We start from the raw sequence: 230,686 nt of genomic DNA, 5'->3' as shown, positions 1-230,686 counted from the left end.
GGTGTCCGCGAGCTCCTGGCAGGCAGCCAGCCGGGCGTGCCCGGTCGCCACGTCCCCGCGCAGGAAGGCGAGCCAGCCGTCGACCCACAGCGCCCTGGCGCGGGCGGGGCTGGGGCCGGTGTCCAGCGCCAGGGCCCGGCCGAGCCAGCGGCGCTGCTCCTCCACTCCGCTCACCCCGAGCCGGTGGCTCCACAACGAGGTGACCAGCTGCAACCCGGCGCGGTGCTCCCCCGGCGTTCCGAGACAGAACTCCAGCGCCGCCCGGAGGTTGGCGTTCTCCAGGCGCAGGCGGGCGAACCATGCCAGCTGCCGGGGGCCGAACCACTCGGCCTCCGCACGGGTGGCCAGTTCCTGGTAGTGGTCGCGGTGGCGGCGGCGTACGGTCTCCCGCTGCAGGTCGGTGACGCCGTCCTCCAGGAGGGCACGACCGTACTGCCGGATGGTCTCCAGCATCCGGTACCGCACCTGCCCCTGCTGGTCCTCGCGGCTCAGGATCGACTTGTCCACCAGCTCGGTCACCACATCGAGCACCGTCTCGCGGGGCATCCCCTCCCCGGCGCAGACCTCTTCGACCGCCTCCAGGTCGAACCCTCCGGAGAAGACGGACAGCCACGCCCACAGCCGCTGCTCGGGCGGCGTGCACAGCTCGTAACTCCAGTCGATCGCCGCCCGCAGGGTCTGCCAACGGGGCAGGGTCGCGCGGCTGCCGCGGGTCAGCAGCTCGAAGCGGTTGTCGAGCCGGTCGAGTATCTGGCGGGGCGAGAGGACCCGCAGCCGGGCCGCCGCCAGCTCGATGGCCAGCGGAATGCCCTCCAGCCGCTGGCAGATCCTGGCGACCGTCAGCAGGTTGTCCGGACCGAGGGTGAAGGCGCCGTACACCGCCACGGCCCGGTCGGCGAACAGCCGCACGGCCTCGTATTCGGCCAGTTCCCCGGGCGGCAGCGGGTCGTCCGGATCAGGTGTCGACAGCGGCGGGACGACCATCAGGTACTCACCGTCGACCCGCAGCGCCTGCCGGCTGGTGGCCAGCACCCGCATACCGGGCACCGCCGCCAGCAGCGTCCTGATCAGCTCCGCGCAGGCGTCCAGGAGGTGTTCGCAGTTGTTCAGCACCAGCAGCAGCCGCCGGTCCTGGAGATGGTCGGCCAGCGTCCGCATCGGCGGCCGGGCCGAATCGTGGTCCAGCCCCAGCGCGGCCAGCACCGTCTGCGCGAGCAGCGCGTCGTCCTCCAGCGGCGCCAGGTCCACCACCCACACCCCGCCGGGGAAGGAACGCCGCACCTCCGAGGCCACCCGCAGCGCCAGCCGGGTCTTGCCGATGCCACCCGCCCCGGTCAGCGTCACCATCCGGGTACGGGTGAGCAGTTGGCGCGCTCCGGCCACCTCCCGCCGGCGCCCGACGAAGCTCGTCAGCTCCGCCTGCACCTCCCCGTCCGCCGGGCCCGGACCCGACCCCGTGGACGTGCGGTTCGTCCGCCCGGTGAGATGACAGTCGCTGACCCGATAGTCGTTGTCCATGCTGCGTCGCGCCTCTCGCTCATGTGCCGCGATCCGGATGGCCGGGACAGGCTCCATTTTCGGCCATCCGGAACGCTCGCCCTCGCGTCGAGGGGTAGCGGACCGAGCGGGAGGCGGTGCAGAGAACGGACGTCGGCGGGGTGAACGTCCGGGGGCGGGGCCCGGCGTCCTTAGGCCGGACCGGCCGTGTCAGCCCTTCTTCGTACGGTCCTGAGTGACCCGGTCACCCGGGCCGCGTCAGGTCGTAGAAGGTGGCGCCGCCGACCGTGACCTTCGTGAAGTTCTTCTTCACCCAGGACTCGATCTGCGACGCGCCGCCCCAGCTGCTCCCGGGGCCGCCACCGGGGCCGCCCTGCCCGCCCGCGAGGAAGTAGTGGATCTTCCCGGCCGCGACGTACTCCTTGAACCGGGCGAGGGTCGGCGACGGGTCGCTCCCGTTGAAGCCGCCGATCGCCATCACCGGCTTCTCGGTGGCCAGTTGGTAGCTCGCGGCGTTCTGGGAGCCGATGGCCGCGGCGGCCCAGGTGTACTCGTCCGCGTCCTTCTCCAGCAGCGCCTTGGCCCGGTCGCTCACCTTGCTGCCGTTGAGCAGACCGCCCATCCGGCCGGCGCCGCGCTCACCGAAGCCGCCCCTGCCGCCGGGGAACCCCGTCCGTCCGGTCTGCCGCCCGCGGGCGCCCGGCGCCGGGAGCTGCCCCTGCTTGCCGGCCTGCTGCGGGGGCGGGTTGGCGCCCTGTGTGCCGCCCGGCATCCGGCCCCGGCCACCTTGGCCCGGGCCCGGGGGAAGGGCCTGGCCGGCTACCCCGCCCTGGCCGGCGCCCGGCATCCCGCCGTTGCGGCCCCGCATCCGGCCGCCCGGGAAGCCGCCACCGGGACCGCCCCTACCGCCCTGCACCGTGGGGCCGGCCGTGATGATCGAACCGCCCTTGGGCGTGTTGACCGTATCGAGGGTGTACGCGACCGGCCCGGCCAGCGCCGTCACCACCCCGAGCCCCGCCGCGAGCACCGCCGGCCGCCGGCTCGCCCGTAGCGATGCCCGTACCGGCGCTCGGCCTCCTGGCGTCGCTCCCTCCTTCCGGGCCGCCGCCCCCGCCCATACCGCCAGCAGCAGCCCCAGCGACGCCAGGAGGCCGAGCGCCGCCACCGTCCAGCGCAGCCAGGGCAGCCAGTCCGGCGAGCGGTTCAGCAGCACGAACGACCATCCGGCGGTCACCGCCACCGTCCCGGCCAGGACGAGCGCGGCGGACCGGCCGCCGCGCCGCCACCACAGCGCCGCGCCCATCCCGACCAGCGCCGCGATATACGGGGCCAGTGCGATGTTGTAGTACTGATGGAAGATCCCGGACATGAAGCTGAAGGTCGTGAAGGTCATCAGCAGCGCGCCGCCCCAGACCAGGAACTCCGCCCGCTGACCGGCCCGTTCGGCGGCGACCGCACGTCGCGCCCGCCACAGCACCGTCACGGCCGCGACCAGCAGGATCAGCGCCGCGGGCAGCAGCCAGGAGATCTGCCCGCCCATGTCGGACGAGAACAGCCGGGTGAGGCCGGTCTCCCCCCAGCCGCCGCCACCGGGACGGCCACCGCCCCCGCCGACGCTGCCGGTCTCGTTGCCGGTGATCCGCCCGAAGCCGTTGTAGCCGAAGGTCAGCTCCAGGAAGCTGTTGTGCTGCGAGCCGCCGAAGTACGGGCGGGAGGCCGCCGGCCACAGTTCGACGAGCGCCACCCACCAGCCGGCGGACACCACGATCGCCAGCCCGGCGAGCAGCAGTTGACCGAACCGGCGGCGCAGCGCGACCGGCGCACAGCAGGCGTGGACGACGGCGAGCGGCGGCAGGATCAGCCACGCCTGGAGCGTCTTGGTGAGAAACCCGAGCCCGAAGCAGACCCCGGCCAGCACCAGCCACTTCGTCCGGCCGTCCGCCAGGGCGCGCAGGACACAGGCGATCGCGCAGACCATCAGCAGGCACAGCAGCGCATCGGGGTTGTTGAACCGGAACATCAGCGCGGCGACCGGCGTCACCGCGAGCACGCCGCCCGCGAGCAGCCCCGCGCCCGCACCGAACCGCCGCCGTACGGCCCCGTGGAGCACCCCGACCACCGCCACGCCCATCAGCGCCTCGGGCACCAGGATCGCCCAGGAGCTGAGCCCGAAGAGCCGTACGGACAGCGCCATCGGCCACAGCGCGGCGGGCGGCTTGTCGACGGTGATGGAGTTCGCCGCGTCGGACGAACCGAAGAAGAATGCCTTCCAGCTCTCGCCGCCGGCCTGTACGGCGGCCGAGTAGAACTGGTTGGCGTAGCCGGAAGCGGACAGGCTCCAGAGGTAGAGAGCGGCCGTGACCAGCAACAACGCCAGCAGTGCGGGCCGCTCCCAGCGGGCCGCCGGCTCCGGTGCCACGGGCGTCCGGGGGGCGGTGGGCGACGCCGGGGCGCCCTCCTGTGCGGCGGACGGCGGCGGGGCCGGGGTGCCGGGCCGTTGGTGCGGGGTCATCGAGCGCTCCTGGTGAGATCGTTCCGGTCGTGCGAAGGGTGCGGCGGCGCGGTGAGGTCGTCCCGGTGCTCGCGGTCGGGGAAGACCCAGGCGCGGAAGAGCAGAAACCGCAGCACCGTGGCCGCGAGGTTGGCGGCCACCAGCACCGCGAGTTCGGTGCCGTGCGAGGCGGTGCCCCCGGCGGCGTCGAGAGCCGCGAGCGAGCCGCTGGTCAGCACCAGTCCGACGGCGAAGACCACCAGCCCCTGCGCCTGATGGCGGACCGCCCGGTCCCGGCCCCGTACCCCGAAGGTCAGCCGCCGGTTGGCGGCCGTATTGGCGAGCGCCGACACCAACAGGGCGGCGGCATTGGCCAGTTGGGCGCCCGTCCCGAGGCGGAAGAGGGAGAAGAGCGCGAGGTAGAGCAGTGTGCTCAGCCCGCCGACGACACAGAAGCCGACCAGCTGACGGGCCAGCCCGCCGGGCACACCGGTCAGCTCACGGTCCCGCGGATCGTCCCCGAAGGGCCGGGCCAGCCGGTCCAGCGGCAGCCCGCCGGTCGCCAGCGCCCGCCCCACCCGCCAGACGCCCTTGAGGTCATCGGCGGCCGTCCGCACGATATGCACGGTGCTGTGGGGATCGTCGATCCAGTCCACCGGCACCTCGTGGATCCGCAGCCCGGCCCGCTCCGCGAGCACCAGCAGCTCGGTGTCGAAGAACCACCCGGTGTCCTCGACCATCGGCAGCAGCCGCTCCGCGACATCGCCGCGAATGGCCTTGAACCCGCACTGCGCGTCGGAGAACCGTGCCGCGAGCGAGCCCCGCAGGATGAGGTTGTACACCCGCGAGAGGAACTCCCGCTTCGGCCCCCGCACCACCCGTGCGCTCCGGCTGAGCCGGGAGCCGATCGCCAGATCCGAGTGCCCGGAGATCAGCGGCGCCACCAGCGGCAGCAGCGCGTTGAGGTCGGTGGACAGATCGACGTCCATATAGGCCAGCACCGGCGCCTCGGACAGCGACCACACGGTGCGCAGCGCCCGCCCGCGCCCCTTCTGCTCCAGCCGTACCGCCGTGACCTCGTCGATCGCATCGTCGAGCCGGGCGGCGACATCCGGCGTACGGTCCGTGCTCGCGTTGTCGGCGATGGTGATCCGGAACCCGTACGGGAAGGTGCGGGCGAGATGCTCACGCAGCCGCCGCACACACGGTTCGAGGTCGCGCTCCTCGTTGTGGACGGGAATCACCACATCGAGGACGGTCGCGCTCTGACCGAGCCGCAGATGCTCGCGTGGAGGCAGGTAGCCCAGCGGGGTGCGGGGCGGCGGTGTCGTCGTCATGCCATGACGTTCGCCAAACCTGCTGTCATGGGGGTGTGTTGCGGCTGTGGTGGGGCTGTGAGTGCGCAGCGGGTGGAGTGACCTGGGTTTTGGGGAGTGCGGGCAGCGTCACCGTGAAGACCGTCCGCCCCGGCACACTGCCGACCCCGACCGTGCCGCCGTGCGCGGCCACCACCGCCTGCACGATGGCGAGGCCGAGCCCGGTGCTCCCGGCGCCGCGCGAGCGCGAGGCATCACCCCGGGCGAAGCGCTCGAAGACATGCGGGAGCAGCTCCGCCGGTATGCCCGGCCCGTCGTCCCGCACCTCCAGCTGGACGCCCCCGTCGCCACCGGCGGCAGCATCCGTCGCGGCCCGCACCCTGGCGGTCACCGTGGTCCCCTCCGGCGTATGCGTACGGGCATTGGCCAGCAGGTTCACCAATATCTGGTGCAGCCGCCCGGCATCCCCGTACACCACCGCCGGCTCATCGGGCAGCTCCAGCCGCCACCGGTGACCGGCCCCCGCCACCCGGGCGTCGCTCACCGCATCGACCACCAGCGGCGACAGATCTATTCGCTCGTACGCGAGCGGACGCCCGGAATCCAGCCGGGCGAGCAGGAGCAGGTCCTCCACCAGCCCCGTCATCCGCTCGGCCTCCGACTCGATCCGGCCCAGGGCATGCCGGGTCTCCGGCCCCGGCTGCTCCCGCCCGCGCCGGGTCAGCTCGGCGTATCCACGGATCGACGCGAGCGGGGTACGCAGCTCATGGCTGGCATCGGCGACGAACCGCCGTACCCGCGTCTCGCTCTCCTGACGGGCCGAGAGCGCCGAACCGACATGCCCCAGCATCCGGTTCAGCGCCGCACCGACCTGCCCGACCTCCGTACGCCCGTCCGACTCGGACGCCGGCACCCGGACATGCAGCGCCACATCGCCCTGGTGGAGCGGGAGTTCGGAGACCCGGGTGGCGGTGGCGGCGACCCGGCGCAGCGGCCGCAGCGCGATCCCGACCATGGCGGAGCCCGCGAGCCCGACCGCCGCCAGCCCGGCGGCCGTCACACACGCCTCGATGAGGACGAGCCTGCCGACGGTCTTCTGCACATAGGCGAGCGGCAGGCCGAGCACCAGGGAGCCGTCCTTGGCGGACTCCACCCGGTAGTCGCCGAGTCCGGGCAGCTCCGCGGTGTGTGACCGGCCGTCCCTCGGCACCCTGTTCAGCGCCGCGACCTGCGCCGTGGTCAGGTCCGTCAGCCGTTCCTCGGGCAGCCGGCCGGTCGGGTTGGTCAGCTTCGCCCCGGCCTCGGCCGTCCCGTCGGGCCCGACCCGCGCCCCCACCGCGCGGAGGGGCTGACCCGCCATCGCCACAAAGTCCAGGCTGCCCTGGGGACGGCTCGGTTCATGAGGGCGCGGCATCTGGGCACGCACCACGAAATCCTGCACCTGCCGGTCCAACTCCCCCTGCATATAGGCGTGCAGCGCAATGGTCGTGACCGTCCCGATAACGGCCCCGACGACGGCGATCAGCGCCACCGCGGACACCACGAGCCGGGTCCGGAGGGACCATCGGCGACGGGAGGCGGGGGGCCGGGGGGCTTCCGGCGGGGTCGGCGGACCGGGGTGGGTCGGGCGCTCGGGCGGGGCGGGCGGCTGCTGGGGACGGGCCTGATCGGGCCCGGCCGGCCACTCGGATTGCTCGGGCCGGTCGAATTGCTCGGGCCGGTCGGGCTGCTCGGGCGCCGTCGCGGGCTTCCCGCTCACGGCCCGCTACCCGCCCGGCTTGATCAGATAGCCCGCGCCCCGCCGGGTGTGAATCATCGGCGCCCGCCCCACGTCGATCTTCCGCCGCAGATACGAGATATACAGCTCCACGACATTGGCCTGGCCGCCGAAGTCATAGCTCCAGACCCGGTCGAGGATCTGGGTCTTGCTCAGCACCCGCCGCGGATTGCGCATCAGATAGCGCAGCAGCTCGAACTCGGTGGCCGTCAGATGGATCTCCTGGCCCTCCCGCCACACCTCATGGCTGTCCTCGTCGAGCACCAGATCGCCCACCGTCAGCCGCGATTCGCTCCGCGCGGCGGCCGCCCCGGCCCGGCGCAGCAGCCCCCGCAGCCTGGCCACCACCTCTTCCAGGCTGAACGGCTTGGTGACGTAGTCGTCGCCGCCCGCCGTCAGCCCGGCGATCCGGTCCTCGACCGCGTCCTTGGCGGTCAGGAACAGCACCGGCACATCCGGCAGTTCCCGCCGCAGCCGCCCGAGCACCGTCAGCCCGTCCATGTCCGGCAGCATGACGTCGAGCAGCACCGCATCCGGCCGCCAGCTACGGGCACAGCGCAGCGCACCGGCGCCGTCCCCCTCCGCGCGGATGTCCCAGCCCTCGTAGCGCAGCGCGAGCGACAGCAGATCGGCGAGCGAGGACTCATCGTCCACGACCAGCACCCGCACGGGGCTCCCGTCGGCCCGCAACAGCTCCGGCTGCTTCCCCGGCGCACCCCTGGAGGACGACGCCGGAGCCGGCAGACGAAACGACGCTGAGGACGAGGAAGTCACGGTCATGCCACGGAGCTTGGTCCGCCCCCGTGAGAGCTCCCTTGCGCCATTCTGTGAATCTCCTGAGAATCCCCCATGCCGCTCCCCTCCCCCCCCGGGGCCCCACTCCTGCCCGCCTCCGCCGCCCGCGCGCCACTAGCGACCCGAGTCGGTTGCGCGGTCCCGCTGCCCGTGCAGCCGCGCGTACACCCCGCCCAGGGCCAGCAGTTCCCGGTGCGTCCCGGTCTCCACCACCCGCCCGTGGTCGAGGACGAGGATGCGGTCGGCGTCCGGCGCCAGGTTCAGATCGTGCGTGATCGTGAGCGTCGTACGGCCGGTCATCAGCCGCCTCAGCGGTCCGATCACCTGCCGCGCGGACAGCGCGTCAAGACCGGTGGTGGGCTCGTCCAGGACCAGGACGGGCGCGTTCCGCAGCATGGCCCGGGCGATCGCCACACGCTGCAACTGGCCGCCGGACAGCCGCGCGGTGTGCGGGTCGATCCGGGTGTCGTAGCCCTCGGGGAGGGCGGTGATGAAGTCGTGGGCCGCCGCGTCCCGGGCAGCCCGGACGATCTCGTGGTCGGTGGCCCCCGGCCGCCCGCAGGCGATGTTCTCGCGGAGGGTGCCGTGCAGGATGGGCGTCTCCTGCGGCAGGAGCGTGACGTTCTCGCGGAGGAAGGAGAGCGGCATGGAGTGCAGCGGCACCCCGTCCAGGCATACGGAGCCTTCGGCGGGGTCGTAGAAGCGCAGCAGCAGCTTCGCGACGGTCGACTTGCCCGCCCCGCTCGCGCCGGTGATCAGCACGAACTCCCCGGGGCCGGCGGTGAGCGCGACTCCGGCCAGGGTGCGCTTCCCGGCGCCCGGGTAGCGGAAGCCCACCTGGTCGAACTCCACCGTGCCGTGCACCCGCCAGGGCGCGACGGCCGTCCCCGGCGGCGGGTCGGCCACGGCGGGCTCGGCGTCGAGGATGTCCAGCAGCCGCTCGGCGCCCGCGGTCGCGGCGGTGAGGGTGAGGCCGAGCTGTCCGAGGTTGCGGATCGGCGGGTAGAGGTAGCCGAGGAAGGCGGCGAAGGCCAGGAGCTGGCCGATGGTCATCCGGTCCTGGGAGATCTCCCAGGCGCCGAGCCCGATGACGGCGAGGACGCACAGCGTCTCGATGACCTGGACCAGTTGCTCGTACAGCTCGCTCATCCGCGCCCCGGCCACCGACGCGCGCATCCAGGCGCCCGCTTCCCGCCGCAGCCGCTTCTCCTCGGCGGCCTTCCGGTTGTAGGCCTGGGTGAGCACGATGTTGCCCAGCGACTCCTCGACCACCGAGGTGATCGCGCCGTCGGCGATGCGCTCCTCCCGCGCGACGGCCTTGATCCGGCCGGAGAAGCTCCGCGCGGCCAGCCAGAACAGCGGCGCCAGCACAAACGTGGCCAGCGCCAGGTCCCAGCGCAGCCAGAAGGCGGCGGTGGCGAAGAAGACCGTGCTGAACAGGGCGGACACGGTTCCCACGACCCCGGAGACCACCATCTGCTCGATGGCCTCGACGTCCCCGGTGAGGCGCTCGACCAGGTCTCCTTGGCGGTGGCGCTGGAAGAAGTGCGGCGGCAGGTCCTGGACATGGCCGAAGACGCGGGCGCGCAGGCGCAGGACGAAGCGCTCGGCGGTCCACACCGCGAGCGAGTTGCCGGTGTACCCGACTGCCGCACCTAGGACCGCCACGGCGAACCACTGTCCGGCGGGGGACCAGAAGGCGCTGAGCGAGCCCTGCTGCAGGGCATGGTCCGTCAGGTTCGAGAACAGCAGGATCGCGGCCGTCTCGGCGAGCGCGGCGGAGACCACACAGAGGCAGATCAGCACCAGCCAGCGGCGGTCGCCCCGAGCCAGCGGCCAGAAGCGGCGGAAGGCCATCCGCGCCGGCAGGTGCGGGGCGGCCGGCTCGCCCTCGCAGCCCCTGCCGCCTATACGGCCGGGGGCGGGCTCGGCTCCGACCGCCCGCAGCCGCACCGTCGGCGGGTCGCCGTGGCTGGGCGCTGTGGGCGCTGTGGGCGCTGTGGGCGCTGTGCGTGCGGGGGGCACCGAGGGCACTGTCGAGGTCACGGTCGCTGTCTCTTCCGCTCTGGCATCGTCCGGCTGCCGGGGGCGTGCCGGGCTCGGACATGGCCGAAGCGGGCCCGCGGCACAGTGCCACGGGCCCGCCTCCGGTCTGTGGCTCAGAAACCGATCGGGCGACGGCGCTGGTGCTTCTTGTGCGCCGGCTTCGGGTGGTGGTGCCGGTTCCTCTTCCCCTCGGGCTTGCAGGCGGGCTTGACCGGAAGGACCTTGCGGATGCTCATGGCGATTCTCTTTCAGTTGTTTCTTTTCCGATGTCGCGCCTTTCGACTTCGACGTGGAAAACATTAGGAGGGGTTTCTGTGAGTGGGATCAGCGGAGCCTGTGCATACCCCAAGGGCCGCATGCTCGATCGGGCGCCGTCCAGGGCCTCTTGGGGTCCTTCTTCGGCCTCGGCAGCGGCTTCCGGAGCGGCTGCGTGAGCGCGTGGGGTGGCTGGGTGAACTTCTTGAAGCTCACTTCAATTCAGCCTTCGCCTGTTTTCACTGCGCCTGTCCGGTGCGGCGAGAATGACGCCACCGAGGAATTCGGTGGAGAGATGAATTCCTCGGTGAGGCTCGGTCAAGGAAATGAGGGTGACGCCGACGGAACTCGCTCGGCCGGGGTCGGCATAGCCGTCGGCCATCTGCTGCCAACGGCAGCCCTCCAGCGCCCGGACCCCCCGAACCGGCCGCCCCCGTCCCCTACTTCACCGCCGTCGGAGCCGGACCGCCGCCGCGCCCGACGGCCGTAACCGACCTGGGCCGCCCCCCGCGCGGTCCAGGTCGATCACCACTTCTTAAGCATCGCACCTGCCACTGACAATCACCCTGACCAGCACTTTCCCTGCCCCAGACCGCGCGGCCGACTCCCGCACCGACCCGGCGGACGGCTCCCCGCGAGCCCCTCCCCGGCCTCTCCCCACCCGCTCCGGACCGCCGTCTCACCCATCTCTCCCGCCCCCTCCACCCCGGGCGCGTACCGTCACCGGCATGAGACTCCTCGCCCTCTCCGGCAGTCTGCGTGCGCGCTCCTCCAATGGGGCGGTGCTGCGCTCCGCGCTCACCTTCTGGGACGGTCCGGCCGCCACCGCGGACATCGGCGCGCTCCCGCACTTCAACCCCGACCTGGACGGCGAGGGCGCCATCCCCCCGGCCCCGGTCGCCGCCCTGCGCACCGCCGCAGCGGCCGCCGACGCCCTGCTCGTCGTCAGCCCCGAATACGCGCACGGAGTCCCGGGCGTCCTCAAGAACGCCCTCGACTGGCTGGTCAGCAGCGGTGAATGCGTCGGCAAACCGGTCGCGGTGATCACCGCCTCGCCGTTCCCCACCGGCGGCGACCACGCCAACGCCCAACTACGCGAGGTCCTGCGCATGATGTCCGGCGAGGTCGTGACGGCGGCCTGCCGCGAAATCCCCGCCATCGGACCGAAGGTCGACCCCACTACGGAGCGGGTGAAGGACGAGGCCACCCTCACCGATCTGGGCATGACCATGGCTCAGCTGGCCGAAGCTGCGGCGGCCGCCGCAGCCGCCGCCCCGCTCACCACACCCTGAAGGCGGCGGCCCGCACCGCCCTCGGGCGCGCTCAGACGCCGAACAACCGCGCCGCGTTCCCGTAACAGACCCCGCGCAGCCAGTCCTCCCCGAGCTCCAGCCCGGTGAGCACCTCCAGCGCATGTGCGTACCCGTAGGGGATGTTGGGGAAGTCGCTGCCGAACAGCACCCGTTCGCCGAGATCCCTGAGCCGGCCGCGTTCCGCCCGTGGGAACGGCGCGATCCGCTCCGCGAAGTCCGTGAACGCCATGGTCGTATCGAGATGCACGCCCGGATAGCGCTGCGCGAGGTCAAGGAAGTCGTTGTACTCCGGCATCCCCATGTGCGCGATGATCAGCCGCAGCCGGGGGTGGCGGGCCAGCAGCCGTGCGATCGGTTCCGGCCCGGTGTGCTTGCCCGGCGCCGGGCCCGAGCCGCAGTGGATGACGACCGGCACCCCGGCCTCCGCGAGGGCTCCCCACACCGGGTCGAGCAGCACATCGGCCGGGTCGTACCCGCCCACCTGCACATGCGCCTTGAAAACCCGTGCCCCGTCGGCCAGTTCGGCGCGCACATACTTCGCGGCCCCGTCCTCCGGGAAGAATGTCGCGGTCCGCAGACAGTCCGGCGTACGGGACGCGAAGTCGGCCGCCCAGCCGTTCAGCCACCGCGCCATCCCCGGCTTGTGCGGATAGATCATCGACGTGAAGGCGCGTACGCCGAAGCCGCGCAGCACCGCCAGCCGCTCGTCCTCCTCGAACCGGTACGTGATCGGCCACGCCCGCCCCACCAGCGGCCCGGCCGCGTCGAAGTACGCCCAGACCTTCGCCATCACCCGCTCGGGCATGAAGTGCGTATGCACATCGATCAGCCCCGGCAGCCCCAACTCCCGCCAGAACGCGCCAACCCGCTCATCCCCGTCCGCCACACCGGGCCCCTCCCTTACGGGCGACCCACTACGGACTCGCCCCTACGGCCTCGCCTACGGCCCCGACCGGCACGGCACGGCCCCGTGGCCCGCCGAACCACCAGCCTGCACCCACCGCGCACATCTGCCTGCACACATCTGCCTGCACGCATCCCTCTGCGCATCTACCTGCACGCAGCATCTAAACGCCCCCACCCCCTCAGAACAACCCCTCCTGCCCCCTCGCCCCCTCCCGCTCCCGTTCTCCCGCCCCGCGTCCCGAGGCCCGCACCGGCACCGTCGTCACCCGCCCCGCAGCAGCCCCCAGGACCCACCCGGACAACAGCCGCGCATCCATCACCGCAACCACACCCGCCTCAACACCTGCACCTGCACCTGCACCCGGACCCGCACCCCCACCGAACCCACCGGCCCCCGTCTGCTCCCCGCCCCCGTGGGCGTCCCCGCCCTCACCCCCGACTCCGCCCCTCTCCCCGACCCCGACCCCGACCACGCCCCCCTCCCCCGCCAACCGCAGATACACATCAGCCCCCACCCCCGTCAGCACCTCCCCCACGATCTCCGCCCCGGCCGTCATCCCGCCCAGCTCCGCCACCTCACCCGGAATCCGGTCGAGGCCGAACAGGTCCGAATGGTCAGCAAAGGCGAATTCCACCGGCTCCAGCGTCTCCGGCCAGCCCGCCAACTCCCGTGCCGCGTGGTGCAGTTGAGCCAGCTCGGCGGCCCGCTCCGATACCGGGGGCAGCGCCCCGCGCGCGGCCCGCTTGGCCGCCTTCGTGAACCGGTCGGGCACCGCCAGCGCACTCCCCAGCAGCGCCTCCGCCCGCCGCGCCGCCATCAACGGCCCCCGCCCCAGCCATGCGTACGCCACCGCCCCCTGCTCCACCAGCCGGGCGGGTCCGCGCTCGGCGGCCGTGATCCCCACCTTGAGCAGCCCGGGACCGAAGTACGCGAGATAGACGCCGTACGGCCGCGGATCGTCGGCCATGGTGTCCGCGGCCACCGAACGCGACCGGTCCAACTGGGCGCACCGCGCACACTGATCCCTGGCACTCGCCCCGTCGAGCACCGCCCCATACGGGCACACGATCCAGCGGCCGGCCCGCCACACCCCCAGACACAGCCGCTCGCCCCGCGCGGCGAAGGCCAGCCGCTTGCCCGCGGGGAGCAGGCTCACCCGCGCCTCGCCCCGCTCGGCGCAATACCAGCCGAGCCGCTGCCCGAACCGCCCCACCGGCCCCGGCCCGCCGCCCGACCAGCGCGGTCCCGTACATCGCCACACACCGCCAGCGTACGACCACCCACTGACAACGCCACCCGCCCGCCGCCGCCCCCGGCCCCCGCACGCCCGCCCCGCAACCTGCACCCTCACGCACGCCCCCGCACCCACCTGGCCCGGCCCCGGCCCGCACCCTCACACGCGGCCGGCTCCCACCCGGCCCCGCGCCCCTCACCTGCCCCTCAGCCACCGACTCCCCTCAGGCCGCCCACTCCCTCACCCCGCTCCCTCACCCCACCGCCTCCCCCTCAAGCCACCAGCCCGCCCCCACTCCCCGGCCCCCGAAACGTGCTCCGATACGCCCGCGGCGACACCCCCAGCGCCGACTGGAGATGCTGCCGCAGCGAGGACGCCGTCCCGAAGCCCGCCTCGGCCGCGATCCGGTCCACCGTCAGCTCGGTCTCCTCCAGCAACTGCCGTGCCCGCTCGATCCGTTGCTGCGTCAGCCACTGGAGCGGCGAGATGCCGACCTCCTCCCGGAACCGCCGGGTGAAGGTCCGTACGCTCATCGACTCCCGCGCCGCCAGCTCCCGCAGGCTCAGCGGCCGGTCCAGGTGCTCCAGCGCCCAGGTCCGCGCCACCCCGGTGGACGAGATCTGCGGCTCCGGCATCGGCCGCCGGATGTACTGCGCCTGCCCGCCCTCCCGGTGTGGCGGCACGACCGTCCGACGCGCCACATCGTTGGCCACCGCCGCCCCGTGATCACACCGGACCATGTGCAGACACAGATCGATCCCGGAGGCGACCCCGGCCGCCGTCAGCACCTCGCCCTCGTCCGTGTACAGCACCTCCGCGTCCAGCTCGACGGCCGGGAACAACCGGCGGAAGTGCTCCACCGACCGCCAGTGGGTGGTCGCCCGCCGCCCGTCCAGCAGCCCGGCCGCGGCCAGCACGAACGCGCCCGTGCAGATCGACGCGATCCGGGCCCCGGGCCGGATCCGGCCCAGCGCGTCGGCCATCGCCGGACTCAGCCGCCCGGCGCTCCGCTCCGCCCCCAGGTCGTAGTCCATCCCGGACGCCGGTACGACCACGGTGTCGGCCTCCGCCAGCGCCTCCGGCCCGTGCGCGACATTCACCGTGAAATCCGTGTCCGTCCGCACCTCACCGGGCTCCAACGCGCAGGTCACCAGCTCGTACAGCCGCTCCCCGGCCGCCGACCGGGCCTCCCCGAAGATCCGGTGCACGATGCCCACCTCGATCGGCAGCATCCCGTCCCGCACCAGCACCGCCACCCGATGCCGCCGCCCGCTCCCCGGAACGGCCCGCACCGCCCCGGCCCCACCACTGCCCCCGCTACCACTTCCGCTCTCCACTACACCCATGGCCCGATCCTTGCACACTATGGCCATCGGGCCACTCGTCCGGCGCCCCGCTCCCGCGGAGGGTGGAGGACATGAAGGTCCTCTGGCTGTTCGCCCACCCCGACCAGCGCTCCCTGAGCGGCGCCCTGAGGGACGAGGGCCTCCGCGCCCTCGACGCCCAGGGCCACCAGCACCACGTCTCCGACCTCTACGCCATGAAGTGGAACCCGGTGGTCGACGCCGCCGACTACGGCCACGACCCGGCCGACCGCCTACTCATCGGCGCGGCCTCGGAACGCGCCTACACGGACGGCCACTTGGCCCCCGACATCCGCGCCGAACAGGACAAGCTCGACTGGGCCGACACCTTGATCGTCCAGTTCCCCCTCTGGTGGTACGGAATGCCGGCCATCCTCAAGGGCTGGTTCGACCGCGTCTTCGTCAAGGGCTTCGCCTTCGGCCTCACCGACCCGGCCACCGGCCGCCCCCAGCGTTACGGCGACGGCAAACTCACCGGCAAACGGGCCATGGTCATCACCACCGCCGGCGCCCGCGCCGCCACCCTCGGCCCGCGCGGCGTCAACGGAGACCTCAACGATCTCCTCTTCCCCCTCCAGCACGGCACCCTCTGGTACACGGGGATGTCCGTCGTCCCGCCCCTTCTGATCCCCGGCGCGGACCGCACCACCCCGACCGCCTACGCGACCGCCGCCACCCGCCTGCGGGAGCGCCTGCGCACACTTCCCACCACCGAGCCGCTCCCGTTCCGCCACCAGAACAGCGGCGACTACGACGACGAGCTCCTGCTCCACCCCGGCCTGGCCCGGCTGCCCCCGCCCCGCACCGGCCCGGCCGTCCACTACACGGCCCCGCCGCCACCGGTCCACGGATGAACCACACGCACAAAAAGCCGCAGGCCCGGTGGAATGAATCCACCAGGCCTGCGGCGTCAGTAGCGGGGACAGGATTTGAACCTGCGACCTCTGGGTTATGAGCCCAGCGAGCTACCGAGCTGCTCCACCCCGCGTCGGTGAAATGAACACTACGCGACTCCCCCGCCAATACCTAATCGCTTTCCGACCACCACCCCGCCCACACCCAACTACCGCCAAGCGCACCCCCGTTGAATCTCCCTTTGAAAAACTCCCCCCATGACACCCACCCACCACCCCACAGCCCCCGACCGCCCCGCACGCCCCACCCACCTGATCGCCGTCGCCGGCAACAGCCCCGGGGTCGGCAAATCCACCCTCTGCCGCACCCTGGCCGACTGGATAAGGACCACCGGCGCCACCGTCGACCACTTCGAAGAGGCCGACATCCTCACCCGTCCCGCCTTCCGCCCCGTGGCCGAGGAATTCGCCGACGGCGCCCACAGCGTCCACCCCGAGACCCTGGTGGCCGCCACCCGCGCCTACGTCACCGAGTCCCGCACCGCCGGCACCGACGTCCTGGTCACCGACGCCCTGCTCCCGTTCATCCCGTCCCTGGTGGCCTGGGGCCATGACGAGCCCACCATCGCCGACGTCCTACGGGAATTGGCCACCGCCGTCGAACCGGCCCGGGTGACGGTCATCTACCTCCACGACGACCCCGCAACCGCACTCCGCCGCGCCGTAGACCGCGAGGGCCCCGCCTGGGCGACCTGGTACATCACCAAGCTCGCCACCTCCCCCGGCACCCGCTCCGCCGTCCACGACCTCCCCTCAGCCGCCACCCACCTCCACCACGAGGCCACCCTGACCAGCCGCCTACTGGCCACCACCCCCTGGAACGTCCTCACCGTGGAGGTCACCAACCGCGACGCCCACCAAACGGCCCAGCACGTCCGCCGTCACCTGGCCGCGGTCTTGGACGTCACCGCCTGAGGACGTACACACGCACGGCGCATGACCGACACAGCCCTGCCGCCGCCCGCCCGCCCCGCAACCGGCCGCCACACCCCAGCGAGCAAGGCCCGGCCAGCCCCGCCCCTCACCCCCGCTCAATCCCATCCGTATCGAGCAACAACCCCCGGCGGCCGTCCGAGCACTGCGCGAGCAGCGCCGGCCCCCGCTGCTCGACGGCGAGGTACCACGTACCCGGCGCCAACTCCCCCACCGGCTCCAGCGAACCGTCCTCGCTCAGCACCTCGCGGGCAGCCGGGACGGCGAACCAGAACGGCTGGAAGCCCGGCTCCGGGTCGGCCACCACGGCACCGGCCATACGCTCGGCCTTGCGCAGCGTCTGCCGGGCATGGCTCTCCGCCACGTCACTGCCCCCGCGCTGGATGCCGTCCGTATCGCGCAGCAGCCCCCGGCGACCGTACTCAGTCCGCGCGACGAGCGCCCCGTCCCTCTGCCCGACGGCGAGGTACCAGGTGCCCGGCACCAACTCCCCCACCGGCTCCGGCGAACCGTCCTCGCTCAACATCGCGCGGGCAGCCGGAACCGCAAACCAAAACGGCTCGAAGCCCGGATCCTCAGCCACCCCGTGGTCCACGTAGTACCCACGCTCGATGCCATCCGCGTCGAGGAGCAACCCCCGCCGACCGTCCTCGGTCTGCACGACGAGCGCCTTGCCCCGCTGCTCGACGGCGAGGTACCAGGTACCCGGCACCAACTCCCCCACCGGCTCCAGCGAACCGTCCTGCCCCATGAGCGGACGGGTGGCCGGCACGGCGAACCAGAACGGCTGGACACCCCGGTCCGGGGAGGCGGCCAACGCATTCGCCAGCCGCTGCGCACTCTCCACCGTCTGAAGAGCCCGCCGCTCCGCCTCCTGCCGCAGCACCTCGCTCTCCAGACGCAACAGCTCCGCACGCCGCTCCATCTCCGCGAGCCGCCGCTCGGCTTCGCTCTGCCGGTCGGCGAGGCTCGCCGGATCGGACACGCCCCCGTACGGCGCAGCCCCGTCCGATCCGACCCCCTCCGATACGGCCCGGTTGCGCGCGATCGCGATCCGCCCACCGGTATTGCGATTGCGCTGCTGCGGCACCGGCCGGGACCTGCTCGCCAGCCTCACGCGAAGATGCCGGTAGAGGGTGTCCATGTCGATCGGATCGGGCCGCTCCGGAATGCCCTCGGTCAGCGTCGCGATCAGCTCACCGGTGAACGCCGTATAGGTCTCCCCGGGCGGCGACAGCGCGGGCCGGGTCTCCGCGGAGGCCGTCAGCAGGCAAGTCCCCTCGACAACGGCCTGGTCCGCGATGTGCGCACTGGCACTCATCCGCCCGAGCAGCGCACGTCCGCTGTAACAACAGTCGAGGATCACCACGGTCCGCTGGGCACTTGCCTGCGGATCCAGCACCGCCCGCCGCAGATACTCGTACCGCAGCGACGTGTACTCGCGTTCGCGGTCCGAGTCTGGCAGGGCGAGAAAGAGCTCGTCGGTGTGCGGATCCGTGAGCCCGTGCCCGGCGTAGTAGATGACCAGCGTGTCTTGTGCCTTACGGGCCCGGTCCCGCACCGTGTCCAGCACCTGCCCGGCACTGCCGGGCTGCGAGAGCACCGTGCAGGCCTCGGCGGGCAGCCCCCACACCGCGGGATCGGTCAGCGCCTCCCGCAGCCCCGCCAGATTCCGGGCGACCGCGGGCAGCTTCTCCAGGTTGACGTAGTCATGGATGCCCACCAATACGGCCTCCGAGCGGCCCGGGTCCGACAAGACGGCCACGGCTACTCGCCGTCTCCGTCCGCCGCCACCGGAGCGGACGCACCGCCCTCATTCCAGACCCGCAGAATCCGCTCGACCGCCTCGGGAGAGCTGTCACGCAGCGTCACCACCACACCATCCCGCTCCAGCCGGACCTGCGGCGGCCGCGGCCGCGAGCCCCGCCAGGTGGCCACAGCGGTGATCAGACTGCCCAGAGCAATGCTGTTGGCAACCACGACATTGACGAGATCCAACCCCCCGCCCATATGCCCCGGTTCCGACTCCCCCACCCCAAGCGAAGCCCTCACCTGCCCCCGCAACTCAGGCTCAGCCACCAACCACCGATACAACGACACCGCCCCCTCGGCATCCCCCACCCCACCCCCGACCGACAGCCTGACCTCCACCCACCCAGCCCCTTCCACCGCCACCACTCCCAGGCCCCCACCTTAGAAGCGCACCGTCTACCCCGACGGGGTTTTCCCCGCTCTTCCCCGCCAAGGCGGGCGGCGGGATGGTGGCGTGCACAGGCGTACCGGCACCTTCACGAGCCGCTCAGGCCCTCTGCGGTTCACCGCCGTTGATGTCAGCCGGAAACGATCGACAACACCTCAGAAACGCCGAAGACACCGAGCAAGCCAACGAGCGCGACACCGACCAGGGCCAGAACGCACATCACCGCAATGGCCACCATGACCCACGAACGCCCAACCGCCGCGTGATACTCAGCGTCGTCGTCCCAGTCCTGCACGAGCCCCTCCACATCAGCCGCTCCCGTGAGCGGCCTCAGACAGCCCGGAGGCGGCCGCCTACTGGACCGGCTCCCCTGCTTGCGCCTCTTCCTCCCATTCAACGTCCACATCCGGGTAATGGGCGGAGGTTTCGGCCCAGCGGTAGTCCCAAGTCATGCGGCTCTCGACTCATCGGAGGGTGCGCTCAGCACTACTCAGCCCGCTGTCCGAAGTGATGGGGGGCGCCGGCTGACCCGGTTGCTGTACTTCGCGGCTGTACGGCACGACAAAGCCCCCGTCCGGATTACCCGGCGGGGGCTTTGACTGCTGTGCGCTCGGCAGGATTCGAACCTGCAACCTTCTGATCCGTAGTCAGATGCTCTATCCGTTAAGCTACGAGCGCTTGGCTTTCCGGCGGTTTTTCTTGCCGGTCGGCGTTGCGGGAACAACATTACATGACCTGCGGCGTGAGGCGAAATCCATTGCCCGCAACCCCTCTGACCTGCGGAAACGCCCTTGTGGTGGGGGTTGGGGAGTTACTCGGGCCAGGGGGAGTCCTCGATGATCCGGACGAAGTTCGGGCGGGTGTAGTGGTCTTCGCAGTGATCCGGGGGCATCGGCCTTCGTATTGCCGGAAGTGGCCTGGGGGCGGCGGGCCGGGTCGGCGTGGAAGACGCGGAGGGGGCGGCGCCTGAAGTCTGGGCGCGGGACGGCGGAGACGGTGGCCTCGCGGATTTCCGCGGGGAGGGTCTTGAGTGTGACGGGGGCCACTTCCGGGGTCGGATGTCTGAGGGTTCCGGGGTGGTGGGTAGGGCGGTGGCCTCCCGGACGAGGTGGGGGCCGGTAGCCCGCCCGCGCCGCCGGTCACCGAGGACCTCGGCCGCTCCCCGGCGGGGCTCCCGCCGCCGGGCCGCCTTCAGGCCCCGCACTCCCCCCAGACCTGCACTACTAGGCCACCCAGCCGCCCGACCCCGCCGTCGCCCCAGCGACCGACGAGGCAGCCAGGAAGCGAGGTAGCGAGGAAGCCGGGGACTCCCGTAGGGGAGATCCGGTCCCGGGCCCGCCCCACCTCACCCGTAGCCACCACGCAGCCATGCCCGGCCGACCAGGTCGACCCGGCCGGCCGAGCTCGGCCCGCGCCCTGAAACGTCCCAAAACGCGTTCAGGCCCCGATCTTGGGAGATCGGGGCCTGGACGAAGAGGAGCGGAGGCGGAGGGATTTGAACCCTCGATGGGGGGTAAGCCCCAAACCGCATTAGCAGTGCGGCGCCATAGACCGGACTAGGCGACGCCTCCACACACCCCACGCGCGCATGCACGCTGTGGTGTGTCCAGATGATGGCACAGCTCCAAGGGCTGTCACCAATCGCCCCCTACGGTACTAGGCGCGTGGGCCACCCGGCAAAGACGTTTTTGCAGCGCAACGTCGGGGGCGGCAGCGCGTTAGAGGTGTCGGGGCCGCGACGACGCGCGTTGTCGTGCGCCCCCGGCGTGTACGTACCGCGTACCGCCCCGCACTCGCCTCTCTGGAGCCTGTGATGCCGTACCGCCGGACGTCGTCCCTCTTCGCCGCGGCCACCAGTGCCGCCACCGCCACAGCCGTGCTCTCCGCCGCCGTGTCCGTCGTCTCCGCCGCCACCGCGCTGGCCCTGGCGGCGCCCGCCGCGTCGGCCGCCCCGATCCCGCTGCCCCACTACCGGACCGTGGACGGCATCACCGGCGCCGGCCACCACGCCCCGTCCGGCAGACAGGGCGGCCTGCCAGACGGTGCCGATCACCACACCGTCGACGGGGATCAGCGCCGCCCGGCCAGCCACGCCGCCTCGGCCGACCACCGCGGCCCGGCCAGCCACCACACCTCGGCCGGAGACCAGCACAGCCCGGCCGACCGCCACAGCCCAGCAGGCCACCCCGCCTCGACCGCGAAGCAGCACCGCCCGTCCAACCACGACCTCCCGGCCGACCGCCTCACCTCAGCCGACCGCCTCACCCCCACCGGCCACCGCACCCCCGCCGACAAGGACACCCCCGCCCTCAACCTCTCCACCCCCTCCGTCCCCGCCCCCGCCTCCGTGGACCACCTCACCGTCACCGTCCGGGGGTCCGGGTCGGGGCGGACGGATGGGACGTTCGAGCTGTATTGCCATCCCGCGCGGGGCAACCATCCGCACGCCAAGGCGGCGTGCAAGAAGTTGGATGGGATGACGCGGTGGGGGCGGGATCCGTTTGCGCCGGTGCCGCAGGGGGCGAACTGCACGATGATTTACGGCGGGCCGGCGACCGCGCATATCACCGGGACCTGGGCGGGGCGGCCCGTCAACGCGGATTTCCGGCGCACCAATGGGTGTGAGATCAGCCGCTGGAGCAGCTTCGAACCCCTGCTCCCGTCGACCAGTTCATGACCCGGTTCATGCCCTAGTAGCGGGCCAGGTCAGGACGATGGGGCACATGTCGGGCGTGCGGTGAGTCGCACACGGCCGTGGCATTACCTCCTCGTCATCCGCCTCCGCGTCCCGGGCAAGTGCCCGTAGACTCCATCCCAGCGACCCGCCACGGTGGGTCGGCAAGGTGCGGTAACAGGGAGGAAGCGTCGTCGTGAGCAGCAGGCCATCCCGAGGCGCTGCTCGCCTCGCAGCCATACTCGACGCCCTCCCCGACGCGCTGTTGCTCGTCAACTGCAACGGCACCGTCGTCAACGCCAACACCATCGCGCTGGAGACCTTCGAGGCGCCGGGCACGGCCCTGGTGGGGCGCGGGCTGCTCGATCTGCTGCCGTCCTTCGACTCCAAGCGCATCCCGGGGTCCATGCGGCGCCTGGACGAGGAGGAGGAGCGGACCCGGACGAAGCCGACGCGGATGGTCGCGCGGCGGACGGACGGGACCGAGCTGCTGGTCGAGGTGACCAGCGCCAATCTGGAGGACGGCCGGACGCCGTACGAGTCGGCCTTCGAGGCCGCGTACGCCGATCACCGGAACGGCTATACGGGCAATGAGCTGCTGATGCTCGTCGTCCGTGACCTGACCGGGACGCTGGACACCGAGACCGAGCTGGCCCGTCAGCAGCGGCAGACCGAGATGATTCTGCGGGCCGCGGCCGAGGGTGTGGTCGGGGTCGACGCCGACGGCAAGGTCGTGCTCGTCAATCCGTCCGCGGCGCAGATCCTCGGCTACCGGGCGAGTGAGCTGGGCGGCAAGGAGCTGCATCCGCTCATTCATCACTCGCGGGCGGACGGTTCGGCGCTGCCGTGGGAGGACACCCCGCTGGCCGACACGCTCAAGTCGGGGCGCAAGCACCGGGTGCGTGGGCAGGCGCTGTGGGCGAAGGACGGCCGGGCGGTATCCGTCGATCTGACGACGGCGCCGGTGCGGGACGGCGATCAGCTCGTCGGCGCGGTGATGACCTTCACCGACCGCCGGGCGTTCGACTCGCTGGCGGCCCGGCACACCCAGCTGCTGGCGGTGCTCGACCAGGCGCTGCGCGGGCCGCTGGAGGAGCTGAAGGGCGAGCTGGGCACGCTCGCGTCGGACCCGGCGGGCCAGCTCTGGCCCGAGGCGAACCAGATCCTGCACCATCTCGCGGCGGGCCATGCCCGGATGACGACGCTGGTGGACAACGTTCTGAGCTATCAGCGGCTGGACTCCGGCAAGGAGAAGCTCAACCGCACGAAGGTTTCGCTGGACGGTGTGGTCGCGGCCGGTGTGGAGGGCGCGATCGAGCTGATCGGTCCGGGCCGGGCGCAGTTCGCGGTGCATGCGCCGCCGATAGAGGCGACGGTCGACGCGGAGCGGATCGCGCAGGCGCTGTCGCATCTGATCGCGGATGTCGCGGGGGTCGACTCGACGGGCCGGATGCCGGCCGGTGAGGCCGCCCTGGGCGGGCGCTCGGGGCCGGTCCCGGGCGATTCGACGATCGTGGTGGCGGCGGCCAAGCGCGGTGATGTCGTACGGATCGAGGTGCGCGGCCCGTTCAATGGCGGCGATCCGGTCCATGAGCCGATCGTCCGCGGCATCGTGCGGCAGCACGGCGGGCTGATGCAGACGCACGAGGTGCCCGGTGGCGGGCCCGGTGCGGGCGGCAGCGCGTATGTGCTGGAGCTCCCGGTGGCGGGGGACGGCGTGTCCCCGGACAGCACGTCCGAGGACGGTGCGACGGCCGGGGCGGACGCGCCGACCGGCAACGAGACGACGGTGATGCCGGTACCGGCGGCCCGTGCGCGCGGCACCCAGGGCAACGCGGCGGACACGGGCGCGGCCGGCGGCGGCCAGGGGCCGGACGACGAAGGACACGAGGGCGGCGAGGGGCCGTCCGGGGGTGACGGCGGGCCGGGCGGTTCCGGCGGGTCCGGTGCGCCGCTCGGTGGCGGTGGTGCCGGGACCGGCCTGGCGGTGCCGGAGCAGACGGGCGGGGCGCAGCCGACCGGTCGTCGGCGGGCGCGGCACTCGGGTACGGAGCAGGGCGCGCTTCCCGGCGGCCAGGAAGCCGGGGTGCAGCAGGCCGGTGTGCCGCGTGGTGTCGTGTCCGATGGTGCACAGGGTGCCACCGGGCCGGGAGCGGTGGACGGCGGTCCGGGGGCTCGTCCCGGGCAGGGTGACGCCGCGCAGGGGGCCCAGGGTGGCCCCGTCACGGACGGCCGGGGGCTGCCGCCCGGTATGGCGGGGGCCGAGGCCGTACCGCCGACAGGACGGCGCCGGGCCCGGCAGGGCGCTACGGAGGGCGGCGGACTGCCCGCGCTTCCCCCTGGGGCGAGCCCGGCTCCGGAGCGGCCGCACGGGCCCGCGACGGGACCGCAGGGCCAAGCGCCGCAGGGCCGGACACCGCAGGGCCAGGGACCGGCCGCCGGTCCGCAAGGGCCCGCGGCGCCGTCGGCCAACGGGGCGTCGCCGGTGCCGGCCTCCGCCTCGGCGCCCCGGCGGACGAGCCCGCAGATTCCAGGTCAGAGCCCGGCTCCGGGGCAGACTCCGGCGCCGGGCCGGCCGCATGTTCCGGGGCAGGCCACGGGCCCCGGCCAGACACCGCCCCCGGGTCCCCAGGGGCTCGCGCCCGTCCAGGCGGGTGGCCGACGGGCGCGCCGGGCGCTGGCCGAGGCACCCGAGCGGACCGCCCCGGGTGAGCGGAACGGGGCAGCCGCGGCCTCCGGGGCGCAGCAGCAGACGGGTGCGCGTACCGCCTTCGCGCTGCCGCCCGCAGCCGCGGACCGGACCCCAGAGTCGTCGGTGCCGGCGCTGCCCGCGCCCGCCGACCAGGTGCCCGCGCAGTCGGCCGGTCCGCAGGAGGCCGCCGGTACGGGACGCCGCAGGGCGCGTCGGCCGGTGGCCGGGGGCCCGGAGACGGCGGTTCCCGGCGGTCCGGAGGCGTCGGTGCCGGGCGGTCCGAACGCCGCGCTGCCCGGCGGCCCGAACGCGTCCATGCCCGGCGCACCGCACGGCCACGAGCTCGAAGGGGCCGTCAGCTCCGGTGCGCCGCAAGGCGAGTGGGACGGCGAGCCGACCGGCAGACGGCGGGCCCGGCGGGCCGCGGCCGAGGAGCGTGCGGCGGCCGCGATGGCCGACGCCGAGTCGTCCGGCACCTTTGTCGCGGGCCCGGAGGGGCTCGTGGCGCAGCCCACGGAGCCCAGCGAGCCCGCCGAGGCGACGGGTACGGCCGGTGGCACGGCGCCCGGTATCGCCCCCGCGCCGGAGGCCGGTCCGGCCCAGGCGCCCGCCGCACCGCAGCCGTCCCCCGCTCCCGTGGCGCCTCAGGAACCTCAGAGCCCGCAGGCCCCGCAGGCCCCTACCGGCCGTCGGCGGGGCCGTCCCAGCCCTGCCGAGGAGGCTGCGGGCCCGCCGCCCGTGCCGCCGCAGGGCGCGCCCGCCGCGGCGGCGCACCGGCAGCCGCTGCCGCCGGCCGCCGAGGACGACGGGCATGCCGCGGGGCACTCCCAGGGGCGGGCGTTCAGCGTGCGGACGCTCGGTCAGGGGGTGCCGTTCGCCCAGCAGATCGCCGATCAGCAGCGCCCGCCGGTGCCGCCCGGCAGCACCCCGCCGGGCGGTACGTCCGCCGGTTCGGGCCGCCGCCGTAAGCTCGCCGCGCCGCCGGAGGACCGGCGTGCGGCGGGCGCCGAGCCCACGCCGGCCGAGGCGCCCGCGCACCCCGGTGCCCCGCAGCCCAAGCCGCAGGCCCCGGACCGGCCGCAGTCCCCGGCGCAGCCGCAGCCGCAGCCGCATCTGATGGATGCCAGTGAGGGCCGGGCCTTTGCGATCTCCGCGCCCGATGAGGGCAGCGAGGGCCCCGAGCCGCTGGACGGCCCGAACGGCGCCATAGAGGTGATGGACCGGCAGCCGATGCCGATGGACGACGAGTTGCCGCCGGAGCCACTGGACAATCCGCGCCGGCTGCTGGTCTGGCCGGCGCCGGATGTCGCCACCCAGCAGGCGCTGAGCGACCGCGGCTACCGCCCGGTGATCGTCAACTCCCGCGAGGAGGTGGACGCCCAGATCGCCGCGTATCCGGCGGCGCTCTTCGTCGACCCGCTGACCGGGCCGATCACCCGTACCGCGCTTCAGTCGCTGCGTCAGGCGGCGGGCGCGGCCGAGGTCCCCGTTCTGGTGACCGCCGGTCTGGGGCAGGCCACCCGGGAGGCGGCGTACGGTGCCGACCCGGCCGTGCTGCTCAAGGCGCTGGCCCCGCGCGACAGTGACGTGCACCCGCCGCGGGTGCTGCTGATCGAGCAGAACGACGACATCGCGGGCGCCCTGACCGCGTCGCTGGAGCGGCGCGGGATGCAGGTCGCCCGGGCCGGCGGGGATGCCGACGCGGTCACCCTCGCGTCGCAGATGCGGCCGAATCTGGTCGTGATGGATCTGATGCAGGTGCGGCGCCGCCGGGCCGGCATCGTCGACTGGCTGCGCGCCAACGGGCTGCTCGACCACACGCCGCTGGTCGTCTACACCTCCGCCGACATGGACCCGGCGCAGCTGCCCCGACTGGCGGCCGGGGAGACGGTGCTCTTCCTGGCGGAGCGCTCCACGAGCGCCGAGGTGCAGGGCCGGATCGTCGACCTGCTCGCCAAGATCGGCACGAACTGACCCGTGGTGGGGCCCGGACCACCGGGCCCCACCGCATGGGCGTCTACGCCAGCAGCGTCACGTCCAGCTCGCCCTCCGCGTACTGCCTGCGCAGCACCTTCTTGTCGAACTTGCCCACGCTCGTCTTGGGCACCGCCGGGATCACCGCCCACCGCTCCGGCAGCTGCCAGCGCGCGATCCGCTCGCCGAGGAACGCCTTCAGCTCCTCGTAGCCGATGGTCGCGCCGTCGTTGAGCACCACCGTCGCCAGCGGCCGCTCGCCCCACTTGTCGTCCGGGACGGCGACCACCGCGGCCTCGACGACATGCGGGTGCGCCATCAGATGGTTCTCCAGCTCGACCGAGGAGATCCATTCGCCGCCGGACTTGATGACGTCCTTGGCGCGGTCGGTCAGCGTGAGGTAGCCGTTCGGGGTGATGGTGCCGACGTCGCCGGTGCGCAGCCAGCCGTCGGGGCTGAACTTGTCCTCGGGGCGCAGCGGGTCGCCCTGTGCGCCGCCGTAGTAGGCGCCCGCGATCCACGGCCCGCGGATCTCCAGTTCGCCCGCGGCCCGGCCGTCCCAGGGCAGCTGCTCGCCGTCGGGGCCGATCAGCCGGGCCTCGACGGAGGCGGGGAAGCGGCCCTGGGTGGCGCGGTAGGTCCACTCCTCGTCGCCGCTGACGCCGGCCGGCGGGTGGGCGACGCTGCCGAGCGGGGAGGTCTCGGTCATGCCCCAGGCGTGCACGACGCGGATGCCGTGCCGCTCCTCGAAGCCGCGCATCAGGGCGGGCGGGCAGGCGGAGCCGCCGATGACGACCGTCCGCAGACAGGCCACTCCCCCAGCCTCCGGCCGGGAGGTACCCCCACCGCGCTGTCGTGAGTCCAGTTCGGCGAGCAGGCCCTGCCAGATGGTGGGGACGGCGGCGCCGATGGTGGGCCGGACGGTCTCGATCATCTCGGCGAGCGGCGCGGGCTGGAGGAAGCGGTCCGGCATCAGCAGCGAGGCACCGGCCATGAACGCGGCGTGCGGCAGGCCCCAGGCGTTGACGTGGAACATCGGCACGACCGGCAGGGTGATGTCGCGGGAGCTGAGCGCGAACGCCTCGGCGGTGTTGACCTGCATCGAGTGCAGGTAGAGCGAACGGTGGCTGTAGAGGACGCCCTTGGGGTCGCCGGTGGTGCCGGAGGTGTAGCAGAGCGCCGCGGCCTCCCGCTCGTCGGTCTCCGGCCAGGCGTAGCTCTCCGGGCGGTCGGCGATCAGCTCTTCGTAGTCGTGCACCCGGGCCTGCGCGCCGTCGAGGACCGAGCGGTCGCCGGGGCCCGCGACGACGATGTGACGGAGCTTCGGCAGCTGCGGGAGCAGCGGGGCGAGCAGCGGGAGCAGGGTGCCGTTGACGAGTACGACGCGGTCCTCGGCGTGGTTGATGATCCACACCAGCTGTTCGTCGGGCAGCCGCAGATTGAGGGTGTGCAGCACCGCCCCCATGGAGGGGATCGCGAGATAGGCCTCCATGTGTTCCGCGTTGTTCCACATGAGCGTGCCGACCCGTTCCTCGCCGGCCACCGACAGCTCGTCGCGCAGCGCATGGGCGAGCTGGGCGGCCCGGCGGCCGATCTCGGCGAAGCTGCGCCGGTGCGGGTCCCCCTCGGTCCAGGTGATGACCTGCGATTCACCGTGAACCGTCGACCCGTGGGTCAGGATTCGCGAGACGGTGAGCGGTACGTCCTGCATCGTGCTGAGCACCGGGTGCCTCCGCTGTGTACGGGCGGGTAATGGTGCTGAGATTGTCGACGCATACCGCTTGGTATGTCACGCCCCCAGCGGTGTGTTCTTGCCCGCTCATGGCGGCATATGGCCGGGAGCGGGGCGGGGCACGGGGCGGGCCGCCGCGGGCCGCGCCACCCCGCCCGGCAGTTTTCCGGCGCCGCCGCCCCGCCCGGCCGCCCCCACCCCCGTTCCCCCAGGTCAAAGGGCGGGCAGCCGCCGTTCACCCGGAGGGATGGCCCTTACGGCACGTTGCTTGTGCGGTGTCCGGACGGAGCAGCACGCTGACGAGCGTCCGGATTTCCCGGTTCCTCTTCTGACAGGAGCGTCTTATGCGCCCCCACCTCGGTCGTTGCCTCGTCGTTGCCGCCCTGGGCGGTGTCGGTGTCCTGGCCTGCGGCACCGCTCAGGCGGCACCCTCGGCCGCCCCGGCCCCGCGGGCCTCCGTCGACGGCCCCTCCCTCGGCCGCCCGCTGTTCGGCGGGCAGTTGGGCACCGTCGCCGGGCTGGGCGGCGGCGTGATCTCCGGTGGCGGACGGCCGGTGGCCACCCAGGCGGGCGGCGGGCGGTGAGGCCGCGGCGCTGACCGCCGGCCACCGGCGGGCCGGCCGGCCGCTCACGGGCGCCGATCGGCCACCGGGGTCACCGCCTGGAGGACCAGCACCGACAGATCGTCCTCGACCGGGCCGGTGCCGAAGTCGTGGGCGGCGCGCCGGACATGCTCGGCGAGGGCCTTGGCGCCCAGCCCCGTCCCGTCCCGCAGTACCTCGATCAGGCCGTCGTTGTCGTCCAGCTGCCAGTTGCCGCAGCGGCGTTCGGTGACCCCGTCGGTCACACACAGCAGCGTCTCGCCCGGGGCGAGGGCGAAGGAGCTGGCCCGGAATTCGGTGCCCTCGTCGATGCCGAGCAGCATCTGGGGGTCGGAGGCCGCCTCGACCCTGCCGTCGACGAACATGTGCAGCGGCGGCGGATGGCCGGCGGTGGCGACCGTACAGCGGGCCCCGGGGGTGCCCGGATCGACCTCCAGCTCGCCGTACAGCAGGCTCAGAAAGCGGGAGCTGGCCTGTTCGCCGCCGAGCTCCACCGCCTCCGCGCTCTCCTCGGCCATGGCCAGATTCAGCCTGTCGAGCACCGACTCGACGCCGTGCCCCTCGCGGGCCAGCAGCCGCACCAGATGGCGGGCCAGGCCGGTGACGGACATCGCCTCCGGGTCCTTGCCCTGGACGTCGCCGAGCAGGAAGCACCAGCGCCGGTCGCCCATCGGGAAGACGTCGTAGAAGTCGCCGCCGACGGTCTGGCCCTCGCCGTGCGGCTCGTAGACGATCGCCGTGTCGACGCCGGGGATGCTGGCGAGCGTCGCGGGCAGCTGCCGCCGCTGGAGCGCCAGGCTGATCGTGGTCTGCCGGGTGTACTTCCGGGCGGTGAACACGGCCTGCGCGACCCGGCGCGCCACATCCTCGACCATCCGCACCACGGTGTCGGTCATCTGGAGGTGTCCCGCCCGGCCGAGCAGCAGCATGCCCTGGTCGGTGTCCCGGGCGACCAGCGGGAAGGCCAGCGCGGACCCGCCCGAGGAGGTCGCGCCGGCGCATTCCGGCCAGGGCCAGGGGGTCCCGGCGGTGCGGATGAGGTCGGCCGGCGGGTCCAGCTCCAGGTCGGCGCGGAGCGGCGCGATCCGCCGCTCATCGACGTGCCAGACCCGGGAGAGCTGCATCGTGCCGCTGTCGGTGGTCAGCCAGATCGCGCACCAGTCGGCGAGCCGGGGCACCAGCAGCTGGGCGGCGAGCGCGGTGACCATGTCCTGGTCGAGTTGCCCGGCCAGCAGTTCGCTGGTCTCGGCGAGGAAGGACGGGCCGCCGCGGTCGGCCCACTCGGCGGCGTAGCCGTGCGGACGGCGGCGCTGGGCGGCGGGCTGGGCGACGGGCTGGTCCGGCGGCGCGACGGCCCGCGTCTCGGGCCGCGGCACGGAGCCGATCGTGCCGGGTTGGCCCTCGGTGGCCTCCAGCCGGAACCACACGGTCTTCACCGACTTGCGGTAGGTCACGCCCCACGATTCCGCCAGTGCGCTCACCAGCTGGAGGCCGTATCCCGGCTCGCCGGTGCGGGCGTCCACCCCGCCCCGTACGCGCCGGGCCGGATGGCGGTCGGAGACCTCCATGACCAGGCCCAGCCTGGCCCGGCGGCGTTCCCCGTCGCCCTCGGCGGGGTCCTGGTCGTGCTCCAGCCGGCAGGTCACGTCGATCTCGGTACCGGCGTACATCACGGCATTGGTGACCAGCTCGCTGGTGAGCAGGACGGCGTCGTGGATGAGTTCCGCGTTGATCGCTGCCGAGCCGGGCCCTGCGGTGGCGGGTGGTGCGGCGGCCCGTTCGGTGAGCAGCGCGCGCACGAATTTGCGTGCGCCGGCGGCCGCGAGCTGGTTCGCGGGCAGGCCTTTCCGGGACACGGATTCCGTCGTGTGCGGGGAGGACAGCGGTACCACTGCGCCCCCTGGATATGCCGGGAAAAAGTGATTACGAGCGCTTTATACTATGTCATACCTGCCTAAATGGATCACTCTGCCCGATGGGATTTCCCCGCTTCGATCACTGGGGGATGGTGTGCCATGGCGCTCGACCCCGCCCGGCCCGAGCCTCCCGAGCCCGCTCCGCCCGCCAAACCCTCCGAACCGTCCGAGCCGCCGCCCGAGCAGCCCGGGACCGCCGCGCATGTCCGGCCCGTGCCGCCCGCCGCGCCCCCGCCCGACGGCCAGTGGGTACGCACGAGTGAGCTGCGGCCGCTGCTCGCGGCGATGAACGCGGTGCGCGACGGGGACTTCACCACGCGTGTGGAGAGCCCGCCGGCCGGCGGCTCCACCGATGGGGTGCTGGCCGACATGGCCGGCGTCTTCAACCAGATCATCGCCCGCAACGCCCATCTCGCCTCCGAGCTCCAGCGCGTCCGCGGCGAGATCATCCGGCAGGGCCGGCTGGACGAGCGGATCTCCGCGAGCCCCGGCCAGGGGACCTGGACGACGAACATCGTGGCGGCCAACACCGTGCTGGAGGCGCTGGTGGTCCCGCTCGCCAAGGCCACCCGGGTGCTGGACGCGGTGGCCGACGGCGATCTGACCCAGCGGGTCGATCTGCACGACGGCAACCGCCAGCTCCGCGGCGATCTGCGCCGCCTGGGCAACGGCGTCAACCGGATGGTCGACCAGCTGTCGCTGTTCACCGGCGAGGTCACCCGGGTCGCCCGCGAGGTCGGCACCGAGGGCCGGCTGGGCGGCCGGGCCAAGGTCCAGGGGCTGTCCGGCGACTGGCTGCATGTGACCGAGGCGGTCAACACCATGGCGTCCCGGCTGACGGCGCAGGTCCGGGACATCGCCGTGGTGACCACCGCGGTGGCCACCGGCGACCTGACCCAGCAGGTGACGGTCGAGGCGACCGGCGAGCTGCTGGAGCTGAAGCTCACCGTCAACAAGATGGTGGACCAGCTGCGGGCCTTCGCCGACGAGGTCACCCGCGTCGCCCGCGAGGTCGGCACCGAAGGCCAGCTGGGCGGCCGGGCGCAGGTCAGGGGCGTCTCCGGGGTCTGGAAAGACCTCACCGACAACGTGAACTTCATGGCGTCCAACCTGACCTGGCAGGTCCGCAACATCGCCCAGGTGACCACGGCGGTGGCCAACGGCGACCTGAGCCAGAAGATCACCGTGGACGCCCGGGGCGAGATCCTGCAGCTGAAGTCGACGATCAACACCATGGTCGACCAGCTCTCCGCCTTCGCCGACGAGGTCACCCGCGTCGCCCGCGAGGTCGGCACCGAGGGGCGGCTGGGCGGCCGGGCGCAAGTGCGGGGCGTCTCCGGCGTCTGGAAGGACCTGACCGAGAGCGTCAACTTCATGGCGGACAACCTGACGTCCCAGGTCCGCAACATCGCCCTGGTCGCCACCGCCGTCGCGGAGGGCGACCTCGGCAAGACGATCACTGTCGAGGCCAAGGGCGAGATCCTGGAGCTGAAGTCGACGATCAACACCATGGTCGACCAGCTCTCCGCCTTCGCCGACGAGGTCACCCGCGTCGCCCGCGAAGTCGGCACCGAAGGCAACCTGGGCGGTCAGGCGCAGGTCAGGGGCGTCTCCGGGGTCTGGAAAGACCTCACCGAGAGCGTCAACTCCATGGCGCTCAACCTGACGTCCCAGGTCCGCAACATCGCCCAGGTGACCACGTCCGTGGCCAACGGCGACCTGTCCAAGAAGATCGATGTGGACGCCCGCGGCGAGGTCCTGGAGCTGAAGGACACCGTCAACACGATGGTCCAGCAGCTGCGGGCCTTCGCCGACGAGGTCACCCGCGTCGCCCGCGAGGTCGGCACCGAGGGCCGGCTCGGCGGCCGGGCCCAGGTCCACGGCGTATCCGGCGTCTGGAAGAACCTCACCGACAACGTCAACTCCATGGCGGACAACCTGACCTCCCAGGTCCGCAACATCGCCCAGGTCGCCACCGCCGTCGCGAAGGGCGATCTGTCCAAGAAGATCGACGTCGACGCCCGCGGCGAGATCCTCGAACTGAAGACGACGATCAACACGATGGTCGACACCCTGTCCTCGTTCTCGTCCGAGGTCACCCGTGTCGCCCGCGAGGTCGGCAGTGAGGGCCAGCTCGGCGGCCAGGCCCGGGTCGAGGGCGTCTACGGCACCTGGAAGCGGCTCACCACCAGCGTCAATGAGCTGGCGCTGAACCTGACCACGCAGGTGCGGGCGATCGCCGAGGTGGCCAGCGCGGTCACCCAGGGCGATATGTCCGGCTCGATCACCGTGGACGCCCAGGGCGAGGTCGCCGCCCTGAAGAACAACATCAACCTGATGGTCGCCAACCTCCGCGAGACCACCCGCGCCAAGGACTGGCTGGAGTCCAACCTGGCCCGTATCGCCAGCCTGATGCAGGGCCACCGCGACCTGGTCGAGGTCGCGGACCTGATCCTGCGCGAGCTGACCCCGCTGGTGAACGCGCAGTTCGGCGCGTTCTTCCTGGCCGAGGCGGGCGCCGAGCCGGGCGAGGGCCTGGAGCTGATCGCCGGTTATGGCACCGGCCAGCCCGAGGGCCGCCGTTCCCTGCCGCGGCTGCGGCTGGGCACGCCCGGCTGGGGCCTGATCACCCAGGCCGCCATGGAGAAGAAGCGCATCGTCGTCGACGCCGCCCCGCCGGACTACATCACCATCAGCTCCGGACTCGGCGCCTCGGCCCCGGCCAGCATCGTCATCCTGCCCGTCCTCTTCGAGGACCAGGTGCTCGGTGTCATCGAGCTGGCCTCGTTCAGCCGGTTCAGCGAGGTCCACCTCGCCTTCATCGACCAGTTCGTGAACACCATCGGCGTCTCCATCAACACCATCATCGCCAACTCCCGTACGGAATCCCTCCTTTCGGAATCCCAGCGGCTGACCGCCGAACTCCGCCAGCGCTCCGACGAACTCCAGCTGACGAACGCCGAGTTGGAGGAAAAGGCGGCCCTGCTCGCGACCTCATCGCAATACAAGTCGGAATTCCTGGCGAATATGTCGCACGAACTGCGCACCCCGCTGAATTCCCTGCTGGTGCTCTCCCGGCTGCTCGCCGACAACCCCGACGGCCGCCTCTCCCCGCAGGAGGTGGAGTTCGCCGTCACCATCCACCGCGCGGGCTCCGACCTGCTCCAGCTCATCAACGACATCCTCGATCTGTCGAAGATCGAGGCCGGCCGGATGGACGTCCACCCCAAGACCCTGCCGCTGATCAAACTCCTCGACTACGTCCGCGCCACCTTCCGGCCGCTCACCGTCGACCGCGGTCTCACCTTCGACGTCACGGTTGGCGAGAACGTCCCCAAGGAACTCTTCTCCGACGAACAGCGCCTCCAGCAGATCCTGCGCAATCTGCTGTCCAACGCGGTGAAGTTCACCTCCTCCGGCAGTGTGGAACTCATCGTCCAGCGGGTACCGGGCTCGGATTTCGAGGAGGAGTCCCTGCGGACCGCCGACGATGTCATCGCCCTCTCCGTCAAGGACACCGGCATCGGCATCTCGCCGGAGAAACTCGACGGCATCTTCGAGGCGTTCCAGCAGTCCGACGGCACCACCAACCGCAAATACGGCGGTACCGGCCTCGGCCTGTCCATCAGCCGCGATATGGCCGCACTGCTCGGCGGCCGGATCATCGCCGAGAGCGAGCCGGGCGTCGGCTCCACCTTCACCCTGTACGTGCCCGCGCGCTATACGGGCCCGTTCCCCGCCCCGAGCCCCACCGCCGCCACCCGCCCCGCGGACAGTACCGCCCAGTCCAACCCCGTCCTGGCCGAACAGCTCACGGCCGAGCGCGAACCTCAGCGGAGCGCACCGACCGGTGACCTCTTCCCCACCCCGGCGGCGGACCAGGAGCTCTTGTCCCCCACAGGAGAGCGCTCCCCCGACGGCGCCGCCGTCACCTGGCCCGAAACCACCCGCCTCAAGGACTGGCTCAGCGGACGCGCCGGCGAGGTGCTGGCCGCGCGCCGGATCCTCATCGTCGACGACGACATCCGCAATGTCTTCGCGCTCACGCATGTACTGGGCCGGGTCGGTATCAGCGTGAAGTACGCGGAAAACGGCCGGGAGGGCCTGGAAGTCCTCGACCGGACACCGGATGTCTCGCTGGTGCTGATGGACATCATGATGCCCGAAATGGATGGTTACGAGATGATCAAGGCGATCCGGCAAGCGCCTCGATTCGCCGACCTGCCGGTGATCGCCCTCACCGCGAAGGCCATGCCCGGCGACCGGGAAAAGGCGATCGAGAGCGGGGCCAATGACTACATCCCCAAACCGGTCGATGTGGACCGGCTGCTGTCCGTGATCTGCCGCCTTCTCGACCCGGAGCACGGTGAGCCGTCGCCGCACCCCGAGACCGGTGACCCCGAGCCCGGTGACCCCGGTCCCGCTGACCCCGATATCCCCCATGCCTCCGAAGACAGCGTCGGCATCGGCCAGGACGACCAGGGAACGACGGGGCAGGAATCATGACGACCACACCCGATACCTCACCCAGCATCCTCATCGTCGACGACATGGAGGAGAACCTCGTCGCGCTGGAGGCCGTTCTGAGCTCCCTCACCCAGAAGGTGGTCCGTGCACGTTCCGGCGAAGAGGCCCTCAAGGCCATGCTCCGCGAGGAATTCGCGGTGGTGCTCATCGACGTGATGATGCCGGGCATGAACGGTTTCGAGACCGCCGCCAATATCAAGGGCCTCGACCAGACCAAGGACGTCCCGATCATTCTCCTCACCGGTGCCTCGGTCGACCCCAATTACGCCTATCGCGGCTACACGGTCGGCGCCGCAGACTTCCTCATCAAGCCCTTCGACCCCTGGCTGCTGCGCACCAAGGTGAACGTCTTCCTGGAACTGCACCGCAAGAACCGCCAACTGGCCGCCCAGGCCGAGCAGTTGAAACGCCTGCTGACCTCGGACGAACAGCCCCGCGGCGAGGGCACACCGGCCGCCCCGCCGCCGGGTGCCGCGCACCCACCACTGCCCGCGACGACGGTGTCGGCCTCGGCCGCCCCGCACCCGCCGGTGGAAACCGAAGGCGCCCGGGAGGCCCAGGAAGCCGGGGGATCAGGAGCGGCCGGGGGAGCCGGGGAGGCCGTAGCGCCTGGGGAGGCCGGAGCCCCCGGGCAGTCCGCCGCACCCCCCGAAAGCCAGGAATTCCGGGCGCATTCCGAGCCCCCGCCGCCGCCCGTTTCCCCCGAGGCCGGCGACGCCTCCCGGCTGGCCGAGATCGCCGGTCAGCTCGCCGAGGTCGAACTCCTCCTGCGTGACGCCCAGGGCACCGACAAGGCCCGCCTGGCCGACCGCATCGCGGAATTGGAACAGGCGGTGGGCAGGCTCCTGGTGAGCCGGGGCACCTGAATCCCCGCGCCGCACAGCAGTGCCGGCGGCGCCCGGTGGACACCGCCGGCACAACCAGCTCTTCCCGTTCGGCTCGCTGCCGCGTGACGCCGAGAGCGCTACGCTTCCGGGCCTTCTTGGGCCCTCTTGCCCCGGACCCCCCGAACCTTGTTGACGGTAAAGGCGTACACGCCCCCGAGGGCGAATATCGCCAGATACTGAGCCCAGGTGACGTCATCGAGCGCTCTGTTCACCACAGCGACCACACCGGCCCAGAGAACAGTGAATGCAACAAGGCTCTTCATTGACTTTCCCCGATTCAACGTTCATATGCGGCGCGGGTATGGGTCAGATACCGCGCCCTCTTTGCCGCCCACGAACGTAGCTGCCGATACGCGCCCAGGGAAACCCCGTCGAACCGATCTTGAGCTTGATTGGGCTTGACGATTTTGTGAAACTCGCACGCGGCAATAGATGTTCACGTTTCGGTCGACTGATACGCAATATCCAAGTATCTGCGGACGCGGGAACGTTGCGAAGCAGGGGCCGGGAACCCCGGTCCCTTACGACCGTCCGCCGAACTGCCAGTTGTGCACCTCGATATCGGTGTACCGGTACCGGTACCGGTCCTGGGCCAGGACGGCGCGTGCCGTCTCCGGGTCCGCCGCCCGCACCAGCGCCGCCGTCCCCAGCCGGCTGGCGCCGTCGTCGGACAGCAGCGGCCCGTACGCGATCAACTCGTCCTGCTCGGGCGGCACGTCGAGGTCAGCGGCCTTCCCTGCGCCGAGGCCGAGCACCAGATACCGGTTGCCGTCGGTCTCGCCACCAGGGAAGTCCCACATGGTGCGCCCGAGAATGTTGCGCCACCGGCGCAACATCACGTCGCGGTACACGCCCGCCTGGTAGCCGGGCTCGTCGAAGGCGAACGCGCGGGCGGCGGCCGGATCCGGCAGGTCGACGATGTGCACACTGCCGGTGGGCGTCTCGCCGTCGACGGCCATGGTCGGCCCACGGGCGATCATCTCCGCCCCGTACCCGTCCATATAGGACCAGTGCTCTTCCAGCAGCTCGTCACGCAGCGCCAGGGAATCGGTCCGGTCCCGGTGATAGCAGAAGAATTCCATGCCCACAGTCTTCATCACCTTGCGCACTCCTCGCTCAACAAGCAGGAATAGGCGCCTAGTTCGGAGATCTGGTGCGGCCCGGCGCTCCCTATCCTGGCCGCATGACTGAGACGCACACGTATGACGTAGCGATCGAATGGACCGGCAACCTCGGCTCGGGTACGGATACTTACCGTTCCTTCAGCCGTGCCCATGAAGTCCTGGCGACGGGAAAGCCGCCCATCGCGGCCTCCGCCGACCCCGCCTTTCGCGGCGACCCGTCCCGCTGGAATCCTGAGGAGCTGCTCGTGGCCTCGGTGGCCCAGTGCCACATGCTCTGGTACCTCCACCTCTGCACGGTCGGCGGAGTGACCGTCGTCGACTACGAGGACCGCGCTCACGGGGTCATGACCATGGACGCGACCGGCGGCGGAGGCCGGCTCACCGAGGTCGTGCTCCGCCCCGAGGTGACCGTTGCCGAGGCATCGATGGTGGACACGGCCCGCTCGCTGCACGGTGACGTGCATGCGGTGTGCTTCATCGCGCGCTCGGTGAACTTCCCCATCCGGCACGAGCCGGTCATCCGGGTCCAGTAGGGAGGCGCTCGGCTGCCGCCGGGTGGCGGCAGCCGCGGCAGTCGCGGGGCGGCCCACTACGGGTAACGCGGCAGATCCTGCGTCGGGATGGTCCACTCCGCGATGGTCACGTCCTCGCCGTAGACGAACTCCTTACGGGTCGCATAACGGGGGCCGCTCGGCGTCGGATGGATGTCGGAGAGCACTGCGCCCGAGCCGCTACGCGGGTCAAAGATCACGTACACAGGAACGCCCAGCAGCGGATAGTCGCGCATCTTGCTCACCCAGTCGTTGTCCGGGTTGGAGCGGGAGACCACTTCGATGGCCTGGAAGGGTGTCGTCCATGGACTGAACGAACTCCCGCATGGCCTGGTACAGAAGGGCGTCCCGTCGCGCGTCGTCGGGGGCCATGGTCATGGCGCTCGCTCCTTGTCTCTGTCGATCTCTGTCGGCATTTCTGCCGACGTGCCGGCCGGAGTCCTCGGCGTCTTGCTAAGCGGCACCCCGCTCCCTCGCCGGGTGGCGGCAGTCGCGGCAGCAGCCCGGGGTGGGGGCGCGGAAGGCGCGCTCGCAGCCGTCGCAGGTTTGCAGCGGGGCCGGGCGGGCGCGGGCGGGGGCGGGGGCGGCCGGTGATGCGGCCGGGAGGGGCGGCGGGAGCAGTTCCGTGAGGCGGTGGGTGAGCAGGGCCGCCGGGTGGCGGAGGGTGGGTGGCAGGCCGGTGGTCAGGGCGTTGCGTACGGCTTCCGGGGAGGCCCCGCGTTCCAGCCAGGCGGCGACGGCCGGGGTGAGCCGGTGGATATCCCGTACGGAGAGCAGCAGGCGGGGGTCCTCGTACCGGAGGTTCGCGAGGAGGGCGGCGGCCGGGGTGTGGTGTGCGCGGGTGCGGGGCTCGGGCGGTGGGGGCGGGGGCTCGGGTCGTGCGTGGGGAGGGTCGACACGTGCGCAGGGAGGCTCGGTACGTGCGCGGGGAGGCTCGGGGGCCGGTGCGGGTGCGGGTGCGGGTGTGCGGGAGGCGTTCGTCGGGGCGGCCGGCGGCGGGGCGACGGCGGCACGGCGTTTGGCCTGCTCGGCGGACTCGCGGGCGCGGCGGGCGCGGGTGGCTGCCGGGTTGTTGTACGAGAGCGTGAGCGTCACCATCCGCCCGTCGTCCGTACGCCGCCGGACCCGCTCCAGGTAGCCATGCGCCTCCAATTCCCGTAAGGCGGCGGCGATCCGGCCCCGCCCCTCGGGGAAGCGCTTGGCCAGCGTCCGGATGTCGACCGGCGCGCCCTCGGGCAGCGACTGGATGTACGCGGCGAGCCCGATCGCCAGGCCCGACAGCGAACGGTGCTGGGTGAGGTGGTTGCCGACGATCGTGTAGCCGGGGTCCTGGAACTCGGTGACCTGGTGGACGCCGGCCGGGTGGGGCGACGGTGATCGGCGATTCACGTACTGGGCGCGCGCAGGCGCATTAGGCTTCTCTTCAGCCATCGGGAAGGTCCGTCTTCCTCGTTGGTCAGGCCCTCGATCGGGATGCCAGTCCCGGCCGGGGGCCGTCGCATGTGTGCGGGTTTTTGGGGTTGTTGTTGCCGAGAGTGCATGCACGGCGGCTGCGGAAGCCAGTCCTCCGGTCATGGATCACCCAAGTGAGTGACGGCGGGTGCATCGGGGCGGGGCTGGGCTGGGTGGGATCGGTTTCTCTGCCTGCGGTTATGGGTCTTTTACGGGCCGAAACCCCGGCGTTCGGCGCACCGGCGCCCGGTTTTCCGGCCTCCGGTTGACGAGCGGCCGACCTCCCTCCCCTCATCGGCCCCACATCGGCAGGTCGAACTCCGCCCACACCGTTTTGCAGGGGAACGGCCCCCGACAGGTGCCCCAGCGGTCGGCGAACGCGTCGACAAGGATCAGGCCGTGCCCGGATTCCCGTAGCCCCATGGCTTGTTGCACCGGATGCCGGTCACCGCGCGCATCGGTCACCTCGACACGGAGCGTGTCCACGTCAGACGACATCACGAGCCGGAAGTCCCGCCCCGGCACCCTCCCGTGCGAGGCCGCGTTCGCGGCGAGCTCGGCAAGAACCTGAGCCGGAACCTCGAACGGCATTCCCCAGGACCGGAGTTGCTCGGTCCCGAGCAGCCGCGCGAGACGTGCGCCCCGGCGGGTGGCGGACAGCTGAACGTGGAAGTGGAGCTTGTGCTCGGCGATTTCCTGATTCATGTCACTCAGCGTGGTCGCGCGTGCTTACGCTGGATAGTGATGACGCCAGTACTCATGGTGATGTCCATGGGTTGTCCAGAGGTGTCCCCGCTGTCCAGGAGGTGGAAGTGGATGCATGTTGACGGTGCGGAAGACGGGGGTTGGGAACTCGACCCGGAAGACGACGCCCAGGCGACCGTTGAGGCGGTCGGGCGCCAGCTCAAAATGTGGCGGGAGGCGGCGGGGCTACGTCCGGCAGAGTTCGGGGCGGCCGTGGGGTACGGGGAGAACCTGATCTACAAGATCGAGCGTGGTGTGCGTATCCCGCGTCCCGAGTTCCTCGACAAGGCCGATGAGGTCTTGGACGCAGGCGGGAAGATCGCCGCGATGAAGAAGGACGTGGAGCGGGCTCGGTACCCGAAGCGGATTCGAGACCTGACGAGGTGGGAGTCCGAGGTCGTCGAGCTGGGTGCGTACGGCAATCACAACCTGCATGGGCTGTTGCAGACGAAGGAGTACGCGCACGCACTGTTCGAGATGCGACGCCCTGCCTACTCGCCAGACAAAGTAGAACGCGAGGTGGGCGCGCGCATGGCTCGTCAGTCAATCTTCGCCCGGACTCCCGCCCCGGCGCTCATGTTTGTCCAGGAAGAAGTGACACTGCGCCGCCCCATCGGGGGCACAATGGTTCTGCGACAGCAACTCGAACACCTGTTGGAGGTTGGTAAGTTGCGGAACGTCGAGATCCAAGTGATGCCGACGAACCTCGACGACCATGCTGGGATGGGCGGCGAGATCGAGATTCTGAAGTTCGGGGACGGTTCAGTAGTGGGGCGCCCCGATGACCCGTTCAGCAGCCGTCTGATCTCCGGCCCGAAAGAGACCCGGATCCTCGAACTGCGGTATGGCATCATCCGGGCCCAGGCTCTCACGCCCCGGGAGTCGCTGGCCTTCATCGAGAAAGTGCTGGGAGAGACATGACCCTCAAGCCCTCTGCCGGAGGCGATTCCGAGCTGGAGTGGACCAAGAGCAGCTACAGCGGCCAGGGCAACGGCAACGAATGCCTCGAAGTCGCCTGGCAGAAGAGCAGCTACAGCGGCGACAGCGACAGCAACGAGTGCCTCGAAGTCGCGGCCTGCCAGGACACCATCCACATCCGCGACTCCAAGAACCCCCACGGGCCGCAACTGCACCTCAGGCCGACCGCCTGGGCCGACTTCGTCGCGTACGCCGCCGACCAGGGCTGAGTCAGGCGAGGGGCTCGGGCGCCTTGCTCCTGGGCCCTCCCGCATCGCCCGTGTTGAGCGTGCCGACCGGTTCGAGGAGAAGGATGGCGGTCTCCTCCTCCGCCACCGGACAGTGCTCGACACCTTGCGGCACCACGTACAGCTCGCCGGGCCCGAGCGTCACCTCACCGTCCCTGAGCTGGATGGTGAGCCGGCCGCTGACGACCATGATCAGTTCGTCGGTGTCTTCGTGCGTGTGCCAGACGAACTCCCCCTTCAGTTTGGCGAGTTTGACCTCGTAGTCATTGACGTCGGCGATCTTCTTCTGCGACCACAGGTCACTGAACTGCGAGAGTTTGTCGGCGAGATTCACGGCCACGGGAGAGTTGGTCATGCCTTGAGACTGCCGTGACCGGAATCCGGCGGTCTTGTACGTTCCTGGCATGACAGACGGCCCGCCCCGTACGACGATCAGCGCCTGGCGCCCGTCCGTGCCAGGAATCGCCGAGGTCTTCCACGCCCACTTCACCGAGCACGCGTATCCGTCCCACACCCATGACACCTGGGCGCTGATGATCCTCAACGACGGAGCGGTCGACTTCGCCCTGGACCGCCACCGTCATGACGCGACCGGCAGCGGCACCGTCGTCCTGCTGCCGCCAGGTGTCTCCCACGACGGCAGAACGGTCACCGCGAACGGCTTCCGCAAGCGCGTGCTCTACCTGGACGCGTCCGTACTGCCCGAGGAGCTGACCGGCCGGGCGGTGGACGGCCCGGTGTTCGGCGACGAGCTGCTGCGCCACCGCATCCACCAGCTGCACACGGCCCTGGGGCACGCGGGCGACGGGTTCGAGGCGGAGTCCCGGCTGGCCTTCATCCGGGAACGGCTGCACGGGCACCTGGACGCGCTGCGGCCGCCGCGTACACCGGGCAGGGAGGCGAACCGGCTGGCCACCGCGTTGCGCGAGCTGCTGGACGCCCGGCTGCCGGCCGGCCTCTCCCTCCAGGAGGCGGCCGCCGCCCTGCACGCCCACCCCACCCACCTGATCCGCTGCTTCAAGCAAACCTACGGCCTGCCGCCACACGCCTACCTCACCGGCAAACGCATCGACCGGGCCCGGAGACTCCTGCTCGACGGCCACCGCCCGGCCGAGGTCGCGGCAGACGTCGGCTTCCACGACCAGGCCCATCTGCACCGGCACTTCACCCGCCACGTGGGCACGACCCCGGCGCGCTACGCGGGCCGGCCGATCAGGCCGGGACGCTCACCTCAAGGCGCGTGCTCCGGCCGTCCGGGATGAGGCGCAGCCGGTGCCGGTGCACGCCGGGACGGCCGGCGGCCACGTACTCCTCGTACGCCCTCGTCACCTCGTCCCACAGCTTCCTGGCGCCATACTGGGCCACGGCGAAGGCCGACGTCTGCCGTCCGTCGTAGTCCACGCAGGCCCAGCTGGACGTCCGGCCGTCGGCCAGCCGGAGCCGCGTATGGGCCTCGTCCACTTCGGTGTCCCACACGTGCCAGGCTCCCGGCACGCGGAGGCCGATGTACATCTGTGCGTCGAGGTCGTTCCCGGCAACGGCCCAGGGGGACACCGCCGTCACGGACCGCTCGGGCTCCTGACCCGTAGGGGGCATACCGGCTCGTAGCTCGGCGTCGACCTGCTGGGCGCGCAGGAGCATGAACGACCCGTAGGGGGCGAGCGTGCCCTCGGCGGTTCCGTCCGCCTGCTTGGTGGCGTGGAGCATCCCGAAGTTGCACCAGGGGGTGTCCCACGGGATGACGAGGAGACCGCCGGTCACGGTCTGCTCCAGCCACGGGAGCGGCACGGTCCGGACGGAGCAGGTGGCGATGATCCGGTCGTAGGGGGCGTTCGGCTGCCAGCCGCCCGCGCCATCCGCGCAGACCACCTCGGGCTGCCGGCCGCAGGCCTTCAGCGCCCGCTGTGCGCGGCGCGTCAGCTCGGGGTCGACGTCGAGCGAGGTCACGTTCTCCGGGCCGCAGAGGAAGGCGAGCAAAGCCGCGTTGAACCCGGTGCCGGTGCCGATCTCCAGCACCGAGTGCCCCGCCTCCGCGCTCAGCGCCCGCAGCATCCGTACGACCACGCTGGGCATCGACGCGGAGGAGGACGGGAAGCGGTCGCCGTCGGAGCTCTCCGTGAAATGGGTGACCAGGGGGGCGTCGCTGTATGCCGCGCGCCACCAGCGGTCGGGTTCGTCCTCCCGGTCAGCCGGCTCGTGGCCGCCGTTCCCGTCACGCAGCCACAGGGTGGGCGGCAGAAAGAGGTGGCGGGGTACGGCGCGCAGGGCGGCTTGCAGGTGAGCGGGGACGGGGGAACCGAGCTGCTCGGCGATCTGGTCCAGCAGATCGCCGAGGGCTTCATCAGGGGCCAGAGGGTTCTCGGGTTCCGGAGAATGCGAAGTCAACGGGCCTGCTCGGGCTTCGGCGGCGGAGTCGGCTCCGGGGCCGGTGGGCGCGGAGGGTGCATGCGCCGAGTGTGCCCGATCGGGCCGTTACGGGTGTCCCGATCAGACCGAGATCATCGCCAGCTCCGGGTCTTCCCGGAGTTTGGCCAGGGCGCGGGAGACGGCGCTCTTGACCGTGCCGATCGAGACCTCCATGATCTCGGCGGTCTGGGCCTCGCTCAGGTCCTCGTAATACCTGAGGACGACCATGGCCCGCTGACGGGCGGGCAGTCGCATCACGGCGCGCCACATCGCGTCGCGCAGGCTCTGGAGTTCGGCCGGGTCGGGGGCCGGCAGCGGGTCCGGCTCCGGCATCTCGTCGACGGCGAATTCCTCGACCTTGCGCTTGCGCCACTGGGAGGTACGGGTGTTGATCAGCGCGCGGCGGACGTAGCCGTCCAGGGCGCGGTGGTCCTCGATCCGGTCCCAGGCCACATAGGTCTTGGTCAGCGCCGTCTGGAGGAGGTCCTCGGCGTCGTTCGGGTTGGGAGACATCGACCGCGCGGCGCGCAGCAGGACCGGCCCCCGGGCCCGTACATAGGACGAGAACGTCGGGAACACAGCGACGGTCGAAGCGCTGGTGCACACTGGCGTGGTCATGGGCACCACGCTAAGAGCGAGGGTGGGGTGGACGGATCGCCCCCAGGTGCCGAAGCCCTATCAGCCTGAAGTTGTACGGGTGGGGTCTGCCTCACCTCCTCAGGGGGGACAGGGGGCAGAGAAGAACGTGACCTGCGGCGGACGGCCGTCCTCCGGACCGCCCCGCCTCAGCCCTCGGCCCAGGCGGCCTCTTCGTCCCGCGCGGTGTCATACGCCTGGCGTGCGGCGATGACCTGCGGGAGGTGCGACTCCGACCAGCCGTGGAGGGTCTGGAAGACCGGTACCAGAGTGCGGCCCAGCTCGCTGATCTCGTATTCCACCCTGGGCGGGATCTCCGCGTGGTAGGTGCGGACCACCAGGCCGTCGCGCTCCAGCTGACGCAGTCGCTGGGTGAGGACCTTGGGGGTGATGGACGGCACCAGTCGCTGCAACTCGTTGAAGCGCAGCCGTCCGTGGTGTTCGAGCACCCACACGATCGGTGTGGTCCAGCGGCTGAACAGCAGGTCCACCACCGGATTGATCGGACATGGCTGCTCGTTCGGCCCGGTCATGGTCCCTCCCGATCCGCCCGGCCCGCCATGGGCGCAGGGCACTTTCCTGGAGGTAACCACTATACCGAGGAAAGTAGCGTGGAGGGAGCGGGCCGGTACCGGACGGACCGCCGGCACGACCGCCACCTGAGGCGCAGGCGCGCGCCCCCTACGAAGGAGCATCACCATGACTTTCCCGGCACTCCCCGAGCGGGCGGGCGAACGGCCCGAGACCGGGCCCGAGGTCCCGCACCTCCAGCTCACCCAGACCAGCCCGCCCCCGATCAGGGAAGAACTGCGCCAGTGGATGGCCACCACGCTGCCGTACACCACCACGGGCCGCAGCAAGATCTCCGCCCCGAGCAGCTGGGCGGTGTTCCTCGACGCTGTCGCACCGGCCGAAGGGGCCCGACTCCTGCCGCCGCGAGGCGACTCGGAGTTCGCGCATCTGCACGCCGACGGCAGCCTGCACCTGGCCCTGGACCCGGCCGACCACGCCACCTTCCTCGCCTCCGGGTGGGGCGAGCGGCACCCGCTCTCCCACCTCGGCATCAACGTCCTCATGCTCTACGCCCCGCGCGACTTGGCGGAGCTGGAGGTGGCCAAGAAGGTCGTTGCCGCCTCCTACCGCTATGCGACCGGTCAGGCACCGGCCGCCACCGCCGCGGCCTGACACCGGCAGCGGCACCGCCCCCCACCCCCAGGCACCCAACTCCCTTGAAAGGAAAGGCTTTACCGATGTCCAGCAACTCCGCCGACCGCGCCTCCGACAGCGAGCGGGGCACCAAGACCCGGGCATTGTCCGGAAAGGCGATGCTCACTGTGGTCGCGGTCTTCACCGGGATCTCGCCGTACGTCGCCGACTGGAACGAAACCCACGTACTGAATCCGCTCTGGCCCCCGCATGCCAAGTTCCACAACGGCCAGACCATGGCGATGGGCACATTGCTCGCCCTGGCCACCCTGTACTTCGTCTGGCGCCGCCGCGGTGACACCCGCACCAATCTCTACGCCGCCACCGGATTCGCCGGCCTCTACTGGGTCAGCCAGGCAGCGGCCATCCTCTACCCCGGGGCGGCGTACTTCGACCGCCCCTTCGACACACCGGACATGCACGTCATGGGGCTGCCCGTGCAGGCCGTCATCGAGATCGTCATGCTCGGCCTCATCGCGGCCGCGGTGGCGCTGAGCCGCCCGGCGCCGCCTCCCGGCCGTCCGGTGCTGCCGCAGGGCCGTCCGGTGCTGCCGCAGGGCCGCCCGGACGCCGGATGACGACGGTCACGCAGCGTCCGCGCCGAGGACCAGCCCCGAGGTCGGCACGCCGGTACCCGCGGTGACCAGCACATGCGCGGGGGTGCCCGCCTGGTTGACGGAGGTGCCGCGGAGCTGGCGGACGGCCTCGGCGATGCCGTTCATCCCGTGCAGGTAGGCCTCGCCGAGCTGGCCGCCGTGGGTGTTCAGGGGGAGCATGTCCGCGGCGACGAAGTCCGAGGCCTCGCCGGGCGCGCAGAAGCCGAACTCCTCCAGCTGCATCAGCACGAACGGGGTGAAGTGGTCGTAGAGGATCGCGACGTCGATATCGGCGGGGGTGAGGCCGGCGGTGCGCCAGAGCTGGCGGGCGACCACGGTCATCTCGGGGAGGCCGGTCAGACCGTCGCGGTAGAAGCTGGTCATCTGCTCCTGGGCGCGGCCCGCGCCCTGTGCCGCGGCCGTGATCAGCGCCGGTGGGTGCGGCAGCGTACGGGCCCGCTCGGGCGAGGTGACCACGATCGCCTGGGCGCCGTCCGTCTCCTGGCAGCAGTCCAGCAGCCGTAGGGGTTCGACGATCCAGCGGGCGGCGGCGTGGTCGGCGAGGGTGATGGGCTTGCCGTAGAAGTACGCGGCCGGATTGCGGGCGGCGTGGCGGCGGTCGGTGACCGCGACCGGGCCGAAGGCGTCCGGGGTCAGCCCGTAGGTGTGGAGGTAGCGCTGGGCGGCCATGGCGACCCAGGAGGCCGGGGTGAGCAGGCCGAAGGGGAGGTTCCAGCCGAGCGCCGCGCCCTCGGCGGACGGCTCCCGCTGCTGCACGCCGGAGCCGAAGCGGCGGCCGGAGCGCTCGTTGAACGCCCGGTAGCAGACGACGACTTCGGCGATTCCGGTGGCGACCGCGAGAGCCGCCTGCTGGACGGTGGCACAGGCCGCGCCGCCCCCGTAGTGGACCCGGGAGAAGAACGAGAGCTCGCCGATACCGGCCGCCTGGGCGACGGTGATCTCCGGGTTGGTGTCCATGGTGAAGGTGACCAGCCCGTCGACGTCCGCGGGGGTCAGCCCGGCGTCGTCGAGCGCGGCGCGTACCGCCTCGACGGCCAGTTGCAGCTCACTGCGGCCGGAGTCCTTGGAGAACTCGGTCGCGCCGATGCCGGCGATGGCGGCCCGGCCACCTAGGGAGTCGGGGCGGCGGACGCTCATGCCTTGTCCTCCGGGGAGTCTTCGGGGAGGGCGTCCGGGGCGCGTTCGGGGGCGCCTTCGGGGATCCCTTCCAGGATGCCCTCCGGGGCGCCTTCGGGGATGCTCTCCGGGACGCCATCCGGGAGGGCTACGGTGACCGTGCCGGTGACGTGGTGGCCGATGCCGTTCGTGCCGACGACCCGCACCACCGCCGTGCCGTCCGTCACTTCGGTGACGGTGCCGCGCAACACCATGGTGTCGCCCGGGTAGTTCGGGGCGCCCAGACGGATGGCGACCTTGCGCAGGGTGCAGCGCGGGCCGAAGTGGTCGGTGATGTAGCGGCCGACGAGCCCGTTGGTGGTGAGGATGTTCATGAAGATCTCCGGAGAGCCTTTTGCGCGGGCCGCCTCGGGGTCGTGGTGGACGTCCTGGTAATCGCGGGAGGCGAGCGCTCCGGCGACGATCAGGGTGCGGGTCAGGGGGATGGTCAGGGCGGGGAGCTCGTCGCCGGGGTGTGGGGCGGCGGGTCTGGTGTCGCCGGGTTTCGTGGCACCGGTCGTCATGGGGCCTCCGTCCGGGGTGAGGGGGTCGGGCGGTCGGCAGGCGCCGGGCACGCCGTGGTGAGCAACTCGCCCAGTTCCTCCAGGACTTCGGCGCCAGAGCCGAGGTATCCGGCGAGCTGTCTGCCCCAGAGGAAGTGCCGGTGGACGGGGTGGTCGAGGTCGGCGCCGATGCCGCCGTGCAGATGCTGGCCGGTGTGCACCACGCGGGTGCCCGCCTCGGATGCCCACCAGGCGGCGGTCAGCGCATGCGGTCCGGCGTCCAGGCCCGCGTCCCGGCGCCAGGCCGCCTCATAGGCCGTGACCCGGATGGCCTCGATGTCCATGTGGGCGTCGGCGGCGCGCAGCAGCACACCCTGGTTCGTGGAGAGCGGGCGGCCGAACTGCTCGCGGATGGTGGTGTGGGCCACCGCACGGGCCAGGGAGCCGGCCGCGACTCCGGCCTGGAGCCCGGCGAAGGCCGTCCGGGCGAGGGCCAGGATGTCGGCGTAGCCGTCGCGGACGGCGGGCCCGGTGGGGTGGGGGAGGGCGCTGGGGGCCGGGACCAGGCGTTCGGCAGCGGCTTCCGCGCCCAGCCGTTCAGCCGGAGCGCCGTCCAGGGTGAGGCGGCCCGCCGACCACGGTGCGGTGGTCTCGACGGGGTCCCGCCGCACCCCGGCGGCATCGGTGCGTACGAGCCACAGCGTCCGCGTGGCACCGTCCGGCACCAGCACATGGCTGGCCGCGCACAACCACGGCACCACGGGCACGACGCCGGTCAGCCGCCCCGTCCCGTTCGGCGTCCCGTCCGACGTCGGGTCAGCCGTCGGGTCCGCCGTCCCGCCCGCCGTGCCCTCGGCCCGTACGCCGCCGCGTCGCGCCGGGAAGGCGCCGGTGGCGACCGCCTCGCCGGTCCGCAGCGGCGGCAGCAGCCGCGCCCGCTGCTCCGCGCTGCCGTGAGCGCCGATCGCCAGCAGGCCGTACACGCAGGTCGCGGCGAACGGCACCTGCGCCGTCGTACGGCCCTGCTCCTCCAGCATCAGGACGAGTCCGAGCAGGCCGGTCTCCTCCGCGGCGCCTGGTAGGCCGGCCGCACACAGCGCCTTCCACAGGGCGGCGTCGGTACCGCTGCCGCCGGCGGCGAGGCGCTCCGGTGTGGACAGGTCGCCGAAGATCTCCGCGGCCAGCTCACGGGCCGCCGACTGTTCCGGGGTGGGCGTGAAGTCCACTTCACCCCTCACCCCCCTCGGCCACCCGGAAGACCGGAAGCTCCAACTCCTCATCCGCGCACAGAAATTCGAGCCGTACCGCCATCCCGATCCGGACCTTGTCGTAGGGGACGCCGACGATGTTGCTGACCATCCGCACGCCCTCCGCGAGCTCGATCAACCCGACCGCGTAGGGACTCGCCGTGCCGGAGCCTGCTGCGTCGGGGGCCGTCGCGCCCGGGCCGGGCGCCTCCGAGCCCGTCCCGTACGGGCCCGTCCCGTCGGCCGGTGCGTCGGGCACCGTGAAGGCGGGAAAGGGCGGATGGTGCATCACGACGTAGGAGAAGACCGTCCCCGCGCCGCTCGCCTCGACGGTGTCCCACTCCGGTGACCCACAGGTGTTGCACCCCGGCAACCAGGGGAAGCGCAGCGTCCGGCAGCCCGTACAGCGCTGAATCAGCAGCCGGTGCCCACGAACGCCCTCCCAGAAGCCGGCGTTGTCGCGATTGATGACGGGGCGGGGGCGACGGGGGCGGGGGTGCTGGGGGGCTTGGGGCTGCTGGGGTGCCGCGAGCCGCTCGCCCGTCTTGGAGGGCAGGTCCGCCGTCTCGGGGCGCCGCTCGTCCGTCTTGGACGACCGATCGGCCGCCTCTTGAGACCGCTCCTCCGTCTTGGGCAACCCCGCCGCCGGGGCGTACTTGAGGACCCGGAAGCGATGCGTCCCGGCCGGTTCGCCGTCCGCCCGGATATCCATCCGCGTCGTGATGAAGTGCCCGACCCCCAGCTTCGTGGTCTTGCACTCCGACACCGACTCGATCACCGAGTCGAAGGTGATCCGGTCACCGGGCCGCAGCGGCCGCAGATACTCCTGCTCGCAGTCGGTGGCCACGATCGAGGTGTACCCGGCGCCGTCCAGCAGCCCGGACAGCTCGTCGTACGCCCCCGAGCGGTCCGCGTGGCCGGAGAGACCGCCCATCGTCCAGGCCTGAAGCATGGTCGGCGGAGCGACGGCATCCGGCCCCCGGTAGGCGGGGTTGGCGTCGCCCACGGCCTCGCACCAGTGCCGGATCATCGGCTCATTGACCAGGTCCTTGCCCACGCCGGGGGCCGAGGTCGGCCGGCCCTCATAGGCATTGAGCTGCTCGTATGCGAGCTGCACCGGGCTCATCGCCGCCCCCTCCGCATCCCCAGCCGCATCGTCGCGACGATCTCCCGCTGGACCTCGCTCACGCCGCCCCCGAAGGTGTTGATCTGCGCCGCACGGTTCATCCGCTCCAGCTCCCCGTCCCCGAAGACGCCCGGCGAACCGGCCCGTACCAGGGCGGCGTCACCGGCCACCTCCTGGCACATCCGGTAGACCTCGACGGTGCTCTCCGTCCCCGCGAACTTGACGCCGCTGGCGTCCCCGGGGCTGAGCGTCCCGGCACCGACCTCGTCGACCAGCCGCCAGTTCAGCAGCCGGGTGGCGGCCAGCCGGGCGTGCGCCTCGGCGAGCCGGGACCGCGCCCAGGGGCGGTCGGCGGGCCGCTCGCCGGTCTCCGGGTCCGGCGTACGGGCGTAGGCCAGCGCCGCGTCCAGGGCGTCCTCGGCCTGCATACCGAGGGCGGCCAACGCGACGCGCTCATGGTTGAGCTGATTGGTGATCAGCTGCCAGCCGGCGTTCTCCTCCCCTACGAGGTTCCCGGCCGGGACGCGTATGCCGTCGTAGTACGTGGCGGTGGTCGTCAGCCCGCCGAGGGTTTCAATCGGCGTCCACGAGAAACCGGGGGCGTCGGTCGGCACCAGGATGATCGAAATCCCCCGGTGCTTGGGCGCGTCGGGGTCGGTGCGACAGGCGAGCCAGATCCAGTCGGCCCGGTGGGCGTTACTGGTGAAGCTCTTGGTGCCGTTGATCAGCCAGTGGGCGGCCTCAGCGGTGCCACTAGCGGCCTCGGCGTCGTCGGTGGTGCCGTCGATGCCCTCGGCGTCCTTGGTGGCGGCGCCGATGGCCGCGGCGCTTCCGATGACCTCGGCGCCCCCGGTGTCACCCGCGGCGCCCGGCTGCTTCACCGCGCGGGTGCGGAGGGCGGCGAGGTCGGTACCGGCCTCGGGCTCCGTATAGCCGATCGCGAAGACGAGCTCGCCGCTGAGGATGCGCGGCAGGAAGTAGTCCTTCTGCTGCTGGGTGCCGTACTTCATCAGGGTCGGGCCGACGGTGTTGAGCGTGACCATCGAGACCGGCGCGCCCGCGCGGTACGCCTCGTCGAAGAAGACGAACTGCTCGTCGGGGCCGCGGCCCTGCCCGCCGTACGCGGTCGGCCAGCCCAGGCCCAGCATGCCGTCGGCGCCGATCCGGCGCAGTACCGCACGCTGCGCCGCGGCGTCCTCGACCGGCCCGTCCGGCAGCAGCTCCCGGAAGTACGAACGAAGTGCGGCGCGCAGCCGCTCCTGGCGCGCGGTGGGGGCGAGGTGCACGTCGGCGGCCTCCCCTTCTGGTGGCCGTACGCCCGGTGCGCTGGGTCCGGACACACGAACGAGCGAGCGGGTTTCTGACTGTCCGTCAGAAACCCGCTCGCTGTCAAGGTCGGCGCAGTGAACCCCGGAGAAGCCCATTCTCTCCGTGCCGACCCTGACGTCTCCCCTACCGGCCTGCCGCCGCGCCCCCTGCGCAGCGGGCCGGATCACTCGAAGTTGTTGAAGGTGACGGTGGAGTTGGTCTGGTCGATGTCCGTGGGACCGGAGGAGCCGTTCACGCTCGCGGTGTTGTTCTGGTTGGAGGCGCCGGCACCGTTGGCGACCTGCTGGCCGGTGGTCGAATTGCCGAGGTTGTCGCCACCGACACCGGTCCCCGTCTGGCTCGTCGCCGCCGAACTCGACCCACTGGTCGCGTAGCCGCCGTTGTCGGCCTGCGCGACGCCGGTGAAAAGGGTGGCCGCAAAGGGCAGTGCGGCGGCAACGGCGAGGACGCGGGCGGTACGGGTGCTTGCCATGTCTCTTCTCCTCCTACGGAACACGACTACTGAACTCCGCTTTCTCATCAGGTGGTTGGCCGACCACCGCGATGCTTGTCTCGACGTCGCGAACTCAGCTTTGCCCACGAACCCCCGGCGAACCCGTCGCGAGGCGGCGATTCCCCCGCAAGCATGAGGAACCCCGCGTAAACCCCTGTCACACACGTACCCCCGGTCACACCCTTGCGGCGACACCAGGTCTCGCGGGCAGGCCGTTCGCGGCGCGGCCGACGAGCCCACCCCGGCGCATCGACGCACCCGGCGCGCGGGTCAATGCGAACACGCCCCCTTCCTTTCCTCGAACGTTCGTACGAAAATAGAGCCATGGCCATGCACCGCCGCCATGCCGGAAGACCGACCGACCATCCGCCCGACCCATGCGCCGACCTGCGCCCCGCCCGGCCCATGCAGGCGCCCACCACCGCACCCATGGATCGGCCCGCCATCACGCCCATGGACCCGACCACCGCCATGGACGCACCCACCGCCGCCATGGACACACACGCCTCCGCGCTCACGGACCCGCCCGCCGCCGCGCTCACCCAGGCACTCCTCGCCGCCGAGGCCGGCTACCCCGTCATGCCGCTGACCCGCAGCAAACTCCCCGCCATCCGGTCCCCGCACCGCGGGCACCCCGAGAAGCCGCCCTGCCGCGGCGCCTGCGGCCGGCTCGGGCACGGCGTACACGACGCGAGCACCGACCCGCTCACCGTCCGCCGTATGTTCGCCGCCGCCCCTTGGGCCACCGGCTACGGCATCGCCTGCGGACGCCCTCCGCACCACCTCATCGGCATCGACCTCGACACCAAGAACGGCGCCGACGGCCTGACCGCCCTCCGGTTCCTCGCCGAACAGCACGGCTTCCCGCTCCCGCCGACCGTCACGGTCCTGACCCCCAGCGGCGGCCGCCACCTCTGGTTCACCGGCCCGCCGTCCCTGCCCGTACCGAATTCGGTCGGCCGGCTCGCCCCGGGCATCGACGTCCGCGGCGCGGGCGGCTATCTCGTCGGCCCCGGCTCGCTCACCACCCACGGCCGGTATGTCCTCGCAGCGGACACACCACGCCACCCCGCCCCCGTGCCGAACACCCTGCTCACCCTGCTCACGACCCCGCCGCCACCCGCCCACCGCGAGCCGCCGTACGGCGTCCCGCCCCAGCCCGCCGCGGCGCTCATACGCTTCGTCCGGTCCTCCCCGCGCGGCCAGCGCAATGCCCGCCTCTTCTGGGCGGCCTGCCGCGCCCAGGAATCCGGCCTCGGCCAGGAACTCGCCGCCAGGCTGACCGACGCCGCCTGCCACACCGGCCTGTCCGCAGAGGAAGCCCGCGCGACGATCGCCTCTGCGGCCCGCCGGGGCTAGGGGGCACCCGTCAGCCGACAGCCCATCCAGAAGGGGCACCCTGAGGAGGCGGCCCGGGGCGAGTTCGAAGAGCCCTACCCCTTCCGCGCCTCGATCAGAAACCGGGTCGTCTGTGCCACGAACGGCCCCTCCTTGCGGATCAGCTCATCCAACTCCCGCAGCCGATCCCGGTATTGGTCGACCGTGAAGCCGGGCACCATCCACACCACCTTCCGCAGGAAGTAGATGACCGCCCCGATGTCGAAGAACTCGGTCCGCAGCGACTCCGCGCGCAGAGCGACCACCTCAAGGCCCGCCGCCTCCGCCGCCCGGCGCGCGTCCTCGGGATGGCGGCCCCGCCGTACGTGCTCCGGCTGCGGCCCCAGGAAGTACTCCACCAGCTCGAACACACTGGCCGGACCGACCTGTTGGGAGAAGTACGTGCCCCCGGGCCGCAGCACCCGGGCGATCTCCTCCCACCACACCGTCACCGGATGCCGGCTCGTCACCAGGTCGAATGCCTCATCGGCGAACGGCAGCGGCGGCTCATCCGCATCGGCCACCACCGCCGCACCGAGCGGATGCAGCAGCGCGGTGGCCTTGGCGACATTGGGCGGCCAGGACTCCGTGGCCACCATCACCGGCGGTAGCTTCGCCGCCCCGGCGAGCACCTCGCCGCCGCCCGTCTGGAGGTCCAACGCGGCCGACGCACCCGCCAACCGCTCACTCATCGCCCGCTGGTATCCCCACGAGGGCCGCTCCTCCGTGGCCCGCCCCGCCAGCCACGAGAAGTCCCACCCCTCGACCGATACGGCCTCGGCCTCGGCCACCAGGTCCTCAAATGATCGCGTCATACCCCCACAGTCACTGCAAAAGCGCCTACTCGGCCAGCGATTTCCCCCGCCCTGCCCGCAGCCTGCCATCCCGCCCCGCGCGCCCTGCACACAGGTCCGCGCCCCCGCCCCCCGCACTCCACACAGGTCCGCGCCCCTGCCCCGAACACGCTGCCCCGAACACGCTGCCCCAGGCCCGCACCCTGCCCCGCGACCACAGGGTCAGCACTCCTCGCCGGGCTCCACCAGGAAGGCCAGCTCCGGCCGGTCCCACATCACCGCGGGCGGATTGGCCCGCACCGTACCGACCGGCCGGGCGCCCATGCTGCGGTAGAAACCCTCGGCGGGCGGATGCGACACCACGCGCACGCGGTCGAGCCCGGCCCGCCGCGCCTCGTCCCGCATGTGCGCGATCAGCCGGCGCCCGATGCCGTACCCCTGCGCCTGGTCCGCCACAAACATCAGATCCAGTTCGGCCGGCTCCACCATGAGCGCATAGAAGCCCCACACCCGCTCCTGCTCACTGGGGCCACCACCGGCGGCCTCCTCCACGGCAACGAACACCCGATGCGCCGCGATGTAGTCCGGCCCCACCCGATACCCCTCGACCATCGAGGAATACCGCCCCTCGTACGCGCGAGAACTCCGCACCAGCCGAGTGAGCCGCCCGGCATCCCGCCCCTCGGCCCGCCGGATCACCACAGCCCCCCGCCGTGACCCGCCCACTCCCCCCGCCCTCCGAGCACCCACCGTGACCCCTGCCCACTTTCCGCATCATGCCGGGAAGATAATTCCGAATTCCACCACCACTTTACCGTGCCCCTCTCACGACAATCCCCGCCCCACAGCCGCCACTCTTCTCCCCGGCAGCCACACGACAGGGATTCCACGTGATGCACGCTATTGCACCAACGCCCCTCATTGGGCGCCATAGTCCTCCTCCGGGAACGGAACACGCAGCTGGTCCCAGGACTTACGCCCCGGCCAGCCGTCCGCATCCGATCCCGAGTATCCCAGCGCACTCTGGAAGGAGGAATATGCCTGACGGTGCTTTTCATTCCACTTCGGCCCGGGACCGCTGAACCCGTAAGCAGCGCCGCACCCTTCCTCCACAAGGCGCAGCCCCATCATCTGGATGATCGGGCTGGTCGGCAGGGTCTTGAACCATTCGCCGCCGGGGAACGGAACGAAGCTGGGGTCGCCCGGCTGCGGCTCTCCCGTGGTGGCCTTGGCGACAAGAAGCCGCTGACCTACCTTGATGACGTTCGGATCCGGAATGTTGTTCCAGATCTGAAGCTGCTTCACAGTGGTACGGAAACGGGAAGCGATACCGGAAAGCGTGTCATCGGCAACCACGACGTAGTACTTGTCCTGTGTTGTCTGTTGAGTACCCATGACACTCACGCTAGAAGCGTTTCCAGACACCCGCATGTTTTCCCACGGAAGCCACCGACCGCACAACTCCCTCCCTCAACCCCCACTTCACCGGGGTCATTTTACCGCCACCGCACACCACTTGCAGGACAGAACCGAAAGAAGGAACGCCTCAATAAAAAGTGACACATTAAAAAGTGGCGCCATAAACCAATACCACCGGATGGCGCCCCGGACCGGTGATCACCGAGATCACCGGTCCGGGTCAATCGCCGTGAACGCCCCGTCAAAGGCTCGACAACTCAAAGGCGTTGGCAATGGCCTGGTATCCGGCGTCGTTGGGGTGCAGCCCGTCCTCGTAGACATAGCCCGGCCGCGGCCGCTCCGGATGGGCCGGATCCGCCAGGGCCTTGTCGAAGTCCACGATCGCGTCATACGCCCCGCTGGTCCGTATCCAGTGGTTGACCTGCGTACGCAACCGCTCGACCTTGGCGGCATGGCCCGGGTAGCCGGGATAGCCGCTCAGCGGCACCAGAGTGGCCCCGATGGCCTTGATCCCCCGCGCGTGCGCGGCGCGGATCAACGCCCGGTATCCCTCGGTGATCTGGCGCGCCGAGACCGGCTTGTGCGACGACGGAAAGCAGGGGCCCGTGGACCAGTTGGCCCCGACGTCATTGGCCCCCAGCTCGACAATCACCGTACGCACCCCCGGCCGGTCCAGAACGTCCCGCCGGAACCGCGCGATGCCCTTCTCCCCGAAACACGGACTGCTGGTCAACAGCATGCTCCCGGCAATACCGGCATTGACCACACCAAGGTTCCGGCGGCCGGCGACCAGCCGCTCACCGAGGACATCCGTATACCGGCCATTGGCCTCAACTGTGGCCCCCACCCCATCGGTAGCCGAATCCCCCAACGCCACCACCGTGTTCCGCTGCGCCCGGAACGACCCGGAGACATCGACCCCACTGAGGAAGTAAGACGACTGCGAGGACTGGCGATACGCCCGGGCCAACACATCGTCGAGGTGATTCCCGTCAGCCCGGTAGGACGTCGCCAGCCCAACTCGGTGGAAGGTCGCCGGTCCGGTCTCGCCGGCGAAGTACAGCGTGACCACCAGATTCTCCAACGGGGACGTGGACAGCGGGACCGCATCCCCGACCGCCTCCCCGCCCGCCGGGATCACCGTCGAACGGGCGCCCCGGAAGGTCACCTTCTTCGCGGTCCCGGGCCATGCCTGCGCCCCTCCCCCGGACCGCGCGATCACCGCCCCGTCCACCCGCAGCGGCGTCCTGCCGTACCGATTGGACAGCCTGATCCGCACCCGGTCCCCGCCGACACCGACCCGCACGACCTGACGCACCGACTGATGACGAAACCCCCGCCTCGACCAGTTAGGAACGTCATCCACATCCCCCTCAAGTGGCTGCTGCACCGCGGCTCCCCACGCCTGCGCCCATCGCGCCCCCCGCTCCCCCGCGGCGTACGCCTCGCCCCCGGCCCCACCCCCCACCGGCACCACCACGCCCACCAGCGCCATGACCATCACCATCGCCCTCGCCACCCCAGGAACCCCACACCTGGCAGTCGGCACGCACCGAAGGAGCCTCATAAACCGCTCCCCTTCCCCTCGTCAGCAAATGCGCCCCGTTCGACCACGACAGCAAGCCGACTTCGGCCGCTCCCCCGGGGCACCTCCGCAGTCTCGGCCCGGCCCAAGGACCTCCACATCTGCCATTCGGCAGAGAAGCCACCCGTTCCGCTTCTCCGGAAAACGGAACGGTTCGTCGCGACGCCGAGCCCTCGGACTGGACTATTTCTGTGAACGAGGTTCCAACTCCCCACCCATGCACGGCCGTTACCACTCCCCCCCACAACCGACCGAGATACGGTCTCAGCCATGGACATCAGCGAAGACGAGTACGCGGAATTGCTCCGGCTCGACCGGCTCAGGTCCGACAACTCGGTCCTGAATGCCTGGCTGACCATCCAGCACGCCGAGTTCCCCGGTTGGGCCGAACAGGTCCCCGGTGCATGGGACTTCAGTCTCGACTCGCTCGTCCGCCTCGAAGACCTGATCCGCGGCCGCTACGCCAGCACCGGGCAGGCCCACCAGGACGAAGGAGGCGACTTCCTCCAGACCGCCTCCTGTCACGTCGGCGAAGTCCACAACCGGCACTTCGGCACGGCGTGGCAGTACCACCCCGATTCGACGGAGATCCCCGGCGCCTGGCCGTTCGCCACCGTGCCCTTCGACCGGCTCTTCGAGTTTCCCGACGAGGACGGCATCGAACCCGACGCCCGGCCCCTCTACACGCCCGTGAAACGGCTCTGCGGAATCCTCACCCCCGACAATGGCCACCTCGCCACCGACCCGGACATCTACACCCCCACCTGCGCAGACGCCTAAGGGCTGTCCCGTACCCAACAGCCAGCGCTCGCCCCGTCGCGACGCGCAAACACGGCCGCTCGCCACCCCGGACGCCACTCCTTGACGTGACGACAGGCCTCGCCGCACCAGGCAGGGACTTGCCTGCCGTCATCCCGGCTGTCATCATTGATGACAACGCTGATGACGGGAGCGCTATGACGGACAGGAAGCGGACGGTACGGCTGTCGCCTGAGGTGATCATTGATGCGGCCGTGCGGGTCGCCGCACGCGCAGAGCCGGATGGACTGACCGGAAAGGCGCTCGGGAATGAGCTCGGCGTGGACCGCTCGGCGGTGTGGCGGCATTTCGCGGACCGGGACGCGTTGCTGCTCGCCGTGGGTGATCGGCTGCTGCAAATGGCGGTGGACGGCGTTCCGCAGGGGCTGCCGCCGCGCGAGCGGCTCGTACACCTGGCCGGCAGTGTCGTGGAGCTCTACGTCGCCCACCCGTACGTGGGCGCTGCCGTCGCCTGCCGAACCTTGCGGGGCCCGGGGGAGCTCGCCGCTATCGAGATGACGCTCGCCGGTTTGCAGGAGCTGGGCCTGCCCAAGGAGACGACCGCTCGCTTCCAGCGGATGTTCGCCGACACGGTCCTGTCCTACGCCGGCATGCAGGCCGGCTACGCAGTCCTACCCCAGCAGATCAGGGACGCCGACGAACAGCTCTGGGCCGGCGCCTACGCCACGGTCTCTCCCGAGCGCTACCCCGCCCTCGCCGCTCACCTGCCCTACCTGGCCCAGCAGGACGACGACAGCGTTCTCGCGTCCCTGCTGGACGCCTTCTGGCTCGCTGTCGCGCACGACGCTTCCTCGCAAGGCCCCGCCCAGTGAGAGAACAGCGCTGCGCCAGGCACCCCTGAACCGCGTGTCTGCCCTCGCTGCGGCCCGATGGGCCGCGGTGCACAAGCTCCCGGGACGGACGGCTTCGGCGTCCAAACCAGTCCGGCCGTCCCGGGCCCCATCCCGTACGAAACGAGCAGGGAGACCCCAGTATGAATCACCCACAGCACACCGACCGAGCACACCCCTCGCGGGCGGCCGGCGCTGCCGAACCGGCCGCGGCATCCCGGCGGCGCGGCGGCCTGCTGCCCAGGAGCCGCCCCGCCCGGCGGACCCTGATCGCCGCGGGAACGGCATTGGCCGTGCTCTTGGGCGGGTCGTACGCCGCGACCTCGATCATGAACATCCCCTCGCCCCTCGACCTGGTCCGGCTCCAGACCACGCCGCCCTCCGGGTGGGGCGAACTGTTCCCCGCGCGCAGCATCGCCAAGGCCGGGCACACCACCGCGCTGCCGACTTCCCTACAGGCAGCACCGGAGCACGTGCCGTGGAAGGGCAAGCGGATCACGTTCAAGGATTTCCTGTCCAAGACCCGCACGAACGCCTTCCTGGTGCTGCGGGACGGCAAGGTGACCTACGAGTGGTACGGCGACGGCTTCACGGCCGACACCCGCATGCCGTCCTGGTCCGTGGCCAAGTCGGTCGTGTCGCTGCTGGTCGGCCAGGCCATAGAGCGCGGCAAGCTCCGCGAGAGCGACCGCCTGGTCGACCTGCTGCCGGAACTGCGCTCCAAGGGCACCTACGACACCATCACGGTCCGGAACCTGCTGGACATGACCTCCGGCATCGACGTGGACGAGAACTACAGCCCCTGGCGGCCCTTCACCGGTACCGCCCGCATGATGCTCACCCGCGACCTGCGCACGTTCGTCAAGGATCACCGTGACCTGACCTACACCCCCGGCAGCCAGGCCAGTTACCGCAGCGTCGACACCATGATGCTGGGCCTGATCCTGATGCGCGTCGAGAAGAAGCCACTGGCCGAACTGCTCAGTGAGGGCATCTGGAAGCCCGTGGGCGCCACGCACACGGCGACCTGGAACCTCGACCGCGAAGACGGCGTGGAAAAGGCATTCTGCGGACTCAACGCCACTGCCCGCGACTTCGCCAAAATCGGCCAGCTCGTCCTCGACAAGGGCAGTGCCAACGGTCAGCAGATCATTCCCGAGAAGTGGGTCATCCGCCTGGCCACGCCCGCACCCCATCGGATCGACAACTGGGGCTACTCCGCCCAGTGGTGGCGCCCCTCCGGCGGCAACGGCAAGGACTTCTCGGCCATCGGCATCTACGGCCAGTACGTCTACGTAGCCCCCGACGCCCGGACCGTCATCGTCAAGATGAGCGACCACGGCACCCAACAGGACGAACAGGAGACCGTCGACGCCCTGCGCTCCATCGCCCAGCACAACGACTGAAGAGACCGGCATCGAGTTGGCTTGACGCCAACCCCGCAGCGGTCGACCCCGCGAAACACACGGCCCCGGTTCGCGATGCGATGGCCGGGGCCGTGTCTCACTTCTGCGGGTGCTGAGTGACTCCTAGCCGGAGGTCACGGGCCAATGACCGCGATGGACTTGATGGTCGCCCCCGGCTTGGTCTGCCCCCAGTGGCCACTCTTGATGTCGACGCGCTTGCCGTAGCACGAGGTGTCGCTGTACACCCGGATCGTCCTCTTGGTCTGGTTGGAGACCGTCTTGCCGTTCCACGGGTAACAGCCCGGCGAGGGGTTCAAGCCGCTGGTGCGCTTCGTGCCGCCGAAGTCATTCTTCGACCACGTGCAGACCGAGCCCTTCCGGCAGACGGACGAGGCGGATGCGGTTCCGGCGGTGGCGATCGGCAGCGTCGCGATGAGCGCGGCGCCACCGAGCGCGATGAGCTTCGTCTTCAAGATGGATGCTCCCCGTTCTTTTATGGATCTTGGTCAGTAACGAGCATCCCAACGCTTGATGGGCACAGCCAATCGATTTTCAGCCAAGCTGGCGGCACCGCGCCTGGCGCTACTGCTTCGCCCAGCACATGGCCGGCCACATAGTGCCAGGCAGGCGGCCCCGGGCAGGCCGCAGCTGTCGGTCATGGCGAATGGCCTGCGGGTCGGAGCACCGAGCAAAACCAGCTCATTTGACGACGCGCAGGAGGCAAGCAACCGCGGAAGCCGACGCCGCCGAGGGCTGACGGACTCCTACGGGGCGAACCCTGGCCGCAGGCCGGCCACACTCACTGGCCAGGAGGGGATCCAGGGGAACGAAGCCAGACGGCAAACGCGGCCGGAGCGGGCCCGGACGATTCCGGAACCCGCTCCGACCCACATGTTCTTCTACCCCTGCGGAGGCTGTGGGATTTGAACCCACGGTGACGTTGCCGCCACGACAGTTTTCAAGAGCGTTCCGGCGACGGGGGCCATAGGCACACTGACCTGCAACTATCGATCTGGAAAGGGCCAAGCTGCCGCCGCTGGCCCGCACATGGCCCACCGTGCTGCTGTCGGACACTCACAGATCCGCATCACCGAGGCTCTGGTGCCAGCCGAGGGCTACGGCTGTGTGGCGACCATCGCTTTAGGAGTTGGGTCCAGCTTCCAAAGCCTCGCCCACATGGTCCAACCCCGGCCGCGAGTGCCCTCAGCGATCGCCGACAGCCACCGTTGTTGATGTCAGCGGCTGATGTCAGGAGCTTCTGATCCGTAGCTCTACAGATCGGTCGGGGACGGTCATACCGGTTGCTCAGGAGTGTCTGAGGGAGGTTGATAGTCGAGTGTGGTTGACGGGGTTGCTGTATCTGGTTGCTGTAGGGCTGCCGCAGCCTCGCGGGTGCGGGCGAGGTTGTTGCGGGCGTTGAGGGTGTCGGGGTGGTCGGAGCCCAGGACCCGCTCCCGGTCGGCCAGGACCCGCTCGCAGAGGTCGAAGGCCTCCTGGACCCGCCCGGTATCACGGTAGGAGACGGCAAGGTTGTTGCGGGCGTTGAGGGTGGCGGGGTGTTCGGGGCCCAGGACCCGCTCGTAATCGGCGAGGGCCCGCTCGCCGAGGTCGAGGGCGTCTTGGACCCGCCCGGCATCGCTGTAGGAGTTGGCGAGGTTGTGGCGGGCGCTGAGGGTGGCGGGGTGGTCGGGGCCCAGGACCCGCTCCCGGTCAGCGAGGACCCGCTCACCGAGGTCAAGGGCGTCTTGGACCCGCCCAGCATCGCCGTAGGAGTTGGCGAGGTTGTTGCGGGCGGTGAGGGTGGCGGGGTGGTCGGGGCCCAGGACCCGCTCGTAATCGGCGAGGGCCCGCTCGCGCAGGTCGAGGGCGTCTTGGACCCGCCCGGCATCGCTGTAGGAGTTGGCGAGGTTGTGGCGGGCGCTGAAGGTGTCGGGGTGGTCGGGGCCCAGGACCCGCTCGTAATCGGCGAGGACCCGCTCACCGAGGTCAAGGGCCTCCTGAACCCGCCCGGCATCGCCGTAGGAGACGGCGAGGTTGTGGCGGGCGGTGAGGGTGTCGGGGTGGTCGGGGCCCAGGACCCGCTCGCAATCGGCGAGGGCCCGCTCGCCGAGGTCGAGGGCGTCTTGGACCCGCCCGGCATCGCTGTAGGAGTTGGCGAGGTTGTGGCGGGCGCTGAAGGTGTCGGGGTGGTCGGGGCCCAGGACCCGCTCCCGGTCAGCGAGGACCCGCTCGCGCAGGTCGAGGGCGTCTTGGACCCGCCCAGCATCGCCGTAGGAGTTGGCGAGGTTGTGGCGGGCCCTGAGAGTGGCGGGGTGGTCGGGCCCTAGGACCCGCTCGTAATCGGCGAGGACCCGCTCACCGAGGTCAAGGGCCTCCTGAACCCGCCCGGCATCGCAGTAGGAGACGGCGAGGTTGTTGCGGGCGTCAAGGGTGTCGGGGTGGTCGGGGCCGTGGATGCTGCTGCTCAGGCGGACGGCCGTTTCGTCGTACTCGATCGCCTGATGGTAGAGGCCCGCTTCGGAGAGGCTGCGGCTGGCCGTGTAGATGCATGGGTGGGCTGTGGGCTGCCACAGGGCCGGGCGGGTGAGCTGGTCGAGGTGGACCACGTTGGCGCGCAGCAGGGCGGCCAGTTCTCGTTCCTCGTGGTCGTGGCGAGGCCACAGGCTGGTGATGGCGTCGGCGGCGGTGCGGGCTGTGGCGGGCAGCGTGCCGGGCGGGATGATCTCCCGCACGGCGCGGGCGGTCAGGGCGTGCATGCGCAGGGGGGCGGTGGCGGTGTCCTGGGTGATCAGGGCGTAGGTGCGCAGGTATTCGAGCGCGTTGTGCACCTCTGTTTCGGCGACGGGCGGGTGGTGTTTGCGCAGCCGGCGGCGTTGCGGCGGGCGTGCGGTGCGCAGGTGGTCGAGCGCTTCCGGTGTGGTCCATGCGGTGGCGGGGTGGCCGAGGGGGTCCATGAGGGAGGCGAGGTGCAGCAGGGGCCGGGCCAGTTGGCTGGTGTCGGCTTCCTCGACTGCGTCAAGGGAGAGCAGCAGTGAGGCGGTGACGGGCTGGCCGTAGCCTTCGGTGTCCGCGCTCGCCGGCAGCAGGTCGCCCAGCCGACTGCTGGTGTCGCGCAGCCGGGTGAGGTAGTCGGCCATCGTGGGCCGCTTGTTGATGAGATACGCGGCAGCATGGCCGAGTGCAAGGGGGAGATGACCGAGTTCGGCGGCTATCTCGCCTGCCTGGGCGGGGTCGTGCAGGTGGGCGTGACCGGCCTTGGTGAGCCGTTGCTGGAGGTACGCGCGGGCCTCGGAGACCGTGTAGAGGCCGATCCTGATCAGGGCGCGGCCCTCTCCGCTGAGCTGGGCGTCCTCACGCCGGCTGGTGGCCAGGACCCAACCGCGGCTGGTCCCGCTGTCGGGCCACCACTCCCGGATGGCAGCCGGGTCGGTGACATCGTCCAGCACCACAAGCCACCGCCGCCCGCTTGCTGCCATCCACCGCAGAAACAGCCGCGCTGCCCCGTCCTCGTCATCCGGGGACGCTCCGGGAATGTGCAACCGGCCGGCCGCTTCCGCGTACGCGCTGATGACTTGGTCGGTGCCGGTGGCACGCACCCACACCAGCACATCCAGCCCCGCCTCATCGGACCGCTCCTGATCTCGCAGCTCCCGCGCCAACGACGCCGCAAGCTGGCTTTTGCCCACCCCTCCAAGACCGGACAGCACCACATCACTGCCGCCGGCACGCGCGGCCTCCACCTCCTTGCGTACCTGTGTGCGCGGCTGGAATGCCGCGGCTGGACGGGGGACATCGCCCACCCACACCGGCCACTCAACTGACGGACCCTGCACCGGCGCAGGATGCACATGCATGTCACCTGCCACCTGCGTCACATCCCTGTGCGCCTGCGCCGCCTGACGCGCACGCCGCTGCCCCGAACTCCCCACCACTGTCCCTGGCCCCCTTGCTTCAGACCCGGTTCCCGCCGACCTGATCGATGTCCCCCGTTCCGTCGGAACGGGCCTTCTGTCGCACGTCCTCACGCGCCGCAGCACCCGGTGCCCCGGCCCCTACAGCCTGGCTACCCCCCGTCTGCCGGATGCGGCCCCCGCCGCGTGCCGACTGCCGCACTCGACGCGCCCCAGCCCCACCAGCCTGCGACGCCCACCAGCCCAGAGCAGTCAACACTCCCGCCGCCACCACACCCGCCACCGGACCGATCACATCCCACGGGTCATCACCCCCCTTCGAAAGCACCGCCCACGGCACCGCCACCACAGCGAACGACAGAACCGAACCCGCCACCGCCACCAACCACCGCAGAGCAGCCTGCACAACCCACCCCCAAGATTCAGGTCTCAGCTTCCGGACCGACCATGCTGGCACGCGGATACCCCCACCCACCGCACAAACCAGCAATCCCCCACCAGCTGATCGCACCGGTCCACACTGCTCTGGGAGGCGAGCTGGTGATCATGTCTCCAGCCATTCCATGATTACTCGCAAGACCTGGCAGGCCTCTCCTCTTCGATACGAGTGCGGTTGAACTGCCGCAACCCATATCGGCCGAGGACCGCCCACTCCAGAAGCGGCAGTAGTAAAATGCTGGTGCATGGAACCTGCATTTAGGGGAAAATCACAGTCGATGACAGAGCCAGTGAGCGCCACCACCGACGCATTAATTGAGCACCGCCGTAAGGTAGCCGACCTCCAGCAGCGCATCAAGAACCGACGCCTGCAGGCCCTCGGACTCTACGGGACCTCAATTGCCGCACTTCTCACGGCCCTTGTGTGGCCGGCCCTTAAGATCTTCTTTTGGCTGAATGCAGACATGCCGAGCGCGATTAACATCACCCTTGGTGGGCTCCTGCTTTTCTTAGTACTCGCCACTGCCGCGCAGATAGCAGCCGAATTCTACATCGACCCCTCTCCCTGGAGAGATAACGAGACTCCAGTCAAAGATCTCAAGCTCGACCTCGAACTGGCTGAGGAGCAACGTGTCCTTGAGGCCAGGCGGCTCACCCCTCCCACGCCGGAAAGGCAGGCTTCCTATAAGGAGCGCGTCCCTGGGGAAATAGCCCGGTTGCGCCTGGAGTCCCAACACTACCGGCGTCTGCATCTTTTCATGCAGTGGATGCTGTTCCTCAGCTCAGCCGCTATTTCCGCAGTCACAGCTTGGTACGATCCGCCTCAACCCGCAAAAGGTGTTCTTATTGCCTTGGGCTTCACCGTTACTGTAATCACAGCGGCGGCTGGCTACTTTAAGCCACGAGAACGCGCATTCAATCTGCAGCAGACCGCCGACAGCATGGAGCAGCACGCCACCGCCCTTGAGCTAGGTATCGCGCCGTACACCGAGGTCGACGACAGGCTTAATCTCGCTTCATTCGCTACCACCGTAGAAGCGCTACGTGCGGAGCAGAGAATGCGTGAACAGCAACTCGACCAACCCCAACAGGCCAGCAAGACGTAATTTAACTATCCACCGCCGTGATGCATGTCGAGATGGTCCGCGAAATATGCGCTTCACTGGCCATCCGGCAGCTACGGACGCCACGCTCGGCAGCACGCTCGTGAGATCCGGGCGGCCCCCTTCTGCGCACACCGATCACGCCCCGCCGGCTTCGCCGTCAGGAGCCGCCTGCCCCGAGCGCGCGGCGGCGTGCAGGCGAGGCATGGCCATGGGGCAACACGGACGAGTGGGGGCCAGGTGCAAGGCAGGGGCGAGTTCGTCAATAGCCGAGCAAGCATCACCCACGGTGCGATACAAGTTGGTTCTGGTACTCGCGCTTGGGCTTCGGCGAAGCATGTGACTGGAACTTGGGTGGCCTCATAGCGGCCGAGGGAAGAGGGGGAAAAATGATCAGCTTGGAACAGTCTCGAAAGTCATTTCATGAAGTCCGCGGGCTCCCTGTGCAGAACTTCTGGAAGACGGTATTCCAGGCGCAGGGGCGCAACGATATTCTTAGGACGCCCAGGTTTCAAGAGTGGTTGAACTGGGCTCCTAACCGCTCAAACTGTCCGGAGCTTGAAGTGTTGATGGAGAACCTCACCGACTCCATTCCAGAGGAATGGCGAGCACGGGGGCGACGCATTTTCGCTGGCAGGAACTTGCAGGGACAGGCGAATGCTGAGGCGTGGCAGTCGGGGGAGGTGGGGGTGATTGAATTGAACTACGGATTCACGTCCGCCTCGATGATTTACATGGTCCTATATTCTAAATATTTCGAAATGATCCACACTCTAGGGACTGAAGTAGACTTCAGCGACGACGACGAAGAGATAATTCTTATGGTGCTTGAGGAGATCGGCAAAGATGGGTTCGAGCCGATCTTGATAGCAGAAGAAGAGCGGAGGGCATGGACTGCTAACGGTATGGTTTTCCCGGCGCATCGCCTTCTTCGAGAAATTCCGAGCTCGCGCAGCGAGGATTCTTATCATGAAGGTGTCCGCGCCATTGAGGAATTCGCGATAGCGCACGAATATGCGCATCACCTCTTGGGGCACACGGATGACGAGTACCCCAGGTCTCGCTACGTCAACGGAAGAGTGGATGCAGAACTCACCAGGATGGGGGTCAATGTCTCTTCTTACGATCTAAACGAAGCTCAAGTTGACGAGCTTCGCGCCGATTCGCTTGCGCTACTCATGATGACCGGTAGGCTAACAGGTCAAGTTAGTGCATCGAGTATTTATCGAAGCATGGCTGGGGCCATCATGGGGCTAACGGTTCTGGCGCACATCAACGAATCCTGGGTGGTTTCCAATGAGGCAGGGGAAACTCACCCTGATTTCCTTACCCGGTATGACGTGGCCACGACAGTCATCAGGGAAATGTCGAAGCCAATGCCGATTGGCCCGGAAGGTGGCCATCCATTCGGGTTCTTGGCGCAGCTATCAGGATTCGTGTCGCTTATTTTGGATCGATGGTTGTCCAGTCGCGTCGAGGGGCATTCTCCTGCAAACGTTCTCAGCCTGACTTCCTGGCTGTTTGAGCGGTCGGCAGAGATTCAAGAAGAATTGGACAAGCTCAAGGCCGGAGCCGCATCCAAGCCCGTTCAGCGGGGCTCATAGGGCAGGCAGCCATGCAGCCCCCTGGCGCTCTTCTACCTGGACAACGCCCTCAGAGACCCGTGAACGTTGCGCCCCCGATGGTGATGAGCAACGTCCTGCGGTCCGGCCAGTCATGCCGCGTGCTGAGCCTCACGCCCATGCTCCAGGTAGGCCACCCTTCCAGCGCTCCTGGCCTGCACGGCTGCCTCGATTCGGCGCGCGAGCCGAGGGATCGTGAGGTCCGCCAGGGCGGAAGTAGGGTGGAAGTCGTACGAGCCGATTTCCGAGGATTGCAGTCGGATCTGTCCCTGCAACTCTGGGGTCAGAACGCCGCCGTCGAAGATGTAGAGAACCTTGTCGCCCTCCGATGGGTTGGGAGCCCAGTCCACCGCGAGGAGTCGCCCAATCCCCGGCTCAATGCCCAGCTCCTCGCGCACCTCCCGGACGCAAGCCTGGCGCGGCGACTCGCCGACCTCTACATAGCCCCCGGGAATCTCCCGGTAGTCCTTGTACGTCGGCTCCAGCATCATGACCTGACCCTGATCATCAAAGAACAACGCGCCCGAGGCCATCCTCGGGCGCGCCATCTTCGCCTCGTGCTCGTTGTCGCTCATGCGACCGAGCCTAACCAGCTCACACCACTCGTAGCCGCTCGGCCAGGTCGGCGATCGGTCGGCTCGGGCGTCCGCGGGTTCCCCGGACCCAGCCGAGGACAAGATCTCGGCTCATGTAGTGGTGCCTGACCTGCTCAGGGGCAAGCCGCTCGGCCTCCAGCACGGCGGCGAGCGCGTCGTCGGTGCGGTTCCAGGCGCTAAGCGCCCGCGCGACCTCCAGGTCATGCCGGACCTGCCGCTCCACCGGGAGGCCGCTGGTGTTCACCTGTGGGCCGAGATCTAGTGCGACCTGTACGTCGCCCAGCTCGCCGGCAGCGGCTACGCGGTGGATCGCCACGTTCGTCGGGCCGAAGGCCGTCCACATGTGGTTGGCGTCGGTGCCGAGCCGGGAAGCGGCGTTGTCCGCCTCCTGGAGGAAGTCCTGAGCCGTCGCTCGGTCTTCCGCTCGGGCCGCGGCCATGGCGCCGGTGAGGAACAGCGTCCCGTAGACGGACAAGTACGCCGGTGTCGGTTCGCCGAGGCCCGGTTCGAGGAAGCCGACCGCATCCTTCACGAGCTGCGCTGCCGTCTCGAAGCGTCCTGCGGAAAGCAGGCAGTGGGTAACCGACCGGAACAGCGACCCAATGATCACCTTGTTCCCACTCAGCTGCGCCGCGGCGAGTCCCCGGTCTGCGGCGATCCAGGCCAGCTCGTTCTCGCCGAGCTTGCCGAGCACCAGAGCGGCACCCTGGTAGGTCATGGCGAGCAGGCCGTTCGCTTCCTCGCGCTCGTCACCGGAGCAGGACCGGGCCACGAGCAGCGCGTCGGACAGGAGCGATGGGAGTTGCCGGGCGGCGAATCCGTACCGGGAGTCCTGGTAGGCGTCCCAGACTTCGCCCACATCAGAGCGGAGCGCCGCGAGCGTCGGAGGTTCGCCGGCGTCCGGCGTCCCGATGAGCGGGGCGAGCTGCCGGTAGTCCATGAGCGCTTCGCGGAGAGCGGGCAGGGTGCGCCGGCCGCTGTCCTTCGACCACTCCAGCAGGGTGGGTTCGCCGATCAGATCGCCGATGGACACGTCGAGCGCGTGGGCGAGCGTCCGGATCACCGAGAGCCGATCCAGCTCGATGCGGTTGTTCTCCGCCTTGCCGAGCCAGTCGGCCGTGCGGCCAACCAGCCCAGCCAGTACGTCCTGGGACAGACCACGGCGATGGCGGTACCAGGCAACGCGCTCGCCGGTTGTTAGGTGCTGCGTCATTCCTCGCATGGTTACAGCCTCAGCTCGCTTCGGCACGGGTCCCCGGAAGGATTTTCCGGGGTCTTCCCGGACACGCGCCATAGCGTCAAGGGCGTACAGGGTGAGATGCGCTGAGACAGCAACTAGGGGGTTCAGCAGTGGGGTTGACGGTACGTGAGCGACAGCAGGTGATTGCCGAGATCAGGCAGCTCACCGCGCAGGTAGACGCACTGTCCCGCAGGGCTCAACGCCTCCCTGAGGGGATCACTCCGGATGCTTCGTCTCTTCCAGTTGATGGAGACGGTCGTCCAGGCGCGCCAGATGAGCCTGGATCGCCTCAATCTCCTTCATGATCGCCACGAATTCCGGGCTGGGCTCCGTTCCCTCCGGCTTCTCCGCCTGGCTGTTCACGAAGTAGCCACGTGTCGAGTCGGGGCGTACGACACCCCGCTGAGCGAGCAGCTGCAGCGCCTTGGTCGCGGTGCCTGCAGCCACCCCGAAGTCGCTCGCGATCGACCGGACCGCCGGCAGCTTCTCACCTGCTTTGAGCTTGCCTGACTCGATGTCCCTCTGCAGGGCGTCCGCGATCTGCTCGTTCACTCTGCGCGAGGCATCAGCGGTGGGCGTCATACCGCGATGCTATCCGCCCCTTGAACCAGTCCAACCGGCACACACAGCACAACACATTGTGCTGGTTGTATCAGTCGTGCTAGAACAGTCTCACTACTGGTCATCCCGTCCGGGGTGACCACGGCCAGCAGGACATTGCTTTGACCTGCAAAGAAGCTCCATCAGCACCGCCCGGACGCCCCGGTGACAGGGGGTGAAAGAAAGCGGTCGTTGCTTGAGAACTGAACAGCGTGCCGCCCCAGCCACCTGTACACGGTGGTCGATGGGGCCGCCTCCGGCCCAGCGAAAACGGGCCCGGGAGGCCGCCTCCAGCCCTCGCAAGGTTCGGGAGGCGCCCGGAGCGATCCGGGCAACAGGACGCCGCCCCCTGCATAGGGCGGTCCGGGGCCACTCACCTCCCCGGGGTGAAAAAGGAGCGCCGTCCACTGACCTTCGGGAGTGGGCGGGGCCCGTCGCCACCCCGGCCTTCCGGCCGGCGGAGTCCGACGGCTACGGGGCACCCGAGACCCGAATCACTGAGAGGAGACCCGTCATGGGTCGCCGACATACGGGGGCGCTGCCGGGCTGGACCGGCGCGGCAGCTCGCCCACCGCGTCACTTGCGATGCCGGCCCCGCCGATCTCGTCGGCGGGGCCGGCATCGCCGCCTGAGCACCAGTGCTCACGGTCCCCGCCACCACTGGCTTCGAGCTGGTGGTGCCGAGGGCCGTGGTCACTCGTGACGAGCGACCGAAACAGGTGCGGGCCCCGGGGTTGCAGCCCCGAGACCCGCGCACAGGCCACCTAGTTGGAGGCAGTCCTGTGGTTCCCAGTTTCGCATTCCTGATCGCTGCTGAGTCCAGCGATTCGGATCAGATGGATGAGTTCCTGCGTCGCGCCCGGCAGGCCGACGCGACGCGCTCCGGGGGTGGTTCCCGGTGAGCGAGATCGCCGAGCAGCAGGCCGCCGACGCGCTCGCCCGGCAGCGCATCGAGGAAGCCCAACGAGCGGCTGCAGCGGCGGCCGCGGCCGCCGCTCAGGCGGCAGCCCTCAAGGGAGGTGGCTCGTGAGCGAGCCCGAGCCCCAGCACGACCGCGCACCGGACACCACCGACCAGTTGCCGCCGCTGCCCAAGCGTGAGCCGGGCGGCTCGCTGTAGCACCACCCACCGGGCGCCCGCCGGCCACGAGCCGCTGCGGGCGCCCCGGCCTTCGTCCACACACCGACTTCGGAGTACCCCTGATGAAGACGTACATCGGCCGCCTGGCGGCCCTGCACCGCACCGGCCGCGGTCCCTTCCGCCGTGGCCACGAGGGCGCCCTCGCCGCGGTCCTCCCGCTGCGCACCCGCCGCTCCACCGGCAGCACCTGCGGGATGGGGGAGGCGGCATGAGCCAGTCCCTGAGCCCCGCCGAGCACCTGCAAGCCGCATCCGAGGCGGTGCGCCAGCACAACCACGCCGCCATGGCCGGCGGGTACGACAGCACGCCCGAGGCCAGCCGTGCCGTGATCGCCCTGGTGGAGATGTGCGCACGGCTGCAGCAGGCGATCGACCACATGGACGGGCGTGTGCTGCGCGACCTGGCCGCCGGAAGGCTCGCCCCGGACGACGGGACGGCGCCCGGGATTCACACCTACAGCGCCCAGGCAGCGTTCGCGGATGCGCGCGTCGCCCTCGACGAGCTGCGCGGCCATCTCCAGGAGGCCAGCGGCCACCTGTGGCACCTGGGCATGGTCTACGAGCCCGAGGAGACCGAGGCATGAGTTACGAAGTCTCCGCCGCCGATGCTGGTGCGTCGACGGGCGTCGAGGGCCGGTCGACGGGCGTCAACGCGCCCTCGACGCCCGTCGACATCGGCTATGTCATCGCCGTGCTGGCGGGCGTCTTGACCGTGCTCCTGACCGCTGCGGCGTTCTGGCTGTCCTACGAGCACCTGCAGGAGGTCGCCGCCCGTCACGGCATGGCCGACGCGACCGCCCGTTCCTGGGCCTGGCCCGCCACTGTCGACCTGTTCATCGTCATCGGCGAGCTCCTCATCCTGCGCGCCTCCCTGGCCCACCGGGTCGACGGATGGGCAATCCTCCTGGCCGCAGCCGGATCCGGCGGCTCCATCGCCCTGAACGTGGCAGGCGTCGGCGACCACGCCCAAGGCCTCGACTACGTCGTAGCCGCCGTTCCACCGGTCGCGGCCCTCCTGGCCTTCGGCGCCCTGATGCGGCAGGTCCACGCCTATCTCGCCGCCCGCATCACGATGCCCGGCGACGCAGATGCCGACGCCGTCGACCGCCCGTCGACGCCCGTCGAAAAGGCGCCCGATCAGACCGCCGAGCCGGTCACCGAGTCCGCCCCGGCGGCGGACCTCCCGCTACCGGAACCGCTCCTAGAGGCAGCAGACACCAAGGCACCGTCGACGCCCGTCGACGCACCGGCCGACCCCGTCGAGGAGACCTCGACGCCCGTCGACCTGTGCACGCCAGTGATCTACCCCAACCGTGTCGACCAACTGATCCGCGCCCTGTACGGCACGGACTTCACCCAGCCGAACACCGCCCGAATGACCGAGGCCATGGCCGTCGCCGGCCTTGGCACCTCCGAGTCCACCGCCCGCACCGCACGCGCCCGAGTCCGCACCCGCGAACCCCAGCTGGCCGCCTTTCCCACCGCCATCGCGAGCTGACATCGCCAGCCTCAAGGAGGACGAACAATGCGCACTAACACCTGGCCCTCCCCGCGGCAGCGCCCCGGGCGTCCCTCCAGCCAGCCGTTCGTCGTCGACATCCCCGAACGCCCCTCCCACGCCGGCCAGATGGCCACGCCGCTGAGGGAGGTGGCATGAGCGAGCCCATCGTGCTGACGCGCACGATCCTGCCGGTACAGGGCTGGTGGCGGGACGTCGAGCCCGCCCCGACCAGCCTCCCGCCCGGGTACGTGGCCGCCCGGCGGCCGGTCATCGCCGGTCCCGACGGTGACGAACTGCGGGTGCGGGCCTGGCTGCTGCGCCGGATCGGGGGCCTCGGATGACTGCCGTCCCCCCGCTGCCGGAGGCTGCGCCGACTGTCCACCTGCCTGTCCAGGCCCCGCAGCCGGTCACCCCGAGCCGGGTGATCCCGGCGGAGGCGTGGCCGTTCCGTCCGGGCCTGCCGTCCGCCGCTGAGGAGCCGGTGTCCTCCCCGGCCGCGTCGGCTGTCCCCCAGGTGGCCACCGACGCTGGAGGGTCCGGCGATTGGCTGTGGCGCCTGCCGCCGTCCCCACCCGTCCCGCCCGGTGGTGGAGGGATGGCGCCGTGGCTGCCGCCGCAGCCGCCGGCCCCGGCCCAGCCGCAGCAGATCGACATCCACGTCACCGTCCACCAGCCAGTCCCGGTCGAGCCGGACCTGAGGTGGTGGCAGCGCCTCGCGCGGGCGGTGCGCTACCGGGTGTCCCTGCCGGTGGCGGTGACCGCGACGGCGGCCGCGATCATCCCGCTGCCGCACCTCGGATACGGCGTCGGCCGGGTCTGGGGGTCGCTGCTGGACCACATCGGCACCGACATCCACCCCGGGGCGTCGCACGTCGCGGCGGTCGTCGCGGTGGTCGTGGTGGCCGCGCGCATCCACCGGCCCTGCCGCCTGCGCCCCACCCTCGCCGGCGGCTGGGTCCGGCAACTCAACTGGCTCGACGCATTCGGCGTCGTCACCACCTTCATCGGCGGCAGCTGGGGCGTCCTCGTCCCGGACATCGTCGCCGCCACGACAGGAGTTCGCGCATGAACACCTCACTGACCCTTGCCGGAGCCACCGTCTCCGTCGCCATCCTGATCATCAACATTCGATCCTGGTGGAAGGGCACCCGCGAGCTCAAAGCGCTGTTGCCGTTCGGCGGCGCGCTGATCACCGGCGCGGGCTGGACCATGTGCCTCGGCGGTCTCTTCGGCTGGTTCGCCGTCCAGGCCGTCACGGCGAGCAACAAGGTCGGCGACAAGGGCGTCAGCGCCACGACCGGCGCGGAGGGCGGCGGAACTCTGGCCCACGGCTCCCTCGGCCAGCTCACCTACCCCGGCGCCTGCGCGGTCCTCGTCACCGCGATCATCGGCGGGATCATCCTCAAGGCGGCGGGCAAGCAGGACAAAAAGCGCATGATCGGCGGGCTGTTCGCGGGCCTGACGCTGTGTGCCACGGCGGGATTCGCCGAGCTGATGCAGTGGGTGCCCCAGATGTACGACGCGATGGGTGACGCTGGCCGGAGCGTTCTGAACGGGGAGGTGTCCCTGTGAGCGCCGACACCGCGCCGGAGGCCGGCGCACTCGCCGACCGCGCCGACGAGCTGAAGGTCAAGGCGGCACAGGCGGAGGAGAAGGTGAAGGCGGCCCGCGCCTGGGCGGTGCAGGTGATGAACACGCTGGGGGAGGGGACCAGCCTCCTGGGCAAGCGGCTCGCCGACCGGCTCAAGGGCTGGTGCCTGGAGGCCCACCGGTCAGACCTCAAGGGCCTGTCGGCGGACCTCGGCATCTACGTGCGCGGTGCCCTGCTCCTGGGTGCCGGGGCCGGTCTGTGCTGGCTGGTCTACCGGCACAACGCCCTGATGTGGCCGCTGGCCGCCGGGTGGTCCGCCGCGGCTCTGCGCACCAAGGTCAGCGCGGACAAAGCGACGGCCGCCAAGGAAGCCCCGGCCGACGGCGGTTCGGAGGGCGGCGGCAAGCGCGCTCCGGGCCCCTCCCCGGAGACGTTCCTCCACCTCCTCCACGACCTCGTCCAAGAGCACTCGGAGGGGAGCAAGGACACCCCCGGTTTGCACTGGCCTCAGGTGGTCGCGGGGCTCTCCTCCCGCTACCCCGATGGGGGGTCGTCCGGGGGGTGGTCCGCGGCCGACTGCCGGGCCCTGTGTGAGGCCGCTGCGGTGCCCATCTCCCGGGGCACCCGGGCGCGCGGTGTGGGGGCTGGCAAGGGGGTCTCCACCGGGGTCCGTGTTGAGGACCTCCCGGACCGCCCGCCGCTCCCCTCCCCCAGCCCCTCTCAAGAGGGGACCCAGGCCCCCGCTGTTGCTGTTGTTGTCGCAGGTCAGAACGAACAACAAGCCAGCAACAACAACAGCAACAGTGGCGGCAACAACACCGGGGAAGGGGCCGCGCAGATCGTCCAAGACGCGGAGAACCCCGCCCGCTGGCACGTGCTGAAGAAGGCCGGCTGACGGCTGCCTGTCCGCCCTGGGCCATCCCGGCCGGGGCGGGCGGGGAGCAGTCAGCCGACGCTCCACACAAGCGCGGGCCCGGTCGTCATCCCGCGAAGAAGTCCGACCGAGCCCGCTCCATCTCCGAAGAGACGGAGCCATCGTGGCACTCCGCAAGAGCATGCCGACCCGCGACCCCGAGAAGGCCCGCCCGCAGGACGTACGCGAGTACAGCGCGAGCGCCGGCGGGTGGACCCGCGCCCCCTCCACCCGCCCCGTCCCCGGCGCCCCGAAGGGAGCCCGGTGATGGACCAGGAACAGCGCGAGCGGATGGAGCGCGACCTGCTCGACCGGAACAACAAGTCCGGAAAGAACCCGAGGTTGCACGCCCAACAGGGCGCCAGCCCCGAACCTTCCCACCCCTAGTCATGGCTAGGGCGGGCCGCGGTCTTTGGCGAGAAGCGGCCCGCCCTGGTCTCCCAGCCCTCACAACAGAACTGGAGACATCCAGCATGACTCAACCGACCCCCGAATCGCACCGCTCCGGCGGTGGGTTCGCCAGCGTCCACCCACTGAGGGAGGGACCGCACGATCACGCCATTGAGGCTGAACAAGCAGCGCTCGGAGCAATGCTGCTCTCCCCCGCCGTGATCCCAGAGATCACAGCCGTTCTCGACGCGGTTGACTACTACCGCCCCGCGCACGAAACGATCCATCGCGCCATCACCGCCATGCACGAGCGCGACGAGCCCGTGGACCCCATCACCGTGACCGCCTATCTCGGCACGACCGGTGATTTGAACCGGGTCGGCGGTGCCTCCTACCTCCACTCCCTCGTCCAGCAGGTGCCCACCGCCAGCAACGGCGAGTACTACGCCGCCATCGCCCGCGACGCGGCCGACAACCGGCGCCTGGACGCCACGGGCCTCCGCCTGAGCCAACGCGCCCGCACCGGCGAACTGACCGCCGACGCCACCCGCGCCGAAGCTCTGGCCGCCCTGGAAGCCGCGGAGCAACGCACCTGGAGCGAGCCGACCCCCCTGGGAGAGAACGGTCCGCTGCCCCGCTTCCCCGTCGATGCACTGCCCGGCTGGATGCGCGAACAAGTAGTCGCGCTGGCGGAGTTCACCCAGACCCCTCCGGACATGGCCGCCACCATGGGGCTGGCAGCCCTGTCCACCGCAGCCGGCGGCCGGGTCCACGTCCAGATCCGTCCCGGCTGGACCGAGCAGTCCAACCTCTATCTCGTCTGCGCGATGCCGCCCGCCTCCCGCAAGTCGGACGTCTTCTCCGCGATGACCGCCCCGATCTACCGGATCGAAGACGAACTGGCCCAACAGGCCAAGCCCGCCATCATCGAGGCCCAGACCGCCAAGGAGGCCGCCGAAGCCGAGGTCGACGCCCTGCTGTCCAAGGCCCGCAAGTGCGACACCATGGACCGCCAGCAGCTCGTCGCCGAAGCCTCCGCGGCCCGCATGCTCGCCGACGAGATCCACGTACCACCCGCCCCGCGGCTGACGGTCTCCGGAGACATCACCCCCGAACCGCTCACGCACCTGCTGGCCACTCACCGGTGTCTGGCCGCTCTCTCCCCCGAAGGCGACCTCTTCGACATCATCGCTGGCCGCTACAGCGCCCGCCCCAACCTGGGTGTCTTCCTCCAGGCGCACAAGGGCGAACGCCTCCAGACCGACCGCATCACCCGCGACCAGCCCACCGTCGACCGCCCTGCCCTGACCATTGGCGTCACCCCCCAGCCCGCCGTCCTCCAGGACCTGGCCGCCACACCCGGCGCCCGCGACCGCGGGCTCCTGGCCCGCTTCCTGTTCGCCCTGCCGCCCTCCAACCTCGGCTACCGCAAGATCCGCACCCATCCCATCCCCGACGCCGTCAGCAGCACATACGACGCCCGGCTCGAAGCGATGGTGCGCACCTTCACCGACCTGCCCGACCCCGTCACCGTGCCCCTGTCCGCGCAGGCCGACGCGGTCGTCGAGCGCCTCCAGGAAGAAGTCGAGCAGAAGCTGCGCCCCGACCAGCCGCTGTCCCACGTCACCGACTGGGCCGGAAAGCTCGTCGGCGCCACCGTCCGCATCGCCTGCCTGCTCCACCTCGCCGACCGCATCACCACCGGCTGGGGCGACCCCGTCAGCGCCGCCTGCGTCGAACGCGCCGCCGTCATCGCCGCCTACTACACCGCCCACGCGCTGGCCGTCTTCGACCTCATCGCCGCCGACCCCGCCACCGAGGACGCCCGCCACATCCTCACCTGGCTCCAGCGCCCCAAGCAGAACGGCACCCACCGAACCACCGTCAAACGCCGAGACGTCGTAGCCGCCCACCGCCGCTTCCGCGGACGTACCGACGCCATCGACCCCGCCCTGCGCCTCCTGGAGGAACACGGCTACGTCCGCCCCGACGCACCCCCGGCCCAGGGCGGAAAAGGCCGCAGCGCCAGCATCACATTCCGTGTCCACCCCGCCGTGAAGGCGTCGCTGGACGCTCCGTAGCCCCCACAGAACGTCAGCAATGTCAGCAAAAATCGTTGACCTGCTTCTTTACCCCGCTGACACGCGTCAGCAGGCGTCAGCAACGTCAGCAGAAAGCTGGTTTTTGCTGACACTGCTGACACCCGCTGACAGGGCTGCCAACACCGTTCTCGCAGGTCAGCGATTTTCGCTGACGCTGCTGACACTTTCCGCGCCGTGACGGCGTCCGGACCACATCACACTCACGCTGCGTGTACACGCAGCCAGGCGCAATCCGCCTCGAAGGAGATGCAACTGTGCCCCGCACCCAGATGCTCAAGCTCCCCGAAGTCCTCGACGAGATCGGCATGAGCCGCGCCGCCTTCTACCGCATGCGCGCCCGCGGCAAGGCCCCCAGGCTCATCAAGCTCCCCAACGGCCAGCTGCGCGTCCGGAGGACGGACCTCGACGCCTGGTGGGCGGAGTGCGAGCAATCCGCCGCCTGATCCCGTGACCACTCTGAAGGGGCCCGCCACTCGGCGAGCCCCTTCTTCACGCCCCTGTGGAGAGCTGTGCTGACCTACGAAGTCGAAATCTGGTCCATCCGCTCGCGCAAGAACCGTCCCAAGCCGTTCGAGCTACGGTGGCGCGTCGGCACTCGGCCGCACTCGAAGAGCTACAAGACCAAGGCACAGGCCGACGGTCGCAGATCCGAATTGCTGTCTGCCCTCCGAGACCGGCAGCAGTTCGACGAGGAAAGCGGCCTGCCGGCCAATGAGCTGGACGCGCTCAACAGCCCGACCTGGTACGACCACAGCGTCGCGTACGCACTCATGAAGTGGCCGCAGGCTGCGGCGAAGCAGCGAGCGAACATCGCAGAGTCTCTCGCAACGGTCACCCCCGTCTTTGTCTCCGCCTCACGCGGCGCCCCTGCCCCGGCCATGATGCGCATGGCGTTGCATCAGTGGGCCTATCGAGCCATGCGTACATCCGAAGGCGAGTTGGCCCTCAGGACTCAGGTCGAAACGCCACCCGACGAAGTCCAGGCAGCGCTTGTGTGGTTGGCGAAGAACTCGCTGAAGTTGAACGAGGCGGCGAAGCCCGACCAGCTCCGGAAGGCCCTCGATGCGCTCTCCCTCAAGCTCGACGGCGACACTGCAGCTCAGACCACGATTCGGCGCAAGCGCACGGTCCTGAATAACGCTCTGCGCTTCGCCGTTGAGAGGGGCAAGCTCCCCGCCAACCCTTTGCAGAGAGTCGACTGGGCTGCCCCTCCGAACGACGACGAAGTCGACTTCCGCTTCGTACCTGACGCCCGGCTCGCCCGTGCACTGCTTGAGGCGGTTCGCGGTCAAGGCGACCGTGGGGAACACCTCTCCGGCTTCTTCGGGTGCGTGTACTACGCCGGCATGCGACCGTCCGAAGTCGCTGCACTGGACGAGAAAGCCTGCACGCTCCCGGCGGACGGGTGGGGCGAGCTGGTCCTGGCGAACAGCCGACCAGAGGTCGGCTCCGGGTGGACGAACGACGGAAAGTCCTACGAGGCACGTGGGTTGAAACGGCGGGCCCGCAACACCACTCGCTCCATCCCCATCCCACCCGAGCTGGTGAGAGCGCTCAGGCAGCACCTGAAGCAGTTCGGAACGGCTGAGGACGGCCGTCTCTTCCGCGCAGCGCAGGGCGGCCGTATCCGATCCACGGAGTACACGGCCGTCTGGCAACGAGCGCGTGAGAAGGCGCTCACGCCGGCGGAGCTGGCCTCTCCGCTCGCGGCCGTTCCGTACTCCCTCAGGCACGCGATCGTCTCGCTGTGGATCAAGGCGGGCGTGGACCCGGTGGAGGTTGCCCGGCGGGCCGGCCACAGCGTGGCTGTGCTCTACCGCTTCTACGCCAAGGTGCTGCACGGAACGCAGACGCGAGCGAACGCCTTGATCGAGCAGGAGCTGGACGGGTGAGGGTGCCTGCCACCCTCGGAATCCTGGCCCGCCACTGGCCCGTACGTCCTGGTCAGCGCCGGGATACAGGCGAACCGGGGTGAGACAGGACGAACGAAGAAGGGGTGCCCCGCCGAAGCGAAGCACCCCTTCTGACCAGCTACATCGCTGACCCCTGCGGAGGCTGTGGGATTTGAACCCACGGTGACGTTGCCGCCACGACAGTTTTCAAGACTGTTCCCTTAGGCCGCTCGGGCAAGCCTCCCCGCGGCACCTGTGCGCGGGGCGCGTGGGTGTCGCGGGATCAGACTAGCGCGTCACTTGTCGCCCGTGCGCTGGCCCAGGGTGACGTGGGCGGTGCGCTCCTTGCCGTCGCGCTTGTAGGTGAGGGTGACGTCGTCGCCGGGCTTGTGCTGCCAGATCTCGCTGATGAGGGTGGGGCCGCTGTCGACCACCGTGTCGTCGAGCTTGGTGATGGTGTCGCCGGGGCGGAGGCCGGCCTTGTCGGCGGGGCCGTTCGGGGTGACGGCCTTGGAGCCGTTGTTGCCGGTCTGGGCGATGGTCGCGCCGTCGCCGCTTTCCCGCATGCCGACCTGGACGCCGATCTGGGGGTAGACCGGCTTGCCGGTCCGGATCAGGTCCTGGGCGACCCGCTTGGCCTGGTCGATGGGGATCGCGAAGCCCAGGCCGATGCTGCCGGACTGCTGGGACTCGCCGCCCAGGCCGCCGCCGTTGCCCGCCGACTGGATCGCGGAGTTGATGCCGATGACATTGCCGGCGGCGTCCATCAGCGGGCCGCCGGAGTTGCCGGGGTTTATCGAGGCGTCGGTCTGGAGGGCGCTCATGTACGAGGCGCTGCTGCCGCCGCCGTCGCTGGAGGCCACCGGGCGGTCCTTGGCGCTGATGATGCCGGTGGTGACCGTGCCGGACAGGCCGAAGGGGGCGCCGATGGCGATGGTGGCGTCGCCGACCTGGACGTTGGAGGACTTGCCGAGCGGGAGCGGGTTGAGCGGGGCGCCGGAGGCGTTCTTGAGCTTGATCACGGCGACGTCGTAGCCCTTGGCGTTGCCGACGACCTCGGCGTCGTACTTCTTGCCGTTGGAGAACGTCGCGGTGAGCTTGCCGCCGCCGGCCGCGCTGGCGACGACGTGGTTGTTGGTGAGGATGTGGCCCTGCTTGTCGTAGACGAAGCCGGTGCCGGTGCCGCCCTCGCCGGTGGCACCCTGCGCCTCGATCGTCACGACGCTCGGCAGCGCCTTCTGCGCTATCCCGGAGACGGAGGTGGGCTTGCGGTTCAGCGCCCCGGGGTCGCCGGACGCGGAGACCGTCGTCGAGGCGCTGTCGTTCTGGCCCGCGGCCCAGAAGCCGATGCCGCCGCCGACACCGCCGGCCACCAGCGCAGCCACCAGGACGGCCGCGATCAGGCCGCCGTTACGCCGCTTGGGCGGGGGACTGCCGACGCCCCAGGGGTCGCCGCCGTACGGAGGCTGCTGGCCCCAGCCGCCGCCCGCGCCGGGAGTGCCCTGGCCGGCGCCCGGGTACGGCGGGAGCTGGGTGGTCTGCTCCGTCGTGGGGGCGTCGCCGGGGTGGCCGTAGCCGGGCTGCGGAGGGTGGCCGTAGCCGGGGGCCGAGCCGGCGGTCGGGGCGAAGCCCGGCGGGGGCGGCGCGTACGGGGCGTCGGGAGCCTGGGCGCCGGAGGCGGACGCGGGGGCGCTGTCCGGCTGCGGCCCGGTCGGCGGCTTGGCCTCCGACGGGACGGCGGCTCCCTCGTTCTCGGTGCTCACAGCTCTCTCCTCAGCTTCATGACTGTTCGGCTCCCACGGCCTTGGCAGGCTGCTTCCCTGTCGCCTCGGATCTCATCCATGTCCGAGGTCCGGGGCGGGCCGTTTCTTCCGGGGCTTGCAGGTCGGCCGGACCCTGGGGGTGCGTCCGGGTGGTGCGGTACTCCTGGGCCGGCGGGCCTCGCGGTCCGCCGGGTGATGCGGTTGTTCCGGTCCGGCGGGCCTGAGGGCCCTCCGGGTCGTACAGCTCCTCGTGCCGGTGGACGGGGAACCCGGTACTCCAGGATCAAGGATCCCGGCGATACGGGCGAGTCCCGGTCCGCCGGTCCGGGGCCGCCGGCCGTGTCCGCGGGTCCCGTCCCGCACACCCGGCCGTGCGCGACCCCGACCGCGGGCCCGTCCGGTGATCCGGGCGGGGCGACACGGGCGGAGCCTCCCTACCACCCTTTCCCACTGCGCGTCAGAGCACCGTAAGTCGAGGCTGTGACTGTCCCCTCATCCTTTATGCCGGACAAAACCGGCGCATCCCCTGTTCCGGCACCTTGGGTAAGCGCCCGGCGGCCCCTCGGTGGCGGATGGCACGATAACGCGGTGACCTATGCACGCCCTGCCCAGGACGCCCGTCCGGGCCGTCCCGCCATTTCCGTCATCGCCCATCGCGGCGCCTCGGAGGACGCCCCGGAACACACCCTCGCGGCTTACCGCAAGGCGATCGAGGACGGGGCGGACGCCCTGGAGTGCGATGTCCGGCTGACCGCGGACGGGCATCTGGTCTGCGTGCACGACCGGCGGGTGAACCGCACGTCCAACGGGCGCGGCTCGGTCTCCGCCCTGGAGCTCGCCGACCTGGCCATGCTCGACTTCGGCTCCTGGAAGGGCGACGGCTCCGCGAACTACGGATTCGCGAACGAGGCGCCGGACCGGCAGCACGAGGACCCCGAGCGGACCTCCGTCCTCACACTGGAGCGGCTGCTGGAGCTGGTCGCCGACGCGGACCGCCGGGTCGAGCTGGCCATCGAGACCAAACACCCGACGCGCTGGGCCGGACAGGTGGAGGAGCGGCTGGTCGAGCTGCTGACCCGGTTCGGGCACACGAATCCGGCCATGCGCCCCGACTGGACGCCCTCGGTCCGGGTCATGAGCTTCTCGGCGCGCTCACTGCACCGCGTACGGGCCGCGGCGCCCTGCATCCCCGGCGTCTACCTGATGCAATTCCTCACGCCGCGGCACCGCGACGGCCGGCTCCCGCCCGGCGTCGGCATCGCGGGCCCCGGGATACGCATCCTCCGCTCGCACCCCGACTACGTCGCCAAGGCGCATCGCGCGGGCCACCGCGTCCACGTCTGGACCGTCAATGACACCGCCGATGTCGAGCTGTGCCAGGAGTTGGGGGTGGATGCGGTCATTACGAATCGCCCCAAGCAGGTACGAATCCAACTCGGCCTTGGGTAGAGCCCCTCACAGGGTGTGCACCGGCGCATTCGGCCCGTATTCGATCGTGTCCAATGCGTCACCATGTGCGGCTTGGCCGGTTTCCGGTCCAGTCCATTGGGGCATTCATCCCGTGGCGTGGGGCAAAGGAGGTCTCGGGGGTGGCGTTGGTGGTGGCACAAGAGGTGCCGACGTCGTCGATCATGGCCGTACCCCATGGTCCTGTGGGTGTCGGCATGGCCAGGCGGCGCATGCGTGAAGAGCTGTTGGCAAGTGGAGTTCAGGACACAGTCGTCGATGACGCGGTCCTCATTCTTTCGGAGCTGCTGAGCAATTCGTGTCGCCATGCGCGTCCGATATACGAAAACGGATCACCGGGCTCCGCAACGACCGAGACACACGAGGCTCCGGTGGCCTCCGTCCGCGCGTCCTGGCGCATTGACGCGCAGGGCCGACTGACCGTCGCGGTCACGGACGGCGGCGGCCCGACCCGGCCACTTCCGGCCACTCCCTCGGTCACGGCGCGCGGCGGCCGCGGGCTGGCGATCATCCGCTCGCTCGCCAAGGACTGGGGCGTCCACGACACCGTCGTCGGCGAAGTCACGGTCTGGGCGGCCCTTTCCCTGCAAGGCGCATTCGCTACGCGCGTGGAACTGACGCCCGATCTGCCGCCCTCGCTCAGCACGGGAGCCGGGTTGCGCACGGGGCTGCCGCTGCCGGGCTTCCCGGACTTCGACGATCTGCCATAGCGGCACGGCGGGACACGGCGGGCGCGCGGCCGAGCGCGACCTCGTACGCAATCCTCTAGGCTCGCGCCGAAACGCGTCCGTACCGCCCAGGATCGACCAGGAGACTCCGTCGCCATGGCCAAGAAGCGCCGTCCCCAGCCCCAGGCCGCAGCATCGCAGATCAAGGACGGCGAGGTGCCGGTCGTAGGCGCCCGTGAGCCCTGCCCGTGCGGCTCCGGCCGCCGGTACAAGGCCTGTCACGGGCGTCAGGCGGCGCATGCCGCCACCGAGCTGGTGCAGCGCCCCTTCGAGGGCCTGCCCGGTGAGTGCGACTGGGTGGCGCTGCGCGAGCTGGTGCCCGCCGCCACCGCCGAGTTGACGCTGAAGGGCGGGCTGCCCGAGGGCGTCCCGTCCGTGACGCTGGGGACCGTGCTGCCGATGGCGTGGCCCGCGCTGCGCCGCGACAACGGCGCGGTGATGATCGGCCTCCAGAACGACACCGCCTCCGGCGACCTCAGCCGCGACCTCGCCGACACCCTCCAGCGCGCGCTGATCGCCGAGCCCGGCACCCCGGTCGCCGCCGGGCGCCCGGCCCCCGACGGTCCGCGGCTCCAGGACCTGCTCGACCCGGACGCGGTCTTCGAACCGGCCGTCCACACCGGCTTCGAGTTCTGGGTGGAGAACGCCGAGAACGCCACCGGCGAGGTCGCCGCCTCTCTGGAGCGGGCCAACGCGGCGGCCATTCCCACCGCCCGGATCCCCGGCCTGGAGGGCGCGTACTGGTGCGAGGCCCCGGAGAAGAACCACCTGCGCTGGGTCACCGGGTACCCCGAGGAGCAGCTGCTGGACGCGCTCGCCCGGCTGCACGCCGCGGGCGCCTCCTCGCTCGGTGAAGGCACCCGGCTGGTGGGTTCGTTCCGCGCCCACGGCCTGGTCGTGCCGGTCTGGGACCTGCCCTCGTCGATGAGCGCCGAGGACGTCGCCAAGCCGGCCGAGGCGTTCGCCGAGCGGCTGACCGAGGCGCTCGCGGCGGACGCCCCGCTGACCCCCGAGGAGCGCCGGGCGCGCGGCGGGCTCACCAACCGCCAGGTCACCCTGAGCTGACCGGACCGGCCGATCGTGCGGACCGGACGCCTCCGGGGACCCCAGGAGTGACACCTGTCACAACTCCCCGTACCTGCCGGTAAATAGGCGTCCGGAATTCCACGATCGAATTTGCGAACCGCCGATCTCTTGTTACGGTTCTAGAAGCCCGGTCGCTGGTGCATCCCCCGTCGCCAGCGACCGGGCGCTTCCATGCCTGGAGTCAGGTACTCCGCCTGACCGGCCCCGGCCGCCTGCGGCCCGGCGCCCTCAGCGGCCCGAACCCCTGCCTCCCACGGACGAGTTGCTGCCGGAGCGCAGCAGCAGCCGCTCCCCCGCCGCGTCGGAGAACTCCGCCACCGCGCGGTACGGCCCGCCCCGGCGCACGGTCGCCCCGGTCGGCGTCTCGCACAGGCCCGGCGCGTCGGCCGCCGAGACCTCGCAGTTCACCTGGACGGTCGTGCCGTCCGGCCGCAGCAGCGTCAGCGCGGCGCGCAGCGGACCGCCGGTGCGGTTGCGGTAGTACGTGCGCCCCCAGGTCAGACCGTCCTCGGCGAGCACACAGGTCTGGGCCTCGATCCGCTGGGGAGCGGTGAGTTGCGGGCCGCAGCGGGAGGTACGGGCGGAGCGGGGCGGCAGGCCCGGGCCGGTGAGGGAAGCGGTGGTGGTCCGGGCGCGGGCAGTGGCGGGACGCATGTCCGACTTGGCACCGCTATCAAGCCTGATATCCCTTTTGGCCGTAGAGCGTTTTTCGGACGTGGCGGCGGTCCCGGATGCCGCGAGGTCGGCCGGACCGGCCATTGCGGCGCCCAGCGGCACGGCGATGGCGAGCACCACCGCTCCGGCGAGACCGGTCATGCGGAGTTTCTGCGCACGCTGCATGGCCCCCACCTGCGATTGAGATGCCGCTGACGGCGGCTCGACGGTGGGCCGAACCTATCGGGCGGTGGAGGTGCCGCCGGGCACCCGGACGCTGCTTCCCCGTAGTTGTCCGGGCAGGTCACACCCGAACGGGTGATCCGCCCGCGCGTTGTTTCCGCTCATCCGCCGGCCGGGCGGGACGAGCACACGGGCGCATCCGCCGGGTCAGTACGCGAGCCGGCTGCCGCCGTCGGGAGTGCTGGTGCTCGCCATGACCAGGGCGTCCACGATCGTGCTCACCTTCGGCAGCCAGGGCGCGGCCGAGGATGGGGGTCCCCCCTGCTCGAACGAAGTTGAGAGCTTGGGGGACGCCGGCGGCCGCTCCCAGCGGACCCGGCCCGCGCCGATCTGGGAGGGCGGGAGCACCAGATAGCCGCCCTCGCCGTGGAACCGCAGCGAGCTGGGCACCCAGTCCTGGGAGTGCAGCAGCTCGCCCAACTCCGCCAGGTCGTACGGCGATACGAGCAGGGACCAGCGGGTGGGCGTGGCCACCACGGGGCCGAGGCGTACGCCGAAGTGGTCCAGGGCCGCCAGGGCGCGGGCGCCGGCGACGGCGGGCAGGCTCACCGCGCAGGGCGCGCTGCCGCCGGTGGCCAGCACGATCGGGGCATCGGGGCGGTTCGTCCACCACCAACGCACCATCCGGGCATCGGTCGTGGCGGCCATCAGGCCGGGGTCGAAGGGGTGCGCGCCGGGCACCACACAATCGGGGTCGGGGCAGCTGCACCGGCGGCCGGTCCGCTCGCCGAGGCCGAGCCGGGCGCCGGCCGGCTGCCGGCCGGCGGGCCTGGTCCCCACACCGGGAAGTACGGGCCACTGCCACTCGGTGGCGCAGTGGAGCGCCGCACCGAGCAGCGCCGACCTTCCGCCGCGCCGGAACAGGAGCTTGCGTCGCCTTCCGAGGATCTCGCGCATGAGCGCTCGTTCCTTTCCGTTAACGCCGAGGGCTTCGTCCATCGCACTACATGGCACTTCTTGCCGGTTCGCCGTTGTCCGTGCCGTGCCGCTTCAAGCCGTGGTGGGGCGTTTTCTGCGGCCCGGCCGTGCAACCCGGGGTCGATCGCATCTCGATCACGCCACGTGGATCACTGGTCACCGCGTGTACAAGGCAGCGCATCACGCCGTACGCCGAGCGTGGAACATGGCGGGGGGTGGCGCGCACATGGCGATTGCGCCTTTGTGGTGCAGCCCCCGCCTCTTGGGAGTGCGTCGCGGTCGTCGCCGTATTAGACGCCGGTGTCCGCCGGAGAGTTCCGGTGCGGCCCCAACTGGCCCCGCACCTTTCCGAGTACGTACCCGCCACTGTGGTGAAGACGCGCTGCTGATCGCCGTCAGTCGACCTCAAATTGACGCTTGGGGGGCTTTTTTCAGGCCAATCTACAGACCTCGCAGACACCACAAACCCCATGGGGAGAGTGCTGGACATCACATCGTTGATGCGTGTACATCTGGAGGCATTGATAGCGGAGCAGCATGACATGGGGGTTTGCGATGCTATTGAGGAAATTGGGCGGCCAACCGCACCGCACAACAGCACTCAACAAAATGCCGCACTCCCTACCAAAAAGCGGCCTGACCTGGGGCACCACCTGGCGCACCGAAAGATGCCAGCCATGACCGCCCCGCACGTACCGAAAGTGGCTGGATTCGAACCAGCCCTTCCTGCCCCCACGCACACTGTCGACGCGCGCGTGGGGAAAGCCTCCGCGGACCCCGCCGTCGGCACCCCGTCCGACGGCTCGCCGCCCACCCCGCAGGGCGCCCCTAAGGGTCCCGCACTCGACGCCGCGTCAGACGCCGCCCCCGGCGACGCCCCCGATGCCTCCGTCGTCGACCAACTCGCCGCCGTGCAGGACCGGCTGGCCGGCTGGATCTCCGACCTCAGCACCCTGCACGACCTGACCGAACAGCTCGCGCGCACCCGCACGGTGGAGGACGCCCTCCACGAGCTGCTGCGCGCCGGCGCCTCCCTGGTCGGGGCGCGGCGCGGGCTGGTCGTCCTCGCCCCGGCCGACGGTTTCGGCCCGGAGACCACGGTCGGCCTCGGCCTCGGCCACGCCGAGATCGGCACCATCGAGACCATCCCGCGCCGCGCCCTGTCGTACGCGCGGATACTGGACGGCCTCCCGGAGCCGGGCGCCACCGGCGACGACACCCGGACCGGACCGCTCGACGACATCCGGCACCCGGCGGGCGACGCGGACCGTCCCCCCGGGGCCCGCGGCGCGGCGGCGGCCGGACCGTGCACCGAGATCTCCGAACCCGACATCCCCGGCGAGAAGGACCTCGACCCGCGCCTGCGCGAGGTCGCGGCCCGGCTCGGGTACGCCGCCAGCTACGCGGTGCCGCTCACCGCCGAGCCCATCGGCCGGACCGGCGCCGCGGTCTGGCTCTACGACGAACCGGCCGCGCCCACCGAACGGCAGCGCCATCTCATCGGCCTCTACCGGGCGCACGCCGCCGAACACCTCGCCCGCCTCCTGGAGCTGCACCGCACCCGGCAGGCCGTCCGGATCCTGCGCGAGGAGCTGCTGCCGCACCGGCTGCCGCGGGTCCCCGGCGTCCGGCTCGCGGTGCGGCACAGCAGCGGGCCGCGCGGCGGCGGCGACTGGTACGACGCGCTGCCGCTGCCCGACGGCGCGCTGGGACTGGCCATCGGTTCGGTGACCGGCTCCGGGCCGAGCGCGGTGGCGGCCATGGGGCGGCTGCGGGCGTCCCTGCGCGCCTACGCCGTCATGGAGGGCGAGGATCCGGTCGCGGTCCTCTCCGATCTCGAACTGCTGCTGCGGCTGACCGAGCCGGCCCGCAGCGCCACCGCGCTGTTCGCCTTCACCGAGCCGCCGCCCGGCGCACCGGGCGGGCCGCCCGCACCCCCGATGCCGGGCGGTATCCCCGACCCCTTCGCCCGCAAGATCGTGCTGGCCGGGGCCGGCCACTGCCCGCCGCTGATCCTCGGCGATCTGCGGACCGAGTACGTGGAGACCTCGCTGTCCGCGCCGCTGGGCATGCTGGCCTGCTGGGAAGCGCCGAGCGTGGAGATCGAACCGGCCGGCGGCGAGACCCTGCTGCTCTACAGCGACGGGCTGCTGCACCGCACCGGTGAGCCAATGGACCGCGCCTTCACCCGGCTGCACGCGGCCGCCGCGGGCGTCCCCAGGGCCGCCCGGCACGATCCCGAGGCGGTCGTCGACCACATCGTGCGCACGATGCTGCCGCAGGGTCTGGACGACCCGCTGTCGGAGGAGGACGTCGTGCTGCTCGCGGCGTACTTCGAGGAGTAGGGCGTGTCTTTTGGATCAGCCCGGATCAGGCCGCGGCGTCTGGTGCGGTGCATCGCAAGGCGGAGCCTCTGCCGCGTACTGGACGTACTCGGGTGAGGCGACAACGCCGCGAGGTGCCGTGCCAGACGTCGCGGCCCCGGGGTGATCCGAAAGACACGCCCTAGCCCCGGTCCGGCGGCTCGGGGCCGGTCCGCGGCCCCCGGCCCTGGTCGCAGGGCCGGCCCTGAGCACGCCCCTAGGTGTGTTGTCCCGGGACGTTGGTGACAGGCGACATGCACCGTGGTGGTGCTTGAACGGGTGAGGGCCTTCTGGGATTGGTGTGGATTGCGACATCTCCACCGGTTCTCAGGAGGCCCTCGTGTCCCACCGTAATGCCCCGCTGACCCCAACCGGCAGGCTGCGTCTGGCCCGGTGCGTCGTTGACGACGGCTGGCCGCTTCGCCGGGCCGCGGAACGCTTCCAGGTCAGCCACACCACCGCTGCCCGCTGGGCCGGCCGTTACCGACTGCACGGCCCAGCGGGCATGGACGACCGCTCCAGCCGCCCCCACCACCAGCCACGACGCACCTCCCCAGCCGTCGAGGAGCACGTTCTGCGGATGCGGCATGAACACCGCATCGGCCCACTGCGACTCGCAGGCCGCGCCGGCATCGCAGCCTCCACCGCCCACCGCATCCTCCAGCGCCACCACACACCACCCCTGGCCACGCTGGACCGGGCCACCGGCGAACCCGTCCGCCGCTACGAGCGCTCCCGCCCCGGCGAACTGGTCCACATCGACGTCAAAAAGCTCGGCCGCATCCCCGACGGCGGCGGCCACAAAGCCCTCGGCAGGGCCGCCTCCAGCCCGAACAAGGACCGCCGCAACGGCGCCGGATACGCCTACCTGCACACCGCACTCGACGACCACTCCCGCCTCGCCTACACCGAAGACCTGCCCGACGAGACAGCCCCGACCTGCGCCGCCTTCCTGACCCGCGCCACGGCATGGTTCGCCGGACAAGGCGTCTTCACCGAACGCGTGCTGACCGACAACGCCTGGGCCTACACCAAGAACACCTGGCGCCAGACCTGCCGTGACCTGGGCATCAGCCCCCGCTGGACGCGGCCCTGGCGACCCCAGACCAACGGCAAAGTCGAACGCTTCCACCGCACCCTGCTCGACGAATGGGCCTACCACCGGCCCTACACCTCAGACGCCGAGCGCCAAGCAGCGTTTCCCAACTGGCTGGACTGGTACAACTACCACCGACCCCACACCGGAATCAGCGGCCACACCCCAGCCAGCCGCGTCACCAACCTGTCCGGACAACACACCTAGGGCGTGTCCTGCCCGCGCGCCCGTTCACCCCCGCGCCGGGCGCCATGCCTCCTATGGCCGGAGTGCCGGAGAGGTCACACCTTCCTGCCCCTGGACCGTTTTCGATCCGCACATACGATGGAATGCGGTTCAGTCTTTTATAGGAGGCATGGTGACCGACGAGCTCACTCCGGAGACCCCGGACGAGGACGAGCAGCCGATCAAGCAGCGCAAGAACGGCCTTTACCCGGGCGTCTCGGACGAGCTCGCGGAGAACATGAAGAGCGGCTGGGCCGACACCGAGCTGCACGGTCTGGAGCCGATCGGGCAGGCGCCGCACGCCGCCCGGCGCCGGGCCGCGCTGTCCGCGCGCTTCCCTGGTGAGCGGCTGGTGATCCCGGCGGGCAACCTGAAGACCCGCTCCAACGACACCGAGTACCAGTTCCGCGCCTCGACGGAGTACGTCTACCTCACCGGCGACCAGACCGACGACAGCGTCCTGGTCCTGGAGCCGACCGGCGACACGCACGAGGCGACGCTCTACCGGCTGCCCCGCTCCAACCGTGAGAACGGCGAGTTCTGGCTCAACGGCATGGGCGAGCTGTGGGTCGGCCGGCGCCACAGCCTCCAGGAGGCCGAGGCACTGCTCGGCGTCCCCTGCAACGACGTCCGCGAGCTGGCCGACGCGCTCAAGGAGGCCACCGGCCCGGTCCGTGTGGTGCGCGGCCATGACGCCGGTATCGAGGCCGCGCTGACCGACAAGGTCACCGCGGAGCGGGACGAGGAGCTGCGCGTCTATCTCTCCGAAGCGCGCGCGGTGAAGGACGAGTTCGAGATCGGCGAGCTCCAGAAGGCCGTCGACTCGACGGTGCGCGGCTTCGAGGACGTCGTGAAGGTCCTGGACAAGGCCGAGGCGACCAGCGAGCGCTACATCGAGGGAACGTTCTTCCTCCGCGCCCGCGTCGAGGGCAACGACATCGGCTACGGCTCGATCTGCGCCGCCGGCCCGCACGCCACCACCCTGCACTGGGTCCGTAACGACGGCGCGGTCCGCTCCGGCGAACTGCTCCTGCTGGACGCCGGTGTGGAGACCCACACCCTGTACACCGCGGACGTCACCCGCACCCTGCCGGTCAACGGCCGCTACACCGACCTCCAGCGCAAGATCTACGACGCGGTGTACGAGGCCCAGGAGGCGGGCATCGCGGCGGTCAAGCCGGGCGCGGCCTACCGCGACTTCCACGACGCGGCGCAGCGGGTGCTCGCCGAGAAGCTGGTCGAGTGGGGCCTGGTCGAGGGCCCGGTCGAGCGGGTGCTGGAGCTGGGGCTCCAGCGCCGCTGGACCCTGCACGGCACCGGCCACATGCTCGGCCTCGACGTCCACGACTGCGCCGCGGCCCGCACCGAGCACTATGTCAACGGCACGCTGGAGCCCGGCATGGTGCTGACCGTCGAGCCCGGACTGTACTTCCAGGCGGACGATCTGACGGTGCCCGAGGAGTACCGGGGCATCGGCGTCCGCATCGAGGACGACCTCCTCGTGACGGCCGACGGCAACCGGAACCTGTCGGCCGGTCTGCCGCGGCGGTCGGACGAGGTCGAGGCCTGGATGGCCGGGCTGCTCGGCGGCGGCAAGTAGCAGCGCGGAGCGCGTAGGCGTACGTCCCCCGGTGGCATCAACTGCCGCCGGGGGACGCGTCATTGGAGGGGACGGTCGGGCCGGAGGCCGTGCCGTCGGCGGCCTCGTCACCGCCGGGGGACGTGTCGTCGGCGAGGTCGCAGCCGCCATTGGTCCCGTAGGCGCCCGCGCGGGCCGCCGCCCAGACGGCGGTGGCGGCGGACTCGGCGAGGCGCCGGTCGACGGGCCGGCGGGCGATCAGGATCCGGTAGTAGAACGGCGCCCCGAGCGCCGACATCAGTTCCTCCGGGTCGGTGTCCGCGGGCAGTTCGCCGCGGTCGACGGCCCGCCGCACCATCTGGCCGGCCAGCGTCAGCCGTTCGCCGAAGAAGGACCGCAGCACGGCCGCCGCCTGCGGGTCGCGCGCCGCGGCGGAGACGACCGCTTCGATCAGCGCGCTCATCCGCACCTCATCGAAGAAGGCGGCCACCGAGCGGGCCAGCGCCCGCAGATCCTCGGGCAGGCTGCCGGTGTCCGGCAGCGGCACATCAGAGCTCAGCTCGGTCAGCAGCTCGCACACCAGGCCCTCGATGCAGCGCCAGCGGCGATAGAGCGTCGCCACATGAATCCCGGAGCGCTGCGCGACCTTCTCCATGGTCAGCCCGGCGAAGCCGCCCTCGTCCAACTCCTGGAAAACGGCGGCCAGTACGGCCTGGCGGGTACGGGCCGTACGCCCGCCGGGACGGGCCTCGCCCGGGGTTTGGTGCGCTGTCGTCACGGCGGCTCCGTATTGCAGTGCGGGTTCACGCCAAGTATTGTCCAAGACGAGTTAACGCGAGCAACTTCGCGTTAATGATGGTGCGCGCTGGTCTCGCAGGGACAGGGGACGCCGCGGGGGAGGTCCTCCCACCGCGAGACCGCGTTGCCCATCGCCCCCGACAGGTGATTTCCGGCCAATTGCCCCACTGCCGACGTTCGCCCGGATTGACACCTCACGTCCCGGTACTCACATGCCCCGACCGCCAAGCGGGCGAGGGGACTTCGCGGACCCGCCCTGGGGCCTGTCCTGCGCACCGTGTGACGGGTCCGTCGCCGCCCCCGAAGTCGTCCGCAGCGGCGCCTCGCGGATCAGGCAGGCGGCCGCGAAGGTGACGGCGCACAGCGCGGCGGTGCCGAGCATGACGCCGTGCAGGCCGCCGGTGACCCCGGACCGGACGGCGTCCCGTACGGGCTCGGGCAGGGCGCGCAGCACCGCGGGCGTCAGGTCGTGGCCGCCCGCGAGGCGTTCGCCGGTCCGGCCGAGCCGGTCCGTGAGGGTGGCGGTCATCCGGCCGGTGTAGACGGAGCCGAGCACGGCGACACCGAGCGAGCCGCCGAGGGTGCGCAGGAGCGTGGTCGTGCCGCCGGCCGCGCCCATGTCGCGGGGTTCCGCGCTGTTCATCGTGAGGAGCATCGAGGGCTGCATCAGGCAGCCGAGGCCCACGCCGAGAACGAACGTCAGCGCGGAGGTCACGGCCGTGGGCGTGTCCGCGCCGACCATGAGCAGGGCCAGGGCACCCGCCGTGGCGACCGCGCCGCCCGCGAGCGGGTACCCGCGGTACCCGCCGCCGTTGCCGACCGCCCGCCCGATGAACAGCTGCGCGCCCATCATGCCGAGCATCAGCGGGAGCAGCAGCAGCCCGCTCGCCGTCGACGACATGCCCCGTACGAACTGCATGTACTGCGGCAGATAGCTCGCCGCTGCCAACATCGCCGCGCCTACCAGGAAGCTCAGCACCTGGGCGAGGGTGAAGTTGCGGTCGCGGAACAGCCGCGGCGGGATGAGGGGTTCGGGCGCCCGCCGCTCCACACGGACGAACCAGCCGAGCGCGGCCACCGAGAGCGCGGCGAGCCCCGCGATCTGCGGTGAGTCCCAGCCGTACGCCGTGCCGCCCAGGGTCCCGATCAGGGTGAGCGCCAGGATGCCGGTGGTCAGGAGTGCGGCGCCCAGGTAGTCGATGCGGGCTCTGGTGCGTACGGCGGGCAGCCGGATGCGGAGCCCGACGATCAGGAGCGCGGCGGCGCCGACGGGCACATTGACGTAGAAGACCCAGCGCCAGTCCAGCTGGTCGGTGAGGAAGCCGCCGAGCAGCGGGCCGCCGATCATGGCCATCGGCAGCAGCACGCCGATCATCGACTGCGAGCGCCCCGCCTGCGCGGGCGGCAGGAGCGTCCCGAGCAGGGCGAGCGCGCCCACGAAGAGGCCGCCCGCGCCGAGCCCCTGGAGCGCGCGGAACGCGATCAACTGCCCCATGTCCTGGGCGAGGCCGCAGAGCACCGAGCTGACGAGGAAGAGCGCGATCGAGGCCAGATAGCTGCCCTTACGGCCGTAGAGGTCGCCGAGCTTGCCCCAGATCGGGGTGGCGACGGCGGTGGTGAGCAGGTAGGCCGTCACCACCCAGGAGAGGTGACTGATGCCGCCCAGGTCGCCGACGATGACCGGCAGGGCGGTGCCGACGACCGTGCCGTCGAGGGTCGCCAGGATGATGCCGAGCAGCAGCCCCAGGATGGCGAGACGTGAGGGCGGCGCCGGGTCCGGCGGGTGGTTGTTACCGGGCTCCGCGACCCCGGTCGCGGCTGCTTCCGTCCGCTGATGCATGGCTTCTCCCAGGCTTCCGGCGGGGCGTCAGGCGGCGTACGGACGGACGGTCCTGGCATCGCGAAGCGCCTGGGCCCACCAGGCGAGCTGGTCCAGCATCGCCTTGGCCGCGGCGTCGCACTCGGCGTCCTTCATCGTGTGCTGCTCGTCGAACAGGCCCCAGGCGTGCTGGAGGCTGACCGTGTTGCGGATGGTGGTCGCGTGCAACTCGGCCATGACCAGCCGGAGTTGTTCGACCGCGCGCAGGCCGCCCGAGATGCCGCCGTAGGAGACGAAGCCGACCGGCTTGGCGTGCCACTGCTCGTTGTGCCAGTCGATGGCGTTCTTCAGGGACGCCGGGAAGCTGTGGTTGTACTCCGGCGTGACGAACACGAACGCGTCGGCCGCCGCCAGGCGCGGGGAGACCGCGGCGAGGGCCTCCACGGTGCCGGGCGCCGGCGGCTGCCCGAACGCCGGGAAGACGGTGGGCAGCGCGGTCTCGCCCAGGTCGACGACGTCGACGCCCATGTCGTCGCGCTGGTCGAGGTGGCCCTTGATCCATTGGGTGACGACGGGCGCGAAGCGGCCCTCCCGGGTGCTGCCGACGACCACCGCGACGCGGAGCTGCTGCTCGCTCATGGAACCCCCTGATGTGTACGACGTATCCAGACGCGTACAACGTACACGTAGGTGTGTACGTCGTCTACTGGGGATACGCTGTACACGAACAGTCGGCCGGAGAGGAGCTCACGCATGGCAGCCCGGAAGAAGAGCGGCGGTGCGGAGGCGCCCGTGCTGTGGGAGCGCCTGGAGCGCCCCACCGCGGCCCCCCGCGCCGCACTGACGCCGCAGAAGATCGCCGCCGTGGCCGTGCGGGTCGCCGACGCCGAGGGCTTCGCCGCCGTCACGATGCGCCGCCTCGCCACCGAGCTGGGCGTCGCCCCGATGGCCGCCTACCGCCATGTCGCGGGCAAGGACGACCTGTGGGCGCTGATGGTCGACCAGGTCATGACCGAACTCACCGTCCCCGACGAGGTGACCGGCTGGCGTGACGTCCTGCGCGGCTACGCGCTGGGCAGCCGCGCGATGATGCTGCGGCACCCCTGGCTGGCCCAACTGCCCGCGCCGCACTTCGTCCTGACGCCGAACCGGATGGCGGCCGCCGAACGCCAGCTGGCCGCGCTCGACGGCCACGGCATGGACACCGACACGATGATGGCCGCCTTCCGCGCGGTCAACGCCTATGTGCACGGCGCGACGCAGTCCGAGGTGGCGCTGGGCCGGTACATGGAGGACAACGGCTGGGCCGACGGCGACGCGTCACGGCGCGCACTCGCCCCGCAGATGACCTATCTGATGGAGACCGGCCGCTACCCGACCTACCGGCGCTACGCCCTCGGGGCCCGGCGCAAGGACGACGCGGCCTGGCAGTTCGAGACGGGGCTCGACTGCGTGCTCGACGGCATCGCGGTCAGGGTCGGCGACCAGGGGCGGTGATCAGGTCCGGTGATCAGGTCCGGTGATCACGACGCCATCGGGAGCGCCGCGCCCTCGCGCCACTTGAGGATCTTGTCGAAGCTGACCACTGCGCCGGGGCGGCCCGTGCGGTTGCGGTAGCGGACGTGATCGGTGAGGGCCTCGATCAGAAAGAGCCCCCGGCCGTCCTCGGCAAACTCGGGAGCCTGCGCGGGGGTGGGCACGGGGGCCGCCGGAGGGAGGGGGCGGTCCGCGGCCGTATGGGGCGGCGCGGGGGGTGCGGCGCGGTGGTGGAAACCGGGGCCCGAGTCGGTGACTTCGATGCGGCAGGTGTCGCCGTCGATGAAGGCGGTGACGCGGTAGTCCTCGGTGGTGTCGCCCCCGTGCTCGACGGCGTTGGCGCAGGCTTCGGAGAGGGCCACCGACAGGTCGTAACAGATGTCCGGGTCCACGCCCGCGGTCTCCATCGTGCCCAGCAGCAGACGACGGGCCAGCGGCACGCTCGCAGCCTCGCGCCGCAAATGGAGTGACCACCAGATGCTCATCGCTCCAGCCTCCTGGCCGCGGCTCGACATATCGATACCTATTGCCGCGCCGCAAGGTCCGTAAGCATGTCCGGGACGTGATACCGCTCATTCGGCGGATGCGAAGAGTGAGCGCATCGGTGTAGGTGCCGCGCTGCCCGTGCGCCGTCACGCGCCCTGGCTGCCTCCTCGGACGCCCCGCGGGGCGCCCCTTGGCTCCGACCTGCCGTCGGAGATCCGCGAGACCAGTGGGATGATGGCGCGGCCATGACTCCACCGCCCGCCTCCACAGCGCGCGCAGCCGCCGATCTCCGGCTGTTGAGGGCCGCGGTTTTCACCGCGGTCTGCGTCGCGCTGTCCGCGGGCGGGCACATCCTCGCCTCGTGCGCCACCGTCCCGCTGTGGACGCTGGGCGTCGCCGCCGCCGCGGTGTTCGCGGTCGCGGCGACGCTGGCCGGACGGGAACGCACCCTGCCGGGTATCGCCGTCGGGCTCGCCCTGGGACAGCTCGCTCTGCACGCGCTGTTCGCCTGGGGCCAGCAGCCGCCGCCCTCCGTGGCGCGGAGCGGATCCGGCGTCGCCGGACTCTCGGACCAGGCCGCGATCAGCCTGGCCCGGCATCTGACCTGCGGGCTCGGCACGGGCCGGCTGGACGGTGCGCAGGCGCGCCGGGCACTCGGCTCGGGTGGCCTCGACACGGCCTCCGCCGCCGGGGTGGCCGCACCGGCGGGCCACGGGACGGCCGGGGCCACGGCCACCGCCGACCCGGTGGTGCACGGTCTGCTGCCGTCGCTGCCCATGCTGCTCGGGCATCTGCTGGCGGCGCTCGCCGTCGGCTGGCTGCTGCGGCGGGGCGAGGCCGCGCTGTGGCGGCTGGTGCGGCTGTCGGCCCCGGCGGCGTACGAGATGACCGTACGGACCCTGGCCGGTGCGGTGCGCACGGCGCTCGTGCTGGTCCGCGCCCTGCTCACGGGGCTCGGAGCGGCGCACGACGAGGCGCGGCGCGCCCCCGTTTCGTACGGGGATGACAAACCCGGCCCGAAGGACCTCGCACTCCACCACAGTGTCGTCAGGCGAGGGCCACCCACCCTGGCCCTCGCGGCCTGACATCGCGCGAAGCACGCTCCCACAGGACGGGGTACGGGCTCGCGCGCCGTCACCGCAGCGCGCCAGCTACACCGTCACCAGCACCTTTCTCCTTCCTGTGGAGTGTTTTTCCGATGTCGAAGATCTCGAAGATGACGCAGATGCCGCAGCAGCAGTCGGACGTGTCGCGTACGCGGCGGCTCGCCCGGCGGCTGCCGCTCGTGGGCGCCGCCGCGGTCGGCAGTGTGGTGCTGCTCGCAGCCCCGGCCTTCGCCCACGTCAGCGTGCAGCCCGCGGGCCCCGCCCCCAAGGGCGGCTATGCGACCGTCAACTTCAAGGTGCCCAATGAGCGGGACGACGCGTCGACGGTGAAGCTGGAGGTCACGCTGCCGACCGACCACCCGCTGGCGTCGGTCATGCCGCAGCCGGTGCCGGGCTGGAAGGTGGACGTCAAGAAGTCCAAGCTGGCCAAGCCGCTCGAAATGCACGGCGAGAAGATCAACGAGGTCCCCTCGAAGATCACCTGGACCGCGGAGGACAAGGGCGTCGAGGCCGGTCAGTTCCAGCAGTTCCCGGTCTCCGTCGGCATGCTGCCCGAGGACGCCGACCAGGTCGTCTTCAAGGCTCTCCAGACGTACGACGACAAGGAGGTCGTGCGCTGGATCGAGCCGACGAAGGAGGGCGCCCCGGAGCCGGAGAACCCGGCGCCGGTCCTCAAGCTCACCGCGGCCGAGGAAGACGGCCACGGCGCCGCCGGCGCGGACGACAAGAGCGGCGGCAAGGACCACCTCAAGAGCGCCGCGGCCACCGCCCCCGCCGGCGACACCACGGCCCGCGTCCTGGGTGCCATCGGCATCGTCGTCGGCATCATCGGAGTCGGCTTCGGCGTGTTCGCCGGCCGGCGCCGCAGCGCCTGAGCACCGACGGGCCGGCGCCCGACGCGCGCCGGCCCGACGCCCCTTCCCGGACACCCGGGACACAACTCACGGGATTTATCTGCAATGCGTAGAACGACCCTTTTCGCGTCCGCCCTCACAGCGGCCGCGGCCCTCAGCCTGACCGCCTGCGGCGGGGACGACAGCAAGCCCGCCGCGGAGGTGTCCGGGGGCACCTCCGCCAAGCCGATCGTCACGCTCGACAGCCCGATCGCGAAGCCGGACCTGGTGCTGACCGACACCCACGGCGCCAAGTACGACCTGCTGGAGAAGACCAAGGGCCACCCGACCCTGATCTACTTCGGCTACACCAACTGCCCGGACGTCTGCCCGCTGACGATGGCCAACATCGCGGTCGCGGTGAAGCAGCTGCCCCAGGCCGAACAGAAGGACCTGCGGGTCGTCTTCGTCACCTCCGACCCGGAGCGCGACACCTCGGCCGCCCTCAAGAAGTGGCTCGGCGGCATCAACAAGGACTTCATCGGGCTGACCGGCAAGTTCGACACCATCCAGGCCGGTGCCCGCAGCGCGAACATCGGGATCGAGAAGCCGGTCAAGAAGAAGAACGGCGATGTCGTCTCCACCCATGGCGCGCAGGTGCTGCTGACCTCCCCCAAGGACGACAAGATCCACTGGATGGGCATGCAGGACGCCACCTCCGACAACTACACCAAGGCACTTCCGAAGATCACCAAGGGACAGAACCCGTGAACCGCCGCAGCACCCTGGCCACCGCCCTCACCCTCACTACCGGCCTCGCGCTGGCGGGCTGCGGCGGGGACGGCGCCCCGAAGCTCGAGGTCGCCGACGCGTACATGCCGCAGCCGGTCAGCCAGCAGATGGCCGGCGCGTACTTCACCGTCAAGAACAGCGGCGACACCGCCGACAAGCTCACCTCGGTCACCAGCAACCTGGCCAAGGACATCTCGATCCACAAAACCGTGGGCACCAAGATGGAGCGCGTCGAATCCCTGCCCATCCCGGCCAACGGCACCCTCCAGCTCGGCCACGGCGGCAACCACCTGATGTTCATGGGGCTGAAGAGCAAGCCGACCAAGGACGACGTCATCACCATCCGGCTGCACTTCGCCCACGCCGATCCGATCCGGGTGGCCGTCACGGTCAAGGCCGCCGACTACCAGCCGAAGCACTGACCGAACCACCAGCCGCACCACTAGCCAACCACTAGTCGGAGAACACACAGGTCCGGAGAGAACAGCCGCGGCCGGGAGCACCGCACCGGCCGGCCGCGACAAGGGAGTAAGGGGAGCGATCACTATGGTCACCACCGGGCTTCGGCCGCGACGGTCCGCCGTGCTGCGCCTGCTGGTCGTCGCGCTCGCGCTGGCCGGCGCGCTGCTCGGCGGGCTCGGCGGTGCCGCACCGGCCTCGGCGCATGCCGCGCTGACCGGCAGCACCCCCGCGCAGGGCTCGGTGGCGGACCGCGCCCCCGAGCAGGTGACGCTCACCTTCTCCGAGGGCGTCGCGATGGGCGACGACTCGATCCGGGTGCTGGACCCGCAGGGCAAGCGGGTGGACGACGAGAAGCTGCGGAATCTGAGCAGCGACCGCGTCGTCAAATACGGCGCGGGGCTGCCGTCCGGGCTGCGCGACGGCACCTACACCGTCGCCTGGCAGGTGGTCTCCGCCGACAGCCACCCGGTGTCCGGTGCCTTCACCTTCTCCATCGGCGCGCCCTCCAAGACCAGCGCCCCCGTTCCCCAACAGGAGGCCGGCGGCGGCCTGGTGGGCGCGCTCTACGGCGTCGCCCGCTACCTGGCCTACGCCGGGTTCGTGCTGCTGGCCGGCGGCGCCGCCTTCGTGGTGGCCTGCCGGCCCGCCGCGGCCCTCGTACGGTCCGTACAGCGGCTGGTGGTGTACGGCTGGGCGCTGCTGACCGGCACCACCGTCGTGATGCTCCTGCTGCGCACCCCGTACACGGGCTCCGGCGATCTCGCCGATGTCTTCGACCTCGGCGGCCTCCAGCAGGTCCTGATCACCAAGCCGGGCGCGGCGCTGGTCTCCCGGCTGCTGCTGCTCGCCGCCGCGGCGCTGTTCGTGGCGGTGCTCTTCGGGGCGTATGCGCGGGCGCATCAGGCGGCGGGGGCGGAGGAGACGGGGGAGACGGGGGAGGTGGCTGAGCGCGGTCGGCGAGGGGAGGCTGACGAGCGTGGTGCGTCGGAGGCTGCGGATACGGCCGAGGGGGCGGATGCGGCCGAGGAGGCCAGGCGGCGCAAGGATCTCACCTTCGGTCTCGGCTTCGGCGGCGTGATCGTCGCCACCGGGCTCGCCGCGACCTGGGCGATGGCCGAACACGCCTCGACCGGGCTTCAGCCCGCCGTGGCGATGCCGGTCGATGTGCTGCATCTGCTGGCGGTCGCGGCCTGGCTCGGCGGGCTGGCGGCGCTGGTGGTGTCCCTGTACTGGGGCCCGCCCGTCGAGCGGGCCGCCGTCCGCCGCTTCTCCCGGATCGCGTTCGGCTCCGTAGTGGTGCTGGTGGCCACCGGCCTCTACCAGTCCTGGCGGCAGGTCGGCACCTGGCGCGCGCTGACCGACACCGCCTACGGGCGGCTGCTGCTGATCAAGGTGGCGCTGGTCGTGGTGCTCGTCGGGATCGCCTGGCTGTCGCGGCAGTGGACGGGGCGGCTGGCGGAGGTACCGGCGGGAGAGGCAGCGGCGGCGGAACTCCGGGCGACGGAGGACGCCGAGCGGGATGCCGAGCGGGAAGCGGAGCAGGACGCCGCGAAGACAGCCGGGCAGGAAGAGCCGGAAGCGGCGGAGGAGCAGGAAGAGGAGGGGCGGGAAGCGGAGAAGGCGACCGTCGGGGCCTCGGCCACCACGGCCACCGCTGCCACCGCGGGCCCGGCTCCGAAGAGCGGCCCAGCCCCGAAGAGCGGCTCCTCCCCCGTCTCCGACCCCCACACATCGGCCCCCCAAGACACCCCCGCTACCGACGACGACCCATCGGCCGACGACGACGCCCCCGACCCCGCCCGCGCCGCCCAACTCGCCAGGCAGCAGGCCGCGGTGCGTACGGCCCGGACCAAGCGGCAGCGTGACGCCGACCCCGAGCGGCTGGGGCTGCGCCGGTCCGTGCTGGCCGAGGCGGCGGTCGCGGTCGTCGTGCTCGTGGTCACCACGGTGCTGACCGCCACCGAGCCGGGCCGCACCGAAGCGGCGGTCAAGGCCACCTCGGGCGGGCAGTCCGCCGAGGCCGGGCGGCCGCAGACGCTGACCATCCCGTTCGACACCGGTGGCCCGGACGGCAAGGGCACCGCGCGCGTCCGCCTCGCCCCCGGCAGCAGCGGCCGCGCCAATACGCTTCAGCTGCGGATCACCGACCCGTCGGGGAAGGTCAGGGATGTCCCCGAGGTGAAGGTCTCCTTCACGCAGAAGGCCAAGAAGCTCGGCCCGCTGTCGGTCACCACCCGGCACACCGCCAAGGGCCAGTGGCGCGCGAGCGGGATCCAGCTGCCGGTTCCCGGCAAGTGGCAGTTGTCGCTGGTCGTCCGCACCTCTGACATCGACCAGGTGACCGAGATCAAGAACGTGAAGATCGGCTCATGAGCAAGCAGACCCCCCGTAAGCAGTCCGCCCGCAAGCCGTCCGCCGCGCAGCAGGCGGCAGCGCAGCAGACCACGTCGCAGCAGGCGGCGACGAAGCAACCGGCGGCGAAGCAGGCCACCGGCCGGAAGGCCCCCGGTACGGACTCCGCCGCCGGGTCCGCCAAGGCGGGTGGCGGGCGCGTCCCCGCCCCGGCCACCGCCCCGGCACCGGAGACGGACGGGTCGCCCGCCAAGGAACAGCTCTCCCGCCGCCGGCTGCTCGGCACCGTCGGTGCGGCGGGCGCGGCCGGGCTGGTCGTCGGCGCGGCCGGGGGCGCCGCCGGGCTCTCGGCCGTACAGGACGACGCCCCCGAGGCCCTGACCACCGTCGGCTCGACCCGGGTTCCGTTCCGGCCGGCGGGCGGCGGGCACCAGGCGGGGATCACCACCCCGTTGCAGGCCAAGGGCCATCTCGTCGCCTTCGACCTGGCACCGGGCACCGGGCGCAAGGCCGCCGCCGCGCTGCTGCGCCGCTGGTCGCGCACGGCCGAGGAGCTGATGGCCGGCCGGGCCCCGGACGCCGACACGGGGGTCGCCCTCGACGCGGGCCCGTCCTCGCTGACCGTCACCTTCGGCTTCGGCCACAGCTTCTTCGGCCGTACGGGCCTGACGAAGCGGCGCCCCCTCGCGCTCGACCCGCTGCCCGACTTCTCCGCCGACGCCCTGGACCCCGCCCGCAGCAACGGCGATCTGTGGATCCAGATCGGCGCCGATGACGCGCTGGTCGCCTTCCACGCGCTGCGGGCGCTCCAGAAGGACGCGGCCGGCCGGGCGCGGCTGCGCTGGCAGATGAACGGCTTCCACCGCACGCCGGGCGCCACCGCGCACCCGATGACCACCCGCAATCTGATGGGCCAGATCGACGGCACCAACAACCCCAAGCCGTCGGACCGGGACTTCGATGAGCGGATCTTCGTGGGGCGGGACGCCGACCAGACGTGGATGCGCGGCGGCTCATACGCCGTCGTACGCCGGATCCGGATGCTGCTGGACGACTGGGAGAAGCGTTCCCGGCACGATCAGGAGAAGGTCATCGGGCGCCGCAAGGACAACGGGGCTCCGCTGACCGGCGGTTCCGAGTCCACCCCGATGCGGCTGGACGCGAACCGCCCGGACGGGCTGCCGGTCATCCCGGCCAACGCGCATGCGCGGATCGCGGCGCCGGAGTCCAACCAGGGCGCGGCGATGCTGCGCCGCCCGTTCTCCTACCACGACGGGTTCCGGGAGGACGGCGCCCCGGACGCCGGGCTGCTCTTCATCTGCTGGCAGGCCGATCCGCTGCGCGCCTTCACCCAGGTCCAGCGGAAGCTGGACCGCGGGGACGCGCTGTCGCCGTTCCTGCGGCACGAGGCGAGCGGACTGTTCGCGGTGCCGCCGGCCGCGGAGCGGGGCGGCTACGTGGGGCAGCCGCTGCTGGAGGAGTAGACGCCCTGGGGTCTGGAGCCCGGGGGCTGGGGCCTGGGACCTGGGGTCCGGAGGGGTGCCCCCTGAGGCCGGGGCGGGCGGCGGGCAGCGGGCCCTAGGGAGGGCTCGAACGGATGCCGTAGGGGAGGGGAGCGCCCCCTCGGGGCCGGCAACGGGATGAGGGGTGGCGGTATTCCCGTGTACCGGCCGGGCGCCGGAGCGGCTGGGTATCGTGGCAGGACAGGGAGAAGATCGGCGGGGTGCCCCCGCAGTTACGCGAGGGAGTCCTTATCCATGTCGGCCAGCCGCTATACCTATCTGGGCCCCGAGGGCACGTTCACGGAGGCCGCGCTGCGCACCCTGCCCGAGGCGGCGACGCGTGAGCTGACGCCGATGGTCTCGGTGCCCGCAGCCCTGGACGCGGTGCGGGCCGGTGAGGCCGCCGCGGCTCTGGTGCCGATCGAGAACTCCGTCGAGGGCGGGGTGACCACCACCCTCGACGAACTGGCCTCCGGCGAGCAGTTGATGATCTACCGCGAGGTGCTGCTGCCGATCGCCTTCGCCCTGCTCGTGCGCCCCGGTACGGCGCTCGGCGACGTGAAGACGGTGACCGGGCACCCGGTCGCCCAGCCGCAGGTGCGCAAGTGGCTGGCGGCGCAACTCCCGGAAGCCGTATGGGAGTCGGCGGCGTCGAACGCCGATGGCGCGCGGCTGGTGCAGGAGGGCCGCTACGACGGCGCGTTCGCGGGCGAGTTCGCGGCGGCGACGTACGGCCTGACGCCGCTGGTCACCGACATCCATGACGCGCAGAACGCGGCCACCCGCTTCGTGCTGGTGGGCCGCCCGGCCCGGCCCGCCGCGCCCACCGGCGCGGACAAGACCTCGGTCGTGCTGTGGCTGCGCGCCGACCACCCCGGTGCGCTGCTCGAACTGCTTCAGGAGTACGCGGTGCGCGGGGTGAACATGATGCGCATCGAGTCCCGGCCGACGGGCGAGGGCATCGGCCGCTACTGCTTCTCCGTGGACTGCGAGGGGCACATCACCGACCGGCGGGTCAGCGAGGTGCTGATGGGCCTCAAGCGGGTCTGCCGGGAGGTGCGGTTCCTCGGCTCGTATCCCCGGGCGGACGAGGTGACGGCGAGCGTACGGCCGGAGATGACCGACGCGGCGTTCACCACCGCGTCGGACTGGCTGACGCGCTGCATGGACGGGCGGAGCTGAGCCGCAGACCGGGCTGCCCGGCCGGGCCGGCGGGCGCTGCGGAAGAGCACGACCTGCGGCTTTGGAAGGCCTCCGGGTTATCCACAAAGTTATCCACAGGGCCGGTTCTCGACCTGTGGGTAAGTCGACACGGGAGTCGGACACAGTCGACATATCGCCCTACTGACCTCACACCGTTCCACAGCACCCCACCTCGGACACCGTCAGCGCAATTCACCTGATCAATCCTTTAGGGCGAGGCAATCCCACACGAAAGAGTGCGTGAACAACGTTTGCGCAGGGAATCCATAGCCGAGCATTTCGGGAGCGGAATGATCAGCTCCGACTTCCACAGATCTCACACACAGCCTGTGGATAAGAATCCCGAAACTCCCGCCCCCTGTGGACAACCGGCGGTTCACGGGGGATAACTCAGGGTCCGCACCCCGCCCCGGCGCCCGCTCAACTCCCGTTGTCCACACAGTGGATCATCCTCGCGGATGCCGCGAAAACCCCGTCACGGACGCTGTGAAGGAGTCGCAACGGACGGTCGAAGGGGGCGCGCCGACCACTCCCGCGGCACGGAATGCACCGGAATTCCACGCCGCCTTTCGTGCCCCACCCCTAAGGGAATAAACAACCTCAAAACGGACAAACTGGGATGCCGGGGAATATGGCGTCGAGTGGCGGGGCGTGGCCCCGGTAGCCTGGGGGGGTGATTGACCTTCGCCTGCTCCGTGAAGACCCCGACCGTGTGCGCGCGTCCCAGCGCGCCCGTGGAGAGGACGTCGAGCTCGTCGACGCGCTTCTCTCCGCCGACGAGCGGCGCAGGTCGTCCAGCGTCCGCTTCGACGAGCTGCGTGCCGAGCAGAAGTCGCTCGGCAAGCTCATCCCCAAGGCCGCCGGCGACGAGAAGGCCGAGCTGCTGAAGAAGGCCGGTGAGCTGTCCGCCGCCGTCAAGGCCGCCGACGCCGCCCAGGACGAGGCCAAGGAAGAGACGCAGGCGCTGCTGCGGAAGCTCGGCAACCTCGTCCACCCCGACGTTCCCGTCGGCGGCGAGGAGGACTTCCGGGTCCTGGAGACGCACGGCACGATCCGGGACTTCACCGCCGAGGGCTTCGAGCCCAAGGACCACCTGGAGATCGGCGAGCTGCTCGGCGCCATCGACGTCGAGCGCGGCGCCAAGGTCTCCGGCTCCCGCTTCTACTACCTCACGGGCGTCGGCGCGCTGCTGGAGCTCGCGCTGGTCAACGCCGCCATCGCGCAGGCCACCGCGGCCGGTTTCACGCCGATGCTGACCCCCGCCCTGGTGCGCCCGCGCGCCATGGAGGGCACCGGCTTCCTCGGCCAGGCCGCGGAGAACGTCTACCACCTGGAGAAGGACGACTACTACCTGGTCGGCACCTCCGAGGTCCCGCTCGCCGCGTACCACATGGACGAGATCGTGGACGCCGCCAAGCTGCCGCTGCGCTACGCCGGTTTCTCGCCGTGCTTCCGCCGCGAGGCCGGCACCTACGGCAAGGACACCCGCGGCATCTTCCGGGTCCACCAGTTCGACAAGGTCGAGATGTTCTCCTACGTCGCGCCGGAGGACGCCCAGGCCGAGCACCAGCGGCTGCTGGACTGGGAGAAGCAGTGGCTGACCGGCCTGGAGCTGCCCTTCCAGGTCATCGACGTCGCCACCGGTGACCTCGGCGCCTCCGCCTCCCGCAAGTTCGACTGCGAGGCGTGGATCCCCACCCAGGGCAAGTACCGCGAGCTGACCTCGGCGTCGAACTGCGACGAGTTCCAGGCCCGCCGCCTCTCGGTCCGGATGCGGGAGAACGTCGACGGCAAGCAGAAGGTCTCGCCGCTGGCGACGCTGAACGGCACGCTCTGCGCCATCCCGCGCACCATCGTGGCGCTCTTCGAGAACCACCAGCAGGCGGACGGCTCGGTGCGCGTCCCCGAGGTGCTCCGCCCCTACCTGGGCGGCCGGGAGATCCTGGAGCCCGTCGCCAAGTGAGCGCACCCGTTCCTGCCGCGGGCGCCCCGCTGCCGTACAAGCTCATCGCGACGGACCTCGACGGGACGCTGCTGCGCGCCGACGAGACCGTCTCCGAGCGCACCCGCCGGGCGCTCGCCGCGGCCACCGCGGCGGGCGCGGCCCATATCGTCGTCACCGGCCGGGCCGTGCCCTGGACCCGGCACATCCTCGACGCCCTGGACTACCAGGGCCTCGCGGTGTGCGGGCAGGGCGGTCAGGTCTACCACGCCGGGGAACACCGGCTGCTGACGTCGGTGACGCTCGACCGGCAGCTCGCCGGTCTCGCGCTGGCCAAGATCGAGGCCGAGGTCGGCCCGCTGTATCTGGCGGCGAGCCGGGACGGCCTGGCGGGCGAGGTGCTGGTCGGCCCCGGCTACCGCGTCCAGGAAGGCCCGCTGCCGAACGTCCTGATGGACGACCCCGGCGACCTGTGGACGGCCCCGATCAACAAGGTCTACATCCAGCACCCGACCCTGGACGACGATGCGCTGGCCCTGGCCGCACGTCAGGTCGCCGGGGATCTGGTCGGGGTGACGGTGGCCGGCGAGGGCATCGTCGAACTGCTGCCGCTGGGCCTGTCGAAGGCCACCGGACTGTCGCTGGCCGCCCGCCGGCTGGGCCTCACCGCCAAGGACACCATCGCCTTCGGTGACATGCCCAACGACATCCCGATGTTCGGCTGGGCCGCGCACGGGGTGGCGATGGACAACGCCCATGCCGAACTGAAGGCCGTCGCGGACGAGTTCACCGCCTCCCACGAGGACGACGGCGTCGCGGTGGTGCTGGAGCGGCTCTACCTCTCCTGAGGGCTTTCCGGCCGCCGCTCCGGCGGCGGCCCGTCGGCCCGGTCCGCGGGGCCCGTCCCGTCCTCCGGCGGCAGCTTCTCGGCAGCCGCCGCCGGAGTCAATGGCCAGGCCGCGAAGCCCATGGCCAGCGCGATGGCATGGCCGAAGTCGGTGAAGGTCGCGCCGGTCAGCAGCGGAATGCCGAAGAAGACCAGCACCCCGGCCAGGTAGCCGTAGCGCCAGGGCGGCCGCAGCCGGTACGTCAGCACCCCGGCGGCCGCCGCCAGCCCGTACGAGACCCCGATGTCCACGACATGGGTCATCGAACGCGGCAGCCGGTGCCCCTCGATGGCCAGCAGGACCAGCTCCTGGCTGGCGAGGGTGGCCGCGATATGCGCGCCGCCGACGGTCAGCAGCCAGCGCGCGGTGCCCATCCAGCGCTCCACGTTGGCGTGCAGCAGCTCGAACATCACCGCATAGAGCAGAAACGACTCGGGACGCTCGATCCAGAAGCCGCTGATCAGCAGCGACGGCAGCGGATGCTCGTTCAGCTCGTGGATATTGCTGCTGGTGCGGTGGACCAGGAACTGTCCCAGCCCCTCGGAGGCGGCGGCGATGACCAGGCTGGTGATGCCGATGACCAGCAGCCAGATATGGGTGCCGGGGCTGCTGCGTACCCAGTCCTTCGCCCAGGTCAGGGGGTTGACGGGGGACGGGCGGCGGCCGCGCGGCGGCTCGGCCGGCGGCCTCACCGGCGGCGCCCCGGGGCGCCGGAGAACAGCGGTCCCGGCCCCTTGAGGTGCCGGATGCGGGGCGCGCTCTCCATGGCCCGTACGCCGGGCAGCGCCGCCACCCGGGTCGTCAGATAGCGGTAGACGGCGCCGACGTCGCGGCAGAGGACCGAGGCGAAGAGGTTGTGCGGGCCGGTGGTGGCGCAGGCGTAGCCGACTTCCGGGTGGGCCGCCATCGCCTCGCCGGCGGCGGCGAGCCGGGCGGGTTCGACGGACAGCCAGAGGGCCACCATCACGCCGTACCCGAACTGCCCCAGGTCGTAGTCGACGTCGTAATACAGGGCGCCGGTGGCCCGCAGTTCCGTGAAGCGGCGGCGGACCGTGGTGGGTGACCAGCCGGTGGCGGTGGCGAGTTCGGCCAGGGGGGTGCGGCCGTCCCGGGCGAGGGCGTCGAAGAGCCGGCGGTCGGCGTCGGTGAGCGTGACGGGGGCGGCGGCCGGCTCCGGTGGCGGTGGGCTCAGCCGGGCGATCTGCTCGCCGGTCAGCGCCCCGGACTTGTTGATCAGCCCCTGGGGGCCGCCGAAGAACTGGTGCAGCTGGCAGTGGGCGGTCACCCCGATGACGCTCGGGGTGCGGGGCAGTTTCTGGAGCAGCAGCACATCGCTGTGGTCACTGTCCGGCGCCCGGCACACCGCGGTGATCTCGGTGCCGCCGGACATCAGGCTGACCCAGGAGGTGTCCGGGCGGCGGGCCAGCGCCTCGGCGACGGCGACCGCGGCGTCCGGTGCGCACTGGACCCGCACCAGCCACTGCACCTCGCCGACCGCCTGGGCGCCGGGCAGCCCCAGTACCTTGAGCGCGCCGCGGGTGCGGTGCCGGGTGTAGCGCCGGGCGACGGTCTGGTCGGAGACCCCGAGCACGGCGGCGATCCGGCTGAACGGCGCCCGCCCGTCGAGCTGAAGCGCATGGATCAGCCGGTGGTCGAGGTCGTCGAAACCGGTGGGGCCGCCGAGGGCCGTACCGGTGCCGCTCCCCCGGTCCGCCGCCCCGGGCTTCGCGTCGGATTTCACCGTTCGAGGCTAACCCGTGTCGGATTGCGCCGCCGGGCGCGCGGTGGCTGGGAGCGCGGCCGGTGCCGCCCGCACCGTGGCGTCGGCAATACGGGACGCCGGCCGGCGAACCGGCGGGCCGGGCCGGACCTTCGGGCGGCGCCGGGCGCGCCGTACCGGCCGCTACGAACGGAGGAAGAACATGCGGAGCGCACCCGAGAGGGGGACCGCGGCGGGCGGCCGGGCGCCGGACGCGGGCGGGGAGCCGGGCGGCGGACCGGCCGGGAAGTGGTGGCCGCTGGCCGCCATCACCCTCGGCAACTTCCTGCTGCTGGTCGATGTGACGATCGTGAACACCGCGCTGCCCCGGATAGCCGACGGCCTGGGCGCCACCTTCACCTCGCTCCAGTGGGTGATGGACATCTACGCGCTGGCGCTCGCCGCGCTGCTGATGGTGGCGGGCTCGGCAGCGGACCGCTACGGGCGGCGGCGGCTGTATGTCGCCGGGCTGACGCTGTTCGCGCTGGCCTCGCTGGTCTGCGGGCTGGCCCCGGACGCGGGCGTGCTGGTCGCGGCCCGCGCCGTGCAGGGGGTGGGCGCGGCGGCGATGTTCGCCACCAACACCCCGCTGCTGATGGCCGCTTACCAGGGCCGGGACCGGGGCGTGGCGTTCGGCGTCTGGGGCGGCACCAGCGGCGCCGCGGCCGCGATCGGCCCCGTACTGGGCGGCCTGCTCACCGAGTATGTGGACTGGCGGGCGATCTTCCTGGTCAATCTGCCGCTGACCGCCGTCGCGGTGTGGATCACGGTGCGCCGGGTCCCCGAGTCGCATGGCGACCCCACCGCCCGGATCGACTGGCCGGGCGCCGCGTCCTTCACGGCCTGCGCGGGCGCGCTGACGTACGGGCTGATCCGCGGCGGCGAGGAGGGCTGGACGGAGTCCGGGACGCTCGCCGCGCTCGGCGGCGCGGCGCTCGCCCTGCTGGTGTTCCTCGTCGTCGAACGGCGGGTGCACCGGCCGCTGCTGGACCTGGGGCTGCTGCGCCGCCCGTCGTTCGCGGCGCTGATGGCGGCGGCTCTGCTGCTTCAGGCCGCGGCCTTCCCGTATCTCACCTTCGTGGGGCTGTGGGTGCAGAACATCCTCGGTCTGAGCCCCGTGCAGGCGGGCCTGGCGGTGACGCCGATGGCGCTGATGTCCCTGCTGGTGGGTGCGCTGGGCGGCCGTCCACTACAGCGGGTGGCACCCCAATTCCCTCTCGGTATCGGCCTGTTGCTGGTGGGCGCCGGGGCGCTGCTGGAGTACGCCCTGCTGGACGACGGGGCCGGCTGGGCGGCACTCGTCCCCGGCCTCGCGCTGAGCGGGCTGGGCATCGGGGCGGCCATGCCGGTCCTGGTCTCGGCGGCGCTCGGCGCGGCGCCCCCGCAGCGGGCGGGGATGGCGAGCGGTGCCGTGAACACCTTCCGGCAGCTGGGCTACGCACTGGGCATCGCGGTCCTCGGCACCGTCTTCGCCGACGCGCTGCACGGCCTCCGGCCCGGGGCCTCCCGTACGGCCGTGGCCGCCGCCCATGTCGCCGGGCTGACCGACATCCTGCTGATCTCGGGGGCGGTGGCATCGGCGGGCGGGGTGCTGGTGCTGGCCGTCGTCCGGGGTCACCGGCCGGAGGCGGACGGGCGGCCGGGCCGGGTCCGGGATGCGGATCGGGGTGGGCTCGGGGGACGGCCCGGGGTCGCGTCAGGGACGGCTCAGGGTCGGGCGGAGTAAAACGCCGGGCATACGGGTCGGCACCCGGAACCGTACGGCCGTACGCGGTTCCGGGTTGCCGCCCTGGGCCCTGTGGCGATCTTCGCCGTGCCCTCACACCCAAGTCAATCCTCTGATCTCCTTTCACATCCCTTAGCAATAACTTGGGTTGGCGCTACCGTGTGCCGGTGACCCTCGATGACCTGCGCGCTTTCGTGGCCGTGTGCGAGGCGGGCAACCTCAGCGCCGTCGCCCGCGATCTCGGCTGCACCCAGTCGGCCGTCAGCCAGCGCATCAAGCGCGTCGAACGGGCGGCGGGCATCGGCCTGTTGGAGCGCCGACCGCGCGGTGTGGCACCGACCCAGGCGGGCCGGATCCTGCACCGCGCGGCCGCCGACGGCCTCAGCGGGCTGGATGTGGCGCTGCGGCGGCTGGCCGATCTGCGCGCGGGCGACGGCGGCACGGTCCGGGTGACCACCGGCGCCACGACCGTGCGGCACTTCATGGCCGACGCGGTGGTCGCCTTCCGCGCCCGCCATCCGCGCGTCAACCTGGAGTTCCAGACCGAGAGTTCCAGCCGCCGCTGCTTCGAGGCGGTCGCGGACGGCAGCTCCGAACTGGCCTGGATCACCATCGGCCCACCGGTACGCGGTATCGAGCAGCATCCGGTGGTCCGCCTGCCGTGGGTGCTCGCCGTCCCCGCCGACGACCCGCTCGCCGACCGGGAGTGCATCGAGCCCGGCGAACTGGCCGGCATCCGGCACATAAGGCTGCCGGAGAACTCCACCTCCCGGATGCGCCTCGACGGCCACCTCGGCCACCAGGACACCGGCCCCGTGCCACCCCCGAGCACCACCAGCGTCGCCGACTGGGACACCGCCCTGCTGCTGGCCGAACTCGGCGTCGGCCACGCGGTCGTACCCCAGCTGCCCGGCCTCCAGGCCACCGCCCGGCCCGCCCTGCGGCTGCTCCCGATCACCGGCCTGCCCCCGCTGGCCACCGGCTGGGCGGTCCGCCGGTGGGCGGCGCTGAGCCCGGCGGCGGTGGCCTTCGCGGAGACGGTCACCGCGGGTCTGGGCGGGGCGGAGGCGGCAGGAGAGGTGGTGGGCTGAGGGTGGTGGGGGCGTGCCCAGGTGGTGAGGGTGTGGCGGGCACGCCGTGGCCTGGTTCCGCCCCGCCTCAGGCCCTGACCACCGGCTCCTGGATCTCCGTGACCCACTTCTCCTGGTCCGGCGGGCACTCCAGATACAGCTCGCGGGCGTATCCGGCGGAGCGATAGCCGTTGGCGTCGATCCAGTGCGCGAGATTCTGGGCGGTCGGCAGAATCCGGCTCATCGGGCCGCGGTGCACCACCGTGGCGGCGCTGTCCAGGCCGGGGAGGGTGACGACGTCGAAGCCGAGGCCGGTGGCGGTGGGGGCCCCGGGGCGGCCGGAGGTGTCGGCGGCCGGGCGGCCGGAGGCAGCGCCGGCCGTCGCACCCGCCTTCGCCAGCGCCTCCTCGGTGATCACCATCCCCGCGTGCACGACGATGGCGTCCCTTCCGTCGCTCCTCTCGGCCGGCTGCCCGCTGCCCCCGCTCGGCTCCGGTACGTCCTCGTAGTACGCCAGCCCCGGCCCCGCCGGCGTCACCCCCGCCGTCTCCAGCAGCCGGCACAGCTCGGCGTAGAGCGGCGTGATCACCGGGCCGATGTCCTCCGGCCCGTAACTGGCGGCGGTTCCGCTCAGCTCGGCGAGCAGTACCGTTCCGGTGCGCTTGACCACCACATCGTCGGCAGACATGCGTCCCTCACTCTCGATCGTCCGGAGCCTCGCCTCGACCTGCGCCAGCCGCGCCTCCGCCGCCGTCCGCGCCGCCTCCAGTTCCGCCTGCCGCAGCCGCAGCATGCCGCGCAGCTCCGGCACGCTCACCTCCTCGGCCAGGATCGCCCCCACCTGCTGGAGGCTGAATCCGAGGTCCTTGAGCGCGATGATGCGGTTGAGCCGGGCGAGCTGGGCCGCCTCGTAGAAGCGGTAGCCGCTGACGGGGTCCGTACGGGCCGGGCGCAGCAGCCCGATCGCGTCGTAGTGGCGCAGCATGCGGGCCGACACGCGGCCGTACTGGGCGAAGTCTCCGATGGTGAACATGACGCCTTCCAGTGGAGTGCTTTCCACAGTGTCAAGGTCAAGCGCGGCGGTCCACGGACGATGGACCGGGTGGCGGACGGGGCTACCGGGCGGGCGGAGAGCGGTCCCGGCGGGTGTCGGCCCGGCCCGTGCCGGGCAGCGGAGGCCGGATGTCTGAGGCCGGGGGCCTGAGGCCGATGGCCGGTGGGGGTGGCCGGTGACCTGAGGCGAACGGGGTGGCCGGTGCCCGGATGCCCGGAGTCACCGCCGCCGCACAATCGGCCACCGGGCGGCAGCATCGCGTCAAGTAGCGGCCGCAACCCGTCAATGACGCGTCAGCGACCGGCGGAGGGTCCGGTTCACCGGGCATAGCGTCAGAGCCGAGCCCCGGCGTACGCGTTTCCCACCGGTCCGGGGCCGAGTTCCGTCCGAGGAGCAACGCCGTGTCCCACCATCTGTACGCGGAAGATCCCGAGCCTGCCGATCGTGTCCCGGCCGGACCGCTGTTCGTCCCCGTCCGGTCGGGCCCCGCGGGCTGCACGGCCCGCCTGTTCCGCACTCCGCTCGGCGGCCGTACCGCCGTCGCCTTCACCTCACGCCAGCGGCTGGCCGCGGCCCTCGGCGGCGGCCAGCCCTGGGTCAGGCTCTCCGAGCCCGCGCTGCGGGCACTGGCCGAACCCGTGGGTGCGACGGCCCTGACCGTCGATCCCCGATACATCCCCGACGTACCCCGTGGCCGTCACCTACGGGCCGCTTGAGGGAGGGGTGACCGCGATGAGTCACAGCACTCTGCCGCCGACCGGCCACGAGGCCGGCCCCCCGCCACCGGCCACCGCCGTGGCGCTCCCGCCCCGCACCGCCTCCCGGCCCCTGTCCGGCAGTGAACCGCGCTCCATCTGGCCCGCGTCCACGGCGCCGGTCGGCCGTGATGACCTGGCCGTCGGCGGTGTCCCGCTCACCGAGCTGGCCGACCGCTTCGGCACCCCCGCCTACGTCCTGGACGAGGACGAAGTGCGCCACCGCTGCCGCGCCTACCTACGGGCCTTCCCTGACGCCGAGGTCTACTACGCGGCCAAGGCGTTCCTGTGCCGCGCGATGGTGCACTGGGTGCAGGAGGAGGGCCTGGGGCTGGACGTCTGCTCCGCCGGCGAGCTGGAACTGGCCGTCACCACCGGCTTTCCGCCCGAGCGGATCGTGCTGCACGGCAACGCCAAGAGCCCCGCCGACCTGCGGGCCGCCCTGCGGCTGGGCGTCGGCCGGATCGTCATCGACAGCACCTCGGAGATCGCCCGGCTGGCCGCCGCGGTCCCGGCGGGCAGCCGCCAGAAGGTACTGATCCGGGTCGTGCCGGGGATCGCGGCCGGCGGCCACGCCAAGATCCGTACCGGGACCGACGACCAGAAGTTCGGCCTGTCGATCGCCGACGGCTCCGCACAGCACGCCATCGCCCGGGTACTCAGCCAGCCACGCCTCGAACTGACTGGCCTGCACTGCCACTTGGGCTCGCAGATCACCACCGTCAAGCCCTATCTGTCGGCGGTACGACGGCTGATCGGCCTGCTGGCCCGCATCCGGGAGCACCACGGCAGCACCCTGCCCGAACTGGACCTCGGCGGCGGTCATGGCGTCGCCTACCGCCCCGGCGAACCCGCGCTCGACCCCGGCGCCCTCGGCATCAAGATCCGCGCCGAACTGGCCCGCGGCTGCGCGGCGGCCGGGCTGCCGATGCCCCGGCTCGCCATCGAACCGGGCCGCGCCATCGCGGGCCCGGCCGGGGTCGTCCTCTACCGGGTGCTGTCCGTCAAACGGACCGGCGCCCGCACCTTCGTGGCGGTGGACGGCGGGATGAGCGACAACCCGCGGCCGGCGCTCTACGGGGTGCGCTACGCGCCACGGCTGGTCGGCCGCGCCTCGGCCGCCGCACCGGAACCCGTGACCGTCGTCGGGCGGCACTGCGAGGCCGGCGATGTCCTCGCCCCCGATGCCCCGCTCCCCGGCGACATCCGCCCCGGCGACCTGCTGGCCGTCCCCGTCGCCGGCGCGTACCACCTCTCGATGGCCTCCGGCTACAACCTCGTCGGCCGCCCACCGGTCATCGCCGTCACGGGAGGCCATGCCCGCCTTCTCGTACGGCGCGAATCCCTCGCGGACATCCAGGAGCGGGATATCGGGGTGTGAGGGTGGGGCAGGGGTTGCGGGTGGGGTGAGAAGGGGCCCGGGGCTGGGGCGAGCCACGGGCCGCGCCCTTGCCCGTCGCCGTACCCGCACCCTTACCCGTGACCGTGCGCGCATTGGCATCCGTGTACGATGAATCGATCAGTTGTAGGATGACTGGGCAACTGGCCCGGGACGGGGGCCGGACCTACGGGTCAGGGTCCCTAGAAGCCTTACGGGTCCCTACGGGTCCTACGGGCCCTACTGGTCCTAGGGCCCCTACGGGCTCCACCGGCCCTACGGCACCTACTGGTTCATCGGCGCGGACGGGATGGAAATGGCACTTCAGGCAGCAGGACGGCAGTCCCTGGTGGACACCGTCGTCGACGCCCTGCGGTCCCAGCTGACGGCCGGGGAGTGGAAGGTGGGGGCCCGGATCCCCACCGAGCACGCGCTCGCCGAGCAGCTCCAGGTCGGCCGGAACACCGTGCGCGAGGCGGTGCGGGTCCTCGTCCACGCCGGGATGCTGCGCTCACGCCAGGGCGAAGGCACCTTCGTCGTCTCCACCACGGACCCGGGCGACATCATGCGCGGCATCCAGCGGGCCGGCATCCGCGACGTACTGGAGCTGCGGATCGCGCTGGAGGCGGAGGCCGCCCGGCTGGCCGCGCTGCGCCACCGGCCCGAGGATCTGGACCGGATGCGCGCCGCGCTGGACGCCGTGGCCGACCTGGCGGACGCGGAGGGAGTGCCCGGCTCGGGCGATCTGGAGCTCTACGCCGATCATGACGTCGCCTTCCACAAGGCCGTCGTCGAAGCCGCGCACAACGCCGCGCTGACGGCGACGTACGGCTGGTTCAGCAGCTCGGTACGGGAGGCCCTGGTCAGCGCGCTCGACGACCAGGCGATGCCGAGGATCGTGCACGGCGATCACCGTGCGGTCCTGGACGCCATCGCGGCCGGCGACCCGGAAGCGGCGGAGCGCGCGACCCGCGCCCTGCTGGACAAGCCGAAGCGGGCCGTGGAGGCCCTGCTGGCCGACGACTGAGGCCCGTCCCCCTTCCCCCTCCCTCAGTTCCGGCCCATTCCTCCCCCCCCAACACCCACCCCCCTTCTTTCTCCTTCCCGATCCATCACCGGATCCCGACACGTGACGAGGTATGCGCGTATGGCAGGGCCCAGGTCCGAAGCACCCTTGATCGACGCCGAGGAGGATCTGGTCCCGGCACCGCCGGTCGCCACGGCCCGCCGCCGGCTGCGGGCCCATCCGGTGCTGGTCATGGCCGGGATCGTGCTCGCCGCGCTCAATATGCGTACGGCGCTGGCCGGGGTCTCCCCGCTGCTCGGCGAGATCGGCGCGCACTACCGTCTGACCGCCACCGCCAGCAGCCTGGTGACGACCATCCCGCTGATCTTCATGGGTCTCGGCTCGATCCTCGCGCCGAAGCTGGCACGGCGCTGGGGGACCGAGACGGCGCTCTGCGGGGCGCTGGTGGCGCTGTGCGGCGGCATCGTGCTGCGGATCGCTCCGCCGGTGGTCGCGCTGTTCGCCGGGTGTGCGGTGGTCGGCGGCTCCATAGCCCTGCTGAATGTGCTGATGCCGGGCCTGATCAAGCGGGACTTCCCGGAGCGGGCCGCGGGCATGACGGCGCTGTACTCGACCGCGATGATCCTGGGCGCGACCGTCTCCGCCGCCTCCGCGGTGCCGATGGAGAACGCGCTCGGCAGCTGGCAGGGCGCACTGGTCTCCTGGGCGCTGCTGGCCGCCGTCGCCGCGGTCGTCTGGATCCCGCAGACGCTGATGACCCGGCGGGGCACCCGCCACGGCGCCGCCGCGGCCACCCCCGCGCACCTCGCCGGGGACGGGCCGCGGCTGAGCCGCTCCCCGCTGGCCTGGCAGGTCACGCTGTTCATGGGCTCGCAGTCGCTGATCGCGTATGTGAGCATCGCCTGGATGCCGACGATCTTCACCGACCACGGCATGGGCAAGGGCGAGGCGGGCCTGGTCTTCGCCTTCAGCACGCTGGTGCAGATGGTCGGTTCGTTCGTGGTGCCGATGCTGGCGGGGCGGATGCGGCAGCAGCGGCTGCTGGGGGTGGCGGTGTCCGCGCTGATGGCCTGCGGCGTCTCGGGTCTGCTGGTGGCACCGGTGGCCGGGGCCTGGCTGTGGGCCGCGCTCCTCGGCATCGGGCAGGGCGGCGCGCTGGGCCTGGCCCTGACGATGATGGTCCTGCGCTCGGGCGACGCCCACACCGCGGCCCGCCTCTCCGGCATGGCCCAGACCGGCGGCTACCTCCTGGCCGCCGTCGGCCCCCTGGCCCTCGGCGCCGTCCACCAGGCCACCAACGGCTGGACCGTCCCCCTCGCCCTGCTCCTCGCCGTCTGTGCCGGTCTGGCGCTGCTGGGCCTGGGCGCGGGGCGGGATCGTCGGATCGGCTGACGGACGTGTGAGTGCTGGGCGGGGGGGCCGCCGGGCGCGGGCCTGGGGCGGGTAGGCACGGCAACGTCGCAGGTGGCGGGGCATGGCGAGGTGGTGAAGGATCTTCGCGGTGGGCAACGATCCGGCGGCGGCCGCCCCCGCGTCCGGCGGGGTCGCCTACCGTGCTCCCCATGAGCGATGTTCCGCACACCGTTCGCTGGCCAGGCCCGCGGCTCTCCCGCACCGGCCGGCTGCTTCTTGTTGCCCTGCTGTGTGTCCTGGTCGTGCTGGCCGTTCTGCTGCTGCCGCGCTTGCTGCGCGGGCAGCCCGAACGGACGCTGATCGTCCCGGAGGGGCAGCGGGCCGCCCAGGTCTACGCCGCCGCCGACAAGGCCCTGCACGTGCCCGCCGGGTCCACCGCGAAGGCGGCCAAGCGCGCACATCTGCCGCTGCCGGCCGAGGCGAAGGGCAATCCGGAGGGCTACCTCTTCCCGGCGACCTATCCGATCAGCTCGGACACCACCCCGGCGTCCTTGCTCACCTACATGGTGAAAACCGCCAAGGAGCGCCTCGCCGCCGATGGCGTCCGCTCCTACCGGACGGTCCTCATCGCCAGCATCGTGCAGGCCGAGGCGGACCGGCCAGCCGATATGGGCAGGGTCGCCCGGGTCATCGACAACCGGCTCGCGCACCATATGCCGCTTCAGATGGACTCGACGATCAACTACGCGCTGGGCCGCAGCACGCTCCACACCAGCCACGCCGACACCAGGACCAAGAGCCCGTACAACACCTACCGCTACCAGGGCCTGCCGCCGACGCCGATCGACAATCCCGGTGCGGACGCGCTGAAGGCGGCCGGTGCGCCGCCCGCCGGCGACTGGCTCTACTTCGTCACCGTCAAACCGGGCGACACCCGCTTCACCGCCGATTACCAGAAGCATCTGCGCAATGTGCGGGAGTTCAACGAAGCGGCGGCGCGACGCCGGTAGCAGCGTAAGCGCCAGGTGTGGCGGGAGCGGCGGAGGCAAGGCTCAGGGCCCGCCTCCGCCCCCCGGACGTCCTTACTCCTCGCCCGCCAGGGTGAGCGCCTTCAGACGACGGCTGGCATACCAGGTGGCGACGCCGGTGAGCCCCACCAGCAGGCAGAGGGCGAGCGGCAGTTGGACATCGGAGCTGAGCGCACCCTCCGCGGCCGCCTTCTGGCCGACCGCCAGCGCCCACTGCTGGATGCTGAGGGTCTTCGCGCCCGGGATGAGCGTCCCCACGAACGTCTCCCAGATCAGGGCATAGACCAGGCCGAACACGACGGCATGCCGGGTGATCGTGCCGAAGAGCAGGAAGAGGGCGCTGTAGGCGACCGAGGCGACGGCCGCCGCCACCGCGTATCCCACGGCCATCTGCTGGCTGTTGCCGTTGAGGAGGAAGCCGGCGAGCAGGACGGGGAGGGCGGAGAAGGCGACCGTCACGCCTATCGCGACCAGGAGTTTGGTGAAGATGATCGTCGGCCGGGGCACCGGCTTGGCCAGCAGATAGACCACCGAGCCGTCGTCGATCTCCGGGCCGATCGCGCCCGTACCGGCGATGACACCGATCAGCGGCACCATCGTGCCCAGCGCGAAGCCGCCCAGGATGCCGCCGGCGGTGGCATCGTCGGCACCGGCCAGCACACGGACGGCCACCGAGAGCAGCACCAGCAGGGCGGGCAGCGCGAAGAGGATCAGCGCCCGCCGCCGGCCGAGCAGGGCGCGGTAGGTGAGCCGGGCGACGGTCGGGTGGAACAGGGTGACCTTGGGTGCACCGGGGGGTGCGGTCCGGGCCGCCGGAGTGGTCGTGGACATGCGTCAGGGCTCCTTTCAGGCCTCAGGCCGCTACGAGGTAGGAGAAGACGGATTCCAGCGACTCGTCGGAGGGCGAGACCGTCAGAAGGCGGATGCCGTGGTCGCGGGCGACCCTCGGCAGGAGTTCGGTGAACCGGCCGAAGTCGATCGCCTGGATGCGCAGCGCGCCTTCGGTGAAGTCCACCTCGATGCCGGCCGTCGAGGGGTCGGCGATCAGCGCACCGGCCAGCGCCCGGTCGTTGTCGGACCGGACGAGATAGCGGTGCGGGCGGTCCGTCATCAGCCGGCGGATCTTGCGGAAGTCTCCGGACGCGGCATGCCGCCCGGCGACCACCACCTCGATGTGCGCGGCGAGTTGCTCGACCTCTTCGAGGATGTGCGAGGAGAACAGGACCGTACGGCCCTCGTCTCCCATCCGCCGCAGCAGCTCCATCAGCTGCATCCGCTGGCGGGGGTCCATCCCGTTGAACGGCTCGTCCAGCAGCAGCACCGACGGGTCGTGGACCAGCGCGGACGCCATCTTCACCCGCTGCCGCATGCCCTTGCTGTACGTCGAGATCTTGCGGTCCTGGGCGTACTCCATCTCGACGGTGGCCAGCGCCCTGGCCGCCTCTTTCCGCCCGAGGCCGTGCAACTCGGCGTTGGCGAGCACGAATTCGCGGCCCGTGAGGAAGTCGTACATCGCCTCGCGCTCCGGGACGATGCCGATGTGGCGGTAGATGCCGGCGTTACGCCAGATCGTCGTCCCGTCGAGGGTGACGGAGCCGTTGGAGGGCGCGAGGAAGCCGCCCATCATGTTGATGAGGGTGGACTTGCCGGCGCCGTTGGGGCCGAGCAGGCCGGTCACGCCGGGGCCGATGGTCATGGTGATGTCGTTGACGGCAACGACATTGCCGAACCAGCGGGAGACACGGTCGATGTGCACAGTCGTCATGGGCGCGGCCCATTCCTTCGGAGGGTGGTGGCGGGCGACAGACAGAAGGCGCGTGGGCGCAGCCCATCCCTGGGAACGGCGGTGGTGGGTGACGGGTGGGAGGTCACAGGCCGGCCTTTCGGTAGCGGCGCATCAGGAGGGCGTAGCAGCCGACGATGACGGCCAGCGTCACCAGGAGATAGACGAAACCGGCGCCGGTGGTCGGGGCCAGGCCGTTGGGGAAGGAGCTGCTGCCACCGAGGAACGTCGACTGCACCCCGTCGATCAGCGTGATGGGGGAGAACAGCCCCAGCCAGCTGACGGCGGACTCATGGCCCTGGACGAAGGCGATGCCCTGGACCGCGCTCACCGCGCCGTACGGGATGGTGAGGACGGCGATCACGGCGGCGACACCGAAGCCGCGGCGCGGGGTGACCGCGGAGACGACCAGGCCGATCCCGGCGAACAGCAGCGAGAGCAGCACCACGGCGACCAGCCCTTGCGCCAGACCCTTGGTCTGCTCGAGGAAGTCCAGCTTCGCCAGCAGCGCCCCGACGTAGAGGATCAGCAGCGGTAGGCCGCTGAGGATGAACAGGGCGGCGGCCATGGCCGCGAACTTCGAGACCACGTAGTCGACCCGCTCGATGGGCCGGGAGAAATACAGCGGTATGGACTTGAACCGCAGATCGCGGGAGACCGACTGCGGGGCCTGCGCGGCCAGATACAGGCCGATGACGGCCTGGAGGAAGACGGCGTAGCGGGAGTAGCCGACCGGGAGGGCCTGGGCCTTGGTGACCACCGCCACCGCCACCATGATCGCGGCGGGCAGGCACATCGCGACGAGGAGCAGCAGCGGCAGCACCTTGCTCTTGGCCGAACGGCCCAGACCGTAGGAGCCGCGCAGGCTCTGCGAGAAGAGCGACCGGCGGGCGTAGGCGCGGCCCAGGCGGGGGCCGTCGTAGTGGCGGTAGCCGATGTTGTGGATATAGGCGTCGGCCGGTGCGCCGGAGGGGGACGCCGGGTGCGCGGACGTCATGGGCTCAGGCGACATCGTGGGCGCCTCCGTCCTGGGTGGCATACGGGGCGCCCGGGGCGCCTGCGGTGGCGGTGGCGGCCTGCGCCGCATCCGCGTCGCGGAAGACCTCGGCGATCTGGTGGCGGCGCTGTTCCATCCGGATCAGGCCGAGCCCGAGTCCGGCGACGGTGTCCCGCACCAGGTCGTACGTCTCCTCGCCGGCCGCCTCGACATACAGGAGGTGGCCGGAGGCGGCGAGGCCCTCGGAGCCGGCCGGGCGGGCGGTCACCGCGGCGCCGGCCGCAGCCAGGGCCGCACGCAGCGCTTCGGTGCCGTCGGGGTGGGCGTCGGTGTCCGTGACCTCGACCGCCAGCGAGGCGGTGACCTGCGTGAACTCATCGGTTGAGGAGGACCGCAGGAGCTTTCCGCCGTCGATGACGACGACATGGTCACAGGTGCGCTCCAGCTCACCGAGGAGGTGGGAGGTCACCAGGACGGAGATCCCGAAGTCGCTGTGGACACGCCGGATCAGGCCGAGCATCTCGTCCCGCCCGGCCGGGTCGAGGCCGTTGGTGGGCTCGTCGAGGAACACCAGCTGCGGGTCGTGGACCAGTGCCTGGGCCAGTTTCACCCGCTGCTTCATGCCGGTTGAGTAGCCGCCGATGGGGCGGTAGCGCTCCTCGTAGAGGCCGACATGGCGCAGGGTGTCCGCGGTGCGCTCGCGGGCGGCGGTCGGCGGCAGCCCGGACATCCGGGCCATGTGCACGACGAACTCCGTCGCCGAGACATCCGGCGGCAGGCAGTCGTGCTCGGGCATGTAGCCGACCCGCTCACGGATGGCGCCGCCGTCCGTGGTCACATCCAGGCCGAGGACATGCGCCGTCCCTTCGGTCGCCGGGGCCAGCCCGAGGAGGATCTTGATCAGGGTGGACTTTCCGGCACCGTTGGCACCCACCAGGCCCGTTACGCCGGGGGCGATGTCAACGGAGAGCCGGTCCAAGGCGGTCACCCGCGGGAACCGCTTGCTCAGGCTTTCGGTCACGATCACAGTCACGTCATCGACGGTAGTGGCAGCCGCCACACCGGTCGTCAACCCAAACGATGGGATGCGCCTCCCCCTGCGGTATTACGTGCCCGTAGGGGTCTCCTGCTGTGAGCTGCCCCCGCCTCAGGGCTGCCGGTGCATATATGCGGCCCTCTTGACGCAGCCGCCGGTCATTGTCACATTCATCAGTGTCAAGTTACGGGCACGTACCGCGATGGACGTCTCACGGACGGACGGTTGGCGATGGCCTCAGTCACCTCAGCGACCCCACCAGGAGCAGCCGGAGAACTCACCGCCGGGCTAAGGGGCTTCAGAGAGGTCCAGCGGCTCGCCTATGCCTGTGCGGAAGCGGTGGCCGCCCAGCTCAAGCCCGGGGTGACCGAGCGTGCGGCGGCACGGATGCAGCGCGAGTGGCTGCGTGAGCGCGGCGTACGGGACTGGTTCCATCTGCCCTTCGCCTGGTTCGGCGACCGCACCGCCTTCGTGAACTTCCGGGTGCCGCTCCAGTTCTTCCCCACCCAGCGTGAGCTGGAGCCCGGGATGGCCTTCATCCTCGACCTGGCCCCCATCCACAACGGCTACACGGCCGACATCGGCTACTCCGGCTGCCTGGGCCTCAACCCCGTGCACGACCGGCTGCTCGCCGACCTCGAAGCGCACCGGGAGCTGATCCTGCGCGAGGTGCGCGAACGACGCCCGCTGCGGGAGATCTACGCGGACGTCGACCGGCTGATGGCGCGGCAGGGCTACGCCAACCGCCACCGCGCCTACCCCTTCGGCGTCATCGCGCACAAGGTCGACCGGGTGCGGCAGCGCCGCTGGTCCCCCACGCTCTTCGGGTTCGGCACCCGGTCCCTGAGGGGCCTGGCCTCCGACGCACTGCACGGCCACCGCGACGGCTGGTCCCCGCTGTGGAGCCCGTACCGCTTCTCCGACCATCCGCCGCAGCCCGGACTGTGGGCGGTCGAACCCCACCTCGGCTTCCGGGGAACGGGCGCGAAGTTCGAGGAGATCCTGGTCGTCACGGACTCCAAGGACCCGCAGGAAAGCGCTTTCTGGCTGGACGACGATCTGCCGCATGTGCGGCGCCGGCAGGAGGAGAAGGCCGCGTGAACACGGGACGTGGATGGGGAAAGGGCAGCGGCCGGGGGATGGGCGACGGCCGGGGGACGGGGAAGGGCCGGGGCACGGGGAAGGGCCGGGGTCCGCGGAACGGGCGGGGCTCGGGGCGGGGGCAGCGGCCAGGGTCCGGAGCGGTGTCCGAGGCCGGGGCCGGGGCCTCGGCTGAGGCCGGGGCCGGGGTCGCTGTGGGGCTGGCCGGGGCGCGGGAGCGCTGGGTGCGGACCGGTGGCATCGAGCTGTGCGTCGCCGAGCTGGGCGATCCGGCGCAGCCCACGGTGCTGCTCGTGCACGGCTACCCGGACAGCAAGGAGGTGTGGTCCGAGGTCGCCCGCGGTCTGGCCGACCGCTTCCATGTGGTGCTCTACGACGTCCGGGGCTGCGGCCGGTCCACCGCCCCGCAGCCGCTGCGGGGCGGCTTCACCCTGGAGAAGGTGACGGACGACTTCCTGGCCGTCGCCGACGCCGTCAGCCCCGACCGCCCGGTCCATCTGGTCGGTCATGACTGGGGCTCGGTGCAGGGCTGGGAGTTCGCCACGGTGCGGCGTACGGAGAGCCGGATCGCCTCCTTCACCTCCATGTCGGGCCCGTCCCTGGACCACTTCGGCCACTGGATCAAGAAGCGGACGGTGCGCCCCACCCCCCGGCGCGCCGCCCAGCTCCTCAACCAGAGCGCCAAGTCCTGGTACGTCTACATGCTGCACACCCCCGTGCTGCCCGAGCTGGCGTGGAAGGGCCCCCTCGGCAAGCGCTGGCCGAAGATCCTCCAGCGGGTGGAGAAGGTGCCGGGTGGTGACTACCCGACCGCGTCGCTGCCCACCGACGCGGCCCATGGCGCCTGGCTCTACCGCGACAATGTCCTCCCCCGGCTCCGCCGCCCGCGCGCCGACGCCTATGCGCACTGCCCGGTCCAGCTCATCACCCCCACCGGCGACGCCTTCCTCTCGCCGCGACTTTACGACGATCTGGAGCAGTGGGCGCCGCAGCTGGTACGCCGCACCCTCCCGGCCAAGCACTGGGTGCCCCGCACCCGCCCCGACCAGCTCGTCTCCTGGATCGGCGAGTTCATCACCGCCAAGGAGGAGGGCGATCCGGCGCGGCAGGTCGTGGCGAACGGCGCCTACGCCGACCGGTTCGGCGGGCAGCTGGTGCTGGTCACCGGCGCGGCCGGCGGCATCGGCCGGGCAACGGCGTTCGCCTTCGCGGAGGCCGGCGCACGGGTCATCGCCGTCGACCGGGACGCCGAGGGCGCGGCCCGGACCGCCGAGATGTCCCGGCTGATCGGTGCACCACAGGCCTGGGCGGAGGTCGTCGATGTCTCCGACGAGACGGCGATGGAGAAGCTCGCCGACAAGGTGCACGCGGAGTACGGAACCGTCGATGTGCTGGTGAACAACGCCGGCATCGGCCTGTCCGGCTCCTTTCTCCAGACCGGGACCGAGGACTGGAAGAAGGTCCTGGACGTCAATCTGTGGGGCGTCATCCACGGCTGCCGGATCTTCGGCCAACGGATGGCGGACCGCGGCCAGGGCGGCCATATCGTCAACACCGCCTCGGCAGCCGCCTTCCAGCCGTCGAAGCTGCTGCCCGCCTACAGCACCTCCAAGGCGGCGGTCCTGATGCTCAGCGAGTGTCTGCGCGCCGAACTGGCAGGTCAGGACATCGGCGTCTCGGCCATCTGCCCCGGACTGGTCAACACCGGCATCACCAGCACCGCCCGTTTCGCCGGAGTCTCGGCCGACGAGGAGAAGCGCCGCCAGGCCAGGGCCGCGCGGCTGTACGGGCTGCGCAACTACCCGCCGGAGAAGGTCGCCGACGCCATCCTGCGCGCGGTCGTCCGCAACCAGGCGGTGGTACCGGTCACTCCCGAAGCCCGCGGCGCCCACCTGCTCTCCCGCTTCGCCCCACGCGTCCTCCGCGCCCTCGCCCGCTTCGAGCCACGGCTGTAGGGAGCGGCGGGACCCTGCGTGGGGGCGGGGCTCCGGACGCAGGGTCCCGTCCGGCCGTTACGCCGCCCCTTGGCCTCCGGGCCGGAGCCTCGGCCCCGGCCCGGAGGGGGAGCCGGACGCAACGAATCCGCAGGACGAGGCGGCCGTACCATCCCTCGCAGGAAGGGTCGCTGCGGACGGCCGTCGCGCCTACTTGGCGTCCCTCCCCGGCCGCACTGGGCCAGGGTGGGCCGGGGCGGGCGCGATTGAGCACGTGGCCGGCCCGGCTCGTAGCGCGCGGCCATCTCGTAAGGAGCACCACAGTGAACGAGCAGCCGCCCACAGGCGAAGCCCGCACCGCCGAATACCGCATCGAGGATCTGGCGCACCTCAGCGGCGCCACGGTACGCACCATCCGCGCCTACCAGGACCGCGGACTGCTTCCCCGCCCGGAACGCCGCGGCCGGGCCAATGTCTACGGCGCTGCCCACCTGGCCCGGCTGCGCCAGATCGCCGATCTGCTGGACCGCGGCTACACCCTCGCCAGCATCAAGGAACTCCTCGAGGCCTGGGACGCGGGCCGTGACCTCGGCGGGGTCCTGGGCCTGGTCGCCGAGATCGACGGGCCGTGGACCGACGAGGAGGCGTCCCGCATCAGCCGCACCGAGCTGAACGCCGCCTTCGGGGGCAGCCCCGATGAGACGGCGCTCGCCGAGGCCGTCGAACTGGGCGTCCTGGAACGCATCCCCGGCCGGGACGACGAGTTCCTCGTCCCCAGCCCGCAGGAACTCGCCGTCGCCGCCGAACTGCACTCCGCCGGTGTCCCGTTGACGGCGATCGCCGGTCATCTGCGGGAGGTGCGCGGCCAGGTCGAGCACATCGCCGCCCGCTTCCTGGACTTCACCACCGAGCATGTCTTCCAGCAGTTCCTGGACCACCCGCCCACCGAGGCCGAGGCCGCGGAGGCCGCCACCCTCGTACGCCGCCTCCGCCCCCTGGCCCAACAGACCATCGACGCCGAACTCGCCCGCGCCATGCGCTCCCTGGCCGCCCGCTATCTACGCCATCACCTCAGCGAGGCACTGCCACCCGAGACACGGAGACCCACCGAAACGACTGCCGGGGCAGGTGCAGGGGCAGGGGCAGCGGGTGAGGCCGGGGCAACGGGGGAGGCCGGGACATCAGCTGGTGCGGGGGCCGGACCCGGGGCAGGGGCAGCAGCCGGGGTCAAGGCGAAGCCCGGAGCCGGGGCAGGGCCCGGGAGCGTCCCCACGCCTCGGGCCGCTTCCGGCCGGCCGCCCGCCCCGCCGCCCGCGCCCGGGCCGGTCGCGGACCCCCGTACCGCGGCCGCCCCGGCGCCCCACCCGACGGCCGCCCCGGAGACGGTGCTGCTCCCCGCCGGTGCAGTACAGGCCGTGCGGGAACTGGTCGGTACGGATAACACAGCCGCCTTCATCGCCGCCGCCGCACACCGGGAGGTACAGGCCCGCACCATGGACGCCCTGGTGGCGGGCGACACCGGCGCCAACACCAGCAGCCACACCGGCACCGGCCCTGGTTGCGGCACCGCATCGGCGGGCGACGCGGGCAGCACCTGACGGCCCCCAAAGGCAGGAGACGGGCCACAGACCACGGCCTCGACCAGCCCATAGACGAGCCCCCAGACCAGCCCCACGCCCCGAGCCCGCCCCCACCCCATCCCCACTCTTCAGCTATCAAGCATCAATCGATCCGCAGCCCCCTGCCGCGCCCTCCCCCCACTCACACGTCAACCCACCGAATCCGGCAACCAGTTGCCATGAAATCCATACGGCACCCGCTGCGGAAGATGGACCGTGGCGACCGGGTCGGCGGAGATGTCCTCCGAGTCGAGTACGACGAGGTCGCTGGTGTCGGTGGAGGCGTCGTAGACATAGGTGATCAGCCAGCCCGGCCCGCCGGGACGGTCGTCCGCCGGGGCGAAGACCGCCTCGCCTGGTGTGCGTCCCGGGCCGAAGTCATGCCGGACGGCCACACCGGTCTGGAGGTCGTAGCGGAGCAGGGCGCCGGGTATGTGGCCGGTGCCCGGCAACTCGCCGACGGTGGCATGGCCGAAGCGGGCCGGCTGTCCGGTGAGGCGGTCATCCACCCGGGGGAACTCACAGAACTGGTCGTCCAGTTGCTCTTCGGCGACCGTGCCCGTCACCAGGTCGATCGTCCAGCGCCAGAGGTGGGCAGGGGTCCGGCCGCCGTAATCGGCGTAGCGGGAGACATGGAGGACGATCCGCTGGTCGCCGTCGTCGTGGGCGTTCAGAGCGTGGAAGACATAGCAGGGGTCGATGGGCAGCCAGCGGACCTCTCCGTAGGGATCATCGCGGCGCAGCACACCGAGCCGGGCGCCGTACTCCGGGTTCCACTGATACGGCATACCGGGGCGGCTGCGGTCGAAGACGACCGGGAGGTCCATGAAGATGACATGGCGGGCGGTCAGATGGAAGTCATGCATCATCGTGTGCCCCGGAACGTCGATGGGGCGGCTGATCACCAACTCCCCTGCGGCATCGGCGCGGTGGTAGGTCAGATAGGGCGGAGTGGGCCCGCCGTATCCGAAGAAATGCAGCTCGCCGGTGGTGGGGCAGGTCTTGGGGTGGGCGGTCATGGCGGTGGTGAGCCGGCCGCCGAAGTCATGGGCGCCGAGGGTCTCCAGCTCATGGCCGGGGCGGCAGTCGATTTCGTACGGGAACGACGACTCGACCAGGGCGAGGGTGCGTCCGGCGTGCCGGACGATATGGGTGTTGGCCACGCCCGCCGCCAGATTGCGGCGGCCCTGCGCGTCCACCGGACGCACGCCGTCGGTGAAGGTGGCGGTGCGGACCCAGCGGTTGCGGTAGGAGATGGCCCGGCCGCCCTCCAGGCGCAGGCCGTGGACCATTCCGTCGCCGAAGAACCAGTGGGGAGTGGCGGCGTCCCTCGGGTTGGGGCCGTTGCGCAGGAACCAGCCGCTGAGTTCGGGCGGGATCGCGCCCGTCACCGGCAGGTCGTAGGCGGTCAGTTCGTCCGTCACCGGGGCGAAGTTGCCGGCCATGTGCGGTGCGGGGGCGTGTGATGCGGATGCGGTGGTCGGGGAGGTGGGGGTCATGAGGTCAGGCCTCCTTGGATGTCGGCCCGCGCGCCGGAGCTCTCCATGAAGCGGGCACGGGCTCGCTCCGGGTAGGAAGCCGTGAAGCGGGCGGGAAGGATGAATCCGGCGAGCTGAAGGGCGATCGAGAAGGCCACATGCCACCCGTAGGCGGAGGCGGCGGTCTGGGCGAGCGCGGTGAGGGTGAAGGACAGTGCCCACGCGGCCGTGAGCACCACATTGATCCGGCGGAACAGCGGGGTGTGCCAGACCTCCGGCGGGGCCATCCGGCGCGCGATCCCCATCGTGAAGGGCCGTCGCACAGCGATCGACACCCAGGCGATGAGCGCCAGCCATCCCATCGACAGGGCGCTGCCGTACATCTTGAGACCGCTGTCGGGGCGGACGAAGGCCAGCACGCCGAGGGCCGCGAAGAACACGATCGTGCCGTACTCCAGCAGGCGCAGGTCGAGCGAGAGACCGCCGGCGCGGTCGGCGATGAGCAGCGCGACGGCTGACACCAGACCGGCGAGCGCGCCCCACTGCCAGCCGAACGAGGACACCCCCGCGAAGACCAGCCACGGGATGAAGCCCCGTAGATAGTTCATGATTCCCCCTCTTCGCTCGCGGCCGTCATCCGAACCGCGCCCACATTCCAACTTCGACATGTCGAACATAGAAGCTCCACCTTTGACATGTCAACAGTGGAAGGTAAAGTGCGGGTCATGAGCCTGAGACATGCCGTGCTGGGCCTGCTGGCCGAATCCCCCGCGAGCGGCTACGACCTGATGAAGCTGTTCAACGCCTCGCTCGCCAGCGCCTGGCCGGCCACCCAGAGCCAGGTCTACGGCGAGCTCACCAAACTCACGACCGCCGGCCTGGTCGAGGTCGCCGCCCACGGCCCCCGCGGCCGCAAGGAATACGCGATCACCGATGACGGCCTGGCGGAGCTGCGCCACTGGCTGACCGAAGTCGAACCCAGCGGTCCCCCGCGCCATGACGGCCTGCTGCGCGTCTTCTTCCTCGGCATCGTCACGCCGCTCGAAGCGCAGACGTTCCTCCTGCATCAGGCCGAGCGCGCCGCGCGTACCCACGCCACGCTGGAGCACCTCGAAGAGACCACCGAGTGGGACACGGAAATGATTTCGGTCTACGGGCGGATCGCGCTGGAGTACGGCCTGCGGATATCGGCGATGCAGGAGGAGTGGGCCCGTTGGGCCGCCGACGAGGTGACCGGCGCGAAGGCACGCAAGGCGAGCGAACTCGCGCGGGCGCGGCACAAGGGGCAGGAGGGCCAGGACGGGGAAGTCCGGCCCGGCGAAGGGGAGTGACGCGCCGGGAGCCCCGCCGGAGGACCACCGGACTCCCGGCGCCAAGGCTCCCGGCCCCAGGCCACAGGACTCCCCACCCCATGGCTCCCGACCTCAAGGCCCCCACACCTCCCCCCAACAGGAATTCAGGTGCCACCCCACCGCCCTGCGCGGCACTCTGGAGGCATGAACACCCAGCGCTCCGTGCGCCTCTCGAAGTACCTGGCGAAGCATCTGCGCCATGAACCGGAACGGATCGGCATCACCCTCGATGCCCAGGGCTGGGTGCCCGTCGCCGAGCTGATGGCCGCGGCCGCACAGCACGGATTCCCGTTCACCCAGGAAGAGTTGGCGGCCGTGGTGGCCGACAACGACAAGCAGCGTTACGCCCTCGACGGCGACCGGATCCGCGCCAACCAGGGCCATTCGGTACCGGTCGACCTCGATCTGCCGCCGTCCGTGCCTCCCGCCCATCTCTTCCACGGGACAGTGGCCCGCAGCGTGGCCGCCATACGGGAGGAGGGGCTGCGGCCGATGTCGCGGCATGCCGTCCATCTCTCCCCGGACCGCGAGACCGCGACCCGGGTGGGCGCGCGACGCGGCAAGCCCGTGGTCCTGACCGTCGACGCGGGCGCCATGCACCGCGCCGGCCATGTCTTCCGGGTCAGCGCCAACGGGGTCTGGCTCACCAGCCGCGTACCGGCCTCATTCCTGCGTTTCCCGGGCTGACCACCGCGCCCGGAAGGCCGCGGTTCAGAGCCCCGGCGCACCCCACACCGGGAACCACCGCGTCAGATCCTTCTCGATCGTCAGATCGTCCCCGAGCATCGCCCGCACCTGTAGTTCGAGCGGGTTGTCGCGCTTCTCGCCGCCCTCCCGCTGGGGCGCGAAGGGGTAGAACGTGCCCCGCTTGTAGAGGTAGACCAGCGCCAGCGACCGCTGCTGCTCCTCCCGGAAGCCGACCAGCGAGCACAGCAGCTGGGGGCCGAAGCCCGCCTCCTCCAGGGAGGTGTTGACCGCATGCAGGTCGTTGACCAGGCCCGCCACATCCTCCGGCGGATGCCGTACGAGCAGCCAGGTATAGCCGTACGCGTCCTGGGTGAGCTCCACGGAGCCGTCCAGCAGGGACCGTGCCTCCTCCTGGATACGGGCGAACGCCCCGCCCTCGACGCTCGCGAAGCACACCGATCCCCGTCCGGTGGGGACGAAACCGGCCGCGGCCTGGAGGGTCACCGCGGCGGACGGCAGCGCGAACAGCTGGTCGAGGTCGGGACGGACCGGCTTGGTGCGGCCGAGGATGGCATCCAGAAATCCCATGTGCTGCTTACTCCTTGCTCGTCACGACCGACCGGTCACCAGCGGGACACCACGCGCTCCGCGCCTCACGCCCGCCCCAGCTCTGTCGAGATCCGGGCCAGCTGGTCCAGCCGCTGGTCCAGCGTCGGGTGGGAGGACAGCAGCCGGCTGAAGCTCTCCTTGTTGAACGCGGGGGCGAAGTAGAAGGCGTTGAACGGCTGGGCCTTGCGCAGATCTTCGGTCGGGATCCTCGCCATCTGGCCGGTGACCTTGGTCAGCGCGGCGGCCAGTGCGGACGGCCGTCCGGTCAGCAGGGCGGCGGCCCGGTCGGCGGACAGCTCGCGGTAACGGGACAGCAGCCGGGTCAGCAGGAAGCTGATCGCGTAGACGACCACGCTGACGGCGGTCACGATGAGCACGGCGATGGCCGCGTTCTGGTCCCGGTTGTTGCGGCCGATACCGCTCCACAGGGCGGCCCGGGTGATGATCCCGGCCAATACGCCGAGGAACGAGGCGATGGTCATCACGGCGACATCGCGGTGCGCGACATGCGAGAGCTCGTGGGCCAGCACCCCCTCCAGCTCGGCCGGCTCCAGCCGCCGGAGCAGCCCCGTGGTGGCGCACACCAGCGAGTTCTTCTGACCACGGCCGGTGGCGAACGCGTTCGGCACATCCGACTCGGCGATCGCGACCCGCGGCTTGGGCATGTCGGCCAGCGCGCACAGCCGGTCGACGGCGCCGTGCAGTTCGGGCGCCTGCTCCGGGGTGACCTCACGCGCGCCCATGCTGAATGCAGCGATCCGGTCGCTGAACCAGAACTGCGCGATGAACAGGGCACCCGCGATCACCAGCACCACCACCCAGGCGCCCTTGAGCAGCACCACCAGCACGCCGACGACCACGACGTAGAGCAGTCCGATGAAGAACATCGTCGTGACCATGCGTGAGGTCAGCCCGCGATCCGGGGCGAATCGGGTCCGTGCCATGGCTCCTCCACAACGCCGCACTTCGCGCAGTGCGCCGACCGCCCGCGCGCCGTCTTGGCACCGCGCGTCGCGTGCGGCCCACTGCGCCGCTGTCCCGATTCTCCCTCTTCAGGGCTATATGCGGGGTAAAGCCCAGGTCAGGGGACGACCGGGCGCGTCGGGCGCACCGGAGGGATGGGGCGCACCGGCCCCGTAGGGAGCACCGGGCCGGGAGCCGTCTACCGGGCGCCCAGTTGCGCCAGCCCCTCCGTGGCGATCCGCTCGAAGACCGCGACATCGGCCTCGAAGAGCGAATCGGCGATCGGCCAGTGGAGGACCAGTTCGTCGATACCCAGCTCGGCGTGGTGGCCGGCGAAGTCGACGAAGGCGTCCACGGAGTCCAGCGGACGGTCCGGGGTGAAGCCGGTCAGCATGATCTTCTGTAGGTCGGCGACCTCGCGGCCCTGGTCGGCACAGGCCTTCCCCAGCCGCTCGAACTGCCTGCGGATCGCCTCGTGCGACTCCGCCGGGGTGCCGCCCCCGTTGGACACCTTGGGATCACCGGTCGTCACCCAGGCCTGGCCGTACCGGGCCGCCAGATTCAGCCCGCGCGGGCCGGTGGCCGCCACCGCGAACGGCAGCCGCGGCCGCTGCACACACCCGGGAATGTTGCGCACCTCGTGCGCGGAGTAGTGCACGCCCTCGTGGGAGACGACGTCCTCGCTCAGCAGCCGGTCCAGCAGCGCGACGAACTCGCCGAAGTGGTCGGCCCGTTCGCGCGGCGCCCAGGGCTCCTGGCCGAGCGCGGTGGCGTCGAAGCCATTGCCGCCGGCGCCGACGCCGAGGGTGATCCGGCCGTCGCTGATGTCGTCGAGCGAGATCAGCTCCTTGGCGAGGGTGACCGGGTGCCGGAAGTTCGGCGAGGTGACGAGGGTGCCAAGGCGCATCCGGGAGGTGACGCCGGCCGCCGCGGTCAGCGTCGGTACGGCGCCGAACCAGGTCCGGTCGCGGAAGGTGCGCCACGAGAGGTGGTCATAGGTGTACGCGGCGTGGAAGCCCAGCTCCTCGGCGCGCTGCCACACCTCCCGCCCGCCTTCGGACCAGCGGCGGACGGGGAGTATCAGGGTGCTCAGTCGCATACTCCGAGCGTACGGCCGTCCGAAGCACCCGACGATTCTCCCTCGGTGCACCGGACGGCTCAGCCCACCTGCCCATACGCCCTCGGACCAACGGCGCGCGGGCTCATCCGCGCAACCCACCGCACTCCTGTGCACAGCGGTACGGGAAGATGGCCCCGTGACTGATGCCTCCGCCCCACCGTCCCGGGCGCCCGAAACGGCCGTGACGCCCCGGCTGATCGCCACCGATCTCGACGGCACCCTGCTGCACGACGACAAGACGGTGTCCGACCGCACGATCGCCGCGCTCGCCGCCGCGGAACGGGCCGGCCTGGAGGTCTTCTTCGTCACCGGACGCCCGGCCCGCTGGATGGGCGTGGTCAGCGACCATGTGCACGGCCACGGCCTGGCGATCTGCGCCAACGGCGCGGCCGTCGTCGATCTGCACCGCGGCGGCCGGATCGTCGAGGTCAGCCCGCTGGAGCGGACCACCGCCCGCCAGGTCGTGGACGCGCTGCGCAGCGCCGCGCCCGGCACCTCGTTCGCGGTCGAGCGGACCGGCGGCATCCACTACGAGCCGCAGTACCCGCCGCTGCTCCTCGATCCGGCCGCGGTCGTCGCCCCGGTGGAGAAGCTGCTCGCCGACGACTTCGTCCCGCCGCTGGGCCCGGAGGACACCGAGCCGGACGGCCCGGACGGCGGCAGCGCCCCCGCCTTCCCCGACCAGCCCGTGATCAAGCTGCTCGCGCACCACCCCGAGCTGGACCCCGACACCTTCCTCGCCCTGGCCCATACGGCGGCCGGCGAACTTGCGACCTTCACCCGGTCCAGCCCCACCGCCCTCCTGGAGATCAGCGGGCCCGGCGTAAGCAAGGCCGGCACCCTGGCCCGCTGCTGTGCGGAGCGCGGTATCGCGCCGGAAGAGGTCGTCGCCTTCGGGGACATGCCGAACGACATAGCGATGCTGTCCTGGGCCGGCACCTCGTACGCCATGGCCAACGCGCACCCGGATGTACTGGCCGCCACGACGCGCCGTACGGCGTCCAACAACGACGACGGTGTCGCGGCGGTCATCGAGCGGATCCTTCAGGACGGCCACCTCTAGGGCCGCCTGTCCGGCGTCGGACCGTCTTACAGCGGCGCCTGCCACCGCACCATCGTGCCCGTGCCGCCCTCGCCCAGCCCCGGGCCGTATGTGCTGGAGCCGCCCAGCGCCTCCGCCCGGTTGGCGAGGTTCTTGAGGCCACTGCGGCGGCCGCTGTCCGGGATACCGATGCCGTCGTCGGCAACGGTAAGACGGACGCCGTCGGTGCCGTCCGGGAGCCGGATCGTGGCATCGACGACGACCTCGATCCGGGTGGCCTGGGCGTGCCGGAAGGCGTTCGACAGCGCCTCCCGCAGCGCGGCGATCAGGTTCTTGCCGGTCAGCTCGCCGACCCGGGTGTCGACCGGGCCGACGAAGTGGGCCGAGGGCTGGAAGCCGAGCGGTACGGCGGCGGTGCCGATCTCGCGCAGGACCCGGGTCCGCAGCCCGGACGGCGCCTCGGCCGGGCCCTGTTGGAGGGCGAAGATCGCGGTGCGGATCTCCTGGATGGTCACATCCAGCTCGTCGACGGCCTTGCCGACGCCGTGGGACACCTCCGGCACGATGGTCCGGCGCTGTGCGCTCTCCAGGATCATGCCCGTCGCGAACAGCCGCTGGATCACGAGATCGTGCAGGTCACGGGCGATCCGGTCGCGGTCCTCGTAGACGGCGAGCCGCTCGCGGTCACGCTGGGCATCGGCCAGCACCAGCGCCAGCGCGGCCTGCGCCGCGAACTGGGTGGCCAGCGTCCGCTCCGCGGCGGTGAACGGGCGGGCACCCCGGGACCGCGGCGTCGCGAGAGTGCCCAGCACCCGGCCGCCGCTCTTGAGCGGCAGCATCATGCTGGGGCCGAAGCGCTGCGCGATATCGGTGACCATGCGCGGATCGGAGGCCGAGTCGTCCACGAACACCGGCTCCCCGGCGAGGAGTTGTTCCACCACCGGGCTGTCGGTCGGGATCTGTGTCCCCATGATCCCGGCGGGCTCGTCGGCCGACACCGCGACGATCTCCAGACCGCCCTCCTCATCGGGCAGCAGCACGATGCCGGCCGCCGAGTCCGCCAGCTTCCGGGCCTGCTCGGCAACCACGGCCAGCGCATCGTCCACATCGCTGCCGGCGAGGAGTTCGGTGGTCACCGCCACCGAGCCGTCGATCCACCGCTCCCGCTGCCGGGTCGCCGCGTACAGCCGGGCGTTGCCGATCGCGATCCCGGCCTCGGTGGCCAGCACCCGCACCATGTGCAGGTCCTCCTCGCTGAACACCCCGCCGTCGCGCTTCTCCGTCAGATAGAGGTTGCCGAAGATGTCGCCCTGGACGCGGATCGGCACCCCGAGGAACGTCCGCATCGGTGGGTGCCCCGGCGGGAAACCGGCCGAGCGGGCGTCCTTCGTGAGGTCGTCGAGGCGCAGCGGCTTGGGGTCGTGGATGAGGGCACCCAGCAGCCCCTTGTGGCCGTCGGGCAGCGCGCCGATCCGTTCGTGCTGCTGCGGGGTCACGCCGTACGTCACGAAGTCCGACAGCCCCTCGCGGGCCTCGTCGATAATCCCGATCGCCGCATAGCGGGCATCGGCGAGCTCGGCGGCGGTCTCCACGATCCGGTCGAGGGTGCTGTGCAGATCGAGCCCCGCGCCGACCGTGCGCATCGCCTCCAGCAACTGCGGCACCCGGGCGGTCAGCTCGGTCGACAGACCACGCAGACTGCGGGTCGCCTCGGTGGCGGCGTCCATGGGGTCGGGGACCGCACCCGGGCCACCGCTCCCGAGGTCCCTGGGGTCTGAGGGTGGTGGTCCTGCCGTGGCTGCCATGCCATGAGCCTAATAAGGGCGGTTTTCTGGGGAAAGTCCAGTTTGCGAAGGCGGCGGTCGGCCGGGCCCTGCACTCCACCGACCGGCACCCGCAGGCGACCGGCCGGCCGCCGCTCCCCGCCGCCGCCCGGCCCCGGCGCTACCCCACCGGCTGGGCCTCGCCGTACGCCGCGTCCACCGCCCGCTCGCGCTCCAGCATCCGCCGGAACGGGCCGTCGGCCGCGGCCAGCTCCGCGTACGTCCCGCGCTGCACGGCCCGCCCGCCGTCCAGGACCAGTACCTCGTCGACCGCGTCGAGGCCGGTGAGCCGGTGGGTGATCAGGACCGTCGTACGGCCCTCGGTCGCGGTCAGCAGATCGGCGGTCAGCGCGTCGGCGGTGGCCAGGTCGAGATGCTCGGCGGGCTCGTCCAGGACGAGCACCGGGAAGTCCGCGAGCAGCGCACGGGCCAGCGCCAGCCGCTGCCGCTGGCCACCGGACAGCCGGGCGCCGCGCTCCCCGATCATGGTGTCCAGCCCGGCGGGCAGCCCGCGCACCCAGTCCGCGAGCCGCGCCCGGCCGAGGGCCTCCCACAGATCCTGGTCGGCGCCCGCGGCGCCCCGCCCCTCCGGGCGGGCGAGCCTGAGATTCTCCCGCAGCGAGCTGTCGAAGAGGTGCGCGTCCTGCGCACACAGCCCCACCAGCCGCCGCACCGCGTCACCGGCCATCTCCCGGGCGGCCGTGCCGCCCAGCGTGTAGGTGCCCGACTCCTCGTCCAGGAAGCGCAGCAGCACCTGCGCCAAAGTGGTCTTCCCGGAGCCGGACGCGCCCACGACGGCCAGCCGGTGCCCGGCCGTCAGCGTGAAGCCGACGCCGTCCAGCGCCGGGCGGTCCTGTCCCGGGTGGCGCGCGGTCAGCTCCCGTACGGCCAGCGGGAACGGCGTCGCGGGAGCGGCGGCCGGGGTGACCGGCTCGGACACCGGCTCCGGCGCGTCCAGCACCTCGAAGACCCGCTCGGCGGCGTGCCGGGTGCGCCGGCGGTACTGCACGGCGAGCGGCAGCCCCGCCACCGCCTCGAACGCGGCCAGCGGCGTCAGCACGACGACCGCCAGCGCCACCCCCGTCAGCCGGCCCGCGTGCACGGCCTGGACACCGGCCACCGCCGACGCCGCGACCGTCAGCCCGCACAGCAGCGCCGACAGCCCGGCGCCGGCCCCGGCCACGGTGGCCGAGCGGGAGGCGATCCGGGTCAGCTCCCGGTCCGCGCGCCGCACCGACTCCGTACGGGCCCCCAGGGCGCCGGCCACCGTCAACTCGGCGGTACCGGTGAGCACATCGACGACCCGGGTGGCGAGCCGTCCGCGGGCGGGCGCCAGCCGGCGCTCCGCACGGCGGGCCAGCGCACCGGAGAGCACCGGCACCGCCACTCCCGTGAGCAGCAGCCCGCCGGCGAGAATCGCCCCGGCCTCCGGCAACAGCCATCCGGTGAAACCGACCGCACCGGCGCCGACCAGCACCGCCGCACCGACGGGCAGCAGCCAGCGCAGAAAGTAGTCCTGCACCGCGTCGACATCGGCCACCAGCCGCGACAGCAGATCGCCCCGGCTGCGCTCCCTGAGCCCGGCGGGCGCCAGTCGCTCCAGCCGCTGGAAGACGGCGACGCGCACATCGGCGAGCATCCGGAACACCGTGTCGTGGGCGACCAGCCGCTCCGCGTACCGGAACACCGCGCGCCCGATGCCGAACGCCCTGGTCGCGGTCACCGCCACCATCAGATACAGCACCGGCGGCTGCTGCGCCGCGCGCGAGATCAGCCAGCCGGACGTCGCCATCAGGCCCACCGCGCTGCCCAGCGCGAGGCTGCCGAGCAGCAGCGCCAGCGCGAACCGCGCCCGGTGGGCACGGGCCAACCGCCGCAGCCGGGTGAGCGCCGCACCGCGGGCGGCCCCGGCAGCAGTCTCGGACGCGAGGTCCGCGGAAGCGGCCCCAGTGGCTCCGCCGTCCCCGGAAACCGCGTCCCCTGCCGTATCGGGACGCACGGCCACCGACGCGTCCGCCCCGGCGCGCCGCACCGCACCCGATGCCTCGGACGTTGCGGCCCCCGCCACCGGTCCCGGCAGCCGCACCACCCGGTCCGCCACCGCCAGCAGCGCCGGACGGTGGACGACGAGCAGCACCGTACGGCCGACCGCGAGGCGGCGAACCGCGGCCACGATCGCCTCCTCCGTGGCGCCGTCCAGGTTCGCGGTGGGTTCGTCCAGGAGCAGGATCGGGCGGTCAGCGAGGAAGGCGCGGGCGAGCGCGAGGCGCTGCCGCTGACCGGCGGAAAGCCCGGCACCGGACTCGCCGAGCCGGGTCGCCATCCCGTCCGGGAGCGCGTCGACGAAGTCCAGCGCGCCCGCGTCGCCCAGGGCGGTGCGCACCGCGGAGTCCTCCGCGTCCGGCCGCGCCAGCCGTACGTTCTCGGCGATGGTCCCGGCGAAGAGATGCGGGTGCTGCGGCACCCAGGCGATCCGCTGCCACCAGCTCTCGGGGGCGAGGGACGCGATGTCGTGGCCGTCGGCCAGGGCCCGGCCCTCGGACGGTGCGGTGAAGCCGAGCAACACGCTCAGCAGGGTGGACTTGCCGGCGCCGGAGGGCCCGACCAGCGCGACGGTCTCCCCGGGCCGGACCTCGAACGAGGTCGCGGGGAGCGAGTCGGCGGTCCGTCCCGGGTGGCGGACCACGAGTTCCTCGACGGCCAGCGCGGTGCCCCGCGGCGCGGGCGCGGTGCCGGGCGTCCGCAGCGGGGTCTCCAGGACGGCGAAGATCTCTTCCGCGGCCGACAGCCCCTCGGCCGCGGCGTGGTACTGCGCACCGACCTGCCGCAGCGGCAGATACGCCTCGGGCGCCAGCACCAGCACCATCAGGCCGGTGTAGAGGTCGAGTTCACCGTGCACCAGCCGCATGCCGATGCCGACCGCGACCAGTGCGACGGAGATGGTGGCGAGGAGTTCGAGCGCGAAGGAGGAGAGAAAGGCGATCCGCAGGGTGCGCAGCGTCGCCTGGCGGTACTCCCCGGTGATGGACCGGATGGCGGCGGCCTGGGCCTTGGCCCGGCCGAAGACCTTCAGGGTGGGCAGGCCCTCGACGACATCGAGGAAGTGGCCCGACAGCTGGGCGAGCAGCCGCCACTGACGGTCCATCCGCGACTGGGTGGCCCAGCCGATCAGGACCATGAACAGCGGGATCAGCGGCAGGGTGAGCACGATCGTGAGTGCCGAGAGCCAGTCGCCGGTGACGATCCGGGCCAGCACCGCGAGGGGAACGACGACCGCCAGCCCCAGCTGCGGCAGATAGCGGGCGAAGTAGTCGTCCAGGGCGTCGATGCCGCGGGTGGCGAGGGCGGTGAGTTCGCCGGTGCGCATCTCCAGGGTGCCCGTACCGGAAGCGGCGGCCGCTTCCGCCCCGGCCGCCTCCGGGACCTGCGCGCCGCCGTCCGTACGGCCGATCACCGCGCCCGGACCCAGCCGCGCCGCCCGCTCGATCAGCCGCCTCCGCAGCTCGGACTTGGCCGCCGCACCGGCGCGATGGGCGGCCAGTTCGGTCAGCCAGGAGACCAGGCCGCGTCCGGCGGAGACCGCGGCGAGCAACACCAGGGGTGTGGTCAGGGCGCCGAGGGCGAGATCGTGCTGGAACGCTCCGACCACGACCTCGGCGATCAGCATCGCCTGGCCCACGACCAGGCCCGCTCCGGCAAGCCCGAGCACCACCACCGCGATCAGGAAGCCGCGGGTGGCGTGGGCGTAGCGGAGCAGACGCGGGTCGACGGGTTTCACGTGAAACATTCCCTCCTGCTGAGGCCGCCCCGAGGGGCGGCAGCTCAACTAGTGGGCCTCGGCGATGTGTTGGGTGCCGATGCGCTTGCGGAACACCCAGTACGTCCACCCTTGGTAGAGCATCACGAGCGGTGCGGCGAAACCGGCACCCCACGTCATGATCTTCAGGGTGTAGGCGCTGGAGGCGGCGTTGCTGACCGTGAGGTTCCAGCTCTCGTTCAGCGTGGACGGCATGACGTTCGGAAAGAGCGTCAGGAAGAGCATCGTGACCGCGGCCACGACGGTGAGGCCGGAGAAGGCGAACGCCCAGCCCTCGCGCCCGAGCCGGTTGGCCCCGAGCGCCGCGACCAGCGCGACCACCGCCACGATCATGGCGACCAGGCTGGTGCTGTCGCCCTTGTCGGCCTGCGTCCAGCCGAGGAACCCGACCGCCACCACCGCGGCGATCGGCCCCAGAACGGCCGCCATCCTGCGCGCCCGCTCCCGGATGTCCCCCACCGTCTTCAGCGAGGCGAACACCGCGCCATGGAAGGTGAACAGCGTCAGCGTGACCAGACCGCCGAGGAGCGCGTACGGGTTCAGCAGATCGAGCAGGCTCCCCACGTACTCCTTGTGGGCATCGATCTTGACCCCGTGCACGAGGTTGCCGAAGATCACGCCCCACAGCACCGCGGGCAGCAGCGAGGTCCAGAAGATCGTGTGCTCCCAGTTCCGCTGCCAGCGCTCCTCGGGCCGCTTGACGCGGTACTCGAAGGCGACACCGCGCAGGATCAGGCAGATGAGGATCAGCAGCAGCGGCAGATAGAAGCCGGAGAAAAGGGTGGCGTACCACTCCGGGAAGGCGGCGAAGGTCGCACCGGCCGCACTGATCAGCCAGACCTCGTTGCCGTCCCAGACCGGCCCGATGGTGTTGATCAGTACCCGCTTCTCCTTCCGGTCACGGGCGAGGAGCTTGGTGAGGACGCCGATTCCGAAGTCGAATCCTTCGAGGAAGAAGTACCCGGTCCAGAGAAAGGCGATAAGGACGAACCAGACGTCGTGGAGTTGCACAGTCGCCTCCTAGTACGAGAAGGCCATCGGCCGGTCGGCGTCCGTGCTGTCGCCGCCGATCTTGGTGGGCGGGTTGAGGTCGGAGTCGTTGAGCTCCGGGGGGCCGGCCTTGATGTACTTCACCAGCAGCTTGACCTCGACCACGGCGAGGATGGCGTAGAGCGTGGTGAAGACGATCATCGAGGTGAGGACCTCGCCCTGCGAGACGCCCGGGGACACCGCGTCCGAGGTGCGCAGCACGCCGTAGACGGCCCAGGGCTGGCGGCCCATCTCGGTGAAGATCCAGCCCCAGGAGTTGGCGAGGAGCGGGAAGCCGAGGGTGACGAAGGCGAGCGACCAGTACCACTTGCTCAGCCGGGCACCGAGCTCCCTGTTCTTGGTGAGCGCGAGCCGGGGTGGTTCCTCGTCCCCCGTACGCAGCCCCGGCGCCAGCCAGAACTTCTTACGGGTGAGCCACAGCCCGGCAAGTCCGATGGCGAACGACGACATCCCGAAGCCGATCATCCAGCGGAAGCCCCAGTAGGCGACCGGGATGTTGGGCCGGTAGTCACCGGGCCCGAACTTCTGCTGCTCGGACCGGTTGACGTCGTTGATGCCGGGGACCGGCGAGGTGAAGTCGCTGTGGGCGAGGAAGGAGAGCAGACCGGGAACCTCGATGGCGACCTTGTTGTGGCCCTTGTCGACATCCCCGTAGGCGAAGATCGAGAACGGCGCCGGCTTCTCCGTTTCCCAGAGCGCCTCGGCGGCGGCCATCTTCATCGGCTGCTGCTTGAACATGACCTTGCCGAGCGAGTCACCGCTGATCGCGGTGAGGACGCCGGCGATGACCAGCGTGATCAGCCCGAGCCGCAGCGAGGTCCGCATGACCTTGATGTGCTTCTTGCGCATCAGGTGGAAGGCGGAGATGCCGACCATGAACGCGGCGCCGGTCAGGAAGGCCGCGGTCAGCGTATGGAAGACGACGACCAGGGTGGTGTCCTGGGTCAGCACCTTCCAGAAGTCGGTCAGCTCGGCACGGCCGTTCGCGGCGTTGTACTTGTAGCCGACCGGGTGCTGCATCCAGGAGTTCGCCGCCAGGATGAAGTACGAGGAGAGCAGTGTGCCGATCGAGACCATCCACATGCAGAAGCAGTGGATCTTCTTCGGCAGCTTGTCCCAGCCGAAGATCCACAGGCCGATGAAGGTGGACTCGAAGAAGAACGCGATCAGCGCCTCAAAGGCCAGTGGAGCACCGAAGACGTCGCCGACGAACCGCGAGTAGTCGGACCAGTTCATACCGAACTGGAACTCCTGGACGATGCCGGTGACGACACCCATCGCGATGTTGATCAGAAACAGCTTGCCCCAGAACTTGGTGGCCTTGAGGTACTTCTCCTTACCCGTACGCACCCATGCGGTCTCGAGTCCGGCCACCAGAGCCGCGAGGGAGATCGTCAGGGGGACGAACAGGAAGTGGTAGACGGTCGTGATGCCGAATTGCCATCGCGCCAGAGTCTCTGGCGCCAACGCCAGTTCCATGTCGTGCTCCTTACGTCGCCGTGTGGCACCACGGCAATGCCCCTTATGCACCCAATAAAAGGCGCATAACGGATGGGCTTGTGAACGCGTTCACATTCACAAGCAATTATCTCCTATGACTTTTCGGCCAATCCCCGGGGGGTACGTGACCGCGGTCACGTCGGCGCAAAAACGCACCGAGGCCGCGGGTCGGGCAGACCCACGGCCTCGGTGCGGCGTCCTTGCCGCGGGCCTACAGCGCCTTGCGGAACTCCTCCGCGGCCTGCAGGAACAGATCCATCGCCGAGCTCTCGCCGATCGTCACCCGCACCCCCTCACCGGGGAACGGCCGCACGACGACCCCGCCCCGCTCGCAGGCCGCGGCGAAGTCGACCGTACGGTCCCCCAGCCGCAGCCAGACGAAGTTGGCCTGCGACTCCGGGACCGTCCAGCCCTGCCCGAGCAGCCCGTCCACCACCCGCGCCCGCTCGGCCACCAGCGCATCGACCCGCTCCAGCAGCGCGCCCTCGCTGCGCAGCGACGCCACCGCCGCCTCCTGCGCGAGCTGGCTGACCCCGAACGGCACCGCCGTCTTACGCAGCGCGGCAGCCACCGGCTCATGGGCCACCGCGAAACCGACCCGCAGCCCCGCCAGGCCGTACGCCTTGGAGAAGGTCCGCAGCACACACACATTGGGGCGGTCGCGGTAGAGATCGATTCCGTCCGGCACCTCGGCGTCCCGGATGAACTCGCGGTAGGCCTCGTCCAGCACCACCAGCACATCGGCCGGCACCCGGTCCAGGAAGGACTCCAGCTCGGCACGGCGCACGACGGTGCCGGTGGGGTTGTTCGGGTTGCAGACGAAGATCAACCGAGTCCGGTCGGTGATCGCGGCCAGCATCGCGTCCAGGTCGTGCACCTCACCGGAGGTCAGCGGGACCTGCACGGACGTGGCACCGGAGACCTGGGTGATGATCGGGTACGCCTCGAACGAACGCCAGGCGTAGATCACTTCATCACCGGGCCCGGACGTCGCCTGGACCAACTGCTGCGCCACCCCGACCGAACCGGTGCCCGTCGCCAGATGCTCCACCGGCACCGAGAACCGCTCGGACAGCTCCGCCATCAGGCCCGTGCAGGCCATGTCCGGGTAGCGGTTGAACGACCCGGCAGCGGTCACCGCGCTCTCCAGGACCCCCGGCAGCGGCGGATAGGGGTTCTCGTTGGAGGACAGCTTGTATGTGACGGGGCCGCCGACCGCCGCCGGCCGGCCCGGCTTGTAGGTGGGGACGCCGTCCAGCGCAGCACGCAGCTTCGGGATCTTCTCGCTCACCGCAGGTCCTCCTCGACCGTCCACTCATCTCCAATACTGCACACCTTATGAGGATTAACCCGTTCGGCGGCAGCCCCGACCCGCCGGCGGTGCCTCCCCACCGCCCGGACGGGCCCTCCGGCGAACCCCGCGCAATCCCTCCTGGGAGCGCTCCCCGGACCGACGCACGCCGGTGGCTTACGCCGTGGCGCGCATCCCCCGTCAAGGTGACTTGAGACCACTTCGGGACCGGAACGGATCGACAGGCGAAGGCCGAATTTCTCCCCCGGAATGATCATCGTGCACACCAACTCCCTTTACTTTGCAGGGAATTGGCCACGGATCACCGTGCAGAAACGTGCCTTTCCACAGCCGTTGGTCGACCCCCGTGAATTGCCGCGCCGAGCCCTACTATCGGCTCGCCATGACAGCAGCAGGGAAGCACCAGGTGAGCCGGTCCACCGGCCGCCGGCTGGGGCGGGCGGGCATCCGGGACGTGGCCGCCGCAGCCGGTGTGTCGATCACGACTGTCTCCGACGCGCTCAACGGCAAGGGCCGGCTTCCGGATGCCACCCGTAGCCATGTCCGCGAGGTGGCCGACCGGCTGGGCTACCGCCCGTCCGCAGCCGCCCGCACGCTCCGTACCGGCAAGTCAGGCCTCCTCGGCCTGACCGTGACCACATACGGGGACGAACCCTTCACCTTCACCGAATTCGCCTACTTCGCCGAGATGGCCAGAGCCGCCACGTCCGCGGCCCTGGCCCGCGGCTATGCGCTGGTCATCCTCCCGGCGACCTCCCGCCACGACGTGTGGTCCAACGTCGCCCTCGACGGCACGGTCGTCATCGACCCCGCCGACGGCGACCCGGTCGTCACCGAACTCGTCCGGCACGGCATCCCCGTCGTCTCCGACGGCCGCCCCGGCGGCACGCTGCCCGTCACGGGCTGGGTCGACAACGATCACGAGGCGGCCGTCCTCGGCCTGCTCGACCATCTCGCCGACGCCGGCGCCCGCCGCATCGGACTCCTCACAGGCAACACCACCGACACCTACACCCGGCTGTCGACCACCGCCTATCTGCACTGGTGCGAGCGGGTCGGCCAGGATCCGGTCTACGAGTCCTACCCGGCACACGACCCCTGCGCCGGAGCCGTCGCCGCCGACCGGCTGCTGGCCCGCCCGGACCGCCCGGACGCCGTCTACGGGCTCTTCGACCCCAACGGCACGGACCTGCTCGCCGCCGCCCGGCGCTACGGCCTGCGGGTTCCGGAGGACCTGCTGCTGGTCTGCTGCAGCGAGTCCACCCTCTACGCCGCCACCGAACCGCCGATCACCACACTGTCCCTCAAACCGCGCCGCATCGGCACCGCCGTCATCCAGATCCTCATCGACGCCATCGAAGGGCTGGACACCGGGCGGCCCATCGAACAGGTCATACCTACCGATCTCATCGTCCGTGCCTCGTCCCAGCGACGGTCGCCGAGAACGACCGTCAGTCCGCCACGGGGACCGACCGGCGACTGAGGGTGCTCCCACATACGGACGACCCGGCGATCTCTTCTCCGCGGAAAAAACAGCACGATCCCGGGGCAAATCAGCCGCGAACGCCGGGCTCTGGCGGATTGACCACCCCCGGGTGCGTCACAACCCGCGACCAGCATTCCTATGATGGGCGCACGACACCGCGGACCGCCGTCGACCAGGCAAAGGTCCGAGAGGTGCACGGCGGCGCGACGGTGGAGGGGTCGATGACTCAGGGGGCCAGTCTGGGACCCATGGTGCAAACCATGGCGGGAGAAACTCCGGCGCCTGCTCCGCCGCCCGGAGTGCCTTCCGGCACGCCCGCCGGGTCCCCCGTGCCGCCTGCCGGCCCGCCGCTGCATCTGCCCGCCGGTGCCCCCGCCGCACCTCCGGCCGCGCCCCCCGCGGCGCCGCCGGTCGAGCTGCCCGAGGAGTACACCCCGACCGCGCGGGACCTCCCGGTCATCAGCCGTACGGACACCCTCATCGACCGCCCAGCGGTCGTCCCGGTGCCCGAACCGGCCATGGACCCCGACGCGCCCGAGGGCATGGGCCCGCTGTACGTCGTCGGCGATGTGCACGGCTACTACGACGAGCTGCGCGAGGCGCTGGCCGCCGAGGGGCTGATCGACGCCGACGGCAACTGGGCGGCGGGCAACGCCCGGCTCTGGTTCCTCGGCGACTTCACCGACCGCGGCCCGGACGGGATCGGCGTCATCGACCTCGTCATGCAGCTCTCCGCCGAGGCCGCGGCGGCCGGCGGCTACTGCAAGGCCCTGATGGGCAACCACGAACTCCTGCTGCTGGGCGCCAAGCGGTTCGGCGACACCCCCGTGCAGTCCGGCGCCGGTACCGCGTCCTTCCAGGCCGCCTGGCTCCTCAACGGCGGCCAGAAGAACGATATGGACCGCCTGGAGGACCACCACCTCCAGTGGATGGCCCGGCTGGACGCGGTGATGGAGGAGGACGGGCATCTGCTCGTGCACTCCGACACCACCGCCTACCTCGAATACGGCGACTCCATCGAGGCCGTCAACGACACCGTCCACGACGTGCTCACCCGCAGCGAAGCGGATGAAGTCTGGGATCTGTTCCGCAAGTTCACCAAGCGCTTCGCCTTCCGCGACGAGGCCGGTTCGGACGCCGTCCGGGAACTGCTCGACGCCTACGGCGGCGACCGCGTGGTCCACGGTCACAGCCCGATCCCGTATCTGCTGGGCGAGGTCGGTGCGGAGGACGGCGAGAGCGACACCGTCGCGGTCGACGGCCCGCATGTCTACGCCGACGGTCTGGCCATCGCCATGGACGGCGGGGTCACGATGGCCGGAAAGCTGCTGGTCGTGCAACTTCCGCTGGCCGGCTGAGGGTTGGCCGAGGATTCGTACTGCTGACCGGCCGACGGGCGGTCAGCACGAAAAAGGGAGCGGCACCGGCGGAAACCGGTCGTCGCATTACTCAATTTCCGCAAACTCTCTGTCACGCCGTGCCCGAGTCGCTCTACCATCGGTCTATCCGTAGCAGGCTCTCCTCCGTTTCCGCCCACTGCCCGGCCCACGCCGGCCTTACGGCCCTACGGAGCATCGGGGGATGCACATGAACAGCGCTCCGCACCTGCTGAACGAGGATCGCGCGGAATTCGCGCGGCTCCTCGACGAGGCACTGCGTACCGCCCCATACCGCCCGGACGACCTGACCACCGCCGCAGAAAACCCTTTCAACACCGAGCAGTTGCGCACGATGGCGCTCAGCGCGACCACCGCCATCGCCGCCTGCGCCACGGCCGAATATCAACGCTATGTGCAGCTCCGCGCCGAGTTGCGCGCGCCGGCCCCCCTCGCTGCCGTCGCCGACGCGGACCGCGAGGAGCAGAACTCGGCCGCCGACGGGAGACCGGGACCGGACAGCGCCGCGGCCCTCGACGAGGCCGAAACCACCGGTGCCGGGCTGACCGCCATGATCGCCGTGCTCGCCCCTGTGCTCGCCGGTATCGCCGCCGTGCTCTTCCTCCTCCTCGGGTATGTGCTGCGCGCCGTCAGCCCCGACAAGTCCCTGGCCCAGCCGCTGATCAGCGTCGGCTGGATCTTCGCGGCGCTGACCGCGGCGGGCGCCCTGATCGCCATGGCCGGTCTGGTCGTCACGGCGCTCCGCAACGGCGCCTCCGCCCAGTCCGCCGGAGCGCAGGAGTCGTCCGAGGCGCTGGACCAGGCCCACGAGGCCTGGTGCCGCGCCCTCCTGGAGCGCGGTCTGCTGCCCTTTCTCCGTACGGCCCTGACCGACCCCACCGCCACCCCGGACGACGACCCCGCCCGCTACGTCCCCCGCCACACGTCCCCGGAGAGCCGGATCCCGACCCTCGGCTACACCCGCCCCCAGTTCAGCAGCCCCGACAGCGGCTCCTCGGGGTCCCGCCCGCGCTACTCCAGCCCGGACTTCACCAGCCCGGATTACGGCGGGCCGGATCAACGGACGGATTAGAGCGGCTCTTTCGCATCAGAGGCGGTGGGGGTAGCACCAAGGAAGGCCCCCGCCCGTCGGGCAGGGGCCTTCCACCGGATGCGTCCGGACGGACCGACTAGTCCGCGATCGGGAGATACACGCGGTTGCCCGCCGCCGCGAACTCCTTCGACTTCTCGGCCATTCCGGCCTCGGGGTCGAGGGCCAGGTCGCCACCGTGTTCCCGGCGGATGTCCTGGCTGATCTTCATCGAGCAGAACTTCGGGCCGCACATCGAGCAGAAGTGGGCCGTCTTCGCCGGTTCGGCGGGCAGCGTCGCGTCATGGAAGGCGCGGGCCGTGTCCGGGTCGAGGGCCAGGTTGAACTGGTCCTCCCAGCGGAACTCGAAGCGGGCGTCGGAGAGCGCGTCATCCCATTCCTGGGCGCCCGGGTGGCCCTTGGCCAGGTCTGCCGCATGGGCCGCGATCTTGTACGTGATGACGCCGGTCTTGACGTCGTCGCGGTCCGGCAGGCCCAGGTGCTCCTTGGGCGTGACGTAGCAGAGCATCGCGGTGCCCCACCACGCGATCATCGCCGCGCCGATACCGGAGGTGATGTGGTCGTAGGCGGGCGCGATGTCGGTCGTCAGCGGGCCGAGCGTGTAGAACGGCGCCTCTTCGCAGATCTCCTGCTGGAGGTCGATGTTCTCCTTGATCTTGTGCATCGGGACATGCCCCGGGCCCTCGATCATGGTCTGGACGCCGTGCCGCTTGGCGATGGTGTTCAGCTCACCGAGCGTCCGCAGCTCCGCGAACTGCGCCTCGTCGTTGGCGTCCGCGATGGAGCCGGGGCGCAGACCGTCACCGAGCGAGTAGGTGACGTCGTAGGAGGCGAGAATCTCGCAGAGCTCCTCGAAGTGCGTGTAGAGGAACGACTCCTGATGGTGGGCCAGGCACCAGGCGGCCATGATCGAACCGCCGCGGGAGACGATGCCGGTCTTACGGCGGGCCGTGAGCGGCACATAGCGGAGCAGCACACCGGCGTGCACCGTCATGTAGTCGACGCCCTGTTCCGCCTGCTCGATGACGGTGTCCTTGTAGATCTCCCAGGTCAGTTCCTCGGCCTTGCCGTCGACCTTCTCCAGCGCCTGGTAGAGGGGGACGGTGCCGATGGGGACGGGGGAGTTGCGCAGTACCCACTCGCGGGTGGTGTGGATATTGCGGCCGGTGGACAGATCCATCACCGTGTCGGCGCCCCAGCGGGTCGCCCAGGTCATCTTCTCCACCTCCTCCTCGATGGAGGAAGTGACCGCCGAATTGCCGATGTTGGCGTTCACCTTCACCAGGAAGTTCTTGCCGATGATCATCGGCTCGATCTCCGGGTGGTTGATGTTCACCGGCAGCACCGCGCGGCCGGCCGCGATCTCGTCGCGGACGAACTCGGGCGTGACCTTCTCGCGGACGGCGACGTACTCCATCTCCGCGGTGATCTCGCCGCGCTGGGCGTACGCGAGCTGGGTGACCGGGGCACCCGCACGGCCGCGGCGCGGCTGGCGGGGACGGCCCGGGAAGACCGCGTCGAGGTTCTTGAGGCCGCCGCGCGGCGAGGTGTGCTTGAGGCCGTCGTCCTCCGGCCGCATGGGGCGGCCCGCGTACTCGTCGGTGTCGCCGCGGCCGATGATCCAGTTCTCCCGCAGCGGCGCCAGACCGCGGCGGACGTCGGTATCGATATTCGGGTCGGTGTACGGCCCTGACGTGTCGTAGAGCGTCACGTCCTTGCCGTTGGTGAGGTGCACCCGCCGGACCGGCACCCGAAGATCGGGGCGCGATCCGGAGACATAGCCCTTGTGCCAGCCGATCTGCGGCTTTTCGCCACCGTTGGCACCGTTTTCGGGCGTGCGTGCATCCTGCAGAGTCATGAGACCCAACTCCCTACGCCGGCATTACCCGGTAACAGGTTCGGCGGTCGACGCAGCGGCTTCCGTCCGCCAGCGTTTCACGTGAAACGCCGCTGGGACGGAGGTCAGCGCCCTCTCAGCCCGGTGCTCCGAGCTCCCGCGATTGCAAAGGTGCCACCACGGTAGCGGCCGATGTGGCGCGGTGAACAGTGGGCCCCTGGAGTTCTTGCGATGATCGGGCGGTGTCCGCTCACGAGTCCCACCACCACCCCGCCGCGCACTCCCATGGGCACGGCCATGGCCCCGCCGCACCCGTCTCCCGGCATCTGCGCAAGGTCATCGCGGCCGTACTGATCCCGTTCGCGGCCGCAGTGGCGGTCGGTCTGGTCGTGCTCTGGCCGGGCGGTGCACCTCCGCACAAGCCATCCGGGGTCGGCTTCGATCAGCCCACGGAGAGCGCCCGCGTGGTCAAAGTGGCGGAGGTGAACTGTGCGGACGTCCATGCCGAACAGCAGCCCCAGCCCCCGTCACCGACGGGGCAGCCACCGGCCGGGGGAGCGGACAAGGGCAAGCCCTGTCAGCAGACCACGATCGAAGTCACCACCGGGGAGCACAAGGGGCGCACCTTCCAGACGGTGGTGACCCCGGACGCCCTGCGGCACTACACCACCGGCCAGGAGGTGGTGGTGGCGTACTCCCCCAAGGCGCCGAAGGAGTTGCAGTACTCGGTCAGCGATGTCGACCGGTCGCTCCCGATGTGGCTGCTGGCGGCAATCTTCGCCTTCGCAGTGGTGATCGTCGGCCGGCTGCGTGGCGTACTCGCGCTGGTGGCACTGGCGGCCAGCTTCGTGGTCCTGACCCTGTTCATCCTTCCGGCGATCTTGCAGGGCTCCAATCCGCTGGTGGTGGCGGTGGTCGGGGGCAGCGCGATCATGCTGATCGCGCTGTACCTGTGCCATGGACTGACGGCCCGTACGTCCGTGGCCGTGCTCGGCACCCTGGCGTCACTGCTGCTGATCGGGCTGCTCGGATCGGTCTTCATCGGCTGGGCACTGCTGACCGGCAATACGGACGACACGACCGGCCTGGTGCACGGCCTGTACCCGGACATCGAGATCCGCGGTCTGCTGCTGGCAGGGATCATCATCGGTTCGCTGGGCGTGCTCGACGATGTGACGGTGACCCAGACCGCCGCGGTCTGGGAGCTCAAGGAGGCGGATCCGTCGGCGGGCTGGCGCAAGCTGTACGGCGCCGCGATGCGCATCGGCCGGGACCACATCGCGTCCGTCGTCAACACCCTGGTGCTGGCCTACGCGGGTGCCGCACTGCCGCTGCTTTTGCTGTTCTCGATCGCACAGAGCAGCGTCGGAACGGTCGCGTCGAGCGAAGTGGTCGCGGAGGAGATCGTCCGTACGCTCGTGGGCAGCATCGGGCTGGTCGCCGCGGTGCCGCTGACCACACTGCTGGCCGCGCTGGTCGTCTCGGCGGACCGGAAGGAGCAGACCGCGCCGACGGGCGGCGGCACAGGAGCCGGACAAGGGGCCGGGGCCGGGGTCACGGTGGGTGCCGGGGTCAGTGGCGGCGTGCCGACGAGCCCCACGGGTGGCCGACAAGGACACCGTGGGGGACGCGGTAAGCGACGTAAGCAGGGATGACGGGGAGGCGGGAACAGGGGAGGGGAACGACGGGCAGGGTCAGCCGGCCGGGGCTTCCGTGAGGATCTGGTCGAGCACGGCCTCCAGGGTGTCGCAGACCTCTTCCTTGCCCAGCGGCACCAGCCGGTCCGTACGGTCCAGGAAAGCGACCAGCGGCGCCGCGCTCACCCGGAACAGCGCACGCTCGGCGCCGACTTGCAGGCTGATGAGGACATCGCTGAGGTGCTCGGGGGAGGCCGGCTCGATACGAACATCACCCTCACCGGACGGCCGGCTCAGCCCGTCCAACAGCAGCTCCCGGCCGAACGCCCAGGTCACCGGCGCATCGCCGGGAAGATCGAAGGTGAGACGGACGGCGTACGGATCGGCGCTGGCAAAGTCCAGCTCCACCGGGATCCGGAACGCAAGCTCCTCCGAGACGACGAAGCTCATGATCACTTCTGCCTGAACTGTGTCGGTCATCAACCACTGCCCCGCACTTGATCGGAGATGGCCGGGAAACAACGCCCGTAGCCCTGTTGGCGCCATCGTCTGCCACGTGCCAGCAGATCACAAGGAGTGAGTTTTCAGATACTGATAGAGAAGGCGAGTGTCGTTAGTGTCGCCTCCGCCATTTTCCGTAGTCGGTCTGTAACGGACCGCAATCGACGCAGTTCGTCCACGGGCAGAGATACCGCCAACGTCGCCACAGCGGCCCCGACCTGGACGGGAATGGCGGCGCACACCGTGCCCAGGGCATATTCCTGGCGCTCATAAGCAACATGGCGGCGACGCACCGTATCCAAACGATGCAGCAATTCGTCCTCAGTTCGCACGGAAAAGGGCGTTATCGACTGGACGGGATGGCGCGCCAGATGCTCTCTCCTCGTTGCCTCGTCGAGCTGCGCGAGCAGACATTGCCCGATCGCATGGGTGTGGGCGGTGGTACGGAAGTCGACCCACTCCACCACCGGCGGCCGCGCCGGGTCATCGGTCACCGCCACCACCTCGACTTCACCCTCCCGGTAGACAGCGAAGTAGACGGCGGCGCCCAGTTCCTGGCCCGCCACGGCCAGCGCTTCGGAGAGATGGGCCCGTTGCCGGTGCCTGGCTCCGGCCCGCCCGATGACCTCGGCCGCCGCACCGAGGACGAAGACCCCGTTCTCCCGCTGGAGATAGCCCTCGTGGGTCAGGGTCCGCAACAGGTGGTACGCCGTCGGCAGTGGCAGTCCCGCCTCTCTGGCCAGCTGCTTGGCGGGCGCACCGTCGACATGCGCGCCCACCGCCTCCAGGAGCCGGAGCGCCCGCTGCACCGATCCGATCAAGGTGGGGTGGGAGCCGGATTCGCCGTTCACGATTGCCAACGCCAACCCCCAGGTCCGCTCGCGGCGGGGCACGGGCCCCGGTCACGGGACCAACTCCCGTGACCGCGCGCGTCTCCCAGGCACCCGATGACGCCCGGACCGGGCTCATCGCACCCGGGTTTCCGGAACGCCACCGTCCGGAAGACGCCTGCGATCGGCACTCTAGCCCGGGAAGTCGGGGCGAAAGACCGAAAGCCGGAGGAGTTACCCCGCCCGCACACCACCACACGGGGCTGTACGGGCTGGGTTCGACATCGGCCCCAACTGCGGCGCGATGAGGTGTTTTTGGGCGATTTGCGAGGTGACTCGCCGGTCCGAGCGAGCCCCGGCCCGACGACCGCCGGTGGTCGAGCACCGGCGGTCGGGGGTGCCGGCTGTGGCCTACCAGTCGCTCTTCGACGAGGAAGAGGACGAGCCGCTGACCCTGCGGACGAGGTAGATGACTCCGGCGATCAGGGCCGCCGCGATGAGGACCTTGAACAGCACGCCGATCAGGAAGCCGAGTGCGGTGGCGATCAGTCCGCCGAAGACGACGATCACGACGACGGGCACCACGACCCAGGTGACCCACCACGGAAGCCCTGCGAATATCCCCTTACCGGCCACTGCTCTCCCCTGCTCTCTGTCTTTCGCGCTGCCGTTGTCCGTACCGCGCTATCTGTCCGCCGCGCTGTGTTCGCGCCGATGGCACCGTCCGCGTGCTGCGGGTCCGCCGCCTCACGCCTCACGTTTCCCTTCACCAACGATGCTAGGACGCGGACCACGGCCGTGGGGGCCTCGCAGCCCCGGTCCTCCCCTGACGCTTCCCCTACGGGTCCCGGGGTCCGACCCTTAGCTCTCAGGAGGAGAGAAGACCACCATCACCCGGAGGTCCTCGCTGATGTGGTGGAACTTGTGGGGCACTCCGGCCGGCACGTAGACCACGCTGCCCCGTGCCACCGACTGCGTCTCCTGCCCGACGGTGATCGCCGCCCGGCCGCTGACCACGAAATACACCTCGTCCTGCGCGTGCGGCTGCTGTGGATCGACGCTGCCGGCATCCAGCGCGTACAGCCCGGCCGACATGTTGCGCTCCCGGAGGAACTGAAGATACGCACCGTCGTTCGCGGCCCGCTCCGCTTCCAGCTCTTCCAGTCGGAAAGCCTTCATGCCGTTCGCACCCCTCGATGATTCAGACTCGTCTGCGACGATCTCACCATGAAGCATTTTCTGGTCAAGACGATCGCCAACGCCGCGGCGCTTGCCGTGGCCATCTGGCTGCTCAAGGACATCACACTCACCGGTGAGAACACCGGCCGCCAAATATTGACCCTGATCCTCGTCGCGCTGATCTTCGGGCTGGTGAATTTCCTGGTCAAGCCCCTGGTGAAGTTGCTCTCCTTCCCCCTGTTCATCCTCACACTCGGCCTGATCACGCTGGTCGTGAACGCGCTGATGCTGATGCTGACCTCCTGGCTCGCCGGCCAGGCCGATCTCGCCTTCCATGTGGACGGCTTCTGGACGGCACTGCTCGGCGGCGTGATCATCTCCATCGTCGCCTGGGCGATGCATGTGATCCTTCCCGACGAGGACTGACCCTTGACCGCCCCCTTCCGCATCTGCTTCGTCTGCACCGGCAACATCTGCCGGTCGCCGATGGCGGAGTCCGTCTTCCGTGCCCGCGTCACGGAAGCCGGGCTCGACGGCCTGGTCGAGGTCGACAGCGCGGGGACCGGCGGCTGGCACGAGGGCGATGGAGCCGACCCGCGCACGGTCGCCGTACTGCGCGCGGGCGGCTATGAACACGCTCACACCGCCCGTCAGTTCCAGGCCTCCTGGTTCGACCGCCTCGACCTGGTCATCGCGCTCGACTCCGGCCATCTGCGCGAGCTGCGCCGGCTCGCCCCCACCGCGCGGGACGCCGCCAAGGTCCAGCTGCTGCGTGCGTACTGGACGGGCACGGCATCGGGCGGGGTGGCGGGCGGCGCCCCGGGCTTGGTGCCCACCCCCGCCTCCGGCCCCGGCCTCTCCGACGATCTCGACGTACCCGATCCGTACTACGGCGGTTTCGAGGGCTTCGAGGAGTGCCTGGACATGGTCGAGACGGCGAGCGACGGCCTGCTGGCCGCGCTCAGCGCCACGCTCCCGACCCCTACCGTCGTCACGGCCCAGGTCCCTGACCACGACCACCGCCGCGCTGCCCAGGAACCACAGCAGCCGCAGGAGAAGGAGAGCGCATGACGGGCGACGGCACCCGCGCCGTACGAGCCGGGCTCCCGGGCCCCGAGGCCTATGAGCCGGCCCTCCCCGGGCCGGTTTTCGCGGCCCACTACCACCTCCCCGGCGACGCCGTCGGCCCCTACACCTACGGCCGCGACGCCAACCCGACGTGGACCCGCCTGGAAGAGGCCATCAGCGCACTCGAATCGCCGGACGAGAGCGCCCACACCGTCGCCTTCGCCTCCGGAATGGCGGCGATCAGCGCGGTGCTCTTCTCCCACCTGCGCTCCGGCGACGCGGTGGTGCTCCCCAGCGACGGCTATCAGCTGCTCCCTGCCGTGCGCACGCGCCTGGAGAGCTATGGCATCGAGGTCCGTACCGCGCCGACCGCACATGACGCACAGCTCGATGCGCTGGACGGCGCCCGGCTGCTGTGGATCGAGACACCCTCCAACCCCGGCCTCGATGTCTGCGACATCCGGCGGCTGGCCGACGCGGCGCACCGCCGGGGCGCGCTGGTCGCCGTCGACAACACCCTCGCCACCCCGCTCGGCCAGCGCCCCCTCGACCTCGGCGCGGACTTCTCGGTGGCCAGCGGCACCAAGGGGCTGACCGGCCATGGCGACGTCCTGCTGGGCTATGCCAGCACCCGCGATGCCGCGCTCGCCGACTCCGTACGGCTGTGGCGCAAGACCGTGGGAGCGATCCCCGGCCCCATGGAGAGCTGGCTCGCGCATCGCTCACTCGCCACCCTCGCGCTGCGCGTCCGCCAGCAGTCGGCCGGTGCCCTGGCGCTGGCCACGGCGCTGGCCGACCGCCCGGAGGTCACCGGCCTGCGCCATCCCGGGCTGCCGTCCGATCCGTCCCATGAGCTCGCCACCCGGCAGATGCGCACGGGCCGCTTCGGCTCCGTCGTGTCCTTCATGCTGCCCGACAAGTCCTTCGCAGAGCGGTTCCTGGACGCGCTGACCTTGGTCGACGATGCGACCAGCTTCGGGGGCGTACGGTCCAGCGCGGAGCGGCGGGCCCGTTGGGGCGGAGACGCGGTGCCGGAGGGCTTCATCCGCTTCTCGGTCGGCGTCGAGGAGCCGGAGGATCTGGTCGCGGATGTTTTCCGGGCGCTGGACCTGGCCGCACAGAACTGACCCGACGAACCCGGATGAACCGCGCCATCGGCATGAGTCGAACAAGCGGAGCGCACCGCCGCATCCGGCACGCCTGAAGACACAAGGAAGGCCGGCAGGGTATCCCCCCTCGTCACCCTGCCGGCCTGCGGTTCCACATGGCCCCGAGTCCACGCGTTTCACGTGAAACCAGATGTTCCACGTGAAACCCAACCGCTCGAACAAGGCTAGTTGACCGAGCGTCAGTGTCCAATCACGCTAGCGACACAACCCTATCGACGAATTTATAGCTGGCCCGCGACCAGGCTTCCGAGGGGCGCAGGAGGTACACGATGGATCTGGCTCTGCTGCGCACCTTTGTCACGGTGCACCGAGCCGGCTCCTTCACCCGCGCCGCGGCCTTACTCGGCCTCTCCCAGCCTGCGGTGACCAGCCAGATCCGGGCGCTGGAACGCCAGTTGGGCCGCCCGCTCTTCCTCCGGTACGCCCGCGGGGTCACCCCCACCACCATCGGCGACGAACTCGCCCACAAGGTGGCGCCGCACCTGGACGCGCTCACGGAGATCACCGAGGCGGGCCTGGACCGGGAGTCCGTCACCCGCACTCTCCATCTCGCCGGTCCCCCAGAGTTCCTCGCCGAGCGCGCGCTCCCGGCGCTGGCCCCGCTGATATCCCAGGGCCTGTCCATCCGCACCTCCTTCGGCCCTGCGGAGGAGATGCTGACCGGTCTGGCGGACGGTCACCACGATCTGACCGTCACCACGACCCGGCCGCGCGGCGGGCTGCTCACCGCCACCCCGCTGTGCGACGAGGAGCATGCACTGATCGCCGCGCCGCACTGGGCGGATCAGCTGGGCGGCCCCGCGGTACTGGAGGCCGGTGGCGTCCGCCTGCTGGACCCCGTACCGATCGTCGAGGTACACGAAAGCCTGCCGCTGATCGCCCGCTACTGGTCCACGGTCTTCGACGCCAAGCCCACGGCTTCCGCGGCCGTGATCGCCGGCGATCTGCGGGCGGTGCTGTCCTGCGTCACGGCCGGCGCCGGGCTCGCCGTCCTGCCCCGCTATCTGTGCGCCGCCGCGCTCGCGGGCGGCGACGTCATCACCCTGCTCGACCCGCCGGTGCCCCCGCTGCGGACCTACTTCCTGACCGTACGGAGCGGGACGCTCGGCCTGCCGCATATCGCGCGGGCGCAGGAATGGCTGCTGCGCACCGCTGTCGACTGGTGACCGAGGGGCGAGGGTTTCACCAGGCCGTGACTGCGGCATCTGTCCCCTATGAACGAACGGCCAGTCGTCAAACGCACCGCCCGCGCGATCCTGCTCGACGGCGCGGACCTCGTTCTGATCAAGCGCACCAAGCCGGGCCGGGCGCCGTACTGGATCACTCCCGGCGGCGGCGTCGAGCCCGAGGACGCCACGGTCATCGACGCCCTCCACCGTGAACTGGACGAAGAGCTGGGCGCGAAGATCAAGGACGTGGTGCCGGTCTTCGTGGACACCGTCGAGCACTTCAGCGACGGCGGGGTGGACGGCGTGAAGGTCCAGCACTTCTTCGTCTGCCGGCTCGACTCGATGGACCTCGCACGCCGGCACGGCCCCGAGGTCGAGGAGCCCTGCGGGGACTACGAAATCGTGCGGGTGCCCTTCACCCGCGTCGGTATCGCCTCCGTCGAGGTTGTACCGCTGTCGCTGCGGCATTATCTGGACGGCAACATCGAGGGCGTACGGGCCATGCACGCCCCTGACCTGGGCTGAGTGGCCGCCGAGTCACCGCGACGGCCGCTGCCTCGGGCGCCGTGTCAGCCGTCACGCCGGTCGAACCAGCCGCGGAATTCGGCCTCGTCCTCCGCGGCACGGCGGGGCTGGGCGCGGGCGAGCACCCGCTCGACCCGGTCGAGGAACTCCGCGTTCAGCTCCTCCACGAAGTCCCGCCGGCCGGAGACCGCTGTCCCGGCGCCATATCCGGGCTCGGCCTGTGGGGCATGGGGCAGGCCGACGTGCGCGGGATCGCCGCCATACACCGCGGCCGCGCCCTGGTAGACCGACTCGCCCGTGTCCTCGTGCAGTCCGCCCCGCAGATGCACGTTCGCGCGCGCCGCGCGCTGGAACAGCGGCCGCTCGCTCGCCTCGGCCGCCGCGCCGAAGAAGTCGCCGCCCTTGCGCTTGCTGTCGTCGGTGCCCCACGCCCGCGCCCCGCGCTGCTGCGCCGGGACCTTCTGAAGATGCGGGATGTGCTTGGCGCAGTGGATGTACGCCTCTTCGACCTCGACCGTGACCCACAGCTGGGCGCGCCGTCCGGGGATCGGGTCGACCGGCAGATCGGAGTGGTGCGCCCGCATCTCCTCGTCCATGACGACCCGCGCGCGGCCGTTGATGTGCAGGCCGATGCGGTCCCGGGTGAAGTCGATCATCAGGATGCCCAGGCGCGGATTCTCCGAGATATTGCCGATGGACGCCATGACACCGTTGCCACGGTATTCCGGATACGCCAGCGTCCGGTCGTCGAGCACCCGGACGAAGCCCGGCGGGCCGGCCCGGAAGGTCGAGTCGCAATCGCCGTGCCGGTCGGCCGTGGCCAGGAAGAACATCTCCTGGCGGGCCACGAACTCCCGCATCCGGTCATTGAGATGGTCCAAGACCTGATCCCCGTAGAAGCGGTCGGCGCGCTCGGTCGTACCGAGTCGCTGCTGCACCAAGTGCTCGCCGTCGCTCCCGGGGCGCTCCTGACTCGGCATGCCCCACCCCTCCCCTGTTGGACCGTCTTCGCCCTGCACTGCCAAGACGTCAGTCTCCTGCTGAGACCAGCTCTTCGATGGAGTCGTGCCGTATGCGGTCCGTCGGGATGCCGACCCCCACCAGAGCGTCCACACCACTGCGGATCAACCCGGGCGGCCCGGACAGGTAGGCGTCGTATTCCCGGTATGGACCGTATTGCCGTACTGCGTCCGGAAGTTGCCCGGTTTCGCTGCTCGTCCCGCCCCGTACGGCCGGTCCGGTGGCGACGACCGGGCGGACGGAGAGCCAGGGGTGAGCCTGTTCCAGTCGCAGCATGGTGTCGAGGTCGTAGAGGTCCTGATCGCTGCGGGCGCCGTAGAAGACCTCGACGGGGCGCCGGACGCCGTGTTCCGCGACGTCCTCGACCAGGGCCTTGATGGGCGCGATTCCGGTACCGCCACCGACACACAGCAGACCGCTGCGCGTGGTGTGGTCGATGGTCATCGAGCCGCCGGGGGCCCCGAGCCGGATGACATCGCCGGGGCGGGCGCGATGGACCATGGCGTTGGAGACCCAGCCGGCCGGGATCGCCTTGACATGGAAGGAGAGCAGACCGTCGGAGCGGGGCGCGGAGGCGAAGGAGTAGTGCCGCCAGATCCGCGGCCACCAGGGGGTTTCCACGCTGGTGTACTGCCCCGCGAGGAACGGGTAGGGCTGGTCGGGGCGGACCGTGACCACCGCGATATCGGGCGTACGCAGCTCATGCGAGACGACCTCGGCCTGCCACCAGGCGGGGGCCACGGCCTCGTTCTCGGCGGCCGCGTCGATCATGATCTGCGAGATCGCCGTGTAGGCACGCACCCAGGCGGCCTGGGTCTCCGGCCCCCAACTGGACGTCGCATAGCGCGCGAGCGCGCTGAGCAGGCACTCGCCGACCGCCGGGTAGTGGTCGGGCTGGGTGCCGTATTTGCGGTGTCCGCGGCCGAGGTTCGCGAGGTAGGCGGTGAGCACCTCGGCGTCGTCGACGTGCTGGGCCGCGGTAAGCAGCGCCTTGAAGAGGCGGTCGCGCTGGGTGTCCATCGAGGCGGGGAACAGCGCCCGCAGATCCGGGTACTGGACGAAGAGCAGCGCGTAGAAGTACGAGGTGACCTTGTCGGCCACGGGCTCGATTTCCGCCATGGTGCGACGGATGAGAACCGCGTCGGGAGAGGCGGGTTCCGCGGAGGACGCCGAGGCGGTCACGGCCTCCAGAGAGGGCTCCGGTGCGGGAGCGGCGGGACGGGTCCTGGGGGTGAAAGCGGAGGGCGCGGGGGCCGCGCTCTGGGCAGGCGGTGCCGGGGCGGCGCTGCCCGTGGACGCTCCCGTGGCGCGCGCCGATTGGTGTACGGGCTCGGGCTCCCGTTCGCTGGCGGGCACGCGCTCCCAGGCCGGCTGACCTCCCCGGGGCGGCTGACGGTCCCAGGAGGGCTCGGCCTCGCGGCGCGGCGGTGCGGGGGCCGGGGCGGCGTACCCGGAGGCGGCCGCGTGCTGTTCGGCGGAGGCGGGTGCGGTGGGCGCTCCGCCCGGGTGCCGTGCGGGCGGGGCCTGCGGCGGCTCCGGCTCGCGCACCCGCTCGGCGGCGGTGCCTACCGGCCGGATCGGATTGACCGGCCGACTGGGTATCTGTTCCCGGTCGTTCGGCTCGTCTCGCGCGTCGTGGTCTCTGTGGTCACCGCGGTCGGGGTGTGCACTCCGGTCGTCCGGCTCGGCCCGGCCGTCCTGGCCTTGTTGCCGGTCCTGGCTGTTTTGCCGCTCCTGCTGTTCATCGGAGGACTTCTTTGCCGGCGGAGTGAACCAACCCCAATCGCCACTGCTCCCGCCGGAAGAGCCGTTATCGGCCGACGTAGTGGTCGGAGCGTCCATGGTCTGCCTCGCCTCGAACGTCTTTCGGTCGTCTTCGCACTTCCGTGGATCGGAACTGCCGGAATTCCCCCGCCCTGCCCCGGAATTCTTCATCGACTCAAGCGATTCCGGCAACATCCTCCAAAGCGGACAAATCTCACTTCCTTGCGACATTGTGGAGCAGATGCCGTGTCAGCAGCATGCCACTCCTGCTCACGACAGTGGACAAATAGTCGGAAGTGCGGGTGCCGCGGGCCGCTTCGCCGCTAAGCTGACGAGCTTTGCCCGCTCTTCGCGTACCCGCGGAAGCCCTCACTCCGCAAAGCCGGACTCGACCATACCGGCAGTAGTTGAAACCACAAGTCCTGATCTTGGAACACTGTGCACGGCCCTTCCGATAACAGTGATCCTCCCCACAGACTGCAATTTCAGCGCACACAGCGGACGAATCCTCCGTGGAAAATACGGAATTACTGGCCAGTACGCACCAGTGCGTATGCCTCGCGCAGATCACGTCCCGCATACGCATATGAGGCCAGGTCACTGACATGGTGATCCGCATTCACGGCCACGGACCGCGGAACTGCCGCGAACAGTTCGGTATCCGACAGGGAGTCGCCGTACGCCACGCAGTCGGCGCGGGTCAGTCCGTACCGCACGCAGAGTTCATCTGCGATACGTACCTTCGCCGCCGAGGTGAGGATGCCGGCCGGCTCCACAGCCTGCCGGATCGGCACCGCCGGCCAGCGGGAACCGTGCGCCGCGTCGGCGCCCCAGGCCAGCAGCCGTTCGACAAAGAAGGCCGGGGACAGGGAAATCACCGCGCACCGTTCGCCCCGCGCCCGGATATCCGCCCAGACCTCCCGGATACCGGTCAGCCACGGGGCGCCGTCAAAGGCCGCGGCCACCTGAAGTTCGGTCAGCTCGGCGGCCCATAGCTCACACGCCCGCTGTGCGAACTGCACGGGCGTCAACTGACCCGCCGCGAATCCGCGCTCCAGCTCGCCGATCTCCCGGTCCAGCCCGAGCTGCCGGGAGATCTCGACCGCCGCCGCGGATCCGTGGAGCAGGGTCCCGTCCATGTCGAACAGATGCAGCTTGCTCATGGCCCGGAGCCTAGGGCGCCCGGCGGCGGGAGGCGTGGGCGGGAGGGGGTATGGGTGCAACTGGGTTCGTACGACCCCAAAACCGGCGAAGCGAGTGCCCGGCTGCGTCGTGACGGGGTAGGTACTCAAGGCCGCGTACCCGCGGATACTCCCGCCGGCAGATGTACCGCGCGGCGCGGGACCGTGGCGGTATGCAGCAGCTCAACCGCCCCGCCCGCCGGGCCGTCCTCGTCCTTCACCTCGCCGTCTCCGTCAGCTGGCTCGGTCTCACCCTCGGGCTGCTCACACTCGGCATCACCGGTTACACCACCGGCTCCCCCGAGCTGGCGACGGTCGCCTACCGGGCGATGAAGATTTTCGGTGACTGGCTGGTCCTCCCGCTCGCCTTCGCCTCGCTGGTCAGTGGGCTGGTGCTGTCCCTGGGCACCGCCTGGGGGCTGGCCCGGCACCGCTGGGTCGTCGTGAAGTTCTGGCTGACGCTCATCACCGTGCTGCTGTCGGTCTTCTCGCTCCGGCCCGGCATCAACCACCTCGCCGCCGAGGCTGCCGCGGGCACTCCGGTCGCCGACATCAGCCTCGTCGTCGCGCCGTCTGTCGCCACGGCCACCTATCTCTTCCTCACCGCGATCTCCGTCCTCAAGCCCTGGGGACCGACCGCACGCGGCAGCCGGCTGCGCCGGGCACAGACGGCCGAGGCCCGCGCCGGCCGGGCACGAAGGCACGGCATCAAGGGCGCGGGCGTCCGCTAGCACGGGACGGGGCCGGGGTCAGGCGAGGTCGGCCTCCGCTATCGCCGCGGTGACGATCCGGTGGTCCTGTTCGGGGGCGCCGCCGCCGAAGCCGAGTGCGCCGATCAGCCGGCAGTCCCGGTGGAGCGGCACCCCGCCCGCGAGGAAGAGCAGCGGCCGGTCCAGCGCCGTGGGCAGGGTGTGGAAGAGCCCGTCAGGGCGTACGAGGTCGACGAGGTCGGCGGTCGGCGCGTCCAACTGGAGGGCGGTGTACGCCTTGCGGGTGCTGGTCTCGCCGGAGATCAGCACGGCCGAGTCGTCCCGCCGGAAGCCGAGCAGCTGACCGCCCGCATCGAGGACGGTGACGCTGCCCCGCACCCCGAGCGCCTCGGCGGCGCGGACGGCGGCCTCGATCAGAGACTCGGCCTCGCGGGTGGTGAGGGTGCGGACGGTGGGTGCGGTGGTGGGGGTGGCGGTGGGAGCGCTCATGGGAGGGGTCCTTGGGGTGTGGTGACCACGGCCGCGCCGGGGGAGATCGGAGCGCCGGTGGTACGGGGGATACGGGGCTTCGGGTGGTGCGGGTGCTTCGGGGTGGTGCGGTACGGACGCAGGCGTCAGCCGTGTGCTGCCGGTACGGGCTCGTCGGCGACCACGGTGGATCCGTCGGCGGCGACCAGCTGGCCACGGCCCGCCTTCCGCCGCTCCAGGGCGGAGGCGAATATCGCCACTCCGAGCGCCGCGACGGTCATCAGCGCACCGACCCAGTTGGGCGCGGTGTAGCCCAGGCCCGCCGAGATGACGATCCCGCCGAGCCAAGCGGCCAGTGCGTTACCGAAGTTGAAGGCCGCGATATTGCCGGCCGAGGCGAGGGTGGGCGCCGAGGCCGCCTGGTCCATCACCCGTTTCTGTAGCGGCGGCACGGTGGCGAAGCCGAAGATGCCGATCAGCGCGATGGTCACGGTGGCGGCGATCTTGTCGTGCGCGGTGAAGGTGAACGCGGCCAGCGAGAGCGCCAGACCGGTCAGCGACACATAGAGCATCGGCATCATGGCGCGGTCGGTGAAGCGGCCGGAGACCAGGTTTCCGCCGACCATGCCGAGACCGAAGACGGCCGTCAGCCAGATCACGGAGGACGGTGCGAAGCCGGTGACCTCGGTCATCATCGAGGCGAGGTAGGTGACGGCCGCGAAGACGCCACCGAAGCCCAGGATCGTCATCAGCATCGCGAGGCCGACCTGCGGGTTGCGGAACACCGCGAGTTCGCTGCCCATGGGAGAGGCCGCCTTCGCCCGCTGTGCGGGGATCAGCTTGACGATCCCCAGCAGGCCGATCACACCGAGCGCGGTGATGGCGTAGAAGGTGGTGCGCCAGTCGAAGTGCTGGCTGAGCATGGTGCCGGCCGGTACGCCCACGACGTTGGCGACGGTCAGGCCGCTGAACATGAGCGAGAGGGCGGTGGCCCGCTTCTGGGGCGCGACGAGATCGGCGGCCACCAGCGCGCCGATGCCGAAGAACGCGCCATGCGTGAACGCGGCCACGATGCGCCCGGCCAGCATGATCCCGAAGTTGGGCGCGATGCCCGTGAACAGATTGCCCACGATGAACAGGCCCATCAGCAGCATCAGCATCTGCTTGCGGGTGAAGCGCGTGCCGAGAGCGGTCATCAGCGGCGCCCCGATGACCACACCGAGGGCATAGAGGGTGGTCGCGTATCCGGCGAGGGGGATGGAGACCCCGAAGCCGGCCGCCATGTCGGGCAGCAGGCCCATGACCGCGAACTCGGTCGTTCCGATCCCGAAGGCACCGATGGCGAGAGCCAGGAGTGCGAGTGGCATGACGGATCCCTTCAGATCATTGCGTCCGTCCTTTACGAGCGTCCACAATAATTGCAGACGCGGGTTAATTGCAAGCGCCGTATATTTCGGAGGTGGCCTATCCTGGGCGTGCGCCCTGAGGAGGTCGTCGATGACGCAGCAGACACGGGAAACGCGGGAGACGCCGGAGACGGCCGTCCCGCAATCGGCAGCGGACGCGCCCGCCTGCCCCCCGGCGGAGCCCCCCGGGCTGGCGCAGGGATGGTGTGCCCTGTCCGCACTGCACGGCCGTATCGAGTCGCACATCGAGCGCGCGCTTCAGGCCACACACGACCTCAGCGTCCGGGAGTTCTCGGTCCTCAACGTGCTCAGCGAGCAGCACGACGGGCCGGGCGGTCATCTGCGGATGAACCAGGTAGCGGACTCCGTCGTCCTCAGCCAGAGCGCCACGACCCGTCTGGTCACCCGGCTCGAGGAGCGCGGGCTGCTCTCGCGCTTCCTGTGCCCCGACGACCGGCGCGGCATCTACACCAACGTGACGCCCGACGGCCTCGCGCTCCTGGTGGAGGCCCGGCCCACCCATGACGGCGCACTGCGCGAAGCCCTCAAGGACGCCGCCCAGCGCCCCGAACTGGCCCCCCTGGTCACCGCCTTCGAGACGCTCGCACCGCCGGAGTGACGTCGAGGGGCGCATGAGAGGCGGGCGCGCGAAGGGTACGGACGCCTGGGCCGCCTCCCGCCGCCCCTGTGATCGCACGGCATAAGGTCGCGCCCATGAGCGATATCGAGATACGCCGCGCGACCGAAGCCGATCTTGCCGCCATCGTCGCGATGCTCGCCGACGACCCCCTGGGCGCCACCCGCGAGTCACCGGACGACCTGACGCCGTACCGTGCCGCCTTCGAAACGCTGGTCGCCGACCCGCAGCAGCACCTGGTCGTCGCCGTCCGCGCGGGGCAGACGGTCGGCACGCTCCAGCTCACCGTCATTCCCGGCCTGTCCCGGCGCGGCGCCACCCGCTCGATCATCGAGGGCGTCCGGATCCACCGCGACGAGCGCGGCGGGGGTCTCGGCACCCAGCTCATCGAGTGGGCGGTGGCGGAATCCCGCACGCTCGGCTGCCAGATGGTGCAGCTGACCTCGGACGCGACCCGGATCGACGCGCACCGCTTCTATGAGCACCTCGGGTTCGAGGCCTCGCACCTGGGCTTCAAGCTCCCGCTCTGAGGAACGGGCCGGCCGCCACCCGACCGGGTCCGGTCACGTCCGGCGCGTACGCTCCCGCACTCGGTGTGCCTTCTGCCGGCAGGCACCACCGCAGTAGCGCGCGGGTCGGCCCGTACGCGCCGCCGCGATCACCGCACCGCACACCTCACACGGCGATTCGTTACGTTTCACCGGCCCGGCTTCAAGTTCCGTTACGGCGCGTTCCCTCCGCAGGGCATCACACATCAGCACCGTCATCCGGCCCGGAGCCGCGCTCCCGAAACCGGTTTCCGGCACGGCTCGCTCCATAGAAAGACAGCCGACCAGCAGCGCCCTGAGGTCCGTTATTCCGACGTCCGGCCGGACGTCGCCCGCCTCTTGGGCCCTTCTGAGCAGCACTTCCAGCGCATCGTCGAAGTTTTGCCCGACCCCCGGCGACGGCTCGAAGCGGCCCGCGCCGGCCTCCTCCAGCGCGTCACACAGCGCCTTGTTCCGCGCCGCGAGCCGCACCACAGAGGACAGAAAGCGAAAGAAGACCGGACCGGGATCCTCGACTTCGGCCAAGTCCCTTGCGGTATCGGTGAAGAGCTCGATCCGGTCCACAATCGTCGCCCTGAACAGGGCTTCCTTGGACGGGAAATGGCGATAGACGGTCCCGGCGCCGACCCCAGCACGGCGTGCGATCTCCCCGAGCGGAACCGCCAACCCCTGCTCCTCGAAGGCGAATCGGGCCGCCTGGAGCACCAGCGCCCTGTTACGCCGCGCATCCGCACGAGCGGGCGCCACACCACCGTCCGTCACTGCCGGGCCTCCTGGGGAACGTTTGACACCGGTCAGGCGCGCCGGAATTTTAACCGGGTCGCTGGTTCCGATTATACGGGGAGGCCTGAACAAGATCGTTAATGGCTTGGTCGTGGCGGTGGCCGGTTCCACGGGCGGGCAAGGCGATGCGGTGGCCCGCCCATGGAACCGGCAGACGGCTGGACCGTGCAGGCACTCACCCGCGATCCGACGAATCCCGGAGCGCGTGCCCCAGCCGACGCCGACACGGACGTACGAGCCGTCGACATGACCAACCCCGCCGCACCGAAGCCCTCGATCGACGACACACATACGGCGTCTTCCGCGTCCAGCCTGCCGCCGGGGCCCCGGGCACGCCACCGGACTACTCCCGGCAGGACGAGATCGCCGCCGGCCGCAATGTCGCCGCCGCGGCCGCCGCAAGCGTGCGCCACCCCCGACGCCCGGATGCCCGGATGCTCGACAGATTCCCATCGCACATGCCACACAGCAGCGCGTGAGGCTCAACAGCGCCTGCGTACAAGGTGTTTCACGTGAAACGGCGTCGTTTCCCGGCATGCGAAGGGGGTCGCGTTTCACGTGAAACGCGACCCCACATCGACAACGCGCCTGGAGCCAGGCGCTCGCTCGGCTCAGCCGGCGACCACCGCGTCCCACGCCGCGCCCGCCGCCTGGGCCGCGCCCTCGGCGTCCACGGACACGCCCAGGGCGCGCAGCCCACCCGCCAGTGCCACCAGGGAGGCCGTGACCACGGCTCGGTCGGCGGCGCGGCCATAGTGGTTCACCCGGATCATCTCCTTGGCCAGAGCGCCCGCCGCGGCCTGCACCGGCACCGCCGCGTCCACCGCGATCGCGGCAGTCACGACCTCCCGGGCATCCACTCCCTCGGGGGCGCGGAGCGTCGTGGCGGCCGGCGCCGCGTCCTCGTCGCGCACGACATACGGGGCGAGCCCGCCCAGCGCCCGCACACCGGCCCGGGTCGCCGCGGCCGCTGCCCGGTGCCGGGTGAGGACCGTATCCAGGCCCTCGGCCTCCAGACGGTCCGCGGCCTGCTCCAGCGCGAGCATCTCCAGCTGCGCCGGAGCGTGCGGAAGCGCGGTGCGTCCGCCATCGATCCAGCGCTCCTTCCAGTCCAGCAGCGAGAGGTACGAGCGCCGCGGAGCCTGCTCGTTGGCGGCAATCCGCTCCCAGGCACGGGCGCTGACCGATGCCACCGACACCCCGGCAGGCCCGGCCATCGCCTTCTGCCCGCCGATCACACAGAGGTCCACGCCCCACTCGTCGGTGAGCAGCGGCTCGGCGCCCACCGAGGCGACCGCGTCCAGCATCAGCAGCGCGCCGTGCTCCCGCACCACCGCGCCGATCTCGGCCACAGGGTTGGTGTTACCGGTGGCCGCCTCGGCGTGCACCAGGCTCACAAAGTCGATCTCAGGGCGCTCGCGCAACGCCTCGGCCACCTGCTGCGGGGTGACCGCACCCGTGAACGGCGCGGTGACGGTGACCACCTCGGCGCCACAGGACCGCAGCCAGCCGCCGAAGGTCTCGCCGTACGGGCCGGTGATGATGTTGAGCGCGGTGCTGCCGGGCCGTACGGCCGAGCGGATACAGGCCTCCAGCGGCAGCAGTGCCTCGCCCTGCATCGCCACGACATCGCAGCGGGTACGTATCAGGGCCGCGACCTTGTCCTCGATCCGCGCGAAGTGGGCCGCGGTCAGCGCAGGCAGGTCGAGCAGGTCCGGAGTGGCGGGGTTCGCGCTCGGGTCAGACACAGCAGTCACAGGGCCTTCCAGCGGTAGCGAGCCGGCTCGGTGCGTGCGGCTCCTGACATCGGCATCGACTGTACGTCCGTGCGCCAAACCCCCGCCGTACGGGCCTCAGACCCGCCAACCGTCCGGATCCACACCACCGGGCACCGGCGCCGACGGCTCGTACGGCTCCCGGGTGAACACGAAGGTGCCGAGGTCCAGATGGCTCACCGCACCGTCCCGGTCCCGCCCCACCCGCAGCGTCTCCCCCGCGTAATAGCCGTCCAGCCCGGTCCAGGTGCCGTCCTTCTCGGCCCGGAACCGCGAGGCGCGCCCCGCCCCGGACAGCGGGGTGAGCTCCAGCCCGCGCTCGGCCCGCAGCCGCAGGGCATGGGGGTTCGCGCCCCAGTACCAGGGCCCGGTCAGCGCCAGCAGCTCCGGATCCAGCGGACCGGGCAGCGGACGCCAGGGCTCGGAAATCCGGGGCTCGTGCGCGATGACGATCCCGGTGAGATCGGTGGCGACGGCCCCGGCCGCCGGGCCCGAGGTGCAGTTGGTGAGGACGACCGCGGCCACGTCCTCCTCGACATCGGCCCACAGCGCCGCCAGGAAGCCGGGCATCGAGCCGTGGTGCCCGACCAGCAGCCGACCCTCCCGCCGCAGGAGCTGCACCCCCAGCCCGTACCCCGCATCCCACGCACCGTTCTCCGGCGGCACGGCCGGTGTCCGCAGCTCCGCCAGACTCGCCGTGCCGAGCACCCGCCCGTCGCCCCGCAGCAGGAAGGCCGCCCAGCGGCAGAGGTCCTGGAGCGTCGACCACAGCTGGCCCGCCGGGCCCATCAGGCCGGTGTCCGCGGCCGGTTCGGGCAGCAGCGCGTCGGCCCACGGGTGCACCGCCCAGCCATTCGCGTACGGCCGCTCCGGGCTCAGCGTCGTACGGCTCATGCCCAGCGGCGCCAGCACCTCGCGCCGCAGCACCTCGCCCCACGGCACACCGCCCCGCAGCCGTTCGACCAGTGCGCCGAGCAGTGCATAACCGACGTTGGAGTAATGGTGCCGCCGACCGGCCGGATGCCGCTGCGGGCGCTCGTCGAAGAGGTCGGCCGGCTCGGGCCGCAGCTCGCCCGCGGTCCGCTCCCACCACGGCCCCCGCGGCTCGGCCGCCAACCCCGCACTGTGGGAGAGCAGTTGCGCGATCGTCGCGTCCGGCACGGGAGTGTCCGCCAGATGCGCGCCGACCGGGTCCGACAGCCGCAGCAGCCCCTCGTCCCGCAACCTCAGCACCAGCACGGCGACGAAGGTCTTGGTGAGCGAACCGATCCGGTACTGCACATCGCCGTGCGGTACCTCCCCTTCCACCGAGCCCCGGGCCCCGGTCCACACCGCTCGTCCGCCACGGACGACCGCGCCCGTCATCGACGGTGCGCGCCCCTCGGCCTGCCCGACCGCCAGCCGGTGCAGCAAGGCCCGCCGGGTCTGCGGCAGCAGCTCCGCGCATTCGTCGGGTGCACCGGCCGTGTCCGGCTCCTGGCCGACGGCCTCGGAAAGGGAAATCTCCGTGGACTCTGCGATGGTCATGGCGCTCCTCAACAGCGGATCCGGCTCGGCCGGGCCCCATCCTCGCCGCATCACCGGAGCGCCGCCGACCCGACCACCGCCCCCAGTTCCGTCTGCTCGTCCGCCGGCAGCCGGCGCGCCGCATGCACCATGTGCAGCGCGGACCGCAGCCGCACGCGGTCGGCGTCCGCGCCGAGGTATCCGAGGTACGCGGGAAGCGCCAGGCCCAGCGCCATGAGATCGCCCCGTGCACACCACCGTGACACCAACGCCCGCACCCGCCCGTCGACCGTCTCGTCGAGGCTCCACGGCGCCCCCTCCGCACCGGCTTTGTACGCCGCGGAGTCGTCGCGCGCACCGGCCGTCTCCCGCAGGCCCGCCGCGATGGCGAAGCGGTTCCAGTCGCCGTACTGACCGTCGGGAGCCTGTGCCGCTCGCTCCGCGGCGCGCGCGAAATACGTGCGCGCCAGGGCAGACCGGCCGAGCTGTCGCCAGGCGTGCGCCATGTTCAGGTACAGCGACGCATAGAACCCGGCCACCCGCTCGTCCCCCACCCGGTCGGCGCGGTCCAGGCACTCCTGGTTCCAACGGAGCGTCTCTTCGGGCGAGTTCTGGTGCCGGGCGAGATAGTGCGCGGCGATGCATGCTTCGTAGTCGTCGGCGGCGCTGTCCCAGGCCTGCTGGAAGAGGGCGCGCGCCGCATCGGCCCGCCCCTCCGCCTCGGCCTGCATCCCCGCCACGCACAGTCGCACCACAGGCAGTTCCGGATCCACCGGTCCGCTCCCCTCATCCATCCTCGGTGACCGGTTCTCGGTCCATGGCCTCAGCCGTCGGTGCGCTCGGCAGCGCCTTCCGCCGCTCCGGTGCCCTCGCGCACCGGCATCACCAACGTCGTGAAACTCCCCTGGTCGGCGGACCGGACCAGGACGGGCCGGTCCGGCGCGGCGATCTCCAGCAGCGCGTCCGGCCCGACCCCGGCCTCCAGCGCCGGCACGAGTACGGCCGGGTCGAAGGCGATCCGCAGCCCCGGCCCGGTGTGCACCACCCGCATCCGGACGGGCTCCCGGCCCCCGCCCGTCACCTCCAGCACCGGCCCGGCCGCGCGATCCGCCGCCGTGACCGGAACCGCCGAGCCGCCCGCGTCCGCCACATCCCCGTGCCCCGCGCCGACGACCGCCAACGACACCGGCCCCGCGCGCCCGGTCATCGCGTCCCGCAGCCCCACCCGGTCGACGATCACCCGATGCCGCCCCGTCTCCAGGCCGGTCAGCATCAGTCGGTAGTCCGGAAACCCGTCGGCATCCCCGCTACCGCTCGGCCCGGCGCCCTCCGGCACCTCCCGGCAGTCCGCCCCGCTCCGCAGCCGGATCCCCGCCGCGTCTCCCGCGCACTCGATATCGACCGTCACCTGCCGTACGGCCCACTCCGCCAGGCCCCGCGCCGTGTCCGCGCCGATCAGCACCCGCCGCGGACCGCCCTCGAACCCGTCCGGCCGCAGCACCCGCACCGCCAGCCGATAGCGGTCCGTCGCCACCCAGCGCACCTCGCCGTCGACGAGTTCCAGCAGCACACAGCCCAGGACCGGAAACTCCTCGCGGGCCGCCCCGGTCGCGGCGGCGGGCGCCACCTGCCGTACCGCGCTGGCGAGTTCGGCGCCGCCCACCCGCGCCCATGCCCAGCTCCCGCGGTCCTCCGGGGCGCCGGACGTCTCCCGCAGGAGCCCCTCCACCACGACCCGTGCCTCGTCGGCCGTCCGCCGTGTGCGCTCCAAGTGGGCCCGCAGTACGCCATGCGCCGCGTCCTCGGGACCGTCCAGCACCACCGCGGCATCCACCAGCGGCAGCCCCGCCGCACGCAGTTGCCGCAGCTTCACCGCCCGCGCCGCCTGCCCCGCCCCGTAGCGCCGGTACCCCGTCACGGCATCCACCCGCGCCGGCCGCAGCAGCCCGCAGTCGTCGTAGAACCGCAGAGCACTCGGCGCGAGACCCACCCGGCGCGCGAAGACACCGATGGTCAACAGCTGTTCGGGGTCGTCCATGGACGCGATTGTGGGGCTTCGACCAGCCTGAAGGTCAACGCCGAGGGGGCTGCATACGGGCTCCGGTGCGGCGCCGTCTCAGGCGGTCAGCGCCGTGGCGCTCCGGAACGTCCGCCGGTAGGCCAGCGGTGCCACCCCCACCGCGCTGTGCAGATGCTGGCGCAGAGACGTCCCGGTGCCGAAGCCCGCGTGATGGGCGACGAGGTCGATCGACCAGTCCGTGGTCTCCAGCAGATGCCGGGCGCGCTCGATGCGCTGTCCGGCGAGCCACTGACCAGGGCTCATACCGACCTCGTCGCGGAAACGCCGGGTGAGGGTGCGCACGCTGACCCGAGCGTGCCCGGCGAGATCGGTCAGGGTGAGCGGCTCGCCGAGACGCTCCAGGGCCCAGGCGCGGGTGGCCGCGGTGCCGCCCGCCGAGGGCTCCGGTACGGGCTGCCGGATGAACTGGGCCTGCCCGCCGTCCCGCCACGGCGGCACCACACACAACCGGGCCACCTCATTGGCGACGGCGCTGCCGTGGTCCCGGCGCACGATATGCACACACAGATCCACCCCCGCGGCCGCACCGGCCGAGGTGAGGACATCGCCGTCATCGACGAACAGCACATTGGGGTCGACACGGACGGTCGTGAAGAGGCGTTGCAGCTGGGTGGCTTCGCACCAGTGCGTGGTGGCCGGGCGGTGATCGAGCAGCCCGGCCGCGGCCAGCACGAAGGCACCGGTGCAGATGGCCACCATCCGGGTCCCGGGCCGGACGTGCGCCAGCGCCGCCCGCACCTCGTCCGACAGCCGGCCGTCCTTCCGGAGCATGTCCGACGCATGGGCCGAAGCGTGGGCCGGCGGGATGACGACGGTGTCGACGTGCGCGAGCACCGAGGCGTCCGCGGCGACCGCGATGTCGTAGTCGGCATCCGTGCGCACCGGGCGCCCGTCCGGGCTACAGGTGACGACGGAGTAGAGCGGATCGCCGGCGGTATCCCGTGCGGCGCCGAAGATCCGCGCGGGAATCCCCAGCTCGAAGGGGACGACACCATCCAGGGCGAGCACTCCGACGCGATGCATGACCCGATTCTTTCAAACGTTGGCCATTAGGACACCGCCGGGCTCCCGGTCGCCGCGCAAAGCTGACAGCACCTCGGGAAACGCGGCTGCCAGGCGGCGCGTGCACCCGACCCCCGCCATGTGCACAGACGAAGGAGTCTCAATGACGAAGTCAAGCCGCTTGCGTGACCGGCAGGGCGGGGGTGAAGACCCGGTTGTCGCGCAGGAGTGCCCACAGAACGCTGGCGCGTCGGCGGGCCAGGGCGATGACGGCCTGGACGTGTTTGCAGCCCTCGCCGCGCTTCTTGAGGTAGAAGTCCCGGTTCGGGCCCTCGCGGATGATGCTGGTCTGCGCGGACATGTAGAACACTCGTCGCAGGCGGCGGCTGTAGCGCTTGGGGCGGTGCAGGTTGCCGGTGCGGCGTCCGGAGTCGCGTGGGACGGGCACGAGCCCGGCCGCGGAGGCCAGGTGGCCGGCGTCGGCGTAGGCCGACAGGTCGCCGGCGGCGACGACGAACTCGGCTCCGAGTATCGGCCCCATGCCGGGCAGGGACTCAATGATCTCCGTCTGCGGGTGGCTGCGGAATGTCTCGCGGATCTGCTTGTCGATGCGCTTGAGCCGGTCGTCCAGGGCCAGGATCTGTGCCGCGAGGTCGGCGACGATCTGGGCGGCGACGTCCTCGCCGGGCAGCGCGGTCTGCTGGGCCTGGGCCGCCTCCAAGGCAGTCGCGGCGACGGTGTCCGCGTTGCGGACGCCGCGGTTGGCGAGCCAGGCCGTCAGGCGGGCCCGGCCACGGCGGCGGATCACGGCCGGAGTCTGGTAGCCCGTCAACAGGACCAGCGCGCCCTTCCGCGAGCTGTAGTCGAAGGCCCGTTCCAGCGCGGGAAAGATCCCGGTGAGCACGTCGCGCAGCCGGTTGATCATCCTCGTGCGGTCGGCCACCAGGTCGGAGCGGTGGGCGGTCAGCAGCGCGAGGTCAGCAGCCAGCTGCGCGGGCACGTCGATCGCGGCGAAGTCGCTGCGGTGCCTAGCCGTCTCGGCGATCACATAGGCGTCCCGGGCATCGGTCTTCGCCTCGCCCCGGTAGGCGCCCGACATGCGGTTGACGGTGCGGCCGGGCACATAGACGGCCCGCTGACCGTGAGCTGCGAGCATGGCCAGCAGCAATGCGGAGGAAGTACCGGAGATGTCCACAGCCCAGTGAACCTCGTCCGCCAGGCCAAGGATCTCCCCGAGCGCGGTCAGGATGGCCGACTCGTCGTTCTCGATCTTCTTCGAGCACAGAGTCGCGCCGGTCTCATCGACCACCGCCGCCCAGTGGTGGCCCTTGCCCGCGTCGACGCCGGCCCAGACCTGGGTCTTCCGCTCGTTCACTCGCCCCTCCTCGCACCATCCGGCATGCCGTTGGCCCGAGGAACACCCCGCTGTCATCTCCGTAATCAGCGACCGCACGAAGCGCGCACATCTCAATCAGCAGCCAGGGCGCCCCGGAGAGCCGGACGGCCACTCCTTCGGAGCCACAACTGGCAAGACCCCATCAGCCACATCCGGCCCTCCCGGGCCGCCTAACAACTTACGGAGACACCATGTCCGAGACCGGGACCCCGCAGATGCGGGCCGTCAGCCAGGACACCGCCGGAGGGCCGGAGGTCCTCAAGGTGATCACGACCGACCGGCCGGTGCCCGGCCCCACGGAGATCCTGGTCCGGGTGCACGCCGCGGGCGTCAACCCGGCCGACTGGAAGACGCGGAACGACGGCCGGTTCCTCGACGGCAGCGAGCCGCCGGTCATCCTGGGCTTCGATGTCTCTGGTGTGGTCGAGGCCGTCGGCCTCGGAGTGACCCTCTTCGAGCCGGGCGACAAGGTCTTCGGCATGCCGCACTTCCCGCGCCCCGCCGGGGCCTACGCCGAGTACGTCACCGCCCCGGCGCGCCAGTTCGCCCACCTCCCCGAGGGCCTGGACCACGTCCGGGGCGCCGCCCTCCCGCTCGCGGCACTGACCGCCTGGCAGGCCCTGGTCGACACCGCGAATGTGCGGCCCGGCGCACGGGTGCTGATCCATGCCGCGGCGGGCGGCGTCGGTCATCTCGCGGTGCAGATCGCCAAGTCCCGCGGTGCGTATGTGATCGGCACCGCCCGGCGGGCCAAGCACGACTTCCTGCGCGGTCTGGGCGCCGATGAGCTCATCGACTACACGGAGGTGGACTTCGCGACCGCGGTACGCGACGTCGACGTCGTACTCGACACCATCGCAGGCGACTACGGCGCCCGCTCCCTGCGCACCCTGCGTCCCGGCGGTTCGCTGGTCTCGATCCTGCCGCTGGACGACGCCTTCCCCGCCGACCAGGCGCGCGAGGCAGGGGTACGCGCCGTGTTCGTCCTCGTCGAGCCCGACCGGTCCGGCCTGCAAGCCATCGCCGGCCTGGTGGACTCCGGAGAACTGAAGGTCAACATCGACACGGTCGTCCCGCTGGAGGAGGCCGCGAAGGCCCAGACACTGGGCGAGACGGGCCGCACCACCGGCAAGATCGTCCTCTCGGTCGCGCCCTGACGACGGCCATCGAGACCCGCCTGTCCCTGGGGCAACGGGCTCACGGCGGGGGCCGCCGACAGGACAACGGCCCCCGTAAGCCTGTCCGTCCTAGGGGCGCGGGTCTCGTGCCGTCTGCCGCCGGGTGGCGCTGAGGGCGCCGAGCAGGGACAGCGCTTCGGCGCTGGGGCTGCCGGGTTCGGCGTGGTAGATGACGAGTTGCTGGCCGGGTGCGTCGCGGACGTCGAAGGCTTGGTAGGTGAGGGTGAGCGGCCCGACATCGGGGTGGTTGAACAGCTTGGCGTCCTGGGTCTTGCCGCGCACGGAATGGGCCCGCCACAAATCCGCGAAGGCGGTGCTCTGCTCGGTCAGGGTGGCGACGAGCGCGTTCAGCCGGGGGTCGTCGGGAGCGAAACCGGCCGCCTGACGAAGGTTGGCCACGGTGGCCTGCGCGGTCCAGTCCCAGCGGGTGTAGAAGTCCCCGGCGGCCGGATCGAGGAAGGTCATACGGGCGAGGTTGTCGGCGGGGTCGAAGGGTGAGTACAGCGCGTCGGCCAGGGCGTTGGCGGCCAGGATGTCCAAGGCGCCGTTGACGACGAAGGCCGGGGTGTGCGGGTAGCCATCCATGAGCTGACGCAGCGCCGGGCTGACCACGTTCCGCTGCCGCGCCGGCCGGTCGTTCGGGGCGATACCGGCCAGCCGGTGGAGGTGGGCGCGGGCGTCGGTATCAAGGTGGAGGGCCCGGCTGAGGGCGTCCAGGACCTGCGGCGAGGGGTGGCGCTCGCGGCCCTGTTCGAGCCGGGTGTAGTAGTCGACGTTCACTCCGGCCAGCACCGCGACCTCCTCACGGCGCAGCCCGGCGACTCTGCGCACGCCGTAGCTCGTCATACCGACGTCTTCGGGCCGCAGGCCGGAGCGCCGGGCGCGCAGGAAGTCTCCCAGGGTGTTGTCGGGCATGCCCCCCAGGTTAGGGAGGAGAGCGGTGCGCTGCCTGGGTGTGTGGCACCCAGGCAGCAAGCGTCCTGGTCACCGGCTTCCGACGCGTCCAGGCTCGGTGGCCCAAGGGGACGACACCAGCCCGGTGCTGCCCGACGGATTCCGGTTCCGCACCGCCGACGAGGCCGGGCCGGAGGCCGCGGTCCGGGCCCATCTGGACGCCTGGGCTCCGTCGACATACACAACCGAGAGCTACCAGGGCGTCCGGCAGACGGCGGGGTACCGCGGCGACCTGCACCTCCTGGTGGAGGCGCCGGACGGAACGATGGCGTCCTCGACGATCATGTGGCTCGACGAGGCGAACAGGACCGCTGAGTTCGAGCCGGTCGGAACGCATCCGGACTACCGGCGTCTGGGGCTGGCAAGGGCGACGCTTCTGCACGGGATGCATCTGGCCCGGGCGGCCGGGGCCACTCAGATGACGGTCGCCTGCCTCGGTGCGCCGGGACACCCCCAGGCGCGCGGGCTGTACTACAGCGTCGGGTTCCGGGAGTTCCCCCGGGACGCGCCGCTCATCAAAACCAGGACAGAACGGCCCGTCGGGCAGGGCAAGTAGGCGCGTCCACGGCCTTGACCAGCAAAGACATCTGCACGATTGTAGGATCTCGCCGCCCGTGTCATAAGTGAACGCTTGTGACCTGCTACTTTCCGCTGTGTCTCACGGCATGGCGGAGGGGTTCCGTCTCACGGCGGTGGCATTTCCTATTGCCCATCGGCAGGACAGATACCAAGTCAGTCCGCCAGCCAGAGGCAGAAGGGGTGTCCTGCCGGGTCGATGTAGACGCGGACGTCTTCTTGAGGCTGGTGATCGGCGAGCGTCGCTCCCAGCGCGGCGGCCTTCGCTCCAGCGCGCTCAAGGTCGTCGACGCGGATTTCGAGGTGCATCATCATCTGCTGGTCGGAAGGCCCAGCAGGCCAGCGTGGCCGGATGTAGTTCTCCTCACGCTGGACCGCGAGCCCCACTCCGCCGTCGGCCGCCTTCAACAGGATCCAGTCTGGTTCCTCGGCTTTGATTTCCCAGTCGAGTAGTTGCTGGTAGAAGCGTGCGAGAACACCTGGGTCCGATGCGCTGATGTTGACGGTCGTGAGTGTCAATCCGCGAGCTTCAGCCATGCTGGTTCATGCCTTCCAGGTGTGGGACCGCGGCCTCGGTCGGCCGTAACCGGGCCATCGTGTCAGGAACCTGTCGGCGAGATCCGTGCCTCCTCAGTTTTCAGCACAGCTCCCGACTCAGTGACCACGCGTCTGCCGAAGGTGGTCAGTTTCATGGCCCGGCCGCGCTCAGCACGTTCGAGTAGGGGTTGTCCGAGATCTCGCTCAAGCCGGGCGATCTGTGTCGTCAGGGTGGACTGGTGGAGGCCGAGGGCTTGAGCAGCCTCGCTGACGGTGGGGTAGTCGATGGCGGCCAGAAAGCGCTCGATTCGCTGCCATGCGTATGGGCTGGTCAGCGCCATCCGCAGGATGGCGGCCGTGTGGGCGGCCTTGTCTGAAGTGCGGAGGCTGGCGTCGTGGCTTCCTCCGCCGCGGGGCCGAAGGGGAATGTTGTGGGTGTGGGCCCACCGGGCCATGTTCGCGGTGCTCATACCCATCTCGCGGGCGAGGTCGGGCAGCGTCCGGCGGCGGATGACGTACTGCTCGATCAGCCATTCCCGTTCGACGGTCCCGCAGCGCTTGTAGTCCTGTGGTCCGTCGCGGAGCGGGATGTCGTACTCCCGTGCGAGCTCGGTCAGCACCTTGCGGGAGAAGCCGGTGAGGTCAGCGATCTGCCGAAGTGAGCGGCGTTCATCCAGGTAGAGGCGGGAGAGAGTCGCTCTTGGTACTTCCTGGCGGGCCCTGAAGCGGGTATGGCCCATGGCCTTGGCCACCGCCTCAGTCGGTGGGAGGGCAGGGGCTGGCTGTTCGTCCAGGACGAGTCGGATGGCCTCGACACTGGTGCTGAAGGTCTCGGCGGCGTGCTGGACCGGGTTCTTGCGCTGGCGGATGAGTTGGTGCAGGCGGGGAACGTCGATCTGGTCCGGATCGGGGCCGGGAAGTTCCAGCCCGTTCAGCAGGGTGAGAGGGGGCTGCCAGGTCACCGGTTCGCGGCGGATGTGGTGGCCGGCAAGAAAGTTCCGGGCTTCCTCCGTCAGCGCTTGGGCAAGCTCGGGAGTCTGGAGGGCGGCATAGCGGGTGCTCGTTGCTCGGAACTCTGCCTCGTTGACGCCGAGGTGGCCGGGGGCGGATTCGGCTGGAAGGCCGCTGATGCGCTGGAAGAGATGGCAACGCGCGATCGCCTCGCGGCGGCCGGTGCCGGGCGAAGTACCGGTGCTGCGGCAGATCTCGCGCCAGCGTTCGTGCGGCAGCAATCCGCTGTAATCCAGGCGGCGTCGCCGCTGGTAGTCAATGGGAACGCCGACGGTGTCGAGGTGATCGGCCAGTCGGACGAGAGCGGTGGTCATGGCTGACCAGCGCGGATGATCGCCCAGTCTCTGGAATACGCGGGAGATGTTGATGCCGTCGGTGACTGCTCCGAGGTGTTCGGCAGCGCCCTCAAGGGTGATGCCGCTTCCAATGATCAGCAGCGAGGCAGCCAGCACGGGGGCAAGAACGCGGGGATAGGTCCCGTCGGACGGAGTGAGCCGGACTACCCAGGAAGGCCAGAACATGCTGGGGACCTTCCGGGCTCGCCGCACCGTCTCGCGACCAGTCGTCCTCGGGCGGCTCGGCAGAGGTGTGACCGTGCGGTAGCGGAGCTGTTCGCTGGGACGAAGCGATGGGGCGAGGGCCGCCAGGTGCACTGCGTTCAGAACAGGGGTAAGGCCCCGGCCCCAGCTGTCAATGCTGGTGGCGCTGATCTGCCAGAGCTCCTCGCGCATGGACTCCAGCAGGACCCGCATCCTCTCGCCGGCCCGGTGGACATCGCGCTGTTCGAGAACATGCAGGGCGATGATCACTGCGACGGCCGTACTCACGGCTCGCGGTGGGGCCATGAAGCCGGGCCTGTCACTCGCTTGCAGAGCGACCTCGGAGCCGGGCTCGATGGTGAAGTGCTCATCGGCAATGTCCGCCGGCACCCGGTTCCTGATGTCTGGTGCCGGAAGGTCTGCCAGCACCCGCCCGCCGATGGCCCGGACGTCAGCCAGTGCCGCCTGCGAGGGCTGCGGGCAGATCGCGTAGGGGCCGCAGGCTGCAGCGCCGGTCTCGATCATGCCCATCAGCCATTGCTGGGCTGTGAGCGCGGGGTGCGCTGCGGGCAGTTGGAGCGTACGGGTATGGGTCAGATCGAATCCGCAGCCGCTTGTTCGAGGTCCGCCCGGGACTGAAGGTGGGTTTCCGCAGATCGCGGCAAGGGGGATGACTCGGCCGGAGCGGGGCCGCTGTCGCTGAACACGTCCGCAGTTCGGGCAGCAGTCTGCCAGGAGCCGGCCATGGAGGACGCAGGCGTATGACCAGCCCAGCCGCCAGGCCAACTGCCACCGACCATTGCTGTCGCGCAGGCAGTCTGGGCAGAACCGGGATCCGCTGCCGCGGCCCCAAAGCACCCAGCGGTTGACGTACCGACGCTCGAAGTTGATGCGGAGAGCCCGCTGGTCATAGCTGGCCAGGGTCATGCTGGTGACCGTCTGCGGATCGAGCCCGCTTGCGTGCGCGATGGTCATGGTCTCCTGCTCGCTGAGCAGGATCGTCCAGTCCGGCGGGATGCCTTTGAGATGGTCCCCTCGCCCCAATCGTGCCGGGAATCCGAGGTGCCGCAGCACCTCTCCGAGCGGGGTGTGCAGCCGCCGGGCGAGTGCTTCCAGCCAGGAGTCCAGTGCCTCACCGGGCAGCGGGGCCAGCCGGACGGGCAGAGTGCGGGCAGCCGCAGTCATGCCGCCTTCTTGCGTGTGGAGCGGGGGCGACTGGTCAGGCGCCGTTTTTCCAGGGCGGCTTCGAGTTCCTTGCGGGCTGCTTCGGATGCCTCGTCGTTCTTCACCCGGTCGAGCAAGTCACGGGTGAGGCATTCCGTGCCGCTGCGGACCGCGCGCTGGCAGCCGCGGTTGATCAGTGTCATCAGGGAGCCGATGTGGCCGGTGCTGCGGGCGAAGAGGTAGTCGGATAGATCGTCCGCGAGCATGCCGGGGTGCCTGTCGGCGAGGACCACGCGTTGTTCGAGGGCCAGCAGCATCTGCCGCCATTCGCGGCGATCCGCTTCGGACTCGATCGTGAACGGCCTCATGCCCAGCCGGGTCGTGCGGCGGCCGGTCTGCGCCAGTGCCTCATCACCGTGGGCGCTTCCCTCGCAGAACAGCCCCTTGTCAGCGAGACCGACCCCGATCATCAGCAGGGTCACGGGGAACTCGTTGGCGATCCACTTGAGGTGGTTGCTGACCTCAATGCCGTTCGACTGCTTCCACTTCAGGAAGTGCAGATCGTCGAGCGCGAGAAGGCGGACCTCGCAGGACAACACGCAGTCCAGGGCCCGCTGGCCAAACTGGGCGGTGGTCCCGCGATTGCGTCCGGGGTGACCGAAGAACTCCAGCAGGGACCGGTTGAGCTCCTTCATGCCGGTATTGCCGGTCAGCCCGACCCGACAAACCGGCAGCCGCTCGTGCCCATCGGCGGTGAGGACGCCCTGCTCGGCGATCTCCCTGCGGTGGAACTCGCGAGCGAACGCCAGGACGGAGGTGGTTTTGCCCAGGCCGGGGAAGGCATCAACGGCCACGGCGCCCTTGGCCTTGTCGCCGTCCTGCACGTTGCTGTCGACGATGTCCCACAGATCTTCGTGGAGCTCAGCCAGTTGCGGAGTCTTGATCGGTCCGAGGTTGGCATGCCATTCCCGCCGCTGCCGGTCATAGTCGGCCTTCGCGTCTTCTCCCAGGGCTCTCAACTGGGTGCGGGTCAGCAGCTCGGGCCGGCTGCGGCGCGAAGCCTCGGCGAACGCCTTCCAGTCCTCCTTCCGCGACAGCGCCAGATTGCCCAGGATCGGCGGACTGGAAGTGCTCACACGTCCTCCAGGGCGTCCGCGTAGAAGTCGTCGTCACCGAGGTCTTCCAGATCGACCTCGTCGTCATCGCCCACCTCGGGCACCTCCACCAAAACCTCTTCCGCAGGCTCGTCCGGCTCCGCGTTCTGGCCGAGGGCCTTGCGTACGGACGGAAGGGAGACAACCGTCTCCTCCTCGGTCTGCGGCAGCTCGATGGCCGCCTGTTCGCGCGACAGCCGTAGGGCCATGCGCCGCTCGGCGAGCGTGGTGCCCAGCCCGAGGTTCCAACGCTCCAGCAGGTCGGCGACGGCCAGCCGGTCGTCGGGATAGCGGTATTTCGCGGCAGCCAGCTTCCGGGCGAACACCAGCGCGTCTTCGCTCAGCGGCATCGAAGCAGAGGGCGCGTGTTCCCAGAGCAGGGGATGCCAGCTGCGGTCAGCGGGGTCACGGAAGTAGATCCGGGTGATGTCGTCGGAGTCGACCTGGAACGGCCAGCCGTTCTTCACCGGGCCCTCGTAAGGGCTCTTCGTGGTGCGATAGGCGTTGAGAGCAGGGCCGTTGTAGCGTCGGCGGCCGATCTCGACGCCGTAGTGCTGGATCGTGCGCCACTCCGTCTTCAGGAATTCGAAAGCCAGGTCCGGGTCCCGAGGTACTTCGATGTAGCCGGCCCTCGCCATGCCGTGCTCGAACATCGCTGCCGGAGACATCCGCAGCCCCGGCAGGCCGGGGTCGACCAGACTCGTGTGGGACCGCCGTTGGTAGACCGTCGCGGTCCACTCCCGGATGATCGTCTCCAGTTCGTCGAGGAAGAAGAACGCGTCGTCCTCCGGGCTCTCACCGCGGGAGTGAATGTCGGGGCCCTTGTAGCCGGGCAGGACCTGCAGCAGGTCCTCCCGCAGGGTGCGGAAGAACCTCTCGACCGGGCCCTTGTCGCGGCCCGTCCGCAGCCTCGCTGGCTGGATCGAGATGCCCATCCGGCGGCAGACGCTGGTCAGATGCTCCGAGACGTAGACCTTGCCGTGATCGACCACCAGGGTCTCCGGCACCACGGGCGGAGAGGCAAGACCGGGCCCCTCTGCCGCGTCGACGTCCACCAGCACCGCCCTGGGGATGCCGTGCTCCGGCCAGGCCGCGTGCCGAGGCCAATCCCGCCCAGCCCGGCGGGGCCGAAACGACTGAAAGAGAACCGCGCTGACATCCACCGCCTTCGTGGAGACCGGAGTGATCCGGATCCCGGTGATGCAGCGGGTGTACCAGTCCATCCCGACAGAGAGTTCGGCCTGCACCCACTTCAGCGTGATCGGATCGAACGCGAACACATCCAGCCGGGTGGAGTCCATCAGCAAGTACTCGCCCGGTCGCGTCGGCCGCAGCTTGCCGTAAGCCCCCTCCGGTCGGCCAGCGATATCCCGGTTCCGCTTCGTACTCAGCCGGAAGAGGGGGTGCCGCCGCTCTAACTCCTCCAGCAGCCGAAACGCCGTCGCCCGGCTCGGCTGCGGCACCACATCCGGACCGAAACGCGCGACCACACGGGCCCGGGTCCGCTCGATCACCATCGTCCGCGACGGCTTCGACTCCCCGGTGTGCTCGACCATCACCTCCAGCGCGGTCTCCACCCACCGGTCATCAACTCCGGAGTGGGGCTTTTCTGTTGCCTTCTTCGGCGCGAGCCCAGCCTCTCCGCGACGACGAAAATCGGCGACCCACTGCTTCACGGCACGAGGTGATACCCCCAGCTCATCGGCCTTGGCCGTGTATCGCGCCTCCCACGGTCGCTCCGGGCGATAGTCCGGGCGGGGCTCACCGTCGCGTGCTAGTTCCGGAGCTCCAGACCGGTATCCCGTCAGAACCTCCCGGACGTGCTCGGCACGTTCAAGAACTTTCGCCCTTGCTGAGCTGTCGAGCTGCCCCAGTACGACCGAAGCGATCTCCTCTTCGTCGTCAGCTGACGGTCCCGGGCCGTCTGGACTGACAGCGGCACGGTCCGAGAACAAGAGTTCCTTGAGTGACAGCCGCAACAATCGACCCCGGCCGTCCTTCAAGACCACCTCGTTGCCTGCCGTGGTCGCGGCCATCTCCACCACCTCGACGGTCTCTCCGTCGTAGCGGAAGCGCGTACCGACCCCGACCCGAGCCCCCGCCCTGCTCATGCCGCCCACCTCAGAACGTGCGACGGGCTCAGCGGCCGATCGAGGTCGGTAACGAGAGACTGCGTCCAGAGCAAATGATGGATGGCGGAGCGGACTTGAGGCTCCGGACGATCCGGCAGACAGCACGCGGCCTGCCCCAGAGAGACACCATCGAGCTCAGCTCCCCGAAGCTCTTCCAGGACCTCGGGACTGAACAGCCAGTCCCGGCGGTAGCCCGCCAGGAACCGGATGTTCTCCAGCTCCACGGCCGGAGGCTCGCTCCGGACCTCGTATTTCCATCCCCGTGATTCCACCGCCCGCCGAGTCCAGCCGAAGGTGAACGCCACCTCCGGCTTGGACAACCGGTGCAGCGGCTTGACGTCGACGACCACCGGCACCCGCCCGGTGAGCAGGAGATAGTCCGGGATGTGCCTGCGGACCTTCCCCTCCAGCACCGTCTTCAGCAAGAAGGGCTGGGCCACGATGCCGCGTACGGACAGATCGAAATCAGCGAACAGCAACCGCGACAGCTCCAGTCGCGACTCGTAGATCACATGATCGCGCATCGTCGCCGACCAGTAGGTGCCCGAGTAGTGCTTCTGACCCTTGTACCAGCGGAACGTCCGCCAGGGAATGGCCGAAGCCAAAGAATTGATTGGCTCCGTGCCCCAGAAGCGATCTTCGACAACCTGACCGTTATGACGACGCACGCTCACAGTCGCAGCGTTGTCCACCGCACCCCCAGCCCACGAGTGACTGCCCGTATAGCCAAGGTGCCAACGCTGGCTTCCCGCGTGGAGGGATCTCCCCTTGCGTCACTCGGAAGAGTGAACGCTCCGAGCTGCGAGTCTCACGATGGCTGCATAAATGCCACCCATATGCAGCTGGTCCTGAGATTATGAAGCCGGATTTGAGACCCTACAACGATCCCGCTCACGTCTGCGCCATATCCACAAACCGCGAGTAGTGGCCCTGGAACGCCACCGTGATCGTGGCCGTGGGGCCGTTTCGGTGCTTGGCCACGATCAGGTCGGCCTCGCCGGCGCGCGGGGACTCCTTCTCGTAGGCGTCCTCGCGGTGCAGCAGGATGACCATGTCCGCGTCCTGCTCGATCGACCCGGACTCACGGAGGTCGGAGACCATCGGCTTCTTGTCCGTGCGCTGCTCGGGGCCACGGTTCAGCTGGGAGAGCGCGATGACGGGGAGCTCCAGCTCCTTCGCCAGCAGCTTGAGATTTCGGGACATGTCCGAGACCTCCTGCTGACGGCTCTCGGCGCGCTTCGAGCCACCGGACTGCATCAGCTGGAGATAGTCGATGACGACCAGCTTGAGGTCATTGCGCTGCTTGAGGCGGCGGCACTTCGCGCGGATCTCCATCATCGACAGGTTCGGCGAATCGTCGATGTACAACGGCGCGGCCGAGACATCCGGCATCCGGCGCGCCAGCCGCGTCCAGTCCTCGTCCGTCATGCTGCCGGAACGCATGTGATGCAGCGCGACCCGCGCCTCGGCGGACAGCAGACGCATCGCGATCTCGTTGCGCCCCATTTCCAGCGAGAAGATCACGCTCGGCAGATTGCTCTTGATCGAGCAGGCCCGCGCGAAGTCCAGCGCGAGGGTCGACTTACCCATGGCGGGACGGGCCGCGATCACGATCATCTGGCCCGGGTGCAGACCGTTGGTCAGGGAATCCAGGTCGGTGAAGCCCGTCGGCACACCCGTCATCTGGCCCTGGCGCGAGCCGATCGCCTCGATCTCGTCGAGCGCGCCTTCCATGATGTCGCCGAGCGGAAGGTAGTCCTCGCTGGTCCGCTGCTCGGTGACGGCGTAGATCTCCGCCTGGGCGCTGTTGACGATCTCGTCGACATCGCCGTCCGCGGCGTATCCCATCTGCGTGATCCGGGTGCCGGCCTCGACCAGGCGGCGCAGCACGGCCCGCTCATGGACGATCTCGGCGTAGTACTCGGCGTTCGCGGCGGTCGGTACGGACTGGACGAGGGTGTGCAGATACGAGGCACCGCCGACCCGTGCGATCTCGCCGCGCTTGGTGAGCTCCGCGGCGATGGTGATCGGGTCGGCCGGCTCGCCCTTGGCGTACAGGTCGAGGATCGCCTGATAGACGAGCTCATGGGCGGGGCGGTAGAAATCTTCGCCCTTGAGGACCTCGACGACGTCCGCGATGGCGTCCTTGGACAGCAGCATGCCGCCGAGCACGGACTGCTCGGCGTCCAGGTCCTGCGGAGGGACCCGCTCGAAGCCGCCGTTCCAGGAACCGCCGCCACCGTCGTCGTCGCGGTCCTGCCGGTCGCCGCGGCCGCGGCCCTTGCCCTCGCCCCGCCGGGAGCGGGCGGCCGGCAGCAGGTCGCTGGGACCGGAGTCCGCCCAGGGGTCTTCCATGGGCTCGGGAATGCTCACCCCGGCACCTCCTCCCGTCCGCGACGCGGACCTTGCTGTGCTGTTCTTTCTTACGGCACAGCTCTGACAATCGAGACGCCCGACTCCGGTTACGGCGCGTCGAGTTCGGACGATTTCTCAGGCCGGAACAGGCGGCGGGTGCCGGACCACGGTAGGCCCGCGGGCACCGTCCGCCAATCTGGTTATCCACAGGCCATGTGGATGACTGCCCTTCAGCTGTGGAGAAGTCCCCGGATCCTGTGCACGGCCCGGGGGAAACTGCTGTGGACAAGCACACAATCACCCCATCCCCAACCCTCTGACCTGCACTTTTCTCATCCATAGCCTGTGGGGGAGAAAAACTTCTGCCAGCGGTTCAAGATCGCGACAAACGGCGCAGGGGAGTGGACTCCGCACAGCGGAAAGTAAGGACTGTATAGGGTTTGCATCTCTTACCTGTGGAAGATTAGATTGCGCGCATGACCCAGGCTCCCGCGCCACCACGCCGCACCGGCCGCCGCCACGACCGCGAGATCATCGCCCTCGCGCTGCCCGCCTTCGGCTCCCTGGTCGCGGAACCCCTCTTCGTCATGGTCGACAGCGCCGTCATCGGCCACCTCGGCACCCCCCAGCTCGCCGGCCTCGGCGTAGCCGCCGCCCTGCTGACCACCGCCGTCTCCGTCTTCGTCTTCCTCGCCTACGCCACCACCGCCGCGGTCGCCCGCCGGGTCGGCGCCGGCGACCTGCCCGCCGCCATCCGCCAGGGCATGGACGGCATCTGGCTCGCCCTGCTGCTCGGCGCCGCCGTCATCGCGACGGTGCTGCTCACCGCACCCTGGCTCGTCGAGGTCTTCGGCGCATCCGGCACCGCCGCCCCGTACGCCACGACCTACCTCCGCATCAGCGCACTCGGCATCCCCGCGATGCTCGTCGTGCTCGCCGCCACCGGCGTGCTCCGCGGCCTCCAGGACACCCGGACCCCGCTCCATGTCGCCGTCGGCGGCTTCTCCGCCAACGCCGCGCTCAACATCGGCCTGGTCTACGGCGCCGGCCTCGGCATCGCCGGCTCCGCCTGGGGCACGGTCCTCGCCCAGTGCGGCATGGCCGCGGCCTACCTCGTCGTAGTCGTCCGCGGCGCCCGACGGCACGGGGCCACGCTGCGCCCCGACGCCGCGGGCATCCGTGCCTCGGCCCAGGCCGGCGTGCCGCTGCTGGTCCGTACGCTCTCGCTGCGCGCGGTGCTGATGATCGCCACCGCCGTCGCCGCCCGGCTCGGCGACGCGGAGATCGCCGCCCACCAGATCGTGCTCACGCTGTGGTCCCTGCTGGCCTTCGCACTGGACGCGATCGCCATCGCCGGGCAAGCCATCATAGGCCGCTACCTCGGCGCGGGGGACCGCGACGGCGCCCGGGCCGCCTGCCGCCGCATGGTCGAGTGGGGCATCGCCGCGGGCCTGGTCCTCGGTGCGCTGGTCGCGCTCGCCCGGCCGCTGTTCATCCCACTGTTCACGTCCGACCCGGCCGTGCAGGGCCCGCTGCTCAGCACGCTCCTGGTCGTGGCCGTGACCCAGCCGGTCTCCGGCATCGTCTTCATCCTCGACGGTGTGCTGATGGGAGCGGGGGACGGCCGCTATCTCGCCTGGGCCATGGTCGTGACGCTGGCCCTGTTCGCACCGGTGGCGCTGGCGGTCCCGCTGCTCGGCGGCGGACTGGTCGCCCTGTGGTGGGCGATGGCCCTGATGATGACCGTCCGGATGCTGACCCTGTGGCTCCGCACCCGGTCGGGCCGGTGGATTGTGACCGGAGCCTCTCGTTGAAGCATCTCCCGTAACACGCAGTGCGTGCTGATAATGACCCTGTGCGCTCGATTGCCAGGAATTCCGTGCTGCCCCTGACGTGCGTCGTCATGGTGGCCGCTGCTGTGGTGGGGTACGCCACTGAGGAAGCCGATACGAACAGCGGCAGCGGCGGCGGTGGCCGCAGCAGCTTCGGCAAATCCGGCGAGGCGGGCCAGGACCCCCAGGACCAGGATCCCGCCGCGACGGCCCCGGCCGGTGACGGCAATGCCTACACCCCGCGCCGGACCGAGCAGAACGCCCGGGTCGGTGCGGTCTTCGAGAAGGACGACAAGGGCGACCACTTCTGCACCGCGAGCGTGGTGCAGAGTCCGGGCCGGAACATGCTCATCACCGCGGCGCACTGTGCCTTCGACAGCGATGGCAAGACCCCGGTGGACGACTTGGTCTTCGCCCCCGACTACCGCGACGGTGACGAGCCCAGCGGCCTGTGGAAGGTCAAGAAGGTGGTCCTCGACGACCGCTGGGCCCAGTCCAACGACGAAGATCTCGATGTCGCCTTCCTCATCCTCGACAAGAAGAAGGACAAGCAGATCCAGGACGTCCTGGGCGGAAACACCCTCGGGATCGACCGCGGCTTCCACAACGAGGTCAAGATCACCGGCTACCCCACCAGCCGCGACACCCCGATCTCCTGCCAGAACCGCACCACGAAGTTCAGCAACACTCAGCTGCGCATCCGGTGCACCGACTTCGAGGGCGGTACGAGCGGCAGCCCCTGGCTCGCCGATTACGACCCGAGGAGCCACACCGGCACGGTCATCGGCGTCCTGGGCGGCCACGAAGGCGGCGGCGACGAGGACGATGTCTCCTACGCCGCGTACTTCGACGACGACATCGCCGCGCTCTACAAGCGCGCCCAGGACGCGGACTGACACAGTCCGTCCGCGGTCCGCACACGGCGAAGGGCCGCATCCCGGTGACGGGATGCGGCCCTTCGGCTGGGTACTGCGATTACGCGGCGATGACCTCGACGCCGAGCTTCGCGACGACCTCGGCGTGCAGACGCACGGAGATCTGGTGCGCGCCCAGGGTCTTGATCGGCGAACCGAGCTCGACACGACGCTTGTCGACGTCCGGACCACCGGCAGCCTTGATCGCCGAGGCGATGTCGGCCGGGGTGACGGAGCCGAACAGGCGGCCCGCGTCGCCGGCACGGACGGCCAGCTTCACGTTGACGCCCTCGAGCCGGCCCTTGATCTCGGTGGCCTGCTCGATCGTGGCGATCTCGCGGATCTTGCGACCGCGACGGATCTGCTCGACGTCCTTCTCGCCACCCTTGGTCCAGCGGATCGCGAAACCACGCGGGACCAGGTAGTTACGGGCGTATCCGTCCTTGACGTCAACGACGTCGCCGGCGGTGCCGAGGCCGGAGACCTCGTGGGTGAGGATGATCTTCATGATTCGGTCACCCTTCCCTTATCGCGCGGTGGACGTGTAGGGCAGCAGCGCCATCTCACGGCTGTTCTTCACGGCCGTGGCGACGTCACGCTGGTGCTGAGTGCAGTTGCCGGTGACCCGGCGGGCACGGATCTTGCCGCGGTCGGAGATGAACTTCCGCAGCAGGTTCGTGTCCTTGTAGTCCACGTAGGAGATCTTCTCCTTGCAGAACACGCAAACCTTCTTCTTAGGCTTGCGAGCAGGCGGCTTCGCCATTATCTCTCTCCAATGAGTTCAAGAAGTTTGTGCTGACGCCCTCAAGGCCGTCGGCCGTCGCACGGCGCGGTTTCACGTGAAACCGCGCACGGTCGGGCCGCTGTACGGACCTAGAAGGGCGGCTCGTCCGAGTAGCCGCCGCCGGAGCTACCGCCCCAGCCACCGCCGCCGCCACCCTGCTGGCCACCGCCGGCCGGGCCGCCGGTCGCCCACGGGTCGTCGGCAGGAGCTCCGCCGCCCTGCTGACCGCCGCCGGGGCCGCCGCCCCAGCCGCCGCCACCCTGGCTGCCGCCCTGCTGACCGCCGCCGAAGCCGCCGCCACCCTGGCCACCACGACCGCTGGTCTTGGTGATCTTGGCCGTAGCGTTCTTGAGACTCGCGCCCACTTCCTCGACGTCGAGCTCGTAGACCGTGCGCTTCACGCCCTCGCGGTCCTCGTACGACCGCTGCTTGAGGCGGCCCTGGACGACCACGCGGGTACCCCGCGTAAGGGACTCGGCGACGTTTTCCGCCGCCTGACGCCACACCGAGCAGGTCAGGAACAGGCTCTCGCCGTCCTTCCACTCATTGGTCTGACGGTCGAAGGTGCGGGGAGTGGACGCGACGCGGAACTTCGCGACCGCCGCACCGGACGGGGTGAAGCGCAGCTCGGGGTCGTCGACAAGATTGCCGACAACCGTGATGACGGTCTCGCCTGCCATTAGGGGAACCTCTCGGCGGGTGTGCTGCTGGCTGCTGGTGTTGCTGCTACTCGAACCCGGTTACCGCTGGACGCTGACGCGTTCAGTGGGTCTCGGGACGGAGGACCTTGGTCCGGAGGACCGACTCGTTCAGGTTCATCTGACGGTCGAGCTCCTTGACGACCGCAGGCTCGGCCTGAAGGTCGATGACCGAGTAGATGCCCTCGGGCTTCTTCTTGATCTCGTAAGAGAGACGACGACGGCCCCAGGTGTCGACCTTCTCAACCTTTCCGTTGCCCTCACGGACAACGGAGAGGAAGTTCTCGATCAGCGGGGAGACAGCGCGCTCCTCGAGATCGGGGTCGAGGATGACCATCACCTCGTAGTGACGCATGTAGAACCCACCTCCTTTGGACTCAGCGGCCACGGTCGTTCCGTGGCAGGAGGGTCGTATGCGTTCCGCACCCGGTCCGTCCGGTGCTTCGGACAGACATAGGCGCAGACCGTACAGAGTACCTGCCTGATGCCTTCCGGTTGAAATCCGTCCGCTCCACCCCTCAATCTGGAACACAACGGGTGTGAGCGGCGTTACAGTGCGCCGCCCTGTCATCGGAGGTGCCGCATGGCACAGGCACGGACCCAGCGCAATCTGCTGTCGCTTCTCAACAGCGACGGCAAGGACCATCCCGTCGAGAACACCTTCGCCATCGTCACCGTGGTGCTCGGCGCGATCGCCATCTTCACCACGCTCTCTCCCAGCCTGCACCTGGTCAGTTCCTGGGTCGGTCTGATCGGGATCGGCACCGGCCTGTGGGGCCAGTTCATCTCGTCGACCACCGGCGAACGCTTCCTGTTGATCATCGGCCTCGGGGCAGCGGCCGTCGGCTTCTACCTCGGCCTGGCACACGGCGGCCTCTTCGGCGGTCTCGTCGACTAGCCGATACGGCATACGGGGCCCCAGCCCGTATGGCCCAGACGGGGCGCTCCACGGTCACAGTAGGCTTCGGCGCGAGAGCCGGAGCCCCGACCATGGGGACACACCTGCCGAGGAGCGCCCCGCATGAGCCTGACCCTGAGGACCATCAGCCGAGAGCAGCATCTGGCATATATCCAGAGTCTGCCCGCGGCCAGCCACATGCAGGTCCCTGCCTGGGCAGACGTCAAGGCCGAATGGCGTTCGGAGAGCCTGGGCTGGTTCGACCCGAGCGGTGAGATGGTCGGTGCCGGGCTGGTCCTTTACCGCCAGGTCCCCAAGGTCAAGCGCTACCTCGCGTACCTGCCCGAGGGCCCGGTCATCAACTGGTACGCGCCGAACCTGGAGGACTGGCTGCAGCCGATGCTCGCGCATCTCAAGCAGCAGGGTGCCTTCACGGTGAAGATGGGCCCGCCGGTCATCATCCGCCGCTGGGACTCCCCGGCGATCAAGGCCGGCATCCAGAACCCGGACGTCAAGCGGCTGCGGGACGTCGAGGCGACCCATATCGAGCCGCGCGCCTTCGAGGTGGCCGACAAGCTGCGCCGCATGGGCTGGCAGCAGGGCGAGGACGGCGGCGCCGGCTTCGCCGACGTACAGCCCCGCTATGTCTTCCAGGTGCCGCTGGCCGACCGTTCGCTGGAAGAGGTCCACAAGGGCTTCAACCAGCTGTGGCGCCGCAACATCAAGAAGGCCGAGAAGGCCGGTGTCGAGGTGGTCCAGGGCGGCTACGACGACCTGGCCGAGTGGCAGCGTCTCTACGAGATCACCGCGGTGCGTGACCAGTTCCGGCCGCGTCCGCTGGGCTACTTCCAGCGCATGTGGTCGGCCCTCAACGCCGAGGACCCCGGCCGCATGCGGCTGTACTTCGCCCGTCATAACGGCGTGAACCTGTCGGCCGCGACGATGCTCGTCGTCGGCGGGCACGTCTGGTACTCCTACGGCGCCTCGGACAACATCGGCCGTGAGGTCCGGCCCTCCAACGCGATGCAGTGGAAGATGCTGCAGGACTCCTACGCGCTCGGCGCCTCGGTCTACGACCTCCGCGGCATCAGCGACTCGCTGGACGAGAACGACCACCTCTTCGGCCTGATCCAGTTCAAGGTCGGCACGGGTGGGCAGGCAGCGGAGTACCTCGGTGAGTGGGACTTCCCGCTCAACAAGCTTCTGCACAAGGCATTCGACTACTACATGGCGCGCCGCTGACGCTCCACCGCACCGTTCGTCCCCCTGAGACACCAGCTACGAGAAAGGTTCCGGGCCCGGCCATGGCGCTCACCCTCTACGTCGACACCGCGCGCTGGCGGGCGCATCAGCAGAGCGTTCTCCAGCAGTTCCCCGGGTTGGTCCCGGTCTGCAAAGGCAACGGCTACGGCTTCGGCCATGAGCGCCTCGCCGACGAGGCGACCCGCCTCGGTGCCGACATCCTCGCGGTCGGCACGACCTACGAAGCGGCCCGCATCAAGGACTTCTTCAGCGGCGATCTGCTCGTTCTGACCCCGTTCCGCCACGGTGAGGAGCCGGTGCCGCTGCCCGACCGGGCGATCCGCTCGGTGTCGTCGGTCGAGGGTGTGGGCGGCCTGGTCGGAGCCCGGGTCGTCATCGAGGTCATGAGCAGCATGAAGCGCCATGGCGTCAAGCCGGAGGACCTGCCGAAGCTGGCCGCGGCCATCGAGGACGTCCGGCTCGAAGGCTTCGCGATCCACCTGCCGCTGGACCGCGCCGACGGATCCGACGCGGTCGAGGAGGTCATCGGCTGGATGGACCAGCTCCGCTCCGCCCGCCTCCCGCTGCACACCATGTTCGTCAGCCACCTCAAGGCCGATGAACTCGCCCGTCTCCAGCAGCAGTTCCCCCAGACGCGCTTCCGGGCTCGGATCGGAACCCGGCTGTGGCTCGGCGATCACGAGGCCACCGAGTACCGCGGTTCGGTACTCGATGTCACCCGGGTCGCCAAGGGCGAGCGCTTCGGCTACCGCCAGCAGAAGGCGGCCTCCGACGGCTACCTGGTCGTGGTGGCGGGCGGTACCTCGCACGGTGTCGGGCTGGAGTCGCCCAAGGCACTGCACGGGGTGATGCCCCGCGCCAAGGGCGTGGCCCGGGCCGGGCTGGCGACCGTGAACCGTAATCTCGCGCCTTATGTGTGGGCCGGGAAGCAGCGCTGGTTCGCGGAGCCCCCGCACATGCAGGTGTCGATCCTGTTCGTGCCGGGCGATGCCCCGGAGCCGCAGGTCGGCGAGGAGCTGGTGGCCCATCTGCGGCACACCACCACACAGTTCGACCGCCTCGTGGACCGCTGAGCCGGCCGAGCCACGGCGCAGACACACCAAGGGCCCGGTGCCGCAGACCTCCTCTGCGGCACCGGGCCCGGTGCGTGGACGGCGGGGGCCGCTCAGTCCCGTACGGCGCCCCAGCGCACCCGCGGCGTCGCCTGGAACTGCACCGCGTGCCGGGGCGGGTGGTAGGCCCGCCCGAGCACGAACGCATCGGGGTTGCGGTCCAGGACGCCGCCCGAAGGATCGTCGTCCCCGTCGCGGCGGACCACATCGCGCTCCGGCATCAGGATGTCGCGTACGACCAGAGCGCACAGGTAGAGAGTGCCCAAGAGGTGCAGGGCGATGGCCAGTTGATAGCCCTCCGTCGGCAGCCCCTGGTGCTTGTCGCCGCTTCCGGTGTAGGCGAGGTACGTCCAGATCCCGAGGAAGTACATGACCTCGCAGGCCTGCCAGATCAGGAAGTCCCGCCAGCGCGGCCGGGCCAGCGCGGCGAGCGGGGTCAGCCACAGGACGTACTGCGGCGAGTAGACCTTGTTGGTGAGGATGAACAGCGCGACGACGAGGAACGCGAGCTGTGCGAAGCGCGGCCGGCGCGGTGCGTAGAGAGTCAGCAGGCCGATGGCGGCGCAGCCCACGATCATCAGCAGCGTGGCGTAGGTATTGGCGTCCTCCAGGGGGTTCCCGGTGCGCTGCGAGATCAGCAGCCAGATCGAACCGAAGTCGATGGGCCGTTCCTGGCTGAAGGTGTAGAACTTCGCCCAGCCCTCCCGGATGTGGAACCCACCGGCATCATGCGTGATCATCACCGGCAGGTTCACCACCAGCCAGGACACGACGGTACCGGCCAGCGCCTTCCGGAACGCACGCCAGGCGCCCGCGCGCCAGCACAGCACCAGCAGCGGCCCCAGCAGCAGCACCGGGTACAGCTTCGCCGCGGTGGCCAGCCCGATCAGGACGCCGGCCGCCAGCGGACGGCTTCGTGACCACATCAGCATCCCGGCGGCCGTCAGGGCGATCGCCAGGAGATCCCAGTTGATGGTGGCCGTGAGGGCGGCGGCGGGCGCCAGGGCGACCAGGAGGCCGTCCCAGGGGCGGCGGCCGTGGGTGCGGGCCACACACACCGCGACGACGGCGGCGCAGATCATCAGCATGCCGGCGTTGACCAGCCAGTAGATCTGTTCGCGGTGCTGGATTCCCCCGCCGTGCGGAGTCATCCAGGAGGCGACCTCCATGAAGACTCCGGTGAGCACGGGGTACTCGAGGTACTCCATATCGCCGGGCAGCCGGTCGAAATACGGGATCAGGCCATCGGCGAAGCCCCGCCCCGCATAGAGGTGCGGGATGTCGGAGTAGCAGGCATGCGTGTACTGGCTCGTGGCGCCGAAGAACCAGCCGCCGTTGTAGCAGGGCAGCTTCTGCACCATGCCGAGCGCGAACATGCCGATGGCGATGAGCGCGATGATCCGCACCGGCGTCAGCCAGTGCATCCCGAGCAGCGCGTGTCGGCCGATCGGCCCCCCGATCAGCTCGCTGCCGGCCGACGCCACCTCATCCTGCTTCGTCGGCCGTACCGGATCATCCCGTCGCACGCTCGTCATGGCCCCATCCTGCCGTACGGCCGTGGGCAGAAAACGGCGAAGCCCCCGCCCGGTCAATCCGGGCGGGGGCTTCGTTGCTCCACGTTTCACGTGAAACCTTCAGCGTGTTTCACGTGAAACGGTCAGCCGTTCGGGCCGCCGAGCCAGCCTCCACCGTCTGTCGGCTCCGTCGGATCAGGCGTCGGGCTCGTGCCACCGGGGCCGCCACCGGGGCCACCCGCGCCATTTCCGTTACCGCCGCCGTTGCCGGCCCCACCGTTGTTCCGGCAGTTCAGGTCCCAGGGGGAACAGCTGTCGGTCGGGGTCGGGCTCGGAGAGTTCGTCGGGGGAGCGGACTTGCTGGGAGACGCCGACGGCGTGTCCGACGGCGTCTCAGACGGCGTGGGAGTCGGCGTCGGCGTCGGCATGCCCTCCTGATCGAACCGCTGTCCGACAGGCGTGGCCGGCGGGAAGGACTCCGGGGTGACGCCCTTCATCGCCTGGAGCATGTACTCGGTCCAGACCTCGGTGGGCAGCGCACCACCGTGGATCGAGTCGAAGCCGCCGACACCGTTCATGGACAGCTGGCGCGGATTCCCCGCATCCTCACGGAACATCGTGATGGCCGTCGACAGCTGCTTGGTGTAGCCCACGAACCAGGCCGACTTGTTCTCGTCGGTGGTACCGGTCTTACCAGCGGCCGGCATGCCCAGCCGCTTGGCTTCCTTCGCCGTGCCGTTGTCGATGACGTTTTCCAGCACCTTGGTCACGTTGTTGGCGACGTTGGCATCCATCGCCGTTTCGCTCTGGGGCTTGTCGAAGCCGTCGAGGTCCTGGCCCTTGTACGTCACCTTCGTCACGGAATAGGGCTCCACCTTCGTCCCGGACTGGGCGAACGTGGCATACGCATCGGCCATACGGATCGCGCTCGGTGTGGAGGTGCCCAGCGCGAAGGACGGGTTCAGGTTCTTGTCGAAGCTGGCCTCCGAGATGCCCGCGGCCTCCGCCATGTCCCGGACCTTCTTCATCCCGACATCCATGCCGAGCTGCACGAACGGCGTGTTGACGGACTGCTCCATCGCCTTGGTCAGCGGGATATAGCCCCAGGGATGGTTGCTCTCGTTCTCCTGATAGAAGAGCGAGTTGTCCCGCCTCCGGACGTAATTGCCCAGAGCGTCCTTCACCTTGAGGTGGTCGTCGCCGTTGTAACGGCTGTCCGGCCTGATCGGCACCCCATGGCTCTTAACTGTCCCGTTCTTCATCGCTGCCGCGAGCACGAACGGCTTCCAGGTCGAGCCCACCGGGACACCGAACGTGTCCGCGTTGTTGCTGAAGTGCCCCTTGTCGTAGCCCTCACCGCCGTACAGAGCGACGATCTTGCCGTCTCCCGGCACCACTGAGGCCCCGCCGAACTGGACGAATTTGTCCTTCGCACGCTTATCGGGGTCGATGTACCGCTTGTTGACCTTCTTGACCGCGGCCTCGAGGTCGTTGGTCTTCTTCGAGCTGAAGGTCGTGCGGATCGTGTAGCCGCCCTTGTCGAACTGGGCCTCACTGAGACCCGAGTGCTTCAGCACGTACTTCTTCGCGGTGTCCATCATGTAGCCGATCTGGCCGCTCTTGCCGGCGACCGGCTTCGGCAGCTTCGGCTTGGGGAAGCGCCCCCGGTACTTCTCCCGTTCCGCCTTGGTCATGAGGTGGTTCTCGACCTCCCGGTCGAGGATCCAGGACCACCGCGCCTTGGCGCGCTTGGTGTTCGCCGCCTTCGAGGCCCCCGGGCTGGTACCACCCGCCGGGTCGTACAGATCCGCGCCCTTGAGCACGGTGGCCAGGAAGGCGCTCTCGTTCGCGTCCAGCTTCTCGGCGTCCTTGCCGTAGTACGCCTGAGCCGCCGCCTGGATCCCGTACGCCCCACGGCCGTAGTAGCTGGTGTTCAGGTACCCCTGAAGGATCTGGTCCTTGCTCTTCGACCAGCCGACCTTGATCGCGATGAACAGCTCCTTGAACTTGCGGTCAAGGGTCTGCTCCTGGCTCAGCATCGCGTTCTTCACGTACTGCTGAGTGATGGTCGAGCCACCCTGGGTCTCGCCACCCCTGGCCATGTTGACCAGCGCACGGGCAATACCCATCGGGTCCACACCCGAGTCCGTCCGGAACGATGCGTTCTCCGCGGCGATCGCCGCCTTCTGCATCTCGAGCGGAATCTCGTTGATCGTGACGTTCTGCCGGTTCGTCTCACCGTCACGCGCCATGACCTTGCCGTCAGACCAGAGGTAGACGTTGTTCTGCGACTTGGCGGCGTCACTCTCGCTGGGCACGTTCACCAAGGCCAGTGCGACGCCGGAGGCACCCACGATCAACCCTATGAACCCGACGCACAGGGTCGTGACCTGCTTCCACGACGGCACAAAGCGCCGCCAGCCCACGCGGTTGGCACGCGGGTAGTCGATGAAACGCTTCTTGGCAGGCTTCCCGCCGCCGCGACCGCGGCCGCGGCCTCCCTCGGGACCACCGCCGCCACCACCTCGGCGGCCACCGCCACCACGGCCCCCGGCGCCATCACCGGAGGCCATCTCGGCATCGGACGACCGCCGGCGGCCGCCGCGCTGGGCGGCTCTCCGGGCATCGGCGCGCCCACCCTGCCGCGGCTCGTAGCCGGACGACTCGGAGTGAGAGGCGGGACCGGCAGCGGAGCCACGGGAAGGGGCGGCACGGCGCCCTGATGGCTGCTGTACGGCGCGTCGGGCCGCGGCACGTCCGCCACTCTGCGGCTGTGGCGGTTTGCGACGGTGCTCGCTCATGGAACGAATACTCCTCGGGCAGGCGCGCTTTCTCGTCGCCTGAAGGCGGCAGTTGTCTTCAGGTCCCCCCGATGCACGACCCGCTCCTGAGGCGCGAGCCGCACTACACCGAGGACGAGGACGCCAGATATCGGCCCACGGTTCCCGGCAGTCTGCATGCCGCACAGACTACGCACGGCCAAAACCTGCCCAGTGTTGAAATTCACTCCAAATCAGTCAGGTTGATGAGAACGATTCGGTGATGTGATGCCGTTCACCGTGCCCCCTCTTGTTCCGACCAGGTGGCCGTTCTATCGTCTGGATGTATCGAGTCGATACATCAGCACGACATAAAGAACGCACCGGACCAAGGAGGCGGAGGATGAGCAGACGCTCCGGCATCCTCGAGTTCGCCGTCCTCGGCCTGCTCCGCGAGTCCCCGATGCACGGCTATGAGCTGCGAAAACGGCTCAACACCTCGCTCGGGGTCTTCCGTGCGTTCAGCTATGGCACCCTCTACCCCTGCCTCAAGGCGCTGGTCGCGAGCGGCTGGCTGATGGAGGAGACGGACGGCGCCCCGGAGGGCGTACCCGCCGCGGCTCTGACAGGGCGCCGAGCCAAAATCGTCTACCGATTGACCGCAGCGGGCAAAGAACACTTCGAGGAGCTGCTCGCCCACTCCGGCCCGGATGCGTGGGAGGACGAGCACTTCGGTGTCCGCTTCGCGTTTTTCGGCCAGACCTCGCGGGACGTACGGATGCGCGTGCTGGAAGGCCGCCGCAGCCGGCTGGAGGAGCGTCTTGAGAGGATGCGTACCTCCTTGGCCAGGTCCCGCGAGCGCATGGACGACTACACCCTCGAACTTCAGCGGCACGGTATGGAATCCGTGGAGCGCGAAGTGCGTTGGCTGAACGAGCTCATCGAGAGTGAGCGCGCCGGGCGTGATCAGCGCCCCACGGATTCCGCAGCGCAGGACAAGAACCAGTCAGGAGATACGGGCGGCCTGCCCCGGCACCGGGGTGGATCCCGGCCGGATCCGTCCGATGACACCACCACATGAGGCTCTGCTGTGCAGATCCTCATCGAGAACACAGGGAGCAACCGGAATGGGTTCGGTTCGCGTAGCCATCGTCGGCGTGGGCAACTGCGCCGCCTCGCTGGTACAGGGCGTCGAGTACTACAAGGACGCCGACCCGAAGAGCCGCGTGCCCGGCCTCATGCACGTGCAGTTCGGCGACTACCACGTGCGTGACATCGAGTTCGTGGCTGCCTTCGACGTCGACGCCAAGAAGGTCGGGCTCGACCTCGCGGATGCCATCGGCGCCAGCGAGAACAACACCATCAAGATCTGCGACGTGCCGAACGCCGGCGTGCAGGTCCAGCGCGGTCACACCCTCGACGGCCTGGGCAAGTACTACCGCCTGACGATCGAGGAGTCCCCCGAGGCCCCGGTCGACATCGTCCAGGTCCTCAAGGACACGCAGGCCGATGTGCTGGTCTGCTACCTCCCGGTGGGCTCCGAGGACGCCGCGAAGTACTACGCCCAGTGCGCCATCGACGCCAAGGTCGCCTTCGTCAACGCCCTCCCGGTCTTCATCGCCGGCACCAAGGAGTGGGCGGACAAGTTCACCGAGGCCGGTGTCCCGATCATCGGTGACGACATCAAGTCGCAGGTCGGCGCCACGATCACGCACCGTGTGATGGCCAAGCTCTTCGAGGACCGGGGCGTCATCCTGGACCGCACGATGCAGCTGAACGTCGGCGGCAACATGGACTTCAAGAACATGCTCGAGCGCGAGCGCCTGGAGTCCAAGAAGATCTCCAAGACGCAGGCCGTCACCTCCCAGATCCGGGACCGGGAGATGGGCGAGGACAACGTCCACATCGGCCCCTCGGACTTCGTGGCCTGGCTGGACGACCGCAAGTGGGCCTACGTCCGTCTTGAGGGCCGCGCCTTCGGTGACGTCCCGCTGAACCTGGAGTACAAGCTCGAGGTCTGGGACTCCCCGAACTCCGCGGGTGTCATCATCGACGCCCTGCGCGCCGCGAAGATCGCCAAGGACCGCGGCATCGGTGGCCCGGTGCTCTCCGCGTCCTCGTACTTCATGAAGTCGCCGCCGGTGCAGTACTTCGACGACGAGGCACGGGAGAACGTCGAGAAGTTCATCAACGGCGACATCGAGCGCTGAGCCGCCCGACGCACGCTCCCTCCGCAGGCCCCCGGGTATTCCGCCCGGGGGCCTGCGGGCTGTGTGAGGCTGTGCCTCATGCATGCTGTGCGCGTCCTTCGCGTATTACTCCGGCTACGCGACTTCCGTTCGCTCCTTGCCGCACGGCTCCTGTCCCAGGCGGCCGACGGGGTGTTCCAGGTCGCGCTCGCCACCTTCGTCGTCTTCTCGCCCGAGAAGCAGACGTCGCCCGCGGCCATCGCCTCCGCCATGGCGATCCTGCTGCTCCCGTACTCCCTCCTCGGGCCGTTCACCGGCGTGCTGCTCGACCGCTGGCGGCGCCGGCAGGTCCTGCTGTACGGCAATCTGCTGCGCACGCTGCTGGCCATGGCCACCGCGACGCTGATCGCGTCGGAGGCCCCCGACTGGCTCTTCTATGCCTCGGCCCTCGCCGTGACCGCCGTGAACCGCTTTGTCCTGGCCGGGCTCTCGGCCGCGCTCCCACGCGTGGTCGACGGTGAGCGGCAGCTGGTCATGGCCAACTCCCTGACTCCCACGGCCGGGACGCTCGCCGCGACGGCGGGCGGTGGGCTCGCGTTCGCCATCCGGCTGGCCGGCACTGAGGTGGACGCCTTCGTCGTGCTGCTCGCCGCGGCCCTCTACTTCTGTTCGGCCCTGACCGCGCTGCGCATGGGCCCGCAGCTGCTCGGTCCCGACCCCTCCCGCCTCCAACCGCACCTGCGGGAAGCCCTGTTGAGCACCGCGCGCGGGCTGTGGGAAGGGCTGCGCCATCTCGCCGAGCGGCGCACCCCGGCCCGTGCACTGATCGCCATGGCCCTGATGCGTTTCTGCTACGGGGCGCTGACGGTGATGGTGCTGATGCTCTGCCGGTACTCCTGGGCCGAGACCGAGTCCGAGGGCCTGGCGCTGCTCGGGATCACCCTCGGCGTCTCGGGGGCGGGCTTCTTCTCGGCCGCGATCGTCACGCCGTGGGCCGTCGAGCGGCTCACCGCGTTCGGCTGGATCGCGGGCTGTGCGGCACTGGGCGCGGTACTGCTGCCGTCCCTCGGGCTGTTCTTCACGCCGGGTCCGATGCTGGCCGCCGCGTTCGTACTCGGTCTGAGCACCCAGGGAACCAAGATCTCCACGGACACGATCGTCCAGTCGACGGTCGACGACGCCTTCCGTGGCCGGTCCTTCGCCATCTACGACGTGCTCTTCAACGTCGCCTTCGTCGGTGCCGCCGCGGTCGCGGCCCTCATGCTGCCTCCGGACGGCCGGTCCGCCGCCCTGCTCGCCATGGTGACGGTGCTCTACGCACTGATCGCCGTGGCCACGGTCCGCTCGGGGCGCGTTTAAGGCGACGTCCTCGCCGCTCAGCCCCCGGGCCCTGCAACAGGGCGCGCACGGAGCCGGTACCTTACGGGCTTCGAGCACGAGCCTGTACACATCAATAACGGGGGACTCCCATGACCACGCCGCCTCAGGGCCCGAATCCGTACGGCCAGGCGCCGTACGGGCAGCAGCCATACGGACAGCAGCCGTACGGCCAGAGCCCCTATCCGCAGGCACCGCAAGCACCTCAGGCGCCCTATGGCCAGCCCCAGGGCTATGCCCACCCTCCGCAGCCGCAGGCTCCGTACGGGCAGCAGCCGCCGCAGGGTTACCCCATGGCGCCCCAGCCGCAGCAGCCCTACATGCAGGGCGGAGCTCCGGTGCCGCCGCAGCAGCCCGCCAAACGCCGGTCCCCCAAGGCGATCCTGCGGGCCATCGGCCTCGTCATCGCGGTGATCGCCTTCGCGTTCTTCTGGATCAACAGCCTGGACGACGCAGAGAGCGCTGAGGCCGGCGACTGTGTGCAGAAGTCAAGCAGTTCACTCGACGACGGTCTCAAGGTGGTGGACTGCGGCAGCTCGGAAGCCGATTACAAGGTGAGCACCGTGCACAACGACACCACGGACCCGACGGTGTGCTCCGAGGGAGAGTCGGCCTACGTCAAGGACGTGCACCGTCGCAGGAGCGGCAGCACCCGCATGGTGCTCTGCCTGACCACGGTGAAGTAGCGCGCGCCGGACGCGCCGGAAGACAAAGGAGCGGTGTTTCACGTGAAACACCGCTCCTTGTTTCACGTGAAACACCGCACGTTTCACGCTCAGCTCTGAGCGGCCCACCACTCCTTCAGCGCAGCGACCGCCGCCTCCCGCTCCATGGGCCCGTGCTCCAGCCGCAGCTCCAGCATCTGCTTGTACGCCTTGCCGACCTCGGGCCCCGGGCCGATGCCCAGAATCTGCATGATCTCGTTGCCGTCCAGGTCCGGGCGGATCGCTTCCAGCTCTTCCTGCTCCTGCAGCAGCGCGATGCGCTCCTCGAGCCCGTCATAGGCGCGCGACAGGGCACCGGCCTTGCGCTTGTTGCGGGTCGTGCAGTCCGAGCGGGTCAGCTTGTGCAGCCGCTCCAGCTGCGGACCGGCGTCCCGCACATAGCGACGGACCGCGGAGTCCGTCCACTCTCCCGTCCCGTAGCCGTGGAAGCGCAGATGCAGCTCCACCAGCCGTGAGACGTCCTTCACCAGGTCGTTGGAGTACTTCAGAGCGGTCATCCGCTTCTTGGTCATCTTCGCGCCCACCATCTCGTGGTGATGGAAGGAGACCCGGCCGTCCTTCTCGAAGCGCCGCGTCCGGGGCTTGCCGATGTCGTGGAGGAGCGCCGCCAGCCGCAGCACGAGATCGGGCCCGTTCTCCTCCAGGTCGATCGCCTGCTCCAGCACCGTCAGCGAGTGCTCGTAGACGTCCTTGTGACGGTGATGCTCATCACTTTCCAGCCGCAGTGCGGGCAGCTCGGGCAGGACATGGCCGGCCAGGCCCGAATCGACCAGCAGCCGCAGTCCCTCGCGCGGGTGCGCCGCCAGGAGCAGCTTGTTCAGCTCGTCCCGTACGCGCTCCGCGGAGACGATCTCGATGCGGTCCGACATCGCCTTCATCGCGGCGAAGACTGCGGGGTCCACCTCGAAGTCCAGCTGGGCGGCGAAGCGGGCTGCGCGCATCATCCGCAGCGGATCGTCGGAGAACGACTCCTCCGGCGTCCCCGGCGTCCGCAGCACCTGCGCTGCCAGGTCCTCCAGACCGTCGTGCGGGTCGACGAACTCCTTCTGCGGGAGCAGCACCGCCATGGCGTTCACCGTGAAGTCCCGGCGCACCAGATCCTGCTCGATGGAGTCGCCGTACGACACCTCGGGCTTGCGGGAGGTGCGGTCGTACGCCTCGGACCGGTAGGTCGTGACCTCGATGTCGAAGGAGTCCTTCTTGCAGCCGACGGTGCCGAAGGCGATGCCGACCTCCCAGACCGCGTCCGCCCACGGCCGGACGATCTTCAGAACGTCCTCAGGGCGGGCATCGGTGGTGAAGTCCAGGTCGTTGCCGAGCCGCCCCAGCAGCGCGTCCCGGACCGAGCCGCCGACCAGGGCAAGTGTGAACCCGGCCTCCTGGAATCGACGGGCCAGGTCATCCGCGACGGGGGAAACCCGCAGCAGCTCGCTCACAGCGCGGCGCTGGACATGGTTCAGCGCGTTCGTCGACTGCGGTGTCTGCTCGGCGAGCGGGGCGGGGAGGTCATTGTTGGCGTTCGGCACAACAAAACAGGGTACGTGGCCGCGCAGCGCGGGGCGCCACGTAATAAAGGGGTCAGGCCGGGCACCCGGGTCTCCGCGCCGCGATCATGTGGAGCAGTCCCTGGCACTCCGGCGCGGCGGGCCTCGTTACCATTCGTGGACGCACATTCCGACGACCACTGACGACGACGAGGGACGGACGAGCGCGTGGCCGAGGCGGCAGGGTTCCAGGGGACTGAACGGCCGCGTGGTCGATGGCTGCGAAGGACCGTGACGCTGCTCACTGGGTTGCTCCTGCTCGTGGGCCTGCTTCAGGTTCCGCACGTCCCCACCGCCCAGGCGGCCCCGACGGGCTCCCGCACGGTCGACGTCACCATCGACTCGATGTCCCCGTCCGCTCCCTCCAAGAGCGACTCGGTCACTGTCTCCGGGACGCTGACCAACGACGGCCGCGGCACGATCACCGACGCGCATCTCGGCATGCACCGTGGGGACGCGCTCGGCGGCCGTAGCTCCATCGACAATGTGTCGCGTCGCACCGGCTATGTGCCCGGCGCGGACGGCGAGGAGATCAAGGGCAGCGCGAAGAAGATCGGCAAGCTGGAGCCTGGTGTCAGCCGCACCTTTACGCTCAGCGTGCCCGTCAAGGACCTCCGTCTCGATGAGAACGGTGTGTACCAGCTCGGTGTCTCCGTGTCAGGGCGCTCGCAGGCCTCGTCCTACAGCCAGGTCCTCGGTTTCGACCGGACGCTGCTGCCCTGGCAGGAGGCCGACGCCGAGAAGAAGCCGCAGCTCACGTACATGTGGCCGCTGATCTCCTCCACCCACCTCACCGCCGAGACCGACGCCGACGCCCAGCAGACGCCGGTCTTCCGCAACGACGACCTCGCCGCCGAGCTCGCACCGGGCGGCCGGCTCCAGCAGATGGTCGCGCTCAGCAAGAACCTGCCGGTGACCTACGTCATCGACCCTGATCTGCTCGCGACCGTCGACGCGATGACCAAGTCGTACCGGGTCAACGGCCCGGACGGGCCCATGGGCAAGAACCAGGCGGTCGCCAAGCAGTGGCTGCACGAGCTCGAAGACGCGGCCAAGGCGCATGAGGTCGTCGCGCTGCCCTTCGCCGACCCCGACCTCGCCTCGCTCGCCCACCACGGCAAGCACGTGCCCAGCGCGCTCAGCCACCTCGGCCCGGCCACCGACCTCGCCGAGAAGACCGTGGACACGATCCTCGGTGTGAAGCCGCGCACGGACTTCGCCTGGCCCGTAGACGGTGCGATCGACTCCTCGGTCGTGGACGTCGCGACCTCGGCCGGAGCGCACAATGTGATCACCCGCAGCGACAGCCTGCGGGAGACCGGGGGACTGTCCTACACCCCGACGGCGGCCCGCCCCATCGGCGGCGGCAACACCGCGGTCGTCGCGGACGCACAGCTCTCCCGGGCCTTCGAAGGCGATATGTCGAAGGCCGGAAACTCCGCCCACGCGGTCCAGGACTTCCTCGCCCAGACCCAGATGATCAGCCTGGAGGACCCCGGCCGGCAGCGCAGCGTCGTCGTCGCGCCGCAGCGCATGCCGTCGGTCAGCCAGGCCCACGCCATGGCCACCGCGCTGCGGACGCTGGACGACTCCGGACGCTGGAGCCAGCCGCTGAGCCTCGGCAAGGCGGCCAAGGCCAAGCCCGACCCCTCGGCCACCCGCCGGGTGCCGAGCGGCGGCGCCTACCCGTCCTCGCTGCGCCGGCAGGAGCTCCCCACCTCCGCCTTCCGCCAGATCCGGGGCACCCAGGCCGCACTGGACGACTACCGCGTGATCCTGGCCCAGCCGGAGCGTGTGGTGACCCCGTTCGGCAGCGCCATAATGCGGGAGATGTCGACGGAGTGGCGCGGCGACACCGCCGGTGCCGCGAGCTTCCGGCGCTCCGTACGCAGCTACCTCGACGGTCTGACCAAGAAGGTGCACCTGATCCAGAAGTCGGGGGCGACGCTCTCCGGGCGCAGCGCCACGATTCCGGTGACGGTCCAGAACAACCTGGTCCAGGGCGTCAAGGACATGACGCTGAAGCTCACCTCGTCCCAGCCCAACCGACTGGACGTGGGCAAGGCGCAGCAGATCACGGTGGACGGCGGCCACAGCCAGTCGTTCAAGTTCGCCACCACGGCGAACGCCAACGGCCGGGCCTGGGTGACCGCCCAGCTCTACACGGCGGACGGAAAGCCCTACGGTGACCGCATGACGTTCCAGGTGAACGTCACGGAGATCACCGCCACGGTGATGCTCGTCATCGCCGGCGGTGTGCTGCTGCTCGTCCTCGCCGGCGTGCGGATCTACCTTCAGCGCAAGCGGGCGACCGCCCGGCGCACCGAGGGCGGGTCCGACGACGAGGGGCCCGATGGTGACACAGGTACGGACGGCGACAACGGCGGCACGGACGGCGACGAGCCCGAGCAGCCGAGTGACCCCAGCCCGGACACCGGATCGGAAAGCTCCGACCCGTCCGGCTCAGGTGAGAAAGTGGACCGTTGATAGTTGGCGGGGCCGGATGGCCGGCGACGGATGAGGTGGGGCAGCGATGAATGCGCCGTATGACGGTGACCGGGGCCGGGGCGCCAGTGGCGACCCCACGGGCCCGGTCCCTCCGACGCCCCCGTTGCCCGCGGACCAGGACCCCTACGTCCAGGACGCCTACCGCAACGATCCGTACCGCGCCCAGGACCCGACCGCTCAGGACCCGGTGACCGAGGCGCGCTACGACCGCGCGGCGCACCCACCGCCGCCCCCGGGACAGCCCGCGCCCCCGCTCTACCAGCAGCCTCCCGCGGGCCGTCACACGCCCGACCCGCAGCGGTGGGCTCCGTCCCCGCCGCCCGAGCAGCGGGGTCCGACCGCCGACCTCCCGTACGGCGAGGCCGACAAAACGACACAGTTCCTGGGCCTCGACAGCCTCCGGACCCAGGCCGCCGGCGAGCGTCCGGAGTCCGATGCCTTCGCGCATCTCTACCGGGACCAGCAGCACTACGAGCCCCAGCAGCCCGCTCCGGTGCCTCCGGGCCCCGCGGCGGCCGGTGCGGCGCCCGGCCCGGAGGCCGTGCCCCAGCAGCCCGCGCCGACGCCGGAGCCCGCCCCCGTGGCGGCGGCCGGCAAGCCCGCCGCCGGCCGGTCCGGCGGTCTGTTCAAGTCCAGCGCGGTGATGGCCGCCGGCACGATGGTGTCGCGTCTCACGGGCTTCGTCCGCTCGGCACTGATCGTCGCGGCGCTCGGCGGCGCGGTGCTCGGTGACTCCTGGCAGGTCGCCTACCAGCTTCCGACGATGATCTTCATCCTGACCATCGGCGGCGGTCTGAACTCCGTCTTCGTCCCGCAGCTGGTGCGCGCGATGAAGGAGGACGACGACGGCGGCGAGGCCTATGCCAACCGGCTGCTGACGCTGGTCATGGTGATCCTCGGCGTGCTCACGGTGCTGGCGGTCTTCGCGGCGCCTTTGCTGGTGAAGTTGGTCTCCCTCGACATCTCCCGCGACCCGGCGGCCAACGAGGTCGCGGTCGCCTTCACCCGTTACTGCGTGCCCACAATCTTCTTCATGGGTCTGCACGTCGTGATGGGCCAGATCCTCAACGCCCGCGGCCGCTTCGGCGCGATGATGTGGACCCCGGTCCTCAACAACATCGTCATGATCGCCACCTTCGGCCTGTTCATCTGGGTCTACGGCTCGGCGGAGACCTCGCACATCGGCGTCACCACGATCCCCGACGAGGGCATCCGGCTCCTGGGCATCGGCACCCTCCTCGGGCTCGTCGTCCAGTCGCTGGCGATGATCCCGTATCTGCGCGACGCCGACTTCAAGCTCCGGCTCCGCTTCGACTGGCGCGGCCACGGCCTGGGCAAGGCCGCCAAGCTCGCCAAGTGGACGGTGCTGTTCGTGCTCGCCAACCAGGCGGGCGTCCTCGTCGTCACCCAGCTCTCCACCTGGGCCGGCAACACCGCCAACGACCAGGGCCACCCGGGCACCGGCTTCATCTCCTACGCCAGCGCCCAGCTGATCTGGAACATGCCGCAGGCGATCATCACCGTCTCCGTGATGGCGGCGCTGCTGCCGCGGCTGGCCCGGTCCGCACACGACGGTGACACCGGAGCCGTCCGCGACGACATCTCGCAGGGCCTGCGCACCTCCGCCGTCGCCATCGTCCCGATCTCCTTCGGCTTCCTCTCCCTCGGCATCCCGCTGTGCACGCTGGTCTACGGCTCGTCCGGCGCCGGCGTCCCGATGGGCTACATGCTGATGGCCTTCGGTGTGGGCCTGATCCCGTTCTCGGTGCAGTACGTCGTCCTGCGCGCCTTCTACGCGTACGAGGACACCCGCACCCCCTTCTACAACACGGTGATCGTCGCCGCCGTCAACGCGGCGGCTTCCGGCCTCTGCTTCCTGGTCCTGCCCGCCCGCTGGGCCGTGGTCGGCATGGCGGCGTCCTACGGCCTGGCGTACATCATCGGCGTCGGGGTGGCCTGGCGCCGGCTGAGCAAGCGCATGGACGGCGATCTCGACACCGCCCATGTCGTCCGGACCTACGCGCGGCTGGCCGGCGCCAGCATCCCGGCCACGATCATCTCGGGGGCCGCGGTGTACGGGATCATGCAGACACTCGGCAGCGGATTCCTCGGGTCGATCACCGCTTTGATCGCCGGCATCGGCGCACTTCTGGGCGTGTTCTACGTCGCCGCACGCAAAATGCGCATCCAGGAACTGAACGCCCTGGTCGGCATGGTCCGGTCGAAGCTTGGACGTTAGTTGAGCACAACCATCGACTGCCACCGTGTGTCGTGCATAGTGGCGGACTGTGGGCACAATTGTCTTGGCTCATTGAGCCTGCAACGGATGGGGAGGCAGGAACGACGGTGGCGGAACGGAGCACGGCTGCCGTCGACGTGGCTGACACGAGCGGTGAGGAACCGCTGACCGCCAAGGCGGGTAAGGCCACGGACGACGGTGCTAAGGCCGAGAAGGTATCCGGCAGGGAACAGGACGCCGCAGGCACCGATGAGGAGCGTGCCGAGGCGATCGAAGCCCAGCCACCGGAACTGCACAGCGGCCACAAGCTTGCCAGACGCTACCGCCTCGAAGAGTGCGTCACCCGTCTGGACGGATTCAGCAGCTGGCGTGCGGTCGACGAGAAGCTGCGCCGCGCGGTCGGCGTGCATATCCTGCCCGCCGACCATCCCAGAGGCCGGCCGGTGCTGTCCGCGGCCCGCTCGTCGGCTCTGCTCGGCGACCCCCGGTTCGTCCAGGTCCTGGACGCCGTCGAGGAGAACGACCTCGTCTACGTCGTCCACGAATGGCTGCCGGACGCCACCGAGCTCACCACGGTGCTCGCCAACGGCCCGCTGGAGCCACACGACGCCTACCAGCTCGTCAGCCAGGTCTCCCAGGCCATGGCCGCCGCGCACCGCGAGGGTCTCTCCCATCTGCGGATCACCCCCGGCTCGGTGCTGCGTACGGAGTCCGGGCAGTACCGCATCCGCGGCCTGGCCGTCATGGCGGCACTGCGCGGCATCACCTGCGAGTCCCCGCAGCGCGCCGACACCGAGGCGATCGGTGCGCTGCTGTACGCAGCCCTGACCCAGCGCTGGCCGTACGAGAACGACGCCCATGGCCTCACCGGCCTGCCCAAGGGCGTCGGGCTGATCGCGCCCGACCAGGTGCGGGCCGGCGTGCATCGCGGGCTCTCCGAGCTGGCCATGCGCGCGCTGATCAACGATGGCGCGACGGCCTCCCGCCAGGAGCCGGCGTGCACCACCCCGGAGGAGCTGGCCAAGGCCGTCGCGGCCATGCCCCGCATCCGGCCCCCGGAGACCACCTTCTCCACGCCTCCGCCGTACCAGCGCACGGGCTACCAGCAGGGCAGCTACCGGCAGTCGTCGGGCGCCGCACAGGCGACCCGGGCGACGCAGCCGGTCCCCACTCCGCCGCCCCCGCTCCAGAGCCGCACCGGGCGGGCCCTGAAGTGGTCCGTCTCCGCTCTGCTCATCACGGCACTGGGACTGGGCAGCTGGCAGCTGGCGGACACCCTGCTGAAGCGGGAGAAAGACCAGGACGCCCCGGGGAACTCACAGCCGGCCGGCGGTCCGAAGAAGCACACAGGAAAGGCGCTCTCAGTCAAGGGCGCCACAGAGTTCTCGCCCCTGGCCGAGCCTTTCAAGGAGGAAGACGCTCACAATGTCACGGACGGCAGTCCGAGTACTGCTTGGGTGACAGGACGGTTCAAGGGCTGGCCCAACTTCGGGAACCTGCCGACGCGTGCAGATGGCAGCGGGATCATCGTGGACCTCGGGAGCACCAAGGACATCTCCGGGATACAGGCCACCATGTATCGGCCAGGCCAGACCGTAGAAATCCGCGCAGCAGCATCCTCCGCAGCGAATCCGACCACACTCGGTGACTTCTCCCAACGCATTTCCAAGCTGGGAGAAGCCGGCGACAAGCTGGATGTGAAGCTGGACCAGTCGGTGAAGTCCCGCTATGTCCTGGTCCACATCACGAAGCTTGCCTCTGATGGAGCATCGGATTGGTTCCGCGGCGGTATTTCAGAAATCAAAATCTTCAGCTGACTCACCAGCATTAACTCAGCGCACCGGGAAACCGTGGAAATACGAGGTCGAGAACGCCCCGTCAGCCTTTGGGCCGGCGGGGCGACTTCGTGTGGCAGACCAGGCTGATGCGTTACGGCGCGTGGACCGGCCGCGGAACGTGGAGGTTCGGCGGCGACTGCGGCAAGCACTTCGTCGTCGCCCAGGACACCCAGGGCCGCAACTAGCCCACCAAGGCCTGATGGCCTGCTGAAGAATCAGCAGGCCATCAGGCCTTTTTCGTACGACTCCAGCCCTTTCGCGGCGCAAGTCGACCCGGACCAGCGATCACGCCCGTCGGCGGGCAGCCCACTCTCAAGGTCAAAAGCGGCACCTGAGAAGCACTCCCCTGAGAAGCAAAAGCAGCAACGCATCATTTGGCGCTCTCGGGCAAGAAGGTCACTTGTCCATGAGTCAATGAGTTCCGTAGTGGTTCTCCACGCACCTGCCTACGATGAACAGTGACGCATTGTTGCTGCACGTCAGGAGACCCTTACGTCAGGTAGCAGCAGGTTGGCGATCTTTACGCCGATGTCCCACAGGGGGCAAGATTCCCAGGAGTCGGCGCTAGGTGAGGGGGCATGGGTGGGTCTGCTGGAGGACTCTAGTGATCAAGACCTCATCGCTCGCCATGTCGCCGGTGACCCCGATGCCTTCGGGGAGATAGTCCGGCGCCATCGCGACCGGCTCTGGGCGGTGGCGCTGCGCACCCTGGGGGATCGCGAAGAGGCCGCCGATGCCGTGCAGGACGCCTTGGTCTCCGCCTACCGATCGGCGCACACCTTCCGCGGTCAGTCCGCGGTCACCACGTGGCTGCACCGCATCACGGTCAATGCCTGTCTGGACCGGGCCCGCAAGGCCGCCTCGCGGCGCACCTCACCCATCGCCGAGACCGAGCGGCTGGAGCAGCTGCTGGAGCCCGAGGAATCCGCCGCGGCACCCGCCGAGCGCCAGGATCTGCACCGGGAGCTGCTCAGTGCCCTGCGCACCCTTCCCGAAGAACAACGGGCCGCGCTCGTCCTCGTCGATATGCAGGGCTACCCCGTCGCGGAGGCCGCGTCGATCCTCGATATCCCGACCGGAACGGTGAAAAGCCGCTGCGCACGGGGCCGGGCTCGGCTCCTGCCCTTGGTCACCCATCTGCGCGCTGACAACGGGGATAGCAAACCCGTGAGCGGGGGAAGGAACCGGGCGCAGGGGACATCCGTCCCACCGACGGCAGGGCCGAAGGACACAGGTGCCGTGAAGGGCGGAGGTGGGCGAGCGTGACGTCGACAACCGGCACGGGTGAGCACCCCACAGGTGAGCACCCGGAGGTCTCCGAAATCTCCGAGCTCACGGACGGGCTGCTTTCTCCCTCGCGCACCACAGAACTGCGCGACCACCTAGCCACTTGTCCCCTGTGTGACGACGTCTATGCGTCCCTGGAGGAAATCCGGTCGCTGCTCGGCACGCTCCCCGGCCCGCTGCGGATGCCTGCCGATGTCGCCGGTCGCATCGATGCCGCCCTCGCCGCCGAAGCGCTGCTGGACGCCACCACTCCTGTCGCCACAGCTCAGGTTTCACGTGAAACAGCCACCGTCCCCGTCGTGGTTTCACGTGAAACCGACGAAGAGACACCTCGCCGAGGGGCACCGGCCGCCCGGCCCGCCGGACGCCCCCGGGGCTCCTCGGGACCGGGACGGCAGACGCCTGCCGGCCGTGCGTCCCGTGCGCGGCGCTGGCCACGGATTCTGCTCGGCACCGCGGCGGCCGCGGCCGTCTTCAGCTTCGGCGGCCTGCTCATTCAGAACGCCGCTCTCGACGGCACCCAGGCGAGCAAACAGGACCGAACCACCGCCACCCCCGAGAAGAAGACCGGCGAAGCGGGTGCCCTCACCGCGGCGAGTCTCGAATCACATGTGGACGAACTGCTGACGTCGAAGGGGCACAAGTCCCCCGGCATCGGGACCCGGAGCTCCCCCGACACCCCGATGAGCGGCAGCGCCGACACCATTCCGTCCTGCGTCCGCCATGGCACCGCCCGTCCGGAGACTCCGCTGGCGACCAGCCACACCCGCTACCAGGGCAAGGACGCCTACCTCGTGGTGCTGCCGCATCCGACCGATCCCCAGCGCGTCTCTGCGTATGTCATCGCTTCCTCATGCGTCTCTGCCACACCACCGGCTCCCGGAAGGGTTCTGCTGTCGCACTCGTTCCAGCGAGACTGAGCGACGAGAAGTGCGCTGTGACACTCCGGGAATGCTCGCCCCGTAGGATCCGTTGGGTGGGGTGAGAGAACCGAGAGCCCCAGCAAGCAGTCGGCAGAGACAAGGAAGACACCCGTGAGCGACGTCCGCAACGTGATCATCATCGGCTCCGGGCCCGCGGGCTACACCGCAGCGCTCTACACCGCCCGCGCGTCCCTGAAGCCGCTGGTCTTCGAAGGTGCCGTCACCGCCGGAGGCGCCCTGATGAACACCACCGACGTGGAGAACTTCCCCGGTTTCCGCGACGGCATCATGGGGCCGGACCTCATGGACAACATGCGTGCCCAGGCGGAGCGCTTCGGCGCCGAGCTGGTGCCGGACGACATTGTCGCGGTCGATCTCTCCGACGAGATCAAGACCGTCACCGACACCGCCGGCAATGTGCACCGCGCGAAGACCGTGGTCGTCAGCACCGGCTCCCAGCACCGCAAGCTCGGCCTGCCCCGTGAGGACGAGCTGTCCGGTCGCGGCGTCTCGTGGTGCGCCACCTGCGACGGGTTCTTCTTCAAGGACCAGGACATCGCCGTCATCGGCGGAGGCGACACCGCGATGGAGGAGGCCACCTTCCTCTCCCGCTTCGCCAAGTCGGTCACGGTCGTCCACCGCCGCGACACCCTGCGAGCCAGCAAGGCGATGCAGGAGCGTGCATTCGCCGACCCGAAGATCAAGTTCGTGTGGGACAGCGAGGTCGCCGAGATCCACGGCGAGAGCAAGCTCTCGGGTCTGACGCTGCGCAACCTCAAGACCGGCGAGACCTCCGAGCTCCCCGTCACCGGCCTCTTCATCGCGATCGGCCACGACCCGCGGACCGAGCTGTTCAAGGGCCAGCTGAACCTCGACGACGACGGCTACCTCAAGGTCGACGCCCCCAGCACGCGCACCAACCTGACGGGCGTCTTCGCCGCCGGCGACGTTGTCGACCACACCTACCGTCAGGCGATCACCGCGGCCGGCACGGGCTGTTCCGCCGCCCTCGACGCCGAGCGGTTCCTCGCCGCGCTGTCGGACGGCGAGTCGACGCCCGAGCCGGAGAAGACCCCCGCCGCCTGACCCGCGCACCCAGCTTTCCCACCACCCACCCAGTAAGGAGATTCCCATGGCCGGCGCCACGGTGACCGTCACGGACGACAACTTCGAAGAGGTCGTCCTCAAGAGCGACAAGCCCGTTCTCGTGGACTTCTGGGCCACCTGGTGCGGCCCGTGCCGCCAGATCGCCCCCTCCCTGGAGGCGATTGCCGCCGAGCACGACGGGATCGTCATCGCCAAGCTGAACACCGACGAGAACCCGGCCACCACCGCCAAGTACGGCGTCATGTCGATCCCGACCATGAACGTCTACCAGGGCGGCGAGGTCGTGAAGACCATCGTCGGTGCCAAGCCGAAGGCCGCGATCGAGCGCGACCTGGCGGACTTCCTCGGCTGAGCCACGCCGCCACGTTTCACGGGAAACGGGCCCGTCCCCACGAGGGGGCGGGCCCGTTCTCTGTTTCACGGGAAACATCGGCTCGGCGCTACAGCGGTCGCAGTGCGGGTTCCTTCTGGACAGCTCCCAGCAAGCGGTCGAGCGCCAGCTCCACATCTTCCTTCCACGAGATCGTGGTACGCAGCTCAAGCCGCAGTCGAGGAAAGCGGGGGTGGGGACGCACGGTCTTGAAGCCCACCGCGAGCAGATGATCGGCGGGCAGCACACAGGCCGGCTCACTCCACCGGGCATCTCCGAAGGCCTCGATGGCTTTGAAGCCGCGCTGGATAAGGTCCTTGGCGACCGTCTGGACCATCACCCGCCCCAGCCCCTGCCCTTGATAGCCGGGGATCAGCCACGCCGTCAGCAGCTGCACCGCGTCCGGTGAGACCGGGCTGGTGGGGAAGGCCGTGGAGCGCGGCACATAAGCCGGCGGGGCGTACATCACGAACCCGACCGGCACCTCATCGACATAGACCACCCGCCCACAGGACCCCCACTCCAGCAGTACTGCCGAGATCCAGGCTTCCTTCTCGAGCTCAGGGCGACCCGCTTTTACCGCGGCCTCGCCGCTGACGGGGTCGAGCTCCCAGAAGACACAGGAGCGGCAGCGCTTGGGGAGGTCCGGAAGGTTGTCCAGCGTGAGCGGTACGAGCCGACGGCCCATGAACTCAGGTCCTCGCTTTCCTCGCCTGCCACACCTCGCAGCGCCGTCAGCGCCACCTGCTCTCTGAGCAGACCACCAACGAACCCTCCGACGGCTGCGAGACCGAAGCCCGCTGCCAGCAGTCCGGTGCGGCTCACCGATCGCATGGCCTCTCCTCGGTGTGAGATGTCTCCACATGGATGCGTGCCATACCCGAACGCATCGTATCCACCCTTTACGGGCGCGGGTACCGCAAGAGCGCAAAGGGCGGGCACGTGTTCCGGTAAGGGCTCCGGAACACGGCCCGCCCGGGAGCCGAGATCGTCAGCTCACTCCTCTTCGTCGTTCTCCTCGGCCAGGGACTGGCCCAGGACACGGCCCTCACCCGGGGCGAGGGTGCCGAGAATGCGCTCCAGATCGTCCATCGAGGCGAACTCAACGACGATCTTTCCCTTCTTCTGTCCCAGGTCGACCTTCACCCGGGTCTCGAAGCGGTCGGACAGCCGGGAAGCGAGGCCCGTGAGCGCGGGGGAGACCAGGGTGCCGGCACGCGGCCCCTTGGCCTTGCTCGCGCCCTTGGGGGTCGACCCCATGAGCGTCACGATCTCCTCGACGGAACGGACCGAGAGTCCCTCCGCGACGATGCGGCGCGCCAGGTGGTCCTGCTCCTCCGAGTCCTCCACGGAGAGCAGGGCACGGGCATGGCCCGCGGAGAGCACACCCGCGGCAAGCCGCTTCTGCACAGACGGCGAGAGCTTCAGCAGTCGCAGCGTGTTGGAGACCTGCGGGCGCGAACGCCCGATCCGGTCGGCCAGCTCGTCATGCGTGCACTGGAAGTCCTTCAGCAACTGGTCATAGGCGGCTGCCTCTTCCAGCGGGTTGAGCTGGGCCCGGTGGAGGTTCTCCAGAAGCGCATCGAGCAGCAGCTTCTCGTCGTCCGTGGCCCGGACGATCGCGGGAATCTTCTCCAGTCCGGCCTCACGGCACGCCCGCCAGCGGCGCTCACCCATGATGAGCTCATACCGCCCCGGCCCCGTCTGACGGACCACCACCGGCTGGAGCAGGCCCACCTCCTTGATGGAGGTGACCAACTCGGCCAGGGCGTCCTCGTCGAAGACCTCACGCGGCTGCCGCGGGTTCGGCTTGATCGCGTCCAGCGGCACCTCGGCGAAGTGCGCGCCGGCCACCTCCGAGATACCCGCCGTCTCCGTCGCGGCCGGTGCTTCCGTTTCACGTGAAACACCGTGCGCCGGCAGCGACGTCACCTTGGCGGCCGCCACCCCACGCTCCGGGGCCAGGACCGGTACGGACGACGGTGATGTCGCTCCCTGTCCTGCGGGTCCGGCATGATCCGTGCTCTGCGGTGCTGCGGGGATCAGCGCACCGAGCCCACGGCCCAGGCCTCTACGTCGTTCACTCACTGATTCCCCTCCGAGATGCTGTGCTGTGCTTCATAGTTGACGCTGAGGCCCTGGCCCCCGGTCTGCGGGACCCCGCGCAAGGCGATCTCTCGGGCCGCTTCGAGATAGGACAGCGAGCCGCTGGATCCCGGGTCATAGGTGAGCACCGTCTGCCCATAGCTGGGTGCCTCGGAGATGCGCACCGAGCGGGGGATGCTCGTACGGAGCACCTCATGGCCGAAGTGGCTGCGGACCTCATCGGCGACCTGGGACGCAAGCCGGGTGCGCCCGTCGTACATGGTGAGCAGAATCGTCGAGACATGGAGCTTGGGGTTGAGATGGCCCCGCACCAGATCGACGTTCCGCAGCAGCTGTCCCAGCCCCTCCAGCGCGTAGTACTCGCACTGGATCGGGATCAGCACCTCGGCGCCGGCGACCAGAGCGTTGACCGTCAGCAGGCCGAGGGAGGGCGGGCAGTCGATGAAGATGTAGTCCAGCGGCTGTTCGTACGCCTTGATGGCGCGGTCCAGCCGGCTCTCCCGCGCCACCAGCGAGACCAGCTCGATCTCCGCACCGGCCAGATCGATCGTGGCGGGCGCACAGAACAGGCCCTCCACATCAGCGACCGGCTGCACCACATCGGAGAGGGGCCTGCTGTCCACCAGCACGTCATAGATGGAGGGCACTTCGGAGTGGTGGTCGATACCCAGTGCCGTTGAGGCATTGCCCTGGGGATCGAGGTCGATCACCAGGACCCGGGCACCGTGCAGGGCCAAGGAGGCCGCCAGGTTCACCGTGGTCGTGGTCTTGCCGACCCCGCCCTTCTGGTTGGCAACCACCATGACCCGAGTCTGTTCAGGCCGGGGCAGCCCCTCACCCGCGCGGCCAAGTGCCTCCACCGCAAGCTGAGCTGCACGACCGATCGGGGTGTCGTCCATCGGGGGCGGCGTTTCACGTGAAACGTCGTCCCCGAACGACTCGCTACGGGGACCGGGGACCGGATCGGTCATCGGTCCCGCGATGTTGGCGTCGGACCGCAAGGATTCACTCTCCTCGACATCAGGCTCGCAATGTTCAGAGCCTGCCATGCTTTCGGTGTCGTGAACCAGTGAGGTCCGTTCTCCTGTGGACGAATCCACTTCTGTGGATACTTCGCTGACCCTTGTGGGTCTACGGTCGCGCGGCACGGCGGCCGCACGACCACGGTCGATGATCCCTTGCAGCAGAGAACGACGTTTCACGTGAAACACGATGCCAGCGTCGCGCCTGAATGAGCCGCGACACTCCGTCTTGTGTCGTTTTGATGGCATTTACGGAATTCGCCCGTCCTGCTGTCGCGGAACGGAATCCCCTCATGCCGATGCCGACTTCTCGCGCGCCGGCAGCAGAGCCTCAGCGCCGGCGCCCCCTCGACGCACGGCTCACGCGCGCCGCCTTCGCCCGCTTGGCCGCAAAGCGCACACCGCCGGGGCTCTCGCCCACCTCGACGCGCACCACGGTCGACAGCGGATCCACCACGCCCTCGCCCACATGCACCACCGAGGTCTCCACCACACCGAGCTTGCTCAGTGCCGCCCGAGCCGCCTTGAGCTCCTCCTCAGCGGTATCGCCCTTGAGCGCCAGCATCTCGCCGTAGGGACGGAGCAGCGGCACGCCCCAGCCGGCCAGCCGGTCGAGCGGGGCAACAGCACGCGCCGTCACCACATGCACCTGGGGGAGCTTGCCCATGACCTCTTCGGCCCGCCCGCGCACGACCGTGACATGGTCCAGCCCGAGCAGCTCGACGACCTCCTGAAGGAAGTTCGTACGCCGCAGCAGCGGCTCCAGCAGCGTGATCTTCAGATCCGGGCGCACCAGCGCCAGCGGGATACCGGGCAGTCCGGCCCCCGAGCCCACATCGCAGACCGAGACGCCCTCGGGCACCACCTCGGAGAGCACCGCGCAGTTCAACAGATGCCGCTCCCACAGCCGCGGCACCTCACGCGGGCCGATGAGCCCCCGCCTCACCCCGGCGTCGGCGAGCAGTTCGCCGTACCGCACGGCTTCCGCATAGCGCTCACCGAATACCTCCTCCGCCGCCTTCGGCGCAGGAGGGAGCTCCGCTGCTTCCTCCGTCACGGGAACCGCCCTTCCTCTGGACTGCTACTTCTGCCGGGAACCCGGGTTACGCCCCGGGATAACACAGAACGCTGACAACTTTTGGCCCCGCCTGCGAGCAGACGGGGCCAAAGAAAAACGGGAGCGCTGAGCGGTCAGGCCGGGAGGACGACCACTCGACGCTGCGGCTCCTCGCCCTCGGACTCGCTCCGGAGCCCGGCCGCCGCCACCGCGTCGTGGACGACCTTGCGCTCGAAGGGCGTCATCGGGTCGAGCTTCACCGGCTGTCCGGTGCCCTTCGCCTCCTCCGCCGCCTTCGCGCCGATCTCCGAGAGCTCTTCACGCTTACGCGCCCGGAAGCCGGCGATGTCCAGCATCAGACGGCTGCGGTCACCGGTTTCACGGTGAACGGCCAGCCGGGTCAGCTCCTGAAGGGCCTCCAGCACCTCACCGTCGCGGCCCACCAGCTTCTGGAGATCACGGCTGGTCGAGTCGCTGATGATCGACACCGCGGCGCGGTCGGCCTCGACATCCATGTCAATGTCACCGTCGAGGTCGGCGATGTCCAGCAGACCCTCGAGGTAGTCGGCCGCGATCTCGCCTTCCTGCTCCAGGCGGGTCAGGGTGTCGGTGCCCTTGGTGGCAGGGGTCGTGTCCGTCACGAAAGGACTCCTTCTTACTTCTTGGTCGGGTGCTTGGGGCGCTGCTGGCCCTTGCGCTGTCCGGACTTGGTCGTGCGGGAGCCGGAGGCGCCGCCCTTGCCCTTGCCGTCCTGCGCGTCCGTCTTCTCCAGCGAAGGCTTCTTCGCCGCACCCTCACCGGAGCCCGAGTCATCCGACGCCGATCCGGCACGCGTACGGTTCTGCGCACCGCCGGCCGGAGCACCACCGGTCTGCCGCTTGCTCTTCGTCTGGCGCTTGGGCTGCTGGCGGTTCTGGCGCGCTTCCTCCGCGGCCTGCTTCGCAGCGACCTCGGCCGGCGCCTCGACGATCTTGCCCGCGGCCCGCAGCCGCTCCTGGCGCTCCTCGAAGGCCTTGCTGCCCGGCGTCGGGTTACGACGGATGACGAACATCTGCTGGCCCATGGTCCACACGTTGGTGGTCAGCCAGTAGACGAGAACACCGACGGGGAAGTTGATGCCGAAGACGGCGAACATGATGGGGAAGACGTACATCAGCATCTTCTGCTGCTGCATGAACGGCGTCTTCACCGTGAGGTCGACGTTCTTGGTCATCAGCTGGCGCTGCGTGTAGAACTGCGACGCCGACATCAGGACGATCATGATGATCGTGACCACGCGGACGTCGACCACAGAAGCACCCAGGCTCTGGATCTTCTCCGCGCTGTCCATGAACTTCGCCGCCAGCGGCGCACCGAAGATGTGGGCCTTCTGCGCGCTCTCCAGAAGCGGCTGGTCGATGACACCGACCACCTTGTTCTGGGCGATGTGGTTCAGGACCTGGTACAGCGAGATGAAGAACGGCGACTGGGCCAGAATCGGGAGACAGCTCGAGAGCGGGTTGGTGCCCGTCTCCTTGTAGAGCTTCATCATCTCTTCGGACTGGCGCTGCTTGTCGCTCTTGTAGCGCTCCTGGATCGCCTTCATCTTCGGCTGAAGCGCCTGCATGTTCCGCGTCGACTTGATCTGCTTCACGAAGAGCGGGATCAGGCAGATACGGATCAGCACCACCAGCGAGACGATGGACAGACCCCACGCCGCGCCACTGTCCTTGTCAAAGATGAGGCCATAGAACGAGTGGAACTGGACGATGATCCAGGAAACAGCGATATAGAGGGGACTGAGGATCGTGTCCACGAATCAGGCTCCTTGGACGTTGGGCTGAGTCTCGGGCTGGGCGACAGGCTCAGGGACGGTGGGCCCGCCCAGGCGGCTCCTCAGCCGCTGATGCCAAACCGGACGCTTCCGGGGAGGGACGTGGTCGACGCCCCCGAGCGACCACGGATTGCACCGCAGGATGCGCCAGGCTGTCAGCGCAGTCCCTTTCACCGCGCCGTGCCGGTCGATGGCCGTGTAGCCATAGTGCGAGCACGACGGGTAGTACTTGCAGACCGGTCCCAGCAGGGGGCTGATGGTCCACTGATAAATCTTGATCAAAAGCAGCAGCGGGTACTTCACTGTGCGCTCCCTCCCGGGTCCCGTCCGGGGTTCCGGGGGCCCGCGGGGCAGCTGCTGTCGGTCGCAGCCCCCGGGGGATTGCAGCCTCTCGGCGCCCCTCCCAGCAGCCGCTCGAAGGCGGCGTCCAGGTCGCGGGCCAGCTGATCGTGATCCGCGTCACCCGCACCGGGCAGGGCCCGTACGACAACCAGGCTACCGGCGGGCAGCCGGTCCAGCCGATCGCGCACGAGATGACGGAGTCTGCGCTTGACCTTGCTGCGCACGACAGCGTTACCCACTGCCTTGCTCACGACGAAACCCGCACGTGCCGGGGAAACACTTTCCCCCGACCCGTGCGGGTCCGTTGAACCGCTGCGAAGATGAACGACAAGGAGCGGGCGCCCGGCCCTGCGTCCCCGGCGTACCGCGGTCGCAAAGTCCTCGCGCCGCCTCAGCCGATACTCGGTAGGCAGCACGTCATGGACCTAGGTTGCTGCTCAGGCCGACAGGCGGGCGCGACCCTTGCCACGGCGGGACGCGAGGATCGCGCGGCCGGCACGGGTCCGCATGCGCAGACGGAAACCGTGGGTCTTCGCGCGACGGCGGTTGTTCGGCTGGAAGGTGCGCTTGCTCACTCGGGGGCTCCAGGAATACTTGTTGTCTCAGGAGAGACAGATGTGGGGCGTCGACTGGCTGTCACCGTGCGCCCACGAGTAGCTCGCAACGCCTAAGTGCACCGCTACACGATCACTTCGAGCGTGATCTTTGCCCATCGGAGGCAGGCGGCAGCAGCCATCGACAACTCGACCTGGTCACGGTACGCGCGGCTACGCCATCCGGTCAAACCGGCTCCTCGGCATCGCCCACCGACCCCTTGTCAGGACACACTATGCACAGCCTGTGGACAACAACTTGAATCCCCAGGCCCGCCCTGACTACCGTGGCTGAACTTCGATTCCTTCCCGCCCGTCCTGAGAATCACACATTCGTGGACTGCTGAGAGAGCGTGCCCTGTGGCTGATGTACCTGCCGATCTTGCCGCAGTGTGGCCCCGCGTGCTCGATCACCTCCTTCGTGCGGAGGCCGACGGCATCAAGCCCACGCACCAGGACTGGCTCAGGCGCACCCAGCCACTGGCGCTGGTCGCCGACACCGCGCTGCTCGCCGTGCCCAATGAACGCGCCAAGACCGTGCTCGAGGGCCAGCTGGCGCCACTGATCGGCGAGGCCCTCAGCCATGAGTGCGGCCGCCCGATCCGGATCGCGATCACCGTGGACGACTCCGCCGAGGAGCCTCCGGCGCAGTCCACGCCGCCGGCGCCTCAGCACCAGTCGTCCCAGCAGCACCACCAGCAGACACATCAGTCTCAGCAGCAGCACGATGCGTACGACGGCTACGAAGCCCGGCACGAGTCCCGGCACGACAGCCGGCAGGGTTACGGGCGCCAGGGCGAGGACCTGCCCGGCGTCCGGCCCGCCTACCCGGACTATCAGCAGCCCCGGCACGAGCCCGGCGGCTGGCCGCAGATGGGCGGGGCCCCGGGTCCGCGCGACGACTACGGCTGGCAGCAGCAGCACCTCGGCGGCTACCCCGAGCGTGACCCGTACGCCTCCCCGTCGTCCCATGTCTCGCAGCATCAGCAGCGGCAGAACGACTACCGTCCGCAGGCGCCCGACCGCAACGGTCCGCCGCAGCACTCCGACGGTCCGCGCTCCCCGTACGACCAGCCGCGCCGCGACCTCTCCGAGCACCAGCCCGGTGGGCACGGCCGCTCGGGCAACCCCGGGTCCGGCCCCGGCGCCATGCTTCCCGCGCCCAGCGGTGCGCCCGGTCCGCTCGCCGCGCAGCCCGCGCCGGCGACCGGCCCCGGTGAGCCGACCGCGCGGCTGAACCCGAAGTACCTCTTCGACACCTTCGTCATCGGTGCCTCGAACCGCTTCGCGCACGCCGCCGCGGTGGCCGTCGCCGAGGCGCCGGCCAAGGCGTACAACCCGCTGTTCATCTACGGGGAATCGGGGCTGGGCAAGACCCACCTGCTGCACGCGATCGGGCACTACGCGCGGAGCCTGTATCCGGGCACCCGGGTGCGGTATGTGAGCTCGGAGGAGTTCACCAACGAGTTCATCAACTCCATCCGCGACGGCAAGGCGGACGCGTTCCGCAAGCGCTACCGCGACATGGACATCCTGCTGGTCGACGACATCCAGTTCCTGGCGAGCAAGGAGTCGACGCAGGAGGAGTTCTTCCACACCTTCAATACGCTGCACAACGCGAACAAGCAGATCGTGCTCTCCAGTGACCGGCCGCCCAAGCAGCTGGTCACCCTGGAGGACCGGCTGCGCAACCGCTTCGAGTGGGGTCTGATCACCGACGTCCAGCCGCCCGAGCTGGAGACCCGGATCGCGATCCTCCGCAAGAAGGCGGTCCAGGAGCAGCTGAACGCGCCGCCGGAGGTGCTGGAGTTCATCGCGTCCCGGATCTCGCGGAACATCCGTGAGCTGGAGGGCGCGCTGATCCGGGTCACGGCGTTCGCCTCGCTCAACCGGCAGCCGGTGGACCTGGGGCTGACCGAGATCGTGCTGAAGGATCTGATCCCCGGCGGCGAGGATGCCGCGCCGGAGATCACCGCGACCGCGATCATGGCCTCCACCGCGGACTACTTCGGGCTGACCATCGACGACCTGTGCGGCTCCTCGCGCAGCCGGGTCCTGGTGACCGCCCGCCAGATCGCCATGTATCTGTGCCGCGAGCTGACCGACCTCTCGCTGCCGAAGATCGGCGCGCAGTTCGGCGGCCGGGACCATACGACCGTGATGCACGCCGACCGCAAGATCCGCGCGCTGATGGCCGAGCGGCGGTCGATCTACAACCAGGTCACCGAGCTGACCAACCGCATCAAGAACGGCTGAGGCCGGCCCACAGGACGCCCAGGGCGCTCCGGGATCCGCTCCCGGAGCGCCCTTCGTCGTACGGGGACCGCCGACCGGCGAGCGCCCCGGCCGCACCGCCTCTCCCGGCTGCTCCCCGCTCCCTCCGCCTCTCTCTGCGGCATCCTGCGCGCTCCCGTCGAGCGCGTCCGATCGCGGAACGCACCTCTCCCGGACCCGCTTTGAGGCACCCGACCCACCACTCCGAGACGCCCCGACGCCATCCAAAACCTGTGGAGCGCGCCTGCTGTGTTCGATTCCGCGGCGGGACACGGCCTCTCTCCACAGATTGGGCAAGAATCTTCCGTCCACATCCTGGGGAGGGGAAAGTTATCCCTGTGGGATCCACAGGCCGGTGTACTGACGGGGCATCGGAGGAGGTCAGCCGCATGTGGATTTGTGGCCAACCTTCTTCCACAGGGTGTGGACAGAGGATTCGTCCACAGGGCGGCCGACGTCTTGTCCACCGCCCGCCCACAGGCAAGCAGCTGTTGTCCCCAGCGATCCGCAGCTTCTCCACACCGCTGTCCACTGTTCGGCAACACGACACCCGCCCTCACCGGGCCGAGTGAAAGCCGTCACACCAAGGTGGTCGGTTGGGCTGTGGGGAACGTGGGTAAAGCTGGGGATGGCACTGGGGAGAAGTACCTGTCTCCTGTGCATCGGGTGTGCAGAACTTTCGGCGGTCCACAGAACCGCCCGCTTATCCACGGCCTCCACCCACAGGGGCGGTGGACAAAAAATCCGCGTTGACCTGCGCAAAAGCGGTTGTCCACGGTTTCCACAGCCCCTACTACTACGACCACGGATATCTACCGGGGAACTCGTTCGGAAACGGGGCCTGTGCACAACTTGGCCGCCGGGTGTCCGCCCTCGGCCGAGTCGACTTGACCCCGAGCCGCACCGACTGCCGGTGGCGTGCGTCAGACTGGTCTCCGGCAACCCAGCCGACGACGAAGGCCAGCAGGGCGAAAAGCCAGCAACAGCAGGAGGCGGTTTCCGGTGAAGATCCGGGTGGAGCGCGATGTACTCGCGGAGGCAGTGGCCTGGGCGGCCAAGAGCCTCCCGGCCCGTCCGCCGGTGCCCGTCCTCGCGGGCCTGCTGCTGAAGACGGAGGACGGCACGCTGAGCCTCTCCGGCTTCGACTACGAGGTCTCCGCACGGGTCTCGGTGGACGCGGAGGTGGAAGAGGAGGGCACGGTCCTCGTCTCCGGCCGGCTGCTCGCCGACATCTGCCGTGCGCTCCCCAACCGCCCGGTGGAGATTTCCACCGACGGTGTACGGGTCACCGTCGTCTGCGGCTCCTCGCGGTTCACCCTCCACACCCTTCCGGTGGAGGAGTACCCGTCCCTGCCGACCATGCCCACCGCCACCGGCACCGTCCCCGGTGAGGTCTTCGCCGCTGCCGCCGCCCAGGTAGCCATCGCCGCCGGCCGTGACGACACCCTTCCGGTGCTCACCGGCGTACGCATCGAGATCGAGGGCGACACGGTCACCCTGGCCTCCACCGACCGCTACCGCTTCGCCGTGCGTGAGTTCCTGTGGAAGCCGGAGAGCCCGGACGCCTCCGCGGTCGCGCTGGTCCCCGCCAAGACGCTGCTGGACACCGCCAAGTCCCTGAGCAGCGGCGACACTGTCACGCTGGCGCTGTCCGGCTCGGGCCAGGGCGAGGGCTTGATCGGTTTCGAGGGTGCCGGGCGCCGGACGACGACCCGTCTGCTGGAAGGCGACCTGCCGAAGTACCGCACGCTCTTCCCGACCGAGTTCAATTCGGTCGCCGTGATCGAGACCGCCCCGTTCGTCGAGGCCGTCAAGCGTGTGGCCCTGGTGGCCGAGCGGAACACCCCGGTCCGGCTGAGCTTCGAGCAGGGTGTGCTGATCCTGGAGGCCGGCTCCAGCGACGATGCACAGGCTGTGGAGAGGGTCGACGCGGATCTGGACGGCGACGACATCTCGATCGCCTTCAACCCCGGCTTCCTCCTGGAGGGCCTGTCGGCCATCGACTCCCCCGTGGCGCAGCTGTCCTTCACGACCTCGACCAAGCCCGCGCTGCTGAGCGGCCGGCCGGCCAAGGACGCCGAGGCGGACGACGCGTACAAGTACCTGATCATGCCGGTGCGCCTGTCGGGCTGACGGCCGGGAGAGCGCGGGCCACGCGGGTGGCGGTCCACCGGTCCGTCCGGTAGGCCGCCACCGCACAACGGCCCAGGCCACGGGCCTTGTGGCGACCGGCGGACCGGGCCCTGATGAGCGGCTGAGCCCACAGGTGTGCGCGGACCTGCGGGCGTAGGCTCGGTCCCGGGTACACCAGCAACGTCTACGTGCAAAGAGGGTCTCTGATGGAGCTCGGTCTCGTCGGTCTCGGCAAGATGGGCGGCAATATGCGTGAGCGCATTCGCCGCGCCGGCCACACCGTCATCGGATTCGACCGCAACCCGGACCTGGCGGATGTCAACAGCCTCCAGGGGCTTGTGGACAAGCTCAAGGGTCGGCGGGTGGTCTGGGTCATGGTGCCGGCCGGTGCCGCCACCCAGTCCACGATCGACGAGCTGGCCGAGCTGCTCTCGCCGGGCGACATCGTCGTGGACGGCGGCAACTCCCGCTGGACCGACGACGAGAAGCACGCCGAGGAGCTGAAGGCCAAGGGCATCGGCTTCGTCGACTGCGGTGTCTCCGGCGGAGTCTGGGGCCTGGAGAACGGCTACGCCCTGATGTACGGCGGCGACAAGGACGATGTCGCCAAGGTGCAGCCGATCTTCGACGCGCTCAAGCCCGAGGGCGACTTCGGTTCGGTGCACGCCGGCAAGGTCGGCGCCGGCCACTTCGCGAAGATGGTCCACAACGGCATCGAGTACGCGATGATGCAGGCCTTCGCCGAGGGCTGGGAGCTGCTGGAGAAGGTCGACTCCGTCACGGACGTCCGCGAGATCTTCCGCTCCTGGCAGGAGGGCACGGTCATCCGTTCCTGGCTGCTCGACCTGGCCGTCAACGCGCTCGACGACGACGAGCACCTGGAGAAGCTGCGCGGCTTCGCCGCCGACTCCGGTGAGGGCCGCTGGACGGTCGAGGCCGCGATCGACAACGCCGTGCCGCTGCCCGCGATCACGGCCTCGCTCTTCGCGCGGTTCGCGTCCCGTCAGGACGACTCCCCGCAGATGAAGATGATCGCCGCGCTGCGCAACCAGTTCGGTGGCCACGCGGTCGAGAGCAAGAAGTAGCGGACACCGCTCACACCGCAGTAACCAGAAGCAGCAGTCAGCCACAGTAAGAAGCAGCCGGGGGAGGTCGGCGCCCAGCCATGCACGTATCGCATCTGTCCCTCGCCGACTTCCGCTCGTACGCCCGGGTCGAGGTGCCGCTCGATCCGGGCGTCACGGCCTTCGTGGGCCCCAACGGGCAGGGCAAGACCAATCTGGTCGAGGCGGTCGGCTATCTCGCCACGCTCGGCAGCCACCGGGTCTCCTCGGATGCCCCGCTGGTGCGGATGGGCGCGGAACGGGCCATCGTCCGGGCCGCGGTCGTTCAGGGCGAGCGGCAGCAGCTGATCGAGCTGGAGCTCAACCCGGGCAAGGCGAACCGCGCCAGGATCAACAGGTCTTCTCAGGTCAGGCCGCGGGACGTACTCGGGATCGTGCGGACGGTGCTGTTCGCGCCGGAGGATCTGGCGCTGGTCAAGGGCGATCCGGGGGAGCGCCGGCGGTTCCTGGACGAGCTGATCACCGCGCGCTCGCCGCGGATGGCCGGGGTGCGCTCGGACTACGACCGGGTCCTCAAGCAGCGCAACACCCTGTTGAAAACCGCCGCGTTGGCGCGGCGGCACGGCGGCCGGCAGATGGATCTGTCCACCCTCGACGTGTGGGACCAGCATCTGGCCCGCGCGGGCGCCGAACTGCTGGCGCAGCGGCTCGATCTGATCGCCACGCTGCGCCCGCTCGCGGACAAGGCCTACGACCAACTGGCGCCGGGCGGCGGTCCGCTGGCGCTGGAGTACCGCGGTTCGGCGGGCGAGGCGATGGCCGACGCCACCACCCGCGAGGACCTGTACGGCGTGCTGCTGGCGGCGCTCGGCGAGGCCCGTAAGGGAGAGATCGAGCGCGGGGTGACGCTGGTCGGCCCGCACCGCGACGATCTGGTGCTCAAGCTGGGCCAGCTCCCGGCGAAGGGCTACGCCAGCCATGGCGAGTCCTGGTCGTACGCGCTGGCGTTGCGGCTGGCCTCGTACGACCTGCTGCGGGCGGAGGGCAACGAGCCGGTGCTGGTGCTGGACGATGTCTTCGCCGAGCTGGACGCGCGCCGTCGTGAGCGGCTGGCGGAGCTGGTGGCCCCGGGCGAGCAGGTGCTGGTGACGGCCGCGGTGGACGACGATGTGCCGGGCATCCTGACCGGGGCGCGCTACGCGGTGGCCGACGGCGCCGTGGAGAAGGTGACCCCGTGAGCGAGGAGCAGCCCGAGCGGCCGAAGGCACCGGAACTCTCCGGGGTGGATCTGGCCCGTCAGGCGCTGGTGGCCGCGAAGGAGCAGGCGCGGGCGCGGGGCGCGGCCGCGCAGCAGAAGAAGCAGGCCAGGCGCGGCGGCCTGCGCTCGGGGGCGCGCGCGGACGGCCGCGATCCGCTGCCGCTCGGTGCGGCGATCAACCGGCTGATCACGGAGCGCGGCTGGGAGACCCCGGCGGCGGTCGGCGGGGTGATGGGGCGCTGGCCGCAGCTGGTCGGGCCCGAGGTGGCGCAGCACTGTGAGCCGCAGAAGTACGACGAGGACGCCCGCGTGCTGACGGTGCAGTGCGATTCGACGGCGTGGGCGACGCAGCTGCGGCTGCTGGCCCCGACGCTGGTGGCCCGCCTCAACGAGGACCTGGGGCACGGCACCGTAAAGGTGATCAAGGTGCTGGGCCCCGGTGGTCCGGCACGGCGCTACGGATCGCTGCGCGCACCGGGCAGCAAGGGCCCCGGCGACACCTACGGATGAGCCCCCGCCCCCATGGGTGACCTGCGCAAGACGCCTGTATACGGGTGAGGCGGATGAGACTCCGCTCACGGTAGCCGCCGGTTGACAGTCCGAAGCGCTGAGTGCCCGCGTGAGCGCCCTGAGGCCCCTTCTCGGATATGGGGAGTCGGCGGACGCCAGTTCAGGGCGGCACATGACGACTCAGGTACCTGCAAACCCCCATGAGTGTCAGTGCCACCGGTACACTGGTAGCAATCCCGCCCACTCGCGGAACATGTCGAACGACGCAGCCGCTCCCGCCTGTCCTCCTGGGGTGACCCTTACAGGCGCGGAAGGGCTTGTGCTGTGCCAGAAAGGGCGCTTCGTGGCCGACTCCGGCGACCTCAACGAGAACAACACGGCTTCTACTGAAGAGGGGGTTCCTGTCGGTCCGACGGGCGACTCCGCGGTGGAGAAGTCGTACGACGCCAGCGCGATCACCGTCCTCGAAGGCCTGGACGCGGTCCGCAAGCGTCCCGGCATGTACATCGGCTCCACCGGTGAGCGCGGTCTGCACCACCTCGTACAGGAGGTCGTCGACAACTCCGTCGACGAGGCGCTGGCCGGTCACGCCGACACCATCGACGTGACGATCCTGGCCGACGGCGGCGTGCGCGTCGTCGACAACGGCCGCGGTATCCCCGTCGGCATCGTGCCGTCGGAGAACAAGCCGGCCGTCGAGGTCGTGATGACGGTGCTGCACGCGGGCGGCAAGTTCGGCGGCGGCGGCTACGCGGTCTCCGGTGGTCTGCACGGCGTGGGTGTGTCCGTCGTGAACGCGCTGTCGCAGCGGGTGGCGGTCGAGGTCCGCACGGACGGCTACCGCTGGACCCAGGAGTACAAGCAGGGCGTGCCGACCGCCCCGCTGGCCCAGCACGAGGCCACCGAAGAGTCCGGCACCGCGGTCACCTTCTGGGCCGACGGCGAGATCTTCGAGACCACCACGTACAGCTTCGAGACGCTGTCGCGGCGCTTCCAGGAGATGGCGTTCCTCAACAAGGGACTGACCATCTCGCTCAAGGACGAGCGCCCGGACCACGTGGACGAGGACGGCAAGCCGCTCTCGGTGCGGTACCACTACGAGGGCGGCATCGTCGACTTCGTGAAGTACCTCAACTCCCGCAAGGGCGAGCTGGTGCACCCGACGGTGGTCTCGGTGGAGGCCGAGGACAGGGAGCGGCACCTCTCCGTCGACCTCGCGATGCAGTGGAACACCCAGTACAGCGAGGGTGTCTACAGCTTCGCGAACATCATCCACACCCATGAGGGCGGTACCCACGAGGAGGGCTTCCGCGCCGCGCTGACCGGTCTGATCAACCGTTATGCGCGCGACAAGAAGCTGCTGCGCGAGAAGGACGACAACCTCACGGGTGAGGACATCCGCGAGGGTCTGACGGCGATCATCTCGGTCAAGCTCGCCGAGCCGCAGTTCGAGGGCCAGACGAAGACCAAGCTGGGCAACACCGAGGTCAAGACCTTCGTTCAGAAGGTGGTGCACGAGCACCTCAACGACTGGCTGGACCGCAACCCCAACGAGGCCGCGGACATCATCCGCAAGGGCATCCAGGCGGCCACCGCGCGCGTGGCGGCCCGTAAGGCGCGCGATCTGACGCGCCGCAAGGGTCTGCTGGAGACCGCGTCGCTGCCCGGCAAGCTGAGCGACTGCCAGTCCAACGACCCCACCAAGTGCGAGATCTTCATCGTCGAGGGTGACTCCGCCGGCGGCTCGGCCAAGTCCGGCCGTAACCCGGAGTACCAGGCGATCCTGCCGATCCGAGGCAAGATCCTCAACGTCGAGAAGGCCCGGGTCGACAAGATCCTCCAGAACAACGAGGTCCAGGCGCTGATCTCGGCGTTCGGCACGGGTGTGCACGAGGACTTCGACATCGAGAAGCTCCGCTATCACAAGATCATCCTGATGGCGGACGCCGACGTCGACGGGCAGCACATCAACACCCTGCTGCTCACCTTCCTCTTCCGCTTCATGCGGCCGCTGGTCGAGGCCGGGCACGTCTACCTCTCCCGCCCGCCGCTGTACAAGATCAAGTGGGGTCGGGACGACTTCGAGTACGCCTACTCCGACCCGGAGCGGGACGCGCTGATCGAGCTCGGCAAGCAGAACGGCAAGCGGATCCGCGAGGACTCGATCCAGCGGTTCAAGGGTCTCGGTGAGATGAACGCCGAGGAGCTGCGCATCACGACCATGGACACCGACCACCGGGTCCTCGGTCAGGTCTCCCTGGACGACGCGGCCCGCGCGGACGACCTGTTCTCCGTGCTGATGGGCGAGGACGTCGAGGCACGCCGCTCGTTCATCCAGCGCAACGCCAAGGACGTCCGCTTCCTCGACATCTGAGCCCTGTCGGCCCGTACAACAGCCGCAGCTCGAAAGGACTTTGAACCACCATGGCCGACGAGAACCCCCCTGTGACCCCGGACGGCGTGACCGCCGAGGGCGCGCCCGCCACCATCGAAGGTGTCGGGATGCGCGTCGAGCCCGTCGGGCTCGAAACGGAGATGCAGCGCTCCTACCTCGACTACGCGATGTCCGTCATCGTCTCGCGTGCGCTCCCGGACGTCCGGGACGGCCTCAAGCCCGTCCACCGCCGCGTCCTGTACGCGATGTACGACGGCGGCTACCGCCCGGAGAAGGGCTTCTACAAGTGCGCCCGCGTCGTCGGCGACGTCATGGGTACGTACCACCCGCACGGCGACTCCTCGATCTACGACGCCCTGGTGCGTCTGGCGCAGCCCTGGTCGATGCGGATGCCGCTGGTCGACTCCAACGGCAACTTCGGCTCTCCGGGCAACGACCCGGCCGCGGCCATGCGGTACACCGAGTGCAAGATGAAGTCGCTGTCCATGGAGATGCTCCGGGACATCGACGAGGAGACCGTCGACTTCCAGGACAACTACGACGGCCGTAACCAGGAGCCGACGGTCCTGCCGGCGCGCTTCCCGAACCTGCTGATCAACGGCTCGGCCGGTATCGCGGTCGGTATGGCGACGAACATCCCGCCGCACAACCTGCGCGAGGTCGCGGCCGGTGCCCAGTGGGCGCTGGAGCACCCCGAGGCATCCAGCGAGGAGCTGCTGGACGCGCTGATCGAGCGCATCAAGGGCCCCGACTTCCCCACCGGCGCACTGGTCGTGGGCCGCAAGGGCATCGAGGAGGCCTACCGCACGGGCCGTGGCTCGATCACGATGCGCGCGGTGGTGGCGGTCGAGGAGATCCAGAACCGCCAGTGCCTGGTGGTCACCGAGCTGCCGTACCAGGTCAACCCGGACAACCTCGCGCAGAAGATCGCCGACCTGGTCAAGGACGGCAGGGTCGGCGGCATCGCGGACGTCCGCGACGAGACCTCCTCCCGTACGGGCCAGCGTCTGGTCATCGTCCTCAAGCGGGACGCGGTCGCCAAGGTCGTCCTCAACAACCTCTACAAGCACACCGACCTCCAGACCAACTTCGGCGCGAACATGCTCGCGCTGGTCGACGGGGTGCCGCGCACGCTCTCGCTGGACGCCTTCAT

General features: G+C 70.3%; 198 protein-coding genes, 4 tRNA genes, 7 pseudogenes and 1 riboswitch (2 of these 210 cut by a window edge). Of the genes and pseudogenes, 100 read left to right on the top strand and 109 right to left on the bottom strand.

The window, feature by feature from the left end:
* The 7 genes from QT196_RS21090 to QT196_RS21060 form a co-directional block, all read right to left on the bottom strand.
* Window positions 1-1,518, bottom strand: the 5' portion of a protein-coding gene (locus QT196_RS21090) for a LuxR C-terminal-related transcriptional regulator (RefSeq protein ID WP_290355429.1). Its footprint begins 870 nt before the window's first position; only the first 1,518 of its 2,388 coding nucleotides appear in the window; it begins with the start codon at window positions 1,516-1,518; the stop codon falls past the left edge of the window.
* Between the two features lie 223 nt (window positions 1,519-1,741).
* Entirely contained in the window at window positions 1,742-4,009 is a 2,268-nt protein-coding gene (locus QT196_RS21085; RefSeq protein WP_290355428.1) for a glycosyltransferase family 39 protein, read from the bottom strand.
* Window positions 4,006-5,325, bottom strand: coding sequence for a glycosyltransferase (locus tag QT196_RS21080; protein ID WP_290355427.1), 1,320 nt, complete (start codon window positions 5,323-5,325; stop codon window positions 4,006-4,008). The genes QT196_RS21085 and QT196_RS21080 overlap by 4 nt, the downstream gene beginning before the upstream one ends.
* A gap of 25 nt (window positions 5,326-5,350) precedes the next feature.
* Window positions 5,351-6,847, bottom strand: a complete 1,497-nt coding sequence (locus tag QT196_RS21075) for a HAMP domain-containing sensor histidine kinase (RefSeq protein WP_290356694.1) — start codon at window positions 6,845-6,847, stop codon at window positions 5,351-5,353.
* Between the two features lie 222 nt (window positions 6,848-7,069).
* Window positions 7,070-7,771, bottom strand: a complete 702-nt coding sequence (locus QT196_RS21070; protein ID WP_168483873.1) for a response regulator transcription factor — start codon at window positions 7,769-7,771, stop codon at window positions 7,070-7,072.
* A gap of 219 nt (window positions 7,772-7,990) precedes the next feature.
* The gene (locus QT196_RS21065; RefSeq protein WP_290356693.1) at window positions 7,991-9,733 is read right to left on the bottom strand and encodes an ABC transporter ATP-binding protein; all 1,743 of its coding nucleotides are present in this window, start codon (window positions 9,731-9,733) and stop codon (window positions 7,991-7,993) included.
* Window positions 9,734-10,035: 302 nt separating this feature from the next.
* Window positions 10,036-10,158, bottom strand: a complete 123-nt coding sequence (locus QT196_RS21060; RefSeq protein ID WP_266738119.1) for a hypothetical protein — start codon at window positions 10,156-10,158, stop codon at window positions 10,036-10,038.
* A gap of 747 nt (window positions 10,159-10,905) precedes the next feature.
* Here QT196_RS21060 and QT196_RS21055 point away from each other — a divergent pair.
* Window positions 10,906-11,469 carry an NADPH-dependent FMN reductase gene (locus tag QT196_RS21055; protein ID WP_290355426.1) on the top strand — a complete coding sequence of 188 codons (564 nt, stop codon included), beginning with the start codon at window positions 10,906-10,908 and terminating at the stop codon, window positions 11,467-11,469.
* A gap of 31 nt (window positions 11,470-11,500) precedes the next feature.
* Here the strand turns inward: QT196_RS21055 and QT196_RS21050 are convergent, their stop codons facing one another.
* The 3 genes from QT196_RS21050 to QT196_RS21040 form a co-directional block, all read right to left on the bottom strand.
* On the bottom strand, window positions 11,501-12,376 hold the full coding sequence (locus tag QT196_RS21050) for an amidohydrolase family protein (protein ID WP_168480550.1): 876 nt from the start codon (window positions 12,374-12,376) through the stop codon (window positions 11,501-11,503).
* Between the two features lie 199 nt (window positions 12,377-12,575).
* Window positions 12,576-13,658, bottom strand: a complete 1,083-nt coding sequence (locus QT196_RS21045) for a DUF2797 domain-containing protein (protein ID WP_290355425.1) — start codon at window positions 13,656-13,658, stop codon at window positions 12,576-12,578.
* 245 nt (window positions 13,659-13,903) lie between these two features.
* Window positions 13,904-14,977, bottom strand: a complete 1,074-nt coding sequence (locus tag QT196_RS21040; protein ID WP_290355424.1) for a helix-turn-helix domain-containing protein — start codon at window positions 14,975-14,977, stop codon at window positions 13,904-13,906.
* Window positions 14,978-15,048: 71 nt separating this feature from the next.
* Here QT196_RS21040 and QT196_RS21035 point away from each other — a divergent pair, with 71 nt between their 5' ends.
* The gene (locus QT196_RS21035) at window positions 15,049-15,849 is read left to right on the top strand and encodes an NAD(P)H-dependent oxidoreductase (RefSeq protein ID WP_168480549.1); all 801 of its coding nucleotides are present in this window, start codon (window positions 15,049-15,051) and stop codon (window positions 15,847-15,849) included.
* 60 nt (window positions 15,850-15,909) lie between these two features.
* Here the strand turns inward: QT196_RS21035 and QT196_RS21030 are convergent.
* A tRNA-Met gene (locus QT196_RS21030) sits at window positions 15,910-15,983 on the bottom strand.
* A 124-nt stretch (window positions 15,984-16,107) separates the two neighbouring features.
* On the opposite strand from QT196_RS21030, the gene QT196_RS21025 reads away from it, so the two are divergent.
* Window positions 16,108-16,824 (top strand): hypothetical protein, encoded by a 717-nt coding sequence (locus QT196_RS21025; protein ID WP_168480548.1) that lies wholly within the window; start codon window positions 16,108-16,110, stop codon window positions 16,822-16,824.
* 106 nt (window positions 16,825-16,930) lie between these two features.
* Here the strand turns inward: QT196_RS21025 and QT196_RS21020 are convergent.
* The 8 genes and pseudogenes from QT196_RS21020 to QT196_RS20985 form a co-directional block, all read right to left on the bottom strand.
* Window positions 16,931-17,125: pseudogene (locus QT196_RS21020) on the bottom strand (hypothetical protein); the annotation flags it as partial.
* A gap of 90 nt (window positions 17,126-17,215) precedes the next feature.
* Window positions 17,216-17,407 (bottom strand): annotated as a pseudogene (locus QT196_RS21015) (hypothetical protein); the annotation flags it as partial.
* A gap of 36 nt (window positions 17,408-17,443) precedes the next feature.
* Window positions 17,444-17,629: pseudogene (locus QT196_RS21010) on the bottom strand (hypothetical protein); the annotation flags it as partial.
* A 306-nt stretch (window positions 17,630-17,935) separates the two neighbouring features.
* Window positions 17,936-18,565, bottom strand: a pseudogene (locus QT196_RS21005) (caspase family protein); the annotation flags it as partial.
* Window positions 18,566-18,609: 44 nt separating this feature from the next.
* Window positions 18,610-18,963 (bottom strand): hypothetical protein, encoded by a 354-nt coding sequence (locus QT196_RS21000; protein ID WP_290356692.1) that lies wholly within the window; start codon window positions 18,961-18,963, stop codon window positions 18,610-18,612.
* A 209-nt stretch (window positions 18,964-19,172) separates the two neighbouring features.
* Window positions 19,173-19,337 (bottom strand): hypothetical protein, encoded by a 165-nt coding sequence (locus QT196_RS20995; protein ID WP_168480545.1) that lies wholly within the window; start codon window positions 19,335-19,337, stop codon window positions 19,173-19,175.
* 310 nt (window positions 19,338-19,647) lie between these two features.
* Window positions 19,648-19,720: transfer RNA gene (locus QT196_RS20990), tRNA-Arg, on the bottom strand.
* An 802-nt stretch (window positions 19,721-20,522) separates the two neighbouring features.
* Window positions 20,523-20,613, bottom strand: a tRNA-Ser gene (locus QT196_RS20985).
* 779 nt (window positions 20,614-21,392) lie between these two features.
* On the opposite strand from QT196_RS20985, the pseudogene QT196_RS20980 reads away from it, so the two are divergent.
* A pseudogene (locus QT196_RS20980) lies at window positions 21,393-21,719 on the top strand (SSI family serine proteinase inhibitor); the annotation flags it as partial.
* 193 nt (window positions 21,720-21,912) lie between these two features.
* Window positions 21,913-26,382, top strand: a complete 4,470-nt coding sequence (locus QT196_RS20975; RefSeq protein WP_290355423.1) for a PAS domain-containing protein — start codon at window positions 21,913-21,915, stop codon at window positions 26,380-26,382.
* A gap of 43 nt (window positions 26,383-26,425) precedes the next feature.
* Here the strand turns inward: QT196_RS20975 and QT196_RS20970 are convergent, their stop codons facing one another.
* On the bottom strand, window positions 26,426-28,105 hold the full coding sequence (locus tag QT196_RS20970) for a long-chain fatty acid--CoA ligase (protein WP_290355422.1): 1,680 nt from the start codon (window positions 28,103-28,105) through the stop codon (window positions 26,426-26,428).
* A gap of 353 nt (window positions 28,106-28,458) precedes the next feature.
* Between QT196_RS20970 and QT196_RS20965 the strand changes: the two genes are divergently transcribed.
* Window positions 28,459-28,698: a hypothetical protein gene (locus QT196_RS20965; RefSeq protein ID WP_168480535.1), complete on the top strand. Its 240-nt coding sequence runs from the start codon at window positions 28,459-28,461 to the stop codon at window positions 28,696-28,698.
* A gap of 44 nt (window positions 28,699-28,742) precedes the next feature.
* Here the strand turns inward: QT196_RS20965 and QT196_RS20960 are convergent, their stop codons facing one another.
* Window positions 28,743-30,572, bottom strand: coding sequence for a SpoIIE family protein phosphatase (locus tag QT196_RS20960; RefSeq protein WP_248001235.1), 1,830 nt, complete (start codon window positions 30,570-30,572; stop codon window positions 28,743-28,745).
* A 345-nt stretch (window positions 30,573-30,917) separates the two neighbouring features.
* Here QT196_RS20960 and QT196_RS20955 point away from each other — a divergent pair, with 345 nt between their 5' ends.
* Together QT196_RS20955 and QT196_RS20950 are read left to right on the top strand one after the other, a co-directional pair.
* Complete coding sequence (locus QT196_RS20955; RefSeq protein ID WP_290356691.1) at window positions 30,918-35,138, top strand: HAMP domain-containing protein; 4,221 nt, start codon at window positions 30,918-30,920, stop codon at window positions 35,136-35,138.
* Window positions 35,135-35,578, top strand: a pseudogene (locus QT196_RS20950) (response regulator); the annotation flags it as partial. The gene QT196_RS20955 and the pseudogene QT196_RS20950, both read left to right, overlap by 4 nt.
* Before the next feature lie 989 nt (window positions 35,579-36,567).
* Here the strand turns inward: QT196_RS20950 and QT196_RS20945 are convergent.
* The gene (locus QT196_RS20945) at window positions 36,568-37,128 is read right to left on the bottom strand and encodes a YciI family protein (protein WP_290356690.1); all 561 of its coding nucleotides are present in this window, start codon (window positions 37,126-37,128) and stop codon (window positions 36,568-36,570) included.
* Window positions 37,129-37,229: 101 nt separating this feature from the next.
* On the opposite strand from QT196_RS20945, the gene QT196_RS20940 reads away from it, so the two are divergent.
* Window positions 37,230-37,703, top strand: coding sequence for an OsmC family protein (locus QT196_RS20940; RefSeq protein ID WP_168480531.1), 474 nt, complete (start codon window positions 37,230-37,232; stop codon window positions 37,701-37,703).
* 56 nt (window positions 37,704-37,759) lie between these two features.
* Here QT196_RS20940 and QT196_RS20935 read toward each other — a convergent pair.
* From QT196_RS20935 to QT196_RS20925, 3 genes and pseudogenes are all read right to left on the bottom strand, one after another.
* A pseudogene (locus tag QT196_RS20935) lies at window positions 37,760-38,099 on the bottom strand (hypothetical protein).
* Window positions 38,100-38,174: 75 nt separating this feature from the next.
* Complete coding sequence (locus QT196_RS20930) at window positions 38,175-39,152, bottom strand: helix-turn-helix domain-containing protein (RefSeq protein ID WP_290355420.1); 978 nt, start codon at window positions 39,150-39,152, stop codon at window positions 38,175-38,177.
* A gap of 312 nt (window positions 39,153-39,464) precedes the next feature.
* Window positions 39,465-39,878, bottom strand: a complete 414-nt coding sequence (locus QT196_RS20925; protein WP_290355418.1) for an ATP-binding protein — start codon at window positions 39,876-39,878, stop codon at window positions 39,465-39,467.
* A gap of 111 nt (window positions 39,879-39,989) precedes the next feature.
* Between QT196_RS20925 and QT196_RS20920 the strand changes: the two genes are divergently transcribed.
* The gene (locus QT196_RS20920; protein ID WP_290356689.1) at window positions 39,990-40,838 is read left to right on the top strand and encodes a helix-turn-helix transcriptional regulator; all 849 of its coding nucleotides are present in this window, start codon (window positions 39,990-39,992) and stop codon (window positions 40,836-40,838) included.
* Complete coding sequence (locus QT196_RS20915; protein WP_168480529.1) at window positions 40,835-41,104, top strand: DUF397 domain-containing protein; 270 nt, start codon at window positions 40,835-40,837, stop codon at window positions 41,102-41,104. Before QT196_RS20920 ends, QT196_RS20915 begins: the two co-directional genes overlap by 4 nt.
* Window position 41,105: 1 nt before the next feature.
* Here QT196_RS20915 and QT196_RS20910 read toward each other — a convergent pair whose 3' ends face one another.
* Window positions 41,106-41,477 (bottom strand): cupin domain-containing protein, encoded by a 372-nt coding sequence (locus tag QT196_RS20910; RefSeq protein ID WP_290355416.1) that lies wholly within the window; start codon window positions 41,475-41,477, stop codon window positions 41,106-41,108.
* Window positions 41,478-41,526: 49 nt separating this feature from the next.
* Between QT196_RS20910 and QT196_RS20905 the strand changes: the two genes are divergently transcribed.
* Complete coding sequence (locus QT196_RS20905) at window positions 41,527-42,384, top strand: AraC family transcriptional regulator (RefSeq protein WP_290355414.1); 858 nt, start codon at window positions 41,527-41,529, stop codon at window positions 42,382-42,384.
* Here the strand turns inward: QT196_RS20905 and QT196_RS20900 are convergent.
* From QT196_RS20900 to QT196_RS20890, 3 genes are all read right to left on the bottom strand, one after another.
* On the bottom strand, window positions 42,335-43,507 hold the full coding sequence (locus tag QT196_RS20900) for a methyltransferase domain-containing protein (protein ID WP_290355412.1): 1,173 nt from the start codon (window positions 43,505-43,507) through the stop codon (window positions 42,335-42,337). The two genes, QT196_RS20905 and QT196_RS20900, sit on opposite strands and share 50 nt — an antisense overlap.
* Before the next feature lie 102 nt (window positions 43,508-43,609).
* Window positions 43,610-44,146 (bottom strand): SigE family RNA polymerase sigma factor, encoded by a 537-nt coding sequence (locus tag QT196_RS20895; protein ID WP_290355410.1) that lies wholly within the window; start codon window positions 44,144-44,146, stop codon window positions 43,610-43,612.
* Window positions 44,147-44,313: 167 nt separating this feature from the next.
* Window positions 44,314-44,697 carry a helix-turn-helix domain-containing protein gene (locus QT196_RS20890; RefSeq protein WP_168480524.1) on the bottom strand — a complete coding sequence of 128 codons (384 nt, stop codon included), beginning with the start codon at window positions 44,695-44,697 and terminating at the stop codon, window positions 44,314-44,316.
* A gap of 166 nt (window positions 44,698-44,863) precedes the next feature.
* On the opposite strand from QT196_RS20890, the gene QT196_RS20885 reads away from it, so the two are divergent.
* Together QT196_RS20885 and QT196_RS20880 are read left to right on the top strand one after the other, a co-directional pair.
* Window positions 44,864-45,349, top strand: a complete 486-nt coding sequence (locus QT196_RS20885) for a luciferase family protein (RefSeq protein ID WP_168480523.1) — start codon at window positions 44,864-44,866, stop codon at window positions 45,347-45,349.
* Window positions 45,350-45,414: 65 nt separating this feature from the next.
* Window positions 45,415-45,948 (top strand): DUF6640 family protein, encoded by a 534-nt coding sequence (locus QT196_RS20880; protein WP_168480522.1) that lies wholly within the window; start codon window positions 45,415-45,417, stop codon window positions 45,946-45,948.
* Window positions 45,949-45,954: 6 nt separating this feature from the next.
* On the opposite strand, the gene QT196_RS20875 is transcribed toward QT196_RS20880, so the two are convergent.
* From QT196_RS20875 to QT196_RS20850, 6 genes are all read right to left on the bottom strand, one after another.
* Window positions 45,955-47,124, bottom strand: a complete 1,170-nt coding sequence (locus tag QT196_RS20875) for a lipid-transfer protein (RefSeq protein ID WP_168480521.1) — start codon at window positions 47,122-47,124, stop codon at window positions 45,955-45,957.
* The gene (locus QT196_RS20870) at window positions 47,121-47,666 is read right to left on the bottom strand and encodes a MaoC family dehydratase (protein WP_248001233.1); all 546 of its coding nucleotides are present in this window, start codon (window positions 47,664-47,666) and stop codon (window positions 47,121-47,123) included. The genes QT196_RS20875 and QT196_RS20870 overlap by 4 nt, the downstream gene beginning before the upstream one ends.
* On the bottom strand, window positions 47,663-48,871 hold the full coding sequence (locus QT196_RS20865) for an acyl-CoA dehydrogenase family protein (protein ID WP_290355408.1): 1,209 nt from the start codon (window positions 48,869-48,871) through the stop codon (window positions 47,663-47,665). Before QT196_RS20865 ends, QT196_RS20870 begins: the two co-directional genes overlap by 4 nt.
* A 1-nt stretch (window position 48,872) precedes the next feature.
* Window positions 48,873-50,018: an OB-fold domain-containing protein gene (locus QT196_RS20860; protein ID WP_290355407.1), complete on the bottom strand. Its 1,146-nt coding sequence runs from the start codon at window positions 50,016-50,018 to the stop codon at window positions 48,873-48,875.
* Window positions 50,015-51,304, bottom strand: a complete 1,290-nt coding sequence (locus tag QT196_RS20855) for an acyl-CoA dehydrogenase family protein (RefSeq protein WP_290356688.1) — start codon at window positions 51,302-51,304, stop codon at window positions 50,015-50,017. The genes QT196_RS20860 and QT196_RS20855 overlap by 4 nt, the downstream gene beginning before the upstream one ends.
* 206 nt (window positions 51,305-51,510) lie before the next feature.
* Complete coding sequence (locus QT196_RS20850) at window positions 51,511-51,819, bottom strand: hypothetical protein (RefSeq protein ID WP_168480518.1); 309 nt, start codon at window positions 51,817-51,819, stop codon at window positions 51,511-51,513.
* Window positions 51,820-52,332: 513 nt separating this feature from the next.
* On the opposite strand from QT196_RS20850, the gene QT196_RS20845 reads away from it, so the two are divergent.
* Window positions 52,333-53,199 (top strand): bifunctional DNA primase/polymerase, encoded by an 867-nt coding sequence (locus QT196_RS20845; RefSeq protein WP_266738998.1) that lies wholly within the window; start codon window positions 52,333-52,335, stop codon window positions 53,197-53,199.
* 74 nt (window positions 53,200-53,273) lie between these two features.
* Here QT196_RS20845 and QT196_RS20840 read toward each other — a convergent pair whose 3' ends face one another.
* The 4 genes from QT196_RS20840 to QT196_RS20825 form a co-directional block, all read right to left on the bottom strand.
* Window positions 53,274-54,032: a class I SAM-dependent methyltransferase gene (locus QT196_RS20840; RefSeq protein WP_168480517.1), complete on the bottom strand. Its 759-nt coding sequence runs from the start codon at window positions 54,030-54,032 to the stop codon at window positions 53,274-53,276.
* Between the two features lie 201 nt (window positions 54,033-54,233).
* Window positions 54,234-54,713, bottom strand: a complete 480-nt coding sequence (locus tag QT196_RS20835; RefSeq protein WP_168480516.1) for a GNAT family N-acetyltransferase — start codon at window positions 54,711-54,713, stop codon at window positions 54,234-54,236.
* 216 nt (window positions 54,714-54,929) lie between these two features.
* Window positions 54,930-55,406, bottom strand: coding sequence for a peptidoglycan-binding protein (locus QT196_RS20830; protein WP_211117389.1), 477 nt, complete (start codon window positions 55,404-55,406; stop codon window positions 54,930-54,932).
* Between the two features lie 265 nt (window positions 55,407-55,671).
* Window positions 55,672-56,748 carry an SGNH/GDSL hydrolase family protein gene (locus QT196_RS20825; RefSeq protein ID WP_290355406.1) on the bottom strand — a complete coding sequence of 359 codons (1,077 nt, stop codon included), beginning with the start codon at window positions 56,746-56,748 and terminating at the stop codon, window positions 55,672-55,674.
* Window positions 56,749-57,285: 537 nt separating this feature from the next.
* Between QT196_RS20825 and QT196_RS20820 the strand changes: the two genes are divergently transcribed.
* The 3 genes from QT196_RS20820 (at window position 57,286) to QT196_RS20810 (ending at window position 60,070) form a co-directional block, all read left to right on the top strand.
* Window positions 57,286-57,795: a hypothetical protein gene (locus QT196_RS20820; protein ID WP_290355405.1), complete on the top strand. Its 510-nt coding sequence runs from the start codon at window positions 57,286-57,288 to the stop codon at window positions 57,793-57,795.
* Between the two features lie 176 nt (window positions 57,796-57,971).
* Complete coding sequence (locus QT196_RS20815; protein WP_168480513.1) at window positions 57,972-58,646, top strand: TetR family transcriptional regulator; 675 nt, start codon at window positions 57,972-57,974, stop codon at window positions 58,644-58,646.
* A 161-nt stretch (window positions 58,647-58,807) separates the two neighbouring features.
* On the top strand, window positions 58,808-60,070 hold the full coding sequence (locus QT196_RS20810) for a serine hydrolase (protein WP_290355404.1): 1,263 nt from the start codon (window positions 58,808-58,810) through the stop codon (window positions 60,068-60,070).
* A gap of 134 nt (window positions 60,071-60,204) precedes the next feature.
* Here QT196_RS20810 and QT196_RS20805 read toward each other — a convergent pair whose 3' ends face one another.
* A complete protein-coding gene (locus QT196_RS20805; RefSeq protein WP_168480511.1) occupies window positions 60,205-60,543 on the bottom strand; it encodes a peptidase inhibitor family I36 protein in 339 nt (112 codons plus the stop codon).
* 819 nt (window positions 60,544-61,362) lie between these two features.
* A complete protein-coding gene (locus tag QT196_RS20800) occupies window positions 61,363-63,810 on the bottom strand; it encodes a tetratricopeptide repeat protein (protein WP_290355403.1) in 2,448 nt (815 codons plus the stop codon).
* 854 nt (window positions 63,811-64,664) lie between these two features.
* Here QT196_RS20800 and QT196_RS20795 point away from each other — a divergent pair.
* Window positions 64,665-65,525: an SLATT domain-containing protein gene (locus tag QT196_RS20795; RefSeq protein ID WP_290355402.1), complete on the top strand. Its 861-nt coding sequence runs from the start codon at window positions 64,665-64,667 to the stop codon at window positions 65,523-65,525.
* A 386-nt stretch (window positions 65,526-65,911) separates the two neighbouring features.
* Window positions 65,912-67,126 carry a hypothetical protein gene (locus QT196_RS20790; RefSeq protein WP_290355401.1) on the top strand — a complete coding sequence of 405 codons (1,215 nt, stop codon included), beginning with the start codon at window positions 65,912-65,914 and terminating at the stop codon, window positions 67,124-67,126.
* A gap of 110 nt (window positions 67,127-67,236) precedes the next feature.
* On the opposite strand, the gene QT196_RS20785 is transcribed toward QT196_RS20790, so the two are convergent.
* The 3 genes from QT196_RS20785 to QT196_RS20775 all read right to left on the bottom strand — a co-directional run bounded on the left by QT196_RS20785 (window position 67,237) and on the right by QT196_RS20775 (window position 69,562).
* On the bottom strand, window positions 67,237-67,719 hold the full coding sequence (locus QT196_RS20785; protein WP_290355400.1) for an NUDIX hydrolase: 483 nt from the start codon (window positions 67,717-67,719) through the stop codon (window positions 67,237-67,239).
* Between the two features lie 19 nt (window positions 67,720-67,738).
* A complete protein-coding gene (locus QT196_RS20780) occupies window positions 67,739-68,953 on the bottom strand; it encodes a helix-turn-helix domain-containing protein (protein WP_290355399.1) in 1,215 nt (404 codons plus the stop codon).
* Window positions 68,954-69,196: 243 nt separating this feature from the next.
* Complete coding sequence (locus tag QT196_RS20775; RefSeq protein ID WP_290355398.1) at window positions 69,197-69,562, bottom strand: winged helix-turn-helix domain-containing protein; 366 nt, start codon at window positions 69,560-69,562, stop codon at window positions 69,197-69,199.
* Window positions 69,563-70,478: 916 nt separating this feature from the next.
* Here QT196_RS20775 and QT196_RS20770 point away from each other — a divergent pair.
* The 14 genes from QT196_RS20770 to QT196_RS20705 all read left to right on the top strand — a co-directional run bounded on the left by QT196_RS20770 (window position 70,479) and on the right by QT196_RS20705 (window position 79,108).
* Entirely contained in the window at window positions 70,479-70,610 is a 132-nt protein-coding gene (locus QT196_RS20770) for a hypothetical protein (RefSeq protein WP_266737668.1), read from the top strand.
* 172 nt (window positions 70,611-70,782) lie between these two features.
* On the top strand, window positions 70,783-70,932 hold the full coding sequence (locus QT196_RS20765; protein WP_290355397.1) for a hypothetical protein: 150 nt from the start codon (window positions 70,783-70,785) through the stop codon (window positions 70,930-70,932).
* Window positions 70,929-71,303 (top strand): hypothetical protein, encoded by a 375-nt coding sequence (locus QT196_RS20760; RefSeq protein ID WP_290355396.1) that lies wholly within the window; start codon window positions 70,929-70,931, stop codon window positions 71,301-71,303. The genes QT196_RS20765 and QT196_RS20760 overlap by 4 nt, the downstream gene beginning before the upstream one ends.
* Complete coding sequence (locus tag QT196_RS20755; protein ID WP_290355395.1) at window positions 71,300-72,217, top strand: DUF2637 domain-containing protein; 918 nt, start codon at window positions 71,300-71,302, stop codon at window positions 72,215-72,217. Before QT196_RS20760 ends, QT196_RS20755 begins: the two co-directional genes overlap by 4 nt.
* 27 nt (window positions 72,218-72,244) lie before the next feature.
* Complete coding sequence (locus QT196_RS20750; RefSeq protein ID WP_290355394.1) at window positions 72,245-72,376, top strand: hypothetical protein; 132 nt, start codon at window positions 72,245-72,247, stop codon at window positions 72,374-72,376.
* Window positions 72,373-72,561 carry a hypothetical protein gene (locus tag QT196_RS20745; protein ID WP_290355393.1) on the top strand — a complete coding sequence of 63 codons (189 nt, stop codon included), beginning with the start codon at window positions 72,373-72,375 and terminating at the stop codon, window positions 72,559-72,561. Before QT196_RS20750 ends, QT196_RS20745 begins: the two co-directional genes overlap by 4 nt.
* 254 nt (window positions 72,562-72,815) lie before the next feature.
* Window positions 72,816-73,289 (top strand): hypothetical protein, encoded by a 474-nt coding sequence (locus QT196_RS20740; RefSeq protein ID WP_290355392.1) that lies wholly within the window; start codon window positions 72,816-72,818, stop codon window positions 73,287-73,289.
* The gene (locus QT196_RS20735) at window positions 73,286-73,792 is read left to right on the top strand and encodes a hypothetical protein (protein ID WP_290355391.1); all 507 of its coding nucleotides are present in this window, start codon (window positions 73,286-73,288) and stop codon (window positions 73,790-73,792) included. Before QT196_RS20740 ends, QT196_RS20735 begins: the two co-directional genes overlap by 4 nt.
* On the top strand, window positions 73,789-74,706 hold the full coding sequence (locus QT196_RS20730) for a hypothetical protein (RefSeq protein WP_290355390.1): 918 nt from the start codon (window positions 73,789-73,791) through the stop codon (window positions 74,704-74,706). The genes QT196_RS20735 and QT196_RS20730 overlap by 4 nt, the downstream gene beginning before the upstream one ends.
* A 142-nt stretch (window positions 74,707-74,848) precedes the next feature.
* Window positions 74,849-74,992 (top strand): hypothetical protein, encoded by a 144-nt coding sequence (locus QT196_RS20725; RefSeq protein WP_290355389.1) that lies wholly within the window; start codon window positions 74,849-74,851, stop codon window positions 74,990-74,992.
* Between the two features lie 121 nt (window positions 74,993-75,113).
* The gene (locus QT196_RS20720; RefSeq protein WP_356948476.1) at window positions 75,114-77,195 is read left to right on the top strand and encodes a DUF3987 domain-containing protein; all 2,082 of its coding nucleotides are present in this window, start codon (window positions 75,114-75,116) and stop codon (window positions 77,193-77,195) included.
* Between the two features lie 19 nt (window positions 77,196-77,214).
* Complete coding sequence (locus QT196_RS20715; protein WP_290355387.1) at window positions 77,215-77,394, top strand: hypothetical protein; 180 nt, start codon at window positions 77,215-77,217, stop codon at window positions 77,392-77,394.
* A gap of 76 nt (window positions 77,395-77,470) precedes the next feature.
* Complete coding sequence (locus QT196_RS20710; protein WP_263270390.1) at window positions 77,471-77,659, top strand: helix-turn-helix domain-containing protein; 189 nt, start codon at window positions 77,471-77,473, stop codon at window positions 77,657-77,659.
* 66 nt (window positions 77,660-77,725) lie between these two features.
* Window positions 77,726-79,108 (top strand): tyrosine-type recombinase/integrase, encoded by a 1,383-nt coding sequence (locus QT196_RS20705; protein WP_290355386.1) that lies wholly within the window; start codon window positions 77,726-77,728, stop codon window positions 79,106-79,108.
* A 157-nt stretch (window positions 79,109-79,265) separates the two neighbouring features.
* Here the strand turns inward: QT196_RS20705 and QT196_RS20700 are convergent.
* A tRNA-Ser gene (locus tag QT196_RS20700) sits at window positions 79,266-79,352 on the bottom strand.
* A 52-nt stretch (window positions 79,353-79,404) separates the two neighbouring features.
* Window positions 79,405-80,871 (bottom strand): trypsin-like peptidase domain-containing protein, encoded by a 1,467-nt coding sequence (locus tag QT196_RS20695; protein ID WP_168480493.1) that lies wholly within the window; start codon window positions 80,869-80,871, stop codon window positions 79,405-79,407.
* Window positions 80,872-81,459: 588 nt separating this feature from the next.
* On the opposite strand from QT196_RS20695, the gene QT196_RS20690 reads away from it, so the two are divergent.
* From QT196_RS20690 to QT196_RS20680, 3 genes are all read left to right on the top strand, one after another.
* Window positions 81,460-82,320, top strand: coding sequence for a glycerophosphodiester phosphodiesterase (locus QT196_RS20690; protein ID WP_168480492.1), 861 nt, complete (start codon window positions 81,460-81,462; stop codon window positions 82,318-82,320).
* 53 nt (window positions 82,321-82,373) lie between these two features.
* Window positions 82,374-83,048: an ATP-binding protein gene (locus tag QT196_RS20685; RefSeq protein WP_248001231.1), complete on the top strand. Its 675-nt coding sequence runs from the start codon at window positions 82,374-82,376 to the stop codon at window positions 83,046-83,048.
* A gap of 114 nt (window positions 83,049-83,162) precedes the next feature.
* The gene (locus tag QT196_RS20680; RefSeq protein ID WP_290355385.1) at window positions 83,163-84,131 is read left to right on the top strand and encodes a DUF5926 family protein; all 969 of its coding nucleotides are present in this window, start codon (window positions 83,163-83,165) and stop codon (window positions 84,129-84,131) included.
* A 249-nt stretch (window positions 84,132-84,380) separates the two neighbouring features.
* Here the strand turns inward: QT196_RS20680 and QT196_RS20675 are convergent, their stop codons facing one another.
* Both QT196_RS20675 and QT196_RS20670 read right to left on the bottom strand, forming a co-directional pair.
* Window positions 84,381-84,992, bottom strand: a complete 612-nt coding sequence (locus QT196_RS20675; protein ID WP_266737634.1) for a hypothetical protein — start codon at window positions 84,990-84,992, stop codon at window positions 84,381-84,383.
* A gap of 204 nt (window positions 84,993-85,196) precedes the next feature.
* Entirely contained in the window at window positions 85,197-85,946 is a 750-nt protein-coding gene (locus tag QT196_RS20670; RefSeq protein WP_168480488.1) for a bifunctional DNA primase/polymerase, read from the bottom strand.
* Window positions 85,947-86,644: 698 nt separating this feature from the next.
* On the opposite strand from QT196_RS20670, the gene QT196_RS20665 reads away from it, so the two are divergent.
* From QT196_RS20665 to QT196_RS20655, 3 genes are all read left to right on the top strand, one after another.
* Window positions 86,645-88,312: a PP2C family protein-serine/threonine phosphatase gene (locus QT196_RS20665; protein WP_290355384.1), complete on the top strand. Its 1,668-nt coding sequence runs from the start codon at window positions 86,645-86,647 to the stop codon at window positions 88,310-88,312.
* A gap of 358 nt (window positions 88,313-88,670) precedes the next feature.
* Window positions 88,671-89,633 carry an IS481 family transposase gene (locus QT196_RS20660; RefSeq protein ID WP_168481483.1) on the top strand — a complete coding sequence of 321 codons (963 nt, stop codon included), beginning with the start codon at window positions 88,671-88,673 and terminating at the stop codon, window positions 89,631-89,633.
* A gap of 151 nt (window positions 89,634-89,784) precedes the next feature.
* Window positions 89,785-91,251: an aminopeptidase P family protein gene (locus QT196_RS20655; RefSeq protein WP_168483860.1), complete on the top strand. Its 1,467-nt coding sequence runs from the start codon at window positions 89,785-89,787 to the stop codon at window positions 91,249-91,251.
* Window positions 91,252-91,288: 37 nt separating this feature from the next.
* Here QT196_RS20655 and QT196_RS20650 read toward each other — a convergent pair whose 3' ends face one another.
* From QT196_RS20650 to QT196_RS20640, 3 genes are all read right to left on the bottom strand, one after another.
* A complete protein-coding gene (locus QT196_RS20650) occupies window positions 91,289-92,008 on the bottom strand; it encodes a TetR/AcrR family transcriptional regulator (RefSeq protein WP_290355383.1) in 720 nt (239 codons plus the stop codon).
* A 228-nt stretch (window positions 92,009-92,236) separates the two neighbouring features.
* Entirely contained in the window at window positions 92,237-93,868 is a 1,632-nt protein-coding gene (locus QT196_RS20645) for a DHA2 family efflux MFS transporter permease subunit (RefSeq protein ID WP_168480486.1), read from the bottom strand.
* A gap of 27 nt (window positions 93,869-93,895) precedes the next feature.
* Window positions 93,896-94,486, bottom strand: a complete 591-nt coding sequence (locus QT196_RS20640) for an NAD(P)H-dependent oxidoreductase (RefSeq protein ID WP_168480485.1) — start codon at window positions 94,484-94,486, stop codon at window positions 93,896-93,898.
* Window positions 94,487-94,600: 114 nt separating this feature from the next.
* Here QT196_RS20640 and QT196_RS20635 point away from each other — a divergent pair, with 114 nt between their 5' ends.
* Complete coding sequence (locus QT196_RS20635; protein WP_266737623.1) at window positions 94,601-95,344, top strand: TetR/AcrR family transcriptional regulator; 744 nt, start codon at window positions 94,601-94,603, stop codon at window positions 95,342-95,344.
* 26 nt (window positions 95,345-95,370) lie between these two features.
* Here the strand turns inward: QT196_RS20635 and QT196_RS20630 are convergent, their stop codons facing one another.
* Window positions 95,371-95,868, bottom strand: coding sequence for an ATP-binding protein (locus QT196_RS20630; RefSeq protein ID WP_290355382.1), 498 nt, complete (start codon window positions 95,866-95,868; stop codon window positions 95,371-95,373).
* Between the two features lie 246 nt (window positions 95,869-96,114).
* Between QT196_RS20630 and QT196_RS20625 the strand changes: the two genes are divergently transcribed.
* From QT196_RS20625 to QT196_RS20585, 9 genes are all read left to right on the top strand, one after another.
* Entirely contained in the window at window positions 96,115-96,954 is an 840-nt protein-coding gene (locus tag QT196_RS20625; RefSeq protein WP_168480482.1) for a hypothetical protein, read from the top strand.
* 113 nt (window positions 96,955-97,067) lie between these two features.
* Complete coding sequence (locus tag QT196_RS20620) at window positions 97,068-97,850, top strand: YcnI family protein (RefSeq protein ID WP_211117388.1); 783 nt, start codon at window positions 97,068-97,070, stop codon at window positions 97,848-97,850.
* Window positions 97,851-97,934: 84 nt separating this feature from the next.
* Complete coding sequence (locus QT196_RS20615) at window positions 97,935-98,579, top strand: SCO family protein (RefSeq protein WP_168480481.1); 645 nt, start codon at window positions 97,935-97,937, stop codon at window positions 98,577-98,579.
* Window positions 98,576-99,022 (top strand): copper chaperone PCu(A)C, encoded by a 447-nt coding sequence (locus QT196_RS20610; RefSeq protein WP_290355381.1) that lies wholly within the window; start codon window positions 98,576-98,578, stop codon window positions 99,020-99,022. The genes QT196_RS20615 and QT196_RS20610 overlap by 4 nt, the downstream gene beginning before the upstream one ends.
* Window positions 99,023-99,146: 124 nt before the next feature.
* Entirely contained in the window at window positions 99,147-101,435 is a 2,289-nt protein-coding gene (locus QT196_RS20605) for a copper resistance protein CopC (RefSeq protein ID WP_290355379.1), read from the top strand.
* A complete protein-coding gene (gene efeB / locus QT196_RS20600; RefSeq protein WP_290355378.1) occupies window positions 101,432-102,898 on the top strand; it encodes an iron uptake transporter deferrochelatase/peroxidase subunit in 1,467 nt (488 codons plus the stop codon). Before QT196_RS20605 ends, efeB begins: the two co-directional genes overlap by 4 nt.
* 273 nt (window positions 102,899-103,171) lie before the next feature.
* A complete protein-coding gene (pheA, locus tag QT196_RS20595; protein WP_168480478.1) occupies window positions 103,172-104,098 on the top strand; it encodes a prephenate dehydratase in 927 nt (308 codons plus the stop codon).
* Window positions 104,099-104,792: 694 nt separating this feature from the next.
* Entirely contained in the window at window positions 104,793-106,082 is a 1,290-nt protein-coding gene (gene serS / locus QT196_RS20590; protein WP_266737613.1) for a serine--tRNA ligase, read from the top strand.
* Entirely contained in the window at window positions 106,079-106,909 is an 831-nt protein-coding gene (locus tag QT196_RS20585; RefSeq protein ID WP_290355377.1) for an HAD family hydrolase, read from the top strand. The genes serS and QT196_RS20585 overlap by 4 nt, the downstream gene beginning before the upstream one ends.
* On the opposite strand, the gene QT196_RS20580 is transcribed toward QT196_RS20585, so the two are convergent.
* Both QT196_RS20580 and QT196_RS20575 read right to left on the bottom strand, forming a co-directional pair.
* Complete coding sequence (locus QT196_RS20580) at window positions 106,897-107,586, bottom strand: rhomboid-like protein (RefSeq protein ID WP_290356687.1); 690 nt, start codon at window positions 107,584-107,586, stop codon at window positions 106,897-106,899. The two genes, QT196_RS20585 and QT196_RS20580, sit on opposite strands and share 13 nt — an antisense overlap.
* Window positions 107,587-107,636: 50 nt before the next feature.
* Complete coding sequence (locus QT196_RS20575) at window positions 107,637-108,689, bottom strand: AsnC family transcriptional regulator (RefSeq protein WP_290355376.1); 1,053 nt, start codon at window positions 108,687-108,689, stop codon at window positions 107,637-107,639.
* 181 nt (window positions 108,690-108,870) lie between these two features.
* On the opposite strand from QT196_RS20575, the gene QT196_RS20570 reads away from it, so the two are divergent.
* Window positions 108,871-110,433, top strand: coding sequence for an MFS transporter (locus QT196_RS20570; protein ID WP_290355375.1), 1,563 nt, complete (start codon window positions 108,871-108,873; stop codon window positions 110,431-110,433).
* 167 nt (window positions 110,434-110,600) lie between these two features.
* Complete coding sequence (locus QT196_RS20565) at window positions 110,601-111,524, top strand: LysR family transcriptional regulator (protein ID WP_168480475.1); 924 nt, start codon at window positions 110,601-110,603, stop codon at window positions 111,522-111,524.
* Between the two features lie 67 nt (window positions 111,525-111,591).
* On the opposite strand, the gene QT196_RS20560 is transcribed toward QT196_RS20565, so the two are convergent.
* Complete coding sequence (locus tag QT196_RS20560; protein ID WP_168480474.1) at window positions 111,592-112,536, bottom strand: MerR family transcriptional regulator; 945 nt, start codon at window positions 112,534-112,536, stop codon at window positions 111,592-111,594.
* Window positions 112,537-112,958: 422 nt separating this feature from the next.
* On the opposite strand from QT196_RS20560, the gene QT196_RS20555 reads away from it, so the two are divergent.
* From QT196_RS20555 to mltG, 5 genes are all read left to right on the top strand, one after another.
* Window positions 112,959-113,273 (top strand): SAV_915 family protein, encoded by a 315-nt coding sequence (locus QT196_RS20555; RefSeq protein ID WP_168480473.1) that lies wholly within the window; start codon window positions 112,959-112,961, stop codon window positions 113,271-113,273.
* 16 nt (window positions 113,274-113,289) lie between these two features.
* Window positions 113,290-114,693, top strand: coding sequence for a diaminopimelate decarboxylase (lysA, locus tag QT196_RS20550; protein WP_168480472.1), 1,404 nt, complete (start codon window positions 113,290-113,292; stop codon window positions 114,691-114,693).
* A 313-nt stretch (window positions 114,694-115,006) separates the two neighbouring features.
* Complete coding sequence (locus QT196_RS20545) at window positions 115,007-115,717, top strand: FadR/GntR family transcriptional regulator (protein WP_290355374.1); 711 nt, start codon at window positions 115,007-115,009, stop codon at window positions 115,715-115,717.
* Window positions 115,718-115,837: 120 nt separating this feature from the next.
* The gene (locus QT196_RS20540; RefSeq protein ID WP_290355373.1) at window positions 115,838-117,109 is read left to right on the top strand and encodes an MFS transporter; all 1,272 of its coding nucleotides are present in this window, start codon (window positions 115,838-115,840) and stop codon (window positions 117,107-117,109) included.
* Window positions 117,110-117,279: 170 nt separating this feature from the next.
* Window positions 117,280-118,080 carry an endolytic transglycosylase MltG gene (gene mltG / locus QT196_RS20535; protein WP_290355372.1) on the top strand — a complete coding sequence of 267 codons (801 nt, stop codon included), beginning with the start codon at window positions 117,280-117,282 and terminating at the stop codon, window positions 118,078-118,080.
* Window positions 118,081-118,152: 72 nt separating this feature from the next.
* Here mltG and QT196_RS20530 read toward each other — a convergent pair whose 3' ends face one another.
* The 4 genes from QT196_RS20530 to QT196_RS20515 form a co-directional block, all read right to left on the bottom strand.
* Entirely contained in the window at window positions 118,153-118,872 is a 720-nt protein-coding gene (locus QT196_RS20530; protein ID WP_168483856.1) for an ABC transporter permease subunit, read from the bottom strand.
* A gap of 79 nt (window positions 118,873-118,951) precedes the next feature.
* On the bottom strand, window positions 118,952-119,863 hold the full coding sequence (locus QT196_RS20525; RefSeq protein ID WP_168480469.1) for an ABC transporter ATP-binding protein: 912 nt from the start codon (window positions 119,861-119,863) through the stop codon (window positions 118,952-118,954).
* A 103-nt stretch (window positions 119,864-119,966) separates the two neighbouring features.
* Window positions 119,967-120,878: an ABC transporter permease subunit gene (locus tag QT196_RS20520; RefSeq protein ID WP_290355371.1), complete on the bottom strand. Its 912-nt coding sequence runs from the start codon at window positions 120,876-120,878 to the stop codon at window positions 119,967-119,969.
* Window positions 120,879-120,882: 4 nt separating this feature from the next.
* Window positions 120,883-121,938, bottom strand: a complete 1,056-nt coding sequence (locus QT196_RS20515; protein WP_168480467.1) for an ABC transporter ATP-binding protein — start codon at window positions 121,936-121,938, stop codon at window positions 120,883-120,885.
* Window positions 121,939-122,145: 207 nt separating this feature from the next.
* Here QT196_RS20515 and QT196_RS20510 point away from each other — a divergent pair, with 207 nt between their 5' ends.
* The 3 genes from QT196_RS20510 to QT196_RS20500 all read left to right on the top strand — a co-directional run bounded on the left by QT196_RS20510 (window position 122,146) and on the right by QT196_RS20500 (window position 126,547).
* Window positions 122,146-123,015 (top strand): M24 family metallopeptidase, encoded by an 870-nt coding sequence (locus tag QT196_RS20510; protein ID WP_168480466.1) that lies wholly within the window; start codon window positions 122,146-122,148, stop codon window positions 123,013-123,015.
* 194 nt (window positions 123,016-123,209) lie between these two features.
* Window positions 123,210-124,970, top strand: coding sequence for an SDR family oxidoreductase (locus QT196_RS20505; protein WP_290356686.1), 1,761 nt, complete (start codon window positions 123,210-123,212; stop codon window positions 124,968-124,970).
* A 302-nt stretch (window positions 124,971-125,272) separates the two neighbouring features.
* The gene (locus QT196_RS20500; protein ID WP_290355370.1) at window positions 125,273-126,547 is read left to right on the top strand and encodes a MerR family transcriptional regulator; all 1,275 of its coding nucleotides are present in this window, start codon (window positions 125,273-125,275) and stop codon (window positions 126,545-126,547) included.
* A 170-nt stretch (window positions 126,548-126,717) separates the two neighbouring features.
* Here QT196_RS20500 and QT196_RS20495 read toward each other — a convergent pair whose 3' ends face one another.
* Both QT196_RS20495 and QT196_RS20490 read right to left on the bottom strand, forming a co-directional pair.
* Complete coding sequence (locus QT196_RS20495) at window positions 126,718-128,067, bottom strand: carotenoid oxygenase family protein (protein WP_168480465.1); 1,350 nt, start codon at window positions 128,065-128,067, stop codon at window positions 126,718-126,720.
* Complete coding sequence (locus QT196_RS20490; RefSeq protein WP_168480464.1) at window positions 128,064-128,654, bottom strand: hypothetical protein; 591 nt, start codon at window positions 128,652-128,654, stop codon at window positions 128,064-128,066. Before QT196_RS20490 ends, QT196_RS20495 begins: the two co-directional genes overlap by 4 nt.
* Before the next feature lie 117 nt (window positions 128,655-128,771).
* Here QT196_RS20490 and QT196_RS20485 point away from each other — a divergent pair, with 117 nt between their 5' ends.
* Both QT196_RS20485 and QT196_RS20480 read left to right on the top strand, forming a co-directional pair.
* Window positions 128,772-129,377: a PadR family transcriptional regulator gene (locus QT196_RS20485; RefSeq protein WP_168480463.1), complete on the top strand. Its 606-nt coding sequence runs from the start codon at window positions 128,772-128,774 to the stop codon at window positions 129,375-129,377.
* A 165-nt stretch (window positions 129,378-129,542) separates the two neighbouring features.
* Entirely contained in the window at window positions 129,543-130,085 is a 543-nt protein-coding gene (locus tag QT196_RS20480; protein WP_290355369.1) for an RNA 2'-phosphotransferase, read from the top strand.
* 24 nt (window positions 130,086-130,109) lie between these two features.
* Here QT196_RS20480 and QT196_RS20475 read toward each other — a convergent pair whose 3' ends face one another.
* The 3 genes from QT196_RS20475 to QT196_RS20465 form a co-directional block, all read right to left on the bottom strand.
* Window positions 130,110-130,673, bottom strand: coding sequence for a hypothetical protein (locus tag QT196_RS20475; protein ID WP_168480461.1), 564 nt, complete (start codon window positions 130,671-130,673; stop codon window positions 130,110-130,112).
* Between the two features lie 65 nt (window positions 130,674-130,738).
* Window positions 130,739-131,638, bottom strand: coding sequence for a zinc metalloprotease HtpX (gene htpX, locus QT196_RS20470; protein WP_290355368.1), 900 nt, complete (start codon window positions 131,636-131,638; stop codon window positions 130,739-130,741).
* Window positions 131,639-131,856: 218 nt separating this feature from the next.
* Window positions 131,857-132,756 (bottom strand): LLM class flavin-dependent oxidoreductase, encoded by a 900-nt coding sequence (locus QT196_RS20465; RefSeq protein ID WP_168480459.1) that lies wholly within the window; start codon window positions 132,754-132,756, stop codon window positions 131,857-131,859.
* 157 nt (window positions 132,757-132,913) lie between these two features.
* Between QT196_RS20465 and QT196_RS20460 the strand changes: the two genes are divergently transcribed.
* Complete coding sequence (locus QT196_RS20460; protein WP_266737582.1) at window positions 132,914-133,840, top strand: Cof-type HAD-IIB family hydrolase; 927 nt, start codon at window positions 132,914-132,916, stop codon at window positions 133,838-133,840.
* Window positions 133,841-133,866: 26 nt separating this feature from the next.
* On the opposite strand, the gene QT196_RS20455 is transcribed toward QT196_RS20460, so the two are convergent.
* From QT196_RS20455 to hisC, 5 genes are all read right to left on the bottom strand, one after another.
* Entirely contained in the window at window positions 133,867-135,546 is a 1,680-nt protein-coding gene (locus QT196_RS20455) for a GAF domain-containing protein (protein WP_168483854.1), read from the bottom strand.
* A 217-nt stretch (window positions 135,547-135,763) separates the two neighbouring features.
* Window positions 135,764-139,429 carry a thiol reductant ABC exporter subunit CydD gene (cydD, locus tag QT196_RS20450; protein WP_290355367.1) on the bottom strand — a complete coding sequence of 1,222 codons (3,666 nt, stop codon included), beginning with the start codon at window positions 139,427-139,429 and terminating at the stop codon, window positions 135,764-135,766.
* 39 nt (window positions 139,430-139,468) lie between these two features.
* Entirely contained in the window at window positions 139,469-140,470 is a 1,002-nt protein-coding gene (gene cydB / locus QT196_RS20445) for a cytochrome d ubiquinol oxidase subunit II (RefSeq protein ID WP_168480457.1), read from the bottom strand.
* A 9-nt stretch (window positions 140,471-140,479) separates the two neighbouring features.
* Window positions 140,480-141,988: a cytochrome ubiquinol oxidase subunit I gene (locus QT196_RS20440; RefSeq protein WP_266737578.1), complete on the bottom strand. Its 1,509-nt coding sequence runs from the start codon at window positions 141,986-141,988 to the stop codon at window positions 140,480-140,482.
* A 232-nt stretch (window positions 141,989-142,220) separates the two neighbouring features.
* Window positions 142,221-143,300, bottom strand: coding sequence for a histidinol-phosphate transaminase (hisC, locus tag QT196_RS20435; RefSeq protein ID WP_168480455.1), 1,080 nt, complete (start codon window positions 143,298-143,300; stop codon window positions 142,221-142,223).
* Window positions 143,301-143,703: 403 nt separating this feature from the next.
* Between hisC and QT196_RS20430 the strand changes: the two genes are divergently transcribed.
* The 3 genes from QT196_RS20430 (at window position 143,704) to QT196_RS20420 (ending at window position 147,276) form a co-directional block, all read left to right on the top strand.
* Window positions 143,704-144,804, top strand: coding sequence for a LacI family DNA-binding transcriptional regulator (locus QT196_RS20430; protein WP_168480454.1), 1,101 nt, complete (start codon window positions 143,704-143,706; stop codon window positions 144,802-144,804).
* A gap of 251 nt (window positions 144,805-145,055) precedes the next feature.
* The gene (locus tag QT196_RS20425; protein ID WP_290355366.1) at window positions 145,056-146,165 is read left to right on the top strand and encodes a metallophosphoesterase; all 1,110 of its coding nucleotides are present in this window, start codon (window positions 145,056-145,058) and stop codon (window positions 146,163-146,165) included.
* A gap of 223 nt (window positions 146,166-146,388) precedes the next feature.
* Complete coding sequence (locus QT196_RS20420; RefSeq protein WP_168480452.1) at window positions 146,389-147,276, top strand: hypothetical protein; 888 nt, start codon at window positions 146,389-146,391, stop codon at window positions 147,274-147,276.
* A 97-nt stretch (window positions 147,277-147,373) separates the two neighbouring features.
* Here QT196_RS20420 and thiC read toward each other — a convergent pair whose 3' ends face one another.
* Window positions 147,374-149,152: a phosphomethylpyrimidine synthase ThiC gene (thiC, locus tag QT196_RS20415; protein ID WP_290355365.1), complete on the bottom strand. Its 1,779-nt coding sequence runs from the start codon at window positions 149,150-149,152 to the stop codon at window positions 147,374-147,376.
* Window positions 149,146-149,302: riboswitch (TPP riboswitch) on the bottom strand. Its footprint overlaps the gene before it by 7 nt.
* 71 nt (window positions 149,303-149,373) lie before the next feature.
* On the opposite strand from thiC, the gene QT196_RS20410 reads away from it, so the two are divergent.
* Window positions 149,374-150,786 (top strand): YibE/F family protein, encoded by a 1,413-nt coding sequence (locus QT196_RS20410; RefSeq protein ID WP_168480450.1) that lies wholly within the window; start codon window positions 149,374-149,376, stop codon window positions 150,784-150,786.
* A gap of 39 nt (window positions 150,787-150,825) precedes the next feature.
* Here QT196_RS20410 and QT196_RS20405 read toward each other — a convergent pair whose 3' ends face one another.
* The 4 genes from QT196_RS20405 to QT196_RS20390 form a co-directional block, all read right to left on the bottom strand.
* Window positions 150,826-151,248 carry an SsgA family sporulation/cell division regulator gene (locus QT196_RS20405; protein ID WP_168480449.1) on the bottom strand — a complete coding sequence of 141 codons (423 nt, stop codon included), beginning with the start codon at window positions 151,246-151,248 and terminating at the stop codon, window positions 150,826-150,828.
* Between the two features lie 104 nt (window positions 151,249-151,352).
* Window positions 151,353-152,129, bottom strand: coding sequence for an IclR family transcriptional regulator C-terminal domain-containing protein (locus QT196_RS20400; protein ID WP_168480448.1), 777 nt, complete (start codon window positions 152,127-152,129; stop codon window positions 151,353-151,355).
* Window positions 152,130-152,510: 381 nt separating this feature from the next.
* A complete protein-coding gene (locus QT196_RS20395) occupies window positions 152,511-152,735 on the bottom strand; it encodes a DUF5326 family protein (RefSeq protein ID WP_085924580.1) in 225 nt (74 codons plus the stop codon).
* Window positions 152,736-152,960: 225 nt separating this feature from the next.
* On the bottom strand, window positions 152,961-153,278 hold the full coding sequence (locus QT196_RS20390) for a cupin domain-containing protein (RefSeq protein WP_168480447.1): 318 nt from the start codon (window positions 153,276-153,278) through the stop codon (window positions 152,961-152,963).
* A 48-nt stretch (window positions 153,279-153,326) separates the two neighbouring features.
* On the opposite strand from QT196_RS20390, the gene QT196_RS20385 reads away from it, so the two are divergent.
* The 5 genes from QT196_RS20385 to QT196_RS20365 all read left to right on the top strand — a co-directional run bounded on the left by QT196_RS20385 (window position 153,327) and on the right by QT196_RS20365 (window position 157,209).
* Window positions 153,327-153,704 carry a phage holin family protein gene (locus QT196_RS20385; protein ID WP_168480446.1) on the top strand — a complete coding sequence of 126 codons (378 nt, stop codon included), beginning with the start codon at window positions 153,327-153,329 and terminating at the stop codon, window positions 153,702-153,704.
* Window positions 153,705-153,707: 3 nt separating this feature from the next.
* A complete protein-coding gene (locus QT196_RS20380; RefSeq protein WP_168480445.1) occupies window positions 153,708-154,349 on the top strand; it encodes a low molecular weight protein-tyrosine-phosphatase in 642 nt (213 codons plus the stop codon).
* Window positions 154,346-155,473, top strand: a complete 1,128-nt coding sequence (locus QT196_RS20375; protein ID WP_290355364.1) for a cystathionine gamma-lyase — start codon at window positions 154,346-154,348, stop codon at window positions 155,471-155,473. Before QT196_RS20380 ends, QT196_RS20375 begins: the two co-directional genes overlap by 4 nt.
* Window positions 155,474-155,784: 311 nt before the next feature.
* Window positions 155,785-156,681: a LysR family transcriptional regulator gene (locus QT196_RS20370; RefSeq protein WP_168480443.1), complete on the top strand. Its 897-nt coding sequence runs from the start codon at window positions 155,785-155,787 to the stop codon at window positions 156,679-156,681.
* Window positions 156,682-156,729: 48 nt separating this feature from the next.
* Entirely contained in the window at window positions 156,730-157,209 is a 480-nt protein-coding gene (locus QT196_RS20365; RefSeq protein ID WP_042150914.1) for an NUDIX hydrolase, read from the top strand.
* 44 nt (window positions 157,210-157,253) lie between these two features.
* On the opposite strand, the gene QT196_RS20360 is transcribed toward QT196_RS20365, so the two are convergent.
* From QT196_RS20360 to QT196_RS20350, 3 genes are all read right to left on the bottom strand, one after another.
* Window positions 157,254-158,189, bottom strand: coding sequence for a pyridoxamine 5'-phosphate oxidase family protein (locus QT196_RS20360; RefSeq protein WP_168480442.1), 936 nt, complete (start codon window positions 158,187-158,189; stop codon window positions 157,254-157,256).
* Between the two features lie 49 nt (window positions 158,190-158,238).
* The gene (locus QT196_RS20355; RefSeq protein WP_266737559.1) at window positions 158,239-160,071 is read right to left on the bottom strand and encodes a globin domain-containing protein; all 1,833 of its coding nucleotides are present in this window, start codon (window positions 160,069-160,071) and stop codon (window positions 158,239-158,241) included.
* Between the two features lie 449 nt (window positions 160,072-160,520).
* Window positions 160,521-161,156 (bottom strand): HAD-IB family phosphatase, encoded by a 636-nt coding sequence (locus QT196_RS20350; RefSeq protein WP_168480440.1) that lies wholly within the window; start codon window positions 161,154-161,156, stop codon window positions 160,521-160,523.
* 191 nt (window positions 161,157-161,347) lie between these two features.
* Here QT196_RS20350 and QT196_RS20345 point away from each other — a divergent pair, with 191 nt between their 5' ends.
* Entirely contained in the window at window positions 161,348-161,905 is a 558-nt protein-coding gene (locus tag QT196_RS20345; protein ID WP_168480439.1) for a DUF2269 domain-containing protein, read from the top strand.
* A gap of 18 nt (window positions 161,906-161,923) precedes the next feature.
* Here QT196_RS20345 and QT196_RS20340 read toward each other — a convergent pair whose 3' ends face one another.
* Window positions 161,924-162,373, bottom strand: coding sequence for a heme-binding protein (locus QT196_RS20340; RefSeq protein WP_290355363.1), 450 nt, complete (start codon window positions 162,371-162,373; stop codon window positions 161,924-161,926).
* 125 nt (window positions 162,374-162,498) lie between these two features.
* Window positions 162,499-163,719, bottom strand: coding sequence for an MFS transporter (locus QT196_RS20335; RefSeq protein ID WP_290355362.1), 1,221 nt, complete (start codon window positions 163,717-163,719; stop codon window positions 162,499-162,501).
* A gap of 130 nt (window positions 163,720-163,849) precedes the next feature.
* Between QT196_RS20335 and QT196_RS20330 the strand changes: the two genes are divergently transcribed.
* Window positions 163,850-164,377, top strand: a complete 528-nt coding sequence (locus QT196_RS20330; protein WP_248001228.1) for a MarR family transcriptional regulator — start codon at window positions 163,850-163,852, stop codon at window positions 164,375-164,377.
* 95 nt (window positions 164,378-164,472) lie between these two features.
* Window positions 164,473-164,925: a GNAT family N-acetyltransferase gene (locus QT196_RS20325; protein ID WP_168480436.1), complete on the top strand. Its 453-nt coding sequence runs from the start codon at window positions 164,473-164,475 to the stop codon at window positions 164,923-164,925.
* Between the two features lie 33 nt (window positions 164,926-164,958).
* On the opposite strand, the gene QT196_RS20320 is transcribed toward QT196_RS20325, so the two are convergent.
* The 7 genes from QT196_RS20320 to QT196_RS20290 form a co-directional block, all read right to left on the bottom strand.
* Window positions 164,959-165,705 (bottom strand): TetR/AcrR family transcriptional regulator, encoded by a 747-nt coding sequence (locus tag QT196_RS20320; protein ID WP_168480435.1) that lies wholly within the window; start codon window positions 165,703-165,705, stop codon window positions 164,959-164,961.
* Between the two features lie 632 nt (window positions 165,706-166,337).
* Entirely contained in the window at window positions 166,338-167,483 is a 1,146-nt protein-coding gene (locus QT196_RS20315) for an aminotransferase class V-fold PLP-dependent enzyme (protein ID WP_168480434.1), read from the bottom strand.
* A gap of 96 nt (window positions 167,484-167,579) precedes the next feature.
* The gene (locus tag QT196_RS20310) at window positions 167,580-169,028 is read right to left on the bottom strand and encodes a serine hydrolase domain-containing protein (protein ID WP_290355361.1); all 1,449 of its coding nucleotides are present in this window, start codon (window positions 169,026-169,028) and stop codon (window positions 167,580-167,582) included.
* A 50-nt stretch (window positions 169,029-169,078) separates the two neighbouring features.
* Window positions 169,079-169,780, bottom strand: coding sequence for a hypothetical protein (locus tag QT196_RS20305; RefSeq protein ID WP_211117386.1), 702 nt, complete (start codon window positions 169,778-169,780; stop codon window positions 169,079-169,081).
* 50 nt (window positions 169,781-169,830) lie between these two features.
* Window positions 169,831-171,045, bottom strand: a complete 1,215-nt coding sequence (locus QT196_RS20300; protein WP_290355360.1) for a MerR family transcriptional regulator — start codon at window positions 171,043-171,045, stop codon at window positions 169,831-169,833.
* A 78-nt stretch (window positions 171,046-171,123) separates the two neighbouring features.
* The gene (locus QT196_RS20295; protein WP_168480431.1) at window positions 171,124-172,110 is read right to left on the bottom strand and encodes a helix-turn-helix domain-containing protein; all 987 of its coding nucleotides are present in this window, start codon (window positions 172,108-172,110) and stop codon (window positions 171,124-171,126) included.
* Between the two features lie 151 nt (window positions 172,111-172,261).
* The gene (locus tag QT196_RS20290; RefSeq protein ID WP_290355359.1) at window positions 172,262-173,464 is read right to left on the bottom strand and encodes an IS110 family transposase; all 1,203 of its coding nucleotides are present in this window, start codon (window positions 173,462-173,464) and stop codon (window positions 172,262-172,264) included.
* A 212-nt stretch (window positions 173,465-173,676) separates the two neighbouring features.
* Between QT196_RS20290 and QT196_RS20285 the strand changes: the two genes are divergently transcribed.
* Entirely contained in the window at window positions 173,677-174,642 is a 966-nt protein-coding gene (locus QT196_RS20285) for an NADP-dependent oxidoreductase (protein WP_290355358.1), read from the top strand.
* A 90-nt stretch (window positions 174,643-174,732) separates the two neighbouring features.
* Here the strand turns inward: QT196_RS20285 and QT196_RS20280 are convergent, their stop codons facing one another.
* Window positions 174,733-175,578 carry a helix-turn-helix transcriptional regulator gene (locus QT196_RS20280; RefSeq protein WP_266737539.1) on the bottom strand — a complete coding sequence of 282 codons (846 nt, stop codon included), beginning with the start codon at window positions 175,576-175,578 and terminating at the stop codon, window positions 174,733-174,735.
* A 97-nt stretch (window positions 175,579-175,675) separates the two neighbouring features.
* On the opposite strand from QT196_RS20280, the gene QT196_RS20275 reads away from it, so the two are divergent.
* Window positions 175,676-176,173 carry a GNAT family N-acetyltransferase gene (locus QT196_RS20275; protein WP_290355357.1) on the top strand — a complete coding sequence of 166 codons (498 nt, stop codon included), beginning with the start codon at window positions 175,676-175,678 and terminating at the stop codon, window positions 176,171-176,173.
* Window positions 176,174-176,349: 176 nt separating this feature from the next.
* Here the strand turns inward: QT196_RS20275 and QT196_RS20270 are convergent, their stop codons facing one another.
* The 6 genes from QT196_RS20270 to dnaB all read right to left on the bottom strand — a co-directional run bounded on the left by QT196_RS20270 (window position 176,350) and on the right by dnaB (window position 185,085).
* On the bottom strand, window positions 176,350-176,730 hold the full coding sequence (locus QT196_RS20270) for a VOC family protein (RefSeq protein WP_290355356.1): 381 nt from the start codon (window positions 176,728-176,730) through the stop codon (window positions 176,350-176,352).
* Between the two features lie 62 nt (window positions 176,731-176,792).
* The gene (locus QT196_RS20265) at window positions 176,793-179,465 is read right to left on the bottom strand and encodes a TniQ family protein (protein ID WP_290355355.1); all 2,673 of its coding nucleotides are present in this window, start codon (window positions 179,463-179,465) and stop codon (window positions 176,793-176,795) included.
* Window positions 179,462-180,580 (bottom strand): ATP-binding protein, encoded by a 1,119-nt coding sequence (locus tag QT196_RS20260; RefSeq protein WP_290355354.1) that lies wholly within the window; start codon window positions 180,578-180,580, stop codon window positions 179,462-179,464. Before QT196_RS20260 ends, QT196_RS20265 begins: the two co-directional genes overlap by 4 nt.
* On the bottom strand, window positions 180,577-182,709 hold the full coding sequence (locus QT196_RS20255; protein WP_290356685.1) for a Mu transposase C-terminal domain-containing protein: 2,133 nt from the start codon (window positions 182,707-182,709) through the stop codon (window positions 180,577-180,579). Before QT196_RS20255 ends, QT196_RS20260 begins: the two co-directional genes overlap by 4 nt.
* Window positions 182,706-183,404, bottom strand: a complete 699-nt coding sequence (locus tag QT196_RS20250; RefSeq protein ID WP_290355353.1) for a TnsA-like heteromeric transposase endonuclease subunit — start codon at window positions 183,402-183,404, stop codon at window positions 182,706-182,708. Before QT196_RS20250 ends, QT196_RS20255 begins: the two co-directional genes overlap by 4 nt.
* Window positions 183,405-183,621: 217 nt before the next feature.
* Window positions 183,622-185,085, bottom strand: coding sequence for a replicative DNA helicase (dnaB, locus tag QT196_RS20245; protein ID WP_168483852.1), 1,464 nt, complete (start codon window positions 185,083-185,085; stop codon window positions 183,622-183,624).
* A gap of 476 nt (window positions 185,086-185,561) precedes the next feature.
* Here dnaB and QT196_RS20240 point away from each other — a divergent pair, with 476 nt between their 5' ends.
* Entirely contained in the window at window positions 185,562-186,899 is a 1,338-nt protein-coding gene (locus tag QT196_RS20240; protein ID WP_168480427.1) for an MATE family efflux transporter, read from the top strand.
* A 65-nt stretch (window positions 186,900-186,964) separates the two neighbouring features.
* The gene (locus QT196_RS20235; RefSeq protein ID WP_248001225.1) at window positions 186,965-187,813 is read left to right on the top strand and encodes a trypsin-like serine protease; all 849 of its coding nucleotides are present in this window, start codon (window positions 186,965-186,967) and stop codon (window positions 187,811-187,813) included.
* Window positions 187,814-187,892: 79 nt separating this feature from the next.
* On the opposite strand, the gene rplI is transcribed toward QT196_RS20235, so the two are convergent.
* The 4 genes from rplI to rpsF all read right to left on the bottom strand — a co-directional run bounded on the left by rplI (window position 187,893) and on the right by rpsF (window position 189,668).
* Window positions 187,893-188,339 (bottom strand): 50S ribosomal protein L9, encoded by a 447-nt coding sequence (rplI, locus tag QT196_RS20230; RefSeq protein WP_085923668.1) that lies wholly within the window; start codon window positions 188,337-188,339, stop codon window positions 187,893-187,895.
* An 18-nt stretch (window positions 188,340-188,357) separates the two neighbouring features.
* Window positions 188,358-188,594: a 30S ribosomal protein S18 gene (rpsR, locus tag QT196_RS20225; RefSeq protein WP_003978893.1), complete on the bottom strand. Its 237-nt coding sequence runs from the start codon at window positions 188,592-188,594 to the stop codon at window positions 188,358-188,360.
* A 110-nt stretch (window positions 188,595-188,704) separates the two neighbouring features.
* Window positions 188,705-189,295, bottom strand: coding sequence for a single-stranded DNA-binding protein (locus QT196_RS20220; RefSeq protein WP_168480425.1), 591 nt, complete (start codon window positions 189,293-189,295; stop codon window positions 188,705-188,707).
* A gap of 82 nt (window positions 189,296-189,377) precedes the next feature.
* Window positions 189,378-189,668 (bottom strand): 30S ribosomal protein S6, encoded by a 291-nt coding sequence (gene rpsF / locus QT196_RS20215; RefSeq protein ID WP_006604399.1) that lies wholly within the window; start codon window positions 189,666-189,668, stop codon window positions 189,378-189,380.
* A gap of 228 nt (window positions 189,669-189,896) precedes the next feature.
* On the opposite strand from rpsF, the gene QT196_RS20210 reads away from it, so the two are divergent.
* From QT196_RS20210 to QT196_RS20200, 3 genes are all read left to right on the top strand, one after another.
* Window positions 189,897-190,211, top strand: coding sequence for a hypothetical protein (locus QT196_RS20210; RefSeq protein ID WP_266737532.1), 315 nt, complete (start codon window positions 189,897-189,899; stop codon window positions 190,209-190,211).
* Window positions 190,212-190,334: 123 nt separating this feature from the next.
* Window positions 190,335-191,453 carry a peptidoglycan bridge formation glycyltransferase FemA/FemB family protein gene (locus QT196_RS20205; protein WP_168480423.1) on the top strand — a complete coding sequence of 373 codons (1,119 nt, stop codon included), beginning with the start codon at window positions 190,335-190,337 and terminating at the stop codon, window positions 191,451-191,453.
* A gap of 62 nt (window positions 191,454-191,515) precedes the next feature.
* Window positions 191,516-192,547, top strand: coding sequence for an alanine racemase (locus QT196_RS20200; RefSeq protein ID WP_168480422.1), 1,032 nt, complete (start codon window positions 191,516-191,518; stop codon window positions 192,545-192,547).
* A 92-nt stretch (window positions 192,548-192,639) separates the two neighbouring features.
* Here the strand turns inward: QT196_RS20200 and QT196_RS20195 are convergent, their stop codons facing one another.
* Window positions 192,640-194,121, bottom strand: coding sequence for a glycosyltransferase 87 family protein (locus QT196_RS20195; protein WP_266737530.1), 1,482 nt, complete (start codon window positions 194,119-194,121; stop codon window positions 192,640-192,642).
* A gap of 122 nt (window positions 194,122-194,243) precedes the next feature.
* Window positions 194,244-196,508 carry a transglycosylase domain-containing protein gene (locus tag QT196_RS20190; RefSeq protein ID WP_168483851.1) on the bottom strand — a complete coding sequence of 755 codons (2,265 nt, stop codon included), beginning with the start codon at window positions 196,506-196,508 and terminating at the stop codon, window positions 194,244-194,246.
* Between the two features lie 754 nt (window positions 196,509-197,262).
* Between QT196_RS20190 and QT196_RS20185 the strand changes: the two genes are divergently transcribed.
* From QT196_RS20185 to QT196_RS20170, 4 genes are all read left to right on the top strand, one after another.
* Window positions 197,263-197,940, top strand: a complete 678-nt coding sequence (locus tag QT196_RS20185) for a PadR family transcriptional regulator (RefSeq protein ID WP_290355352.1) — start codon at window positions 197,263-197,265, stop codon at window positions 197,938-197,940.
* Between the two features lie 46 nt (window positions 197,941-197,986).
* Window positions 197,987-199,069, top strand: a complete 1,083-nt coding sequence (locus QT196_RS20180; protein WP_168480419.1) for an inositol-3-phosphate synthase — start codon at window positions 197,987-197,989, stop codon at window positions 199,067-199,069.
* Between the two features lie 78 nt (window positions 199,070-199,147).
* Window positions 199,148-200,407, top strand: a complete 1,260-nt coding sequence (locus QT196_RS20175; protein WP_266737527.1) for an MFS transporter — start codon at window positions 199,148-199,150, stop codon at window positions 200,405-200,407.
* 110 nt (window positions 200,408-200,517) lie between these two features.
* Window positions 200,518-201,111 carry a hypothetical protein gene (locus QT196_RS20170; protein WP_211117385.1) on the top strand — a complete coding sequence of 198 codons (594 nt, stop codon included), beginning with the start codon at window positions 200,518-200,520 and terminating at the stop codon, window positions 201,109-201,111.
* Between the two features lie 89 nt (window positions 201,112-201,200).
* On the opposite strand, the gene QT196_RS20165 is transcribed toward QT196_RS20170, so the two are convergent.
* On the bottom strand, window positions 201,201-202,676 hold the full coding sequence (locus QT196_RS20165) for a CCA tRNA nucleotidyltransferase (protein ID WP_168480417.1): 1,476 nt from the start codon (window positions 202,674-202,676) through the stop codon (window positions 201,201-201,203).
* Window positions 202,677-202,925: 249 nt separating this feature from the next.
* Between QT196_RS20165 and QT196_RS20160 the strand changes: the two genes are divergently transcribed.
* The 7 genes from QT196_RS20160 (at window position 202,926) to trxA (ending at window position 212,948) form a co-directional block, all read left to right on the top strand.
* A complete protein-coding gene (locus QT196_RS20160; protein WP_248001224.1) occupies window positions 202,926-205,181 on the top strand; it encodes a DUF6049 family protein in 2,256 nt (751 codons plus the stop codon).
* Between the two features lie 46 nt (window positions 205,182-205,227).
* Complete coding sequence (gene murJ, locus QT196_RS20155; RefSeq protein WP_266737526.1) at window positions 205,228-207,441, top strand: murein biosynthesis integral membrane protein MurJ; 2,214 nt, start codon at window positions 205,228-205,230, stop codon at window positions 207,439-207,441.
* Window positions 207,442-207,548: 107 nt separating this feature from the next.
* A complete protein-coding gene (locus tag QT196_RS20150) occupies window positions 207,549-209,258 on the top strand; it encodes a protein kinase family protein (RefSeq protein WP_168480414.1) in 1,710 nt (569 codons plus the stop codon).
* A 603-nt stretch (window positions 209,259-209,861) separates the two neighbouring features.
* Window positions 209,862-210,545: an RNA polymerase sigma factor SigM gene (gene sigM, locus QT196_RS20145; protein WP_290355351.1), complete on the top strand. Its 684-nt coding sequence runs from the start codon at window positions 209,862-209,864 to the stop codon at window positions 210,543-210,545.
* A complete protein-coding gene (locus QT196_RS20140) occupies window positions 210,542-211,486 on the top strand; it encodes a hypothetical protein (protein WP_168480412.1) in 945 nt (314 codons plus the stop codon). Before sigM ends, QT196_RS20140 begins: the two co-directional genes overlap by 4 nt.
* A 114-nt stretch (window positions 211,487-211,600) precedes the next feature.
* Window positions 211,601-212,575, top strand: a complete 975-nt coding sequence (trxB, locus tag QT196_RS20135; protein WP_168480411.1) for a thioredoxin-disulfide reductase — start codon at window positions 211,601-211,603, stop codon at window positions 212,573-212,575.
* Between the two features lie 46 nt (window positions 212,576-212,621).
* A complete protein-coding gene (gene trxA / locus QT196_RS20130; RefSeq protein WP_042150984.1) occupies window positions 212,622-212,948 on the top strand; it encodes a thioredoxin in 327 nt (108 codons plus the stop codon).
* 88 nt (window positions 212,949-213,036) lie between these two features.
* Here trxA and QT196_RS20125 read toward each other — a convergent pair whose 3' ends face one another.
* The 9 genes from QT196_RS20125 to rpmH form a co-directional block, all read right to left on the bottom strand.
* On the bottom strand, window positions 213,037-213,654 hold the full coding sequence (locus tag QT196_RS20125; RefSeq protein WP_030075726.1) for a GNAT family N-acetyltransferase: 618 nt from the start codon (window positions 213,652-213,654) through the stop codon (window positions 213,037-213,039).
* Between the two features lie 308 nt (window positions 213,655-213,962).
* Window positions 213,963-215,054, bottom strand: coding sequence for a ParB/RepB/Spo0J family partition protein (locus tag QT196_RS20120; RefSeq protein WP_168480410.1), 1,092 nt, complete (start codon window positions 215,052-215,054; stop codon window positions 213,963-213,965).
* The gene (locus QT196_RS20115; RefSeq protein ID WP_290355350.1) at window positions 215,051-216,121 is read right to left on the bottom strand and encodes an AAA family ATPase; all 1,071 of its coding nucleotides are present in this window, start codon (window positions 216,119-216,121) and stop codon (window positions 215,051-215,053) included. Before QT196_RS20115 ends, QT196_RS20120 begins: the two co-directional genes overlap by 4 nt.
* Window positions 216,122-216,425: 304 nt before the next feature.
* Window positions 216,426-217,151 carry a 16S rRNA (guanine(527)-N(7))-methyltransferase RsmG gene (rsmG, locus tag QT196_RS20110; RefSeq protein ID WP_168480409.1) on the bottom strand — a complete coding sequence of 242 codons (726 nt, stop codon included), beginning with the start codon at window positions 217,149-217,151 and terminating at the stop codon, window positions 216,426-216,428.
* 134 nt (window positions 217,152-217,285) lie between these two features.
* Entirely contained in the window at window positions 217,286-217,792 is a 507-nt protein-coding gene (locus QT196_RS20105) for a R3H domain-containing nucleic acid-binding protein (protein WP_085923686.1), read from the bottom strand.
* A 14-nt stretch (window positions 217,793-217,806) separates the two neighbouring features.
* Complete coding sequence (yidC, locus tag QT196_RS20100; RefSeq protein WP_168480408.1) at window positions 217,807-218,946, bottom strand: membrane protein insertase YidC; 1,140 nt, start codon at window positions 218,944-218,946, stop codon at window positions 217,807-217,809.
* Window positions 218,947-218,949: 3 nt separating this feature from the next.
* Window positions 218,950-219,267: a membrane protein insertion efficiency factor YidD gene (gene yidD / locus QT196_RS20095; RefSeq protein WP_042150996.1), complete on the bottom strand. Its 318-nt coding sequence runs from the start codon at window positions 219,265-219,267 to the stop codon at window positions 218,950-218,952.
* Complete coding sequence (gene rnpA / locus QT196_RS20090; RefSeq protein ID WP_168480407.1) at window positions 219,264-219,722, bottom strand: ribonuclease P protein component; 459 nt, start codon at window positions 219,720-219,722, stop codon at window positions 219,264-219,266. Before rnpA ends, yidD begins: the two co-directional genes overlap by 4 nt.
* A 21-nt stretch (window positions 219,723-219,743) precedes the next feature.
* Entirely contained in the window at window positions 219,744-219,881 is a 138-nt protein-coding gene (rpmH, locus tag QT196_RS20085) for a 50S ribosomal protein L34 (RefSeq protein WP_003949374.1), read from the bottom strand.
* Window positions 219,882-220,259: 378 nt separating this feature from the next.
* On the opposite strand from rpmH, the gene dnaA reads away from it, so the two are divergent.
* From dnaA to gyrA, 7 genes are all read left to right on the top strand, one after another.
* Window positions 220,260-222,155 (top strand): chromosomal replication initiator protein DnaA, encoded by a 1,896-nt coding sequence (gene dnaA, locus QT196_RS20080; RefSeq protein ID WP_168480406.1) that lies wholly within the window; start codon window positions 220,260-220,262, stop codon window positions 222,153-222,155.
* Window positions 222,156-223,175: 1,020 nt separating this feature from the next.
* Window positions 223,176-224,306: a DNA polymerase III subunit beta gene (dnaN, locus tag QT196_RS20075; protein WP_018092092.1), complete on the top strand. Its 1,131-nt coding sequence runs from the start codon at window positions 223,176-223,178 to the stop codon at window positions 224,304-224,306.
* 206 nt (window positions 224,307-224,512) lie between these two features.
* Complete coding sequence (gene gnd, locus QT196_RS20070) at window positions 224,513-225,391, top strand: phosphogluconate dehydrogenase (NAD(+)-dependent, decarboxylating) (protein WP_290355348.1); 879 nt, start codon at window positions 224,513-224,515, stop codon at window positions 225,389-225,391.
* Window positions 225,392-225,471: 80 nt separating this feature from the next.
* On the top strand, window positions 225,472-226,608 hold the full coding sequence (recF, locus tag QT196_RS20065) for a DNA replication/repair protein RecF (protein ID WP_168480405.1): 1,137 nt from the start codon (window positions 225,472-225,474) through the stop codon (window positions 226,606-226,608).
* The gene (locus QT196_RS20060; protein WP_042151016.1) at window positions 226,605-227,138 is read left to right on the top strand and encodes a DciA family protein; all 534 of its coding nucleotides are present in this window, start codon (window positions 226,605-226,607) and stop codon (window positions 227,136-227,138) included. The genes recF and QT196_RS20060 overlap by 4 nt, the downstream gene beginning before the upstream one ends.
* A 319-nt stretch (window positions 227,139-227,457) precedes the next feature.
* Window positions 227,458-229,512 carry a DNA topoisomerase (ATP-hydrolyzing) subunit B gene (gene gyrB / locus QT196_RS20055; protein ID WP_168480404.1) on the top strand — a complete coding sequence of 685 codons (2,055 nt, stop codon included), beginning with the start codon at window positions 227,458-227,460 and terminating at the stop codon, window positions 229,510-229,512.
* A 50-nt stretch (window positions 229,513-229,562) separates the two neighbouring features.
* Window positions 229,563-230,686: the start of a DNA gyrase subunit A gene (gyrA, locus tag QT196_RS20050; RefSeq protein WP_266737519.1), read on the top strand. 1,498 nt of this gene lie beyond the right edge of the window; 1,124 of the gene's 2,622 nt are visible here — the first part of the coding sequence; it begins with the start codon at window positions 229,563-229,565; its stop codon lies beyond the right edge, outside the window.

It is taken from the genome of Streptomyces sp. P9-2B-2 (assembly GCF_030406865.1).
In the GTDB taxonomy this organism is placed as follows: domain Bacteria; phylum Actinomycetota; class Actinomycetes; order Streptomycetales; family Streptomycetaceae; genus Streptomyces; species Streptomyces platensis.
This window is presented reverse-complemented; position numbering and strand designations above follow the sequence as displayed.

Coding starts and splice junctions, on each gene's coding strand:
- QT196_RS21085 (WP_290355428.1), bottom strand. CDS start 4,009: ATGACCCCGCACCAACGGCCCGGCACCCCGGCCCCGCCGCCGTCCGCC.
- QT196_RS21080 (WP_290355427.1), bottom strand. CDS start 5,325: ATGACGACGACACCGCCGCCCCGCACCCCGCTGGGCTACCTGCCTCCA.
- QT196_RS21065 (WP_290356693.1), bottom strand. CDS start 9,733: ATGGCCTTCCGCCGCTTCTGGCCGCTGGCTCGGGGCGACCGCCGCTGG.
- QT196_RS21060 (WP_266738119.1), bottom strand. CDS start 10,158: ATGAGCATCCGCAAGGTCCTTCCGGTCAAGCCCGCCTGCAAGCCCGAG.
- QT196_RS21055 (WP_290355426.1), top strand. CDS start 10,906: ATGAGACTCCTCGCCCTCTCCGGCAGTCTGCGTGCGCGCTCCTCCAAT.
- QT196_RS21040 (WP_290355424.1), bottom strand. CDS start 14,977: ATGGGTGTAGTGGAGAGCGGAAGTGGTAGCGGGGGCAGTGGTGGGGCC.
- QT196_RS21035 (WP_168480549.1), top strand. CDS start 15,049: ATGAAGGTCCTCTGGCTGTTCGCCCACCCCGACCAGCGCTCCCTGAGC.
- QT196_RS21025 (WP_168480548.1), top strand. CDS start 16,108: ATGACACCCACCCACCACCCCACAGCCCCCGACCGCCCCGCACGCCCC.
- QT196_RS20965 (WP_168480535.1), top strand. CDS start 28,459: ATGCGCCCCCACCTCGGTCGTTGCCTCGTCGTTGCCGCCCTGGGCGGT.
- QT196_RS20955 (WP_290356691.1), top strand. CDS start 30,918: ATGAACGCGGTGCGCGACGGGGACTTCACCACGCGTGTGGAGAGCCCG.
- QT196_RS20945 (WP_290356690.1), bottom strand. CDS start 37,128: ATGGAATTCTTCTGCTATCACCGGGACCGGACCGATTCCCTGGCGCTG.
- QT196_RS20940 (WP_168480531.1), top strand. CDS start 37,230: ATGACTGAGACGCACACGTATGACGTAGCGATCGAATGGACCGGCAAC.
- QT196_RS20930 (WP_290355420.1), bottom strand. CDS start 39,152: ATGGCTGAAGAGAAGCCTAATGCGCCTGCGCGCGCCCAGTACGTGAAT.
- QT196_RS20925 (WP_290355418.1), bottom strand. CDS start 39,878: ATGAATCAGGAAATCGCCGAGCACAAGCTCCACTTCCACGTTCAGCTG.
- QT196_RS20920 (WP_290356689.1), top strand. CDS start 39,990: ATGCATGTTGACGGTGCGGAAGACGGGGGTTGGGAACTCGACCCGGAA.
- QT196_RS20915 (WP_168480529.1), top strand. CDS start 40,835: ATGACCCTCAAGCCCTCTGCCGGAGGCGATTCCGAGCTGGAGTGGACC.
- QT196_RS20910 (WP_290355416.1), bottom strand. CDS start 41,477: ATGACCAACTCTCCCGTGGCCGTGAATCTCGCCGACAAACTCTCGCAG.
- QT196_RS20905 (WP_290355414.1), top strand. CDS start 41,527: ATGACAGACGGCCCGCCCCGTACGACGATCAGCGCCTGGCGCCCGTCC.
- QT196_RS20895 (WP_290355410.1), bottom strand. CDS start 44,146: ATGACCACGCCAGTGTGCACCAGCGCTTCGACCGTCGCTGTGTTCCCG.
- QT196_RS20890 (WP_168480524.1), bottom strand. CDS start 44,697: ATGACCGGGCCGAACGAGCAGCCATGTCCGATCAATCCGGTGGTGGAC.
- QT196_RS20885 (WP_168480523.1), top strand. CDS start 44,864: ATGACTTTCCCGGCACTCCCCGAGCGGGCGGGCGAACGGCCCGAGACC.
- QT196_RS20880 (WP_168480522.1), top strand. CDS start 45,415: ATGTCCAGCAACTCCGCCGACCGCGCCTCCGACAGCGAGCGGGGCACC.
- QT196_RS20875 (WP_168480521.1), bottom strand. CDS start 47,124: ATGAGCGTCCGCCGCCCCGACTCCCTAGGTGGCCGGGCCGCCATCGCC.
- QT196_RS20870 (WP_248001233.1), bottom strand. CDS start 47,666: ATGACGACCGGTGCCACGAAACCCGGCGACACCAGACCCGCCGCCCCA.
- QT196_RS20860 (WP_290355407.1), bottom strand. CDS start 50,018: ATGAGCCCGGTGCAGCTCGCATACGAGCAGCTCAATGCCTATGAGGGC.
- QT196_RS20850 (WP_168480518.1), bottom strand. CDS start 51,819: ATGGCAAGCACCCGTACCGCCCGCGTCCTCGCCGTTGCCGCCGCACTG.
- QT196_RS20845 (WP_266738998.1), top strand. CDS start 52,333: ATGGACACACACGCCTCCGCGCTCACGGACCCGCCCGCCGCCGCGCTC.
- QT196_RS20840 (WP_168480517.1), bottom strand. CDS start 54,032: ATGACGCGATCATTTGAGGACCTGGTGGCCGAGGCCGAGGCCGTATCG.
- QT196_RS20830 (WP_211117389.1), bottom strand. CDS start 55,406: ATGGGTACTCAACAGACAACACAGGACAAGTACTACGTCGTGGTTGCC.
- QT196_RS20820 (WP_290355405.1), top strand. CDS start 57,286: ATGGACATCAGCGAAGACGAGTACGCGGAATTGCTCCGGCTCGACCGG.
- QT196_RS20815 (WP_168480513.1), top strand. CDS start 57,972: ATGACGGACAGGAAGCGGACGGTACGGCTGTCGCCTGAGGTGATCATT.
- QT196_RS20810 (WP_290355404.1), top strand. CDS start 58,808: ATGAATCACCCACAGCACACCGACCGAGCACACCCCTCGCGGGCGGCC.
- QT196_RS20795 (WP_290355402.1), top strand. CDS start 64,665: ATGGAACCTGCATTTAGGGGAAAATCACAGTCGATGACAGAGCCAGTG.
- QT196_RS20790 (WP_290355401.1), top strand. CDS start 65,912: ATGATCAGCTTGGAACAGTCTCGAAAGTCATTTCATGAAGTCCGCGGG.
- QT196_RS20785 (WP_290355400.1), bottom strand. CDS start 67,719: ATGAGCGACAACGAGCACGAGGCGAAGATGGCGCGCCCGAGGATGGCC.
- QT196_RS20780 (WP_290355399.1), bottom strand. CDS start 68,953: ATGACGCAGCACCTAACAACCGGCGAGCGCGTTGCCTGGTACCGCCAT.
- QT196_RS20775 (WP_290355398.1), bottom strand. CDS start 69,562: ATGACGCCCACCGCTGATGCCTCGCGCAGAGTGAACGAGCAGATCGCG.
- QT196_RS20765 (WP_290355397.1), top strand. CDS start 70,783: ATGAAGACGTACATCGGCCGCCTGGCGGCCCTGCACCGCACCGGCCGC.
- QT196_RS20760 (WP_290355396.1), top strand. CDS start 70,929: ATGAGCCAGTCCCTGAGCCCCGCCGAGCACCTGCAAGCCGCATCCGAG.
- QT196_RS20755 (WP_290355395.1), top strand. CDS start 71,300: ATGAGTTACGAAGTCTCCGCCGCCGATGCTGGTGCGTCGACGGGCGTC.
- QT196_RS20750 (WP_290355394.1), top strand. CDS start 72,245: ATGCGCACTAACACCTGGCCCTCCCCGCGGCAGCGCCCCGGGCGTCCC.
- QT196_RS20745 (WP_290355393.1), top strand. CDS start 72,373: ATGAGCGAGCCCATCGTGCTGACGCGCACGATCCTGCCGGTACAGGGC.
- QT196_RS20740 (WP_290355392.1), top strand. CDS start 72,816: ATGGCGCCGTGGCTGCCGCCGCAGCCGCCGGCCCCGGCCCAGCCGCAG.
- QT196_RS20735 (WP_290355391.1), top strand. CDS start 73,286: ATGAACACCTCACTGACCCTTGCCGGAGCCACCGTCTCCGTCGCCATC.
- QT196_RS20720 (WP_356948476.1), top strand. CDS start 75,114: ATGGCTAGGGCGGGCCGCGGTCTTTGGCGAGAAGCGGCCCGCCCTGGT.
- QT196_RS20715 (WP_290355387.1), top strand. CDS start 77,215: ATGTCAGCAAAAATCGTTGACCTGCTTCTTTACCCCGCTGACACGCGT.
- QT196_RS20685 (WP_248001231.1), top strand. CDS start 82,374: ATGCGTCACCATGTGCGGCTTGGCCGGTTTCCGGTCCAGTCCATTGGG.
- QT196_RS20680 (WP_290355385.1), top strand. CDS start 83,163: ATGGCCAAGAAGCGCCGTCCCCAGCCCCAGGCCGCAGCATCGCAGATC.
- QT196_RS20675 (WP_266737634.1), bottom strand. CDS start 84,992: ATGCAGCGTGCGCAGAAACTCCGCATGACCGGTCTCGCCGGAGCGGTG.
- QT196_RS20670 (WP_168480488.1), bottom strand. CDS start 85,946: ATGCGCGAGATCCTCGGAAGGCGACGCAAGCTCCTGTTCCGGCGCGGC.
- QT196_RS20665 (WP_290355384.1), top strand. CDS start 86,645: ATGACCGCCCCGCACGTACCGAAAGTGGCTGGATTCGAACCAGCCCTT.
- QT196_RS20645 (WP_168480486.1), bottom strand. CDS start 93,868: ATGCATCAGCGGACGGAAGCAGCCGCGACCGGGGTCGCGGAGCCCGGT.
- QT196_RS20640 (WP_168480485.1), bottom strand. CDS start 94,486: ATGAGCGAGCAGCAGCTCCGCGTCGCGGTGGTCGTCGGCAGCACCCGG.
- QT196_RS20635 (WP_266737623.1), top strand. CDS start 94,601: ATGGCAGCCCGGAAGAAGAGCGGCGGTGCGGAGGCGCCCGTGCTGTGG.
- QT196_RS20630 (WP_290355382.1), bottom strand. CDS start 95,868: ATGAGCATCTGGTGGTCACTCCATTTGCGGCGCGAGGCTGCGAGCGTG.
- QT196_RS20625 (WP_168480482.1), top strand. CDS start 96,115: ATGACTCCACCGCCCGCCTCCACAGCGCGCGCAGCCGCCGATCTCCGG.
- QT196_RS20620 (WP_211117388.1), top strand. CDS start 97,068: ATGTCGAAGATCTCGAAGATGACGCAGATGCCGCAGCAGCAGTCGGAC.
- QT196_RS20615 (WP_168480481.1), top strand. CDS start 97,935: ATGCGTAGAACGACCCTTTTCGCGTCCGCCCTCACAGCGGCCGCGGCC.
- QT196_RS20605 (WP_290355379.1), top strand. CDS start 99,147: ATGGTCACCACCGGGCTTCGGCCGCGACGGTCCGCCGTGCTGCGCCTG.
- efeB (WP_290355378.1), top strand. CDS start 101,432: ATGAGCAAGCAGACCCCCCGTAAGCAGTCCGCCCGCAAGCCGTCCGCC.
- pheA (WP_168480478.1), top strand. CDS start 103,172: ATGTCGGCCAGCCGCTATACCTATCTGGGCCCCGAGGGCACGTTCACG.
- QT196_RS20570 (WP_290355375.1), top strand. CDS start 108,871: ATGCGGAGCGCACCCGAGAGGGGGACCGCGGCGGGCGGCCGGGCGCCG.
- QT196_RS20560 (WP_168480474.1), bottom strand. CDS start 112,536: ATGTTCACCATCGGAGACTTCGCCCAGTACGGCCGCGTGTCGGCCCGC.
- lysA (WP_168480472.1), top strand. CDS start 113,290: ATGAGTCACAGCACTCTGCCGCCGACCGGCCACGAGGCCGGCCCCCCG.
- QT196_RS20545 (WP_290355374.1), top strand. CDS start 115,007: ATGGCACTTCAGGCAGCAGGACGGCAGTCCCTGGTGGACACCGTCGTC.
- QT196_RS20540 (WP_290355373.1), top strand. CDS start 115,838: ATGGCAGGGCCCAGGTCCGAAGCACCCTTGATCGACGCCGAGGAGGAT.
- mltG (WP_290355372.1), top strand. CDS start 117,280: ATGAGCGATGTTCCGCACACCGTTCGCTGGCCAGGCCCGCGGCTCTCC.
- QT196_RS20525 (WP_168480469.1), bottom strand. CDS start 119,863: ATGACGACTGTGCACATCGACCGTGTCTCCCGCTGGTTCGGCAATGTC.
- QT196_RS20520 (WP_290355371.1), bottom strand. CDS start 120,878: ATGACGTCCGCGCACCCGGCGTCCCCCTCCGGCGCACCGGCCGACGCC.
- QT196_RS20510 (WP_168480466.1), top strand. CDS start 122,146: ATGGCCTCAGTCACCTCAGCGACCCCACCAGGAGCAGCCGGAGAACTC.
- QT196_RS20495 (WP_168480465.1), bottom strand. CDS start 128,067: ATGACCCCCACCTCCCCGACCACCGCATCCGCATCACACGCCCCCGCA.
- QT196_RS20490 (WP_168480464.1), bottom strand. CDS start 128,654: ATGAACTATCTACGGGGCTTCATCCCGTGGCTGGTCTTCGCGGGGGTG.
- QT196_RS20485 (WP_168480463.1), top strand. CDS start 128,772: ATGAGCCTGAGACATGCCGTGCTGGGCCTGCTGGCCGAATCCCCCGCG.
- QT196_RS20480 (WP_290355369.1), top strand. CDS start 129,543: ATGAACACCCAGCGCTCCGTGCGCCTCTCGAAGTACCTGGCGAAGCAT.
- QT196_RS20475 (WP_168480461.1), bottom strand. CDS start 130,673: ATGGGATTTCTGGATGCCATCCTCGGCCGCACCAAGCCGGTCCGTCCC.
- htpX (WP_290355368.1), bottom strand. CDS start 131,638: ATGGCACGGACCCGATTCGCCCCGGATCGCGGGCTGACCTCACGCATG.
- QT196_RS20465 (WP_168480459.1), bottom strand. CDS start 132,756: ATGCGACTGAGCACCCTGATACTCCCCGTCCGCCGCTGGTCCGAAGGC.
- QT196_RS20455 (WP_168483854.1), bottom strand. CDS start 135,546: ATGGACGCCGCCACCGAGGCGACCCGCAGTCTGCGTGGTCTGTCGACC.
- cydD (WP_290355367.1), bottom strand. CDS start 139,429: ATGTTTCACGTGAAACCCGTCGACCCGCGTCTGCTCCGCTACGCCCAC.
- QT196_RS20440 (WP_266737578.1), bottom strand. CDS start 141,988: ATGGAACTGGCGTTGGCGCCAGAGACTCTGGCGCGATGGCAATTCGGC.
- QT196_RS20430 (WP_168480454.1), top strand. CDS start 143,704: ATGACAGCAGCAGGGAAGCACCAGGTGAGCCGGTCCACCGGCCGCCGG.
- QT196_RS20425 (WP_290355366.1), top strand. CDS start 145,056: ATGGTGCAAACCATGGCGGGAGAAACTCCGGCGCCTGCTCCGCCGCCC.
- QT196_RS20420 (WP_168480452.1), top strand. CDS start 146,389: ATGCACATGAACAGCGCTCCGCACCTGCTGAACGAGGATCGCGCGGAA.
- thiC (WP_290355365.1), bottom strand. CDS start 149,152: ATGACTCTGCAGGATGCACGCACGCCCGAAAACGGTGCCAACGGTGGC.
- QT196_RS20405 (WP_168480449.1), bottom strand. CDS start 151,248: ATGACCGACACAGTTCAGGCAGAAGTGATCATGAGCTTCGTCGTCTCG.
- QT196_RS20390 (WP_168480447.1), bottom strand. CDS start 153,278: ATGAAGGCTTTCCGACTGGAAGAGCTGGAAGCGGAGCGGGCCGCGAAC.
- QT196_RS20385 (WP_168480446.1), top strand. CDS start 153,327: ATGAAGCATTTTCTGGTCAAGACGATCGCCAACGCCGCGGCGCTTGCC.
- QT196_RS20375 (WP_290355364.1), top strand. CDS start 154,346: ATGACGGGCGACGGCACCCGCGCCGTACGAGCCGGGCTCCCGGGCCCC.
- QT196_RS20370 (WP_168480443.1), top strand. CDS start 155,785: ATGGATCTGGCTCTGCTGCGCACCTTTGTCACGGTGCACCGAGCCGGC.
- QT196_RS20365 (WP_042150914.1), top strand. CDS start 156,730: ATGAACGAACGGCCAGTCGTCAAACGCACCGCCCGCGCGATCCTGCTC.
- QT196_RS20360 (WP_168480442.1), bottom strand. CDS start 158,189: ATGCCGAGTCAGGAGCGCCCCGGGAGCGACGGCGAGCACTTGGTGCAG.
- QT196_RS20355 (WP_266737559.1), bottom strand. CDS start 160,071: ATGGACGCTCCGACCACTACGTCGGCCGATAACGGCTCTTCCGGCGGG.
- QT196_RS20350 (WP_168480440.1), bottom strand. CDS start 161,156: ATGAGCAAGCTGCATCTGTTCGACATGGACGGGACCCTGCTCCACGGA.
- QT196_RS20345 (WP_168480439.1), top strand. CDS start 161,348: ATGCAGCAGCTCAACCGCCCCGCCCGCCGGGCCGTCCTCGTCCTTCAC.
- QT196_RS20340 (WP_290355363.1), bottom strand. CDS start 162,373: ATGAGCGCTCCCACCGCCACCCCCACCACCGCACCCACCGTCCGCACC.
- QT196_RS20335 (WP_290355362.1), bottom strand. CDS start 163,719: ATGCCACTCGCACTCCTGGCTCTCGCCATCGGTGCCTTCGGGATCGGA.
- QT196_RS20330 (WP_248001228.1), top strand. CDS start 163,850: ATGACGCAGCAGACACGGGAAACGCGGGAGACGCCGGAGACGGCCGTC.
- QT196_RS20325 (WP_168480436.1), top strand. CDS start 164,473: ATGAGCGATATCGAGATACGCCGCGCGACCGAAGCCGATCTTGCCGCC.
- QT196_RS20310 (WP_290355361.1), bottom strand. CDS start 169,028: ATGACCATCGCAGAGTCCACGGAGATTTCCCTTTCCGAGGCCGTCGGC.
- QT196_RS20300 (WP_290355360.1), bottom strand. CDS start 171,045: ATGGACGACCCCGAACAGCTGTTGACCATCGGTGTCTTCGCGCGCCGG.
- QT196_RS20295 (WP_168480431.1), bottom strand. CDS start 172,110: ATGCATCGCGTCGGAGTGCTCGCCCTGGATGGTGTCGTCCCCTTCGAG.
- QT196_RS20285 (WP_290355358.1), top strand. CDS start 173,677: ATGTCCGAGACCGGGACCCCGCAGATGCGGGCCGTCAGCCAGGACACC.
- QT196_RS20280 (WP_266737539.1), bottom strand. CDS start 175,578: ATGCCCGACAACACCCTGGGAGACTTCCTGCGCGCCCGGCGCTCCGGC.
- QT196_RS20270 (WP_290355356.1), bottom strand. CDS start 176,730: ATGGCTGAAGCTCGCGGATTGACACTCACGACCGTCAACATCAGCGCA.
- QT196_RS20265 (WP_290355355.1), bottom strand. CDS start 179,465: ATGACTGCGGCTGCCCGCACTCTGCCCGTCCGGCTGGCCCCGCTGCCC.
- QT196_RS20255 (WP_290356685.1), bottom strand. CDS start 182,709: ATGAGCAGGGCGGGGGCTCGGGTCGGGGTCGGTACGCGCTTCCGCTAC.
- dnaB (WP_168483852.1), bottom strand. CDS start 185,085: ATGGAAGACCCCTGGGCGGACTCCGGTCCCAGCGACCTGCTGCCGGCC.
- QT196_RS20240 (WP_168480427.1), top strand. CDS start 185,562: ATGACCCAGGCTCCCGCGCCACCACGCCGCACCGGCCGCCGCCACGAC.
- rplI (WP_085923668.1), bottom strand. CDS start 188,339: ATGAAGATCATCCTCACCCACGAGGTCTCCGGCCTCGGCACCGCCGGC.
- rpsR (WP_003978893.1), bottom strand. CDS start 188,594: ATGGCGAAGCCGCCTGCTCGCAAGCCTAAGAAGAAGGTTTGCGTGTTC.
- QT196_RS20220 (WP_168480425.1), bottom strand. CDS start 189,295: ATGGCAGGCGAGACCGTCATCACGGTTGTCGGCAATCTTGTCGACGAC.
- rpsF (WP_006604399.1), bottom strand. CDS start 189,668: ATGCGTCACTACGAGGTGATGGTCATCCTCGACCCCGATCTCGAGGAG.
- QT196_RS20210 (WP_266737532.1), top strand. CDS start 189,897: ATGGCACAGGCACGGACCCAGCGCAATCTGCTGTCGCTTCTCAACAGC.
- QT196_RS20205 (WP_168480423.1), top strand. CDS start 190,335: ATGAGCCTGACCCTGAGGACCATCAGCCGAGAGCAGCATCTGGCATAT.
- QT196_RS20200 (WP_168480422.1), top strand. CDS start 191,516: ATGGCGCTCACCCTCTACGTCGACACCGCGCGCTGGCGGGCGCATCAG.
- QT196_RS20195 (WP_266737530.1), bottom strand. CDS start 194,121: ATGACGAGCGTGCGACGGGATGATCCGGTACGGCCGACGAAGCAGGAT.
- QT196_RS20185 (WP_290355352.1), top strand. CDS start 197,263: ATGAGCAGACGCTCCGGCATCCTCGAGTTCGCCGTCCTCGGCCTGCTC.
- QT196_RS20180 (WP_168480419.1), top strand. CDS start 197,987: ATGGGTTCGGTTCGCGTAGCCATCGTCGGCGTGGGCAACTGCGCCGCC.
- QT196_RS20175 (WP_266737527.1), top strand. CDS start 199,148: ATGCATGCTGTGCGCGTCCTTCGCGTATTACTCCGGCTACGCGACTTC.
- QT196_RS20170 (WP_211117385.1), top strand. CDS start 200,518: ATGACCACGCCGCCTCAGGGCCCGAATCCGTACGGCCAGGCGCCGTAC.
- murJ (WP_266737526.1), top strand. CDS start 205,228: ATGAATGCGCCGTATGACGGTGACCGGGGCCGGGGCGCCAGTGGCGAC.
- trxA (WP_042150984.1), top strand. CDS start 212,622: ATGGCCGGCGCCACGGTGACCGTCACGGACGACAACTTCGAAGAGGTC.
- QT196_RS20125 (WP_030075726.1), bottom strand. CDS start 213,654: ATGGGCCGTCGGCTCGTACCGCTCACGCTGGACAACCTTCCGGACCTC.
- QT196_RS20115 (WP_290355350.1), bottom strand. CDS start 216,121: ATGGCAGGCTCTGAACATTGCGAGCCTGATGTCGAGGAGAGTGAATCC.
- gnd (WP_290355348.1), top strand. CDS start 224,513: ATGGAGCTCGGTCTCGTCGGTCTCGGCAAGATGGGCGGCAATATGCGT.
- recF (WP_168480405.1), top strand. CDS start 225,472: ATGCACGTATCGCATCTGTCCCTCGCCGACTTCCGCTCGTACGCCCGG.